The organism is Gramella jeungdoensis (genome assembly GCF_023805255.1).
GTDB lineage: Bacteria > Bacteroidota > Bacteroidia > Flavobacteriales > Flavobacteriaceae > Christiangramia > Christiangramia jeungdoensis.
In genome coordinates, this window is the sequence record NZ_JAMSCK010000004.1 from 403,700 (window position 1) to 576,957 (window position 173,258).

Annotated in this window: 145 protein-coding genes, 1 tRNA gene and 1 pseudogene (1 of these 147 cut by a window edge); 58 read left to right on the forward strand and 89 right to left on the reverse strand. The window is 36.9% G+C overall.

Going from position 1 to position 173,258, the window contains the following annotated elements:
* The 3 genes in view from NE848_RS12760 to NE848_RS12770 are tightly spaced (at most 11 nt apart) and all read left to right on the forward strand, a layout consistent with a single transcriptional unit that may run on beyond the window.
* Positions 1 to 1,145, forward strand: partial view of a dihydroorotase gene (locus NE848_RS12760; RefSeq protein WP_252114176.1) — the 3' portion only. It extends 106 nt beyond the left edge of the window; only the last 1,145 of its 1,251 coding nucleotides appear in the window; its start codon lies off the left edge, out of view; it ends in the stop codon at positions 1,143 to 1,145.
* An 11-nt stretch (positions 1,146 to 1,156) separates the two neighbouring features.
* Complete coding sequence (locus NE848_RS12765) at positions 1,157 to 1,480, forward strand: magnetosome magnetite crystal formation protein family (RefSeq protein ID WP_252114178.1); 324 nt, start codon at positions 1,157 to 1,159, stop codon at positions 1,478 to 1,480.
* Positions 1,480 to 2,136 (forward strand): alpha/beta hydrolase, encoded by a 657-nt coding sequence (locus NE848_RS12770; RefSeq protein WP_252114180.1) that lies wholly within the window; start codon positions 1,480 to 1,482, stop codon positions 2,134 to 2,136. The genes NE848_RS12765 and NE848_RS12770 overlap by 1 nt, the downstream gene beginning before the upstream one ends.
* On the opposite strand, the gene NE848_RS12775 is transcribed toward NE848_RS12770, so the two are convergent.
* The gene (locus NE848_RS12775; RefSeq protein ID WP_252114182.1) at positions 2,133 to 2,630 is read right to left on the reverse strand and encodes a hypothetical protein; all 498 of its coding nucleotides are present in this window, start codon (positions 2,628 to 2,630) and stop codon (positions 2,133 to 2,135) included. The two genes, NE848_RS12770 and NE848_RS12775, sit on opposite strands and share 4 nt — an antisense overlap.
* A gap of 1 nt (position 2,631) precedes the next feature.
* Complete coding sequence (locus NE848_RS12780) at positions 2,632 to 3,393, reverse strand: MBL fold metallo-hydrolase (protein ID WP_252114184.1); 762 nt, start codon at positions 3,391 to 3,393, stop codon at positions 2,632 to 2,634.
* Between the two features lie 228 nt (positions 3,394 to 3,621).
* Here NE848_RS12780 and NE848_RS12785 point away from each other — a divergent pair, with 228 nt between their 5' ends.
* Complete coding sequence (locus tag NE848_RS12785; RefSeq protein WP_252114186.1) at positions 3,622 to 5,088, forward strand: site-specific integrase; 1,467 nt, start codon at positions 3,622 to 3,624, stop codon at positions 5,086 to 5,088.
* Between the two features lie 13 nt (positions 5,089 to 5,101).
* Here the strand turns inward: NE848_RS12785 and NE848_RS12790 are convergent, their stop codons facing one another.
* Positions 5,102 to 5,485: a hypothetical protein gene (locus NE848_RS12790; protein ID WP_252114188.1), complete on the reverse strand. Its 384-nt coding sequence runs from the start codon at positions 5,483 to 5,485 to the stop codon at positions 5,102 to 5,104.
* Between the two features lie 99 nt (positions 5,486 to 5,584).
* Here NE848_RS12790 and NE848_RS12795 point away from each other — a divergent pair, with 99 nt between their 5' ends.
* Together NE848_RS12795 and NE848_RS12800 are read left to right on the forward strand one after the other, a co-directional pair.
* Positions 5,585 to 6,013, forward strand: a complete 429-nt coding sequence (locus tag NE848_RS12795) for a hypothetical protein (protein ID WP_252114190.1) — start codon at positions 5,585 to 5,587, stop codon at positions 6,011 to 6,013.
* Between the two features lie 13 nt (positions 6,014 to 6,026).
* On the forward strand, positions 6,027 to 6,434 hold the full coding sequence (locus tag NE848_RS12800; RefSeq protein WP_252114192.1) for a hypothetical protein: 408 nt from the start codon (positions 6,027 to 6,029) through the stop codon (positions 6,432 to 6,434).
* Positions 6,435 to 6,659: 225 nt separating this feature from the next.
* On the opposite strand, the gene NE848_RS12805 is transcribed toward NE848_RS12800, so the two are convergent.
* Both NE848_RS12805 and NE848_RS12810 read right to left on the reverse strand, forming a co-directional pair.
* The gene (locus NE848_RS12805) at positions 6,660 to 7,319 is read right to left on the reverse strand and encodes a recombinase family protein (protein WP_252114194.1); all 660 of its coding nucleotides are present in this window, start codon (positions 7,317 to 7,319) and stop codon (positions 6,660 to 6,662) included.
* A 290-nt stretch (positions 7,320 to 7,609) separates the two neighbouring features.
* The gene (locus NE848_RS12810; RefSeq protein ID WP_252114196.1) at positions 7,610 to 8,134 is read right to left on the reverse strand and encodes a hypothetical protein; all 525 of its coding nucleotides are present in this window, start codon (positions 8,132 to 8,134) and stop codon (positions 7,610 to 7,612) included.
* A gap of 213 nt (positions 8,135 to 8,347) precedes the next feature.
* Here NE848_RS12810 and NE848_RS12815 point away from each other — a divergent pair, with 213 nt between their 5' ends.
* Entirely contained in the window at positions 8,348 to 9,097 is a 750-nt protein-coding gene (locus tag NE848_RS12815; protein ID WP_252114198.1) for a hypothetical protein, read from the forward strand.
* A gap of 51 nt (positions 9,098 to 9,148) precedes the next feature.
* On the opposite strand, the gene NE848_RS12820 is transcribed toward NE848_RS12815, so the two are convergent.
* The 5 genes from NE848_RS12820 to NE848_RS12840 all read right to left on the reverse strand — a co-directional run bounded on the left by NE848_RS12820 (position 9,149) and on the right by NE848_RS12840 (position 14,377).
* The gene (locus NE848_RS12820; protein WP_252114200.1) at positions 9,149 to 9,535 is read right to left on the reverse strand and encodes a hypothetical protein; all 387 of its coding nucleotides are present in this window, start codon (positions 9,533 to 9,535) and stop codon (positions 9,149 to 9,151) included.
* A gap of 279 nt (positions 9,536 to 9,814) precedes the next feature.
* Positions 9,815 to 10,324 carry a hypothetical protein gene (locus NE848_RS12825; protein WP_252114203.1) on the reverse strand — a complete coding sequence of 170 codons (510 nt, stop codon included), beginning with the start codon at positions 10,322 to 10,324 and terminating at the stop codon, positions 9,815 to 9,817.
* 102 nt (positions 10,325 to 10,426) lie between these two features.
* Positions 10,427 to 11,179, reverse strand: coding sequence for a hypothetical protein (locus NE848_RS12830; RefSeq protein WP_252114205.1), 753 nt, complete (start codon positions 11,177 to 11,179; stop codon positions 10,427 to 10,429).
* 151 nt (positions 11,180 to 11,330) lie between these two features.
* Positions 11,331 to 14,021 carry a DEAD/DEAH box helicase family protein gene (locus NE848_RS12835; RefSeq protein WP_252114207.1) on the reverse strand — a complete coding sequence of 897 codons (2,691 nt, stop codon included), beginning with the start codon at positions 14,019 to 14,021 and terminating at the stop codon, positions 11,331 to 11,333.
* Between the two features lie 95 nt (positions 14,022 to 14,116).
* On the reverse strand, positions 14,117 to 14,377 hold the full coding sequence (locus NE848_RS12840; protein WP_252114209.1) for a hypothetical protein: 261 nt from the start codon (positions 14,375 to 14,377) through the stop codon (positions 14,117 to 14,119).
* A gap of 959 nt (positions 14,378 to 15,336) precedes the next feature.
* Between NE848_RS12840 and NE848_RS12845 the strand changes: the two genes are divergently transcribed.
* A complete protein-coding gene (locus NE848_RS12845; protein WP_252114211.1) occupies positions 15,337 to 15,672 on the forward strand; it encodes a hypothetical protein in 336 nt (111 codons plus the stop codon).
* A 261-nt stretch (positions 15,673 to 15,933) separates the two neighbouring features.
* Positions 15,934 to 17,397: a TonB-dependent receptor gene (locus tag NE848_RS12850; protein WP_252114213.1), complete on the forward strand. Its 1,464-nt coding sequence runs from the start codon at positions 15,934 to 15,936 to the stop codon at positions 17,395 to 17,397.
* 73 nt (positions 17,398 to 17,470) lie between these two features.
* On the opposite strand, the gene murA is transcribed toward NE848_RS12850, so the two are convergent.
* The 3 genes from murA to NE848_RS12865 all read right to left on the reverse strand — a co-directional run bounded on the left by murA (position 17,471) and on the right by NE848_RS12865 (position 19,835).
* Positions 17,471 to 18,784 (reverse strand): UDP-N-acetylglucosamine 1-carboxyvinyltransferase, encoded by a 1,314-nt coding sequence (murA, locus tag NE848_RS12855; protein ID WP_252114215.1) that lies wholly within the window; start codon positions 18,782 to 18,784, stop codon positions 17,471 to 17,473.
* A gap of 14 nt (positions 18,785 to 18,798) precedes the next feature.
* Positions 18,799 to 19,440 (reverse strand): DUF4290 domain-containing protein, encoded by a 642-nt coding sequence (locus NE848_RS12860; RefSeq protein ID WP_252114217.1) that lies wholly within the window; start codon positions 19,438 to 19,440, stop codon positions 18,799 to 18,801.
* A 101-nt stretch (positions 19,441 to 19,541) separates the two neighbouring features.
* Positions 19,542 to 19,835 (reverse strand): DUF493 family protein, encoded by a 294-nt coding sequence (locus NE848_RS12865; RefSeq protein WP_252114219.1) that lies wholly within the window; start codon positions 19,833 to 19,835, stop codon positions 19,542 to 19,544.
* Positions 19,836 to 19,919: 84 nt separating this feature from the next.
* On the opposite strand from NE848_RS12865, the gene NE848_RS12870 reads away from it, so the two are divergent.
* From NE848_RS12870 to NE848_RS12890, 5 genes are all read left to right on the forward strand, one after another.
* Complete coding sequence (locus NE848_RS12870) at positions 19,920 to 20,453, forward strand: AAA family ATPase (protein WP_252114221.1); 534 nt, start codon at positions 19,920 to 19,922, stop codon at positions 20,451 to 20,453.
* A gap of 6 nt (positions 20,454 to 20,459) precedes the next feature.
* Positions 20,460 to 22,361 (forward strand): RecQ family ATP-dependent DNA helicase, encoded by a 1,902-nt coding sequence (locus NE848_RS12875; RefSeq protein ID WP_252114223.1) that lies wholly within the window; start codon positions 20,460 to 20,462, stop codon positions 22,359 to 22,361.
* Positions 22,358 to 23,305: a methionyl-tRNA formyltransferase gene (gene fmt, locus NE848_RS12880; RefSeq protein ID WP_252114226.1), complete on the forward strand. Its 948-nt coding sequence runs from the start codon at positions 22,358 to 22,360 to the stop codon at positions 23,303 to 23,305. Before NE848_RS12875 ends, fmt begins: the two co-directional genes overlap by 4 nt.
* A 185-nt stretch (positions 23,306 to 23,490) precedes the next feature.
* A complete protein-coding gene (locus NE848_RS12885) occupies positions 23,491 to 23,763 on the forward strand; it encodes an HU family DNA-binding protein (RefSeq protein ID WP_006990442.1) in 273 nt (90 codons plus the stop codon).
* Between the two features lie 120 nt (positions 23,764 to 23,883).
* The gene (locus tag NE848_RS12890) at positions 23,884 to 24,444 is read left to right on the forward strand and encodes a YqgE/AlgH family protein (protein ID WP_252114228.1); all 561 of its coding nucleotides are present in this window, start codon (positions 23,884 to 23,886) and stop codon (positions 24,442 to 24,444) included.
* Here NE848_RS12890 and NE848_RS12895 read toward each other — a convergent pair.
* Together NE848_RS12895 and NE848_RS12900 are read right to left on the reverse strand one after the other, a co-directional pair.
* Positions 24,441 to 25,286, reverse strand: a complete 846-nt coding sequence (locus NE848_RS12895; protein WP_252114230.1) for an aminotransferase class IV — start codon at positions 25,284 to 25,286, stop codon at positions 24,441 to 24,443. The two genes, NE848_RS12890 and NE848_RS12895, sit on opposite strands and share 4 nt — an antisense overlap.
* A 50-nt stretch (positions 25,287 to 25,336) precedes the next feature.
* On the reverse strand, positions 25,337 to 25,723 hold the full coding sequence (locus NE848_RS12900; RefSeq protein ID WP_131395160.1) for an START-like domain-containing protein: 387 nt from the start codon (positions 25,721 to 25,723) through the stop codon (positions 25,337 to 25,339).
* A gap of 190 nt (positions 25,724 to 25,913) precedes the next feature.
* Here NE848_RS12900 and NE848_RS12905 point away from each other — a divergent pair.
* From NE848_RS12905 to NE848_RS12925, 5 genes and pseudogenes are all read left to right on the forward strand, one after another.
* A tRNA-Met gene (locus NE848_RS12905) sits at positions 25,914 to 25,987 on the forward strand.
* Between the two features lie 205 nt (positions 25,988 to 26,192).
* A pseudogene (locus NE848_RS12910) lies at positions 26,193 to 26,359 on the forward strand (site-specific integrase); the annotation flags it as partial.
* A 795-nt stretch (positions 26,360 to 27,154) separates the two neighbouring features.
* Positions 27,155 to 28,417, forward strand: coding sequence for a chloride channel protein (locus NE848_RS12915; protein ID WP_252114232.1), 1,263 nt, complete (start codon positions 27,155 to 27,157; stop codon positions 28,415 to 28,417).
* A gap of 226 nt (positions 28,418 to 28,643) precedes the next feature.
* On the forward strand, positions 28,644 to 29,504 hold the full coding sequence (locus NE848_RS12920; protein WP_252114234.1) for a helix-turn-helix domain-containing protein: 861 nt from the start codon (positions 28,644 to 28,646) through the stop codon (positions 29,502 to 29,504).
* A 217-nt stretch (positions 29,505 to 29,721) separates the two neighbouring features.
* Positions 29,722 to 30,933, forward strand: coding sequence for an amidohydrolase (locus NE848_RS12925; RefSeq protein WP_423748006.1), 1,212 nt, complete (start codon positions 29,722 to 29,724; stop codon positions 30,931 to 30,933).
* Between the two features lie 38 nt (positions 30,934 to 30,971).
* Here the strand turns inward: NE848_RS12925 and NE848_RS12930 are convergent, their stop codons facing one another.
* Positions 30,972 to 31,649, reverse strand: coding sequence for an RNA polymerase sigma factor (locus NE848_RS12930; RefSeq protein WP_252114238.1), 678 nt, complete (start codon positions 31,647 to 31,649; stop codon positions 30,972 to 30,974).
* Between the two features lie 124 nt (positions 31,650 to 31,773).
* Here NE848_RS12930 and NE848_RS12935 point away from each other — a divergent pair, with 124 nt between their 5' ends.
* Positions 31,774 to 32,151, forward strand: coding sequence for a hypothetical protein (locus tag NE848_RS12935; protein ID WP_252114240.1), 378 nt, complete (start codon positions 31,774 to 31,776; stop codon positions 32,149 to 32,151).
* Between the two features lie 191 nt (positions 32,152 to 32,342).
* On the opposite strand, the gene NE848_RS12940 is transcribed toward NE848_RS12935, so the two are convergent.
* From NE848_RS12940 to NE848_RS12960, 5 genes are all read right to left on the reverse strand, one after another.
* Entirely contained in the window at positions 32,343 to 33,011 is a 669-nt protein-coding gene (locus tag NE848_RS12940) for a hypothetical protein (RefSeq protein ID WP_252114242.1), read from the reverse strand.
* Positions 33,004 to 33,495, reverse strand: a complete 492-nt coding sequence (locus NE848_RS12945; RefSeq protein ID WP_252114244.1) for a hypothetical protein — start codon at positions 33,493 to 33,495, stop codon at positions 33,004 to 33,006. The genes NE848_RS12940 and NE848_RS12945 overlap by 8 nt, the downstream gene beginning before the upstream one ends.
* A gap of 161 nt (positions 33,496 to 33,656) precedes the next feature.
* Positions 33,657 to 36,305 carry a hypothetical protein gene (locus NE848_RS12950; protein WP_252114246.1) on the reverse strand — a complete coding sequence of 883 codons (2,649 nt, stop codon included), beginning with the start codon at positions 36,303 to 36,305 and terminating at the stop codon, positions 33,657 to 33,659.
* 168 nt (positions 36,306 to 36,473) lie between these two features.
* Positions 36,474 to 38,336 (reverse strand): AAA family ATPase, encoded by a 1,863-nt coding sequence (locus NE848_RS12955; protein WP_252114248.1) that lies wholly within the window; start codon positions 38,334 to 38,336, stop codon positions 36,474 to 36,476.
* A 132-nt stretch (positions 38,337 to 38,468) separates the two neighbouring features.
* Positions 38,469 to 38,753, reverse strand: a complete 285-nt coding sequence (locus NE848_RS12960) for a helix-turn-helix domain-containing protein (RefSeq protein WP_252114250.1) — start codon at positions 38,751 to 38,753, stop codon at positions 38,469 to 38,471.
* Positions 38,754 to 39,472: 719 nt separating this feature from the next.
* On the opposite strand from NE848_RS12960, the gene NE848_RS12965 reads away from it, so the two are divergent.
* From NE848_RS12965 to NE848_RS12975, 3 genes are read left to right on the forward strand one after another with little or no spacing between them, the layout of a single operon-like run.
* Positions 39,473 to 42,469, forward strand: a complete 2,997-nt coding sequence (locus NE848_RS12965; RefSeq protein WP_252114252.1) for a SusC/RagA family TonB-linked outer membrane protein — start codon at positions 39,473 to 39,475, stop codon at positions 42,467 to 42,469.
* A gap of 11 nt (positions 42,470 to 42,480) precedes the next feature.
* Positions 42,481 to 43,884, forward strand: coding sequence for a RagB/SusD family nutrient uptake outer membrane protein (locus NE848_RS12970; RefSeq protein WP_252114254.1), 1,404 nt, complete (start codon positions 42,481 to 42,483; stop codon positions 43,882 to 43,884).
* A gap of 13 nt (positions 43,885 to 43,897) precedes the next feature.
* Positions 43,898 to 46,747 (forward strand): M16 family metallopeptidase, encoded by a 2,850-nt coding sequence (locus NE848_RS12975; RefSeq protein ID WP_252114256.1) that lies wholly within the window; start codon positions 43,898 to 43,900, stop codon positions 46,745 to 46,747.
* A 152-nt stretch (positions 46,748 to 46,899) separates the two neighbouring features.
* Here the strand turns inward: NE848_RS12975 and NE848_RS12980 are convergent, their stop codons facing one another.
* The 3 genes from NE848_RS12980 to NE848_RS12990 all read right to left on the reverse strand — a co-directional run bounded on the left by NE848_RS12980 (position 46,900) and on the right by NE848_RS12990 (position 48,739).
* The gene (locus NE848_RS12980; RefSeq protein ID WP_252114259.1) at positions 46,900 to 47,190 is read right to left on the reverse strand and encodes a DUF6520 family protein; all 291 of its coding nucleotides are present in this window, start codon (positions 47,188 to 47,190) and stop codon (positions 46,900 to 46,902) included.
* A gap of 237 nt (positions 47,191 to 47,427) precedes the next feature.
* Positions 47,428 to 48,351: a helix-turn-helix domain-containing protein gene (locus NE848_RS12985; RefSeq protein WP_252114261.1), complete on the reverse strand. Its 924-nt coding sequence runs from the start codon at positions 48,349 to 48,351 to the stop codon at positions 47,428 to 47,430.
* 19 nt (positions 48,352 to 48,370) lie between these two features.
* Complete coding sequence (locus NE848_RS12990; RefSeq protein ID WP_252114263.1) at positions 48,371 to 48,739, reverse strand: DUF7793 family protein; 369 nt, start codon at positions 48,737 to 48,739, stop codon at positions 48,371 to 48,373.
* A 226-nt stretch (positions 48,740 to 48,965) separates the two neighbouring features.
* Between NE848_RS12990 and NE848_RS12995 the strand changes: the two genes are divergently transcribed.
* From NE848_RS12995 to NE848_RS13055, 13 genes are all read left to right on the forward strand, one after another.
* Positions 48,966 to 51,368 (forward strand): bifunctional aminotransferase class I/II-fold pyridoxal phosphate-dependent enzyme/GNAT family N-acetyltransferase, encoded by a 2,403-nt coding sequence (locus NE848_RS12995; protein WP_252114265.1) that lies wholly within the window; start codon positions 48,966 to 48,968, stop codon positions 51,366 to 51,368.
* A 93-nt stretch (positions 51,369 to 51,461) separates the two neighbouring features.
* Complete coding sequence (locus NE848_RS13000; protein WP_252114269.1) at positions 51,462 to 52,295, forward strand: RteC domain-containing protein; 834 nt, start codon at positions 51,462 to 51,464, stop codon at positions 52,293 to 52,295.
* A 283-nt stretch (positions 52,296 to 52,578) separates the two neighbouring features.
* Positions 52,579 to 52,860, forward strand: coding sequence for a helix-turn-helix domain-containing protein (locus tag NE848_RS13005; protein ID WP_252114271.1), 282 nt, complete (start codon positions 52,579 to 52,581; stop codon positions 52,858 to 52,860).
* A 3-nt stretch (positions 52,861 to 52,863) separates the two neighbouring features.
* Positions 52,864 to 53,616, forward strand: a complete 753-nt coding sequence (locus NE848_RS13010) for a hypothetical protein (protein WP_252114273.1) — start codon at positions 52,864 to 52,866, stop codon at positions 53,614 to 53,616.
* Complete coding sequence (locus NE848_RS13015) at positions 53,600 to 54,262, forward strand: ATPase (protein WP_252114275.1); 663 nt, start codon at positions 53,600 to 53,602, stop codon at positions 54,260 to 54,262. Before NE848_RS13010 ends, NE848_RS13015 begins: the two co-directional genes overlap by 17 nt.
* A gap of 248 nt (positions 54,263 to 54,510) precedes the next feature.
* Positions 54,511 to 54,798, forward strand: a complete 288-nt coding sequence (locus NE848_RS13020) for a hypothetical protein (RefSeq protein WP_252114277.1) — start codon at positions 54,511 to 54,513, stop codon at positions 54,796 to 54,798.
* Positions 54,799 to 54,816: 18 nt separating this feature from the next.
* Positions 54,817 to 55,101 (forward strand): hypothetical protein, encoded by a 285-nt coding sequence (locus tag NE848_RS13025; protein ID WP_252114279.1) that lies wholly within the window; start codon positions 54,817 to 54,819, stop codon positions 55,099 to 55,101.
* Positions 55,088 to 57,502 carry a TraG family conjugative transposon ATPase gene (locus NE848_RS13030; protein ID WP_252114281.1) on the forward strand — a complete coding sequence of 805 codons (2,415 nt, stop codon included), beginning with the start codon at positions 55,088 to 55,090 and terminating at the stop codon, positions 57,500 to 57,502. The genes NE848_RS13025 and NE848_RS13030 overlap by 14 nt, the downstream gene beginning before the upstream one ends.
* 14 nt (positions 57,503 to 57,516) lie before the next feature.
* A complete protein-coding gene (locus tag NE848_RS13035) occupies positions 57,517 to 58,092 on the forward strand; it encodes a conjugal transfer protein (protein WP_480031557.1) in 576 nt (191 codons plus the stop codon).
* Positions 58,092 to 58,937: a hypothetical protein gene (locus NE848_RS13040; RefSeq protein ID WP_252114283.1), complete on the forward strand. Its 846-nt coding sequence runs from the start codon at positions 58,092 to 58,094 to the stop codon at positions 58,935 to 58,937. The genes NE848_RS13035 and NE848_RS13040 overlap by 1 nt, the downstream gene beginning before the upstream one ends.
* 64 nt (positions 58,938 to 59,001) lie before the next feature.
* Positions 59,002 to 59,616: a conjugal transfer protein TraK gene (locus NE848_RS13045; RefSeq protein WP_252114285.1), complete on the forward strand. Its 615-nt coding sequence runs from the start codon at positions 59,002 to 59,004 to the stop codon at positions 59,614 to 59,616.
* Positions 59,617 to 59,627: 11 nt separating this feature from the next.
* Positions 59,628 to 60,557, forward strand: coding sequence for a conjugative transposon protein TraM (traM, locus tag NE848_RS13050; RefSeq protein ID WP_252114287.1), 930 nt, complete (start codon positions 59,628 to 59,630; stop codon positions 60,555 to 60,557).
* 28 nt (positions 60,558 to 60,585) lie between these two features.
* Positions 60,586 to 61,413: a DUF4138 domain-containing protein gene (locus tag NE848_RS13055; RefSeq protein WP_252114289.1), complete on the forward strand. Its 828-nt coding sequence runs from the start codon at positions 60,586 to 60,588 to the stop codon at positions 61,411 to 61,413.
* Between the two features lie 381 nt (positions 61,414 to 61,794).
* On the opposite strand, the gene NE848_RS13060 is transcribed toward NE848_RS13055, so the two are convergent.
* The 10 genes from NE848_RS13060 to NE848_RS13100 form a co-directional block, all read right to left on the reverse strand.
* A complete protein-coding gene (locus NE848_RS13060; RefSeq protein ID WP_252114291.1) occupies positions 61,795 to 63,069 on the reverse strand; it encodes a type II toxin-antitoxin system HipA family toxin in 1,275 nt (424 codons plus the stop codon).
* A 2-nt stretch (positions 63,070 to 63,071) separates the two neighbouring features.
* Complete coding sequence (locus tag NE848_RS13065; protein ID WP_252114293.1) at positions 63,072 to 63,329, reverse strand: helix-turn-helix transcriptional regulator; 258 nt, start codon at positions 63,327 to 63,329, stop codon at positions 63,072 to 63,074.
* A 234-nt stretch (positions 63,330 to 63,563) separates the two neighbouring features.
* Positions 63,564 to 65,144 carry a type IV secretory system conjugative DNA transfer family protein gene (locus NE848_RS13070; RefSeq protein WP_252114295.1) on the reverse strand — a complete coding sequence of 527 codons (1,581 nt, stop codon included), beginning with the start codon at positions 65,142 to 65,144 and terminating at the stop codon, positions 63,564 to 63,566.
* A 19-nt stretch (positions 65,145 to 65,163) separates the two neighbouring features.
* The gene (gene mobB, locus NE848_RS13075; RefSeq protein WP_252114297.1) at positions 65,164 to 66,195 is read right to left on the reverse strand and encodes a MobB family relaxase; all 1,032 of its coding nucleotides are present in this window, start codon (positions 66,193 to 66,195) and stop codon (positions 65,164 to 65,166) included.
* 11 nt (positions 66,196 to 66,206) lie between these two features.
* Entirely contained in the window at positions 66,207 to 66,596 is a 390-nt protein-coding gene (locus tag NE848_RS13080; RefSeq protein ID WP_252114299.1) for a BfmA/BtgA family mobilization protein, read from the reverse strand.
* A 518-nt stretch (positions 66,597 to 67,114) separates the two neighbouring features.
* Positions 67,115 to 67,564: a JAB domain-containing protein gene (locus NE848_RS13085; RefSeq protein ID WP_252114301.1), complete on the reverse strand. Its 450-nt coding sequence runs from the start codon at positions 67,562 to 67,564 to the stop codon at positions 67,115 to 67,117.
* Between the two features lie 76 nt (positions 67,565 to 67,640).
* Entirely contained in the window at positions 67,641 to 68,000 is a 360-nt protein-coding gene (locus tag NE848_RS13090) for a single-stranded DNA-binding protein (protein ID WP_252114303.1), read from the reverse strand.
* A gap of 19 nt (positions 68,001 to 68,019) precedes the next feature.
* Entirely contained in the window at positions 68,020 to 68,148 is a 129-nt protein-coding gene (locus NE848_RS17315) for a hypothetical protein (RefSeq protein ID WP_279344056.1), read from the reverse strand.
* Positions 68,149 to 68,825: 677 nt separating this feature from the next.
* The gene (locus tag NE848_RS13095) at positions 68,826 to 69,560 is read right to left on the reverse strand and encodes an SOS response-associated peptidase (protein WP_252114305.1); all 735 of its coding nucleotides are present in this window, start codon (positions 69,558 to 69,560) and stop codon (positions 68,826 to 68,828) included.
* 1 nt (position 69,561) lies between these two features.
* Positions 69,562 to 69,930, reverse strand: coding sequence for a hypothetical protein (locus tag NE848_RS13100; protein ID WP_252114307.1), 369 nt, complete (start codon positions 69,928 to 69,930; stop codon positions 69,562 to 69,564).
* A 92-nt stretch (positions 69,931 to 70,022) separates the two neighbouring features.
* On the opposite strand from NE848_RS13100, the gene NE848_RS13105 reads away from it, so the two are divergent.
* From NE848_RS13105 to NE848_RS13125, 5 genes are all read left to right on the forward strand, one after another.
* On the forward strand, positions 70,023 to 70,391 hold the full coding sequence (locus NE848_RS13105) for a hypothetical protein (RefSeq protein WP_252114309.1): 369 nt from the start codon (positions 70,023 to 70,025) through the stop codon (positions 70,389 to 70,391).
* 194 nt (positions 70,392 to 70,585) lie between these two features.
* Positions 70,586 to 71,320, forward strand: a complete 735-nt coding sequence (locus tag NE848_RS13110) for a helix-turn-helix transcriptional regulator (RefSeq protein ID WP_252114311.1) — start codon at positions 70,586 to 70,588, stop codon at positions 71,318 to 71,320.
* Positions 71,321 to 71,391: 71 nt separating this feature from the next.
* Complete coding sequence (locus NE848_RS13115; RefSeq protein WP_252114313.1) at positions 71,392 to 71,925, forward strand: dihydrofolate reductase family protein; 534 nt, start codon at positions 71,392 to 71,394, stop codon at positions 71,923 to 71,925.
* A 425-nt stretch (positions 71,926 to 72,350) separates the two neighbouring features.
* Positions 72,351 to 72,986 (forward strand): trimeric intracellular cation channel family protein, encoded by a 636-nt coding sequence (locus NE848_RS13120; protein WP_252114315.1) that lies wholly within the window; start codon positions 72,351 to 72,353, stop codon positions 72,984 to 72,986.
* 119 nt (positions 72,987 to 73,105) lie between these two features.
* Positions 73,106 to 73,549 (forward strand): DUF3124 domain-containing protein, encoded by a 444-nt coding sequence (locus NE848_RS13125; protein ID WP_341482789.1) that lies wholly within the window; start codon positions 73,106 to 73,108, stop codon positions 73,547 to 73,549.
* A 15-nt stretch (positions 73,550 to 73,564) separates the two neighbouring features.
* Here NE848_RS13125 and NE848_RS13130 read toward each other — a convergent pair whose 3' ends face one another.
* From NE848_RS13130 to NE848_RS13140, 3 genes are all read right to left on the reverse strand, one after another.
* Positions 73,565 to 75,022 carry a potassium/proton antiporter gene (locus NE848_RS13130; protein WP_252114319.1) on the reverse strand — a complete coding sequence of 486 codons (1,458 nt, stop codon included), beginning with the start codon at positions 75,020 to 75,022 and terminating at the stop codon, positions 73,565 to 73,567.
* A 731-nt stretch (positions 75,023 to 75,753) separates the two neighbouring features.
* Complete coding sequence (locus NE848_RS13135) at positions 75,754 to 76,134, reverse strand: nuclear transport factor 2 family protein (protein WP_252114321.1); 381 nt, start codon at positions 76,132 to 76,134, stop codon at positions 75,754 to 75,756.
* Positions 76,135 to 76,256: 122 nt separating this feature from the next.
* Positions 76,257 to 76,601 carry a DUF983 domain-containing protein gene (locus NE848_RS13140; protein ID WP_252114323.1) on the reverse strand — a complete coding sequence of 115 codons (345 nt, stop codon included), beginning with the start codon at positions 76,599 to 76,601 and terminating at the stop codon, positions 76,257 to 76,259.
* Between the two features lie 94 nt (positions 76,602 to 76,695).
* Here NE848_RS13140 and NE848_RS13145 point away from each other — a divergent pair, with 94 nt between their 5' ends.
* Positions 76,696 to 77,571, forward strand: coding sequence for an AraC family transcriptional regulator (locus NE848_RS13145; protein ID WP_252114325.1), 876 nt, complete (start codon positions 76,696 to 76,698; stop codon positions 77,569 to 77,571).
* A 179-nt stretch (positions 77,572 to 77,750) separates the two neighbouring features.
* Here NE848_RS13145 and NE848_RS13150 read toward each other — a convergent pair whose 3' ends face one another.
* From NE848_RS13150 to NE848_RS13180, 7 genes are all read right to left on the reverse strand, one after another.
* A complete protein-coding gene (locus tag NE848_RS13150; RefSeq protein ID WP_252114327.1) occupies positions 77,751 to 78,401 on the reverse strand; it encodes a DUF2652 domain-containing protein in 651 nt (216 codons plus the stop codon).
* Between the two features lie 29 nt (positions 78,402 to 78,430).
* Positions 78,431 to 79,345, reverse strand: a complete 915-nt coding sequence (locus tag NE848_RS13155) for a pirin family protein (RefSeq protein ID WP_252114329.1) — start codon at positions 79,343 to 79,345, stop codon at positions 78,431 to 78,433.
* Between the two features lie 95 nt (positions 79,346 to 79,440).
* Complete coding sequence (locus NE848_RS13160) at positions 79,441 to 80,352, reverse strand: DsbA family protein (RefSeq protein ID WP_252114331.1); 912 nt, start codon at positions 80,350 to 80,352, stop codon at positions 79,441 to 79,443.
* Positions 80,353 to 80,415: 63 nt separating this feature from the next.
* Positions 80,416 to 80,811, reverse strand: a complete 396-nt coding sequence (locus NE848_RS13165; RefSeq protein ID WP_252114333.1) for a DoxX family protein — start codon at positions 80,809 to 80,811, stop codon at positions 80,416 to 80,418.
* A gap of 10 nt (positions 80,812 to 80,821) precedes the next feature.
* Positions 80,822 to 81,391: a YceI family protein gene (locus NE848_RS13170; protein WP_252114335.1), complete on the reverse strand. Its 570-nt coding sequence runs from the start codon at positions 81,389 to 81,391 to the stop codon at positions 80,822 to 80,824.
* A 17-nt stretch (positions 81,392 to 81,408) separates the two neighbouring features.
* Positions 81,409 to 81,933 carry a VOC family protein gene (locus tag NE848_RS13175; protein WP_252114337.1) on the reverse strand — a complete coding sequence of 175 codons (525 nt, stop codon included), beginning with the start codon at positions 81,931 to 81,933 and terminating at the stop codon, positions 81,409 to 81,411.
* Positions 81,934 to 82,028: 95 nt separating this feature from the next.
* Positions 82,029 to 82,574: a YceI family protein gene (locus NE848_RS13180; protein WP_252114339.1), complete on the reverse strand. Its 546-nt coding sequence runs from the start codon at positions 82,572 to 82,574 to the stop codon at positions 82,029 to 82,031.
* A 239-nt stretch (positions 82,575 to 82,813) separates the two neighbouring features.
* Between NE848_RS13180 and NE848_RS13185 the strand changes: the two genes are divergently transcribed.
* The 5 genes from NE848_RS13185 to NE848_RS13205 all read left to right on the forward strand — a co-directional run bounded on the left by NE848_RS13185 (position 82,814) and on the right by NE848_RS13205 (position 87,642).
* A complete protein-coding gene (locus tag NE848_RS13185; RefSeq protein WP_252114341.1) occupies positions 82,814 to 83,392 on the forward strand; it encodes a Crp/Fnr family transcriptional regulator in 579 nt (192 codons plus the stop codon).
* A gap of 148 nt (positions 83,393 to 83,540) precedes the next feature.
* Positions 83,541 to 83,987 (forward strand): universal stress protein, encoded by a 447-nt coding sequence (locus NE848_RS13190; protein ID WP_252114343.1) that lies wholly within the window; start codon positions 83,541 to 83,543, stop codon positions 83,985 to 83,987.
* A gap of 140 nt (positions 83,988 to 84,127) precedes the next feature.
* Complete coding sequence (locus tag NE848_RS13195) at positions 84,128 to 86,209, forward strand: amino acid carrier protein (protein WP_252114345.1); 2,082 nt, start codon at positions 84,128 to 84,130, stop codon at positions 86,207 to 86,209.
* A gap of 179 nt (positions 86,210 to 86,388) precedes the next feature.
* Positions 86,389 to 87,039, forward strand: a complete 651-nt coding sequence (locus tag NE848_RS13200; protein WP_252114347.1) for an NAD(P)-dependent oxidoreductase — start codon at positions 86,389 to 86,391, stop codon at positions 87,037 to 87,039.
* A gap of 15 nt (positions 87,040 to 87,054) precedes the next feature.
* Positions 87,055 to 87,642 (forward strand): TetR/AcrR family transcriptional regulator, encoded by a 588-nt coding sequence (locus NE848_RS13205; protein WP_252114349.1) that lies wholly within the window; start codon positions 87,055 to 87,057, stop codon positions 87,640 to 87,642.
* A 98-nt stretch (positions 87,643 to 87,740) separates the two neighbouring features.
* On the opposite strand, the gene NE848_RS13210 is transcribed toward NE848_RS13205, so the two are convergent.
* Positions 87,741 to 88,067 (reverse strand): YegP family protein, encoded by a 327-nt coding sequence (locus NE848_RS13210; protein ID WP_252114351.1) that lies wholly within the window; start codon positions 88,065 to 88,067, stop codon positions 87,741 to 87,743.
* A 297-nt stretch (positions 88,068 to 88,364) separates the two neighbouring features.
* On the opposite strand from NE848_RS13210, the gene NE848_RS13215 reads away from it, so the two are divergent.
* The gene (locus NE848_RS13215; RefSeq protein ID WP_252114353.1) at positions 88,365 to 91,085 is read left to right on the forward strand and encodes an outer membrane beta-barrel protein; all 2,721 of its coding nucleotides are present in this window, start codon (positions 88,365 to 88,367) and stop codon (positions 91,083 to 91,085) included.
* Here NE848_RS13215 and NE848_RS13220 read toward each other — a convergent pair whose 3' ends face one another.
* The 9 genes from NE848_RS13220 to NE848_RS13260 form a co-directional block, all read right to left on the reverse strand.
* Positions 91,086 to 92,060, reverse strand: coding sequence for an NAD-dependent epimerase/dehydratase family protein (locus NE848_RS13220; protein WP_252114355.1), 975 nt, complete (start codon positions 92,058 to 92,060; stop codon positions 91,086 to 91,088). It abuts the gene before it with no gap.
* A gap of 65 nt (positions 92,061 to 92,125) precedes the next feature.
* Positions 92,126 to 93,400, reverse strand: a complete 1,275-nt coding sequence (locus tag NE848_RS13225) for a Gfo/Idh/MocA family protein (RefSeq protein ID WP_252114357.1) — start codon at positions 93,398 to 93,400, stop codon at positions 92,126 to 92,128.
* A 158-nt stretch (positions 93,401 to 93,558) separates the two neighbouring features.
* The gene (locus tag NE848_RS13230) at positions 93,559 to 94,548 is read right to left on the reverse strand and encodes an amidohydrolase family protein (protein WP_252114359.1); all 990 of its coding nucleotides are present in this window, start codon (positions 94,546 to 94,548) and stop codon (positions 93,559 to 93,561) included.
* Between the two features lie 108 nt (positions 94,549 to 94,656).
* Positions 94,657 to 95,481, reverse strand: coding sequence for a class II fructose-bisphosphate aldolase (locus tag NE848_RS13235; protein ID WP_252114361.1), 825 nt, complete (start codon positions 95,479 to 95,481; stop codon positions 94,657 to 94,659).
* Positions 95,481 to 96,425 carry a carbohydrate kinase family protein gene (locus NE848_RS13240; RefSeq protein ID WP_252114363.1) on the reverse strand — a complete coding sequence of 315 codons (945 nt, stop codon included), beginning with the start codon at positions 96,423 to 96,425 and terminating at the stop codon, positions 95,481 to 95,483. The genes NE848_RS13235 and NE848_RS13240 overlap by 1 nt, the downstream gene beginning before the upstream one ends.
* Positions 96,418 to 97,341: a 1-phosphofructokinase family hexose kinase gene (locus NE848_RS13245; protein ID WP_252114365.1), complete on the reverse strand. Its 924-nt coding sequence runs from the start codon at positions 97,339 to 97,341 to the stop codon at positions 96,418 to 96,420. The genes NE848_RS13240 and NE848_RS13245 overlap by 8 nt, the downstream gene beginning before the upstream one ends.
* A 9-nt stretch (positions 97,342 to 97,350) precedes the next feature.
* Positions 97,351 to 98,487, reverse strand: coding sequence for an SIS domain-containing protein (locus tag NE848_RS13250; protein ID WP_252114367.1), 1,137 nt, complete (start codon positions 98,485 to 98,487; stop codon positions 97,351 to 97,353).
* Positions 98,488 to 98,564: 77 nt separating this feature from the next.
* Complete coding sequence (locus NE848_RS13255; protein ID WP_279344057.1) at positions 98,565 to 100,007, reverse strand: arylsulfatase; 1,443 nt, start codon at positions 100,005 to 100,007, stop codon at positions 98,565 to 98,567.
* Positions 100,008 to 100,040: 33 nt separating this feature from the next.
* Complete coding sequence (locus tag NE848_RS13260) at positions 100,041 to 103,037, reverse strand: glycoside hydrolase family 2 TIM barrel-domain containing protein (RefSeq protein ID WP_252114371.1); 2,997 nt, start codon at positions 103,035 to 103,037, stop codon at positions 100,041 to 100,043.
* Positions 103,038 to 103,500: 463 nt separating this feature from the next.
* Here NE848_RS13260 and NE848_RS13265 point away from each other — a divergent pair, with 463 nt between their 5' ends.
* From NE848_RS13265 to NE848_RS13285, 5 genes are all read left to right on the forward strand, one after another.
* Positions 103,501 to 106,422 carry a SusC/RagA family TonB-linked outer membrane protein gene (locus NE848_RS13265; protein WP_279344058.1) on the forward strand — a complete coding sequence of 974 codons (2,922 nt, stop codon included), beginning with the start codon at positions 103,501 to 103,503 and terminating at the stop codon, positions 106,420 to 106,422.
* A 10-nt stretch (positions 106,423 to 106,432) separates the two neighbouring features.
* Positions 106,433 to 108,073: a RagB/SusD family nutrient uptake outer membrane protein gene (locus NE848_RS13270; RefSeq protein ID WP_252114375.1), complete on the forward strand. Its 1,641-nt coding sequence runs from the start codon at positions 106,433 to 106,435 to the stop codon at positions 108,071 to 108,073.
* A 10-nt stretch (positions 108,074 to 108,083) separates the two neighbouring features.
* Positions 108,084 to 109,886, forward strand: coding sequence for a DUF3472 domain-containing protein (locus NE848_RS13275; protein ID WP_252114377.1), 1,803 nt, complete (start codon positions 108,084 to 108,086; stop codon positions 109,884 to 109,886).
* Positions 109,887 to 110,017: 131 nt separating this feature from the next.
* Positions 110,018 to 111,268, forward strand: a complete 1,251-nt coding sequence (locus NE848_RS13280) for a glycoside hydrolase family 27 protein (protein WP_252114379.1) — start codon at positions 110,018 to 110,020, stop codon at positions 111,266 to 111,268.
* A gap of 43 nt (positions 111,269 to 111,311) precedes the next feature.
* Complete coding sequence (locus NE848_RS13285) at positions 111,312 to 113,108, forward strand: DUF4091 domain-containing protein (protein ID WP_252114381.1); 1,797 nt, start codon at positions 111,312 to 111,314, stop codon at positions 113,106 to 113,108.
* 26 nt (positions 113,109 to 113,134) lie between these two features.
* On the opposite strand, the gene agaR is transcribed toward NE848_RS13285, so the two are convergent.
* On the reverse strand, positions 113,135 to 113,896 hold the full coding sequence (gene agaR, locus NE848_RS13290; protein ID WP_252114383.1) for a transcriptional repressor AgaR: 762 nt from the start codon (positions 113,894 to 113,896) through the stop codon (positions 113,135 to 113,137).
* 246 nt (positions 113,897 to 114,142) lie between these two features.
* Here agaR and NE848_RS13295 point away from each other — a divergent pair, with 246 nt between their 5' ends.
* A complete protein-coding gene (locus NE848_RS13295; protein ID WP_252114385.1) occupies positions 114,143 to 115,978 on the forward strand; it encodes a sodium:solute symporter family protein in 1,836 nt (611 codons plus the stop codon).
* A gap of 214 nt (positions 115,979 to 116,192) precedes the next feature.
* On the opposite strand, the gene NE848_RS13300 is transcribed toward NE848_RS13295, so the two are convergent.
* From NE848_RS13300 to NE848_RS13340, 9 genes are all read right to left on the reverse strand, one after another.
* Entirely contained in the window at positions 116,193 to 118,811 is a 2,619-nt protein-coding gene (locus tag NE848_RS13300) for a family 20 glycosylhydrolase (RefSeq protein WP_252114387.1), read from the reverse strand.
* A gap of 51 nt (positions 118,812 to 118,862) precedes the next feature.
* Positions 118,863 to 121,568: a sodium:solute symporter family protein gene (locus NE848_RS13305; protein ID WP_252114389.1), complete on the reverse strand. Its 2,706-nt coding sequence runs from the start codon at positions 121,566 to 121,568 to the stop codon at positions 118,863 to 118,865.
* An 89-nt stretch (positions 121,569 to 121,657) separates the two neighbouring features.
* Positions 121,658 to 123,160, reverse strand: a complete 1,503-nt coding sequence (locus tag NE848_RS13310) for a sialate O-acetylesterase (protein WP_252114391.1) — start codon at positions 123,158 to 123,160, stop codon at positions 121,658 to 121,660.
* A 33-nt stretch (positions 123,161 to 123,193) separates the two neighbouring features.
* The gene (locus NE848_RS13315; protein WP_252114393.1) at positions 123,194 to 123,886 is read right to left on the reverse strand and encodes an LrgB family protein; all 693 of its coding nucleotides are present in this window, start codon (positions 123,884 to 123,886) and stop codon (positions 123,194 to 123,196) included.
* Position 123,887: 1 nt separating this feature from the next.
* Entirely contained in the window at positions 123,888 to 124,217 is a 330-nt protein-coding gene (locus NE848_RS13320) for a CidA/LrgA family protein (RefSeq protein ID WP_252114395.1), read from the reverse strand.
* Positions 124,218 to 124,301: 84 nt separating this feature from the next.
* Positions 124,302 to 125,978: a beta-N-acetylhexosaminidase gene (locus tag NE848_RS13325; protein WP_252114397.1), complete on the reverse strand. Its 1,677-nt coding sequence runs from the start codon at positions 125,976 to 125,978 to the stop codon at positions 124,302 to 124,304.
* A 27-nt stretch (positions 125,979 to 126,005) separates the two neighbouring features.
* The gene (locus NE848_RS13330; protein WP_252114399.1) at positions 126,006 to 127,157 is read right to left on the reverse strand and encodes a sialidase family protein; all 1,152 of its coding nucleotides are present in this window, start codon (positions 127,155 to 127,157) and stop codon (positions 126,006 to 126,008) included.
* A 41-nt stretch (positions 127,158 to 127,198) separates the two neighbouring features.
* Entirely contained in the window at positions 127,199 to 127,972 is a 774-nt protein-coding gene (locus NE848_RS13335; protein ID WP_252114401.1) for a creatininase family protein, read from the reverse strand.
* 10 nt (positions 127,973 to 127,982) lie between these two features.
* The gene (locus tag NE848_RS13340; RefSeq protein ID WP_252114403.1) at positions 127,983 to 129,155 is read right to left on the reverse strand and encodes a n-acyl-d-glucosamine 2-epimerase; all 1,173 of its coding nucleotides are present in this window, start codon (positions 129,153 to 129,155) and stop codon (positions 127,983 to 127,985) included.
* 290 nt (positions 129,156 to 129,445) lie between these two features.
* On the opposite strand from NE848_RS13340, the gene NE848_RS13345 reads away from it, so the two are divergent.
* The 3 genes from NE848_RS13345 to NE848_RS13355 all read left to right on the forward strand — a co-directional run bounded on the left by NE848_RS13345 (position 129,446) and on the right by NE848_RS13355 (position 133,589).
* Positions 129,446 to 130,963 carry a sulfatase family protein gene (locus NE848_RS13345; RefSeq protein ID WP_252114405.1) on the forward strand — a complete coding sequence of 506 codons (1,518 nt, stop codon included), beginning with the start codon at positions 129,446 to 129,448 and terminating at the stop codon, positions 130,961 to 130,963.
* A 46-nt stretch (positions 130,964 to 131,009) separates the two neighbouring features.
* Positions 131,010 to 132,692 (forward strand): sulfatase family protein, encoded by a 1,683-nt coding sequence (locus NE848_RS13350; protein ID WP_252114407.1) that lies wholly within the window; start codon positions 131,010 to 131,012, stop codon positions 132,690 to 132,692.
* A gap of 267 nt (positions 132,693 to 132,959) precedes the next feature.
* Entirely contained in the window at positions 132,960 to 133,589 is a 630-nt protein-coding gene (locus tag NE848_RS13355) for a copper homeostasis protein CutC (protein WP_252114409.1), read from the forward strand.
* An 86-nt stretch (positions 133,590 to 133,675) separates the two neighbouring features.
* Here the strand turns inward: NE848_RS13355 and NE848_RS13360 are convergent, their stop codons facing one another.
* The 15 genes from NE848_RS13360 to NE848_RS13430 all read right to left on the reverse strand — a co-directional run bounded on the left by NE848_RS13360 (position 133,676) and on the right by NE848_RS13430 (position 153,477).
* A complete protein-coding gene (locus NE848_RS13360; RefSeq protein ID WP_252114411.1) occupies positions 133,676 to 134,926 on the reverse strand; it encodes a glycoside hydrolase family 27 protein in 1,251 nt (416 codons plus the stop codon).
* A 56-nt stretch (positions 134,927 to 134,982) separates the two neighbouring features.
* A complete protein-coding gene (gene acs / locus NE848_RS13365; RefSeq protein WP_252114413.1) occupies positions 134,983 to 136,887 on the reverse strand; it encodes an acetate--CoA ligase in 1,905 nt (634 codons plus the stop codon).
* 104 nt (positions 136,888 to 136,991) lie between these two features.
* Entirely contained in the window at positions 136,992 to 138,143 is a 1,152-nt protein-coding gene (locus tag NE848_RS13370; RefSeq protein ID WP_252114415.1) for an alpha-hydroxy acid oxidase, read from the reverse strand.
* Between the two features lie 51 nt (positions 138,144 to 138,194).
* Entirely contained in the window at positions 138,195 to 138,542 is a 348-nt protein-coding gene (locus NE848_RS13375; RefSeq protein ID WP_252114479.1) for an L-rhamnose mutarotase, read from the reverse strand.
* 25 nt (positions 138,543 to 138,567) lie between these two features.
* Positions 138,568 to 139,878 carry an L-fucose:H+ symporter permease gene (gene fucP, locus NE848_RS13380; protein WP_252114417.1) on the reverse strand — a complete coding sequence of 437 codons (1,311 nt, stop codon included), beginning with the start codon at positions 139,876 to 139,878 and terminating at the stop codon, positions 138,568 to 138,570.
* 10 nt (positions 139,879 to 139,888) lie between these two features.
* Positions 139,889 to 140,671: an L-fucose dehydrogenase gene (locus NE848_RS13385; RefSeq protein ID WP_252114419.1), complete on the reverse strand. Its 783-nt coding sequence runs from the start codon at positions 140,669 to 140,671 to the stop codon at positions 139,889 to 139,891.
* A gap of 25 nt (positions 140,672 to 140,696) precedes the next feature.
* Complete coding sequence (locus tag NE848_RS13390) at positions 140,697 to 142,244, reverse strand: sulfatase (RefSeq protein ID WP_252114421.1); 1,548 nt, start codon at positions 142,242 to 142,244, stop codon at positions 140,697 to 140,699.
* The gene (locus NE848_RS13395) at positions 142,241 to 144,598 is read right to left on the reverse strand and encodes a glycoside hydrolase family 95 protein (RefSeq protein WP_252114423.1); all 2,358 of its coding nucleotides are present in this window, start codon (positions 144,596 to 144,598) and stop codon (positions 142,241 to 142,243) included. The genes NE848_RS13390 and NE848_RS13395 overlap by 4 nt, the downstream gene beginning before the upstream one ends.
* A 15-nt stretch (positions 144,599 to 144,613) precedes the next feature.
* Positions 144,614 to 145,456 (reverse strand): amidohydrolase family protein, encoded by an 843-nt coding sequence (locus NE848_RS13400; protein ID WP_252114425.1) that lies wholly within the window; start codon positions 145,454 to 145,456, stop codon positions 144,614 to 144,616.
* 8 nt (positions 145,457 to 145,464) lie between these two features.
* Entirely contained in the window at positions 145,465 to 146,319 is an 855-nt protein-coding gene (locus NE848_RS13405) for a fumarylacetoacetate hydrolase family protein (RefSeq protein WP_252114427.1), read from the reverse strand.
* A gap of 15 nt (positions 146,320 to 146,334) precedes the next feature.
* Complete coding sequence (locus tag NE848_RS13410; protein WP_252114429.1) at positions 146,335 to 148,599, reverse strand: alpha-L-fucosidase; 2,265 nt, start codon at positions 148,597 to 148,599, stop codon at positions 146,335 to 146,337.
* Complete coding sequence (locus tag NE848_RS13415) at positions 148,596 to 150,392, reverse strand: alpha-L-fucosidase (RefSeq protein ID WP_252114431.1); 1,797 nt, start codon at positions 150,390 to 150,392, stop codon at positions 148,596 to 148,598. Before NE848_RS13415 ends, NE848_RS13410 begins: the two co-directional genes overlap by 4 nt.
* 12 nt (positions 150,393 to 150,404) lie before the next feature.
* Positions 150,405 to 151,172 (reverse strand): SDR family NAD(P)-dependent oxidoreductase, encoded by a 768-nt coding sequence (locus NE848_RS13420; protein ID WP_252114433.1) that lies wholly within the window; start codon positions 151,170 to 151,172, stop codon positions 150,405 to 150,407.
* A gap of 18 nt (positions 151,173 to 151,190) precedes the next feature.
* Positions 151,191 to 152,510 (reverse strand): L-fuconate dehydratase, encoded by a 1,320-nt coding sequence (locus tag NE848_RS13425; protein ID WP_252114435.1) that lies wholly within the window; start codon positions 152,508 to 152,510, stop codon positions 151,191 to 151,193.
* A 100-nt stretch (positions 152,511 to 152,610) separates the two neighbouring features.
* Positions 152,611 to 153,477, reverse strand: a complete 867-nt coding sequence (locus NE848_RS13430; RefSeq protein ID WP_252114437.1) for an AraC family transcriptional regulator — start codon at positions 153,475 to 153,477, stop codon at positions 152,611 to 152,613.
* Between the two features lie 162 nt (positions 153,478 to 153,639).
* Here NE848_RS13430 and NE848_RS13435 point away from each other — a divergent pair, with 162 nt between their 5' ends.
* The gene (locus tag NE848_RS13435; RefSeq protein WP_252114439.1) at positions 153,640 to 154,362 is read left to right on the forward strand and encodes a FadR/GntR family transcriptional regulator; all 723 of its coding nucleotides are present in this window, start codon (positions 153,640 to 153,642) and stop codon (positions 154,360 to 154,362) included.
* Positions 154,363 to 154,374: 12 nt separating this feature from the next.
* On the opposite strand, the gene NE848_RS13440 is transcribed toward NE848_RS13435, so the two are convergent.
* The 10 genes from NE848_RS13440 to NE848_RS13485 all read right to left on the reverse strand — a co-directional run bounded on the left by NE848_RS13440 (position 154,375) and on the right by NE848_RS13485 (position 173,124).
* A complete protein-coding gene (locus NE848_RS13440; RefSeq protein WP_252114441.1) occupies positions 154,375 to 155,883 on the reverse strand; it encodes a glycoside hydrolase family protein in 1,509 nt (502 codons plus the stop codon).
* 90 nt (positions 155,884 to 155,973) lie between these two features.
* Positions 155,974 to 157,479, reverse strand: coding sequence for a RagB/SusD family nutrient uptake outer membrane protein (locus NE848_RS13445; protein ID WP_252114443.1), 1,506 nt, complete (start codon positions 157,477 to 157,479; stop codon positions 155,974 to 155,976).
* Between the two features lie 10 nt (positions 157,480 to 157,489).
* Positions 157,490 to 160,771 (reverse strand): SusC/RagA family TonB-linked outer membrane protein, encoded by a 3,282-nt coding sequence (locus NE848_RS13450; protein ID WP_252114445.1) that lies wholly within the window; start codon positions 160,769 to 160,771, stop codon positions 157,490 to 157,492.
* A gap of 93 nt (positions 160,772 to 160,864) precedes the next feature.
* Positions 160,865 to 161,758 (reverse strand): dihydrodipicolinate synthase family protein, encoded by an 894-nt coding sequence (locus NE848_RS13455; protein ID WP_252114447.1) that lies wholly within the window; start codon positions 161,756 to 161,758, stop codon positions 160,865 to 160,867.
* Positions 161,759 to 162,153: 395 nt separating this feature from the next.
* Positions 162,154 to 163,128, reverse strand: coding sequence for a glycosylasparaginase (locus NE848_RS13460; RefSeq protein ID WP_252114449.1), 975 nt, complete (start codon positions 163,126 to 163,128; stop codon positions 162,154 to 162,156).
* A gap of 14 nt (positions 163,129 to 163,142) precedes the next feature.
* On the reverse strand, positions 163,143 to 165,077 hold the full coding sequence (nagB, locus tag NE848_RS13465) for a glucosamine-6-phosphate deaminase (protein WP_252114451.1): 1,935 nt from the start codon (positions 165,075 to 165,077) through the stop codon (positions 163,143 to 163,145).
* A 101-nt stretch (positions 165,078 to 165,178) separates the two neighbouring features.
* Positions 165,179 to 167,098, reverse strand: coding sequence for a SusD/RagB family nutrient-binding outer membrane lipoprotein (locus NE848_RS13470; protein ID WP_252114453.1), 1,920 nt, complete (start codon positions 167,096 to 167,098; stop codon positions 165,179 to 165,181).
* 12 nt (positions 167,099 to 167,110) lie between these two features.
* On the reverse strand, positions 167,111 to 170,233 hold the full coding sequence (locus NE848_RS13475) for a SusC/RagA family TonB-linked outer membrane protein (RefSeq protein ID WP_252114457.1): 3,123 nt from the start codon (positions 170,231 to 170,233) through the stop codon (positions 167,111 to 167,113).
* Positions 170,234 to 170,474: 241 nt separating this feature from the next.
* Positions 170,475 to 172,712, reverse strand: coding sequence for a GH92 family glycosyl hydrolase (locus tag NE848_RS13480; protein WP_252114459.1), 2,238 nt, complete (start codon positions 172,710 to 172,712; stop codon positions 170,475 to 170,477).
* A 1-nt stretch (position 172,713) separates the two neighbouring features.
* Positions 172,714 to 173,124, reverse strand: a complete 411-nt coding sequence (locus tag NE848_RS13485; protein WP_341482790.1) for a peptide-N-glycosidase F-related protein — start codon at positions 173,122 to 173,124, stop codon at positions 172,714 to 172,716.
* Between the last annotated feature and the right edge of the window lie 134 nt (positions 173,125 to 173,258).

Sequence of the window (173,258 nt, forward strand, 5' to 3'; positions counted from 1 at the left end):
AGAATCTAAGCGAGAAAGCAGATAAGGAAATTAAGGTGAAGAACCTGCATGTTTCAAGGGGTTGGTTTGACAGTAGTGTGAATTTTGGGGAACCGGGATACGAAGACAGGGAAACTATAGCCAATGGTCTGGATACAGCCGGAAAATCAGGATTTTCTTCAGTCGCCCTTAATCCTTATACCTATCCGGTACTTGATCACAGTGGTATTATTGCGTCAGTTAAGGCAAAGGCAGCCAGCCATCCCGTAGAACTATACCCGGTTGGGGCACTTACCATTAAAAGTGAAGGTGTGGATCTTGCCGAATTGCTGGACATGAAAATGGCCGGAGCTGTAAGTTTTGGTGATTATAAACGGCCTCAACGCAATCCTAACCTGCTGAAGATCGCACTGCAATATGCCCAGAATTTCGACGCACTTATTCAGAGCTTTCCTCAGGAGAACAGGATATCGGGTCCCGGAATCGTAAACGAGCATGTGAACAGTACTTCACTTGGACTTAAAGGAATTCCTAATCTTGCAGAAGAACTTCAGGTGACCAGAGATCTCTATCTGCTTGAATATACCGGTGGGAAACTTCATATTCCTACTATTTCCACTGAAAAATCGGTAAAACTCATCAAAGAAGCTAAGAAAAAAGGCCTGGATGTGAGCTGTAGTGTTGCAGTACACAATCTTATTCTAAATGATGATGAACTAAAGGAATTTGACACAAGATCAAAAGTATTACCCCCTCTTAGAACCAAAAATGATTCTAAGGCCCTTATAAAAGGCTTGAAAGACGGAACCATAGATATGATTACCAGCGATCATAACCCCATCGACGTTGAACATAAGAAAGTTGAATTCGACAATGCCCTGTATGGAAGTATCGGACTGGAATCAGCATTTGGAGCTTTGTGCAAAATTTTTGACACAAACGAAACTATTGAATACCTTACCAGGGGCAAAAAACGTTTTGGAATTGATGAGTATGAGATAAAGGAAGGGGACCCCGCAGACCTGAGCCTCTTCATTCCAGGAGATTCCTTTACTTTTACTACAGAGGATATACTTTCCACTTCAAAGAACAGTATCTTCCTTAATAAGGAATTAAAGGGAAAAGGCTTTGGGGTGATCACTCAAAAAGGTTTTATTAGTAATTAATTCATAAAATCATGAATCCTTCAGGACAGGCAAAAACAACAGCGATAGTATCCTATCTTACTATAATTGGGACTATCATAGCGTATTTTATGAATCTGGATCCCAAAGATGCGTTTGCCAGCTTTCATATAAGACAGGCATTTGGAATTCATATCACTTTTTATTTGATTGGTGCTTTAATGGGCCTTTTTGATGAAGGCTTCATCGTTGGTGCCTTTTACGTCTTTTTCATAGTTCTATGGGGATACGGACTGGTAATGGCAATAAAAGGAGAAACACGAGAGGTTCCTATTCTGGGACCATTATTTCAAAAATGGTTTAGTACAATTTCATAATGAATAAAGAATTTTCTCTTCAACATTTAATAAGAAAGCCTAAAAAAGAATCTGATAACGCCCCCGCACTAATAATGCTTCATGGCTACGGAAGCGATGAGAATGACCTGTTCTCTTTTGCTGAAGAACTTCCAGAGGAATTGTTTATCATTTCAGCCAAAGCCCCGTATTCCATGCAACCTTTCGGAAACGCCTGGTATGCGATTCATTGGGACAATAACGATGGAAAATTCAGTGATGATGCACAGGCCATAACTTCGAGAGATACCATCCGGGATTTTATAGACGAGATCATTGAACACTATCCGGTGGATGCAGATAATATAAACCTGCTTGGTTTTAGTCAGGGTAGTATTTTAAGTTATGCTGTGGCTCTTTCTTTTCCTGAAAAAGTAAGAAATGTAGTAGCTTTAAGTGGATATCTGAATCAGGGAATTCTTAAGAATGGATATGAATCCAACGATTTTTCCCGCCTCAAGTTCTATTGTTCCCATGGCTCGGCAGATCAGGTGATACCGGTTGAATGGGCCAGAAAGACAAAGCCTTTTCTGGATGAATTAGGGATAGAAAATTCCTATTCGGAATTCCCGGTTGGCCACGGCGTGGCTCCACAGAATTTCTTTGAGTTCAGGGAGTGGCTGAAGAAGCGTATTTAATATCTGGGATATAAGAAAGACTTTTCAGCAAAGAACTGGATCTCCCCTTCTTCATCAATATCATAGCTTAAAAAGACCTCGCCCCAGTAAGTTCCATCGGTGAAGTCGGCAATGATCCATTTGTGATTAAGCACTTTGATCTTATTGATATTCATATTGCCTTCCATCCCCACATGTGGAACCAACGGATTGTCTTTCCCAGCCTGATTCTTACTGATAATAGCGTCTTCAATTCTTGGAATCAAATCTTTAGTGTCTATTCCCCTGTTTTCAAAATAGGTAATAGCATCATCATTGTTCTCAAGATTAAAATAGTCTTCATTTTCCGAATTAACTGAAAAATTATCCAGTTTATTCTGAGTCTCTGTGAGCTTATTTTGAAGCTGGTCTATTTCTCCTTGCTTAGAGTCAAGAATCCGTTTATCGTTCACATAGATGAAAAGTGTAAATAAAACAGAGAAAATAAGAAGGTACATTAAGATCTTGTTCCGCATTCTAAACAGTGATTTTTAAGTTATCATAGGCCAGATGAACATTTGGAGGTAACTCCTTCTCTACTTCATCGTGAAAACCAAGCATATGGCTAATATGAGTAAGGTAGGCTTTCTCTGGTTTCACCTTTTCAATGAACTCAAGAGCTTCTTCCAAGTTGAAATGAGAATGATGTGGCTTTATTCGAAGCGCGCTCACTACAAGCACCTTAAGATCGTTAAGCTTCTCCACCTCTTCTTCTTCTATCGTTTTCAGGTCGGTGAGATAAGCAAAATCCTCCATTCTAAAACCAAAAACCTGCAAACGGTTATGCATGAATTCTACCGGAGTCACGGTAAGTCCATGAAAACTGAAGGGAGCATTATGTATGATATTCTCTCTTACGCCGGGAGCACCGGGATATTTATTCTCGGTAGTGAAAATATAATCGAATCTTTTTCGAAGCGCATTCAATACACGTTCGTGAGCATAAACAGGAATATCTCCCTGCCTGAAAAAGAAAGGTCTTATATCATCCAGTCCCGCAGTATGATCGTTATGCTCGTGGGTATAAAAAATAGCATCCAGACGCTTTACGTTATTCGCCAACATTTGCTGCCTGAAATCGGGCCCGCAATCGATAAGGATATTATAATTGTTCCAGGTAACAAGTAAAGAAACACGCAGACGTTTATCTTTTGGATTATCACTAAGGCATACCGGATGATCACTTCCGATAATTGGTATTCCCTGAGATGTTCCTGTTCCTAGAAATATTACTTCCAAATGCTGTTATTTTTAACACAAAAGTATTAAATATTAACAACCCATTATTTATAGGGGTTTCCAAAGGGTGATGTTGCACACTTTTGCTGTTTTTTAACATATTTGTTGCACACTTGTTTCACACTTTTTATATTTAACACAACTTTGTTCTACATTCTAATTAACTAATCAATGTCAGCTTCACACAAAATTATTGGGGTACCTACCAAGAAAAACCCCAACCTTCTTATGTTGAAATACCAACGCATCAAAGATAGAAAAAGGAAACTAAAATCCTTGAAGATTAAGGTGCACAAAAGCAATTGGAATGAAGAAAAGCAATTTGTGTACAAAAAAGAACCTAATGCTGAATTATATAATGAAAAGATTCAGGAAGCTTTAAAAGATGCTTTTACTGAGGGGGATGAATATTTAAAGAAAAAGGAAGCAAAAGAACCCATCAACCTGATTGAATTTGGTGAAAAGGTCATTGATTCAATTCATACTATTAGCACCAAAAGAAGTAAGATACATGCTCTGAATAAACTTCAGGAATATCTGGCACTGGAAGGTAGAAAGGATATCCCACTGGAAGATATTGATATCTTATTTGTAAGGGGATATTATAGTTGGTTGCTAAACATACATAAAGTGGAACCATCAACTGCCAATGAATATGTGACCGTATTTAAATATATCATTAACCAAGCAATAGAAGCTGGAATAGTAACATATAACCCCCACCCCTTTGCAGGACTTAAGAAAAAGAAGGTAACCAAGAAATATAACGTGTTAGATGATAAAGAGTTGGTAAAGCTGATGGAATTTGAACCACAATTTAAGTCCCAAAAAGATTTTCATAGGTTGTTCTTCTGCATGATGCACCTGGCTGGTATTAGAATATCCGATATCCTACTACTCCAATTTAAAAACGTATTTAAGGATGGGGATAAATACTACATTGCATATAACATTAAAAAAACTGGGGTGTTCGTTCAAACCAGGTTAACCCTGGATGCACTGCAATACCTCTTCTATTTTGTGAAACGATATTCTAAGGGATATGATAAGAAGTTCAGGGATTTTAGCAAAGAAAAAAGTATGTTGCTATCTCAAATGGCTGATTATGAAATGCAATTGGAAGAATATAAGGATATAGATGAAGTGTATAAGTTTGATGCCCTGCAATGGGAATATCACCAATTGAAGAATGAAGGTAAGGATGTTGAATGGGGTGACCTGGTGAACCAATATGTGCAAAGGGAAAAGAAGCATAATGAATTGAAGTATAATTTAATGATGGCTAAAGAAGCATTGGTAAAACATAATCATACCATGTACACTTACCTGGGGGAAGAACTTATGAAGGTTAAAAAGACTAAACCCAATGATACCATCATCCCTTTTATGAATGACCATTACAATGGGGAAACTATCCTAAGTGAAGAACAAACTGAAAGACTTCATAACTTTAAGGTACAATCCAATAACACCTTGAAATCCCTGAAAAGGAAAGCTAAGATTGAAGGGAAACTATCCAATCATATGGCTAGGCATATCTTTGCCCAAAGGCTGTTCTTATCTGGGGCAAATATTCATTACATATCCATGGCCTTGGGCCATAGTTCACTTACAAATACAGAAAAGTATAGGGAACAACTGGTGACAAGTGAAGCCATGGATGTAACTGAAGAGTTTGCTTTATCTTTCTATTAAGATAACCGATTTATTAGATGGTAGCAACCCCATTTAATTCCACAAATTGGAACTTATTATCCTTTAATTCTGGATATGCTTTGTAATTGTTGCCACCACCATCATCTACAACCATACACTTTATCCCAAAGGGTTTCTTACTTTCTTTCACCACTTCACCCCTATGTTCTATTTTATTGGTAATAATAATACCTGGGAATTTATCACCCCTAAGTGGACCCAAACCTAATTGGGCTGGATATATATGGCTGCTATTATCTTCTGGAATAATAAATACGGTTCCTGATGTACCCACATTCCATAAAGGTTCATAAACTTCAGCATAATTAAAGGTACAACCACTGGTTTCTTCAATGGTTTCCATGGGGGCATCCAATGTTAAATATAAACTTCTCATGATTCACATATGTTTATGGGTACTGTATAAATTTACTAAAATTAACACCCTAAATATATGGAATAATTCCTAATTTCGCTTGGAATAAATCCAAATATAATGGGAAAGTTATCACATAGCCTTGGTGAAAAGGTAGAATATTACAAAATACCAAAGGTTAGAAAACCCCATGAGGGGGTAGAAGTAGATTATTATTTTATGGCTTCCAGATTTGCTGGGCACCCCACTGAAATATCAATGGACCTGTGGACTGTAATAATAGATAGTGAAGGATTTGCCTATGGCCTGAAAACTTCTCATTTGGGAGATTTTCACACCTGGAAAGAAGTAATTAGGGATAGAATTAAAGAACACTTATATAGGGTTGGTGTAGATAATCTTCAGGTGAAAAGACTTGTGAGGGATATTGAAATAAAAAAGGATGGTCATAGAATCCCAAATAATAATTGCGTGGGTGGTCCCTTCATAGGTATAGATGGTGGCAGGGAATTATACATCCGAAAAGATAAATTCACATTCATTAAATAATTATATTCATCCTATGAAACAGCTATTTACCCTTTCCTTGTTTTTAGTGATTGGTTATGTGAATGCACAATCAGTGACCCATAAAAGCCTTATGACTGAATATATCATGGAACCTCAACCTAACATTGCTCCATCAGAGTGGATTGATAGGGATATAAAAATAGATTCTGAAACCATAACAATAATCAGTTATGGTGAAAATGAAACAGATATCCAGACCTGGAATATAGATACCAGAATGAATATCAATAATGCAGATGGGAACAATAAAGAAGCTATCAATACTTACCTGGCTTCAGATAATCAAACCCCAGCAACCTTTGTGATTCACTATCAAAAGGATGGTAAGGTTGAAATAATTGATTGTAAAATGGTTCTACCCAATGGTACACCCACAACCATACGCTTTCATATAGATTAAATCTATAACAAATTACATCAATATAATTAAAACTTATTTTAAGAGGTTTTAAGGGGTTCTAAGGTGATGGGAGTTGTATTGATACCACTGAAGGGTAGATGTGCTTTCTATGGTGTTTATTTGGGGGTGTAATGTTGGATAAAAGGATATAAAAAGGGGACCGCATCACCAGTCCCCAAACTTTTGCAAAATCTAACAAAGATGTTAGTTCATTAAATATAGTAATTATTTCAATAACCTCATCACCTGGGTGGGTTGGAACTGTTTTCCCCTGGAAGTACTGAACCCACACCCATTGAGTTCATCAGCTATTTGCTGAAGGGTGAATCCCTTTTCTTTCAATAACCCTGCATAACCTTTGGCCCTTCTATTGTTTTCATTCAATTGTGCTTTCTTCTGCATGGCCTTGGCCCCCTTAACCCTTCCTGATTGGGTAAGGTTTTCAATCTTTCCTAGCTTCACCCCCTGTTTTTTCTTCATGGCTAAGGCTGCTTTGGTTCTTTCAGATATCTTTTCCCTTTCATCCTTAGCCATAGCCAGTTTGATGTTCTTAATAAGGTCATTATCATTGGGGGAATCTGATTCTATATACTTCACCCCCAAATCTTCCAGCCTTACAGCTATCTTAAAACCACCCCTGGATAACCTATCCAACTTTTTAACTATCAGTATCGCTCCATGTTTTTGGGATGCGAGAATGGCCTTATTCAAGTTTTCCCTATTGATATCATTCTTTCCAGATTGAATATCCTGGAATGATTGAATAAGAGTACCACCAGTAGTGTTGATATATCTTTCCACTGATTCCTTCTGTGATGATAGACCTAAACCACTTTTACCTTGGTCCTGGGTAGATACCCTGTAATATGCTATAAACTGTTCCATACCCCAAAGATAACACAATTTTACAAACCTGCAACGGTCATTCCTGTTTTGTAAAAAGAATATTTAAGGGTTTCCAGGGGGATTATTGAGGGGATTTCCCTGGGGGATGGATTTAACAGTTTTAACAGGGTGGAATCTGGCTGAAGGTCATCAATCAGGGGCCATTTCCAGTTCCCCCCAAATAACATCCCTCACTAACAGATTGTAACACTATGAATAAATTCACATATATATAAATTATTTGCTCCCATTCAACACTGTTTATCACCATATCATATTTAAAGCTTATATTATAGAAAAGCTACCAAGATTGTTACCAGTATAGCTAACACACCAAGTGATATATGTATTATTCTGTGGTGCTTATCATAGAAACCATTAAACTTTTCATACCAAGATGTTGGTTCAGGATTTAGAGTATATTCTTTTTTGGGTACTTTCTTGTAACCCTTACCATTAAAATAGATATCATTATTATTTTCTAAACTCCTAACAGCTTTTTCTTCTAAGGTTGTGGTTGTCTTTGTTAATTTTGGGTACAGATAATCCGCAGCTCGTTTTAGAACCATTTTTTTCACCCACTTATGTAAGCCTATATGATTAGCTATTTTACCTTCATCAGTGATATTATAAATTGTTTCATTATCTACTATATTCTTTTCTACCAATTTTAAATGTACCAATTCATCTAATTGCTTTTCAAAATTAGATATACCTAAAGGGAATAATGCTCTTAGGGTTTGATAATCAATTTTATCTTTTCCTGAAAGTATTCTTAATTGATGTTCCTGTACTGGTGTAGTAAGATTTACCATCACTTTCAAATATTATTTATTAATTAGGATGATGTAAAATTAACTATTTAGGTAGGTCACCTATAATGAAGTTATTAGGAATTCTCAACAACTTTCTAATTTCCCAAGCTTTTAATGATTTCCCCCAATCAAACACCAATTTGTTTATAATCTTGTGGATAACTGGTACCTATAAAATGGTCTTATACTAAGGCATGGTGGTATCTTTAGTATATGAAATGGAATGATACAGTTTATTTAGATTTTAGCAGGTTCCTCAAAGTTTTAAAATCTATTAAAGAGTATTATGTACTTATAGCATCTGTACCTATTGTGATTGGTGCCATACACCAGATATATAGTCTATTTTCCATTTCCCCCGAATATATCCGCTTTTTCAGTCCTTCTCAATTACTAAAAGATGGGTTAGTATATCTATCAATTTTTTATTACCCCATTTTTATCATTTTACTGGTTTATATTTTGATGGGATTAGATAGTTTTAAAGCAATTGGATTAACCTTAATATTATTACTCAATACTTTTATATTATGGTTTATCCCTGACATATTTAACCTATATGTAGATACAGGGGATGCGGATTTTTTATACACTGTAGTTTGTTTAACTCTATTTATAATCTTTGGTAGTTTAGTTGGGGTTGTATTTATATTTAAAATAAAAAACACATATATCACTACACCTCTAATTATTATCATGAGTGTACTTTTTCTTTGGTTATTGCATATAGCAATAACAAATGGTGGGAAAGAAAAGGGTTTATATCAGGATAAACGTTTTGGTAATAAAGAAAATGTTGATTGTTATATAAGGCAACAATCCTATTATCAGGAAGATTATTCAATTGAGTATTTTAATGATGAATATATTTTTTTGGTATTTAATGGGGATTCTAAGGAAAGGGAAGTAAGGGTATTAAAGTTTGATATATTGTTGAATGATTCTTTATGTAATTCTGATTAATATTATTTTCCCCCAGCAATTGTGATTTCCCCCAGGCTTTTAGTTTCTTATTTAGACATAGCCATAATAATGCAATATTACAGTGGTGATTGTTCCCAATAAAAGAAGTATAATACCAACCCCTAAACCAACCCAAATATCCCTATGTTTTTTAAACCATGCTTTCCTTCTTTTCTGTCTTTCCAGTTTATCGAGATATGCACCAAAACCTTTCTTACTATACTTTTTTCCCAGTTTAGTTAGAACTACCTTACCATCCTTCTCTTCAATTAGTTTTTTCATTTCTAATTGACCATATGCTATTTTATGGTGGTTTGTGTAAAACAGGTTACCTTTCTCTTCATTGGGGTCATGTATTAATACATCTTTATTATTAAAACCTTTGGCTATGGCTGCAAGTAAAAAATTCTTATAAAAGTGGGGGTCTACCTTGGTCATACTCTAATACTTATTGGGTATAAAGATATCAGATTATACGATTATTTTTACCCCATACCGTTAATTGTTATTATGAGTTATTAACCTGATTTCCATTGTATGAGTTTCCTCCAGCAATTGTGATTTAGTCCTGAAATGAAGTTAATGTACCATTTTCAAAATAGACATAAATTGAAGGATATACCCATTGTTCATGTTTTCCCTAGCTTCCCACATTAGTATAAAAAAACCCTGAACTTATTAGGCTCAGGGTTATTGATTTAGAAGAATCGTTTCCCTTTAATAAATACTAACTTTATCCTCTGAATGATTAATAGAAACTGATTTTTTTCTCAAAACTTTATTTCCACTGCTATTATTTTCTCTAAACCTATATTTAGCTTTAGTATGATAAGGTCTTGAACCGTGATTTTTAATTAGACGTTCAAAACGTTCAATATTCTTGGTTGCATCTTCTACAACCTCATCATAAAAAGAAATATCATCATAATAATCATTATACCTATATCCCCTTTTCTCAGAATCGGGTTTTCCTAAATTCGCCTCTACAACCTTATCTTTCTGTTCTTGAAAAGAATTACGCCTTCTGCGTTCAGAATAAATTTTATCCATGTAATAATCCTCCATTGTTTTCTGTGAAGTGACTTCAAAAGATACAAACTCATAACTATTAGCATCATTCATATCTAAAAAAAGCTTTTCCTCTACCTTATCTATTAAATCACCATGTTCTCTGGTTTCACAGGAAAAAATTCCCATGAGTAGAAATACTATCAAAAATTTGCGCATAATTTTTTATAATTTGATTGAATATGACCAAAAATAAAATTTTTTAGAATTTCTTATAGACTTCAGTAAATTTACCAGAAAAATTATTCTTTCCTTAAAGTATTATTGTTGATAAGAAGTTACAATACCATTTTCCAGATAAATATATGTCCCACCACCATAGACCCATTGCTCATGCTTTCCCCAACTACCAACATTAGTATTTATATCAATTGGTTTGCCTAAAGAGTAAATTAATTGTTCTTTGTTCATACCTATCCAGAATTTTCCTTCTTTCATAGCTTCCAAATCCGATTTACCATATTTCCTTATCATTTCAGCATCTATCTTTTTCTGTTCTTGAACCCTTTTTTCAAAAACAACCATAATACTATCATTTTTCCTTTTTTCTTCTGCTCTCCGTTGCTCCTCGGCCATTTGTTTTTTCAACTCTATGTCCTTTTTAAGTTTTTCAGTGATACCTATAACCTCATCCGTTTTATCTATTAAAATTTCATGAATGTAACCACAAACCCCCTTTGCACAAACTTCATAGTATTGGTAGTCATCCGATAAACCGACAATTTTAACCCTTACTTTCTCATAGAACTTGTTTTTTACATTTCCATAACTCTTTGGAATTTCCTTTATAGCTGCCTCACGTAACGTATAGGTATAAACATCTTTTTCACTAAAATGATTTGCTATACTATCTCTTTTAATTTTTTCTATCCTCTCGCTAATAATTTTAATTGAATCCTCTAACTTTTGCATTTTATATACTAATTCGGATTTTCTCAGCTCGAGTTGATTAACATTTTGGGAAAAGGAACTTAGGCTAGTTACAATGGCTACAAGGAGGATGAATATCTTCAATGTTACTTGGTTTAAGTTAATAAAGATGTAGGGTGAGATAGTAAATATACAAAATTCAGTTTTGGATTTAATTGAATATTCTCCTATGTGGTTTTAATTAATATTATCAAGTTCTTATAATCATATTCTTAACTAATGTGTAGTGAAATCGCTACACCTTAGCTAAGCCTTTTCTATTCTTAAACCATTGATAATGTGTATTTAGCGATATATTTAAGGTGTGGTCATTGGGTTGGTTATCTATAGTGTTATTAGTTGATGACCACCCCTCTAAAAATCCTTTTCGCTCATCAATGATGTTTTCATTGGTGGTATCACCACCATAAGGGGTTTCATTATTTAAGTACCCAACATGAAAACGAACATCGTTTAGGGATAGTGGTAGTTTTACCCTTTCGGCTTCCCATACGGGTAACACCACCGCATCATGAAAACGAACACCCCAACCAATCACATTAATATACTTTTCAATGATTTTCTTTTCTTCTCCAACCATTACATCAAAGTATTGACCTTTATTACCCCCTGCGGTTATTTCGGCTAACTGGGTGGCTTGTGTGGTGGTATAACCACAAACATTCAGATAGAACTGTCTAGCTTTACTTACTGTGAAATTGTGATTGTTGAGGTAGGTATTAAACATTGTTTTCGCTTCAGGTCTTGTTATCCCTTTGGCGGTCATTATATTTTCATATACCTGAAAAGCTATATTACTCCCAATTATCTTATCGGTAAATTGGGGGTTCGCACTTGTGATGTCACTTTCTACATATTTGAAAGGTATCAAACACCTCAACTTAGAGGGTAATTGTGTTAGTGCGGTATATTCTCTGTTCCTGCTTTCTTTGGTGGTATAATTACCCTCATTAAACAAATAACCAATGGAATGAACTATTTTACTTTTAAGTTTTTTTCGGTCATTAGGATTTGAGTAATTATCATATTTATCTGCCAACTTAAAACTGTTTTTAATAGCTTTTTTTGCCTTTACAACCTCATCATGAGTAAGATTATCGATTTCTTTCTTAACTGCTCTTAAAGCAAGGTTATGGCGGTTTTTCTTATCATGTTTCAAATCATTAATTAAATCTGTATTCCCAACGGCATCATAAAATTTAATGGTACGCTTTATTTCATTTGTGAATATCCCTTTATTAGCTTTGTAAATAGAGTGCAAAAACACCCAATCACGTAGTAATGTTATTTCGATTTTCATTGGGGTGTTGGTCAAATACTCTGTCTTGGCTTGTTCCAATTGCTTAGTAGTTAAAGGTTGGTTATAGTGGTGTTGAGGTATTGCACCATTTACCCTAATGAAGTTGTTAATCGAGTTATAAAACCGTTCAGGTCTAACCCTCTTTTTATCCAATGAGTTCAGTATATTCTTTGGTTGTTCTACTTTTAATATATAGGCGGTTAAATACTCAAAGGCATGACCGTAATTAAAAGAACCGCTATCATTACCTTTTATATTCTCCCTCACTTGCAAATAATCATCTAATAATTGGGATTCAGATATTTTCAGTAGATTCTCAATTCTATTTTTAAAGCTTACCCTTTTCGTTTTTGGTGGTTTCACCTCAACAGGGATATACTTACTTAACTCAAACCCGTAACCCTCTAAAGTGGCTTTAAAAACACTTTCATTATGTAATTGATAATTACTAATTAAACTAAGAACAGGTGCGCCAATTTGCGCCCCATTTGCATAATGATGAGGTGTTATACCGAGCTGTGAAGCATCCCAGAAATTTAACCGCTTGGCTTTTCTTTGGTAGTATTCCAGGTCATCATTAAATCCCTCAATTGATTCCTTTACATTTTCTAAAGTTGGTACGGTTTTATTTTTATTCGTATGATTTACATAGAGTGCATTAATCACATTCCCCCTACAACGCCCATAACATTGAACCGCATTATTTATGCTTATGGTGGTGGCTTCAGAGTTGTTATTACTTATGATGCAAATTGAACAATCAATTGGAACATCGTACCCAGCGAAATAACTACTAGAAAGAAATATCAAATCATTCTCGAAAAGGCTATTATCTTTAGGGTCATCGTTACCCTTATCAAATAGTTGAAGCTTTAATTTAAGGTTATTCCCTACCAAATTTGCGGTATGAAGCTGTTCATACTCTTTTTTGTGATAGTTAAGGTTATTACTGAAAACACATACTTTGCGCCCCTCATTCAACTCCCTAAAAATAAAGTTGTAAGCATCCTTTTCGCTATATGATATTTGAAGCGGTTTCTTTGGTTGGTTTTCTCTTACAACTTTGTAATATTTGAAATTTAGGTCTTTAGGAATATCAAAAAACTGATAATTTGGTGTGGCGGTGCTTAGTGTTATATTGGCGTTCCACTCATTCCAAATAAGAGCCAAGAACACCCCCAAATTATCCCTATAATCTGCATCGGCTGTATAGGCGTGTACCTCATCAATGAAGATATTTATAGAGGTTATGTCTTTGAATAATTCAGGTTCTTTGTCCTTTAATTTAACGACCTGTTCAGGGGTACAATTAATGATGAGGTTGGGGGAGTTATTACACTTTAAATAACTACCTACTTCATTCCAGTTATTACGACTACCACCGTAAATAAAGAACTGCTTTTCACTATTGAAATTACCACCCTCTTTGCCCTTAATCATTCCCACATTGGGGGAAACAATTAACCAACATTTGGAACGGTCATTAAGGATAGCGGTAGTACCACCAATTCCCGTACTTCCTTTAATTACGTATTTATTCTCATTATCATTTAGAAGGGTTTCTTTAGCTGTTCCGTTTATATACTTACCCCCAAATGAAATTGTTTCAATCTGTTCATTAACCACTTATTATAAGGTTAATAGGACAATTTGAATGAGTAGTAAATCGGTGCTTACTCAAACTCTAAAAGACCGCCCAAAGTCCTCTTTATTTTCGCACCTTACCCAATTAAATGATTCTTATATAGTTGGGTCATTTGTTTTCTTACCGTTGACCTTAACACCACTCTGGCGTTGTAGTCTGGGTGGGATGGTTTCACTTTAATTGGATAACAGGTATTTATTATGTCCTGTATGATTCGGTCATAACTAAGACCTGTTTGTGTTCTCCAATGAACCAACAACAATAGCTGTTCTTTGTTCCTGCTGTTGAGGTTTTCAAATCCCTTTAATTCATATTCTTTATTTAGTTGTAATTTCATTCATTTTTAAATTACTTTCTTGCGTTATACTTATATATATGTGCAAATAATTTAATATCAATAGTTTTTATTAATTATTTTACTTACCTGAATAGGTATTTACAATACTACACTATATAAAAAGCTTAGACAAGGTGAAAAGTTTAAGATTCCTTAAATGCTGAAGTAATTTGTAGCGAAATAACGCTACAATTTGTAGCGAATTCGCTACAGTATTTGAGTAGGTTATATTGTCTTATCCCTTTAATAACAAGGGATTATGAGTATATGGCAGGTATGGTAATTAGTATGATTATCTATAAGACCATACCTTCATGACCACACCATAAAATATTCTCTCAAAATTTTAGAAATTTTTTTTTTAGGTTCATGCTAAACAGAAGGTCAGTTTTCTTTCTAGTCTTTATTTAAGAAAGGTTACCTTAAAAACACTCTGAAGCCTTACTATAATTAAACCTATCTAAAACATCACCCCTCCAGGGAGGTAGGGAGGGAGGTTAAAATATAAGGGGGGTTATACTGTCATAAACAGGCGAAAAAGAACCTATATAATTCTTCAGTATACTTATTTTACCGATTTGTTCCCAATGTAATTTTGATTAATATGTGCTAACTACGCATTTATGTACTAAAGGTACATAACCAGAATATTCTATATAAGTAAATTGCTTAAGTATGACATCAATACCCTGTTTTTACAGGGTGTTTGCAATGTCACACTTTTTAAGGAAGAGTGAATATACTTTTACCAGCAATGGAAAAACTTGTAGAACTCATATTAGATAAAAAGAAAAAAAGACCGCTTTGGAAGGTGTTTCTTATCCTATCCGTTTTTGGTGTTTTATGGATAGTATTTTCTTTTCTATATGAACTTGCAATGTTATTTGTTCCTGATGTATATGATTGGTTGAATAATTGATTTTTCATTTTATTCTTTATATTGATGTAAAATCGAAAATATGACTGATAAAGAAGTAATTGATGAATTATTAGCACTGGATTTACCAATTGGTTTATGGAGTGAAGTCAGTAGGGAAAAATTAGAACGGGAAGAATTTATGAAAGCCCAAGTAGAAAAGCATAGATTTTACATTGCCATTATGGATAAATTAATTGTAAATAATGTGGTTAGAGTTGCGTTTTTCTATAATCCTGAAAGAAATAAATCAGAAGATGTAGCGGCACAATTTTTTCATCAGATTCCTAAACACTATGAACCCATTGAAAAAAATGTAGAATTTGCAAATTGGGTTTTCCCTTATAAAAATATGACTATTCCATTACGTTTTAAATAAATAAAGCTTCTAAAAATCACAACAAAAAATCCTTTTACATCACTATCTGCTTTTTTCTTAAATCCTATCCATTATTTTAATTAAAATTTGTTGCACACCTGTTGCATACTAACACTTTTTAAAAACTACTTTCTAGTGTTTATAAGGGTTTGTTAAGCATATTATATTTTTAACACAAAAGTAAATATATTTTTTTGTATGCCTAGCGCTTTTAGTACTTTTGAAGTACACAAAGAACATTGTTTATTTAAAAGAAAAAATATGCCAATTACTATAATGGGCGATAAGGAATTTGAAAATGTTCCTTCTATAAACAGCAAAGCCCTTCGCATCAATTTAAATGAAAATATCTACGGTACATTTTCTGAAATTGGTGCAGGTCAGGAAACGGTAAGAAACTTTTTCCGGGCCGGTGGTGCCTCTGGTACTATTGCCAAAGCAATGAGCGCCTATGATAAGGATTTTAGTGATGCTATTTATGGCGTTGAAAATGACAGGCGTTATGTAACGGAAGCAAGGCTGAAAAAAATGCTTTCACACGAAACCAACCTTATCGAACAACGTATTTCCAGGGAAAAACACCCAAATAAATTATTCTTCACCTATGCCAATACTGTGGCAACCATAGATTTTGCTAAAAAATATAAAGGTCACGGTTGGGTAGGTATTCGTTACCAGGTTGATCCTAAGGAAGATTATAATGAGATCCTGCTTCACGTACGTTTTCATGAGAATGATGCCAGACACCAGCAGAACACCCTGGGAATTCTGGGTGTGAATCTCATTTATGGCGCCTATTATAAATACGACAATCCTAAGAAACTATTAAGATATCTCTACGATCATATCGATAAGGATCAGATAGAGATAGATACTATCAACTTTTCAGGACCCAGGTTTGAAAAAGTGGATAACCGCTTAATGAGTCTCCAGCTTGTTAAGAACGGGATGACCGAAGCCGTGATGTTTGGCCCTGATGGTAATAATGTTCTTCCTGCAAAGATCCTTTATAAAAAGAACATCCTCGCACTTCGCGGTAGCTTTAGACCGGTTACCAAGGTGAACATGGATATGTATGAGCGCTCTAAGGACCTTTTCTTTAAAGAAAGTAAGGTTTCCAGAGAGAATACAGAGATCATATTCGAGATCACGCTTTCTAACCTTCGTGCTGAAGGTGAGATAGATGAAAGAGATTTTATGGACAGGGCTGAATTGCTTTGTTCCTTAGGCCAGACCGTAATGATCTCTAATTTCCAGGAATACTATCGTGTAGTTGAATACTTCTCCCGTTATTCTAAACAAAGAATGGGACTTACTATGGGAGTTCAGAACCTGGTAGATGTATTCGATGAAAAATATTATCGCCATTTAAGTGGTGGAATTCTTGAGGCCTTCGGTAAGTTATTCTTTAAAGATCTGAAAGTTTACTTATACCCTCTTAAAAATCCGGAAACCGGAGAGATCACTACCAGTGAAAATCTTAAAGTTCACCCACGTATGAAAGAGCTTTACAAATTCTTTAAATACAATGGCCGTGTGGAAGACATCAAGGATTACAATCCGGATATAATGGATATTTACTCAAGAGAAGTTCTTAAGATGATAAGTGAAGGTAAAAAAGGCTGGGAGGAGATGTTACCAGAGAAAACAACCAAGATGATCAAGGAACAAAATCTTTTCAATTACAGGGAAAGCAGGGAAAAGGCAAAAACCGAAGAAGTCTAATATTAGAATCATAAGAATAAAAAAAGCTGTTCGAATCGAGCAGCTTTTTTTTATTTCTTCTTTTTATCTGCACCTATTCTAAACGTTCAATCCTGGCGCCTATAGATTTTAGTCTTTCTTCAATATTCTCATAGCCTCGGTCTATCTGCTCAATATTATGTATAGTGGAAGTTCCTTTGGCAGAAAGTGCTGCAATAAGTAATGAGATTCCTGCCCTGATATCTGGAGAAGTCATAGTGGTAGCCTTCAACTGAGATTTAAAATCATGACCAATAACAGTAGCACGATGGGGATCACAAAGAATGATCTTCGCTCCCATATCTATTAATTTATCAACAAAGAAAAGCCTGCTTTCAAACATTTTCTGATGTATCAGAACACTTCCCCTCGCCTGTGTGGCAATTACGAGGATAATACTCAAAAGATCTGGAGTAAATCCCGGCCAGGGAGCATCACTGATGTTCATTATAGAACCATCTATGAAACTTTGAACCTCATAGCCATCCTTGTGCGCGGGAATATGAATATCATCACCTTTCTTTTCAACTGTGATTCCCAGTTTTCTAAAAACAGTAGGGATTATTCCCAGCATTTCCCAGCTTACGTCTTTTATTGTGATCTCACTTCGTGTCATTGCCGCCAGCCCTATCCATGATCCTATCTCGATCATATCGGGAAGGATGCGATGTTCACAACCTCCCAGACGCTCTACACCTTCAATAGTCAAAAGGTTGGAACCAACTCCGCCGATCTTTGCTCCCATCGAGTTCAGCATCTTGCATAATTGCTGAAGATAAGGTTCACAGGCTGCGTTGTAAATTGTGGTCGTTCCCTTGGCAAGAACCGCTGCCATAACGATATTGGCAGTTCCCGTTACCGAAGCTTCTTCAAGTAACATAAAATCGCCGGTGAGTCCATTAGGCGCCTCAACCCCATAGAATCTTTCTTCCTTATTGTACCTGAAATCGGCACCAAGTTTCATGAATCCTTCAAAATGGGTATCCAGCCTTCTTCTTCCTATCTTATCACCTCCTGGTTTGGGAATATATCCTTTTCCAAAGCGACCAAGAAGAGGACCAACAATCATTATGGAACCTCTAAGGCCTCCACCGTCCTTTTTGAACTGTTCACTGGCAAGGTAATGCATATCCAGCTCATCACTCTGAAAAGTATAACTGCCCTTCCCTATCTTTTCAACTTTTACTCCAAGATTGCGTAAAAGATTAATCAGCTTGTTTACGTCAAGAATATCAGGAATGTTATGTATGGTTACCTTTTCGTCGGTTAACAATACGGCACATAGTATCTGCAGTGCTTCGTTTTTTGCTCCCTGGGGATAAATTTCCCCGCTCAAACGATGACCGCCTTCAATTCGAAATGTTCCCATTAAAAGATTTGAGTTTAGTGGCGTTTACGGCCTCCTTTTCGGCCAGATTTCTTTGTGTTTTTAGAGTATTTCTTCTTACCTCCGCCGCCTCTTATAAGGTCTGAAGCCTGACTCAGGTCTTCATCAGCATTCTTAAGGTTAAGCTTCCCGTGACTAAGGTCTTTAAGATGGTCAAAGATCACATTATCATCAACCGAATCCCTGTTCCAGTTAAGGTAAGATTTCTTCATATGGTTGGCAATGCTAAGAACGATAGCCTCTTTAAGATCTCCATCTTCCCAGTCTTTAACCTCATCTATCATCTTTTTGATATTATTCCCATAGAAGCGATATTTGGGATTATTTTCGGGATAGCTGAGCATATCAGGTCTTTCGGCAAGCATTTCCCGTGTTGGTTTTGGAAATGGTGATTCAACATCCAGTTTAAAATCACTAATAATGAATAACTGGTCCCATAGTTTATGCTGAAAATCGGGCACGTCACGAAGATGCGGATTCATGTTCCCCATCACTGCGATAATAGATTTCGCTACTTTGTTTCTTTCCTTATCATCCTCTATGCTTACGGCGTGCTCTACCATTTTCTGAAGATGTCTACCGTATTCGGGAATTATAAGTTTACTCCTTTCAGAGTTATATTCTAAAGCGTTTGTCAAAATTGAAGTTTAATTAGGTAATTTATCTGAAGTTTACTCCTGCCTGCAAAATAATAAATATTCCTAAGCAAGCACAATAAATCTTCTTTTATATTCAATGTTTAAAGGGATATCACGCCATCTACATTGGCCGCCACCTCCCTGTACTTTTCAATTACCGCATCAGGGTTCTTCATCCTTACATTTATAGATACGCTGGTATAAGTGCCCTTCTTGGATTGTTTGGTCTCTATAACGGCGCCCATATTATCAAAAATATCCTCTACCTCTTCTATTTGATTTCCTTTAGTAGGAACAATGAATTTATAGAGGTATTCTGAAGGCCACATGGCTGTGTCCTGCAATTGTTTCTTAAGTTTCGCGTAAAATTCCTCCGGGTTCTTCGATTCACTCATAATTTTTCTCCTTCGTTTAAGACTGCAAAGATACAAGTAATGATAGCATTTTTATAATCAATTTCAAATGTCGAAATTTGCCGCGTGAAAACCAGGAAAATTGTCATCACCGGTGGTCCCGGTACGGGAAAATCTTCTATCATCCATAAACTGGAAGAAATGGGAGAAAACTGCCTTCATGAAATATCCAGGGAGGTGACGCTCCAGGCCCAAAAAGAAGGAATAGACCAGCTTTTTTTAGAGAAACCATTATTGTTCAGTCAGAAACTACTGGAAGGCAGACTTAATCAGTATCATAAAGCAAATAAGCTAAGTTCTCAGCATGTTTTTATAGATCGTGGATTACCAGATGTACTTGCTTACATGGAATACTTTAAGACAGATTATCCCGATCTTTTCCATACCACCTGCGAAGATTACCGCTATGATAAAATCTTTATCCTCCCTCCCTGGCAGGAAATTTACACCAGCGATAATGAACGTTATGAGAGTTTTGAAGAAGCCTTAAAAATTTCGTCTTATCTTTATTCTACCTATGAAAGGTATGGTTATGAGCCTATTGAAGTTCCAAAACTGGCTATAGATGAACGTACTGAATTCATTTTGAATAAGATCTAAACGTATTTGCAGGAGGAAGCTTTAAAAATATTAGATAAGTACTGGGGTTTCCATGAGTTCAGGCCACAGCAGCTGGAAGTCATCGAATCAATTCTGGAAGGAAAAGACACGCTTACTCTTTTTCCTACCGGAGGAGGAAAATCTATTTGCTTCCAGATACCGGCAATGATGCGGAAAGGAATATGTATCGTGGTTTCTCCCCTTATATCCCTGATGGAAGACCAGGTAAATACACTTCAGCAAAAAAATATCAAGGCCATGGCCATCACAGGAGGAATCTCCTTTGAAGACCTGGACCGCAACCTGGATAACTGTATCTTTGGAAATTATAAGTTCCTTTATCTTTCTCCAGAAAGACTTCAGCAGGAGATAGTTCGCGAACGATTCAAGCAGATGAACATCAATCTAATTGCTATTGATGAAGCTCACTGTATCTCGCAATGGGGACATGATTTCAGGCCGGCATATAGAAATATTTCAGATTTAAGAGAACTATTACCCGATGTAAAAATAGCAGCATTCACTGCAACGGCAACAAATGAGGTTGTTCTGGATATTTGCGAACAACTCAAACTTAGGGATCCCGTTATTCATAAGAAATCTTTTGAACGATCTAATCTTCAGTATGAGGTGATCAAAACTGAAGATAAGTACTTCCGCCTAACTCAGATTCTTAAAGGAGATTCAGCTATTATATATGTGAGAAGCAGGAATGCCACCCAGGAAATAAGTCAGTTTCTCAATAAAAATGGCATTACAGCTGCGGCTTATCATGGCGGACTCAAAAAAGAGGAGAAATCGGTAAAATTTCAGGAATGGCTCTCTAATAAAGTTAGCGTTATGGTAGCCACTACCGCTTTTGGGATGGGTATAGATAAAGCTGATGTAAGAACGGTGATACATATAGACCTGCCTGAAAGTATGGAAAGTTATTTCCAGGAAGCAGGAAGGGCTGGCCGGGATGGCAAACCTGCAAAAGCCATTATCCTTACCAATGCCGGTGACATTCCGGTTCTAAAAAATCAATTTCTGAACAACCTGGCATCTTTTGAAGATGTGAAACTGGTGTACCGAAAGCTTAACGCTTATTTCAGTATAGCCTATGGCGAAGGAGAGAATACGCAGCATGATTTCAATTTTTCAGGCTTTTGCCATCATTATCAGTTCAATCCTAATAAAACATATAATGCCCTGCAGTTACTGGACCGTTGCAGTGTATTAAGGTTATCACAGAATTACCAGAAGAAAACTGAGATCATGATTCTTCTATCCGGAAATCATCTGGATAACTATCTGGATGAAAATCCTCGTTACGCTAATATATTAAGGACAGTGCTTAGAAATTATGGTGGTGTATTCGAAAATCTGATCCCTTTTAATCTTACTTCGGTTTGTGAAAAATCGGGTATTTCGGAAGAAGAAGCGATAAGGATTCTTGAAGAGCTTGCCGAGAAAGAAATTATAGAATTCAATATTTCACGACATGATGCCAGCATTACATTTTTACTGCCCAGAGAAGATGATTCAACTTTGAATCCTCTTGTGGCCTTTATAAGGGATTACAACAATACTAAAAGAGAAAAGATCGAAGCAGTTCTCAAATTTGTAAATAACGACCGGGTATGCCGACAGGTTCAGTTACTTGAATATTTTGGCGAGAAAAACCCCAGGTCCTGCGGAAAGTGTTCGGTATGTAAAAAAGACACTAAAGAATTATCCAAGGACGATATGAACGAGATTTATCTCGGGATAATAAGAATACTGAAAGGTGGGCCTAAAGATTCCAGAGAAATTGTTTCCATCCTTCAGTATAAAGAGGATTCCGTTTTAAAAGTATTAGGTTTGCTTTGCGAAAAGGGAGTTCTGGACCGTACCCCTAATAATAAATACATAATCACCAAAAAATGAAAGACCTGAGAATAGTGTTCATGGGAACACCAGATTTTGCTGTGAAGAGCCTGGAGGCTATCCTAGAAGCCGGATTTAATGTAGTAGGTGTGGTCACTGTACCAGATAGGCCAGCCGGAAGAGGACAAAAATTAAAAGCAAGTGCAGTAAAAAGTTATGCACTTTCCCAACACCTGAATGTATTGCAACCTGTAAACCTGAAGTCGGAAGAATTTCAGAATAAACTCAAAGAACTAAACCCAAACGTTCAGGTAGTCGTAGCTTTTAGAATGTTACCAAAATCGGTTTGGAACTTTCCAGAATATGGAACTTTCAATTTGCATGCTTCTCTCCTGCCCCAGTATCGTGGGGCAGCACCGATTAACTGGGCCATCATAAACGGAGAGAAAAAAACGGGAGTTTCAACCTTTTTCCTTGATGAAAAGATAGATACAGGAGAAATGATCTTTCAGGAAGAAGTTGAGATCGCAGATACAGAAAATGTCGGCTCGCTACATGACAGGTTAATGGACAAGGGTGCCAGGCTCGTGGTAAAGACCCTAAATGCTATTGCCAGTGGAGAAGTTCAAAGGGAACCCCAGGCAGAAAATGATGAATTAAAACCTGCTCCAAAGCTTTCGAGAGAAAATACCAAGATAGACTGGAATTCAAGGGTAGAAGAAATATATAACCTTATTAGGGGACTGAATCCTTATCCGGCGGCCTGGTGTTATCTTGAAGATTCTTCAGAGGAGATTAAGGTAAAGATCTATGATATAGAAAAGATAAAGCAAGAACATCATCTGCCTAACGGCACTGTAACTGTGAATGATAAGAAAATAAAAGTAGCTGCCATGGATGGATACATCATTATTAATGAAATACAGATGCCAGGAAAAAGAAAGATGACATCAAAAGCACTTTTGAACGGATTTGATTTCGCTCCAGACGCAAAAATGCGCTAAAGCCTTATTAACACTGAATTTGTTGCATTTTAGTAAAAAACAATTATCTTTATTAACAAAACAACCAAGTTATTAACAAATACGGGCTTTTCCCTTGTCATTACTTGCGTGGACAAGAAATCCGTATAAATTTGTATACCAGTTTAACAGAATGTTTAACCAACAATTAATTTAAAATTCAAATTATGAACAAAACAGATTTAATTGATGCAATGGCTGAAAACGCTGGAATTTCTAAAGCAGCAGCAAAAAAAGCATTAGAGTCTTTCCTTGAAAACGTAGAGAAATCTCTTAAAAAAGGAGACAGAGTATCACTAGTTGGATTTGGATCATGGTCTGTATCTAAAAGAGCAGCACGTGAAGGAAGAAACCCACAAACCGGAAAAACCATCAAAATTGCTGCTAAAAATGTAGTGAAGTTTAAAGCCGGAGCTGATTTACAAAAAGCTGTGAACTAATAATTTGCATTAGTAAATTTTTAAAGCCTTCTTTTCAGAAGGCTTTTTTTATTTAAAAAATTGGGAATAGTATTGCTTTATTTCTAAGAAATAATTAGTTTAGATTAAAAGACTGCTATAATGATCTCGCTAAAACCAACCAAGGGTCATCTTCTTGTTGCTGAACCATCTATTATAGGGGATGTCTCTTTTAATCGTTCTGTGGTTCTACTCGCTGACCATTCAGATAATGGATCGGTTGGATTTATCCTGAATAAAATCCTGGACTTTACTCTTAAAGACCTTATCCCTGAAATAAAGGGAAATTTCAAGATATATAATGGCGGACCTGTAGAACAGGACAATCTTTATTTTATTCATAAGATCCCAGACCTTATTCCAGACAGTATTGAGATTGCTAACGGCATCTACTGGGGAGGAAATTTTGAAGTGGTAATGGAACTGATCTCCAAAGATCTAATAGATGAAAAGCAGATAAAGTTCTTTCTCGGGTATTCCGGCTGGGATGCCAATCAGTTAGATGAGGAACTGAATTCCCATTCCTGGATAATTACCGCAAATGATGACGATACAGATTTACTGGAAAAACCTTATAGCTCTTTCTGGAAAGACAAAATGCTGGAGTTAGGTGGTGAATATATGCTTTGGTCTAATTCACCGGAAAACCCTACTTATAACTAGCCAAGCCGGGCCTTTACATTCAATTTACTTAAAAGCTCTTTAGCCGCCGCATTTCCGAATTCCTTTTTACGGTATTTGCTTACAGGCTGAATTCCTACAGCTACATTTGTTATGAAAAGCTCATCAGCCTTTTGGAGTTCAAAAGGAGATATTGATGTTTCCTCCAGCTTATAGTTATCCATTTTTTTCAGAATATTGATCAACTGTTTTCTAATAATGCCATTTAGAGCCCCATCGGTCAATGGAGGAGTTTTAATAATGTTCTCTTTTACCAGGAAAATATTACCGTTAAGGGCTTCAACCACACTTTTCTTTTCGTTAAGCAATAGGCAGTTATCATATCCATTCTCCCTGGCGAAAATACTTCCCAGTACATTTACCGCGCGGTTGTTTGATTTGATTGTAGATAAAAGGCCACTATTCACATAATGATCTTTAAAAAGTTCAATTTCATAAGGCTCCTCATTAAGCAGATAAAAAGGGCTATCCATTCCTTCAACGCTTAAAACGTAGCCTATATCCCTGGTTGCCGGAGTATAATACCCTCCATACTGGCGATATATAGCAAATCTTACACGGGCGGTAGCATCTGAAAGCCCGTTCGCCTCAGTGATCTCTTTAATCTCTTTTTCGAGAAATTCAGGAGAAAAAGTAGACGGAATTTCCATTCTCATAATTCTCATGGACGCCATAAGTCGGAAATAATGATCTTCCCAGAACATTATTTTTCCATTTACTACTCTTATGGTTTCAAATACAGAATCTCCATAGGCAAAACCACGATTTAATATTGAAATTTTAGCCTCTTCTTGATTTACTATTTCTCCGTTAAGATTGATCATAAAAAAACCCCGTTTAAAAACGGGGCAAAGGTAATATTATAATACGATTTTTAGGCCGATCCAAGGATCTGTTTAAGGTCACCTACCATATTTTCCCAAAGCATCTTCCCTTCATCGATCTCATCTTCTTCAGCAAAATCAGTAATCATTAAAGAGACATCCTTGGTGATATCATCTACCTGAATACGCAATTCAAAGAAATATGGAGTATCCTCGTCATCTACCCATTTAAATTTTATACGCTCGTCACTTTTCTTGCTAACGAGCTTAGCCTTTTCTTCACTACCTTCCCATATAAAAGTAAAAAATTCCCCCCGGGAATTCACATTATCGGCATACCATTCACTTAAACCTGAGGGAGTTGATATATATTGGAACAATAATGAAGGAGAAGCTTGAATAGGAAACTCCATTTCGTATTTTATCTTTTCTTCCATTTTTGATTAATTAGTTTCGGGCAATATAGATATTAATTGGAAAGATTAAAAGAAATCAAAATAAATATTTTAGAAAATAAAGTTTGTGCCAAATCAAATTGTTTTTATATTTGCACCCGCATTAGCGAAATCCTGAAAAGCCCTTTATGATAAGGCCTCGAGAGGATTTGGAAGTCTAAGAAAATCATACGGCGAGGTAGCTCAGTTGGTTAGAGCGTCGGATTCATAACCCGGAGGTCCCGAGTTCAAATCTCGGTCTCGCTACTAGTAAAATCAAGGCTTTCGATAAATCGAGAGCCTTTGTTTTTTTCATCTAGTACAGAATAAGTACAGAATGGTCATATTTCTTCGCATTAATTTAGTCTGACACCGTTTAATTTTATTTATACGCAAATTTAATTCCAGCTAGAAATATTATGCTAATATCAATGCACTGTATTTCTTCTTTAAAACTGCAACTGACTATATCAGGCATACGTTTGCCACCACCATAACCCTATCTAATGGGGGGTGCCTATTGAAACAGTTTCAAAGCTAATAGGACTTACTAAAGTATCAAATACGCAGATTTATGCCAGGGTTATTGAATCCAAAATATCTAGTGATATGGAATGTTTAAAAAAGAAATTAAAATAGAGAGGATTGACTTTGAAGTAGGTATAAAAATAGACCTAATCCTAAAAGGGACATTATTATACCAATTATAAGAATTAAATAATGAACAACTTTTAGTCTGGACATAGGATAAATTGAAGGGGCAAGTACGCTTTTTCTTATGGAGATGCTTGCCGTTATTCCAATAAGTCTTAGCAATTTAGATTCATTTAATATAAATGATTAAGTTAATGGTAAGATGTGTGCGTTATAGATTACTCACTATGGTCGCAATAAAAAAGCGATGCTTATGAGAAAAAAGTATTTTATTAAATTATGCAGATTCAGATCAAGTTCAACCCTTATTGGAAATGATTAATTCATTTCCTCAGTTTGATGATAAAATATAATATTATACCTAATCCCAAAAAAGCTAGAAATATCCCCCCTATTAGCATCTATTTATTTTTTTGGAAGGTATTGTTTATCATGGTGCTAAAAACACGAATCATCATAATTCACATAGATTTATGATTTTGTTTTATAGAATACTGGGCTTTATATAGGTTTTAGAAAAAATAAATTATCCTTACACCCCTACTCATTCTCACCTAATCATTTAATCTATATATGTGGAAAATTTAGATGGAGCGAATAGCACCATTTATATTTTTTCGATCCTAAATTTTTTATTCAGACATCTCCAAAGAATTCCTATAACCTACTCCCTTATCATTGTATGAGATTATAGTATTTTCTTCAATTAAATTTTCAATACAAGTCTTTTAAGTTGAGATTTATTAATTTGGCGGTTTTCTTAATTTCCTATCATATTTGATGAAAATTAGCGCTAAAAGAAAACTTATCAGATATCTGGATAACCTGGATCAACCTTTAAAGTTCAATCCCTTTGTTTTTAGCAGAACATTTATTCTCTGGGCTTTTTTGGGAATTGTAGGTGGTGTTATTTCGGGTTTATATTGGATGATACTTGAACTACTAACCCATGGCTTAGCCTTTTTCAGTGGCTGGCTGGTAATCCCAACCATGGCTATATGTGGATTACTAGCGGGACTGATCATTCATTTTATCGGAGATCCTGGAGAAATTCATCTAATAGTAAATAACATCAGATTCAATAAAGGAAAATTAGACCCGAGGAATAATCCGTCAATGATTCTATCATCTTTATTATGTGTCGCTTCAGGAGGTAGTCTTGGTCCCGAAGCACCACTGGTGCAGGTTACAGGGTCTACCGGGACATGGTTGGGAAAACTGTTAAGACTCAAGGGTGAAGAGCTACGGTCTTTAAGTATTGCTGGAATGGCTTCGGGATTTACAGCACTCTTTGGAGCACCTCTGGGAGGTAGCCTTTTTTCGCTGGAGATTCTGCATCATAGGTATTCTACCAAGTACTACCGGGCGCTAATACCTGCTTTTGTAGCGAGTTGTTTCAGCTATATTATTTTCGCGCTGATAATACATTTGGGGCTGGGTCCTGTATGGGATCTCCCGGCCTATGAAATGAATACCAAATTTGATTTCGCCTATGCAGTTCTGTTTGGAGTAGTAGCTACAGGAGCAGGATGGTTATTTATTTATATCACTAAACTTTTAAAAACTGTCTTTGAAAAGTTTAACGTGCCTATCTATTTTAAAACACTTATCGGAGGGATCGTCCTGGGAGTTATCGCCTTTTATTATCCCCTTACAAGATATTTTGGGCATCACAGCATTAACGATCTACTTACCAATTCCTTTACCATGGAATTTCTGTTTGTGATTCTGGTTCTAAAGATCATTGCGATAGCCGTAACGGTCACCTCGGGCTGGCGGGGTGGTTTCATCATCCCATTATTTTTTGTCGGGACCAGCCTGGGAATAATCATTCACCTGCTTTTTCCCTTTACAGACCTTTCCCTGGCAGTAGTAGCGTGTATGGCTGCGATTAATGTTTGTGTCACCAGAACACCAATGAGCACCACTATCTTGCTTGCCACACTTACAGGTTTCACTTATTTTATTCCAATTCTTTTTGCGAGCCTCACCGGGTATTTCCTGGCTCCAAAGATTCCTTTTATTAATTCCCAAATGGATTAGAACAATCTCCGAAAAGATCCCTATTCTAGAAAACAGGAAAGAAGTTTAAAAGCTTCAACGGTGGATGTTTGATAGCATATTCAATGAAAAATATGCTTTACAGACATTTATTTTCCATAGGTGAAATGATTTAAATAGTATTTGAAATATGGCTATAACAAGTTAGAATCTAAAATGGTATCACGATATTTACTTTATTAAAGTTGCCGCAAATAAATAATTCAAAATGTGCCCAAACGAAGAAAACTATTATATTCCAATCATAAATATGGAGGAGTTCCGGAAAGGACAGTTGGCTGGAAGGAAAGAAATCCTGTTCAACGAACTAAATGGAGAAAGGCATATTGAAAGACCCCATAAACATGATTTCTTTATCATCATTCTTTTTGAGAAGGCTCAAGGTGTACATAAAATAGATTCGACAGATTATCCAATTGGCAATCATGAGGTGCATATATTATTTCCCGGCCAGATGCACAGATGGGACATTAAAGATGGGAGTGTGGGTTATCAACTCATGGTAGAAAAATCCTTTTTCGAACATTTCGCACCTTATTTTAGATTTTCGTTTACCAATTATCAAAATCATCCGGTAATTCAACTATCCGAAAGTGCTTTTCAGTTACTACTCTATGAATTTAACGCGATAAAAGATGAACTGAGAAGAAAAAACTCGCTTACGCAATTAATAGTTAACCGTGCAGCTGTTATAGCCACAATAGTAAGCAGGGAAGCTGAAAATAACTTTACCGAATTCAAAGTGTACCAATCCAATCCCAGACTGGCAAAGTTCAATATGCTTATTGATGAATTTTTCAAGGATCAAAAACATGTTGGCTTTTATGCCAAAAAGCTGAATATCACTGCCAATTACCTGAGCATACTATGCAAAAAGCACCTAAAAGTATCTGCAACACACCTTATACAGTTACGGGTTTGTACAGAGGCCAAAAGGCTACTGCAAAGCACCACACTTTCTGTTAAAGAGATATCTGTTGAGCTGGGATTTGTAGACCATGCTTATTTTTCCAATTTTTTTAAAGGTAAAACAGGTATGTCACCTACCTCGTTTCGTGATAAGAGATAAATTTTACAAGTATTGACAGGGATATTACATCTCATTCACAGAGTGGTGAGATATCTTTGTTTATGATTAAAACGAAATCAGGTAACAATAAATGGAACACTCAACTATAACACGCAAAAATTTTCTTAAAAGTTCAACATTGGGTTTTGCAGGTTTAGGTCTGGTACCACAGTTAATAAACGCTCATCCAGATCATAAGCAATCAATTGAAAATAGCATGGAAACTACGGGAAATTACACCCTAAAAAATGTACGTTTGGAAACCGGTTTTGATTACGAAAATGGGGAGGTTATCGGGACGAAAACAGGATTATTTTCGGTACAGATAGAAAAGGGTAAAATAAAAAAAATCAACACAACCCAGAACCAGGCGAATGCTATTGATGTCAAAGGAATGCTAATGCTACCCTCCTTTAAGGACATGCATATTCATCTTGATAAAACTTTCTATGGAGAAAAATGGCAGGCCGTAAAAAGGAGAAGAGATGGTGTAAAAGGAATGATTGCATTGGAACAGGAAATGTTACCTGAGATGCTGAAAAATTCTACTTCTAAAGCAGAAAAAATTATAGAACTGTTGCAGTCCCAGGGTACGTCATTTGCCCGGAGCCACGTTAACATCGAACCGACTTCCAAACTTAAATCCCTTGAAAACTTACAAAAAGCGCTTGAAAACAAGAAAGAGGGTTTTGATACCGAGTTGGTTGCTTTTCCGCAGCATGGTATATTTTATACCGATTCGGTTCCATATATGAAAGAAGCAGCCCAAACTGACATCGATTTTATAGGTGGATTAGACCCATATACTATTGATGGGGCTATTGAGAAAACAATGGATTTTACAGTACAATTGGCTTTAGACTATCATAAAGGCATAGATATCCATTTACATGAAACTGGCGAATCGGGATTAAAAACCGTTGAGTACCTCATTGATAAAGTTAATGAAAATCCTGTATTAAAAGGAAAAACTTATTTAAGCCACTGCTTTGTTTTGGGTAGACTGGACAGTAAGACGCAGGAAGAAATTGCGGAAAAGCTTGGTAATGCCCAAATAGGTGTGATCTCCACTATTCCTTTTGGCGGTTTGATTATGCCCATCCCCACCTTAACTCAACATGGAGTAAAAGTCATGACCGGTAACGATAGTATTGTTGATCATTGGAACACCTTTGGAACCGGCAGCGTGTTGTACAAGACAAATCTTGCAGCCCAACTGTATGGAAAGGTAACCGAATTTGACTTGTCCAGGATGCTTAAGCTTGCTACAGCTGGACCAATACCTTTGGATGATAAAGGAACACAACAATGGCCAAAAGCAGGAGATGATGCTAATGTAGTGCTGGTAAAGGCCAGTTGCTCGGCTGAAGTAGTTTCCCGGATGTCTCCTGTAGAGTCGTTAATCTATAAAGGAAATATAATTTTTTAATGAATTATGTACGAAGGTAACCTTGATTTAGATAAGCTCTAACTTAAAATACTTTTCATTACATTATTAGTTATCCTGTCGCATCTAATAAAGCCAAATTCAAAAATGTCTTTTGTATTTGATAAGTTATACAAAATATCTTTGAGCATTTCTTTAGACCTGTGTAACCTTATTTTCACATTAGCAAGACTAATATCTAAAGATATTGCTATTTCCTTTAGACTCATTTCTTCCACTTCTTTCATTATATAAACCGTTCGATATTTTAATTCCAAATGGTCAATAGCATTTTCGAGGAGTTGTTTGGCTTCTTTTTGTGCCATTTTTTCTTGCGGATTAAATTGTTTGTGATCTGGAAGTTCCAATACAAAATCACTGTCGCTGTTCTTGTTGTAATTATTAAGGTGTAGTATTTTACCTTTCTTTTTCAATTCCGCCAATGCTTCGTTGATGGCGATGCGAATAAGCCAGGTTGAAAACTGTGATTTCATTTTAAATTGATGCAGCTTCGTATAGGCTTTAATATAACTGTTCTGCATCACATCTTCAATTTCGGCTTCCGATTTAAGGTACCCCCTAATAATTCGATACAATTTTTGATTGTTACGCCTTACTAAAATTTCATACAGTTCTTTCTCGCCAGCTAAAATCCGCTTTATAACAGTTTCATCTTTTAGTTTATGGTTTTCATTACCGTTGATATTTATAGCTTCCATACGATCTTCCGTTTTCTTTTTTAGATGCTGAAACTGAAAAAAAGATACAGATTTATGTATCCTTTTTTAAATATGGCTATCAAAAGAATGTAACAAATTTATATATAACTAAAATTATAAGTTTATGAACCCTAACTTACAATTAGTAAAAAAACTTTTGAAATATACGTTTGGGCTTGTCCCAATCGTTGCGGGATTAGACAAGTTTACCAATCTTTTAACCAATTGGAGTCTATATTTATCAGAAGGACTTACAGGGATATTACCTTTTGAGCCATCTACCTTTATGATGATAGTTGGAATAATTGAAATTGCAGCCGGAGTTTTAGTTTTAACGAAAACGAAAATTGGAGCTTATATTGTCTCTGCCTGGCTGGTTGCCATTGCCCTAACGCTCATTTTCAGTTGGAACTATGTTGATATTGCTATAAGGGACCTGGTAATGGCTATTGCCGCTTTTTCCCTGGCAAAACTTTCAGAGTTGGACGCGAATAAAGTATAACGGCCGTGAAATTATTAGTAAAAATAATAACTAAAACGTGACTGAATATTAATTCCGAGAATCTCATATAAGACCAAAACAAAAAGGGATATTAATACCATAATCACATTTACAAAACTACAAGCTACTCACCCAATATGTAATGATATTCCATATTGGGTGAGTTATTTTATAACCTGTTGGCGGTAGTATTATTTCTGGATTTCTCTATGTGTAAATGTATCTAAGTTTTTCCCATCTTTTTGGAAGGATATTATTCTGCAGGACTTGTCTGCTGGATTTGGAACTATTGAAACTTCATCAATTGAAACAATTTTTTCAATTATTTCATAACATATTTCACCCATATACGCGTATCCAGGTATATGATCACAATTTTCTATTTTTCTTTGACATATGGAACATTTTGAATTGGCAACTGTACATCCTCTACTTGCAAAAAGCATTTTTGGAAAAAGTAATTTTTCATAACCATATAATCTTGCAGCGTATCCTTCTAAATAATCCCCATTAAATGGATGATTTCGCATAGCCGAAGATATTTGACTTTGGGCATCAATTAATGCTTGCCAAGCTAAATCAGGAGAATCATCTTTTAGATTAATTATCAATCGCAATTCATTAATTAATGCTTTTGCTGTTAACTCTAGACATAATATCAAATTAGCTTTTTTATTCTCCGATTTTTGAGCTGCTTTTTCTTTTTCCGCCAATATTTTCTTCAGAAAATCTTCGAGAATATCAATATGTTCTTGTTGGATTTCTTGTGCCCTAACATATACTGCGTTCGATTGAGCTTCTAACGCTATTTTATTGAAGTTATTTATAAATTCTTCAATCTCTGGAAAAGGATTATTCATTTTTCATAGACTTAACAATTTTTGGAACCTCCTTTAAGCCTTCGACGCTTCCTTCATAGTTAAGACTTTTATATTCTTCATTCTTTTTAGTTTCAACGATTAGTTCTAATTTGACCTTTTTCTCACCAAAGGATCCTTTAAAATAGTCAGATATATAATCAGATAATACATTTATCCCAACCGAAAGAATGTTTGAATTTTCTTGTAATAGTGTAAATCCCACAAAAATCAAGGGTGCATAAAAATCTATGGACTTTCTCTGCCTTAATTGAAGGCTTCCATTTGTTAATACCTCAATGTTGACATTCTTTTGTTTGAGATATTTATTAACTGAAGTAGTGGATTCTGTGAAAATTAAATCAGTTTTCTTGTCAGCAGTTTCAATGTTTTCAGGAAGAATACAAAAATCAGCATCTAATTTAAGATCTAATTCCGTTAGACGTTTGTCTAAATTTAAAAATTCGGAGACTTTGTTATTTGACATTTTATATTATTTAATATTACCGCCAACGGTCTCGGTTATCGCCAGTTGGCGGAGTAGGGAACGCGGATTTGTCTGCTTAGTATTGGTTTATTGGTCAAGTTAATTATTTTCTTTCTAACCCTGCCGGCTATTGGCGATTAACCGTCTTAAGTTTAATTTCTCTAAATTTCACAAAAATACTTTAAGTATATTTTCCCTAATTCTTTATTGAAATTTTGTTTTAATGATGTCTCTAAACAGTTTTTAATATGAATGTTTTCTGAAAGGTGCCCTAATATTATAGGTGATTTGTTTTCAAGTAACCATTTAACTTCAAATTGTTCTGCGCAATCGGATAAAAGATAGTTATAATATGGGCTTAATTCTCTTACCCTTTTTATTATGGGATGTTCTGAATAGTTAAAATATTTAAGTTTATAAATAACAGTAACAAGATTATTTAATCTTTCGGCAATACGATAATCTATTCCTGTATATGGACTCACATGTTTAAATAATAAATAAGATCCACTATTTTTAAGCGAGTTATAAGTATTTAAGTATTCTTCAAAAAATTCCTCTTTTGACCTAATAAGATCATTTATGATTGCCTCTTCAAAAATTTCGGAATTAAAACGTGAAATGAGATGTGAACATATTTTTTCACAAAAGTTCTCCTTTCTTTTTTCAGATATTACTTTAGGTAAAATTGAAAACAAATTGTAGGAGGGTTTCTCTAAGGCAAGATTTTCTATTGATTCTATTAAATCAATATTCTCTTCTGAGAATTTAAAATCTTTTTCGTTTAGAGTTACCAAACAATTTGTAACTATATAACTATCTGTATGTTTCTGATCAATTATTAATTCTATAAAATTTAATATATCCGTTATAGAAAAACTGTTTGGTTTTCTAAGTATTGGATGCGTTATCGCAAAGGTTGTATTAACATCAACATCTGTCTTTAAAATAAAGTTCCCTACTTTTTTTAAAAAATCATACTCTTCGATTTTCACCTCAAAATATGCGAGTATATAACAAATGTTCTTGAAATAATTTTCAGTTTTTCTTCTTAAATCTGGATTACTGGTTCTGTTATCAATAAAATTAATTTCTGAGGCTAGGAAATCTAAATTGTCCTCAGAGAAAAAGCTTTTTATTGTTTTCTCTAAATATTTACTTTCTGTATCATATTTAATGTCTGATATATTATACCGCTGCAACCATTTGATCAAATTGCCTGGATCACACTGAGTTATAATAACTCTTATCATGAAATCATTAAATTTATGAAGGTGATTATAATATGAATCTTTCATCGAATAGGAAATGATGAAACTTTCAATAACCTTATGTGTAATCTTCTTATATTCAGAATATGTATCTAATGCATAGTAATTTCCTTCAATAAAATTCACATATTCTCCATACTTGCAGTAAAGCTTGTGAATGAGGGTATCTGTATGATTTGGAACTCTTCTTTTTTTATATTCGATTATGTCAGAATATAAATCATCTATTGAATTCTGATAATCATTAGTCAATGAACCGTCGCTTAATGCCCTTAAAATTTCCTCCTTTTCATGCGATATAGGTAGATCACTTATAACATTATCTAAATTTGGATATTGATCATCCCAAACTCGCCAGGCTATCAATCTTAGATTAGATTTGGAAAAAAAAGTTGCTATAGGTTTTTTAGCTTTAATTGAGTTTTTAGAAATTGTTTGAAGCAATTTTTTAGCTTGCTCATATTTGCCAATATGAATAAGAGAATAGGCGCGATTTAGTGAAGGCCAAAATTCGTTATTTTCAATTTCTCTTTGGATGAATTCATTTACTCCATGAAAATTAAGTGTATGTAATAAGGTCTCTAGACTATTATAATCAGTTTTCTCTTTTTTGTATATGTCTATTGTCTCATTAGAGTTTAAGTTGTCTAAACTGATTATTAGGTTTTCATTTAATCTATTTACTATATAATGGCATTTGTATCGAATGTGTTCTGTATTAGGAAATTTATTAGGATCTATAATTTCAACTGATTTTTCAATTTCTATGTTTTTAAAAAAATCAATTATCTCAGAATTATTGGTTTTTAGTTCAAATTGATTGTAAAAGGTATTTGTATTTATGCTCTCTTTAAATGAAATTTTATCAACCAAGCGCCAAGAAGTAATTCTCCTGAAATCGTCGAAATAATTTAGGCAGGTATAAAGCTTATCAACTATATGAAAATCTTCAACCTCCTTAAAAAGTTTGGCGTTTTTTAACTCAAAAGTTTTCTTATTTTCCTCTTTAAATTTTTGTTCTACTTCTGCAATAAATTTTTGTCTTTTGTAATCTTCAGTATCTAGAATACCCTTTTCGATAATTCTATTTATTTCCTCATCATTGAAGTCTAAAAACTCAGAAAAAGTTTTATTCCGGGTTAAACTAAAAATATAATATTCCTTCGAAGTTTTTTTATCCTCCCTCACTCTTAAGTTGTTGTGGATATCTTGTGAGGTAAAAAAATATCTTCTTTTTTCTCCTTGCTTATCGTTAGTATGAAGAATTGCGAAGAAATTGGTTCTAAGACCATCTTCGTCAAATACATATTGTTTCGCAATTTTTACTTCATTATACCCTTCAAAGAATTTTGCTTGAACAACACCCGTTTCTTTAAACTCTCGAAACTTTTTGATATTTCCAAAACGTAACTCAACTATAAAATCTGTGCCATCAATATCAACACTTCTTTTACTAACATAGAACTTCTCGCTTAAAATTTGGTTGGTTCTAGATTCTCCAATATTACCGTTAAAACTTTGTTTATCTTGAGAAGTCATTTTTAAACTAATTCCTTTTGAAGGCTTGCATACAACGGTTTCGCTTATCGCAAGTGTGCGGAATATAGCACACGGAGTTGTCGGCTTATTGTTTTGTTCTTTGGAGTTCTAAGTTATCGATTTTACGAATACCGCATATTTGCGATGAATCGGTGTTATCTCTAGCCTTTAACTATTTGCTTTTTTAATATCTAAAACTAACTGCTGTAATTTTTTATTTATTTCTGAATCTTCAACTGAAAATCCATTTCTAACGAGCTTTTCGGCCACCTTAAGTTTATCAATTTTTCTAACTGTTTTTGCAGTTTTTTGAATGGCATTTTCAATTTCTTTTCTTAATTCCTTACCGTCGATTCCTGTAAGCTTACCATTTTTATTTTTTTGGATTTTTTGAAATAAGTCATTGCTTAATTTTATTGAAGGTTTATAACTTGGTTTTGCATCTAAGTCAATAAATTGACATCTATCCCCGAAATCAGATTTATCAATTTGTATATTTTTAATCTTATGGGAATCTTTTACAGCTCTTTCAAAATCATCAAAAGGAATATAATTTTCAATTTCCCGTAATCTTGTTAACCAGAAAAATGCATTATTTTCTTCAAAAACTCCCTTTAATTTTTTCTTCTTTTTATTGTAAGGTTCGGTTGCTTTGGATCTGTCACTATCCATTATGAGCGCGTAATTTTGGTTAAGGGATTCAATAAAATCTAAACTAAAATCACCGTTTTTCTCCAAGAAATGTTTATAAGAACTTCCACCATAGAACATAATGCTATAATCTTCCTCCTCAACCAAATTTTCATCTAACTTTTTAATTAAATAGTTTAGATAGATTTTATCGCTAGGTCCTTCAACCCATAATAAATAGTTTGTTTGAAATAAGTCATTAGGTTTATAACCTAATTCTTTTAAAACATCAACCTTTTCTGTCTTAATATCAGAGAAGTTGATCTGGGTTTTACCATTATTTTTAGATACGATAAAAATTGAATTCTGAGGAGAATTAATAAATATTGAAGAATGAGTTGAAATAAAATATGTGTGCTCAGAAAATAAGCTCATTGCTCTAAAAAGCAATCTTTGCCATTTGGGATGTAAGTGGGTTTCAGGCTCTTCAATAAAAATTATATGACGTTCTTTCCTATTAAGGAATATTGGGAATAATATGATAATTAATGTTTGAAGTCCATCTCCTAACCTATAAATTGGGAATTGTGAATCTTCTCCAATTTTAATATGCAAAACATCATCGTTATACTTGGGAATTAAGTTGATTTTGTCTTTAAAGACATTTTCGCTTAGAAAACTCTCAAATTCTTTTATCTCATTTCTTTCATTTTCATCACCTAATAATAAACTTTTTACATTTTCATAAATTGAAAGACCGGAAAATACGTTACCATTAGGAGTTGAATTTTGAAAATAATCGTGTCTGGTTCTTTTAGAATAAATATCATCTTTAGAGAAATTCATTTCTTCTTTAGCAATAGGTCTAAGCCCTCTTAAGATAGGTATGTAAATTCGTTTTACTTTTTCATTTTCAATTCCTAGGCTTTCTAATATGGCAGTTAAATTATTTTTTTGCGAACTTATATTCGACAAATTTCTAACTAAAAGATGACGCTTACCTTCAAATACTACTTCGAATTGATTTTGTTCTAAATTTTTAATCAAATGATGTAGTATAGTAATTTGATCAAGGGAATTCTGATTTCCATCAATATCATTAAGTGCTTTCTCAAATTCTTGTCGATGAATGTACTTAATACTATGACCATCTAAAACTTTAATAACGTGGAAAATATCTCTAATTATCTTAACTGAATTTTTAAAGATTGATTCATCAATTTCATAGATGAATTTAATGTGATTGGATCCTGAAAATACTGTTCTTAAAAATCTACTTTTACCGGTGTTATTTGCTCCCACTATTGTATTTAGCTGATTTAAATTTGTTATCAACCCTAATTCATTTGGGATATCATAAACGGCTTTTAAAGATTCACTTATTTTTATTCCTTGGAGCATAATCTTCTTTAAAGGTTAGAGATAACTAGTTATATCTTTTGCAATATAACTCTTTAACCTAAAATATTTGAAAGAAAGAAATGAGGAAAATTGTTGACGAAAAACGAATATAAAATTTCGTGAGGAGGAAAATTATTTCTCGACTTCCTGAATAGGAAAAGTAAAATCAAATAATTCCTTTGGATGAATTTCGAGACCTTTTGCTAATTCAATAATTGTGGATAGGGTAATATTTCTTTTCCCTTTCTCAATTTTGTTAAGATCTGCATAATCCAAATCACATTTATGAGATAAAGATCTAAAGCTTAATTTTTTTCTATGCCTAATCTTTCCAAAATTAACTCCAAAATGTTTTAAAAAGTCTTCTTTATGTTTTCTACTATGCATTGCAGCCCTATCTACAACTAAGTTGACCAAAAAATTTACAAAAATTGTTGGTATATATTACCACAATAAAAAATTATTTATATATTTGAGTTAGAATTATATTTTTGCGAAACTTCTTTAAGTAAAATATTAGAAGCATTTCGCTTTGAGTCTCGGTTCGAAAACTGGTAATTTTTAAACACACGAGATGATAAGCATAATGCTCACGACCCGGGCGTGGGCTTGCTTATTGTGTGTGGGTATACCAGTACCTCGAACCAGTAAGTTGAGTATCCACGCCTTTTTTATGCGTTAACTTTTCTCCTCAAAGCCTTTGTTTCTTCAGCATAAGAACTCGCATTTAGTTACCAAATTTTTTCATCATAACAGGCCAAAGTGGCCAGCACTTTATTAAGTGTATTCGTTAATTCTGTTTGCGGGAACAGGAAAACCTCATAAACAATCCCGTGGGTTGTTATTACCCCCTATGGTAATAGCAGTTGGGTGGGAAGTCTGTTGTTCCTAAAAAGAAATGCAGACGGGCAAATTCAACTTAAGGTCAGGTGGCTTTAAGTTAGAGTACGGTGATTTTTTTGCGCCAAATTTTAAGTGATTGTTTTAGCCAATTAAAAAAATGCATATGGAAAAAAGAAAAGTGAACACTCGTTTTGACGGGTAAAAGCAAAAAAGCCTTCCCCTAAGATTGGCGTCTGGCGGGGAAGGCCTAAGCTTTAATAAAACAAATGTTTCATTTCAAACTACACAAAATTATGAAAAATTTTTACAGGCGGGGCATGCTTATAATCATGTTCCTTCTAGCCATGGGCCTATTGGTTATTTTAGCTATAAACCAGGCCAATGCAGCTCCCCTCTCCCCTCCTATTTATTTTAACCAACAGGAAATTGCTGGTAGCGTAACAAATACCAGTGGAGAAGCTTTACTGGGAGTTACGGTACTAGTAAAGAACAGGCAATATGGCACCACAACCGATGCTAATGGTACTTACACCATCAATGCTACCACCCGGGATACCTTGGTGTTTTCTTTCATCGGTTATAAAACTCAGGAGATTGCATTAAAGGGACGTCAGGGATTAGACATCGTAATGGAGGAAGATATAGCCTCCCTTAATGAAGTTGAGATCAATGCAGGTTATTATAGTGTTACTGAACGTGAAAGAACCGGAAATATCTCCAGAGTCACGGCTGAGGAGATTGAGAATCAACCGGTAGTAAGTCCGTTACAGGCCCTCCAGGGAAGAATGGCCGGGGTGGAAATAACCACCAATGCTGCATCGCCAGGGGCAGCCTCTACCATACGTATAAGGGGTGTTAATAGCTTACGGGACGAAGGGAATTTTCCTCTTTATATAATTGATGGTGTTCCTGTTAACTCCATCCCATTGGAAAGTACCAGTCTTCTGGGTAATGTTGGTATTGACCCCTTAAACAACCTGGATATTAATAATATTGAGAGCATAGAGGTTCTAAAGGATGCAGATGCCACGGCGATCTATGGTTCCCGGGGAGCGAATGGCGTCGTTTTAATCACAACTAAAAAGGGCCAAAAGGCAGGAACCGGACTGGAAGCCGGATTCTATTACGGAGCCGCCACAGTACAAAATCGTCTGGATTTATTAAATACTCAGGAATATATTGATGTAAGACGCCGAGCTCTTGAAAATGATAGCGTAGAACCAACAGAAAGGAATGCTTATGATCTATTGGTCTGGGACCAGGATCAATATACCGACTGGCAGAAGTTCCTATTTGGTGGAACCGCTGAAACCGCTAATGCCAATATCGCCTTTTCCGGGGGAAGTGATCGGACTTCGTTTCGATTAGGGGGATCCTATTTTACACAGGGAACCATTTTCCCCGGGGATTATGATTACAGAAAAGTCACCGGAAATTTAAATCTGAACCATACCTCTAAGGATAACAAGTTTCAATTAAATCTTGCGGTTAACTATGGTGTGGACAGAAATAACCTGGTCGGCAATGTGGATTTCAATGCCAGCACCATTTATCTTGCTCCTAACGCACCAAAAATCTTTAAAGAAGATGGCAGTCTGAACTGGGAAGACTGGGGAGGAGCGGGTTTAAAAAATCCATTGGAGGGTTATTTTAATAATACCACTACCCAAACCGATAACTTGATTTCAAACATTGGTCTGTCTTATGAAATTATAACCGGCCTGCGGTTAAAATCCAGTATGGGTTATACTTACTATAATTCCAGTGAATTACGTGAACAACCCAGGCGCTCCTATGATCCTTCTGAATCCATAACTAATAAAGCCACTCATTTAAAGGCTGATAGACGGTCCTGGATTGTGGAACCACAAATTCTATACAATCAGTCTTTCGGTAAATTAAATCTGGAAGCTTTAGCAGGTGCAACCTTTCAGGAGAATAATAGTATTCGCGAAAGTTTCCTGAGTGATGGATACGCCTCTGAAGCACTTATCGGAAATATAGGTGCTGCGGAGAAGATTATCAATGCTAAGCGCGATAATACGGATTATCGGTATGCAGCGCTATTTTCAAGGTTAGGATTTAATTGGGATCGAAAATATTATCTGAATCTTACAGGTAGAAGGGACGGTTCATCAAGGTTCGGTCCGAACAACCGTTTCGCTAATTTCGGGGCTATTGGTACTGCATGGATATTTTCAGAAGAACCATTCATTAAAAATAATCTTCCATTCCTGTCTTTTGGAAAACTACGAGGTAGTTATGGTACTACAGGTAATGATCAAATTGGAGATTATGGATATCTGGACGCCTATGAGGCTACCAGGGGCCCGGGCGGACTCTATCCAACAGGTCTGGCAAACCCTGACTATTCCTGGGAAATCAATAAGAAATTGGAAGCAGGTATGGAATTAGGCTTTGTGCAGGATCGTTTTCGGTTAAGTCTAAGCAGGTATCAGAATCGCTCCTCCAACCAGCTGGTAGGATATCCCCTGCCCTACTTAACCGGTTTCACCACCGTTCAGGCTAATTTACCGGCAACAGTCGAGAATTCAGGTTGGGAGATCACGTTCAATAGTATAAACATCAACACTGATAAATTCAAATGGGATACCTCCTTTAATCTGAGTATTCCCGAAAATGAACTGGTAAGTTATCCGGATATAGAACAGTCATCTTATGCAAATACCTACAGGGTAGGTCAACCGTTGAACATCTCATTATTATATGAATACACAGGTCTGGATCCTGAAACGGGTTTCTATACCATCCGTGACGTAAATGAAGATGGCCGGTTTGATTACCAGGATAGGATAGTCATTCAGGACAGAAATCGAAATTTTTTTGGAGGCCTTAATAACAACCTTACTTATAGAACAATTTCCCTCCAGTTTCTTTGGGAATTTGTAAAACAGCAGGGATTTTCTAGCGGTTTCTCTGCGGGTAATATAGGTAATTCAAGTGATGCAATTCTAAGTTCTTTAGATGGTGAGGGGCCTTATCAACAACTCTCTCAGTCCGTAGCGGCCAGCAGAGCTTATAATTATGTACTTAGTACCAACTTCCCTATTCATGACGCCTCCTATTTAAGACTGAAGACACTTTCTCTGGCGTACCAGCTTCCTTTAAAGTTTACAAATTCCATAGGTGCAAAAAATTGGAAGCTATATGTGAGGGGGCAGAATTTACTCACCCTTACCGATTATGAAGGACTGGATCCGGAAAATCCTTATTCAGTCGCTATCGGTAACCTGAGAACTCTGACAGGTGGGATGCACATTAACTTTTAAATACAATCAAAATGAAATTCAATTATAAAATATCATATAGCATATGGCTAATTCTTCCATTACTTTTCATCTCTTGTGAAGATTTCGTGGAAGTAGAAGCACCTGATAACAAATTGGTAAGCGACGTAGTATTTAATAATGATGCTACCGCGGAAAGTGCCATGACCGGAATTTATAATCAGCTGTTTTTGGCAGATTTTTCCAGTGGGCAAAGAACAAGCGTAACATTCCTTTCCGGTTTATCAGCCGATAATTTTCAGAATATCCGTAGTTCTAATATTACCCGGATGGAGTTCGAGCAGCACGAAATAACTCCTGATAATCCCGGAAACCTCGATATCTGGGCCAGCGCCTACAATATTATTTACCTGACGAATTCCTTATTAGAAGGGCTGAATAACTCTGAGCAGCTCAGCTCCGAATTAAAAACGCAACTTGAAGGTGAGGCACGATTCATAAGGGCATTTTCGTATTTCTACCTGGTGAATCTTTATGGGGATGTACCGCTAATCGTATCCACTAATTATCATGATAATCAATTAGCCTCAAGGACATCTTCTGCAGAAGTCTACGAGCAAATTATAAGTGACCTCGAAATAGCATTGGATTCACTGAGTTCCGAGTACAAAAATGGCGAAAGAACTACCGTTAACAAATTTGCAGCGGCATCACTATTGGCACGCGTTCACTTATATCTGGAAGACTGGGGGGCGGCTGAAAGACTGAGTAGTGAGGTAATTGATCAAAATGAAACCTATGAAATTTTGGAAGATTTAGACCAGGTATTCCTTGCAAACAGTAAGGAAGCAATTTGGCAAATCTCTCCTCTGGGAGGAGGTGGCCAGATCACCAATACTAATGAAGGAAGTCTTTTTATCATAGATCCCATCTTTTCCTTTTTCGCAGTTATTAAAATGGAGGAAGGATTTGTTGAACAATTTGACCAGGAAGACCAAAGACTATCGAACTGGATAGGCTACAACGAAGAATTGGATGCCTATTTTCCTTTCAAATATAAGGTCTGGAGTAGTAATGAGTTACCCATACTCGAATACTCCATGGTTTTACGACTGGCAGAACAGTATTTGATTCGCTCTGAAGCAAGGGCCAAACAGGGAGATCTCATTGGTGCTATTGAGGATCTGGATGTTATAAGAATAAGAGCAGGAATCGCATCTGTTGAGGAGAGTAATCCTGGAATTGGTGAGGAAGCATTACTGGATTTGATAATGAAAGAACGGCAGAAAGAGTTATTTGCCGAATGGAGTCACCGCTGGCTGGATTTGAAAAGAACCGATAGAGCGAATGACGTGTTTGGAAGCAATCCAATGTGGGACCCCACCGATATATTATACCCTATACCTTCCCAGGAAAGAGAGAAAAACCTTAACCTAAGTCAAAATCCTGGTTATTAATAAAATCGATATGATGAATTTCAAACTATATATTTTCCTATTCCTAATCATTTCAGGAGTAGGCCATGTAAAAAGTCAGAATCAAAAGCTTATACAGCAGTATGATACCATTCCTTTAAATCCCGAAGTACGTTATGGAAAACTGGATAATGGATTTACTTATTATTTACTCAAAAATGATAATCCGGAAAACAAGATTCATATGAGACTTGTTGTGAAGGCGGGTAGAATGCATGAAGATAAAGACCAACTGGAATATGCCCATCTTTTAGAACATTTGGTGGCTGGAAGTACTAAACATTTCCCAGTTGTAAATGATTTTATAAGTAGTGTTGGAGGGTATAAAAATGCTAATATAGGGTCTCGTTTTACCAGATATTACGCGAAAATACCTGCAGATGATAGACAAGGTCTCAAACAGGGCTTACAGTTACTTAGAGACTGGGCCCAGGGAAATAAATACCAACCTGATCAAATAGAGGTACAACGTGCAGCGGTAGAGGGAGAATTCAGGAATTCTAACCCTCATCGGCAGTGGGTTGGAAAAAAAATAGAAATTGAAACCCTGAAAAACTTATCCTATATAATATATGATGATAAAAAACACATTGATAATCTTAGAAATTTTAACTCTAAAGCTTTTGCGAGGTTTTATAAAGACTGGTACCGGCCTGACCTGGAAGCAGCGATAATTGTTGGAAATATAAACCCTGATACTATTGAGGCTGAAATCAAACAACTCTTCTCTGATCTGAAAATTCCTGAAAAAAAGAAAGATGCCAATGCCAGAGTTCTTAATCATACGATTAAGCTTATTGGAGAGAATTTCTTTACAACAGTAAACGATAGTACTAGTGATGAATTAGCTCTGAACATAATTCACACCGCACCGAATTTTGCACAGGCTCCCAATAGCACCAAAGATTATAAAAATATGCTGGTGCAACAGCTCTACAATTTAATGATCGAGGAAAAAGAAGACCAACTGAAACAGCAGTTTAATCCCCCTTTTGAAAATTTCGTGACAAACCACGGGGTAAATCAATTACCAGACTGGCAGTTAAAGGGATTTTTAATGAACCTTAATTTGGATTCAGATAATATAGAGCAGCAGAAATCAGAATTTCAAAGAGGCTTGATAGCCTGGAAAAGAATGCAAACCGGATTTGATGAAAATGAGTTAGAAGCGGCCAAAGAAATTCTTATACAAGAATACCATGATGAAAGCCATTTGAATTCTTCCTCCCTAGCAAAAGAGTTAGAGATGCATTTCCTTTATGGTAAAGCAGCTCCTAATCCTGAGATAAAAGTAAATATTATATCAACCATTCTTGCTGACATTGATCTTAATGATATTCAGGATTATTTGCAGCGATATGAAAATCTGGGCGATAACGTTCATTATATATTCTTTAAAGGCAGAGGCGTGAATGTCCCTAACGAAAAGGTATTAAAACAATGGATCCAAGAAGTGGATACCATGTCTTTAAAGCCAATTATCGAAAAGAAACCCCTTCACTCACTTGCCGATTTTGTAAAAATTCCAATTTCAAAAGAAAAGAAAGTCATCAGGGAAACTGAAAATATGATTGGCGTTACTACCATTGAAATGGCTAATGGTTTAAAGTTAATTCTTAAACCCACAAAGCCACGTAAGAAAATGTTTGAGAACCAGGTTTCCATTCAGGCTTTTCGCCCTAACAGTGTTCCTCTTGAAAATCGACGAGAATACCTTTCTGCCAAAATAGTGCCTGAATTAGTGCAATATACTGGCGCTGGCCCCTTTAATAAGTTTGAGTTGGATCGGTTTAAGAAAGAAAAGGGTATGGAGCTTCGATTTCGTACTACGACTGACAATCAAATGATCTATGGTGAAACAAAACTTGAGGAGTTACCGGAATTTTTTAACCTGCTCTATCTTTATTTAGATCAGCCCCGCAAGGATCAGGAAGGATTTGAAGCCTGGAAAGCTATAAAAAAGGAAGAACTGGAAGGAAAGGCAATAAAAGGATCAGAAAATTTTATCACTGAAAAGATTGAATATGTTTGGTATCCAGAGTTACCCCACTTAAAAATGGAAGATCTTAACACAATGAATATGGACGGTCTCTTACAGTCATTCAAAAAATGGAATTCGGGGATTGAAGATTTCACGTTAATTGTAACCGGTGATTTTGACAAAAACGAAATAACGCCATTATTAGTTAACACTTTATCCGCATTTCCAGTGGTAAACGATAAAAATAAGATTGTCACCACAAAGCAGAATTTAAAATTTCCCTTACAAAAGATGGAGCATAGTCTTGAATATAAAAATGTAAATCAGGTGTATACCGACATATATTTTCCGGTAAAAGTTCCTAAAGACCTAAAGACAGAAATTGTACTTCAGCTTTTGAATGATGCACTCTATAAAGAGGTTTATAAAAGATTACGCAATGGATGTTATTCTCCTAAAGCAACAGGAGAATGGCTGGATTATAAAAATGGAATTTTTGCCTTTCACATACAATTTGACAGTGCCCTGGGAAATGAAGATCGTATGCGGGAATATGCGATGGAGGCATTTAGAGCTGTAAAGGAAAAGCGATTTGATGGGGAATGGTTAAAAGCAACAGCTTCCAATGAACTAAGAGCTTTTGAAAGGAAGTTTGAAAGTTTTGGTTATTTTAATTTATGGCCGGATTATTTGCAATCGAATCTGGAAAAAGGAAAGGATCCGGAATTTAATATCCTTACAACAGGAACATTACTTGAACATTTTATAGACTCGAAAGATTTAAATACTGCCGCTAAAAAATATCTAATAGAGGATTACAAACAGGTGTTCCTGGGATATCCTGAAGATTATGAAATCAATTAAAAAAAGTCTTATCACTCCTGATTTCCAACTTTGTAGGCTTTCATATTAATAAAAATATCACCTCGGGCTTACGCCTGAGGTGATATCTGATTTAATCCAGAGCTCAAATTTGAAGAGCCCATGAGAAGATTAAGATGCTAATACCACCAATCCTATGGATCGATAAGTGTAGCCTCTGTGCTGTTACCATCTTTTGGTAGTGCATCGTCTATTTCATCGTAAACTGCATATTCGGTGCCGTTTTGAGTGAATTTCACTTTACAAGTGTTTCCTGTTCCAGGACAATCCTGCTCATCTATGGCTCGCCATGAACCATTAAATAGGATATAATCGCTGGCAACTCCTTCATCAGGTTGCTCCTCAATTTCACTTCCTTCGTTGGTAAAGGACATTCCTAACACAACGAGAAGTGCCATAATTGGAATTAAAAATAGCTTTTTCATAATTTAAAAATTTAAAATACACCTACTCTTTGAAGGATTTTCGGCTTCTCCTACTCTCTGCGCAAAAAGATTTTGATAATTCTTTCAAGAGTGTAAAATTTCCAGGGTCTTGCTGAAAATTGAGAGCAGCAAATAGGTCTAGGGATCTTCAATTTTTACTACTGTCTTATTTTACAATAGTAAATGTCTGCAAATAGGTATAAATAAAATGGTGGCTAAAGCCGTATGACTATTCTATTATGAAATCGATCGGTGATTTTCTCTTCTGTATTGAGAAGGAGTCTTCCCAAATTGTTTGCGGAAATTCTTGGAAAAATGAGAGTGATCCTTAAATCCGCATTTTTGAGTAATTATAGAAATGGGCAGTTCTGTAGTTCTTATCAACAAAGCTCCTTTATCGAGCCTTTTTTCCATATGGAACCGGTGGATGGTAGTACCGTACATGTTTTTAAATCCTTCTTTAAGTTTGGTTTTGTTTGTACGATGTATAAGTCCCAATTCTTTCAGTGACGGAAGTTCGGTATGAAGATTTCTAAGTACATAAAGACGTACCTTTCTAAGTAACATTTTAGTAGCGGCGCTTTCTTTTTTTTCTAATTTTAATTCTGGTCCTGACTCGGTTAATTTTTTCTCTGGTTCATTATTTTTTACAAATCGAAAAGCAGTAATTGCATAGGAACAGGTAGCGTCTACCCCCGACATTCTCTGAATAATGCAAGGGCATCTATATAGCGTGTGATTTTCTGTTATAAAATCAATAGGAATAAATCGCTGGTATAATGTTTCATTATTGGAGTTAACTTCATCCATTATGACTTTTATAGAATTCTTTGAAAGAATTTCGGAAATCGGCTTGTCATATTTCTTCTGTTCCCATTTCAAAATTTCAGGAGTTTGGTTGGTATAGGAGGTAACATTGAACTTATCATCCAGGAATATGGTAAAAAGTATTTCTGGTTGTTCTGCCTCTTTGTGTGCTTCAAAACAGAAATTATATATCTCCTCAGACATCATATTCAATAGAACTCCCAAGGTATCAATAGGATCTCTGCGCCCTGATGGTTCCTGTCGAAACATAAAATTACCACAGGCAATTTCGATAATTTGCTGATACAACGAATTGAATCTCATTTTCTCGTCGTTGTTATGCGACTTTTCCATAATTGCTGAATTAATGATTCTACTTATAATCCTCTAAGAATAACAGTGCCTTTTTCTTATCGGTAAACACACGGGTAGGATAATGCGGACTAGCTGTTTTTATGTAAAGCTGAGAAATAGCCATTGCATGTTCGTCTTCAACTAATAATGCAAGTGCTTTTGTCATATAAGCCCCCTCTATTGCCAGGTAATCCCTTGCCTCTTTTTCTGCATTGGTAACAGCCCGTAAATCGCAAAAGATAGGATAGGAACTTTCATTCTGCAGCTGTAGGCGTTGACTAACTATTTCTTTGGCCATACTCCTATTGATCTCATAAATTTCTTTATAGACAAAGTACAGGATCCCATCAGAGATCCACATTTTAGCATAGGTACCATCCACAACCATTCCCGTAAAGTTTTGGATATCACTAATATATACAAATAAAATTATACCGACCTATCAGAACATTTCAATAGGCGTTAAATATCATTCAATAAAGTTATTTCCATAGTATTTATAGCCATTTGAATGAAAAGCCATAAAACTGTTCTGAAAAGACTTTTAGCAGTAACGGTTAGATTTATAATAGATAATTGTCATAGCTTGAAATGGAATTTCTCAAGTCAAAGTTATGGCAAAGATCAAGCACAATAATTTTCTGGATACAGTAGATGAAGTCATCACAAACGCGACTAAAGCAGGTGTTCTGCATTTACATGCAGAAGGAACAGAACTCACAGGTCGCAAGATCACAGTGAACGGAATAAAATCCTATCATTTTGGGACCACCGGCTATTTAGGTTTAGAACAGGATGATCGCCTTAAAAAGGCGGCCATTGAAGCCATAAAGCGATATGGAACCCAGTTTCCACTTTCCAAAACTTATATTTCTCATCCTTTATATGCACGGCTTGAAAAGAAACTTGAGAAGATCTATAAAAACCCCATTCTCATTACCAAAAACAGCACCTTAGGTCATATAGCTGTAATTCCTACAGCGGTGGAAGACAATGATGCCGTTATCCTTGATCACCAGGTTCACTGGAGTGTACAGAACGCCGCTCAATTATTAAAGATCAGAGGTATTCCGGTAAGCTTGATACGCCATAACTCCCTTGAAATGTTAGAAGACCGGATAAAAAAGTTATCAGATAAGGTTAGAAGAATATGGTATATGGCAGATGGGGTTTACTCCATGTACGGAGATTATGCACCTGTTAGGGAACTGATCTCCCTTTCTCAGAAATATCCTCAGTTACATTTATATTTTGATGATGTACATGGAATGAGCTGGAAAGGACCTAACGGCAGTGGTTATATAATGAGTATGCTTGACGATCTACCAGAGAATGTATTATTGTTTGGTACCTTAAGTAAAACTTTTGGAGCTTCAGGTGCCGTTTTAGTCTGTCCCGATAAGAAGCTATACCGAAAAATTAAAAATTTTGGAGGGCCCCTCACCTTTTCCGCTCAACTGGAACCTAGTGCGGTGGCTGCAGCTATCGCTTCAGCAAACATCCATCTTTCTCAGGAAATCTACCACCTTCAAAATACGTTACATGAACGAATAAATTATTTCAATATACTGTTACAGAAAACCAACCTCCCATTAATAGAGAACAATGACTCCCCGGTCTTTTATATAGGTACTGGATTACCTGCTACCGGATATGCTTTTGTGAAAAAGCTAATGAATGAAGGATTTTTTGTAAACCTGGGATTGTTTCCTGCTGTACCTGTTAAAAACACGGGTGTAAGGATCACAGTTTCGCGCCATAATGAATTAGAAGATATCAAGAACCTGGTGGAAGCCATGGATTATCATTTTCCGAAAACACTTGAAGAAACGGACAATTCTTTGAGTCGTATCGGTAAAGCATTCAATATTGATATAAACAATGGCAGTGAAAAAGTAAATTCCTCAGCAGAATTATCGGTGACCTATACTGAGACAATACAGGAAATTGAAGAAAGCTACTGGAGTCGATTAATAGGACATCATACTATCCTGGATTGGAAAGGTCTTCAATTTCTGGAAAAATCATTCGGCAATCACCAAAGTAAAGAGCATCGCTGGAGCTTTCATTATTTCATCATAACGGACCAGAAGAGTATACCCGTCCTCGCTACTTTTATGACCGGTGCCTTATGGAAGAATGATATGCTATCCCCTGCTTCTGTCTCAAAGGATATTGAAGAAAAAAGAAAGTCGAATCCTTACAAACTTACTTCTAATGTATTATCCATGGGGTGTTTATTCACTGAAGGAACTCACTGGTATTTGAATGAAGAACATCCTCTAGCCAAACAGGCCATCAAGCGATTTATATTAGAGATCGAGAGCTTAAGCGAACGACTTGATACTAAAATGACAGTTCTTAGAGACTTTATAAAAGAGCCATGGTTAAGCGAGCTTTTTCATCAGGAAGGTTTTATCCCTATAGAAATGCCGGATTCATGTATTATAGATGATCTAAGCTGGGAGAATAAAAAAGAATTTCAAGAGCGTCTCAGTTCAAGATCCAGAAAGCATTTTCGAAAAGAGGTTTTGCCTTTTGAAGACAAGTTTGAAATTTCTATTCTCAGTACTCCCACTCCCGACAAAATTCAATATTATTATCAATTATATAAAAATGTAAAAGCCAATAACCTGGGCCTTAATACATTTACGTATCCCGAATCACTATTTGAAAATATGGTTTCCCATACCGCCTGGGAATTTATTGAATTGAAGTTAAAGCAGACGAATCAGGTAGTTGGTATCATGTTCTGTTATAAGAACGATCGTGGAGTGTATGTTCCAAGCCTGGTTGGTATGGATTATGACTATTCTCGTGAATTTCACGTATACCGACAGTTGTTGTATCAAACCATAAAGAGAGCCCGGGATTTAAAAATGAAAAGGATCGATTTAGGTTTTAGCGCCTCTTTTGAAAAAAGAAAGTTGGGAGCTAGTATCATCAGCAAGCAAGCTTATATACAATCCAACGATAATTATTTATTAGAGCAGTTAGATATGATGAGAAATGAATAGGGAAAAATATCATCTTAATCAGTCATTAATCATCCATACGATTTGAAAATTCCATTACCCCATTACTTTTTAATGGTTCAAGGTACTAACAAGATGTTTGACGAAATAATCCGAGAATTTCATAATGAATTAAACTCCAGCGTGGTCTCAATCCCTCAGCCCCTTAAAAAGGCGGATAAGGGGATAGATATATCTAATTGTACTCTCTCGAAATTAAAGGAAATTGTAGAAAAAGAAGATTTTGAAAATACCCCTGAGGAGATTGAATTCTTCAAAAAAATAATACCATGCCCCATGAGCTATCTGATCTATTTTTCTGAGGTTAGATCATGCGAGATCCGAAAACCCAAAGCTGGAAAAAATTTTCAATATAACTTCTTCGAGAAAGAACTTCAGAAGATCAATAAGTTTTTCTACAAGAATAATGATTTCGTTCAGTATATGGAACAGGGTCATGAATACCTGGATCATCAACTCTTTACAAGGCATCACCGTAAAAACTACCCCTTTACTCCGATGATAAATTACTATCAGTATCCGGAGTTTTCCAGTTCACATGATATGTTATGGTCTAAAATCCAGGCCATGTATCGCCTTATCCACTACATACGGGAAGCGATGGAGACCTTAAAACCCGGTTCTCAGGAAGCTATGCTGGATAAAAAGCATAAGGTAATGTTATGGTCCGGGTCTAAAACATCTTTGGTAGAGCTTATATATGCATTGTATGCGAATGGGGACCTAAACCATGGCGTTGTGGATATTAGCACGGTTACCGCTTCTTTTGAGGATTTCTTCAATATTAAACTGGATAATATCTATAAAACTTACTCGGAAATAAAAGCTCGAAAGGGTCCTCGCGCCAAATACCTGCAAAATTTAATTATCCGCCTGGAAGCGAAAATGATCCAGGATGATGAAAAATAGATTTTCGTAGTTACGAAGAGGTACGAAAATCAAAGATTACTTAGATCCTAAGACTTCTATAGTAAAGATTGGTGGTTTCTCTCCCACCATATACCTCTAAAAGATGCCAAATAATATCATTACAAATTAAAATGTTAAACTTTCTCGTAACTACGAACGGCATAGGGAAAGAAACCAGGCATTTAACTTCAATTTAGTAGAACGAAAGTCAAACTTTGATAGGGGCTATCAATTTTAAAAAGTTTAACCGATTGGTAGCTCCTTTCTTTAAAAACGTTCTATTATGCCAACAAACATTATCACCACTGACGATCTTCGGGAATTCAAAATGGAATTGCTTGAAGAATTTAGAAAAATGCTCAACCAACAATCTTCCGGCACCCTTAAACGCTACTTAAAATCTGCCGAAGTAATGGATCTGTTGCAGATCAGTCCCGGGACGCTGCAAAATCTCCGAGTGAATGGCACCCTTCCTTTTTCCAAGATCGGCGGAATCATTTACTATGATGTCCAGGAGATCCAGAAGCTGATGGAGGAAAATCGAGTCCTGCATTTTGATCTTTAAGCGATGAATTACATCAGACAATTAAATGCTGCTTTTGAGAAATTCTATTTTGACGAACGGTTAAACCCTACTCATATCAGCCTGTACATAGCTTTATTTCATGAATGGAATAGCAGTCGATTCGCTGATGAATTCTTTGTGAATCGCAGGGATTTGATGCGTATGTCCAAAATAGGTTCCAAATCCACTTATCACAGATGTGTCACTGATCTGGACAGCTGGGGGTACCTGTTATATTTCCCGTCCAATAATCCTTTTAAAGGAAGTAAAATTAAGATGTTCATTATCGATCCGGATGAAGAACAGGATGGTCACTATTACGATCCCAAATTAGAACTTCTTGCGGAACACTACCGTCCCAGGAGCGGACCAGTAAAGAACCAGCACCATCCCAATAACGGACAAGCGCTAATCCATAACCGTCCCATAGGTAGACAAGCATTGGTATCTACTATAAACAGTAAAAAACAAATTAAACCTCAAAAACAACCAAATAGCCTGGAGGCGGTATTGAATTTTTTTAAAAATAAAAGTTTCAGTCCGGATCATGGAAAAGAGTTCTTCGAATATTATCAGAAACGTGATTGGGAAACAAGCGATGGGATGGCTGTCAGGGACTGGCGTGCACTGGCAAATTACTGGATGGATAAAGTTGAGCTTATGAATATAAAAAAGCAAGCTAAAGAGAATGATGCGTCCCAAATCCAGGACAACCTACGAACCACTAAAAACAAGAATTATGGACAACCCCTCTAAAATAATTGAAGGAGGCATAGAATACTCCTTAGGTACGTATGATGGAAGTTCCGTACAATACGATTTTTCCAAGATCCTGACCTATCTTAACAGTAAGGGCAAGCTTCTTTTCGGAAAACGATTCAAAATTTATAAAGAAGATAAAGCAATTCTTTTTCAACTCTGTTCCTACTTTACCAGGGATGAGTTCAACTGCAAAAAATATGGGCTCGACCTGGATAAAGGTATCTTATTATCCGGGCCCGTTGGATGTGGAAAAACCTCACTAATGAAACTTTTGCGACATATAGTTCCACAACAACGCGCTTACGAGATGATTCCCAGCCGAAATGTCACCTTTAGTTTCAATCATCTGGGCTATAAAACCATTGAAGATTACGGCAACACAAAATTCTTCTGTTTTGATGATCTGGGGGTGGAACCTCCGGGAAGGTTTTATGGCAAAGATCTTAATGTTATGGGAGAGGTACTATTATCGAGGTATGAACTTTACCTGGATACCAAACATAGAATAAAAACTCATGCCACTACCAATTTAAATGCTGAAGAACTGGAGGGCCGATACGGTAACAGAGTGCGCAGCCGAATGCGTGAACTGTTTAACCTAATTGCATTTGACGAATCTGTTAAGGATAAACGGAGGTAAAATCATTAGTTTTTATCCATTCAAATCATAAATCTGACGTTTTTAAAAGCTTTAGCCTGGTTCAACTTTTAAGTTATCAACAGGTAGGTGCCTGAATCTCATAAAATTTGAATCCAATTATAATCAAAAATTATCAGGGAGATATAAATAATATTTTATCCACAAATATCTGATTGTCAGTTTTTTAAATCAATAAAAAAGTACTTTTCTCATAACGAAAATGAATCCAAAATTAAAATCCATTCGTTATGAAAAAATCTATAGTCCTGATTACTTTTTTCTCCCTATCCTCCACCTCTCTCTTTGCTCAGATAGGAGGTATTGAAAACTCTGTAAATGAGATTTCAGATACTATCAGAAACATTTTTCCAATTGTGTTAGGAGTCATCTTTTTAGTGGGTTTCTTATTTAATGTAGGGCATTTTTTTGGTGAGAATTCAGATCTGAAAAAAGGTATCACACGAGTCTTATTATTTGTCCTTATTTCAGGCGTGGTAGTGGGCATCTTCACCTATTTAATCACCATGGTCATATAAGTTCAAAAGAAGAAGATCATGAAGAAATACGAACCCTATAAAAATATCAGAAAGCAGGCCATGATCTTTGGCCTATCCCTCCCCCTTTTTGCGCTGTTCATGGTATCAATTATTGCCTCGCTACTGGTTGTTATATTCTCCTTCAGCCTGGGAGTCATTATAGTCGCGGCTGTTTTCAATGTGAGCTTATATATCACCCTCCTCAGAATCAACAGGTTTCTGGAGGTTTTTCAAATGATCAGGGTTTTCCCGGTGATCCTCAGTAATAAAAGAAATTCAGGCATCAATTATGAAAAAGATTAATCTCTCTTCCCACTGGCCCATCGCAGGTTGCAAGGACAACATCATCTTTGCAAATAATGGCAATGTGCTATTAGGTTACGAAGTAAGTCTTCCTGAGATATACTCACTATCTGAAAAGGATTTTGAAGATATTCATGCTACCTGGTTTCAGGCAATCAAATCACTGCCCGTTGGGACGGTAATTCATAAACAGGACATTTATTTTAAAAAGGAATTTACGGCAGAGGAGTTACCCAATACTACATTCCTGGAACAGGCAACCCGGCAGCACTTCAAAGGAAGAGAATACATGGAACATGGATGCCTGTTATTTTTTAATCTCACTAAAAATAGAGCCTTAAACAACTCCAAGTATATCAATCCTTTTAGAAAAGTTTCTAAGAGTATTGTTAGCAAACTGGATGAAAGAATTCAGGAATTTATGACCGCGGTAAACGATTCCGTTTCATTCTTAAATAATAGCAGAAAACTTTCCTTACACCCCCTGGATCCAGAAGACATTTCAGATTTGACTCATAATTATTTTAATGGGTTTAATACAGGCTATGACACGGATGTCCTTTTAAATAAACAGCATCTTCATGCCGGGAGACATTATTTTGATGTTCTTGCCATCAACAGTGAATTATGTTTCGGGGAAAGTGTGAAGACGAGCAGAACCAATGAAAAGTTTACTTCTGATGATTTTATATTTCACCAGGGATTTGTGGATGGGTTGGGTCTTACCTTAAAAGAAAACCATATCATCAATCAGATTCTTTTCCTGGATGATAAACACAAATGGCGAAAGCTACTGGATAAAAAGGTAGAAGAACTAAGCAAGAGTTCCGGTTTTGGTTCTCAGAATAAGGTTGTTCTGGGTAAAATCCAGGAAATCCTTACTCAGATCAATTCCGATGATAATTCCAGGATTATACGGGGTCATTTCAATATTATATACTGGTCAGACCAGGCAGCAGAACTGGAAAGAATTGGATCAAAAATAAAAGCCGAATTTAAAGAGTTGGATATCCTACCTTATTATCCCCGGGGGGAAGAACGGAAAAATTATATCCTAAACAGTTATTGCTGTTTTTCCTCCAATTTCTCCAATGAAGATCTCTACGTCACTGATCTAAAACATGCGTTATGCCTGTTCATTAATAACACCAATTATAAATCAGACAGCACCGGGGTTATATTCAATGATCGAGAGCACAATCTGCCGATCCTAAAAGATGTCTGGGACGATCGGAAGAAACGGATTAAAGCAAGGAATTTTGCGATCTTTGCCCCTACCGGTGAAGGAAAATCCTTTTTGGCCAACAACATCCTGCGACAATATTTTGAAAGTGGCGTTCGTCTGGTCATCATTGATCTGGGAGGCTCCTATACGAAATTCGCAAAACTTTATCCAGGGGATCATACCATACTACGCTATGAGCATGGTAAGAATTTAGGGATCAATCCTTTTTATATATCCAATTCCCGGGATGTAGGACCGGAACACCTGGAGGATCTCTCTATATTCCTATTTGAACTCTTAGCTTCCAATTTAAAGATTACCAAAGCCCAATCTGTTTCTATAAAAAAGATTCTGCGATATTACTACGCCAACGTAAAAGAGAATCATTCTTTAGATAGTTTCTACACCTTCATTGAGCAACACCAGACAAATCTGCTCAAGAACCTTAAAATCCATCCCGACTACTTCAATGTTCTCAATTTTCTGCACGTGCTCTCGGAGTATGTCGGCGATGGTCTATATAGCTTTTTGTTTGCAGTCAGCGGGGATCAGACTTACAGGATTGAAGATAAGCAACTGATTGTTTTTGAACTTGATGAAGTAAAGGATAACAAGGAAATTCTTTCAGTAATGCTAAAGCTGATTAAATCTGCTATTCAGCGAAGTATTTGGAAAAACCGTGAAGAAAAAGGAATTATATTATTCGATGAATTTGCCAAGCAATTAAAGTTTGAAAATGTACTGGAAAGTGTTGAATTCTATTACCAGGCTATCCGAAAACAGAATGGGGCCATTGGAATTATCTTACAGTCCATCAACCAACTTCCCGATAATGCTACATCAGCCAGTATTTTAGAGAATACTCAGGTGATCTATAGCCTGAATAATGAGAAAGGCTATGAAGCACTCGTAAAACGCCTTCACCTATCCGGACATGATCACAACCAGCTAAAATCTATCAAAAATAATCTCACGGGACCTCACAAGTATACTGAGATGTTCATAAAAATAGGCCGGCAAAGTAACATTTTCCGTTTAGAAGTACCTCCTGAAGTGTATGCAGCATATCTCACCGACGGGGAGGAAAATACCCAGATCATGACGCTATATGACCAACTTGGCAATATGGAGGAAGCTATCAAAGCATTTAATCACCTTAAAAATCCAAAAAAATGAAAAGCCGAATACTAATTAAGAGTAAAATAATGATCGTGGCCATAACGATGACTCTACTTGCATCAGGCCCTATCTTGGCCCAGGGAATGCCTGTATATGACAACACGAATTTTATCAGTCTGGTCAAATCGCTGGTAGAATCTGCAAAACAAACTGCCAATCTGGTAAAGACAGTTAATTTTCTAAAAGCTCAGAAAGAGAATATTGAAAAGGTCAATAGTGTCATTCAGGATTTGCAGGCTGTCAGGGAGATCGGACGAAATAATCAGCGATTAATTAATGTAATGCAAAATGATCTTCGAGATATTCTGGATTCTCCCTATATCAGACCCGATGAAGTAACGAGGGTGACCGAATCTTTTAATGCGGTGGTGGAGAATTCCCTGGCAACGATGGATTTTATCGATGAGATCTTATCCAGTGATCATTTAAAGATGACTGATGCAGAGCGTGCCGAGGTATTAAAGCAAAAGGAATTGGAAAGCCAGGAAATGGTGAACGATGTGCGATTAAAGACCAAACGGTATCAGGAGATCATCTCATTTCGAAAAATGCAGGATAAGATCAATAACCGGGAAACCGCCTTCTAATGACATCGGGCGCCATCATATCAGCCATTGGACTTGAATATATTGATACGGTATTCCAGACGATTCAGAGCAGTGAATTTTCCCAGTACACTATCGTAGGCATGAAAACCTTAGCTGTTCTTTTCTTTCTGGTAAACATTCTAAAGAAATATAACGAAGGGATCGTGGAAAAAGATGGTTATACCTGGGGGCTGAGTCCGGCGGAATTAGCAAAGAATTTTGCCGTGGTAATACTGGTGATATTCTCTACCCAAATATTAGGATTTTTTGATGGGATCCTGGTGGCTATAGAAAACCAATATCGAGAAACCGCTCCTGCCCTCCTACCCTTGCAAATGCAGGAGATCCCGATCGAAGAAGATGTGTCAGCACTGGACGCTATGCGAAAAGCAATGGCCTTATTATATGAAGCATTGGTCACCCCTTTATATGGATTTAAAACCTTTGCTTTTCTAATCAGCCTGTTCTTATGGATACTGGATTTGTTCATTTATCCTCTTTTTCTTGCGGAGCGTTATTTTATCCTGGGAATCATGCAGGCTTTCTTCCCATTGATACTTAGTCTTTCAGTAATTGAAAAATTCCGTTCGATGGCCTATAGTTTTTTCAGAATATATGCGGGAGTCTATATGCTTGTCCCGGCATTTTTCCTGGTCAATGTATTTATTAATGCGATCTATACCGAGATCAATACCAACTTCTGGCAAAACCTGTTTGGAACTGATTATGGCAGTAATTTCTTTGCTCCGGTAGTAGAATTGGGGTCTATTGGTTTTATCGTGTTTTTAAAATTCAAGTTATACCGTCGAGCTATCTCCTTCACGTTGAGATTATTTACCACCTAAACGCCGGTAGTTATAGAAAAGATAAATCAGAGTCAGCATATGTATAAACACTAAAACAATAATTATGAAAACTCCATATAAAGATATTTACACCGTATTAAAACTCAATCGATTTATAGTTTTAGCTATCGTTATCAGCGCACAGGTATTCAGTGCTTTTGCATTGTGGGTCACCTTCACTACTAACAAAAAAGCGTTGAATTCAGCTTTTGCGATTAATAATGACGGAAGTATTATTCCCTTAAAACTGGTTACCCAAAAAGAAAATTTCAGAGTAGAAGCATTAGCACACCTAAGCTTATTCCATACCTATTTCTATGATATTGATGCTGGCAGTTATGAGAAAAATCTTGAAAAAGCATTATGGCTGGGGAATGGTTCTGTTGCCGATTTATATCGCCAGAAAAAGGCTGACGGGGTATATAATCGTCTGCTTCAATATTCTCTGGTTCAAAAAGTAGTAAGCATTGAATCGGATATCGAAGAGAAGGAAGATCATTACAGATTTCGAACAACGACCATTTTTGAAATCAATCGGGGCTCCGTTGTCGACACCTATCAACTAATTTCCACAGGAAAACTTATAACAGTAGATCGCCATTTTCCCAATAATCCACACGGTCTTCTGATCACTGATTACTTTGAAAACAGCCTTAGAAAGATAATTCCGGAATCCTAAAACATAACATCATGAAAATAGAAAAGAATAAAATTGTAGTAGGGAGTATCGTCGCTATCGTTGTCATCTTTCTGATCTCTTATACGATAATGATTATGAATGAGGAACAGGACGCACCCAAGGAATTAAATCATACTACTGTTCCGGAGCTTAGCGAGGAGCCACTATCCTATGATTCCAAGCTGGATGCTATCAATGACCTGAAAGAGGTAAGAGAGACAAATGTTCCCAGTCTATATGATGAGAAACTAATAGATTCACTGGGGTATTACGACTCCGAACTTCCTGAAAAAGAAAAAAAGCGGATCATAGATAGTATTTATTTCCTGGGAGAACGAAGATCTGCAGAAGTACAGGCCATGGCTTCACCTCCACCAAAACCCCTTAACAGGACAGTTCCACGTCCAGATACCTCCGCAATCCAGGAAGAACGTAAAATTCAGACAAAGGAGATGGGACTGGAACATCAACTATTTTTTGCCTCCAATCCTAAAACAAATGAAAATACGGTTTCCGGAACTACCGATTCCGAAATACGGGTTGTTGTTGATGGCACCCAGGTGGTCAGGTCTAATTCCCGAATCCGATTACGGCTGGACCAGCATGCAACTATAGATAATAAACGCGTCCTTAAGAATACCCCCATTTTTGGTTTTGTAAGTTTTCAGCCTAACCGGGTGCTTATCGAAATAGAGAATATAAAGCATCAACCAACCGCATTGAAAGCATTTGATCTACAGGATGGAAGTGAAGGTATTTATGTGGAAAATAATTTTCGTGAGGAAGCTACTACCGAAGTTGTGGACGACCTTTTAGGAGAGATCAATATTCCCAGTGTGCCACAGGTAGGTGGTATAGGCAAACTACTAAAAACCAAAAATCGTAACGTAAAAGTTACGGTCCTGAATAACTATAAACTCATACTAAAACCAGGCTTATAAACACCTGGTATAAATTAAATTTTATGTCATGAAAAGATATTTTCTTATTTCCGCGATCATTCTAACAGGCACCGAGCTTTATTCTCAAAAGGCAGAACCGTTGGACACTATTTTTGCCAATGAGCACAAAAACGTAGCCTTATTTTTTCCCCAGCCTATCAGCCAGGGTATTACAGGTGCCAGCCATTTTGTTTTCACCCATAACAGGGAAAGACAACAACATTTTGGATTATTACAGGCCAAACCAGGTAAAGAGAGTAATCTTCTGGTAATAGATGCCGGAGGTTCAGTGTATTCTTACATCCTTAAATATAAGAAGGATCTCTCCAGATTAAACTATTTCATCCAGGATACTGACCGTATAGGCACTGAAAAGCGTGATCTGCCAGATCTTTTTAAAGAAGTAGAACCAATCCCGCTTGACATAGACACTCATTATCGAAATTTTTGTGCCTATCTACTGAATAAAAAGGGACGGATTGGCCGATTAAGGAAAAGAAACCAGGGCATCATTTTAAGTATTGAAAATATAGTTTTTAACCAGAACGAACTGTATTTTGTAATTCAGATTGAAAATGGATCCAGTCTGGATTACGATGTTAATTTTCTGAATTTATCCGTGAAAACCAGGCAAAAGGGAAAGAAAAAATCCATGCAAAGCATTGTGAAGGAACCAATATTTAGATATAAAACTCCGGTGAAAATTAAAGAAGGCCAATGCGCTAGACTGGTGTATGTATTTCCAAAATTTTCTTTGAGTAATGACCGAGAAGTTTTACTGGAGTTGAACGAAGAAAAAGGAGAAAGAGATGTGGTTTTAAAAGTTTCTCATCGCCATATAAATAATCCAAATTAAAAGCCAACGGCAGGATGATACAATTAGAACGCTTTGGAAGCTTTTGAACCTCGCTATTAGATAGAATGGCTGGATAAATCGCTATTTCAGAAATAAAAAAAAATTCGCAATTCTTTATTGAAAAAAATATTGCAAAAACTCGAGATTACAATTTTTAAAAGTGAATCCTTAAAAATGAGGAAAGGATATGTCAAAATTGTACGTGCAAGGATATAAATATGATTAAAGATTTCTTCTGTCTGGTGTTTAAAACACCTTATAGATAATGGATAAAACCAGCCATCAGCTTAGAGAAGAGTTGTTAGTTTTCTGAAGATTACATTGGCAACCTTATATTTTTATTGATAAAATATTTCATCGCTTCGTTAGTGATGAAAAAATTCAGAAATCATAAACCGCATTGGAAAATGCTAAGGCCTTTAACTCCTGTTCATTTCTTGAAATTCCGTATTGATCAGCTATCAGGCGCCAATCCGTCACCGCATCTACGACTGTCTTTATTATAGTTAGTGCCTCTTTTTCTTCCAACCTAAAATACTCAATGACCGATAAAGCCAGCTCCAGTTCTAACGCATTTTCGTTTTCTGAAATATTTAGTTTTAAACCGGTTCCTGTTTCTATGGGATTCACATCATAAGCGGGAGAGAGACGCCATCCATCTTTATATAATAAAAATCCGTGATTCCTTAAATGGTCATCAGTATTAGAAACACAGATACTGAAGACAATTCGTCTCCATAATTCTCTAAGATCTTCATCTACATTACCACCCTGGGTAGTGATCAGTTCCGCTAGTTCCAGGTAACTGGCACCACTTTGATAATCGGCACCATCCGTATATTGTAATAAGGTCATTGCAGAGGCAAAATGAATGCGGTCTCCGTGATCGGTTCGATCAAAACGCTTCGTCAAAAAGGTATGATTATCGGAAGTAAATTTCTGTGCTTTAGAGGTAGCCATGTTAATTCCCGCTTTAATTGCCATTTGATAGGTGACGGCCTCCCATCCTCCTATATCTCCCTGATCCGTTCTGCTGGGAAATTTGGCAATCCATAGCGCCCCGTTTTGGTCACGTATTCCTGCCTTTGGCCTGGCTCCTCCAAGTGAGGCCCCAGGATCAATGAGCATATTTAACCATTGCAGATAATCAGGATCATCAATTACATCATCCTGCTCCAGTTTTAAACTAATTCTTTCTAACTCCCGAAGTGTGGTCCACGGCGGAGCTGCCATCTTATTATTATCATTTAAAAAGGGTCCCTCTTCATTTTCCTTAAAACGTAATCCGCCCATCCGGTGTGCATCATAAACTCCAAGCAAATAATCTGTTTCGAAAAGCCTGCGCTCCGCCCGCTTTTCTAATCTTGCCAGAGCGGCTTCCCGTCTTCGCATTAATATTCTTCCCCATCGATCCGGAGAGGAATCCAGAAATATTCCAAAATTATGTTGTTCATTACCTAGGAACTGAGGTCCTTCATATAGTTGAAGAGAAGGATCCAGAACCTGTGCAAACGGTGATTGCAACCAGGATTTCTCATAAGAGAATGAAAAAACTTCATTACCCCGTACTCTTTCCGATTGCAATCGTCCCATTAATAAAGACTCTTTCATTCCTACCCAATCCGAATAAACCAGTATTGATCTTGTTGATGCCATAGCTATTTCTTAGGTGCGCGTTCTCCAGTTTTAAGTTCAGCATCCTGTAGTTTTCTTCCCAATGGATCTTTTAGGGCAAGTTGAAATATATCCTCCTCAAGCCCCAACACTTTTAACACCTGAAAATAACTTCCCAGACTGACACTGGGGTTGCCTTTCTCTATGGATAATAGCGTAGGACGGCTGATATTTGCTCTTTCTGAAACCTGCTCCATGCTCAGTTTTCGTCTTAATCGAGCCAGTTTAATCTGCCCGCCCATATCAGATAATTTCCGTTTGTCTCGAGGAAATAAAATAGTTCTTGAATTTCCCATAATGTAAATTATTTTTTACAAATATAGTATTTTTTGTAAACTATAATTTACATTATTAAACAATTCTCATATCTATAATAGATAGCTGAGCCATACTTATAATACCGTAATGATAATTTTTAAACTGAATTATGTCAAGTTTTTTCTGGTTTCTACTTGACAATTTATTATCACACTGAATTATTTAAAAATGGATTTAGCTTCCTGATAAATTCTTTCAAAATTCCTTTCCAAATCGGTTGAAGAAAACTGCTGAGCTTTTTCAGGAAGTTCTCTTCGAATATGCGGTAGTTTAAACTGTACCTTCCTGTCCTTTCCATCTGCATAGGTAATAAATTCACCCTGCTTCAGCCGAAAGAAAACATTAGCACGTATTTTAGGAATTTCTTTTTCACCAGTAGTAACCCTGGTATCAAAATTAAGATTATGTCCACGACTAACACTCCGGGTAGGGTTCTTTATAATTTCAAAAAAACGTTCGTAATATCTGGCAGTATCCGGATCGTTTACTTTGCCAAAAAACTGGTAAGATAGATTACTCAATATAGCTTTACTGGCTTTATCTCCATACATCATGTCATTCTGGATCTTATCCTGCATCACATATACAGTAGCGATATCATAACTTCTGAGTGTAGCTGGAATTCGGTGCATATTCAGTAGTCGTAATGTTGGAGCCTCTTCCATCAATAGAAAAGATGATTTGGAATTCCGCACACTCATTTGTTTGGTAATGGTATGAATAATGGCTGCGATAACCGCGGCATAAGAAGATTCAAATTTAGGATTGTTCACAACAGAAATTACTGCAGGGTTTTCGGGATGATTAATATTAAGGGGGATTTCATCTGCAGACAAAGCCATAAAGATGCTTTGGGTACTAATCCTTTTTAAGGCGTTGGCCAGGGTGCTCTTTACTCCGGCTGTTTGTCGTTCCGAATCTTTTCCACTAATAAAGGCATCTGCCATCGCCCTGGACGTCCTGTTTGATTCCAAAAAGGCAATAAGGCTGTCTGTATCCAAAAACTGATATATAGCTATTAAATGCGGTAAGGTACAGTACTGCGGATAAGATGTCTTCAATTTCCAGATAAGACCACCTATCAAACCTTCTGCAGCATCATTAAAAAATTTCGTCGTTCCGCTGGTTCCTGTTTCTTTTTGCTCCAATAGATTTTCAATAAGCACCCTGGAAATTTCATTCACACTTTCTTCATTCTCCAGATACCGGGGCGCGATGGGATTCACCCGATGGATAATTTTATCAAAGGAGATCACTTTAAAAGGGATATCAGAATTCTTAAAAAGCGGGTATGCCATTTCGGTAAGTTCAAAATCCTTATAATCATGGATCACCCCACAGAAACTGTACTTCTGAAAATGCTTTAGAAAACCATAGACCACACTTTCCGTTTTACCACTACCGGCAGAACCGATGATGGAAGCACCACGTTTGATATTGACGATTTTAAAATCTTTGCCATTTGTTTTAAAAATGACCTGATACTTCTTAGCCACTTTATCTTCGGTTTCAGTGGAATGAAAGAAAACATAGAAAACCGTATTAATTAATAATAATGGGCAGGCAACATACAACAGGCTTTCAATCAGCTGTTCAGGGTAAAAATAATAAGTGATGATACCTGAGAGTAGCACGGTATTTATTAGAAACGCATATCTGGAAATTCGGTATAACCCATAGAAAATCAGACTGCAAAAAGCGACGAGTAAGATCGTGTTTACTGTGCTGAATTCGTCCATTGCTTATTTATTATTTCGGTTAAATTCCGATAGAGCTAGATTTAACTGCTATATCCACTCCCCTTCTTAAGCGATTAAAAACTTTTAATGCCAGTTGGGCCTTATTCGTAGGAATATTTGGCATCATGGGGATCCCGGATTCTTTAAGTATTTTCATGGCCACTGTCTTTTCACTGGTGGGCAGTTTCATCAAACTGGAAAAATAGCCTTTTGGGTTTTTAATGAACTCTTTCCGCGAGGAATAGGATTCCACAAAATTTCGTTGATACCCAAAGGTTTTGTCGAATGTATTTTCAGCGTTTCTGAAAAATTTATCTCGATCAAAACCTCGTTTGACTGTTTTTCCATTTAATGTTACCTCGGAGGCTCTGTATTTACTTCCTGGAGATAAGCTAAATTTATTTGAAGCATCCCGCCGACTTACAATAATATGGATATGGCTTTGGTTCCCTTCTTTGGACATTCCCTGAACAATACGCAGGCCTCCCTGTTTATGTGGGGCAGCTTTCTCCAGTTTACTGATCTCACGTTTCATCTGGGCAATGTTGCCAGGGTGTTCCTTCCGCTTTACTTTTTGGATATCATTTTTTAGTTGAAGAATTTTGGCTGCAAAAGGCTGGTTTTCCCGTACCTGTTTATCGGTCCCTTTAAAGCATCGTTGATGTTCGATTTTCGCGTAGTATTTAATATCATCAACATTGACTGGCCGGCCATTAATCTCCCTATTGAAAGAAGCCACATAATCTTTCATTAATTCTCGGGTGTACTTTTTTAAATCCTCGCTATTGTTTTGTAATCTGCTCAATTCTTTTTTGGATGGACTCACTGTAATGGAATAAAACCTGGGTTCTGTCTTTTCCAGCTTAGCAGTATTTGCGTCAATTTGACGAACCACTTCCTCTGCCGGAATCTGATCTTTATACTGATTGAAAAAGAACTCTTGTTCCTCTGGATCCAACCCCTGATTTTCCTTTTCCAGGTAGCCCACAAAATCGGCTGAGCCCTGAGAATAATTTCCACCTAATTTTTGTGCTGTGATAGTGATATACATTTTTAAATAATTTATGAGTCCTGTTGCTTTCGTTCCTGATATTTCGGTTGATTCTCTGCCGTATTTTTCTTCTCCAGGATGAGGGGTTGTTTTTTAGGCTCTGCTTCCCGGAATAATGACTGCATCATGGCTACCGTAGGTTTTGTTTGGCCTTTCTCAATATCCTTTAGAATAGCAATGACTCCATTGATCCTTTTCTTGATCAGAGTTTCCAGGGTTTGCATTTTTGGTCCCATAGATTCGGTGGGCGAAATACCATTATTCTCAAAAAAATCAATCATCAACAATAAGCTTACAGATTGTGATTTTGAGATAGTACGGCTAAACCGTCTAAACTTTTTCGCAACTGAAGACTTGATCTTTAGCGTCTCGAATAGTTCCTTTTTAAATTCTTCATCCATTTTTTAGTAAAAAATTGACCATTTATCAGGAGCTGGGAAAGGTTTTTAGTAAATATTAATTTCCTAACACCCTGATTTAAAATATTTTAAACTTTAAATAACTGATAATCCGTTATTTAGACTTTCATTAGGAAATGTAACGCGGCTCTGCCCGTTACCCTCTTGCTATTCCTTTCCGTCCCGCAGGCGGGACAAAAATCTCATACAAATTGGCCTATGTTCCAATTGCATTTTAAGGAATAAAAATTCCAGTATGTAAAAATTTTTGATGGGTAAGGTTATCAGCGAAAGTCAATAATTGGGATCACCTTACATAAAATGATTTGCTGAAATTCAGCTTATTAAAGATACAATATTTTTCTCGACAAGGAAATTAATAGTTTCTAAGGGTACCTGAGAATTTTATTTTTTAAAATCACCAGGTGACAGTTAAATAATAGAACGATCTAAATCGAATCTAGAATTCAAAAAAAATACCTCTAAAGAGTTTTAGAGGTAATTTTAATTGATTAAACAGTTTAGAGGATCCCTTCATCCGCAAAACTCACATAGTCACCATCTGGAGTGAGAATTAAATGATCAAGGACTTTAATATCCAGAAGTTTCGCTGCTTTTATAACCTTTTGTGTCAGCAGTTTATCTGCTTCACTTGGTTTTAGAGTTCCGCTGGGATGATTATGCGCAAGGATCACAGCACAGGAAAGGCTTTTAAGAATTACGGCAAATAAGATGCGTAAATCTACAAGTGTCCCGGTAATTCCTCCGGTGGAAACTTCAAAAATGCCTTTCACCTTATTTGCGTTATTAAGTAGCATGACCTTAAAACATTCCTGCAGGCCGATTTGGTCTTTATTCCAGGTGTTATATAATAGTTTCGCTGCATTAACAGATGAACTTATTTTAGGAGCCTGGGAAATCTTAAAATTCCCCTTATATTTTATCGATATTTCATTAACTTTCGTTTTCATAATTCTAATTTGTAGATAGGTTAGAATTGAAGAAAGAGGGCGTTACCCTGAACAAGTACCCGCCCTCTTCATTTAACTACTGATGGCTTTCGCCCATAACAGTTCCACCGCCTAACAGAAGAATTTCACTGGCTACCACTTCAGTAACATATCGTTTCGCTCCTTCTTTGCTTTCATAGGATCGATTTGTCAATTTACCTTCAATGGCAATTTCTTTACCGGTTCCTACATACCTCTCTACGATTTCAGCGGTTTTTCCCCATGCCACCACATTGTGCCATTGGGTGTCCTGAACTTTTTCACCTTTTGAATTTTTATAAAATTCGTTGGTTGCAAGTGAAAAACTGGCTACTTTTTTGCCACTTTCAAGATTTCTGATTTCGGGGTTTTGTCCCACATTTCCGATTAACTGAACTTTGTTTCTAAGCGTACTCATAATTTAAAGATTTAAAGATCTACCTTTCGGCAGACAGGTTAATAATTGATTTACTTATTATATCCGGAGCTTTTCCTGCCTCGCCGGCAGGCAGGCTTTTTTGATTTTTTTGTTCTACTTCCGAATATTTTGTTTTTATTGATTTCATGAGGTTCTTTTTTGATTTACTTCCTATAGAGCCGTTTGCTATTTCCTTTTTGATGCTGATACAGTTTCAGGATATAGAATTAGAGAGGACTTATAAAAGGGCAGACGAAGTCAACCGGCTTATGCAGTCCGGCTAACTTCTATATGCTGGTATTTTGCATTCATAAAAAGGAAAGTACAGCAACGGTCAGGTAAGTAAATGTGAACCGAGAAAATGAAAAACAAAACGGAAGGAGAACTTAATACAAAGTATTTTAATAGAATGATCTTGGTAATATTCTAAAAATAGAATTCCGCACAGGAGGTTATGTCTAAAATCTCCTGGTATTTTACCCAAATAATTACGGTCAAATTGCCGAGTTAATAATATATTTTTTAAAGAAGAAAAATCACTATTAGAATTAAAGTTGGTAACCAAAATTGATAACCAAATTTTATTATCATATAGTTTAATTCTCAGTGTTTACGGGAATGTAAACAACAGGTATTATCATCTCGCTCCTTATGCAGGTGGGCTTCCACCTAAGTGGAATAAAATAATGTTTAAGATTGCTGCTTTAGGTCTGATACTTGTTATTTTGCGTCTCTATATAAGTCTTTAAAAATAATACGCTTCAAACTAAATCCAGAAGCTAAAGGAAGCTAAAAATGATTTTAATTCCTTTTACCGATAGAATTTTATAAGGACATCTCAGTATCAAGAGCTTCAACCGGTTCAATCACCTTTTCTGTATTCTTAATATCCCAGTTCTTTTTTAGACGGTAATTCAAAACCGGATGAGCTGTGAAAGATTTGGTAGTAAAGCCCTCGTTCATAATATCTTTAATCATGCTTTCACTTTGCCCCTCGGTAATCCACTCCTCCTCAAATTTTCTATCAAGAGCCAAAGGCATTCGCTTAGCCTTATTATGAACCTTCTCAAACAGGGGATTAGCATCTACCGTAATAAGGCTGGCATAATAACTTCCCTCTCCATCGCTTGTATAAATACCTGCGAAGGTGAAAATTTCCCTCTCTTTATAGTTTTTACTTTCCTGTAAATAACAAAAGTAAGGCTGGCTTTCTTTTCCAACATGGTGAGGTTCATAAAATCCATCAGCAAATATTAAACATCTTCCCTCCCTGATCGGTTTGGAATACAATCTGGAATTGAAAATCTTATCATCTCTTGCATTTAATGTATTATATCTACGATCTTTATAAAAATCATCTGGATTTGCATAAGAGGGAACTAACCCCCAGTTTGCCGGATACCAGTGCCCAGGCTCATCCATGGGAATAATATAGATATTACTATGTGTGAAGCCATCATTAAAATTGTAAGGCTCCAATATGTCGGTTTCTATAGGAGGCCTGTTCATATATTTGGAAATCTTTGCTTCAGACTGGTATAATGACTTCTGGTAACACATTTTAAATATATATAAGGTTCGAATTATCCGTAATTAGGCAAGCCGTATAACTGTTCCCTTTCAGATCCTGGAAATAGAATCCTCTCACCGCACGTGGTTTAGATCCGTCCCATATCCATACTTTACAGTACCCTGCCTGTTCGTGATTTGCAAAAGGAAGGTTCTTCAGATTCAGATAATCCACCTTATAAATCTTCTCCCGACCTGTCAGAAGGGACTCTTCATTATCCAATCCAACAGGTAGATATCCCCAATTAGCGGGGACAACATTCTTTGACCCTTCAGGAGTAATATAGAGCGCATCCTTATTAAGTTTTCCCGATACTATTTCAGGAAATTTGAAATTATTATTTTCTAAAATTTCTTCCATTATTATCTGAATATTAAAGATAGGAATTTCTTTTATTCAAAATTATGGATTTTTTCCAATTATGAAAATGGAATATTTCCTAATTTTGTGCAATGAGTTTATTTCATCATCATGGAGGGATATTTTACCGGCGCGCAGCAGAGCAGCTCCAGGATCCTCATTTCGGGATAATGACGGACTACTGGTATATGGCAAGAAGGTCTTGCAAATCTTCAGTCTTGATTGATCTTCTCATTTGCACGATATTATATGATCACACTGGCAACCGTTTTGAATGTAAATCCATACACCATGGAGATTACAAACCCTGGAAAGAAGTAATTCGCCAACAAATGGAAGATCATATGCTGAAATATGGTGTAGACAAACTCATGGCAAAAAGGATTGTCCGGGATATGGAAATAACTAAAGATAAACTTGTGCCCTTTGACAGGCTGGATTTTTTATACAGAAAGCTTTAAATAAGTAATGGATCACAATAGAACTGGAATTCCAATTAATTCTTGGCAATATATGTAGAGGCTAAAGTGGACTCATCGATTAAAAGTTTTTTGCTAGCAACCATTCTAGTTCTCTCCTTAGTATTGTATAATCAATATAACGATTCAAAATTAAGGTAACCTTTGACGATCATTTTAAACAACATCCCGAACTGATGAAATATATAGAAACAAAACCATACAAAAAATTAGAACCTTTTATTCATTCCTATTGGGAACTGAAAGGGGAAGACTCGGACAAACAATGGGAGCGAAATTTTCCAGATGGATGTGCAGGTTTAGTAATGAACATTGGAAACACCTGTCTGACGGACAATGGTTCTGTATCTATGGAATTTGGAAAAACTTATGTCGTTGGTGCAATGACTTCATTTAAAGATAGTTTTATCGACAGCAACACACATCTTCTTGGAGTTTGCTTTAAACCTGCAACTTTTAGGAATTTTTATAATTATGCCGCCCAAAATGAACTGACAGACAATACATTAGAATTTGAAAAACTCAATTCATTTAATATTGATAAAATTCTTACAAACCGTACCAATTATCTTAATCAATATTTTTCGGACAGAGTGAAAACCAAAGAGAACCAATTACAATCTATACTGAGCTATATTCATTATTCAAATGGAAAATTGAGCATTGCAGAACTTTCAAAGCGAAATCATATAAGTGTGCGACAATTAGAAAGAAAATTTAAATCACAAATAGGGATTTCACCAAAAGAATACTCAAACATAATTCGTTTTCAAAATGCTTTGAAAATAATTAAAAACTCAAGTGAAAATCGCAGTTTATTAGATATTGCATTTGAATGCGGATACTATGACCATTCCCATCTTACTAATGAAATCAAGCGAAATACAGGACTTTCACCATCGCTACTTTAAGATGTCGGATTTTTACAAAGCGCAAAAGGTTGTCTAAATTTAATTTTACAAAGACATTAAAATTTAGACAGATGCGAAAAATTTCACTTTTCATTGCCACAAGTTTAGACGGTTACATTGCAAAACCTAATGACGACCTAAGTTTCTTACAACTCGTAGAAAAAGAAGGCGAAGACTATGGCTATCAAGAATTTACGAATACCATTGACACTTTGATTGTTGGTAGAAAAACCTATGATTATGTGCTAAAAGAAATTGGCCCATCATTTTACGACAATGGAGAAAGGGACGTATATGTTATAACAAGAACCCAGAGACCGAGTGTTGGAAGAACGACTTTTTACTCGGGTAAACTGACTGATTTGGTAAAACAACTAAAATCTGAAAATGGAAAAGACATATATTGTGATGGTGGTGCAGAAGTAATTAATGAGCTATTAAAGAATGATTTGATTGATGAGTTTATTATCTCGATAATTCCTGTTTTGTTAGGCAATGGTATCAGATTATTTAAAGACGGCCGACCTGAACAACTACTTGAATTAATTAAAGCAAAATCATTTGATACAGGATTAACTCAACTGCATTACAAACGAAAAATATAAAAAACGAACCGCTAACAGCGATTCTCAAGCTCAATATGCGATATTCAAGAAAATCGAAAAATTGAACTCACCACAACAAATCAAAAATCCGACGAGTCCGCATCCCTACTCCCACAACTTGCGATAAGCGAAACCACTGGTAACTCTAAAAAGACTTTAAAGGTTGTAGAATGTGAAGAGATATATAGGAACTTAAAGAAGGGAAAATGAAGATGATTTTAACTGCATTTTCCTTTCTTGATTCCACAATGGGGAGTATTCCTTTGCGGAACAAACTAATTTAAAGGTTACAGCAATTTTAAATATACACAAAAACTTTTCCCATCCTTAGGACTTTGATAAAATTGAATTTCTACGGTGCCCTAAAAACATTGCTCTTATTAAATCAATTGCAAATACTTAAATTTATACAATTAAATAATTAAATGACCATACACTCCGAATTAAGTATTATTACGGTTCTGGATCTACTGGGAACTTTAGCTTTTGCCATAAGCGGCATCAGGCTCGCATCTGGGAAAAATATCGACTGGTTTGGAGCCTATGTCATCGGATTAATAACGGCGATTGGCGGTGGTACCACCAGAGATCTTATACTGGATGTTATTCCATTCTGGCTTGAGGATATAAAATATTTGATAACTACAGCGTTTGCTCTACTGGTGCTCATAATTTTTAAAAATCGCTTATTTAGATGGAAAAACACCTTGTTTATTTTCGATGCTATCGGCCTGGGTCTTTTTACCGTTACAGGTCTCATAAAAAGTCTTGCTTTTGGGTTACCCATTTGGGCCAGTGTGATCATGGGTGTTGTCACTGGAGCGCTTGGTGGGGTAATTAGGGACATTATAATTAATGAAGTGCCTCTTCTATTTAGAAAAGACCTTTATGCTATCGCAAGTATCATGGGAGGTATTATGTATTATATCTGCGATCAGTTCGAGGTTTTGATTCCCTATCAGGAAATAATTGCTGTATTAACCGTTATTTTCATTAGAATAATAGCTGTCAAATTTCATCTCCAGCTACCCAAGCTAAACTTATCTGAATCATCAGATTAATCGGAATTCCTGAATAGGAATTTAGTATTCTTTCTTATTTTATGGTATAAATGGTAAAATTCAAACATCTATTAATTATAATTATAGTACTCTGTGCTTCTTGCAAGGACAAAGAATCCGTGAGTTCTATAGACCCTGTTAATTGGAGTTCGAGAATGGTAGATTACAATTCAAAGGACTCCCTTGCATCTGGCACTTCATATCCATCTATATACTCTGAAATCTACAGCCTTACCGAACATAAAACTCATGATTTGACCGCCACGGTAAGTATGCGCAACATTAATTTAAAAGACTCTATTTTCATATCGAATGCCGAATATTATAATTCTGAAGGAGTTCTCATCCGTACTTATTTTGATCATCCCATTTATATTGCTCCTCTTGAAACCGTTGAAATAGTTATAGATGAAGAAGATCAAGCTGGAGGAACGGGTGCCAATTTTATTTTCAACTGGAAAATACCTCATGGCTTAAATGCCCCACTTTTTGAAGGTATTATGATCTCTACTTCGGGGCAACAGGGCTTATCCTTTACTACCCGTGGTATAAAAATTAAATAAAGCTACAATTTTAAATTAGGTGAGATAATCCCTGACCAATTCCAGATTCGATTTATTTTCGGTAAGGATGAGTAAAATATCATTTTCCTGAACTTCTGTGTCTCCCCGTGGGGTAATAAAACTGTTGTCTCTGGTGATCATAGCGATGATAGCCCCACTTGGGATCTGGAGATCGACGATCCTCTTTCCAATAGCTATGGATCTCTCAGTAATTTCAATTTCCTGTAAATGTGATTTGGTCTCATCCATTAAAATTTTATCTACCGGAGACAACTTTTTTTCCGAAGAGGGCAATGAAACATGTAACCAATGGGCTACTTTGGCCAGAGTGGTCCCCTGGATTAAAACCGAACTTAGGGATACGAAAAAGACAATATTAAAAATTAAATTGGCCTTTTCGATTCCTGCGATTAAAGGATAAGTAGCAAAAACTATGGGAACTGCACCTCGTAACCCAACCCAGGACACGTATAACCTCCTTTTCATCTTCATTTTAAAAAAACTCAAACTGATAAGAACTGCTATAGGCCTTGCCACGAAGATTAGCATAGCCGCAATAGCTAATCCAATCCCAATCACTGGCACTACCTGAGTAGGAAATACAAGTAAGCCGAGTGTAAGGAATAAAATGATTTGCATAAGCCAGGCCAATCCATCGAACATTTTAATAATTGTATTCTTATGAATTAGATTATGGTTACCTAGATATACCCCACATAAGTAAACCGCCAGAAACCCATTTCCACCTATAAAGTCAGTTGCCGAAAAGGTGATAAACATCAGCGATATCACCAAAACAGGATACAATCCCTCAAAGCCCAGTTTAATTCTGTTAATCACTTTCTTACTAAGCCTGCCAAATCCAAATCCAGCTAATGCTCCGATTATAATTTGGAAAAAGAACATTGGAAGTATACTCCAAACCGAATCTGTGGGGTTTACAATAAGACTTAAAAAAGCAATGGTCAGGAAGTAAGCCATGGGATCGTTACTACCACTTTCAAGTTCTAAAGTGGGACGGAGATTGGATCTTAATGCCAGGTTTTTCGACCTTAATATAGAGAAAACTGCTGCCGCATCCGTAGAAGAAATAATAGCGCCTAATAACAGTCCTTCCATTAGGGAAAAATCTGTTATTTTCCAGGCAAAGACACCTATGCAAAGTGCCGTGATCAACACCCCAAGAGTTGAAAGTGAAATTCCCTGCCATAAAACGGGCTGAATGGTCTTCCACCGGGTGTCCAAACCTCCTGAAAAAAGAATAAAATTAAGGGCAACTATTCCAATAAACTGTGCGATCCTGGGTTCGTCAAAATGAATTCCGCCAATACCTTCCGAGCCTGCAAGCATTCCCACAGCGAGGAACAGAACCAGCGTGGGTACGCCAAAACGATAGGAAGTTTTTCCCGCCAGTATACTAATGAATAACAAAAGGGATCCTATAAGCAGGATGTTTTCTATGGTAATTCCCATGCGATGGTTGGATAATTACGGTTAATGATCGCTAAATGCGCCTGAAGATATAAATTTTCAGAAACTATAATCTATTTTTCTTCCTCCAGACTCTCAAGTATCTCTCGCGGTACAAATGCTGCTTCGTAATCAAATATCGTAACGTAAATCTTACGTTGAACACCAAGGGCCAGCCATTTTTTACTTCCTCATAAGGATTCAGGAGAATTGACTACTGCTTTGGTGGGTAATCCTTCTAAGAGATCATCTGTGATTAAAACATATCTTGAACTTTCTACTGAATTTTTCAACAAGCTTTGAGCTTCAGTTACCGGTGTGCCGAATAATTTTGTAAATCGAGCTATTCATATTGATCAAATTCTCCATAATACGCAATAAGTTTCAAAGAAGATTCGAGCTATTATCTCGATATTTAAGCATCCAAGAGGTGGTGTTAAATTGAATGTTGAAACCTATAAAAATAGACAAAGGGAACAATAATGATCTCATTAATTGGTCCCTTTGATTTGTCATATTGCAAACTGGCATTATCCAGTTCCTCAGCGGGTATATTCTCAACCTCGAGGGCACCCCGTTATGACATTTCAAACATAGAAAAATATATAGTACATTTTAGTTAAAAGCAACACTTTATCAATAATTTAACCTATGTCAAATAACATAAAATTAGACGGCTTCCAACAATAAGAGTTACGGAATTAAGATTGAGCAAATTGTAGAGCAGGCTTTTATTATTCACTCTTTAATTTATCCATTATTCTTCTACTTTCGACAGTATCATAAATAATTTTTAAATTCTTAATCTTAGCAGAATTATTAAAATCAATGATATCTACTACATCAAAATCTGCAATTTCATTGTTTTTCATAGTCCATTTGTAATTAAAAAAAAGAGCTATACTATTTGATTCAGGTGCCTCATAAATTCCTTTTATTTCTAACTGGGATTTCGTAGTGTCAGACATTAATTCTTTATAAAATTCCGAGGCTCTCATTTTTCCGTATAAAGGCGACTCCACCATTCCGTCTTTGGCAAATAAACCAATTATACCCTTTAAGTCTCCTTGTTCTAAAAATTCAATGTATTTGATGACAACTTTTTTGTTATTCATTTTGATCATTCTAAGTTTTTATTAATCGGTTTTTTATAATCACCTCGTTAATTTTTTTCAGCTAAATTCTTTAGCTCAAGTTGTATTCCTACAGGTCATCCAGGAATCAAATATTATAAAAACTAATAGAATATATAAATCCAGATCGCTCTTGCGACTCTAAAATTAAAAGTGCTACTAATAAATGCTACCAAAGCAATAATAAAAAACACTTTTAAAGGAGATAGATCCAATAATAACCAAAAAATAATGAGACTAGTAATCATTTCTGCCACTGCCAGGGCATAACTTACAAACATTGCTCCGAAGAAAAAACCTGTTTCTTTTTCAAATTTAAAATTACACACTTTACATCTTTCATTCATTTTGGGCATCTGGAATAAGAATATATTGCCTCTTCTATTGAAAATATTACCACTTTTACAATTAGGACATTTACCTTTTACTATATCAACAACTGCCATCATAATTTTATCAATTTAAATTGGCCAAATTACAACAGAAATTAAGAGGTAATCATACATTTTACACTCTCATTTTTGTACTTTTGAGACATTCCCTATGAAAACGACTGTTCTAGATATTGATCAATTTAAAAAGTCAAAAGTACTTAAGGACTTATATGTAAATTCATTTTCAAATCACATACAAACAAATAGAAATTTAATTAGTAAACCACATAGTCATAATTTCTATTTATGTGTGTTATTTACCGAAGGTACCGGAGTTCATGAAATTGATTTCACTTCTTACGAAATAAAACCGGGGAAAATATTTTTTCTAAAACCTGGACAAACTCACTTTTGGAAGTTTTATACAAAGCCAAATGGGTTTATATTTTTTCATTCCCAGGACTTCTATGAACTTAATTATATAACTCATAGTCTAAGCGCGTTCCCATTCTATTATTCCTATCAAAACCCACCTTTTCTAGATATTTCTCAAAATGATGGCGAGGTTTTAAATAAGTATCATAACTTATATAAGGAATATGTAGATTCTAAACTTTTTAGAGAATTGAAAATCATAAATATCATAAGTGATATTTACATTACTTTGACTAGAAAATATACGTCAAATGTTGATCTAACTGATTATTCACCTTCCAGTTATTTGAAAATCCTGGAGAACCTTGAAAACTTCATAGATAACCATTATGACGAACAAAAATTACCAAAATTTTATGCTAACAAATTAAATATCACTACTAAGCATTTAAATAGAGTAGTGAAAGAAACTGTTAATAAAACTACTAACCAATTGATTTCTGAAAGAGTTATTTTAGAAGCAAAGAGATTAATTATCCATTCTAATAATTCTTTATCTAGTATTGCGTTCACATTAGGATTTTCGGACTATGCTTACTTTTCCAGATACTTTAAAAATAAATCTGGCTTAACACCCAATGATTTTAGAAAAAGTTATGGGAAAATATAATTCGAGTTGAATATTAGGCAGGATAACGGTTCCTCTAAATAAAGGATATTCGCTGAAAATATGATTTTAGGAATCAAGAAATAAAATGTTAAGTCGAGGTTTTTTTATTACGATACAGGCTAAAAAACATTGCTGTTTCTTTGTTTCCCTCTTTTGTTTCTAAGGTTCATTTTAAGAAGTTACATTTTTAATTTCTCCAGTATTTCTCTTGGGGAGCACGCCGTTTCATAGTTAAATACGGTAAAATAGATTCTTCTAATATCCCCAAAAGCTTCACACATCTTATTCCCCCTAAGAAATTCGGGATTATTAATGACCGATTCTGTAGGTAAGCCTTCGAGAAGATCGTCGGTTATTAATACATATCTCGAGCTTTTTACTGCATTTTTCAGTAAGCGATGTGCTTCAATTACCGGTGTGCCAAACAGTTTTTTAAACCCCGCTAATTCATACTGGCCAAACTCCCCGTAATGAGCTATAAGTTTTAGAGAGAGCTGAAGATTTAATTTATATTCCTTATTGATGGCTGCCTGTTCTTTATGAAAATTCTCCAGCATTATTTCAAATTGCTTTAAAATTTCATTTGATTTTAATTTAGCTCCAAATTTATATAATAGTGTTGCGTCACCTTCAATTTCAGAGAGTTTCAAACTCAGAATGTTTTCTTTCAGCAAGGAACTAATTAACCTCTGAGCTATTTTTTGTCCTTCTACCAAATCAACGGAAGTGACAAATTGGGTAAAACCACTAATATCCGGTATGAGAATGTTACCGAAACCCGTTAACTGTTCCCCTTTAGGGATTGACTTACTGTCTATACGATTTTTCATGTCATTTAAAAGAAATCTGAAAAATGGGGTTAAGATAATGGTTCAGGGGAAGGATCTTTTTTAGGTTTAAAAGGATTTTCTGGTAAAGGAATAAACTCCTTGTTATCATCTTCGGGAAGTAAAATCCTTCCCTGCTTCCAATCTTCTTTAGCCTGTTCAATACGCTCTTTCCTAGAGGATACAAAATTCCACCAAATGAACCTTTCTCCTAATGGTTCCCCACCCAGTAACATTAGTTCACAATCTCCCTTCGCATGTATTACCGGATTTTTATTCATTTTGAAAACTATCATTTTCCCTGCTGAAAATGTCTCCCCTCCTATTTCCAGCTGTCCCTTTACAAGATAAACCGCCCGTTCTGAATAGTTTTTCGGAAGACTAAATTTAGTCCCATTCTCAAGCTTAACATGAATATAGAATAAGGGTGAATCTGTATTTACTTTACTTTTAATACCGTAAGCTTCACCCGCAATCAAACGCATCCAAAGACCCTTATCTGTATGCTCGGATAGTTGCGAGGGTTGATAATTAACAAAACTTGGCTCTACTTCTTCGATCTTTTCAGGCAGCGCCACCCAGGTTTGCAATAGTTCCAAGGAATTATCAGCCAACAGCCCCGCATTCTCGAATCGTTCAGAATGAGAAATACCTTTTCCAGCGGTCATCCAGTTTACTTCCCCAGGTTTAATAGTTTGCTTAATTCCGAGGCTGTCTCTATGAACCAATTCACCGCTGAAAAGATAACTTACAGTAGACAACCCAATATGGGGGTGCGGTAAAACATCAAGAGAGGTTTTAAATTTGCGATCTATCTGGACCGGCCCACCGTGGTCCATAAATATAAATGGGCCTACCATTCTTTTTTGACGAAATGGTAATATTCTCTTTACCTCCATCCCTTCCCCAATTGAGGCTTTTCTTGCATTAATAACCAGATCGATCATATTAAAACAATTTTCATAAGAATTTAAAATTGATGCGGTCTTCGCATCTTTCTTAAATTTAATTAATAATTAATTATCGAGGAAATTGATTATTATTACAATTCCTCATTTAAGTAAACAGTGCCATTTTTAGAAACAATTTTGGGAATATCAGCTGTATTCTCCAATACCTTATAAGCTTTCATCATATCAATCTCTGCCAATACTGAAAATTCTTTTACGGTAAGAGAGCTAAAGTTTGCAAATAAATTTTCAAGGCTTTTCTCATAATTTATCTTTCTAGCCTCCGGTTTGAGTTTAAGAATCCTTTTTTCGTATTCTTCATAGGGCCGGGACCCATAGACAAACTCCTCGGCTCCATTTGAAGTCCTGATGAATATACTTGGAAATCCTCGAAGGCCCATATTCCTGGCTAGTTTCAGGTCTGCCAGAAAAAGTTCTTCTGCTTTTCCATTGTTTATATCGGTTTCTAATTGTTGAATATCCAGTCCCGCAATTTTAGCGGCTTTCTCAATTACCTTCCATTCGGTTATATTCTTTTTATCCACAAAGAGCAATATTCTCAGATATCGTAAAAAAGAAACTGCTTTTTCCGGGTCCTGTATCTGAGCCCCTTTGAAGGCTCTGGAAGGAGGATATGAGGAATGTAGTGGATTTTCATGCCAGATATCACCATCGATAGGCATTTCATAATATTTACTTACTTCATCCCAGTGATCCGCTACATCCGCAGGTTTACTAATTCCACCACTATTATAATTCCAGTCCGGCAACAGCCCTCCCATATAATATTCAAAATCTATCAGGTGCCCATATTCCAATTTTAATTTACGAAGCTGCGGTTCAATCCCCCAGCAACTGGAACAAATAGGATCAGTAAAATATAATAGCCTTAGTTTATCATTGGGAATGCCTGTATTTTTTATTTTTTCATTTTGGATCGCAGATTCCGGAACTTCACAAACTCCGGTTTCAGGATCGCATATTAAAGGATTCTGATTATTCATAGATATTAGTATTAAAAGGCTTACTTCCATTAAAAAGTTGATCGGAAGTAAGCCTTAAATATTTTAATCCCATTTATTTTTTCTGGAAACGGCTAGCTTGCCCCCACCGGTGAAGAAAAGGGCCAATCCGCCAAAGAAGTATAAGGCAGGTAATTCAATCGCCCATCCTCCAGCTTTAGATAGACTGGTAATATCACCTAAATGGGCAATTAGAACAGCTACGAGCATGGTAGCCACATATACAAGCCCTGCCAATCTCGTTCTAAAGCCCAAAATCAAAAATATAGGTGCAATAATTTCTCCTATATAAACTCCATAAGCCAGGAAAGTTGGGCCATAGTCGTCTATCATGCCAGCTATTCCCGCAACTCCAGTGATCAGTTTTGCAATGCCATGGAATAACATGAGTACACCCAGACTGATTCTTAAAATAAGGAGTCCTACATTTACATTTCTCATTGATTCCATTTTATTGCTTAACAAATTGCAAGTGGGCAACGATATTCACATCTTTGGCAATTCCAGCACCCGTAGGATCATAATCTATATTATAATCAAGTCGATTAATCGTGGTTTCAGCTTTTAATCCAAGTTTTTCACCTTGATCAGTTTTCACCTTACCCCCATAGTAAAGATCAAAAACGACTTCTTTGGTAATACCTTTGATAGTTAGATCTCCAAATAAAAGGTAATGATCCAGCTTGCCTGTTTTAATGATCTCATTGCTTTTAAAACTCATTTCAGGATATTTCTCAACTTCAAAAAAGTCAGCACTCCTGAGATGTTGATCCCTTTTTTCAACGTTCGTATTAATACTCTCAACGTGAACGGTAAATTTAAATTTGGCATCACTTAATTCCTCCTCCTCGGTAGTGAGAGTACCGGAATAGTTAGTAAACTTACCGTTTACCATGCTAATTCCTGAATGCTCGATTGTAAAGTTTAAGGATGAGTGAAATGGATCAACTTTCCATTTGGTTTGAGCCTGCACATTGATGGCGAAAGTCACCATTATTAATAAGATTCCTAGTTTTTTCATTGTTTTGATTTTAATAATTATTGATTTATTGATTCTAATAAGGATTTAAGGTCCAATGGTTTTGTAATCATGTTGATCTCTCCATTGGCTTTATAAGGCCATTGGCCCTGAGGTCTGTCCCAATATAGTTCTACACCATTCCCGTCAGGATCCTGGAGATAGATAGCTTCCGAGACCCCATGATCTGAAGCACCAAGAATTTGGTATCCTGAATCCTGTAAACGCATATAGATCTGAGCGAGATCTTTTCTTTCAGGATACAGGAAAGCTACATGATACATACCCGCACTTTTTATAGGTGCTGGACCGGCGTTTTCACTATGCCATGTATTTAATCCTATATGATGGTGATACCCTCCTGCCGAAAGAAATGCAGCCTGGTCACCGTACATTGTGGTAAGTTCAAAACCTAAAAGGTCTCGATAGAACACTATGGATTCCTGTAGATCTGTAACTTTAAGATGGATATGGCCAACCTTGGTCTGGTTAGGTGCTCTATAATCCTGATCTATTTTGATCTTTTCTTTTAATTTCATCTTCATTGATTCTTTTTCACATTCATTTAAATACTGAAGTGTTAACTGGTTGTCACTATTTAACCTTAACCTATGCAACCAGTCAACTTCAGCTTTTTCTATTAGGACTGCTTTACCAGTTGGACCTCTCCAGAAAGATGGACTTCATCACCAACCATCACTCCACCAGCTTCAAGAGCAGCGTTCCAGTTTAATCCAAAGTCTTTTCTATTTATCTTACCATTTACAGAAAAACCTGCCTTCTCATTACCGTAAGGATCCTTCATTAAACCTCCAAATTCCAGATCCAGAGTAACCTCTTTTTGAACACCTTTAATACTTAAAGTTCCATTCAGGTTATATGCATTACCTCCCTTATTTTCGATGGAAGAACTCTCAAAGGTTAGTTTCGGATAATTGTTCACATCAAAGAAATCCTCACTTTTAAGGTGATCATCTCTGTCTTTGTTATTGGTTGAAATGGAGGATCCATCAATATCTACCAGTATTTTAGTATCGGTTAAATCCTCACCAGCATTCATCTCCACATCAAAGTCTGTGAATTCACCTTTTACGTTACTTATCATCAGGTGTCTAACTTTGAATGTCAATTCGCTGTGTACTGGATCCAGTGTCCATTTTCCTTGTACTTGTTCTAAAATTTTCATAATTCTAAATTTTTATTTTTTATCGCTTTATTTGTATATACAAATGTAGTACATACAATAGTTGTTACCATTGACATAGATCAATAAATAAAGTTGGCATGAGAACGCTTTAATTAGGAGAATTCATGGCAGCCAAACGTAAAAAAAACTTTAACTTAGAACTTTGTAGTTGTAGAGAATCCTTTTCAGACAAGGATTCAGAGCTGCAAATCCTCATAACAGCGATTAATTTTTCCGTAATGTTTGATGTCTTAGAAAGAAATATAAATGAATATATTAAGGTAAGTAGCGAGGAACTGGAATATGCGAAAAGTCTTTTTATTCCAAAAAAACTTCGAAAAAAAAGAATCATATTACAAGAAGGCGAATTTTGTACTTACACAATATTTGTGGAAAAAGGATTATTGCGAAGTTACTCGATAGACAAAAAGGGTAACGAACATATTCTCCAATTTACCCCCGAAGGATGGTGGACTGCAGATCTATATAGTTTTTTTTCAAAGGAACCTTCCAATTATAATATTGAAGCTCTTGAGGACAGTAAACTTTTATTATTAACCAATGAAACATGGGAACTGTTACTGAAAGAGGTTCCGGCTTTTGAAAGGTATTTTCGCATTCTCATTCAAAATAACCTTATTGCTACCCAGCGTAGGCTTATAGGTACCATCAGTACGACCGCTGAAGAACGTTACTTGAAACTACTAAAAAACTTTCCTGATATCGTCCAGAGAGTTCCTCAACATATGATCGCTTCCTACCTCGGAATTACCAGGGAAACTCTCAGCCGTATTAGAAGCCAGATCGTTTCTGGTTAGATCATAAACTTCCGATTATATCTTGCAATAGGATTGTGACCTATATCAATGGAAAGCTTCCACCTCTCCATTAGTTTTGTACTGTAATAGATTGATCCAGTTCTTTTAAACCGATTAAGACCTGGTATAACCTTTAAAATTTACAGTTATGAAAAATATCTTGATCGCCATCAGCCAACCAGAAGATGCAAAACAACTTATTTCCCAGGCTGTAAAAATAGCACAGGATACCGGTGGTAAACTATGGATAGTACATGTTACCGAAGCTAATCCTGATGATTTTCTGGCACGTGAAGCTGGTCCTCAATATATATATGATAAAAGGGCTGAAACACGAAAAAAAGCAAAAACTTATGTAGATGAGCAAGCCATAAAGATTAATTCAGAGTATGGAATTTCTGCCGAAGGACTGGTTATCCAGGGAGCTGTGGCTAAAACCATAAAGGAAACCGTTGAAAAATATAACATTGATCTTGTAGTAGCGGGGCATCGTAAAAAGGATTTTCTATACAGTCTTTTTACCGCGAACAGAAAAAAGGATCTTGTGGATGAATTAAAGATTCCATTACTGGCAGTACCGCTTCAAGTTCATTAAGATCAAACTCAGGAAGCTAGCCCTACATAGCTTTCTTCCCTTTAACTTGACCTGCAGGGAAATATCCATCCGGCATCCTTATTGCCCACGGTGCTGGATGGTGATCCTATGCTTTTCTCAAATTACTCAAAATCAACTTCATGATCAAGCAGTTTATTTTAGGCCTAACTTTAATTTTCCTATCACCGCTTCATGCTCAACAACTTCAGGTAAAAGAAAAATTGGGTAACGCTTCAGAATCTATTAATGATGGATTCATAGAATTAGAAGTCTCAGGTGGTACGCCCCCCTACCATTTCAAATGGTCTGATCAAAATACACCATTAAAATCCAATTCCGCGTACAATCTTACCGAGGGTGTTAAGTATGATGTAAATATAATTGACTCTCAAGGAAATTCTATAAGCAGGACTTACAAGATCAAACCTGATTTTATTGCCGAACATTTTAATGGTGCCGCTGTACCCGCAGTAGAAAAGCTTAAAAGTATTCTTTTCTGGGACCCATTCAGTGCTATCGGAATTTATGATCCTACGGTCTACGCAGATAAAAAAAAGGTTCCCATAACGGGATGGGCTCCTTCGGTCAATGATCGCTATACATTAACAAAATGGCTTGTTCCTGACGGTGAATATGTAGAAGAAGGCGAAAATATAGCCGTTGTTCATTCAGGAAAAAATGGCTATATACAGATAAATGCAAATACATCTGGCACCTTAAAACATTTGGTATCCACCCAAGAAATTATTTACGATTCGGAAGATAAAGAGGATGTCATCGAGGTGGGAGCCCATAATCTTGCCGAAATAGAATATCTTGAACCAGTTCCTATTACCTACCCTAATGGTGAACCTAAAAAGCATTCTATTCCACTTATAGTGATCTGGCTTATTTTAGGAGCGGCTTTTTTTACCGTGAAAATGGGATTCATCAATTTCCGGGGAATCAAACATTCTATCGATCTGGCCCGGGGCAAATTTGATGATCCTGATGCACCGGGTAAGATCACTCATTTCCAAACCATGGCTACGGCAATTTCAGCTACAGTTGGATTGGGAAATATAGCCGGAGTAGCTATTGCTATTTCTATGGGAGGAGCTGGCGCAACCTTTTGGATGATCATTGCCGGACTCTTAGGCATGTCTTCTAAGTTTGTCGAATGTACCCTGGGATTAAAATACCGAATAATTACGTCTCAAGGAAAGATTTTTGGGGGGCCAATGAACTATCTACGGTATGGATTGGAGAGAAGGAATCTCAGGGGTCTAGGAAAGGTTCTGGCAGTTTTCTTTGCTATTTTATGTGTTGGAGCTACTCTTGGCGGAGGGAATATGTTTCAGGCCAATCAGTCCTTTGAGATCCTTGCGGGTCAGTTCGAATTCATGAAAGGTAATGGTTTCTATTTCGGATTAGCTTTGGCTGCGCTGGTAGGTGCGGTAATAATAGGTGGAATAGAAAGTATAGGAAAGGTTACCGGGCGCATCGTACCATTAATGGCTGCTGTTTATGTAATTTCAGCACTGGTGGTAATCGGTGTGAATATAGAAAATTTGGGACCAGCTGTTTCAGCAATTTACAATGGTGCCTTTAATGCTACTGCATTAAAAGGTGGTGTGATCGGGGTAATGATTGTTGGATTCCAGAGAGCTGCCTTCTCAAGTGAATCCGGAGTAGGATCTGCCGCAATCGCTCACAGTGCCGGTAAGACCAAGCACCCGGCATCAGAGGGCTTTGTGGCTCTGATGGAGCCTTTTATTGATACCGTGGTTATCTGTACATTGACCGCTCTAGTGTTGATTTTTACGGGGATGCATGAGGTCCAGGGAATGGGCGGAGTACAGTTAACCTCTAATGCTTTTGCCACCGTAATATCTTGGTTTCCATATGTCCTTTCGATAGTAGTTTTCCTATTTGCATTTTCAACTATGATCTCCTGGTCATATTACGGTATGAGGGCCTGGACCTATCTTTTTGGAAAAAGCAATAAGATCGAACTTATTTACAAGGTAATATTCCTAATCTTTGTAGTGATTGGTGCTTCTGTTGGTTTAGGAGCGGTCCTGGATTTTTCAGATATGATGATACTCACCATGTCATTTCCAAATATCATAGGGCTATACATCATGTCCGGAGAAGTAAAGAGTGATTTAAGGAGTTATATCTCCAATTTAAAAAAAGGCAAGATTGGCCCAGAGGAGAATAACATCTCCAGGGCAGCCTAGTTGACTTGTTCTATGTGTGAAACGAAGCCCCGATAGAATTCTATTGGGGTTTCTTTTTGACTGAGGAAAGATTAATGTGACATTTATCACACTTCGATATTATCATATATCATTGTAGACCGGATAATTGCTTAGTAATTTTAGAATGTAAAATTATATAGTAATTAAAAACATTTAAGATGAAAATAGCGCTTATAGGTGCCACAGGATTTGTAGGAAAAGAAATTTTAAATGAAGCTATTCAAAGAGGTCACCAGGTTACGGCAATAGCCAGAAACCTAAAAAATATACTTTTGCCTGAAGGCGCCAACAAAATTGGTTTGGATGTAAATGACATTGCTAAATTGACTGAAGCTTTAAGGGAACACGACATTGTGGTGAGTAGTTATAATCCGGGATGGGAGAACCCTAATATTTATGAAGAATATCTCAAGGGTGCTTCGGCTATTCAACAGGCCACAAAGAAGGCCGGTGTTAAAAGACTATTCGTCATAGGTGGTGCCGGAAGTCTTTTTCTAAATGAGAGAACTCGGGTAATTGACGATCCCAAGTTCCCCAAAGAAATAAGACCCGGCACTCTGGCAGCAAATGAATACCTGGAAATTTTAAAAAGGGAAAAGGAACTTGATTGGACCTTTTTTAGTCCGGCATTAGGGATGGCCCCTGGTAAACCACAGGTACGCAGAGGTACCTATCGAAAAGGTTTTGATAAACCAGTTTTCGACGAAAATGGAAAAAGTGAACTATCGGTACAAGATGCTGCAATAGCAATAATAGATGAAGTTGAAAATGCACATCATCTCCGGGAAAGGTTCACCGCAGGATATTAATTAAAAATTTAAATCATGAAAATATTTGGTTCCCCTTCAAAAAATAAGGATACAGAAATACTCCAAACTTCCCTGGAACTTTTCAGAAGGCATGGAATTACCAGTGTGTCCATGGACGATATTGCCTCAAAACTTAGGATATCAAAAAAGACGATATATAGAAAATTTGAAAATAAAGAAGAGTTAGTAGAGAAGGTCATTGACCATTTATTTGCTAAGCATTTCAGATTCTTGGAAGATTCTGATCTGGAAAAACTGCCAATTAGAGATAGAATTAAAAAGATATATAATTACGGAATTAAGGAGATGATACAGTTTGAACCTGTCTTTTATATAGATCTAACTAAGTATTATCCGGCCGCTTTCCTCAAATATAAGGTTCATCGAAAAACGATCATATTTAATAAGATAAAAAGCATTCTTGAAGAGGGGCAAATTAAAGGTGATATAGACAAAGATCTAAACGTTAACCTTTTCTGTGAATTAAATCTACTTAATTTGGATAGAATTCTTTCGGAGAGTAGATTATCCAAACATCACTCACCTGAGATTCTTATGAAACATACAGTAGGAGTAAATTTAAATGGAATTTTAACCCCTTAGTTAACTATTTTTTCGCTTAACAGTTATGAGATTTTAAAGAATTAGAATCAAAAAAAGCACCGAAAGGTGCTTTTTAAAACTTATTAATAAACGCAAGCTCAACTTTGATCATCAATACTGGCTTCCGGTGCATTTTTCATTACCGATGCGATCCCATTTTCCATGGCTGAGGCAGATGTATATACTTCACTAGTTCCTATAACCTGACCATTAGGGGATTTCAAGTTGAATTTATGTCCTATCGAGTTTTGTTTCCGCTCATACCGTTCATCCGATTGAGAATTACTGCGAACCGATTCTATTCCATTTATGCACGATGGTTTGGCCTTATAGCCTTCACTGCTTAGGATCACCTGTCCATTAGAAGCTTTCAGATTAAACCGAAATTCTCCTGCTTTGTCTTTTTTGATCTCGAATTTTCCCATGATTGTAGTTGTATTTTGACTTAAGATACTAAAAACCAGTATTAACTTTAAACAGAATCACAGTCAAATTAAACAAAAACAGATTTTTTAAGTTACCATCATAAACTTTAATAAGACTCCACATCAAGCTCATCAGTCATTACTTTAATTCTTTAGTTTCCGGCTTTTAAAAGTGGTAATTATCAAAAAATACGGCTACAATTCTATTATTTAATTAAACCAATTCAATTTTGAATAGTCAAAGAAAGTAAACATAATATTTTTTACTTCGTATTCTTATAAAATTAGTCCAATTAAATGAAATTCTTACTTTTTCTTTCTTTTTTGTTTTTGTCCTTTATTGGATATTCACAAGAATTTATTATTACTGGTAAAATAATTGATGAAAATGGAGATCCTTTAGAAGCGGCGACTGTTTACCTTGAAACATTAGCAGACAGTAGTTTGGTAACTTATTCCATTTCGGAGAAAAATGGGAATTTTAGGTTATCTGGTGAAACCGGAGCAGAAAACGCTAGGCTTTTTATATCCTTTGCCGGATACCAATCCTTTGCTGAGAATATACATATCAAAGAAAGGATAAACTTGAATACCGTAAAAATGCAGGTTCAGGAAAATCAGCTGGATGAAGTTCTTCTTACCGCCAAAAGTCCTCCCCTTTCAATTAAAAGAGACACACTTGAATTCAATGCCGATTCTTTCACTACCCGCCCCGATGCCAACCTGGAAGAACTCATGAAAAAACTTCCCGGGGTAGAGGTAGATAGTGATGGAAATATTACAGTGAACGGGAAGCCCGTGTCCCGTATACTTGTAAATGGCGAGGAATTCTTTGGAGATGACCCTAAGATAGCCACGAAGAACCTTCCCAAGGAGATCATCAATAAAATACAGGTGACCGATACAAAAACCAAAACTGAAGAGTTCACGGGTAAACCGGGAGATCCCGATAATAAAACCGTTAATATCACCATTAAAGAGGATAAGAACAAGGGGTATTTCGCTCGGGCTACGGCCGGTGGTGGGACCAACGAAAGATATGAGCTCAGTGCTATTGCAAATTACTTCAAGGATGATCTAAGACTCAGTGCACTGGGAAGTTCAAATAATATCAACAGTTCAGGATTCAGTTATGATGAGGTGTATGGAATGATGGGTAGAAGCGCCGGAAGAAATGTTTTTGGAGGTAACCGTGGCGGTATTACCAAGTCGGAGACCGCGGGACTTAACTTTGTTAATAAGTGGAAAGATAAATATGAAGTTAACGGCGATTATTTTTTTGGACGAAACGACACTGAGAGCAGAACACGAGTTTCCAGAGAAAATATTCTCCCGGATTCTACATATTTCACTAATTCAGAACAAAGCCAGAATCTTATAAATGATAGTCATAGAGCTAACTTAAGGTTCGAAGTGGAATTCGATTCCCTCACACGTCTTTCAGTAAGACCACGATTTGATATGAATATTGGAGAATCACATCGAAACAGTACGGCAGAGTCTCTTAACGAAAACCAGGAGCAGATCAATGTCACAGAAACACAAAGCGACGAAGAACTTGAAAGGACGAACTTTAGTAATGATATAGATTTCATTAAGCGATGTGGAGGCAATGGTGCTTTTCTAAGACTGGAATTTTCCAACTGGCACAGGGAGCAGAAGAACGATAACTTCTTTTATTCTGAAAGTGTCTTTAGGGAAGAAGGTGGAGAGAACATTGAGATCCAGGATCAGTATATAGATGAAGATGAGAAAGAGAATTCCTATTCATTTGAAGCAAGTAACCGAAGCGTACTGGCCACCGACTTTTTTCTCGATATTTCTTATGACTTTGATTATTCAAATTCAACGAACCAAAGATATGTTTATGAAGCTGATGAATCCAGCGGCGACTACAGTATTCTGAATAATACCTTAAGTAACGATTTTGAAACGACCAGCAGGAGGCATACGCCAAACATAGGACTTAATTATGAAGGAGAGATCTGGAGAGTCCAAACCGAAATAGGACTTCTATACACCGAACTTCTAAATACAGATAATCTTCAGGATAACTCTTTGGATAACAGTTATAATAATCTGTATGTAGAAGCTGAGGTTCGTTATGAGGTAGAGCGTTCCAAAAGTCTATCTTTTGAATATGAGACCGATGTGGATATACCTTCCATAAGGCAGCTGCAACCCGTAGAAGACAGAACCAATCCTCTGAACATTGTTGTGGGTAATCCTGGTCTTGAGCCATCTTACCGCCAAAGTTTTGGCTTTAATTATCGAAATTTTGATTTTGAAACCAGAACGGGGATCTTCACCTGGGCCAATTTGAATTTAACCGATGAAAGAGTTGTTTCTGTAACTACGCTAAATGAAGATCTTGTGAGAACTACTACATTTACAAATGTTGATGGTACTGTGAATGCCAGTGTCGGGGCTTTTTATAATAAACAAACCAAGAAGGAGGAAAAAGAGTTTAGGTACAGGATGGGCCTTAGAGCTAATTATGATAAGAATGTGGGGTTCACTAATGGTAAAAAGTATGAGGCTTACAGGTATCGGTTAAATCCGTCTGTTCGCTTTACCTATGCAATTGAAGATCTTATCGATATCAATCCCAATTATAATATAACCTATAACGAAACAAGATATGATATTAACCCAGACAGGAATGAAAACTTCATCGATCACAGGGCCGGGCTGGAAATTACCTCTTACTGGCCGGAAAATGTGATCTTCGGGAATGATATCTCTTTTAATTATTTTGGGATAGCATCCCCAGGCTTCAAGAACTCTTCCTGGTTCTGGAACATGAGCCTTGGCTATCAATTTATGGAAGACGATACCACCATCAAGCTTAAAGTTTATGATGTGCTGGACCAGAATATTGATACCCGTCGTACTATTGGGGACGATTTTGTTCAGGATACCAGCAGCCTCATCCTGACCCGTTATGCGATGTTAAGTTTTACCTATAAACTTGATAAGTTTGGAGGAAAAAATTCTCCAAATAATAGAAGACGATGATTAATTAAAAAAAGACCTACTTTCAGCTGTACCACTAAGGTTTCCAATCATATCACTGACTATATCGTCCAAATGAAACTCGGGTTTCCAATTCCAGTCAGACCTCGCCGTACTATCGTCTATCGATTGTGGCCAAGTTCGGGCAATTCCCTCCCGTTCATCCGGGTTATATTCAACCCTGAATGAAGGAAAATAAGACTTAATGCGATCAGAAATATCGGATGGTGAGAATGAAACTCCAGCTATATTGTAAGATGTCCTGATACTTAATTTATCTTCAGGAGCATCCATTAATTCCAAAGTAGCCCTAATTGCATCGGGCATATACATCATCGGCAACGTTCTTCCAGAAGAGAGAAAGCAGGAGAACTTTTCTTTGCATAAAGCTTTATGGAAGATATCTACCGCATAATCCGTAGTTCCTCCACCTGGAAGTGAATTATACCCAATCAAACCTGGATACCTTACACTGCGCACATCCACTCCGTATTTATTATGATAATAATTACACCAGTTCTCCCCTGCCTGTTTAGAAATACCATATACCGTTCCAGGAACGGCCCAGGCATTTTGTGGAGTATTAACCAGTTGCGAATCCACACCGAAAACAGCAATGGAAGAAGGCCAGAATAGCTTAAATCTGAAAAGCCTGCTTAATTCAAGCACCAATAATAAACTTCGCATGTTAATATCCCAGGTGTTTAAGGGATCATTTTCTCCATTGGCTGACAGGATCGCAGCCAGATGATATACCCGGCTGATATTTTCCTGTTCAAGAATGTTAGTAAGTTCTGTTTTATCAAGAACGTTCAGTGTTTTAAATCTGCTAAACTCCAATCTGGACCTGGTCTTAGGATTAATATCTGTGGCTAAAACAGCATCTCTTCCATATTTATCAACCAGAGCACGGGTTAACTCAACTCCGAGTTGTCCTCCCGCACCAGTTATTAAAATATTTTCTCCACCATTAATCATCACTATAACTAAAAAGGTTTAAAAAGTTTATATTTTATATTCACCTTCCTTAATAGGCTACTCTATTATTCATTTAAATTAACTGTCGTAGTTCCTCCACCGGCTAAGGACACATCCACAGGACTATTCGTCTTCCATGCTCCTCTAGTAAAATCAGGAACATCTACTGATTGTGCTCTGTTATTAACTGAATCAACGGAAAGAGGAGTAATAGCACTCCATAATGCAGCATCATAGACATCCTGATCTAAAGGAAGCCCATTTCTAAGACAATCAATTAATCGCCAGTCCATGATAAAATCCATTCCCCCATGGCCCCCTACTTTCTTCGCCATATCACCTACTTTACGTACAATTTCCGGTGTATATTTGTCTTCAACAGCCTTAAGTTCTTCCTCGTTTAACCAGGAATGTCCTTTAGAGATACGCTCAGGACTTGGCCATTTCCTAGCAAAGGCTTCAGTACCACTAACTAAATGTATTCTGGAATATGGCCTAGGTGATGTCACATCATGCTGCACCATAATACTCTTTCCATTTTTAGTTTTGATCAAGGTCGTGTTCATATTACCTCTATAATCTCTACCCACGAACTGATCATAAAAGCTATCTTCAGCTGCTAATTCTCTTGCTTTTGCTGCCATATGAAAATCATTACTGGAAAGTGAAGTTAGATAATCCATTTGATCTCCACGATTAATATTCATTATCTGACATATCGGTCCAAGGCCATGGGTTGGATATAAATTTCCATCACGTTTATAATTTTCCCTTAATCGCCACATATCCTCATAACCATCTTTACTAAAATTAAGGTCTAATAGATTGTGTATATAGGCACCTTCCCCATGAATAATTTCTCCGAAATAACCCTGGCGTGTCATATTTAAGGTTAAAAGTTCAAAGAAATCATAGCAACAATTCTCCAGCATCATGCAATGCTTCCGGGTTTTTTCTGATGTTTCAACCAACTCCCAACATTCATCAATTGTTTTAGCTGCCGGAACTTCTACTGCCGCGTGTTTTCCAGCTTCCATAGCATACACTGCCATGGGTGTATGCCAATTCCATGGGGTAGCAATATAAATTAGGTCCAAATCCTCACGATCTACCATCTCTTTCCAAGCATAATCGCTACCTGAATATAAATCAGGATTATGTGAGGTTCCTTCTAACATTGCTTTGGCCTGTTCTGCCTGCTTTGGCCTAAGATCACACAAAGCTTTAATTTCCACTCCTTCAATCTTGCTCATTCGATTAACAGCACCGGGGCCACGCATTCCTAATCCAATAAATCCAATTCTCACTGTATCTAATTTTGGAGCCGCGTATCCGGACATATTAAAGCGTTGTTCCCTTAATTGACGGGCTGATCCCAACAATTGGTCGGTGCTTTTACAGCTTACCAAACTACCACTTAATAGTCCTAATCCTCCTACTCCGGTTAATCGTAAAAAATCTCTTCTGTTATTTTTCATAATTTCTATAAATTGAAGTTCTATGGTTTTAAAAATTGATAGGTCTTTTTCGCATTCAGATAAAATATTTTCTCAACAACCTTTTCGGGTAGATTGAGTCCCTGAAATTCCCCTTTAAATTCAGGAGCGGTTAAAGTCTGAGAGGTGGCGAAGAAATCATAGTGAAAATTCCATAAGCGTTCGAATTTCTCTGCTATTTCTTCTGCCGGGATAGTTCCATCATCTATTACATCAGTTCCATAAATAATCCTATCCTGATATTCTATACAGAAATCACGAACATCTTTCCAGTTATCTTTGGCTTGAATTTGCAAATGGCAGACTCTTTCCGCTACATCAGTTAATGTATTTGGAAATCGATCCAGACGTTTGGCTACTTCCTGAATACTCCATTCCATACTAAAAAGATGCAGACCTACATATGTGAGTTTAGGAAACTTTTCAAGCATATTGTCGCGTGCCTCCATCTGTTCTTCGTAGGAAGGATATTGCTTTTGAAGATACATATGATATTCAGGATGTTCTCTAAAGTAATTACGGTCTGAATCAACGGTCATTTCTTCTAAGGGTAACCAGCAATTCCTTGGTTCTCCCTGATGACCAATAAGCATGATTTTATTATCCTGAAGATATTCGAAAATTGGATTAAAAATGGGATCATCAATCATTACAAAACTGCCATCCTCATGGTGATAGTCAAAGCCTAAATCTTTCCATATTTTAACACCCACTGCGCCATTATTTAATCCACGTTTTATTTGGGCAATGGCATCATCAACGAATTCTGGTGTACCCCATTTTTTAAAATTAAACGTAGTGAAGTATTTTACCCTACCGGGGTATTTTTTCTGAAGGGACAGAATTACTTTTTCCTGTTCTTCAATTTCATCAAAAAATGGAATATTCGTATTAATAGAAAGAAAACCAGCATTATACTCCATCATTTTCTCCATTTTTTCAAAGGAGAGTGTATTTAGATGTACATGTGCATCTATAAATTTTGGTATCATAGTGTTTTCTTTTAAAAGTTAATTTCTATTAAATCACCAGATCAACAACTCAATTCTTAAACCTGGAGTAGGAATAAAGCAAGCCTGAAAACAGGCTTGCAATATCATCTATTTATTATTTTGAACAATTTGCAATTTTGTCTTAACCAATTTTGTTATTTCACCAGTAGCCACTGGAAAAACTTTTCTAAGATCTATTTCTTCATTATTCCTTAATTCACTTTGTAAGGTCTTCATAAAAATATTCTTGATTTCAGTTGCAAGATTAACTTTACAAATCCCTCTAGATATAGCTTTTTGCATTTGGGAGGCCGGGACTCCAGATCCACCATGTAAAACTAAACTAGCATCGGTTGATTTAGAAATCTTTTCAAGTAGATCCAGCTGTAATTCAGGTTCGCTTTTATAAAATCCGTGAGCTGTACCAATCGCAACGGCCAGCGCATCAATTCCCGTTTCATCCACAAATTGTTTTGCCTCCTCTGGTTGCGTAAAAACCTGTTCATCATGTGACTGGCCTAATTTGGCTACATAACCCAGTTCAGCTTCAACGTGCGCTCCATAAGATTTTGCACGTTTTACTACCTCTTTGGTTATTTCAATATTGTCTTTAAAAGGCAATTCACTCCCATCTATCATTACAGAGTCAAAACCGGCATCCAGGCATCGTTGTGCCAATTCTACAGAGCCACCATGATCAAGATGGATCCAGCCTTCCACACCAAATTGCTTCAACCCTGTCCGACCTAAATTCACAGCCGTTTCCAGCCCCATATAATCGATAGAACTTTGCGTAAGCTGTAGAATTAAAGGTTCATTCAGTTCAGAAGCAGCATTAAGTACACCATGCAGTGTTTCTAAATTATAAAAATTGGTAGCCAGTATTCCACGGCCTTCACTTCGCAATTGTTGTAATTTTTCTTTTAGTTTCATTAAAATTCTTTCTTTCTGATTTTATTCAGTTTTCCTTCTATATTCTCATTCTTAGCAAATGCCCCGGTACCACCAGCAGCAGTTGTACTCAGGGAGCCGGTAAGGTTAGCATAATCCAGACACTCCGTTAAAGAAGCACCATCGAGGTATTTTTTTAAAAAGCCCGCATTAAATGAGTCACCAGCACCAATAGCATCCACATATTTGTTATTTAGATAAGGTTTAAGAGCAATATCTTCTGACTCATGAATTACTCTTCCTCCTTGATCTCCTAATTTTAAAGCAAGGATATTTGTAAACTGTTTTATATGATTTATTGCCTCTTCCAAACTATTTCTTCTACTAAGCCTTAAAAGCTCCTTTTCATTGGGCAAAAAAACATCTACAAATGGCAGGCACTCCTGATAATTAAATTTCCATTCATCTTCTGGATCTACTTGTAAATCCAAAGAAGTGCTGATTCCAGCCTCTTTAGATTTTTTAAATAATTCTACAATATCGTTTTGAATTCCCGGCTGTAAGAAATAATTCGAAAAATGTAAATGATCGAATTCCGTTAAGTTATTCCAGGGCACGTGTTCGATACTTAATTCATTCATCGCACCACAGTAAGTAACATTAGCCCTATCCTGGTCATAATTCATCACCACTGTTATTCCTGTTTTATTGATTTCAGAAAGCTGAACAAAACGCGTATCAACATTTTTAGTGTGGAGCTCTTTTAAGATAAATTTTCCAAAACTATCCTTTCCTAAAAGACCACAGAACGATGTTGACACACCAAGAGCTGCAATATTAGTAGCTAAAATTGCAGATGAACTTCCAAGAGTGAAATCCATCTTATCTGCAATTTTCTCAGAACCAATTTCAGGAAAACCTTGGATATTATTTAAGATAAGGTCTATATTTAATTCCCCGACAACCAGGATTTTCTTCTTATTCATGAGTTTCAATTTTCACTGTTTTAATTAGCCTCTCTACATCTGTTTTTTTCAACATCCCCAAGTCTTTATTCAGACAATTGGCTGTGCCACATGCAGCACCCCAGGCTGCAACCTCTTCGAGAGTCAATTTTTTATTCAGCGCATAGAGTATACCTGCTGTTAAACAGTCTCCACTACCTACTGTACTTATGATCTGCGCTGGGTCTATGTCGATTTTTGCTTTAATAATAGTTCTCTTGTAAGCGAGTTCGAGTCCTTCACTTCCCCTGGTCAGTGCAATTAATTCTACCTTGTCACCTAAAAATTTACGTAGTGATTTAATATCAGAGGAACCACATAAAGCTTCAGCCTCTTTATGATTAAGATGAATTCCAAAAAAGCCTACCTTCAATGCCTCTTCCAATTGTTTTCCTGTACAGTCAAGAATCACCTTCGTACCTTGTTGCTTTGCAAGTTGGATCAATCTTCTATACCCATCTTCAGGAGCTTTGGAAGGCCATGAGCCAGACATACTTATAAATTCAGCATCTATAGACTGTTCCTTGAATTCCTTGAGAAAACTTTCAAAATCCTCATTAGTGATAACCGGACCTGGTTCTAATAATTCTGTATGATTTAAATTCGGATTATTTGAAATGAGGGTATAGCATCTCCTGTTATTCTCCTCTAATTCAACTCCACCAAACTGAACAGCTCTTGACTGAAACTGCTCCTTAATCCATCCCCCTGTATGGCCACCCCAAAAACCTAAAACCTTTGAATCGACTTCTAACTCTGCCAGTGCTAAAGCAACATGTACACCTTTACCCCCCGGAAATTCTTCAATCATCGAGAACCGGTTAACAGTTCCTTTATTAAAGCCATCAATCCAGGCGTAGCAGTCAATGGATGGATTTGGACAAATACTTAAAACCATTTCCTCTATTTATAATTTTTGTGGATATATTTTCACGCCTTGTACTACTCGGGAAATAGTACCAGATACTGAAGGATTGTCCGGATCTAAACCTAGATTCAGGCTTTTATAAAGACCTAAGAGTTGTCCAATAAGGGTAGCAGGAACAACAGCAAGTTGTTCTTCTGAGTTTAAATGAAGGTCAATATTAAAGCACGCATTTAATCGAGGATCTTGTTTTCTTCCCACAGCGACACATGGTATATGGTTTAACTGTTTCGTATTACTATCGGCGAGATCAAATTCATATTGAAAAACATGATCATCGGTTGAAAACAAATAAACCAATAAGGTCTTATCATTAATTACAGCCCGCGGACCATGACGAAAACCTAAAAAAGAATCATGTTTGCATATTACTTTACCATCAGTTAATTCCTGTAATTTTAGATGAGATTCTCTTGCAATCCCCACAAGTGGACCGGATCCTAAAAAAACGACCCTTTCAAAATCAGTATTTGCAATTTCTTCAAAAGACGCGCTCTTTTCCAATATATTCCTTGCACTGCTTGTTATGGATTTAATTGAGCTTTCTTTTTCCTGAATATTATCTAAATCGCTAATTAATAAAATACTCAAAAGCATAGAAGTGAAACTACCCGTCATGGCCAGGCTTTTATCGTGAGCATCTTCCGGTAGTAATAAACCATATGACTTATTGCTTTTTTTAGAGGTATACTTCATTAATTCACCCGCATGGTTACAGGTAATTATTAGATGGTAAACTTCATCACAATACTGATCAGCAAGGTTCACAGTTTCAATGCTTTCCGGGCTATTACCGGAACGGGCAAATGAAACCAATAGAATAGGATGATTCTTCTGAAAAAAGAAGTGCGGATGCGTAACAATATCCGTGGTACTAACTGCCCTAGTCTGACAACCCGTATTTATTTGAGTGTAAGCCTGTGCGGCCTCTCCTAAAAAAGCAGAAGAACCTGCTCCAGTTAGAATAATTTCAAGGCCCTTTTTCTCCATTAATGGACCAATGAATTTCTTAAGACTTTCACTTTTCTCAAGTATTAATTTATAAACATCCTCCCATAGGTTGGGTTGATTGTTAATTTCTATCTCCGTAAATGATCTTTTATTTTTAATCTTCGTCATATAAAAATGTAAAATTCTATTCTTTAGTGTGTTAGAGACAGATAACTATCATTAAAAATTATTTTAGAATAATTTGATTATTGATGTTTCTGGCTTTGATTTTTCAGAAAACTGAAATTCTGATTATGTGTCCTTATAGAATCCATCATATGGATTAAATTTTTTGTTATGTCAGGATACTGTGCAGCAATATTATTTTTTTCTTGTGGATCCAACGCTATATTATACAGTTCCACATGAGGATCAACAGTATTTATTTGTAGTCTAATTGCTTTCCACTCATCTTTTAAAATGGCCTGTTTACCACCAGATTCATGAAACTCCCAATACAGGTATTCATGTTTTTTCTGCTTTTTGCTGTCACGAAGTGTAGGTAAAAATGAAATTCCATCCACAGCAGGAAATTCTTGATTTAATCCAGAAACTTCTGCGAAGGTTGGGTAAAGGTCCCAGAAAGCACCTTGGAATCCGGAAGTACTACCGGAAGCAATTTCTCCAGGCCATCTAACAATGAATGGAGTTCTGATTCCTCCTTCAAATAAATCTCTTTTCACCCCTCTATACGGTCCACTACTCTCAAAGAAATCTACATCTTCCATTATACGCCCACCTTCCAGATGTGTACCGTTGTCACTTGTGAAAATAACGATGGTATTATTATCATAACCTTTCTTTTTAAGAGCCGTCATTATCTGACCTACATAATTGTCTATACTTTCAACCAATGCAGCGTAAGCTGCTTTCGGATGTTTTTGCGCGCCATAATGTCTCCCTTCCGGCCAGGCTTTTTCCGGTTCATATTTACTCACATTATCAGACAACATATGGTTGCTTATAAACTTGTGGGGCACCACCAATTCTGCATGAGGAATTGTAAGAGATAAATACAGAAAAAAAGGCTTGTCATGGCTGGAGCTTTCAATAAAGTCAACAGCAGCTTCTGTAAAGATCTCATTTGCATAGCTACCTTCAGGGGTATTCAATTTGGTCATTTTTCCATTTTGTATAACATCTAATGAGTCCGGTCGCTGGAAATGTGCATCTACATGATGAAGGTGACCAATGAATGCATCCCAACCTCGTTTTTCCGGCGAACCTGTACTACCTTTAAGACCCAGACCCCATTTTCCAAACATCGCATTTGTATAGCCTCCTTCTTTCAACATTTCAGGTATAATCCTTTTAGAGGAATCCAGGGGAAATTCTCCATTTCCTCGTACTTTTGTATGTCCAGTATGTTGGCCTGTAAAAAGTGCGGCCCTGGAAGGAGCACAAACTGTGCTTCCTGAATAAAAGTTATTAAATTGCATTCCTTCCCTAGCAAGTCTGTCAATATTAGGAGTAAAAAAGATATCCTGTCCGTAAACACCAATATCTCCTATCCCAAGATCATCTGCCATAATCAAGACAATATTAGGCTTGTCCGCCACCTCTGTTTTATTTTTTGTGGCCTTGCAGGCTACCAAACTAAAGCTGAGTAACACATAAAGAATTATATTTTTTCTAAACTTTAAAGTCATTTCAAGAATAAGTAATATATCAATTATTGCTGCTTATTGAACAGGTGAAATAATATAGGAGAAATTATAATCTTTAAATTCCATCCTGTATTTTTCAAGTGGTAAAGTTCCCCAACTGTTTATACCCGCCACCCCCATCTGCTGCAAGTCAATATCCAAGTGATTAGCATCATCTTCTACCAATAGAGATGAATGTTCCTGACCTTTCTCTGAAGTAGGATACAGATCTTTTAGCTTATATGGCAATAATGAAAAATCAATTAGTTTATCTGTAGCGATAATTCTAATGCCATTCTTTCCATCGGTTATTTTCACCCATCTAACATCTGTCTTATTTCCTGATTCCTGTGGCCTCACATAAGGATGGTACTGATCCTCTACTGAAGAACGATAAATATCCACTAAAGCACTTGATTTACGATCCTCATAACTTTCCCATGGTCCCCTTCCGTACCATTCTATCTTGTCTAGGTTTTCAGGTATCACTAAAGAAGTACCGAATTTAAGCACCATATTATGTTCACTTTCTTCGTTTAGAACCTTAAAATCATTATCCACCAGGACCTTCCCATCAGCATATATATTAATGGTTTGAGTGAATTTAGCATCACCTTTCAGGACATCAAACAATGTTACAATTTTATAACTTCCGTCTTCCGCTGTAGAATGATCAAAATCTACAAGCTGAAGCCCAGGACTTTTCAGATAGTCGATCTTCTTGTTCAGACCAGCCCCAAAATCATTGTCTACCAGAGGGCGAAAAAGGGAGAGTTCCGGGCCTTTCTTTATAAGTACATCTCTTTTATATGTATAATCAAAGAATCTTCCTGTACTTGTATCAAACTTTATGGTGAATGAACCTTTAGAAACATCCAGGGTATTTTCATTTTCTGTTATTTCAAAAGTTTCAGGCTCCAGTCCTATTTTTTCAGAAACATAGGGAGTAATAGCAAATTCTTCTTCTGCTAATTTTGTACCTTCAGTTAGTAAGCCTTCGTCATGCGTTAAACTAGCTTCTACTTTCATCCTGTATTCAGCTAATGTATCTTTAGGTAATTCAAAAGGCAAATCAATCATCGTTCGGTTACGTGGCTGAAGAGGGATACTTTCTAGACCTGCCGAATTAACCTCTTTGCCATTCTTCAACATCACCACCTTATAATTGAAGTTTGATAAATCTTTAAAAAAGTGTTCATTAAATATTTCCAGTTTTCCTTCCTGGATATTTAACCTAAAATCGATTTCCTGATAGACTTTGCGAACCTCATATGCATGAGGGTTCCAAGTACGATCAGGCATTATCACTCCATTTATAAGAAAGTTATTATCGCTTGGCGTAGTTTCATCACCCCAGTCTCCTCCATAACCAAAAACTTGTTTACCATTGATTTCTTTATAAATTCCCTGGTCGACCCAGTCCCAGATATATCCACCTTGTAAGGAAGGATACTTTTCTATCACATCCCAGTATTCCTTGAAATTCCCCATACTATTCCCCATGGCATGGGCGTATTCACTCATGATATATGGACGTTTTGGATTATGAGTAGCATAATATTCCAAATAATCCGGATGAGGGTATTGCGGCACAATAATATCGGTATTCCACTCCGTAGTAGATCTTTCATATTGAACTGGCCGGGACGGGTCGAATCCTTTTATCCAATTGTATGCTTTATAAAAGTTGTATCCATTCCCAGCCTCATTACCCATACTCCAGGCTACAATAGAAGGGTGATTTTTATCCCTCTCTACCATCCTTTTAATTCTCAGCATATGAGCATGCTCCCATTCAGGATCGTTCCCAAGCGTTTTTTCAGGATCATAGTACATCCCATGAGATTCAATATTCGCCTCATCTATTACATATAATCCGTATTTATCACATAACTCATACCATCTGGGATCATTAGGATAATGAGATAGTCGAACAGCGTTCATATTTAGCTGCTTCATTATTCTCAAATCGGTTATCATTTGTTCTTCAGTAACAACATGATGGGTCTCCGGATGAGATTCATGGCGGTTTACCCCCCGAAATAATACAGGTTCACCATTCACTAAAAATTGATTACCTACCACTTTGTAAGTTCTAAAACCTACTTTCTGATTTAGAGACTCCACTACATCTCCATTTGGATCTAACAAGTTAATCTGTAATGTATATAAATATGGTTTTTCAGCAGACCATGCATGAACATTTGGTAGTTGTTCCTGAAACCTAAGAATAGTTTTCCCCTGCTTCCTATTTAAACCTATAGCTGTTTGCGAGGAGGAGTAAAGAGTATATCCATTCCCATTTAGTAATTTAGCTTCAACTCTATAGTCTCCATTCTTTTTATTTTCCCGATTCCAAATTTCAATATCGAATGTTAGTTCTCCATCTTTGTAATTATTAACAAGTGGGCTTTTTACAAAGAGGTCATAAAAATGTACCGAAGGACGGGCATATAAATAAACATTTCGCTGTATTCCACTAATACGCCAAAAATCCTGGGCTTCAAGATAACTTCCATCACTCCACCTTCGCACTTCTACTACAATCAAGTTTTTACCCGGTTTAACAAATTCTGTGAGCTCAAATTCAGATTCGAGCTTACTATCTTCCCCAAGTCCAACATATTTACCATTAACATATAATCGAAAAGCTGATTTTACTGCTCCCAGGTGAATAAACACCCTTTTATCATTCCATTCATCTGGAATGACGATTTCTTTCCTATACACACCAGCCGGTTGCTTTTCATTTTCGATAAATGGGGGGTTAGGATTATCAACGGCGAACTCGAATGGGTGATTTACATAGATGGGTGTTCCATAACCATGGAATTCCCAATTTGCCGGAACCTTTAAATTATCCCAATTCTTATCTTCAAACTGAAGAGTCTCAAAATTTTCCGGAAGATTCCTATAATGCTCCGTCCAGAAAAACTTCCAGGTGCCATTCAAGTTAACGAACCTTTCCGAAAGCTCTCTATTATTTATTGTTGCCAATTCTTTTGTTTCGAAAGGAAAATAGGACGCCCTCATAGGTAGACGGTTTTCCGCCTGAAATTTGGGATTCTCAAAAACGGAGACGTCCTTTAACTGTCCCCGCGAATTTTGAGGAAAGCAAAAGCATATCATCAACAAAAAAATCCCTAGGTTTTTAACATTAACTAATTCCATCAAACAAATTTTCTACAAAAAAAACTATACGTAAGTTTTAATCTTTCATTTACAAACTTAATTATAATTTTCAATTTTGCACAACTTTATTGAAAAACTTCAGGAATTTCACAACAAATACCCGTATAAACACTATAAAAACTGACTTAAACAATATAAATTAGGAATAATAAAAAGTTCAGCACACTGAATTTTTCACATATATTTTATAATTAATTTTTGTTTTTAATATTTTTTTATAGTTTAGCGAAAGAAATCGTAAATTTATTTATTTCTTTTTCTGATTATATATCCAAACTAATTACTCTTTAAATTATTAACTAACATGAAAAAAAAATTAATCATTCCTATTTTCTTATTGGTCCTCCAAGTCTTTTATGGCCAGGACGATCAAATAACTGTTAGCGGTATAGTGACTGATTCCGAGACAGGAACCCCAATTCCTGGAGTTAATATTCTTGAAAAGAATACAACGAATGGGGTTATGACGAATTTCGATGGTGAATATACTATTCAGGTAGCTACGAATGCTATTCTGGAATTTTCATTTCTGGGTTACGGAACAAAAGATTTAGCTGTAAATGGTAACAATACCATAAATGTCACTTTAAGCACCCAATCAGCTGATCTTGACGAAATAGTGGTCGTCGGTTATAGTTCTAAAAAGAAATCTGACATAACCTCATCGGTATCTGAGGTGGATGGAGATGAACTCACGGACGTCACATCACCTGATGTCTCTACAATGCTACAGGGAAAGGCTTCTGGAGTCCAGATCGTTCAGGGATCTGGACAACCAGGTTCCACTCCCGCAATTAGAATTAGAGGGTTATCATCGATTAATGGTAGTGTTAGCCCTTTATGGGTGGTCGACGGAATGATTGTTCATGGAACTCCAAATTTAAATCCAAACGAAATAAAATCTATTTCGGTACTAAAAGATGCCTCTGCTACAGCATTGTATGGATCTCGTGGAGCAAATGGTGTCGTGGTCGTAACCACTAATCAAGGTACCAGCGGTGTGGATAAACTAAATTTAAGCTCGAGAGTAGGATTCTCCTATTTGAATCAGGGAAATTTTGAGGTAATGAATTCACAGGAAATGTATGATTATTATCAGAATTTCAGTAATCAAGATGCAATACCAGAAGGAATCACGGAAGATGTGTTAAATAATGACTTTGATTGGATAAATAATGGTACACAAACGGGAGTAGTACAAGATCATAATATAACGTTCACAGGAGGAAAAGATAATTCTAAAACCTTCATTTCGCTAGGACTCTATGATGAAACCGGTGCGGTTAAAGGCTTTGATTACAACCGCTTAAGTTTTCGCTTAAATCATGATTACGAAGTTTCAGAGCGATTTACTTTAAAGCCCAAAATAGCTGTTAATTATAGTACTCGGTTTAGTCAGCAACATTCACTTTATCAAATGTATCTAAATATGCCTTGGGATAGTGCCTTTGATGAAGAGGGAGGTATAATAGATCCTCAAAATCCAGAAGTTGTATGGTATGGAAGAGACAGAAGTAATTATTTGTACGATTTACAATGGAATTATAGTGAAAGTAATGAGCTTAATGGTTATGGTAATTTCGATTTTGAGTATGAATTAACGGATAATTTAAGATTTATTTCTACGAATGGAATCACCTATTTTAGTACTAATGGAAAATCCTACACCGATCCCGCATCAAATAGTGGTCTAGCCAATAATGGTGCTCTTTCAGAGTACGGTCAGCGACGTATAACTACTTTTACTAACCAAATGCTTAAGTATTCCAATGTTTGGGACAAGCACACGTTAGGAGTACTAGCGGCTTATGAATATAACGATTACCAATATGAAAGTACAAGTGCTACAGGATACGGTATTATTTCGGGAACCGAAATTCTAAATAATGCAGCTACTCCAGCAGCAGTCGGAGGTTTTAAAAATGAATATGCATTACAATCCATTTTATTTAATGCAGATTATTCATATGATGAGCGATATCTAACCCAATTTTCAATTAGACGTGATGGCGCTTCAAATTTTGGAGAAAACCATCAATACGGAACCTTTTACTCAGGTAGTTTAGGATGGAACCTACATAACGAAAGTTTTTTCCAGGCAGACGATATAAATCAATTTAAATTAAGAGTAAGCTACGGTTCTGTCGGGAATAGACCTAGTTCTCTATACCCTCAGTATGGACTATACAATTTAAATAATACATATAACGGATATCCTGCTACGACACCTTCACAATTAGGAAATGATGATCTATCATGGGAAAAATCTTATCAAACAAATATAGGTCTTGACACGCGCTTCTTTGATAAACTTAGTGTTTCTATAGAATATTATAATAAAGACACCTCAGACCTTCTCTATTTTGTAAGCCTTCCCTCCACTACTGGATATACTGGCTATTGGGAAAATATTGGAGGTGTTAAGAATAATGGTTTTGAAGGTAATATTGCTGTAGACATTGTATCGACAGAAAATGTATTCCTAAGTGCCACAGGAAATATAGGATTTAACACCAACGAGGTAACTGAACTGTTCGAAGATCAACAAATTGACCGTGGCACAAAAATCTCAAAAGTAGGGGAAGATTTTAATTCCTGGTTTATGAGAAAATGGCTCGGAGTGGATCCAGAAACTGGAAACCCTCTATGGGAAGTTGTTAATCCTGAAACTGGCGAAAGATCTGAAACTACTGACTATAATGCAGCTACCAAGCAAATCGTTGGTACCTCTTCCCCAGATTTCTACGGTGGATTCGGAACAAATTTTCAATTAAGAGAATTTACCTTGACAACGAATTTTGCTTTTTCTTATGGAGGCGAAATTTATAATTCAAGTAGGGAGTTATATGATGCCGATGGCGCCTACCCTACATATAACCAACAGGTACTGGCTGAGGCATGGACTAGATGGGAAGAACCTGGAGATATCGCTACTCACCCAAGATTAGTATATGGAGGTAACAATCTATCCAATAAAACCTCCTCAAGGTATTTAGAAGATGGCAGTTACCTAAGACTTAGAAATATCCGTGCAGGCTATACTATTCCACAGAATTTAAGTAATGAGGTAGGTTTATCCAATGCCGAAGTTTATATCTCAGGCGACAATTTACTGACTTTAACCGGTTATTCCGGCATGGATCCGGAAGTCGGTGCTGACGGGTTTTCCAGTACTCTATACCCGGTTTCTAAGAAGTTAATTTTTGGAGTCAACTTAACCTTTTAAAAATCAAAAGATGAAAAATATATTTTATTTACTAAGTATTATAGGCTTATTATCAAGCTGTGACATAGAAAGATTTCCTTACGATTCGGTTGAAACAGAGGAACTGCTTGCGAGCGAAGGAGGATTAGAATCTGCTACCTTGGGCAATTATGCTATTCTGAAAGGTGATGCCAACGGAAACGGTTTCGCCCAGCAGTTACACCGACTTAGTGAGTATCCTGGAGATAATGTTTCCTTAAGTGGTACCACCACTGACCCACTCTTTTATACTTATAACTACAATAATATTGCTACCAATTCTAGGACAAATAATTTTTGGATTTCTTCTTATAGAGCAATCGTAGGAGCCAATAAGGTTATTGAATTAGCCGAGGAAGGCCGTTCACCTGAAAGGGATCAACTAATTGGAGAGAATTACTATCTAAGAGCTTTAACTTATTTTCAATTAGCTAACATTTTTGGGCGGCCTTATTCTCACGGAACTTCCAATCTCGGTGTGCCGCTCAAATTGACTTCAGATATTAATGATTTACCTGACAGAAATACCGTTGGTGAAGTTTATTCCCAGGTGGTTTCTGATTTACAGAAAGCAGAATCTTTAATGAATGAACCAAGAGAAAACCCCTATGCTTCTAAAGCAGCAGCTCAGGCTTTACTCTCCAGAGTTTATTTATATATGGGTGAGAATCAGAAAGCAATTGAATATGCAGATAAAGTTATAAACTCCGGTAGATTTAGTCTTCTGAGCAGTTCCCAACTTCCTGATTATTTTCAGATGTCTCCTGAGGATAATCCCGAAACAATATTTGCTTTCCGCTTTTTAGAGGAATCTGATTATAATCACGGATGGTATACTGTTGGTTCTCTCTATGCTAGCATTGAAGGAACAGGCTGGGGTGAAATGTATGCATCAAGATCATTTCTTGATCTCATTAACAGACATCCTGAAGATGTAAGAAAATCTTTTATTGATCCTCAATATATAATGGACGAAAATGGCAATAAGGTTCCAGCGGTATTTTGGATAGATGAGAATTTCAAATATCAATTCAGAGTCATCAGTGAAAGAGGAGATAAACTATACATAACTCATAATGAAACGGAAAAAGAAATTATCCAGGATCAAGATGGCAACTATTACTTTAATGATTCCGCGGGAAACAGAATAGATGTAACAAAAGATTACGATGTATATAAAAGAAACGGATATCCCAGATATTATATTCTAAAAACTTCATTGCAGGAGGGCGTACCACATTTATGGTCCCCTGTGGTTTCTAGACTAGGAGAATTATATTTAAATAAAGCAGAAGCTTATGCTAAGTTAGGAAATACTGAATTAGCATTAGAAAATGTTAATGTTATCCGGGAAAGAGCTGGAATCCCAATTTATGAATCGCCAGCAGATTTTCCTGAGGGCTCAGATATTCTAGACATAGCACTTACCGAAAGACGACTTGAGCTTGCTTTTGAGGGACATAGAAAGTTCGATGTCTTTCGTAATAATAGGACAATGAACAGGGAGTATCCTGGAACCCATCTTTTAGGCAATAACCCATGGGAAGTAATTCCGCCAAGTAGTGATAGGATTATTGAATATATTCCAGAGAGTCAAATTAATGTGCAGCCATCTCTTCAACAAAATCCATAAATAGAAGTTCATGACATTATCGAAACTTAAACTTATACCATTCTGTTTTCTTTCTGGATTTATTCTACTTATATCCTGTTCAGCTGATGCTACGTACTTTCAAACTAATAAAAAGGGATCTGAAGAATTGGTTTTGAATATATCTATACCACCTGGGGGTAATACCTGGGTGGTAAATGATATTTCCGCCAATAGCACTTTAATCTCGGAAGAAGGAGTGAAAAATTGGGAAAACTCTGATCATCTTTTAAGAACATATTTCAAGGTAAACCAATCCGGTTCTTTACATGTAGGTCTGGAAATAAAAGTTCCAAAAGGGCAATCCAGAATAAAAGTAACTTTAGGAGATGAAAGCAAAGAAATATCTGTTAACAATACAGATTACGAAGTTATACCTGTTGGAATATTTAATCTTTCTTCTTCAGGTTACCATAATATTCAAATTCAGGGTCTTGAAAAAGAGTCGAATATCTTTGGTGAAATTAAGAATTTTGTAGTTGGGGGAAATGCTACTTCATCTGGTTTAACCATGGTTGATGATGACTTTTATTGGGGACGGAGAGGGCCTTCTGTTCACCTTTCTTATGACATCCCAACCGAGAAAGATATTCAATGGTATTATAATGAAGTTACAGTTCCAGAAGGCCAGGATAAAATAGGTTCTTATTTCATGTCTAATGGTTTTGCAGAAGGATATTTTGGGATGCAGGTAAATTCTGCATCTGAAAGGAGGATTTTATTCTCAGTCTGGAGTCCTTATGAAACGCAAAACCCAGATGATATTCCGGAAGACTATAAAATTATATTATTAGGAAATGGGGAAAATGTCCATGTGGGGGAGTTTGGCAATGAAGGCTCCGGAGGTCAAAGTTACTTGAGATATGATTGGAAAGCAGGCAACACCTATAAATTTCTTTTAAAAGGTGAACCTTCTGAAAACAATTCAACTGATTACACTGCATATTTTTACGCTCCGGAAACTGGTGAATGGCAACTAATTGCAAGTTTTAGACGTCCTTATACATCCACTTACTTAACTAATTTTCATTCATTCTTAGAAAATTTTTCTACAGAGCATGGCTTCGAAGAACGTAAAGCTTTATATGAGAACCAATGGGTGAGAGATATCGATGGTAATTGGATTGAAGCAACTAAAGCAAAATTTACTGCTGATGCTACAGCCAGATCAGGTAATCGATTAGATTATGCAGGAGGACAGGAGGAAAATCGTTTTTTTCTAAAGAATGGAGGTTTCTTTTCAAATAATACATTAATTGATTCAGAATTCGAAAGAAGCCCTAATAGCGAAGCTCCCAGTATTGATTTTTCATTGCTGGAAACACCATTGGTTCAAATTTCCGTGGAAGAGCCCTCTGAAGATTTTTTTGATAAGACGGAATGGGAGGTTATAGATTTTAGTTCTGAAGCTATACAGGGAGAGGGTGATAACGGATTAGCTTCCTTGATATTAGATAGTAATGCAGGGACCTATTGGCACTCTTGTTGGTCAGGTTGTCATTCAGAACAGACCTATCCACATTTCCTTACAATAGATCTTAAATCAACTTACGAGGTGAATGGTATAGTATTTCAGCAAAGAAATGGCTCTCGAAAAATACAAGACCTAGAAATTTTATACAGTGATGATGGTGAAAACTGGTATTCTTTAGGCAATTATATTCTAGAAAATTCCAGCTCCACTCAAAGTTTTAATTTACCTGAACCTGTTTCTATGAATTACTTAAAATTAATCGCAAATAGTTCATATGATGGTCAGGAGTTTGCGGCTTTAGCTGAAGTCAGTCTCTTTTAAAAAATAAGAATTGGTTTAATCAAAAGCTATTGATTATTGGAGCGTTTAATCCTGATATTTGGTCTTGTGATTATTAGGAAACCATAAAAATAATAAAGGAATAAAATCATTTTAATAGTCTTTAATGATCTATGAAAAATAACGGTTTATATTTATTTAATTATAAAATACTCGTACTTCTTCTATTTACTCAGAATTTTACCCAAGCTCAAAATAGACAGTTAGCTCCCACTCCACCCATGGGTTTTATGACATGGAATTACTTTGCAGATGATATCACGGAATCTGATGTAAGATCAATTGCTGATGCGATGATAGAAAATGGTTTGGTAAGCCTGGGATATGATCACATTTTTATAGATGATGGCTGGCAGGGAGGTCGTGATAAACGAAATAATATCATACCCGATCCAGAGAAATTCCCATCTGGCATAAAAGCACTTGCTGATTATCTTCATAGTAAAGGAATGAAATTAGGAATTTATTCAGATGCCGCCCAATTAACCTGTGGAGGATATACGGCAAGTTACGGTTTCGAAGAACAGGATGCTAAAACTTTTGCAGATTGGGGAGTAGATTATTTAAAATATGATTACTGCGGAGCTCCTGCAGATCAGTCCACCGCTATTAAAAGATATAAGAGAATGGGCAAAGCTCTCCAAAATTCAGGAAGAGATATTGTATTTGCAGTCTGTGAATGGGGTCAAAGAGAACCATGGAAATGGGCAAATAATGTAGGTGGTCATTTATGGCGTACTACATACGACATCCGAGATAAATGGAGTGCAAATGCTCCTCCAGGAACAGATTTACACAAGGAAGGCATTGGTTACGGGATCTTAGATATTCTAAATATAAATGCCGAGTTAGATGAATATGCTGGTCCTGGAAACTGGAATGATCCTGACATGCTGATAGTGGGGCTAAATGGAAAAAAAGGGCCCTCTGGAGATCTTGGTGGAACTGGGTGTTCTATGGTGGAATACCAGAGTCAAATGAGTCTTTGGTGTTTAATGGCAGCTCCATTAATGATTAGCAATGATATCAGAAATATGGATGATGACACGAGAAAAATTTTAATGAATAAAGATATTATTGCCATAGATCAAGATCCACTTGGTATTCAGGCAAAACGTATTATCAATAATGATAATCTGCAGGTTTTTTTAAAATCCCTTGAGAACAACGAATATGCTATAGGAATATTGAATACAACAAAATCGAATCTATCAGGTCAAATTAAACTTTTAGAAATTGGTCTTAGGGGGAAATTTAACTTCTACAATGTTTGGAGTAAAGAAGAACATAAAAATCAAAACGTGATAAAATATGATCTTGAATCTCATGAAACATTAGTTCTCCGACTTACCAAACGGAACTAATTTTTCAAATCCGGGTTTTCTGAGATTACTTAAAAAGGTTTCTATGAAAAAGATTTATTGTTTAATATATATTTTATTTACGCTTCCCTTATTATCACAGGAAAAAGAAGGGATTACTCATTCAGGTCAATTAACAGGAAACCCTCCTTTTCCGATCGAAAATTATTCCGAATTAGATAACCCGAAATCCACTTCCGAAACTTTATGGAATAAAAAGAATAGAACTTTTGTAAGTTGGGCAAATACAGATGTGAGATATAATAAAGAAATTCCTGCCCCTATAGCCCTATCACAAGAAACCTTGCATCTTTCGGCCTGGAAAGGAGAGCAGTTGAATGCCCAATTAATTATTTCCGCTCACAGGAAATCACTAGAATTAAATTTTGAAATAAGTGATTTGAGTTCCAGTCAGAGTAAAATTGAAAGTAAGAATATTACGGGGGGTTTTGTACGGTACGTGATGACCGATGAGTTAAATAAGGATGGTAAAGGAGCTTGCGGCCCAAGGAATCATAAGGAATTTGATTCGACTCTGGTAGCAGATCCCATTGATCATCTTAACGATCGTTTATCTATTGCCAAAAACACCACAAGGCCAGTTTGGGTAACCATTAATGTACCCAGGGATATTACTAAAGGAAAATATACCGGTGAGATTAAAATTAGAGATGGAGATCGAATTTTAAAAAAGTTAGGTCTCGAAATAGAAGTTCTGGATCGAGTATTACCTAAGTCCGAAAACTGGAAATTTCACCTAGATCTCTGGCAAAATCCCTATGCTGCAGCCAGATATTATCGTACTGATCTATGGTCTGATGAACATTTTGCAGCTATGAAGCAGGATCTGCAGCATTATGTGAATGCTGGTGGAAAATCAATTACGGCTTCTATAATGAACCGACCATGGAACGGCCAAACTTATGACCCATTTCAATCTATGGTCACATGGCGTAAAACTATTGATAATAAATGGAGTTTTGATTTTACAGTATTTGACAAGTGGGTGGAATTTATGATGGACCTTGGAGTAAAAAAACAAATAAATTGTTATTCCATGGTACCGTGGCGACTGGCCTTTGAATATTTTGATGAAGCTTCGAACTCTATGAAGACCATAGAAACCAAACCAGGAGAAAAAGCATATAGTGAAATGTGGGGAGCCATGTTAAAGGCTTTCGCCACCCATTTGAAGAAAAAAGGCTGGTTTGGGAAAACCTATATATCCATGGATGAGCGCCCAATGGATGTCATGTTAGAAACAATTAAATTAATAAAATCAGCTGATAAGAACTTCAAAATATCTTTTGCGGGAAGTTTCCATAAAGAATTATTAGAAAGAATTGATGATTACTGTTTGGCCTTAGGTGAAAATTATCCACAAGAAATTTTAGGTAAAAGACAGAATCGAGGAAAAATAAGTACATTCTATACCAGTTGTGCTCACCCACGACCAAATAGTTTTACTTTTAGTCCTCCGGCAGAGACCGCATGGTATGGATGGTATGCAGCGGCGACAGGGCTCGATGGTTATCTTAGATGGGCGTATGCGAGCTGGCCTTTAGAACCTCTTTTAGACAGTAGATTTAGCACATGGGCGGCCGGAGACACTTACCTTGTTTATCCCGGCGGCAGGACTTCAATTCGATTTCAAAAATTATTGGAAGGTATTCAAGCTTATGAGAAAATTAAGCTTCTTCGAAGAGAATTTATAGAATCAGGCGAGAAAGAGGATTTAAAAAAATTAGATACCCTTTTAAATGGTTTTGCAAGTTCCGAGATAATAGAAAAGGACGTTGCTCAATCCATTAAAAAAGCTAACATCCAATTGAACTCATTCTAATAATCCTTTTGGTCCTGATCAATTTTCTATTCCGCTATTATCACCTCAATATTATGTTTATTGAGATCTTTAATTATCGTTGAAGTAATAGCGCTATCTGTAACAATTTTATCCACCTTATCAAAATCACATATAAATGCAAATCCAGCTTTTTTAAATTTTGATGAATCAGCAACAATTATAACTTCTTCCGCTATATCGATCATTAACTGATTTAAATAAGCCTCCTCCATGTAGTGTGTGAATACTCCATGATCCAGTTTTATACCATCGACCCCCAGGAAAAGCTTATTACAAAATAGCTGCTTGAAATTTCTTTCCGCCATTGGTCCTACTAGTGACATGCTAAACTCCTTCAAATAACCCCCTGGCATATACACATCTAAATTTTCGCAACTGGATAAATTATTTACAATATCCAATGCATTACTGATCACTGTTAAGCTTCTAAACTCCTTTAAATTATTTGATATTTCAAAAGTAGTGGTCCCTGAATCCAGGATTATACTATCGTTATCATTAATAAGACTTACGGCTTTCTTTCCTATTTTTCTCTTCTGCTCGAGATTAATTTTTTTCTTTTCGTTTACAGTGAAAAGTATATTATTTGTTTTAAAGGCTCCTCCGTGCGCACGAATAAGCAAATTATTCTTCTCTAAATTATCTAGATCATTTCGAATAGTAACCTCACTAACCCCTAATGACTCGCTTAATTCCTGAACAGTAACCTGACCTCTTTCATCAAGTTTCTCTAAAATAAATGATCTCCGCTGTGCTGTTTTTTTCATGTAGCTTTAAAATAATTCGGATTGCAATATAATAATATTGAATACAACCCACTAGAAGATAATTCAATTGGAATCGATACCACTCCAAAACAAAAGTTTGTTAATATTTTTTTAATAAAATGTATAACATTAAACAAAGAATACGTCCTCAATTTGGGTAAATATAATATCTTTAAAACTTTCATTTTGTAAAGAAAAAATGTTTTTTCCTTACGTATACAATTTAACAATAAAATTTAAATTTTTATGGTGGTCCTCGAATCTCTGGATTATTATTTCATTTTTGGCTTTTTTACCATAACTCTTATTATAGGACTTGTAGTCGCGAAAAAATCAGGAAAAAGTTCCTCAGAATATTTCTTATCCGGTCGATCCATGCCCTGGTGGTTATTAGGGATCTCAATGGTAGCCACAACATTTTCTACGGACACCCCCAATTTGGTCACAGATATAGTTAGAAATCAAGGAGTCTCAGGTAACTGGGTATGGTGGGCCTTCCTTGTAACCGGTCTTCTTACTGTTTTTGTTTATGCAAAATTATGGCGGAAATCAGGTCTATCAACAGACATCGAATTTTATGAGCTCAGGTATGGCGGAAAGCCGGCCAAATTTTTACGCGGGTTTCGTGCCATATACCTTGGAGTGATATTTAATATTCTTGCCATGTCAGCAGTAACCCTGGCTGCCATTAAAATTGGGCAGATAATGCTGGGTATAAGTCCATTAGAAACCATTGCATGGGCTGGATTAGTTACGGTTATTTTTAGTACGGTAGGAGGATTTAAAGGAGTGGTGTATACCGATTTTATATTGTTCTTTGCAGCAATGATCGGTGGTGTTGGAGCCGCTTACTATTGTATAAATCTACCTGAAGTTGGAGGTATGTCCGGATTAATGAACCATCCTAATATAGCTGACAAACTGAATATTATTCCAGATTTAAGTGATCCGGATCTGGTAATCACCTTACTCATTATTCCTCTTGCGGTACAATGGTGGAGTGCGTGGTATCCTGGAGCCGAACCAGGTGGTGGCGGATATATCGCCCAACGAATGCTGGCAGCTAAGAATGAAAATCATGCTATTGGCGCAACCTTCTTTTTTAATATTTTACATTATGCACTAAGACCATGGCCATGGATCCTGGTTGCCTTATCTTCTCTTATAGTCTTTCCAGATATTGCAAGTATTCAGCAGGCTTTTCCAAATGTCGCCGAGAGTAAATTAGGTCACGATCTTGCCTATTCGGCTATGTTAACTAAACTTCCAAGTGGATTACTCGGACTTGTATTAGCCTCACTAATCGCAGCCTATATGTCAACAATATCTACCCATCTTAACTGGGGATCCTCGTATGTAGTAAATGATTTTTATGCCCGCTATATTAATCCGCAGGCCTCTCAAAAAAGATTGGTGAACGTCGGACGGATTTCAACGGTTTTATTAATGACCATAAGTGCAGGATTAGCCCTTTTATTAACTAACGCTTTGCAGTTGTTTAATATTATTCTAATGTTTGGTGCTGGGACTGGACTTATATTTCTTCTTAGATGGTTTTGGTGGCGAATAAATGCCTGGAGTGAAATTGCAGCTATGATCTCATCAGGAATAATTTCTATTCTGTTCAATTTCACTGCATTGGGATCTTTCTTTTTTGGTATTGAAGATCAAGCTGGGCGATTTACCGAGGGTATTTTACCTTCCTGGTCTACCTATCCTATGGTCGTATTAATTACATCTTCTGTATGGCTGGCGGTTACCTTTCTAACTAAACCGGAAAAAAAATCTACACTCTTGAATTTCTATAAACGAACTGCACCGGGAGGACCAGGTTGGAAACGCATTATCAATTATGCAAATTCCAGAGGTAAGAATTTACAAGATCCGAATAAAGACTGGAATGTTCCAGCAGGCATTTTGGCAACTCTTACTGGATGCATCGTAATATATGGATCCCTTTTTGGTACAGGATATTGGATTTACGGAAGATACCCGGAAGCAATACTAGCAACCCTACTTGTTTTCATCTCGACTTTCTTCCTAATTAAGTTATGGGCCAAAATTAAAACAAAGGTTTTCTAGTACTATTAATGAGGATGTTTATTATGGCTGTGTCCCTTTTAATATAAAATTTAGAAAGGACAAGCAACTAATGCAGAATTACCGGAGTATCTCAAATGATGCTCCTTTAATTTAATAACCGCGAGGGTAGTCCTAGAATAAATTATGCTATTACAGGTTTAATATTTAGAATCTAAGAACTGAATCAATTTGGAAGAGCCCTATTTGAAAAGGTTTAATTAATATAATTTGCCTTTTTAAGCATCTTTTTCCACTTCAGATATCCTTTCTCACTTAAATGCAAACCATCATGAGTGTATTTTGGTTTTAGATACTTATTTTTATTACTCATAGCCTTGTGAAGATCTATGAATTTTACACTCAACTTTTCTGCAAGCTCTTGCAATCTGGCATTAGCTTCCATAATCTTTTGATGATTGCTTTTGTGTCCTGAAAACTTTTCCCCCACATTTGGATTGGCAGGCAAAATACTCTGTAAGAAAATTTCGGTATTCGGGGATTTTCTTTTAATAACTTCGAGAATCCTTGTGATTTGATTCACTACATAATCTATATCTTTTCCTCGGGCTAAATCATTAGTACCCACTAATAAAAATATCTTTGAAGGTTGTGATGAAACAACTTCCTCTAATCTAGCCAGGATTCCATCGGTTACATCACCACTTATTCCTCTATTGACAACATTCTTACCTGGAAATAAGTTCTTCCAATTCCCTCCTTCAGTAATGCTGTTTCCTAAAAAAATTATTTCATTTTGTGTGTCCGGTTGACTTTCAAACAATGCATTTCGCTGATAATAATGCTCCGAAAAGAGCTTATGGGTCTCGAGAGGCGCAAACGTGAACATCCAATTTTGGTAATCTGTTGCCGAAGGTACTTTAAAAACTATAGTATTAATTCCCTTTTGAAGAGTAACATTCACCGGTTTACGCGTCCAATATAATTCTTCCTGTGTCCATGGTATTTCCTGGTCTTCCTTAGTGGCCCATCCATTTTGTTTTGAAGGTTTCCAACCTGGGTTCTTCCATTTTGGAGCAGGTAATTCCTTCCCGTTTACCCATACCGTTCCTCCGTTCGCATCCCATTCTCCTGTATTTGGAATACCCGTATAAGTCCTATTGGCTCTCAGCGGTGTTTCAAAACCAATCCAGGCTTGTAGTATTTTATCTTCATCGGCTTTAATTTTAGAAATGGCATATACAGTGGTACCTTTTGAAGCCTCTGGAAAATATCCCCCTTGTTTAAAACGGTCTTTAATTATTATGGTATTTCCAACAGCTTTTTTCCACTCACTGGTGTCAATTGCGTGTCCATTTATTAGTTGAGTTTCTAAAATTTTCGCTTCATCTTTTGTTAAGGGATGAGAAAGCAACCACTCATTATTAGTTTGTTTCACATATTGAAAAGGCATACTTTCAAAATACCGCTGCTTATGATACATCAAATAATCTTCAAAAGCCTGTAAATAATAAAAGGCTTCAGTTCCTTTCCGGGGTAACATAGTAAGATATCGATCGGATGTTTTTGTAATATCACCGGTCCAGGTGGCCCAGGCATAGGTAAGTAAGGCAGGATATAAGGGATTCTGATCTATAAAATCATTTTGATTTTCCAAACGCACATCTGGCCATAAACTTAGTATTCCTCCCAATACCTCATTATTGGACTTATAACCTATTGGTTTAAACAATAATTTAGGAACCGCGGTCATTGGTTCGCTATTATTTATATAACTATTCCAGGAGTCTATTTCGCGATATCCTTCGTCTTTCAGATCTCCTGGTTTCCAGGTTTGCCTAATTACATTATCAGATACTTTTAAACCAGGATTCCAGACAATAACATCACGTTGGTGGTCTTGACAGAGTGAAACCATTTTATTCATAAAAGCCTCTGGATTCTCAATCTCAACTTCATCTGATCCTAAATGAATCATGGGTGCCAATTCCTTAGGAATCTCTTCAAAAAATTCATTTAGAATTTTCTCCAGTGCCATCATTCCTTTTTCGGAAGCCATGGTAAATCCCATTGCTTTTGTAAATGAATCACTATGACCAGGCATATCGATCTCTGGAATCACCGTAATATGCATCTTCTTGGCGTATTGGATCAGTTCTCTAATTTCATCATACGTATAAAATTTCCCTGGATTTCTTGTAGGTCGATGATTCTCAGCTTTTGTAAGTTCAGGATATATTTTACTTTGAATGCGCCAAGCTGGCCTATCCGTTAAATGCCATTGGAAGACATTCAACTTATACCTCGCCATAATTTCCAATTGTTCTTTCAGATTATCTACACTGATAAAATTACGCCCTACATCCAACATGAAACCCCTTATACCATGAAGGGGCGCGTCTTTAATTTCACAAAGCTGTATAGAAGTATGACCATTTTCTTTAGAACTCAGTTGGCGCAGGGTTTGAAGTGCATAAAAGCGACCAGGCTCATCCCTAAATCGTATTACAAGAGCTTCCTTTTCTACTTTTAAAATATATCCTTCTGCATCTATTTCGTTATCCTGAATAAACTTAAGTGTGTAATCATGCTCATCCCCGGACGGATGTTCCGTATTGAATATTTCTTTTATAAGTTGGATTGAAAATTCATCCAGTATATTTATTTCATCAATATTAATTTCATCCACTGTAATCCTACCCTCCATCCAATTAACTTCCCGGGGATGTGGAATTAATTTAACCGGTGCCTCTTTAAGTTCGCTTGCAGTAAATTTAGATTCAAATACTTCATCAGGTTTTTGTGAGAAACCAGTCGTCACAATTAGGATTAATAGATAAGACCACAACCTGATTTTATAATTTGTCTTTTTCATCAAGAAATTATATTCTATTGAACAATTGAAAATACTTGAACCGACTAAGGTTTATTTTTCAGCACGTTTTTTATTATTTGCAATGCTATATACAAGGTTCGAAGATACTTTTTGTTCTATAGGAACAATTAAGCTTATGATATACCCTGAAAGAACGCACACAGGAATAGCAATTAGCGGATAGATATAAAAATTAATATCTGTGTAGTATTTTACAAATACCAGGGATAAAACGCTTAAAATAGCTCCTGATAATGTACCTACCCAGTTTGCTTTCTTAAAGAAAATACCCAGCATAAAGATACCAGCCAGAGCACTACCAAAAAGGCCTACAATTTCCTGAAAAAAGAAGAATAAGGACGCGATTGGGAAAGCAGCCATAAATGCCGCCACTGTAGTCCCCAAAATACCTACGATTATAGTCACCCATCTGGCAACTTTCATCGTAGTTAAATCAGATTTGCCTTTTCTAAACCTTTTAAAGTAATCCACTGTCACGACCGTTGAAACGCTGTGCATACTACTATCCAAACTCGACATTGCTGCTGAATAGATCCCGGCAATAACCAGTCCTGCGACACCGGGAGGTAAATGGTCCGCGATGAATAAGGGGAATATTCCATCATTTTGCATCCCAACCTGCAAAAATTGGGGATTATCCCGGAAATAGACATATAAGAAAGTACCCATAAGGAAGATTAGTAAACCGGCAGGAATAGATATAATTCCATTCATCCAAATACTTTTACGAGCTTCTTTTTCATCAGAAGTTGTCAGATAACGTTGTACTACTGCCTGGTCAGTGGTATATGGAGCAAAGTTTAGCGCAAAGGTCCCTAGAAATAAAGACCACGTAACCACTTCAGTAAAGCTCCATCTAAAATCAAATAGCTGAAATTTACTATCCTCATATGCAGTAGAAAATATATATCCAACATCCCCAATATCAACAGCAATATAAATAAGTCCCAAAATGAGTCCTCCAATTAAAACGATTACCTGGATTACATCCGTCCAAATAACGGCTTCTATCCCACCCATTACCGTATACAAAATGGCCAAGATTCCCATTATTATTATTGCGAAATAAATATCGATCCCCACCACAGTAGACAGAGCTAAAGCTGGGAGATACACAACGATACCCATTCTTGCAAGCTGAAATAAAACAAAAGAGGTGCTCCCAAACATCCTAATAACAATATTAAATCGCTTTTCTAAATATTCATAAGCGGTGGTTATATTTAGGTTTCGGAAAAAAGGAAGATAATAGGTAATTATAATAGGTACAATAAGCAAAATTGTAAAATACCCAAGATATGCTTGCCAGTCGTAACTATAGGCTAAAGCAGGTTGAGAAAGATATGTAATAGCACTTAGCATAGTAGCGTAAATGCTTAACCCGGCTGCCCACCATGGGATTCGTCCCCCAGCCAAAAAATAATCATCAGTGCTTTTATTTCTACGAGAAAAATACCAGCCTATACCTATCATCAGGGCTAAATAAACGATTAATGTAGTATAATTTACCCATCCAAAATTAGTTTCTCGTGGGGTTATGTTTACCATTTGGACCTCAGAGGTTCGGACGCCGGGACTTATTTCTCCAAGGGGCAGCACAATTTCCTCTCCCCATTTTATTGCCTGAGTCACAACCTGTGATTTTCCCGGAATTTCTCCTCTTTTAGACCAGGTATCAGTAATTGTATGATAGGCCCATATGGTTTTCGAAAAAGAAGTGTTTTTAAAATTTTCTGTTATTTTTTCCTGTAAAGAATCAATTTCAATATTAACGGTGGAAGTATCTTGAGACTGAGACTCTAAATTTTGTATCTGTTTTTGAATTTCCAGCCTCTGAGACCAGAGTTGATTTTCTCCTCCAGCTCCACCAAAAATTAAAATATGTGCATCTCCTAATTTGGTGGCTGGAGCCGCCCCTAGGTAACCACCTTCAAGACCAGGGGTGTTATTTGATGGTATAGGATCCTTCTCACTCCATTTGTGAGATAATGGATTATAGTGCCAGACATCGCTCAAAAATTCATTTGGATCTGGGGAATTCGGATCGAAATGAGTTCCACTGAAAACATACAATACATTTGTTTTTCCATTATTTTGATTAACTACAACTGGTTGTATACGGCCTTTTCCGGGAAAATCGTCCAGTTTTTTCCATCCGGTCCTCTCAGAAAAAGATAAGAAATTATTTGTTGCTTTTTTTCCAGCTTCCTCTTGGCCCCCAACAACATAAATTTCATCATTTATTGCAGCTGCTCCCATACTGGCAAGTGGAATGGGTAGGGAAGGTTTTTCCTCAATTTCCACAACCTGCTTTATAGGATTCCATTTTAAAAGAAAAACATAATCATGAACACCAGATTCATTCATGCCTCCTATACACCAAATTCCCTCTTCGGTAACTACAGAAGCTCCATATGCTAATGGCTCAGGAAGTTTAAGTTTTATATTTTTACGCCATTGATATCCGTTTTTATCCTTTACAAGGACATAAATGGAATCATAATATTTTTTACTACCTCCATTCCAAACTTGCTCCTCCGGAAAATTTGCTCCTCCGGCCAAAATTAAAACATCATTATGAATGCCTGTAAAGGTTCCATTGAGTCCTTCTTTAAGAGGTAATTCAGCAATGGAATTCCAACCAAATTCTATTTTATTTTTCTGTTGAGCCCGGGTACTGACTGTTGATAAAACTATCAGAACACTAATAAATAGATAACGCAAATACTTATTCATAGAAATGAGTGTTAGAACCAATTATTCGATTTGGCTATAAATATAAAAAAAGATAATGTATTATGTATAACATATATAAATCTTTTGTTTTACTGAACCCTTATTTTAAAAGTGGATGCTGGTAAATTTTCGCTATTAATTAAATTTCCTTTCGAATAAGGTTCCCAACCATAATAAATAAAATCTGGTTTCTTGGAAGTAAAAATAACCACATGGTTATTTTCGATTTTAGCCGCTATAGGGTTTTCCCCATTTAATGAAAAGCCCATTAGTTCTTTATTATTACCTATTTTTAAGGAGTCTCCTACAAATTCAAATAAAATAACCACCTTATTATTTGCATATTCCGCCTTAACTGGAAGCGGTCCTGATTTTAAAATATTGATATTATAGATATCGTTCAACGCCCAACGCGCCAATCTATATCCAACGTCTCTCTTATTCCTGGGATGAACATCGTTTTTTGAACCAATATCGCTACTCACCGCCATTCCACTATGGGTAATACTCTCCATTAGAATCCGTTGTTGGTCCCTAAATTCAGGCCAGTAATTTGCTTGATAATTCGTAGTATCTATAGAAGATAACTGTACCCAATAAAAAGGTAAATTAGGACTTCCCCACTGTTTTCGATAATCTTCAATCAATAACTTTTGTAAACTTGGATATTCTTCCACGCTCGTCTTCTCCTGGGCGTTACTTTCCCCTTGATACCACAATATACCTTTTATAGGCATTTTCGATAAGACAGGAATACTGGAGGCATAAGCAAAACCCGGTTTATAGGAGTGATTTGGTCCTAAATCATCATAATGTATTGCTATATCCTGTACATTTTGTCGACCCCTCTCCCTTACCCATACTGGTAAAAAATCATTATATAACCAATCTCCATTCGTCTTTTTATTAAATTCAGGATGTTGCTGAAAGGTTTTAACTGAAATAAATGTTTCAATTGGGGCTCCTCCGATAGCCATGTTGATCAACCCGACAGGGATATTAATTTCTTCAATAATTCTTTTCCCAAAATAATAACCTACCGCACTCAAATTTTTTATAGCCGGCGTACCCCCTGTTTCCCATTTTCCGGAATAAAATTCTTTCGGAGTAAGGTGGTTTAAGGCAGAATCAGAATATTTCTCCGCATAAACCCCTTTGCCAATAAATTTAGTATCGAAAAATCGTAATTCGCTACCTGTTAAGTGTTTTCTTTCTTTCTTGAAATGCATTTCCAGATTTAATGGCCATTCCATATTGGATTGTCCCGATAAAAGCCAGACATCTCCAACCAGTATATTATTTAAAGTAATGGTATCATTTTCCGAAGATATACTAATCTTTCTAGGCTCAAAACTTGCTTCTTGTTTAGGAAATTCAACTTCCCATGTAGAATCATTTGCTACACGAGTTTTTTTCACCTGGGAAGAAAATACGACTGTAATTTCCTCTCCAGGGGCACATGTACCCCAAATTGTAATCGATTTCTCTCTTTGTAAAACCATATTACTACCAAAAAATTTTGGTAATTCAATCTGGCCGCTGGTTTTAAGACTTATCAATATAAATACACTTATAAAAAGAATTCGTTTCATCTAACCGATATAAAAATTTATGTTAATTCTTCTCTACATGAACAATTCAAGAAAGTATGGGGTTAGGAATGCCGTTATAATTCCGTTGAAACACATGGCAAGACCACTGTACACACCTGCACTTTTACTATATTCAAAGGCTCGGGCGGTTCCAATTCCATGGGAAGTTGTACCCAGGGCAGTTCCTATAGCTCCTTCACTGTAAATCCCCAACCCTGTTAAGAACTGGACCCCGAGTACATTGCCAAGCACACCTACCATAATTACCATCCCTGCTGTAATTTCAGGTATACCTCCTACTAGTTTTGTAATCTCAATAGCAATGGGGGTGGTAACTGATTTAGCAGCAAGAGATTCAATTAAAATTGAAGGGGTATTTAAAAGTAAAAGAAGAAGAATCATACTCAGGATTCCGAATGCACCTCCTACTGTTACACATAAGAGAAATAATTTGATTTTATTCTTGATTTCAGAATATTTCTCATAAAGAAAAACACCCATAGCTACAACGGATGGTCCCAGAAAATAGGTGAGAATTTTACCTCCCTTATTGTAACTTTCAAAATTAATATCTCCGATTAAAAGAAAAGAAATAATGATTATAACAGAAACCAATACAGGGTTTAGAATGTTATAATTCCAATTCTTCCTCAATTTTATTACAAAAAAGTATGAAATAAGCGTTAAGGCTATTCCAAATAAAGGATTTTCAAATGAAAGTTCCATATTACTCGAACTTCTGAAATAGAAATGCCGTACCATAGAGGGTTATGACACTACTTATGAGTACCGCACTTACGACAATTATCAGATCATTTTCTATGATCGTATAATAAGTCATTAATCCCACCCCATAAGGCACAAAGAAAAGAGCGAGATATTTTAAAAGAAAATCTGATGCTTTTTTGACATGGACCAGACGTATCCAGTTCAATCGAAGGCTAATAAAAATAAAGGCCATTCCCAATATACTTCCGGGAATTGGAAGCAAAAAAATCCTTTGTATCAATTCACCAAGCCCCCAAAAGATACCCAGAAAAAAAAATGATTTTAACATTTGGCTTGCTAATAGCAAAACCCTAAATAATTCGTTAAAACATTTAGGGTTTTGATGTTTTGTCTCATTCAGATCTTTAATGAATTATTGATCAGACTCTTCTTGACTATTATTATTTTCTTTAGGATCATTAAATACATGCTCGGCATAATTATACCCTAAAGCTTTGTACCGCTCTTCTAATTTAAAAAGCCTCTCTTTAAAGTCCTCCCAGTTTCTTTTCTCCATGGGTGACCAAACGACCTCTGATAGAGCACTCATTCTAGGCAAAACCATATATTCTACATAATCGGATGTCTTCATATATTCTGTCCACACATTTCCCTGAGCTCCTAAAATATGTTTCTTTTTATCCGCTGCCAACGTATCCGGTGTAGGTTCAAAGGAATAAACTTTTTTCACCGGTGTAAAACCACCAATGGCTAATGGCTCTGATTTTGGATCTGCCTGATAGTGATCAAAATACATATGAGTTCCTGGTGTCATAATAACGTCATGGCCCTGTTTTGCAGCTTCTATTCCACCCTGCATTCCTCGCCACGACATAACAGTGGCGTTCGGAGCCAGGCCGCCTTCCAGTATCTCATCCCAACCAATTATTTGTCTACCGTGGCTATTTAAGAACTTCTCTATTCGTTGTATAAAATAGCTCTGTAATTCATGTTCATCCTTAAGGCCTTCTCTCTTTATTACAGTCTGGGCCTGCTTACTTTCTTTCCATTCTTTCTTTGGAGCCTCATCCCCTCCAATATGTATATATTTGCTGGGGAAAAGGGCCATTACCTCCGTTAATACATCTTCAAGAAAAGTAAACGTCTCTTCTTTGGGAGCATAAATTTGATCAAATACTCCCCACTTAGTGGCAACCTCATAAGGACCTGTATCATTTCCTAACTCTGGATATGATGCCAGAGCGGCACGGGCGTGGCCCGGCATTTCAATTTCCGGAATAATCACAATATGTTTATCTTGTGCATAGGCAACGATTTCTTTTACCTCCTCCTGAGTATAAAAACCACCATATTCTTTTCCATCACCTTTATAGGGGTCAAAATTCTTTTCAATCATTGTTTCCTTTCTCACGGAACCGACTTCAGTGAGTTTTGGATATTTCTTTATCTCGATTCTCCAGCCCTGATCCTCTGTCAAATGCCAATGAAAACGATTCATTTTATGCATGGCCAGGAGATCAATGTACTTCTTTATAAAATCAACAGGAAACATATGTCTACCTACATCCAAATGCATCCCTCTATAGGAATAACGAGGTTGATCTTCTATGTAGACTGCAGGAATAGTAATTTCATCAATACCTTGTTTTTCAGCTGATGGGGGTAATAACATTCGCAACGATTGAATTCCATAAAAAACACCTTTAGGTGTCTTCCCAGTAATATTAATTTGATCATAATTGATCTTTAAAGAATAACCTTCTTCTGGTAAGTTATTATCGAGATTAAGAATTATGGAGTGCTTATCTTCTTCTAAGTTATTAGTTAAAAATACCTCCTCATTAGAAGCAGTTTTTAACAGCTCAGATAAATACGCCGCCTCTTTTTCTAATTCAGCATCCTCATATACTATTTGAGTGGTTTCATCTAAAAGAAATCTTCCCTCCTTTATATCACTTTTTTTTGGCAAAGGAATTATAGGATAATCAACTTCGGAGTTCGTAATATTTTTATATTCTTCGTAAGATCTTTTTTGGTTGCAGGAAGTATATATAACTACAAGGCATAAGATTCCCAGAATTTTTTTCATTTCAAGTTGTTTAAGGTTTTTTAATATTTAATCAGTTCCTTTAAGTGAGTCTTCTCCATCAGTAAGCCAGCTTAATGGAAAACTTACGAATGCATTCTCGGTATAATTATCTTTTTCGAAAAATATACCGATATGTCCATTTTCAAGAATGGTCATGGAAGAATAAGCTGCGGGACCACTATAAACCGTTTTTCCACTGCTCCATGTTTTTCCCTCATCATAACTTATCCTTACAGTCAGGTTTTTTCTACCTTCTGCATTATTTGAATTAGAAAATAAAAGCCGATTCTTATCGTCTCCCTCATTTACAGAGGTATATCGTATTATACTGGCATTATTTCCGGGATCTACAAGTTCATGTTCGGCAAACGTTTCCCAGGTTAATCCTTTATCTTCCGAAACATGTACATATCGATGTCCCTCCCCGGTGTTAACACGAGAATTAATCATATAATTACCATTGGCCAGTTGAATAACTTTAGATTCATCGGCTGGTTTAACTGGTGAGTCAATTAAAAACCAGTTTTCACCATGATCATCACTTCCAAATAAATACACGCCTTCTTTTAAGCGAACAAGTGTATGTAGCAATCTCCCATTTTGAGTTTGAATACCTCTTCCGGAAGTAATAAACTTAAAATCATTATGCCACTCCTCTTTAGAGATCTGCGAGGTAATATCCTTAGGCTCTCCCCAGGTCTTTCCGTTATCGGTACTCTTGATAACATGCAAATAATAGACATCTTTTTCTTTTTCCAGATCCATATAGTTATAAAACATGAAAATATCTCCGGTCTCATCATCTACTATCATGGAAGGATCAGAAGCTGACTGCCCATATGGAAAATCAATTACTGTTTCAATCTCCGTCCACGTCTTACCATTATCGGCACTTCTGCGCTGAACTATATTTATATCTTTACTACCTCGGAGATCTGCGCAACCCGGGACACGTTCGTCGATAGCCGCTATTAAATCTCCATTCGGAGCTGTTACTAAGGCAGGAATTCTATAGCATTCCACACCTTCAGTATTTCTGGCATCAAAAAGGTTTTTGAATGTTATATTATGTGGGATATTTTCCTGAGTATCTTGGTTCGGATTATCCGACTGCTGCAGGTCCTGGGCTCCACAACTAAAAAAAACTAAACTTATTAGTAGAATTGAAATCTTTTTCATGAGAAAGGATATTTAGGTTTTTATAATTTTATTCTGAGTGATTAATCTTCATAGAGATCATTTATATTAGTGTTATGTAATTCATAGAAGAACTGAGCAATTTCCGTAGAACTGTCTTCAAAAAATGTTTTCCCTTTTTGCGGGGTAGCTTTAACTGGATCACCTACCCCAGTGTCTTCGGTTACTTTAGTCCATTCCCGTTGTGCAGAGACCCAGCCTTCTTTCAAACCTTTTATTTTAAAAGTTTTCGCTTTCCCCGATCCAGCCTCTTGAATAGGCAGGACTAATTCTGGTTTCAGATGCATTATAGCAGCAGTTTCCAGTTCTCCAGCATGATCTCCTGGTTCTTCAAAATATTTTTGTCCATCCTTAACCTGCCACCAGTTAAGAGCACAGACAAATATATCTGGGAATTTTAGACTTAGTTCCCGAATGATTTGTTTAAAGTTGTTACCGCCATGAGCATTAACAATCACTAATTTATCAATAGCATCTTTTTGTAATACCTGGATGATATCAGTGAGGATAGCTAATTGAGTACTGGGGTTCATATTTATACAAAGAGGCACGCCCATTTGACCTGTATTAACACCATATGAGATCGGTGGTAGCACTAGTGGTCGCGCTCCTTTTTGCCAGGCAATTGTAGAAGCTTTTATTGAAATTTCCTCAGCCAGAATAGTGTCTGTTCCATAAGGCAAATGGTAATTATGAGCTTCCGTGGCTCCCCAGGGTAAAACCGCCAGGCTATACTTCGTATTCTTTACTGTCTTATAATTCGTTTCATGTAAAACAAATGGTCTTATTTCTTTCATAGTAGAGAAACTAATTGTGAAGTGAATATTTGGACTCGACCGCTTCAAAACTTTTCCAACATTGATACAAACCCCTGGGAACATGGAAACAGCCTTTCCATTTACCTCCTTTGAGTTCAAGATTAGGGCTGCCCTGTCTATCCAAGTAGCCGTACCATTCTCCATATTGCTTATCAGGAAAGTGTTTCCAGCTATATTTATGAACCTTATCATACCAACTAAGAATTTTAGGGTTCTTAGTATGAAGAAATGCTTTGGAAAGTGCGACCAGTGACTCGAGATGAACCCACCATAGCTTTTGATTCCATTCCAGCTGTTGAGGAGGATACCCTTTTATATCCAAGAAGTAAAAGATACCTCCATATTTTTGATCCCACCCATATTCAAGAATATTAAGTATGGTTTGAGATGCTGTTTTAATGAGCTCCTGATCTTTTAAACGTATTCCAATATCAATCATAAACCACATGGCTTCAATACCATGTCCAGGATTTATAAGTCTACCTTCAAAACTGTCATTAAAGCTTCCATCCGGATTAACATTTTCATAAACAAGACCATTCTCCTGACTCAAAAATGTCGTCATAACCTCTTTACGGCTATAATCAATAGTTTCTTCTACTTCCTCTCTAGTTAAAGTTTCTTCCAGTTCCAGAACTAGATTAGATAGAATCATTGGTAAAGAAAAACTTTTTAAAGGCCGATTCCCTGTAGATTTTTCATAGACACCTTTGGGATTAGATCTCCTATTCAAGATACTTGAATAGGTCTTCTTGGCCAGCTCAAAATACTCCTCCTTTTGCGTTGCTTTAGCATATTGACCAAACGCCATTGCGGCAAAACAATCAGAAAAAATATTATAAGGTTGGATTAAGGGTTTACCTTCCCTTGATAAAGAAAAGTAAAAAGTCCCATCAGAGGTCATCGCTTTATCTTTTAGGAATGTAATTCCTGACTCGGCAACATTAAGCCAGGAATCCTTTTTTTCCACATTATTATATAAGAACGAAAACATCCAGGCTTGTCTGCCTTGAAGCCAGGTAAACTTATCAGTATCATACACCTTTCCTTTTCGATCTAAGCAGGTAAAATACCCTCCATGCTCAATATCCAATGACTTTTTTTCCCAAAAAGGGATCACATCACTCAATAAGGCATTTCGATATAATTCAGAGTAACTCATCCGTTCATTATGTTATACATAAAGCAAAAATAATAAAAGAAAAGAATTAGCCCATATTATTTATGGAAATTATTAAAATTTAACCTTAGTATTAAATATTTTCTCAACACCAACACCAGCTTATTTCATACTCTATCAAACGTCTTCTCAAATAATCTTATACCTAAAAAAGGAATAAAAAATGAATTATGTATTTTCTATTCGCCTATAAACAATGTATATTTCGAAAGTTTTACGGAAATAAAAATAATGTTTTGATTATTTTAAAAAAGGATTTGAAAGTTTAAATCATGAATGCTAAATATAAATTCTGGAATTTAATCGTATTAATTTTATTGATCTCTCCAACGGTATATTATTCTCAGACTCCAAATATTATTTTAATTTATGCAGACGACCTTGGCTATGGCGATATTAGTAGCTATGGAGGAAGCATTCCCACCCCACATATTGATGCTCTGACTAAAAATGGATTAAAATTCACTAATGCATATGCTTCTTCGGCCACTTGTACCCCTTCACGGTATTCAATGCTAACTGGAGAATATGCCTGGAGAAAAAAAGGTACAGGCGTTGCGCCTGGAGATGCTAATAGTTTAATTTTACCTGGACGGACTACCCTACCCGGGGTTTTGCAGAAGGCTGGTTATAAAACTGCAGTAGTAGGGAAATGGCATCTTGGACTTGGTGAGGAACAAACCATTAATTGGAATAAGGAAATTAAACCCGGTCCTCTGGAAATTGGATTCGATTATGCCTTCATACTTCCTGCAACCGGTGACCGGGTACCTACAGTTTTTCTCGAGAATCGACATGTGGTAGCCCTTGATCCTAAAGATCCCATCAAGGTAAATTACCATCGAAACCTAGACGATAATCCTACTGGAGCGGAAAACCCGGAACAATTGCAAATTATGTATTCCCATGGTCATAACCAAAGCATTATTAATGGTATTAGTAGGATTGGCTACATGACAGGGGGCAAAGAAGCGCGTTGGAGGGATGAAGACATAGCAGATATTCTGGTTAATAAATCGATCAGGTTTATAGAAGACAATAAAGATTTTCCATTTTTTCTGTATCTCTCTACTCACGATATCCACGTACCACGTGTACCTCATGAACGTTTTGTTGGCACTACAGGAAAAGGCCCCCGTGGTGATGTGATCATACAGTTAGATTATACTGTAGGTGCCATTCAAAAAAAACTACAGAACCTAGGTATGGAAGAAAATACTCTCATAATTTTCACCAGTGACAATGGACCCGTGTTAGATGATGGTTATCTGGACGGTGCAGCGGAAAGATTAGGGGATCATAATCCGTTTGGCGGGCTGCGCGGTGGAAAGTATAGTTCATACGAGGCTGGGACCCGGGTCCCTTTTATTGTACAATGGATGGGAAAAATAGATGCGAACAGTGAATCTTCGGCATTAATAAGCCAAGTAGATTTTCTAAGATCCTTTGCATCCGCTACAGGTCAAAATATTCCTGACAGTGTGGCTATAGATAGTCAAAACCAGTGGGAAACCCTTATTGGAGTACAGACAGAAGGCAGAAAATCCCTGGTACAACAAGCTATTCGAAATGTGTTGTCCTTTGTGGAAGGGGATTATAAATATATCGAGCCTTATTCCGGTCCCGCCATAGTACCTTGGGGAGTGGATATTGAAACCGGATTTAAAGAAGAGCCACAATTATACAACATAAAGGAAGATCCCGGGGAAACTAAGAACCTAGCCTTCGAAATGCCAGAGAAAATGGTAAAAATGAAGCAGGAACTAAATAGGATCAGAAATTCCCAGTAAAAGGACTAAAATATAGGTCTATTATCACTAACCACTAATTACAACCATGCCAAAGAATAATAAAATTGTCATTTTCCTGCTATGTTTGGCAGGAATACTCATTTCTTGTAAGAACGAAAAAGAACAAAAAGAGCAAAAGAAAATGACGCGTCCAAACATCGTTTTTATGATGTCGGATGATCATGCCTATCAAGCTATAAGCGCTTATAATAATAAACTTATCCAAACTCCTAATATTGACAGGCTTGCAAATGAAGGGATGCTCTTTACGAATGCCTCCGTTACCAATTCCATTTGTGCTCCATCCAGGGCGGTAATTCTAACGGGGAAGCACAGTCATATGAATGGTAAAATCGATAATTTAAGCAAATTTGACACAACGAATGTCACTTTCCCTCAGCTCCTGCAAGATGCCGGATATCAAACTGCCATGTTTGGGAAATTGCATTTCGGAAATAATCCAAAAGGATTTGACGAATTTAAGATTCTGCCTGGTCAGGGAAGATATTACAATCCAAGGTTCATCACAAAAAGTGGGGATACAGTAATTAACGGATATGTTACAGATATTATCACAGACCTAACGCTTCAATGGTTAGAAGAAGAAAGAGATCCCAAAAAGCCATTTTTATTAATGTATCTGCACAAAGCTCCGCACCGCGCATGGTTACCTGCTGAAAGACATTACAAGGAATTCACAAAAAAAGAATTTCCTTTACCGGAAACACTTTTTGATGATTACACTCGTATTCATAGAAAAGACCTTAAATCAAATTCTCGAGAATTCACTTCTCAACAATATACTTCAGAGCCACCAAGAAGCCATAAAAGTACAGCGGCCAGAACAGCTGAAATGAACATTCTCACCCATATGGTCCTTACCAACGATAATAAGTTAAAAGATAGTGTGGTTAAAAAATTAGGCATTCAGGAACGTTATCTCGGAGATCCTACCAGTGGAATGAGCAAGCAACAAAAGGCTGCCTGGGACAGTGTTTATTCTCCAATTAATAAGGAGTTTGCAGATAATTATCGAGAGATGGATGATAGAGACTTAATGATATGGAAATATCAGCGTTATATGCAGGATTACCTTGGTACCATCGCGGCTGTAGACGAAAACGTAGGTCGCGTATTGACCTACCTTGACGAGAACAATTTATCGAATAATACCATAGTAGTTTATACATCGGACCAGGGTTTTTATCTGGGAGAGCATGGCTGGTTTGATAAACGCTTTATGTATGATGAATCTTTTAAGACTCCTTTACTTATACGTTGGCCAAATGAAATAAAACCTGGTATTACCCAGGACGAAATGGTGCAAAACCTAGATTTCGCACAAACGTTCTTGGAGATTGCCGGTGTTCAGGCCCCGGAAGAAATGCAGGGAGAAAGCCTCCTACCACTTTTAAAAGGTAAGGAAGATACCTGGGAGAGAGAAGCGGTCTACTATCATTATTATGAATATCCTGCAGAACATGCTGTGAAAAGGCATTACGGCATTGCCACCAAAGATTATAAACTTATCCATTTTTATTATGATGTGGAAGAATGGGAACTTTATGACCGTAAGAATGATCCTCAGGAAATGCATAATGTATTTTATGATCCCGGTTATGCCGGAGTAAGAAAAAAGATGATGCAAAAGCTGGTGGAGGTGCGTAAAAAATATAAAGATTCTGAAGAATTGGATAAGCATTTTATAGAACTATATCAAAACAAGTAAACGAAACTAAGGCCCGGAAACTCCAATTCAAGTTGTTTCTAAACTATTATAACTTTTGAAAATGCTGACATAATTTTAAGGGAAGATAAATCTGAATTATCCCTAAAATTATCGCTCTGGAAGGAAAATTCATATTCTTAAACTATCTAACCGAAGTATATAAATATTTAACTTTAATAAATATTTATCTTTTAATCAGCTGAACTCTCTTTTTCTTATCTATTACTATTGGTTTATTGAAATTATTAATTTATTAGGAGACCAACTATGGAGCCATTTATAAAAGAGGCATGTATAGAAAATTTGGACCAGGCCCTAAAAGCTCAAAGAAATGGAGCTGATAGAATTGAACTTTGTGAACATCTGGATCTGGAAGGCTTAACTCCTTCCCACAACCTCATCAAAGAAGCAAATCGGCAATTGAAAATTCCCTTACGAGTTATGATTCGTCCACGCGGGGGTGATTTTATTTATTCGGCCAGTGAAATAAAGCAGATGATAGCTTCCATTAATTTTTGCAAAGAAATTGGAGTGGAAGGAGTGATTTTTGGGTTACTAACTTATAATAAAAAATTAGATCTGGAGAGAATAAGGTTATTAACCAATATAGCTGCACCTCTGAAAGTTGGCATTCACAAAGCTATAGATCACACAGGCAACCCATTAGAGAATTTAGAGGAATTATTAAAAATTCCTGGAATTACGAGTGTATTGACATCAGGAGGGGCGACAACAGCTTTAGAAGGTAAGGAAGTGATAAAGAAAATGCTTCAAATATCTGCGAATAAATTGGAAATTATTCCTGCCGGCAAAATATCAGAGACTAATTTATATGAATTACATGCATATTTTGGAGCCAGGGCTTATCACGGTAAACGTATCGTGGGAGATTTATGAAGATAATTTAAGGCTAACTAAAACAACTACGGGAAAATTGAGTGACTACTTTCCTTGAAAAGAATATAGTGCCAACATTAAATTCTTCATTCGAATTGAAAAACATTGTAAGGTAAGGATTCCCCTTGAATTTTTAATACCACTACTCCGTGGGACGGTACTTTCATACTGAGTTTATTTTGATTGGGTTGTAATTCCTTATGTTTCCAAACATCCCTGATAGTATTTTTCTTGCTCGGATCAATTCCTACATCTTCCATTTTAAAACTCATCCACTTGGAACTATCCGACCTATTTAGCAGTGCAACTGCTACCTCGCCGCTTAGGGTACTTTTTAGTGGTTTTGCCCATACCTCCAAATCTCCTTCATCTTTTAATCTTCGCGCTTGATATACCAGGGGATCTTGGTTAATATCAATCATTTCCTTATTTGTTAAAATATCCAGTGTTTGATCAGACATTTTTGTAAGATCGTTACCGGCAATTAGGGGAGAATTTAACATGCACCACATACTGAAATGAGTTTTATCTTCTTCAAAACTCATTCCTCTTCCCACCTGCAACATATCCATATCATTTACATGACCCGGACCGGAGTATTTCCACAAATTGGCATTTTGATCAACTATGTGCATTACAGATTCAAAGGTGTTTGCTATATCCCCTGCAATTCTCCACGAGTCAGCAGTATTTACTACCCATTCCCCTGGAAATTCCCATCTACATATGTTATAAACTACTTCAGGGTTTATCTCTCGAATCATATTACCGATTTTGGTATATCTGATCTCATCATCAAGGCCTAACCATTCTCCACCGCACCAATCAACTTTTATAAAATCATAATCCCAATCATTTAGCATTAAAGTGAGATCGCTTCTTTCATGTCCATACAATCCCATACCCACACCTATTGTATCTTTATCCCAATAAGAGGCGCAGGTATTGATCCCTGCATCTGTGTATATACCGGCCTTCAATCCTTTTTCATGTATATAATCGGCAAGATTCTTCATACCATTAGGAAATCTTGTCTTATGGACTAAAAGGTTTCCGTTTTCATCCCTTCCGCCAAAAAAACCATCATCAATATTGATATATTTATATCCAGCATTCATAAGGCCAGTTTCAACTAATGCGTCTGCCTGGGCTTTTATTATCTTCTCATTTATGTTTACCCTATAGTTATTCCAGCTGGCCCAGCCCATAATAGGTACCTTGGGACGTAATACTTTTGATTGGTCATCCCTCACTGTCTTATCCGCATTATTACATGAAGAAATAAAAATCAATGACAACAAAACAAAACCAATATATAAATTACAGCTTCCTCGCATATTGAAACTTTTATAATTATAAACTCTTAATTCTTTCATTAAGTTTTCGTATAGTATCAGCTATTTTTAATAAGGCTATCTACTATTTCGGGATTAAGTAAAGTAGATGTATCGCCGAGATCTGAAGTATCATTGGAAGCTATCTTTCTAAGTATTCTTCTCATGATCTTACCGCTTCGGGTCTTAGGTAAGCCCTCCACAAACTGAATTTTATCAGGTTTGGCGATCGGCCCGATCTTATCTGAGATCTGCTGATTGATCTCCTTACGTAAATTATCCTGGTTCCGGTATTCTCCAGATTCTTTAAGAATAACAAAGGCACACAAAGCATTCCCTTTCACCTCATGCGGGAAGCCGACAACAGCCGTCTCAGCCACAGCAGGGTGTTCGTCAATGGCATCTTCAATTGGTGCGGTCCCAAGGTTATGGCCGGAAACGATGATAACATCATCTACCCTACCTGTAATCCTGTAATATCCTACCTCGTCCCGAAGGGCGCCATCTCCGGTAAAATATTTATCCTTAAAGGCTGAAAAATAGGTGTCACGATACCTTTCATGATTTCCCCAGATGGTACGGGCCATAGAAGGCCAGGGGAATTTTATACAAAGTCGGCCATCTACCTGATTACCTTTTATCTCCTCTCCGTTTTCATCCATCAGGACCGGTTGGATACCCGGGAATGGAAGAGTAGCAAAAGTAGGTTTCGTGGGGGTCGCGAACGGGATTGGTGAGATCATAATTCCACCTGTCTCCGTCTGCCACCAGGTATCAACAATGGGACTTTTCCCTTTTCCTATATTGTCATTATACCAGTGCCAGGCTTCTTCATTAATCGGTTCTCCCACGGTTCCCAGAACTTTAATGGAAGAAAGATCATATTTATCTACCAGGTCCACGCTTTTTTTAGCCAGGGCGCGTATGGCAGTTGGCGCCGTATAGAATTGATTCACCTTATGTTTTTCAACGATTTCCCAGAACCTTCCAAAATCGGGATAGGAAGGAACACCTTCAAACATCACCGTGGTTGCTCCGTTAAGTAATGGGCCATAAATTATATAAGAATGGCCGGTGATCCAACCAATATCAGCGGTACACCAATACACATCATCGTTCTCATATTTGAATATATTCTTAAAGGTATAGGCCGAGTAGACCATATAACCTGCGGTGGTGTGCAACATTCCTTTTGGCTTGCCGGTAGACCCGGAAGTATAAAGGATGAACAAAGGATCTTCGGCGTCCATGATTTCGGGAGCGCACTCATCTGAAGCCTCCGCCATTAAAGGAGCCAGCCACTTATCGCGGCCTTCCTTCATATCCACATCTGCACCTGTTCTCTTTGCCACCAGTACTGTATTCACATCGGGGCAGTCTTCGAGGGCTTTATCCACAATTCCCTTAAGATCGATGGTCTTAGATCCACGAAAAGACCCGTCGGCCGTAATAAGCATTTTACAATCGGCATCCAGGGTTCTGGTAGCCAGCGCAGAAGAAGAGAATCCGGCAAACACTACCGAATGTATCGCTCCTATCCTGGCGCAGGCCAGAACGGCGTAAGCCAGCTCAGGGATCATTGGCAGATATATGCATACCCTATCCCCTTTTTCAATTCCATGGCTCTTTAAGACATTAGCAAACTTATTGACTTTCTTATGCAGTTCCCTAAAACTTAAATGTAAGGCTTTCTCATCGGGGTCATTGGGTTCCCAGATGATCGCGGTCTTTTCACCATTTGTAAGCAGGTGCCTGTCTATACAATTTTCGGTAATGTTAAGCTTGGCATTTTCGAACCATTTCACTTCGGGTTTTGAAAAATCCCAGCTAAGCACATTATCCCATTTCTTCCTCCAAACAAAATGTTCCTCGGCTACTTCCTGCCAGAAATTCTCCGGCTCTCTTACAGATTTTCTATATACCTGAAAATATTCCTCCAGATTCTTAATGTGATAATTACTCATATGATATTTTTTGAATGATTAAATGCAGTATCTACTAAACTGGTTAGATCTACATTGTATCTTAGAATTTATTCTAGTTAGCTATTTATTCAATCCACGTAATTTTATTTCCTCGCTAAATGTAATGGCAGGTCTTCTACCCTATTGCAACATAACTGATCCATCACCTGTTTGAACTGGGTTTTGAGAATGCTTATAGTATGATCTCCACCTTCGTTTCCGAGGGCTGCGGCACCATACATGAATGAGCGTCCCATAAATGTGAATTTTGCTCCCGAAGCGATTGCTCTGGCAATATCTGGTCCCGACCGCAGGCCACTATCCATCATTATCTCAATTTGATCAGAGTATTTCTCAGTGATATTCTGAAGGGAATGTATAGTAGACTCTCCTGCATCCAGTTGTCTGCCACCATGATTGGAAACAATGATCCCGTCAAAGCCCATTCTTATGGCATCTTCGGTGTCCTGCTGGGAAGCTACGCCCTTTAAAACAAGTTTCCCCTTCCATTTATCACGAATGGGTTTAATAAGCTCTTCATTGAGCCTACCCGAGAAGGTTCTGTCCATAAACTGTCCAAGCTGTTTTAAGTTCAACCCCTCCGGAGTATATGGTTTGAGGTTTTCAAAAGTAGGTTGCCCGTATTTAAGCGTGTTAATAGCCCAGGCCGGCTTTCCCAGGATCTGAAGTATATTCCTTACCGACATTTTTGGAGGTAAGGCCAGACCGTTCCTGATATCTCTGGGACGGTATCCAAAAGTGGGCACATCACAGAGCAGTACTAGCACCGGGCAGCCTGCATCGGCGGCCCTGTTCAGAATATCATTTCTAACCGAATCTTCAACCGGATTATATAGCTGGAACCAGGCCCGGCCATCGGTGAGCCTGCTCGCCTCTTCAATATCCATAGTGGTTACTGTGCTTAAAACAAAAGGAATGTTGTGTTCATTCGCTGCTTTAGCAAGTATCTGCGGAGAATTTGGCCACATTAGCCCCTGTAAACCTACGGGCGCAATCCCAAATGGTGCATCAAATTCCATCCCCAGAACTCTGGTTTTTGTGGAACTTTCCCCGTAATTCTGAAGGTACCTTGGCTCGAGCTGAACGTCCCTTATTTCTGCCGTATTCCGGTAAATATTCACATCGTCATTACATCCACCGTCCAGATATTCAAATGCAAATGCCGGCACTCTTTTCTTAGCTTTTTTCCTTAGATCGTCTACTGATGGATATTTTGAATTAAATGTATAACTCATACAGGTTAAGTGTCTATGAAATAAATAGTTAATTCAAATATTAACAGGTTATTAATTATCTTTCTCGAGCTCAAAAATTTTATCCATCAACACCCATTTTTCACCCGGCTTGGATCCAGGCAGGGATTTTTGATATTTCCACATAAGATTTTCCCATTCCTGTACAATCGGATTCTTTTGGTCTAATTGATTTTTCTTTTCAAGACTGAAATTTGCATCAGTTTCAAGGATCATAAAAAGCCTGGTTTTAATTCGATATATCTCTAGCTTCTCCACACCAGAATTTATAATTGCATCTTCGATTTCTGGCCAGACCTTTTTATGATAATTTTCATATTCCCGAATTAATTCGGAGTCATTTATAAGATCCAGAGCAAAACAAAATCTCTGATTTTTCATATCTCCTACTTTTTTATAATCAACTTTATCCTTTTTCAAATTTTTTATAAACCATTATTCCGTAATATGTAATAAACAGAAAGCATAGAAATGGCAATACAAATGAAAAATTAACTTCCGGAACTCCTAAGATTAATACATCATTAACCTCAACACCACCTAAATCAATGATCAAACCTTGTAATTGGGGCATTAATGCTCCTCCAACGATAGCCATCACCAGCCCAGCAGCTCCAATTTTCGCTTCCTCTTCCTTTAATCCTTTTAATGCAATTCCATAAATTGTAGGAAACATAATAGACATAAATAGGGATATAGAAACAAGTGAATACAAACCGATAAATCCTACCACAAAAATGGTTAGAACGGCACAGAGACCCGCCAGGATACTAAAAGTTGCAAGTAGTTTACCCGAACTAATAAACCGTAGCAAATAAGTCCCTATAGCTCGACCTGCCAGAAAGATAATAAAGGCCACGAATTGATAGTTTGCCGCAATATGACTTTCTATACCAATTGCTTCAGAATATTGATAAATGTATGTCCAGCACATGATTTGTGCACCAACGTAAAATACCTGGGCTAATACCCCCTGAATATATTTCTTATTATTAAACAGTCTAATAAAGGTATCTTTTAAGGGAGGAATTCCATTATGGTCCTTCGCTTGAGGCATCTTGTTAAACGCTATTAAAAGAAAAACACCTATAACAACAAAACCTAAAATGACGTAAGGGTCTCTAATTATCATTAAATCTGAGGTCCGAATGAGAATTTTTTGAGTTTCTGTCAGTAGGCTAAAATTATCTATATCATCGGACTTTAACTGTTTTAAAACGAAATACTGTGCTACCAATAAGCCTCCAATTAAGCCTACCGGGTTAAATGCTTGGGCAAGATTTAATCTTTGAGTTGCAGTTTGTTCCGGCCCCATAGCCAATATATAAGGGTTGGCCGTAGTTTCAAGGAAAGCCAGTCCAAAAGTTAATATATATAGGCCTAAACAAAAGAACCAAAATTCTTCAGTAAGTGCTGCAGGATAAAACAAGATGGCTCCTGCTGCATATAAACCCAACCCAATTAAAACACCTGTTTTATAACTGAATTTTCGCACAAAAAGTGCGGCTGGGAGGGCCATACTAAAATATCCTCCATAAAATGCCATTTGTACCCAGGAAGCTTCAGTATTAGATAGTTCTAATACTTTTTTAAAGGCTTGTACCATTGGGTCCGTCACTGCATTAGCAAACCCCCAGAGGGCAAATAGAGATGTAATAAGAATAAAAGGCAGTAAGTTTTTTTTAGGCACTACCTTGGTAAGCGGTTTATACGACATACATTATTAATTAAGTTAATGATCGATCTAAATGGATATAACCCCCATCGGGAATTATAAACTGCCCTGTGGTATGAGACGACCTTGATGAAATAATGAACAAGGCGGTTGCTGCAATTTCCATATCGGTTGTCATACGATTACCTAACGGAATTTTAGTTTCGATTTTTTTCCTTTTTTCAGCGGGATCTTCAAAACTATCTAACCAGCTTTTATACAAAGGGGTCATGACTTCAGCTGGCAGTATGGCATTAACCCTTATTCCATACGAGAGTAACTCAGCAGCCCATTCCCTCGTTAAGGCTAACTGTGCTCCTTTCGCCGCCGCGTAACCTGAGGTTCCACCCTGCCCGGATAAGGCTACTTTAGAACTTATATTCAGTATATTTCCTTTGGTTGTCTTAAGAAATGGCAGGCAATAATGCGTCATTTCGTAATAGTGGTTGACATTATTAAAGAGAGAAATTTTAAACTCTTCTGGAGTTCCCGATTCCAGACCTACATTATCATTGACTCCTGCATTGTTCACCAAAGCATCTATCTTACCAAGCTTATTTATTACCTCTTCAACAATACCTCTACATTCTCCCTCCTTATTTAGATCCCCCTCTATATAAATTCCTTTTTGATTTTTCGAATTGAGTTCCCTTTCCAAAACTTCACCTCCCTCTTTATTTCGGCCCACAAAGACCGGTATAGCTCCTTCCAGGGAAAGGCTTCGTGAGATTGCCCCACCTATGCCTCTGGTACCACCTGTGACAATAATTACTTTATCCTGTAAGTTTAAATCCATATTTTAAATTTTATAGAATGCTCCTTTAGAATTTTAAATTTTTAAAAGTTTCCAAAGGATAATCAAGCTTTTGTCCATTCTCCTTATAAAAGGGCAATTGAGCATCCGTATTTTTTAAGAATTGAGTTAATGATTTTACTAAACTGAAGGCTAGCTTAGGATATTGATAAAATAGATTCTCAGTTTCCCCAATATCTTTAGCAAGATTATATAATTCAAAATGCTGAGTTTTATAAAAATAAATCAATTTCCACTCTCCTTTTCTAATAGCACTACCTGGTCCTATTCCTGGGCCGGAACCACCCCATTTATTGGGAAAATGCCATACGATGGGACGGTTGTCTGATTTATATGGTTCATCCTCAAGAAGGGGTTTGAATGAAATTCCATCAACGATTTGAGGTTTTGAAACGTTCTTAATTTTCGTGATCTCAAGTATACTTGGAAAGAAATCTTCTATTATAACATATTGATCTACTACTTTTCCGGGTTTGTACTTTCCGGGCCACGAGACCAACATTGGTACTCTAATCCCACCTTCATAAAGTGAACCTTTACCACTGGCGAGAGGTTTATTGTGCGTATGAGGAGTACCACCTCTGGCGTGCGCACTTAGTCCTCCATTATCAGAAATAAATAAAATTATGGTGTTATCCATAATTTGTTTTCTATCCAGAAAATCCATTATATCACCAAGACTTTTATCCATTCCCTCGAGCATTGAAGCATAGCTTGCTTCAGTTCTATTAAGACCAGCATCTAAGTATTTCTGCAGATAGCGGGGATCCCCCATAATAGGTACATGCACTGCATAGTGGCTCATATGAAGAAAAAATGGTTTCTTATTCACCATAGGGTCAATTGCAGCCAGGGCTTCCCGGGTAATAGCTTCGGTAAGAAATATATCTTTACCATGATACTTTTCCAAACCAGGTACTGCCCAAACACTTTTGTCGGGTTTTCCAACACCGAAATTTTCTGTTCCCAAATAACTCTCCGGTGCTCCGGCAGCATGTCCCGCGATATTCACATCAAAACCAAGGTTGAGTGGATCGGCACCCGGGGTACCAATAGCTCCTAAATGTGCTTTTCCTGCGTGGATCGTATAATATCCATTCTCCTTCAAAATCTGAGGTAAAGCTTTGGCATAAAAACTATTTTCTACTCCAGGTTTCTGACTTAGACCATTCATATTCCACACCGGAAAACTTAGCTGGTTATCGACTGCATCCTGGGAGAGGTTCTTTCGAAGCGTCCAATTGGTAACTTTATGACGAGCAGCATTAGAACCGGTTAATAAGCTAACTCTTGAAGGCGAACAAATTGGCGTAGCATAAGCCTGAGTGAATTTCACTCCTTTAGCGGCAAGACGCTCCATATTAGGAGTGTGATAAGTCCGGTTTAATTTCGTAATAGTAGTATCGAAGGGAACAGAGGTATCCTGCCAACCCATATCATCTACCACGAACAATATTATATTGGGAGAAGTATTTATTTTTTTTTGTTGGGAAAAGCCACATAATGTGGAACTTAAAATAATGCAAATAATTAAAAAGAGATTCAGTTCTTTCATCGTGAAACGATATTCAGGTGATTATCCAATTTTATCTTTTCGTTTGCTTTTAATTGTATGTTCTTTACTTCGTCTACATATTTCACTTTCAGAATTTTATCTTCCTTTGACAAAAGCTGCACTTCAATTACTTCTCCGCCTGACCATTTTATGGATACCTCAATGTTTCCACGTGCCTTAAGTCCCTTAACTTCACCTTGCTTCCAGTCCTTTGGAAGACATGGCAGAATATGAACAAATTTTTGATGTGACTGTAATAACATTTCCGCTATTCCCGCAGTGAATCCAAAATTTCCGTCGATTTGAAATGGAGGATGCATGTCGAACATATTATCGGCAAGGGATATTTCAAAGAATTTCCAAATATTGTGCGCAGCCTTTTCGGGTTGTAGTAATCGTGCATTGATATTTATCATCCAGGCTCTACTCCAACCTGTACCTGCTCCCCCATGCTTCAGTCTATAAGCAATGGTTTTTTTTGCCGCTTCAAATTCATTTTCACTGTCAGGGGTTATAGTTTTGCCAGGATGCAGGGCGTACAAATGAGACATATGACGATGGCCCTTTTCAACTTCCGAATAAGGTTTGTCCCATTCCAAAATTCTTCCATCGTCCCCGATCACTACCCCCGGATGTAGCTTTTCTCTTTTCTTCTTTAATTTGGAAATAAATTTATTTCTAATCCCCAGAACAGATGCGGCCAACAGAGTATTATCAAAAACTTCGGCTATAATCTGGTGACCCATTGCATTTCCATATGTCGTCGCGGCCGGCTGCCCATTTTCAGCAGTGTAGGAGTTTTCAGGTGATGTTTCTGGTGCAGAGATCCAGGTTTGAGTTTCAGGATTCCAGGTAAGCCAGTCCATATAGAATTCGGCAAATGCCTTTAATGCAGGATAAGCCTCCTTTTCAAGAAAACTTCTATCCTGAGTGAATAAGTAATGTTCCCAGTAATGTTGAGACAACCATCCACCACCATGAATCCAAGCCCCCCAATAAGCTCTTTCAGCACGCATAAAGGCAGGAGCCCATAAATCTGTTGCCTGATGGGCCACTGCACCTCTTTCAATACCATATTGTTGGAATGCGGTTTTTCTACCGCGCTCAATTAACCGGTCACCAAATGCAAAGAGAGGTACATGCATTTCTGAGAGGTTAGTTACTTCAGCGGGCCAGTAATTCATTTGTAAATTCACATTCAGGTGATAATCAGCATTCCAGGGAGCTTCAATATGCTCATTCCAAATTCCCTGTAAATTAGCCGCGTTGGTACCAGGTCTCGAAGAACTTATCAATAAATATCGACCGTACTGGAATAGGAGTGGAATTAAGGATAAATCTTTTTGTCCATCCTTTATCCTAGCCATTCTATCATCTGTGGGCAAAGAACTTAAATCTTCATTTCCCAGCTCTAGCTGGACTCTATCAAAATACTTTTGATAATCCTGAACGTGCCTTTGTTTTAAAAGTTTAAAACCCAATTTTCCCGCGTTCTCAATTATATGAGTGTTTTTCGCAACAAAATCGTCATGATAAAAGCTTGTATTCCCAGAAACCAAAATAAGGGCTGAGCTGACGCCATTTAAAACTAATTGACCATTTTCAATTTTACTTTTCCCGTTGGTATTCAAGACTTCAAGTCTGGTTTCAAATTTCACGCCTTCCTTTATTGGAAAAGGTTTAGAATACCTTTTTCCTCCAAACTGGGTTACCATTCCTTTCATACTTAAGGTTGTCTCCCCCAGAGACCTTACTTCAACAGTCTTATGACCACGATCTTCAGGTCTTGTTAAAGACAATTTAAAATCCACACCATCTGGATTTTCGGTGGTAATTCTAATCACCATTACATCATCTACTGCCGATGAAAATACCTCCTGTGAAAAATCATATCCATTAACTGAATAACGCGTTGTGGTAATCGCATTGGTAAGATCTAGTTGGCGTTTGTAATTACTCACCTTCTCCTCTGTGTTATATTCAATCCATAGATCGCCCATGGTTTGATGGGATCTTACGATACCCTTATAGGAAAAATTTTCAACAATTAAACTATCGGCCAATTGCTTTTTGCCTTCCTTTAAAAGCCTCCTTATTTCTTCAAGATTTTCCCGGTCACCTTTACCGTCACTCCAATCCGGACCACCAGGCCATAAAGAATCTTCGTTTAACTGAAGACGCTCCTTATTAATTCCACCAAACACCATTGCGCCAAATCTTCCATTGCCTATTGGCAATGCCTGCATCCATTCCTCTGCAGGTTCATCGTACCATAAAACAGAATTGGATTTATCAGAGACCTGAGCATTTAATTGATTTATTAATAGACTGATTATGATTATAAATCTTTTCATACCTCTTTAAAAATCCTAATTTGATTTGGCTTTCTCTAACCCATAAAATTCAATGGCATTCAGTCCCATGACAGCTTTATATTCATCTTCAGAAAATGTGGAGAAGTACTGTTCACAAATTTTTAATACATCTTCATACATACAAGATAATTTACAAACCGGCCAATCCGATCCGAACATTAAGCGTTTAGGCCCGAAGGAATTACTAACCACATCCAGGAAAGGTGTAAATTCCTGATATTGCCAATGCAAATTCCTGGTCTCTGTTACCAGGCCGGAAATTTTACAGAAAACATTCGGCAGGGCACCCATTTCCTGAATTTTTTTCTTCCAGGTCTTATTCATCCCAATTGAATAAAAGGGTTTAGCCATGTGATCTATTACAAATTTCTGATAGGGGTGTTGTTTTACCAGCTCCGCGGCTTCATTTAATTGATCTTCCCTAATCAAAAGATCAAAACTGAAATCATAATCCTTTAGTAGTGTCAGGCCATACCGAAAATTTGTTTGGTCCATATACCCCAGACTTTCATCCTGAATAAATGTTCTAATACCTTTTAATTTTTCGTATCCTGCCAAAAATTCAAGGTATGCAGGCAAACCTCTATCTTTTAAATCGGCCCACCCCACAACACCCTCTATCATAGAATGATCCTTTGCGATTTCCAGTAAAAAATCATTTTCGGCTTTCAAGGCCCTAGCCTGTACGGCAATCGCTCCATCGAAATTATTTTTCTTTAAAACCGGAATAATATGGGCCGGATTAAAATCCCTCTGAAGTATTGACATGGAATCATCTATCCATTCAAACTCCTCCTGCTTGAAATCCCACAAATGAATATGGCTATCGATTTTCATTTTAATATTTATTCCGGGTAAGCCTTGGCGGTTTGTTTTGAACTTCCTAATCCATCAATCCCAAGTTCAATTTCATCACCCGGTGTAAGATATACCTGAGGTTTCAATCCCAGACCGACACCAAACGGAGTACCTGTCGAAATCACGTCTCCGGGAAGCAGGGTCATATATTTAGAAACATTGCTAATGATTTGCGGAATATTAAAGACAAAATCTGAGGTATTGCTATCCTGCATCATCTTTCCATTTAGTTTTAACCATAATCTCAGTTTATGAGGATCCTCAATTTCCTCCTTTGTAGCCATGTAAGGCCCAAGGGGTGCGAACGTATCACAACTTTTACCTTTTACCCATTGGCCCTCACGTTCAAGTTGGAATTCTCGTTCGCTATAATCATTATGCAGTACATAACCTGCTACATAATCCATAGCGTCCTCCTCAGAAACATATGATGCCTTTTTTTCAATTACAAAGGCCAACTCCACCTCCCAGTCGGTCTTTTTACTGTTTTTTGGAATAATCAGATCGTCGTTTGGCCCCACAATACTTGTAGTGGATTTGAAGAAAAGAACCGGCTCCTTTGGTATAGCCGCCCCCGTTTCCTCGGCGTGCTTAACATAGTTAAGACCAATGCATACCAGTTTTGATGGTCTCTTGAAAGGAGGTCCAAGGCGAACATCTGGGGAAATTACTGGACATGAATTCTTATTACTTGAAAACCATTCCTGCAGTCTTCCTAAACCATTGGATTCGAAAAAAGTCTCATCATAATCTTCTCCGAAAGCACTAACATCATATCTTTTACCCTCCTCAAGTAATCCTGGTATTTCCTTTCCAACCTCACCTATACGTATAAGTTTCATATTTAATCTTTTAATTTAGTTTTCTATATTAAATCCCAATTCAGCCGCGGCGACTGTTTGTTCTGATCCAACTGTTTCCGTAATCTTTATTTTAATATATCGCGCCGAGACTGATTTTTTGAAATAATGAATTCGCGTTGTAGGGTCATTCACCAAGTTTCCAAATTCAAAACTCCCAGCCGTTCTCCAGTTTTTCCCATCTTCACTAATTTCAATTTTACCTTTTGAAATCAATCCAAGTTCGCTTTTAAAGGGTGGGGTATACTTAAAACTAGTTAGCTTGAATTCCTCTCCGAGATCCAGAATAATAAAATCATCTTTACTTGCATTTGAAACCCAGATAGTTTCGTTATTAGCATCAATTGCATTAACCGCTGGAAACTCTTTCCTGGGATCATTTGCATTTAAAACCTTCCAGTTTTTTTTATAGAGTCCAAAATCTTTACTGATCTCACTTCCCGGTTGTTCCCCTAATTGAGATACTGCCCGCACCTTACCATTTGGTATAAAGAAGGGTTCTTTATACTCCCGCCAGGAATTTTCATTTTCAACCGCATATTTAATTTTAAGGTCATCAAGCTTCTGTTTGGGATTTTGACCATGCAGTTTCCATGAAAAATCATCTTCTTTAGGCCTAATTGAAACCAAACCATCTTGGTTTCTGACAATCTCTAATCGTGGAGGAAATTGTGGAGCTAAATGCCCAGAAACAGTAGCAATAGCCGGGTAATACCGGGTTTTCGGAAAACTTATTCGAAAACGGTTAGAAGTGACTGCCGGAAATCTTAAGATCTTTTTAAAACCTATATTAGTTCCAGTTGCAATCTCTTTCCAGCCATTGTCTACCCAAGCTTCTAAAATGTGTTTCTCTACTCTCTCTCCGTGGGTGGCTACGGATTCCTGGATCAAGAACCTGTTTATTTTTACGGATTTTTTTAGGTTGAGTATAACACTTTGCTTATCTCCCTTTATCACTTTATAAGTGCCAAGACGGTCATCTAACAACTCGGAAGATCCAACTGTATTTATAGAAAATAAATTTTTATCATAAGTTTCCCTGATACGTTTTCCAGAATTCCGAAGTACACGTACATCTTCAGGTGATAACAAACCTTCACGGTTTGGGGGAATGTTTAAAAGAAATATAGAATTCCCCCCAACAGCTCTTTCATATATATCAAAAATATCTTCTGCTGTCCTTACTTTTTGGCGATTCTCATCTCTGTAGAACCAACCTTCCCTGATAGATGTATTCACCTCAGCTGGTTGATAATGCAGATAATTTGCCTGATAAAGCTGCTCTCGTGACCCCAAAATGGTATCTGTTAAATCGCCAAAAATTTCCATTGTATCAGGATTCCCTTTATAAGGAATAACATTCCATTCAGTGGTACGGGTCTTTCCTGCTTCATTTCCAACCCATCTAAGATCCTCTTTACCAAATATTACTGCTTCAGGCGCGAGTTTTCTAATTAATTCCTTCCAGGCCTTATAATTATATATTTGGCCTCCTTTTCGTTTTGGATGGGCACCGTCAAACCAGACCTCATGAATTGGTCCGTACTCCGTTAATAGTTCAAATAATTGATTTAAGAAATATTCATTATAATCGTCAACCCTAAATTTAAAAGTAGTTTTGTTTTTAAAAGGCCTTCCTTCAATCTTGCGTGGGATCTCTCGTTCGGTGTATTTGCTTAAATTGCCATACAAACCATTGGGGCTCTCAATTTGATACAAATCTGCAGGAGATAAGTATACGCCCAGTTTCAAACCAAATTTCTCACAGGATCTGCTAAGTTCCTTTAAAATATCCCCCGCTCCGTTCTTATAAGGAGAAGACATTATCCCATGGTCTGTATACCTGCTTTGCCACAAAACAAATCCATCATGATGTTTTGCCGTAAAAATAACCTTAGACATCCCTGCTTCCTTAATTGCCTTACACCATTGATCGGTATCTAGATTCTGTAAGTCAAAAACCTTTGGGTTTTCAAGTCCAGTCCCCCACTCTTTTCTTGTAAAGGTATTGGGACCAAAATGTATAAACGCTATGTAACCGTCTCTTAGAGCTTTTAGTTGATTACTTGTAGGAACTACGTGGGCCGCTTTAAGAACTATATTTTCCTTAGAATCATTTTCATTTATTTTAATAGTATTCTCTACAGGAAATAAAACAGCTTCCTGAGAGCTGAGAGAAAAGGATGTAAGGAGAATTAATATCAGGACTAGCCATTTTCTTCTCTCTTTGAAATAGGAATACTTTACTTGTAATAACATCATTTCTGAATTTTAAACGTCCAGGCGTCGTAACTGGGAAGTTCATTAAATTTTATTGTAGAAGTGTTGATCTTCAACTCGCCATTCTCATACTTCCAATTAAGTTTTCTATCCAGGCCTAACAAAGAAATGCTGGCATTTGACCCGGGATTGGGAATCTTAAGGACTAACTCATTTTCTGGCCAGAAAAAAGTTGTGGCATAGACATTCCCGTCCTTTTGGGTATACGCTATACTGGTGCTTTTCGATCTATATGAGGCATAAAGTCCTGATTCTGACAGATTTTTATTCAGGAAGAATACTTTAGGAGGAATTATTTCAAACGAATCAACCATTGGAGTCTTCCATAAAAGTTGAAAATGAGCGTTTTGTTTATGCTCGTTAAATTCAATGACCAAAGGATATACCTTATTTTTCATTAAAGAAATGATGAATTCATCATTATTTCCTGTCACAGTTCGCATAGCTTCAGCCTGATTTTCAGTAGCATCATATTTATTTATAAGTTTTTTTCCATCTATGGATACACTGGCCTCATCATCTGCGTTTATTTTTAAGGTATACTTTCCTGATTCTGGTACAACAAGGTAGGTTTTCCAATTTCCTGAAAAGTCATCTTCTCTGATATCTTTATCAGGTGAATTACGAACCCAGTCGAAATCAATATTTTCATCTATTCTTTTCTTTTCAATCTCTACTTCTTCAGTCTGAACATCAAATGGGATTGATCCATAGATAGCTTCTCCATTGATATCCAGCCACCTTCCAAGCTGCATAAGCCTTTCCTGCTGTATCAAAGGGATCTGCCCATCGGCTTTGGGTCCTACATTTAAAATCATCCCACCACCGTTTGCCACCGTGATTACAAATCGCTTAATAAGTTCGGCCGAAGTTCCATAAGCTTCAAGATCTTCATTCCGGTTTAATCCAAAAGATCGGCCTATACCGCGCACTTCAGCCCAGGGACGATTGGTTTCGGTAATTCCGGAACTATATTCAGGTGTAAGGAAACCTGTATCTATTCCATGACCCCAGCGGTTATTAACTATTGCATTGCTACCTACCAAATCATAATACCAATTAATGAGTTCCGCAGAATGCCATTGTTCAGCAGAATTATACCATTCCCCGTCGCTAAAAATAAGGGTAGGTCTATAAGTACTTACCAGTTCTTTAAACTGAGGGATCATGTGATTTTCCACATAATCCTGAATGCTATCATGCGGATCGGAATACCAGCGATGAAGTGGATGGTTCCATTCAGGCAGGGAGTAATACAATCCCATTTTCAATCCTTCTTCACGTACAGCTTCCGTTAGGTCTTTCACAATATCTCTGTGAGGCCCCGTGTCTACACTATTCCAGTTACGACTATATTTACTGGGCCAAAGAGTATAACCATCATGGTGCTTCGACACCAGAACCACATATTTTGCACCGGCCTTTTTAAAAAGACGAGCCCATTCATCCGGTTCAAACAGTTCTGCCCGAAATAAGGTGGTAAAATCATTATACGTGAAGTCTTCCCCATAAGCGTCTTTCATAAAATTCGTACGAAGGGAGTCTTTGGTTTGCAGTCCACGTAGAAACCATTCGCCATATGATTCCTTTCCGCCGTATGCCGGAACTGAATATAAGCCCCAGTGAATAAAAATACCCAGTTTCGCATTGGTAAACCAATCAGGGTATTCTCTCTTCTCCAGCTTTTGGATGAGCCTTTCATCCTCAGACTGGGCTATCCCCGTATTAAATAGAAGGATCAGACATAGGAAGCTTAAAATCTTTCTTTTATTCATAATATTGGTTTTTTATCCCTGTAATTTTATAAATCCTCCATCAATAGGATAATCGTTACCGGTTATAAAACCTGCATCATCCGAACATAGAAAGAGTGCCAGAGAGGCAACTTCTTCGGGTTTTCCCATTCGACCCATGGGCTGTGTTTTGGAAAGTTTTTCAAACATTTGCTTTTCCTCCCCGGGGTAATTACTGGAAAGAAATCCATCTACAAACGGAGTATGAATTCGGGCGGGGGAAATACAATTACAACGAATCCCATACTCCAGATAATCCTTTGCAATACTTAATGTCATGGTCAATACAGCTCCTTTAGACATAGAATAAGCGAATCTATCGCTAATACCCACAGTTGACGCTATGGATGCCATATTAAGTATAACTCCCTTCTTTTGAGCTTTCATAAAATGGAGAGCCGCTTTCGCACAGTTAAAGACCCCTTTAATATTTATAGAGTAAATTCTGTCCAGATCTTCTTCAGTAGTATTTTCAATATTGCCAATATGTGCTATCCCGGCATTATTTATAAGTATATCAATTTCAGAACCTTTTCCTATAAGATTAAATATTTTTTCGACTTCTTCCTTTTTAGAAATATCACATAAATGAGTTACCACTTCAGGTATATCATTTTGCAATTGAGCGATACTATCTGAATTATTTTCCAGCACATGGACCTGACAATTATGTTGAACGAACAATTGGGTAATCGCCTTTCCTATTCCACTACCTCCGCCTGTAATTACTGCGGTTTTATTCTTAAGGTTGAAATTTGACATCTTGTTAATTTAAGTAGTTTAATTCTGTGTAAGAGATCTCCATATCTCCCCTCCAGGATATTCATATTTAATTAAAGATTCAGGTTTCATAGTAATACTATACCCTGCATTTTCAGGTAAGGTATAAGCCCCTTGCTTTATTACAACAGGATCCTCAAAATGTTCATGAAGGTGATCTACATATTCAATAACGCGCCGATCCATACTGCCACTTACAGCTATGTAATCAATCATAGAAAGGTGTTGTACATATTCACAGAGACCCACCCCACCGGCATGAGGGCAAATTGGGATTTTAAATTTGGCCGCCATAAGTATAATTGCTAAAACTTCATTCACCCCACCAACCCTGCACGCATCAATTTGGCATATTTGCAGTGCTCCGGCTTCCATAAATTGTTTAAACATAATACGATTATGGCAATGTTCACCTGTGGCCACTTTTATAGGATCAATGGCCTTGGCTATTTTAGCATGACCAAGAATATCATCGGGACTTGTAGGCTCCTCAATCCACCAGGGATCATATTGGGCCAGTTGTTTCATGTTTTGTATAGCTTCCTGCACGTCCCACTTTTGATTGGCGTCCATCATTAACTTGAGATCATCTCCAATTTCCTCACGCACTAAATGTGCACGCCTCAAATCATCTTCCAGATTAGCACCCACTTTAATTTTCATGTGCTTGAAACCTTGACCCTTAGCTTCACGACATAAGCGCCTTATTTTTTCATCCGAATATCCCAACCAGCCGGCAGAAGTTGTATAAGCTGGATACCCGGCTTCTTTAAGTCTGGCTATACGCTGTTCCTTTCCATTTTGTTTTTCTTTTAAAATTTCAAGGGCTTCCTGAGGTGTTAATACATCTTTTATATAACTAAAATCAATACAAGCGATAAACTCTTCTGGTGACATATCTGCAAGAAGCTTCCATAATGGTTTATTTTCAACCTTTGCATAGAGATCCCATACCGCATTGACCATAGCCCCTACGCTTAAATGAATAACTCCTTTCTCTGGTCCAAGCCATCTTAACTGGCTATCACTATTCATCATTTTCCAAAACCCAGCCATATCACTGGTAAAATCAGAAAGATATTTATTCAGCACCAGGGGTGAGAGAGCCTTTAATGCCGCAACACATACCTCATTACCCCTACCTATGGTAAAGGTTAAGCCGTGTCCTTGCAGGCCCGCCGGATGATCAGTTTTTAAAATAACATATGCTGCCGAATAATCCGGATCGGTGTTCATTGCATCAGACCCATCCAAGTGCAGACTTGTAGGGAATCGTATATCTTTGATCTCGATATCAACGATTTTAATTTTTAATCCCATTTATCAAAAAATAATTTTTGGAAAACTAATACATACAGGAAGTCGCATCTACTACTTATTAATCAGTTACTGATACTTTTTATACCAATCTGCAGAAACATTAAAAATCCAGGGTATACTTTTGCTTATATTCTCCCGGTGAATAACCTTTTATTAACTTAAATTGTCTATTGAAATTGGAAAGATTATTAAATCCGCATTCATAACAAATCGTACTTATTTTTTGTTTATCCTGAATTAACAATTTACAGGCATATCCAATTCTTAACTCATTGACGTAACGTGTATAGGTTTTTTGATACATGCGTTTGAAATACCGACTAAAAGATGATGGTTCCATACCACAAATTTTTGCCAGTTCTTCTACCTTAATAGTCTTATGAAAATGTGTGACTATGTACTTATGAATTTCATACATCCTTGAATTATCAAATTTATCTAATGATAAAATAAAACCTTCACTGGCTAAGATCTCAGCATTACTAAGGGATAAATTATACAGAATATCTAAGAAGGAAAGAGTTCGTTCGAATCCCTCCAGTTGCATTAAATTAAGTATACCGTTTTTCACAGTTTGCGGTAATTCTTTAAATACAAGCCCTCTACTTGCACGGAGAAATAAAGAATTAATAGAATGCATCTCAGGTAGGTTATAAAAATCCTTCCCTAAGAAGTCATCTTTAAAGTGTATCGAGATGGCCCGGGCTTTTTTCTGCATTGTTTTATCAAAATAAACCTCATCGTTTAGCCACATGTGGGGTAAGTTTTTCCCAAGCAGCACAACTTCACCTTCCTCGAATCGTTGGATAGTATCTGCTACGAATCTCATCCCGCTACTTTTTTCTATTAACACTAGTTCTAATTCAGGATGGTAATGCCAAATATTTAAGAAATGATTTAAACAATGTCTTTGAACGCTGAATGAAGAATTTTCTTTGTTATTCCGACTTAATAAATGTAGTTTCATAGATCTTATCTTCAAGCTTTTGGGCTTAGCCAGTCATACTTTTTAATGAATAAGGAGATATAAATTTAAAATAAATTATTATGTTATACATATAAATTGAATGAAAAACGCTAAATTTGGCTGTTGGCATAATTGCAATAACCTACTTGTGAAGATTTCTAAATGAAAAAAATAAAAAGTTTAAAACCGGTAGAAAATCTTTCCCTTGTGGATAAGGTTGAGTTAAGATTATTGGAGTTTTTTAAGGAAAATGAACTGCAACCCGGAGATTCTATACCTAAAGAATTAGAATTTGCAGACACTTTGGGAGTTAGTCGAACGGTGGTTAGAGAGGCTCTTCTACGCTTAAGAACATTGGGTTTGATAGAATCTAAGAAGCACAGAGGCATGATTCTTACAGAACCTGATATTATTGCCAATTTTGAAAGAATCTTGGATCCCAGTCTTTTAGGCATGGATATTTTAAAGAATCTTTTTGAATTAAGGTTAATCCTGGAAATGGGAATGGCGGATTTCATTTTTGAAAGAAAAACACAGAAGGATATTCAGGAGTTAGAGGAAATTGTAGAGTCTGAGGAGTTGGCTGTTGCAGACCAGACCCATTTTAGTTTAGATCGTGAGGTGGCATTTCATGGAAAATTGTACGAAATATCTCAAAATAAAACCTTACTACGCTTCCAAAATTTATTATTACCGGTGTTTGAATATGTCCACCTAAAGAATAAACCGGACGATTTTAACTATCGTTACTCCAGTGGCAAATTCGTCACTCATAAAATGCTTGTTAATAACATTAAAATGGGAACTCCTGAGACTTTCAGAAATGCTATGAGGCAACACCTGGAGCCACATTTTGATTCCATTTTTAATCACGATAAAAATTAGAATTCACGACTTTTATTCTGGAACATCTATTCCTGAGGAGTGTAAATTAGGCCCTCCACCGGCTGTATACCCCCTACTTTCGCCCGTGGGATAAGGTGAGAACCAGAATGAATATAGTTCTCCTTCCCGCACATAAAATTTGATCCTAACTATTTTCTTTATCAGACAAGAAAGTGATGGTTTTCCTTTCCATTTGATGAGCCATTTGGTATTATCCTTTTCCAGCATTCCTTTGCACTGCAATCTGGAAAAACCCTGAATTACGTTAAAATTTTCATCCAGTAATTCAGCTTCGAGACACCCCTTAGAGACATTTGCATTGACAAACAAATAATTCCCATCACACTCTAAAGCTTTTGTACAAACTGTTCCTCCATTTCGATCCCCTCTTAATGCAGCAAACCCATCCCTTCTCAGTTTCCCTACACCAACAGACATATAGCTATCCCACATAGTTTTATTTAATCGCCGACCTGTGTTATAAAAGAATAACTCGTCTTCAACAATAAGTGGGGAGCCGTTCGTAGATTGTACATTTCCCCAATTCCAGGCACCCTCTGATTCATTTACTTCAAAAAAAGGTTTGTTTGAGATTCTTTTAAAATTTATTCCATCTCTACTATATCCAAGAAAAACTTCATTTCTTTTCTGGATATTTAACTCACTAGCCTTTTCATTCGAGGGCCCCTGCCAAATAGTATAGTACCCCAGTAGGATACTCTCATAGGCAATTACATCAAAATTATAAATACCTGGATTTATTTCTGGAAATCTTGGATGCCTAGGTTCAGTACCGTCTGTTCCGAACCAAAAAGAAATTTTATCATCCAATCCATCGTTTATACTATTTACGAGTCTTTCTGGATCTTTATCCATGGCATAACTCCTGGCTTTTCCTAGTGACGGAGTTTCATACCGCATGCTCACCACCCATTGCTTGGAAAAAGGATCAAAATAAGCAGAAATACGATCTCTTACCTTTCCGGATTTAGCCGCTGGCTTTGACCAATGAATACCATCAGAAGAATATTTGAGTAATAAGCGAGAATCCTTTCCCCCTTCTCTCCTATTCACTAAAAACATTTTATAGCGTTTCTCAGGATCACTCTCCACTTTATCTATCCAAATACTAGCCGCATCACGGAGGGTTACATCAATTACATTCGTATTATCTAGAATCCCCTGCGGTTTCTTAGTCCATTTAATCCCATCATGGGACTCCGCATAACAAGTATATAAAGCATTTTTAAGATTGGGGTAATACTTTCCGCCGCCGGCCATATACCACATTTTAAAAACACCATCTTTTTCATCATACCAAACCCCGTCACTAAATGGGCCGGCATATAAAGCTCCCTCGGTAGTCATTTCCCAATTTTCCGTAGGTTCCAAAACTGGATTGTTTGGACTAGGTGTGGGTGGAGTATAGACTCGTTTAAGGTCGGTATTGTTTATTAAAAAATCATCAATAAACAATTGTCTTCCTGGCCTTAATTTAATGTAATTGGAATCCATTTTCATTTAACAAATTACCATTAAAATTATATAACAGAAAAAAAGGCCATAAATGGCCTTTTTTCCCTACTAATCCAAACAAACTATTAACTAAAACTATTCATATCCGGGAGTTTGTTCCAGAAGAGGATTTCTTCCAATCATATCCAAAGTGATTGGTAATAATAATTTGTATTCATCTCCTGGATCCAAAAATTCAACATTTTCAATAACATAAGAGTCTCCGGCTCTTCTTAAATCCCACCATCTTTTACCTTCTCCAATAAACTCTTTATATCGTTCCTGTAATATAGCTTCGGCATTTTCCTCAACCGAGCCGTTAGTATAAGCATATACAGAAGGATCATAATCACTGCCATAAGCTCGTTCTCTTATCAGATTAATTTCCTCCGATGGGTCTTCACCTAAATAATTCTTTGCTTCGGCCAATAAGAGAATTACATCAGCATAACGATAAATTGGCACATCGTTATCAAATATTCTTACACTACCATCAATTCTGCCTAGAAATTTATTTAAGATGGAACCAAAATATTTTTCTTCATTAAAGGTTTCATATCCCGCACCGTCATTAGAGTCTGAGAATAATCGAATGAATGTCGCATCTTTTCTAGCATCCAGATTATCATCAGAAAGCAATAAGGTTTTTATAGAAGGACCATAACGGTTTGAGCCGTTAATTACAAAACCTTGCATAGACTCTCCTTCTTCATTAAACTGAGGCCATATTTCAGTGGATCTACCCGTAAAGGAATTATAATAATTTTGGGCCTCGTTCTCAGCATATTGGACAGCAAAAATGAATTCACTGTTATTTTCATTTTCAGGTCCCCACAGATCTGCATAATTAGCCACCAAATCTATAGAACCTATATCCATAACTTCCTGTAGGGCATTTTTAGCCTCATTAAAATCTGCGGTACCACCATTCAATAGGTTACCTGACCAAATAAAGGCATCCCCTTTTAAGGTAAGAGTCGCTGCCTTTGACCAATAGTTTCTGTTTCCATTCCAGAATGATTCATCATCACCAAAGGCTGCTAATGACCTTTCAATATCCTGCTTTATAAGATTCATTACCTCCTCTTGGGAAGATCGTGGCTTACTGAGGCCTTCAGGAGAAGTAGTATTCAATATTTCTGTAGTGATTGGCACTGCTCCCCAGGTTTTCAATAATGTATAATAATAATACGCTCTCAAGCCGTAAGCTTGTCCCATTAGGTGGTCTCTATCCTCAGCATTGTTAAATTCAATGTTCGGCACATTGGCGATAAAATCATTGAGCTGGTGGATCCTTCCGTAAAATCCAGCCCATCCTCCATAGGGTGCTGTGGAAACGGTGATATTTGATTCAATAAAATCGATACTGAATGGTGATTCAAAAGTTGGGCCTCCCCATACATCACTTCTCAAGCTTCCTAAAGCCCAAAAAGTACTTGTTTCTCCTCTAAAGGACCCATACAGTCCTGAATGTGCTGCTCTGGCACCTGTCTCGCTATCCCAGAAACCATTAAAGGTAAGTTCACTGGGCGCATTTATCTCTAATTCACTCTCACAAGAGTTAAGAACTAGTAATGCTAGAATGATATATATATATTTCATAATCCTGATTTTATAAAGTTAAATTAAGACCTAAAGTAACTGTTCTCGGCAACGGAAATTCTCCTGCCTGATATCCACCCAATTCAGGGGTATCCCCACTGTAGCTTTTAAAATAGTGTAGGTTAGACCCTGTCAAATACAGACTTAGTCTTTCAATTTTGTCATTAAATAATTCTTCGGTAGGAAGATCATAACTAAGCGTAATTTCTCTTAGCGCCAGGTAATCCCCTTTTTCCCAGAAACGACTATTTACAATTGCCTCACTCCCTCTAAAGATATTTCTTTGCGCATCAACAAAAACAAAACGTGGAACATCTGTTTCTGTATTTTCCGGAGTCCAGGATTGTAGCACCAATGCATCTTGATTTAGATTACCTTGAGTTTGCGCCAGCCCTTTTCCTCTAATATGATTATAAATAATATGACCAGCAGCAAAATCAGTTTTTACATACAGTCCGAAATTTTTGTAATTAAGTGATGTTGAAATTCCTCCATAAAAATCAGGGGTTGTCCTACCTATGACTTTCCTATCATATGTATTAATCACATCATCATTATTAACATCTACCCATGCTACATCCCCAGGATATCTCTGAAACGGATTTGGAAGAAGGTCATCCTGAACATTGGCATCAGCATCAACTTCAGCCTGATTGGCATAAATATAATCCTGTACATAGGTCACTACAAGATCAGTTCCTACACGCTGCCCTTCTTGTAATCCACCAACCCATTCTAATTCTCCTGTATCGGGATTATATATTTGGGTACCTCCCTGACGATTCAATTCATTATCGTTTTCTGGTAATTTTTCTACATAGCTTTTAATCTTAGATAAGGTTCCGCTAAGATTCCATTGAAGATCTTCGCTTCTAATTAAATCTGCGCTTAATTGTAATTCGAAACCTTTATTTCTTAATGTTCCATTATTGGTGGTAATCCCACTAAACCCAGTCCAATATGGCAGGGTCAAGTTTGCCAGTTTATCTTCCACATCTCTAATAAAATAATCACCGATAAGGTTTACTCTATTTTCAAACAATGCTACATCAAGTCCAAAGTTTAAAGTTGTAGATCGCTCCCATTGAAGTTCTGGAGTAGGTAAAGATGTATTCGCATATCCCGTTTGTCCATCATAGACACCTTGTGAGCCGTATGATCCGAAAGTAGAAAAGTTACCTAATACGTCTACATTTCCATTGACCCCATAACTTAAGCGAGGTTTTATTTTCGAGAATACGTTCTCCAATGATGATTCGGCAAAGAATTCTTCGTTATGTAAGTTCCATCCTAGAGAAACTCCTGGGAAGAAACCAAACTTATTATTTCCTAAACGAGAAGAACCATCATAACGAAAAGTTAGACCTAAAAGATATTTTTCATCATAATCATAATTCAATCGTCCAAATCCAGATACAATTTTATGCAAGGTTCTAAAACTGTATGGAACTCCATTAGCTTCTGCACCAGCATTCAGTGTAGGTATCAAATCTGTAGGAGAGTTTTGAGTACCGGCACTAAATGTATAATACTCATCTTTATAATATTCAGAACCTAAAAGAACATCAAAATAATGCTTACCAAAAGTATTGGTATAATTCAGGGTTCCAGTTAATTGATTTCTAAGGGTTTTTTCTTCACTTGCAGAAGCATTTCTTGTGGTGATAAGAGACCCAGCATTAAGATAAGCTTTATTAAACGACTCATTTGAATTATTTATCGCAAAATGACTACCTGTTAGTGACATGGTTAAATTATCCACAATATCCCAGTTTACCCCTACAGATGCAGTGAGTCTTTGTTCCAGGTTATCTCTAAGAAATTTATCCTGATAATATAAAGGGTTACCAAAACCTGCATTGGTCCCAGGGTTTAGATCGTCTGAAAGCGATCCATCCGGATTATTATTATAAGTCCTTGATGTTGGAGGCTGTCCTGCAAACCTTCTAAATACCGTATTATTACTACCAAGTGGACTTAGGTTAAGATTAGAGTGAGAATAAAGGATATTTGAATTCACACTAAAATTATCTGATATATTATAAGAACCTGTGAATTTTCCAGAATATCTCTTAAATCCGGAACCTAATATAAGTCCTTCATTGTCCAAATATCCCAAACTCGAATAATATGATCCTTTTTCATTTCCACCCTGAAAGGCTAAATAATGATCAATAGACCTACTTGGCTGATAAATATTTCCGCTTACGTCATTTTGACGGAAAAGTATTTCTCTACTTGGATCTACTGGATCGGTTACAGTCCCCCATCCCGGAAAATCAAGAAGGTACCTATTTTCATCAGTAAGATATTGAGTAGTAAAAGGTGAATCAGTTGTATTCCCTCCCGTAGCAAAGGCCGTAGAGCCGTTCAAAAATCCTGCATTAAAGTTTGTTCTGCCCGTTGCTTCATTATAATACAATATTGCCTGACGGTTATACTTTATAAAATTAGCAGCGTCAAGATATTCCGGCGTTTCACGTCTATAATTAAAGCTATATTTTTGTTTGTAGGTAATCGTCGCTTTTCCAGTCTGACCGGATTTTGTAGTTACAAGAACAACACCGTTTGCAGCTCTGGCACCATAAATAGCCGTTGCCGCAGCATCCTTTAATACCTCAATGGATTCAATGTCATCTGAGTTTAAAGCATAAAAACTACCGGGAACTCCATCTACTAAAATTAGAGGAGATCCAGAACCATCAAAATTTGTCCCGCCCCTCAATACTATATTTGGAGTAGCTCCTGGTTGCCCTGTATTGTTCGTCACTCGTAAACCTGGAATTGAACCCTGTAAAGCTGTAGCCGGGTTAGAGCGTGTAGAAGTTTCCAGAACTCGGGTGTCAAGTTTAGAAATTGAAGTGGTTAATTTTGCACGGGATTGCTTCCCATACCCTGTTACAACTACTTCATCAAGGCTAGCGAGATCCTCTTCCATTGTAACATTTATAATGTTCTCGGTGCCCACTATACGCTCCTGCGTTTTAAAGCCTATAAAACTAAATACAAGTACATCACCTGGTGAAGCCTGGATAGCATAATTTCCGTCGAAATCAGTTTGAACCCCAGTGGTAGTGTTTTCAATAAGTACATTCACTCCACCAAGAGGCATACCATTTCCATCCATTACGGTTCCTGAGATCTCCTTTTCCTGAGAAAATGCTTCCGTAGACGCCATCAAAAGAAGTACGCATACAAAAAGATATTTAGTTTTTTCAATAGCTGTTTTTATTGAAGGTAAACAACTCAAGAAAAAGGAGTCAAAACCTTTAAATAATTGATAAGCATTCATAAGTTTTTGGTTTTCGTTTAACAACAAGTTAACATTACGCAATGTATAAAATGTTTTATGTTCTACATAATTAAAATTAAAAATTTTTAAACTTTAAGAATAAGCTAAATATTCTGACAACCCATTTTTCTTAAAAGCTTGTCGAATACTCAGTATTTCTTCTTTATTAAGTGTATGATGAGGAAATCTGGAAGGACCACAATCTATCCCTAATTCTCTCATAAAACCTTTCCCTCCTCCGTTAAAACCTCCGGGAGCACCCAGGGTTTCAACAAATTTGATAGCCAAAGATTGTAAAGATCTGGCTTCAGGGAAATTCCCTTCATAAAAATTGTCGGCAATAGCTTCATACAGTGGCATAAGATGATTAAATGTACTCCCAACCCAGCCCTGAGCACCAACAGATAGACTTGGAAGAAAGGCTTCATCTACTCCAAAATAAATTTCTTTTTCGCCAGCGTTGGCATTTACTTCTTGAAAGGCTACCAAATCATTTTGAGTGAATTTTATTCCGCCAAAATTTGGTATTCTTTTACTAGCGATTCTGGAGAATTCAATCATATTAAAATCTACCTGGGTAAGAGCTGGCAAATGATAATAGAAAAAAGGAATTTCGGGAGCACAAGAAGCGATTTCATCACAATATTCAACCAATTGTTGAAGATTACCTGGCTTGAAATAAAATGGAGCGATCGCTGCAATTGCATCGGCCTTTCCTCTCGAATCTATTGCTAATTCCTTAGCTGCATTGAGACTTAAATGCCCCACATGGTTAATAAGGATTAAGTCCCCTTTTTCCTTAGCCCAATACTCCAAAATCACTTTCCTTTCCGGAAGTGTAAGAGACGTGAAGTCTCCGGTAGATCCATTGATAAAAATTCCATGCACACCTTTATCATCTAAATAGTTCGAATAAGGGCGGATCACTTCTGGATTTAGTGATAGGTCCTCTTTCATTGGCGTGTAAGTTGCTGCAAATATTTTCATTTAATCTGTATTATGTTATACATAACAAATATATAAAAATTTTTTATCTATTTATTTTAATATCAATTTATTTGATAATTAAATATCTTCTTTTAAATATATCATATAAGTCTTCAATATTTCCAAGAAATCGTTGACTATCCTTTAGGGATTGTCCGGTTATTTCAACTCGAGCTACCAGCTTATCTTGAAAAGCCTCCTTCCTTATACAACATTTGACCAGTGGATAGTTAATAATTAGACGATCCCCGTGCATTTCACACTGAAATAAATCAAACTCCCCTACCAACCAATTAAGTAATTTAAAGTACAAATCTGAGTTTTTCACCTGGTAGATCAACTCCATAACTATATAATATTATTAGATGTATTTCAGCGAACGACAATTCGATGGTTTATTTACTATAATAACTACTCGAAACATTAGAATTTAAATTTTTCTGAGTCTTTGCATAGGTAAAACCGGAGTGAATACTATACGCTCCAATTTTCCCGGCTTTATTCATTGCCAATAGACCTACTTGAAATTCTTTATAGTTGCCATTTCCTTTAATTATTCGTTTTAATGCCATTTCACAAGCCTCTTGTGGAGAGTATCCATTCCGCATAAATTCTACCACTAAAAAAGAACTAACATTTTTCATGATCGCTTCTCCCAGACCAGTGGCCACCGCCCCACCTACTTCATTGTCGACAAAAAGACCGGATCCAATAATTGGTGAATCGCCTACCCGTCCAATCATTTTAAATGCAAGCCCGGAAGTAGTACAGGCACCTGCTATATCATTATTCTTATCCATACATAGCATCCCAATGGTGTCGTGGTTTTCTATATTGATAATTGGCTTGTATTTTTTCTCTTTCATCCATTTCCGCCAGGCTTCTTTTGATTCCTGAGATAACAGATCTTTTCGTTCAAAACCTTTCGTCATGGCAAAATGAAAAGCTCCCTCACCGGCAAGCATAACATGCGGTGATTCTTCCATAACCTTACGTGCGACCGATACGGGATGTTGAATATCTTTAAGGTAAACTACGGAACCGGCATCCCCATTGGGAGCCATTATACTTGCATCTAAGGTCACATTTCCATTACGATCAGGGTAACCTCCATTTCCAACCGTAGTATTTTTGATGTTGGCTTCTTCTACACGAACACCTTGCTCAACGGCATCTAAGGCACTAGCCCCATTAGATAACATTGCCCCAGCTTTGGCGGTTGCGTTTTGAAAATTCCAGGTTGCAACACTAATCGGCTCTGTATTTTGCCTAAGATTTGAGGTGTGGTGGCTAGGATTGAGCTTAGAGAAAGCCTGATTAATTCCTAGACTACCTATTACAGAACTGATAAGAAAATGTCTTCTTTTCATTTTTAACTAGCAAATTAAAAGTGATACCTTTTAAAGGCTTCCATAGCTGCATATTCTGCAAGGCCCAAATCTCTATATTTGAGAGCCGTCTCTTTATTTCTATCCTCAGCGCGCACCCAAAATTCTCGAATATCTTCTCCCTGAAACATAACGCCATCCTTTTGAGACTGATGGAAAAATATAGCTTGTCTCTTTTTTAAAACCTGATCTGGACTTAATGGGACAGCCATATCGATTTCATGTAATTCAAATTCATGCCATGCTCCTCGATAAAGCCACACCCAACAATCTTCCATAAATTTCTTTTCTTTAATTTCATCTATAGCGGTCATTATAATATCCAGGCAGACCTTGTGAGTCCCGTGCGGATCAGCAAGATCTCCAGCCGCATAAATCTGGTGAGGTTTTATTTCTTCAATTAAATCTTTCACGATTTGGATATCCTTAATGGACATTGGACTTTTCTTGATAGTCCCGGTTTCATAGAAGGGTAGGTTTAAAAAGTGTACATGATCATCAGGTACTCCCTCAAAACGAGTCGCAGCCAAAGATTCACTTCTTCTAACAAGACCTTTTAGTTTACGTATTTCAGGACTATTTACTTCATTCTCTTTTCTATCCTTGATTTCATCAATTAAGCTTACAATATTACTCCTATCCTGCCCGGTCGTGAGATCTCTAGCAATTTCAGCGAACTTTAGGGCTTCGTGATCTGATACGGCAATATTACCTGAAGTCTGATATGCAATATGCACTTCATGGCCCTGTTCGACTAATCGATCAAAAGTTCCTCCCATTGAAATGACATCGTCATCCGGATGCGGACTAAAGATTAAAACTCTTTTAAATTGAGGAGTAGCTCTTTCCGGTCGATTTGTATCATCGGCATTATATTTTCCTCCTGGCCATCCCGTAATAGTATGCTGCATTCTATTAAACATGCCTATGTTCAGGTTATATGAAGAACCTTCCTGGGCTAACAAATCCGACATCCCATTATCATTATAATCCTTATCGGTCAGGTTTAAAATCGATTTTTTAACCTTTTGGCATAACCAAATTATTCCCCTATCTCTTAGTTCAGGAGTCCAGTGACATGGTCCAACTAACCACGGGGTTTTTATTCTGGTTAATTCTGAGGCCGCTCCTGTATCAAGTACAAAAGTTGTGTTAGGATGGTGTTGCAAATAGGTAGCAGGAACAGCACCAGACACCTCACCCTCTACAGTTTCTTTTACAATTTCTGCTTTATTCTGACCCCAAGCCATCAAAATGATCCGTTTCGCATTTAAAACGGTACTAATTCCCATGGTAATCGCTTTTTTAGGAACGTTTGATATGCCATGGAAAGCAGGGGCAGCATCTATTCTAGTAAGATGATCAAGAGTAATCATTCGTGTTACTGAATTATGATGTGAGCCCGGTTCATTGAACCCTATATGACCTGTACGACCAATCCCTAACAATTGAAAATCCAGGCCTCCGGCTTGATTTATTTTGGATTCATAATCCAGGCAGTATTGCAGAAGATTTTCCTGCGCAACCTTGCCATCAGGAATATTGATATTCTCTTTTGGAATATCAACATGGTTAAAAAGATGTTCATGCATGAAATAATGATAACTCTGAACATTCGTCTTTTCCATAGGCCAGTACTCATCCAGATTAAAGGTAATGACGTTATAAAAACTCAAACCTTCCTCCTGATGAAGTCTAACTAGTTCAGCATATACATTTATAGGAGATGATCCTGTAGCGAGCCCCAAGATGCAATTTTGCTCCTTCTTTTGTTTCCTTATTATCAGATCTGCTATCTCCTTCGCAACCAGTTTAGAAGCACTTTCAGAATTGGAAAAAACGAGGTTATGGATCTTTTCATAACGGGTATCCTCAAATTTGCCTGCTGGTCTGTACTTTAATGTTTTAGGTTCTACTTGCAATGTTTCCATAACTAAATTTTATTTTAGAAATGTAAATCTACAAAATTGTTTTATGTATAACATAAGAAAATATAAAAAAGGAGGTAATTTCACCTCCTTTTCTACACTGACTAATTCTGCCCTGCCCACCACAAAGGAGTGAAAACACTGTCATCACCTCCTAAATGATTTAGAGCCTGTTGATACCCTTCAGGAACATTGTTCGCTAAATTACTGGGGTATCTCAATCGTTGTGGAAAGAAATTCCATTGAAGTTCTGTAAAATTACTTGAAGTTAATTGCGGCATATCCGACAATGGATTCTCCACGGCTGGGGTTTCAAAATACGGAAGCCCTAAGCGCCTGTGATCACTCCAGGTTTCAAGTGGCAACCAAGGAACCTGAGCAATAAATTTTTGGGTAATGACCTTTGTAAGATGGTCATTTTTAACCGTTCCATCCATATAAAGATGATTATCGGGATATTCGTAATTTACACTTCCTTCAGTTCCCGTATAACCATCTACAAAATTCATGGACACGTCTGATGGTTCTACAATATGATCCCAATTCACTGAAGTACCTGCAAGATTGTATTCTTCAGAGGAAATATAATCGGTTGCAAACTGCGAAACACCCCAGTACTCCATGCTCTGCCTTATTCCTTCTTCGTAGGCTGTTTTTCCATCCATAGGAACATTCCAGCCTCGAATAGCGGCCTCTGCTATCAAGAAATGGCTCTCCCACGATCCAAAGAATATTCTTTCAGAAGTGCTATTTCTAAATTTATGGGCAAGTCGCGGTATCGCCCCGGGCCAACCATACACTTGGTTTTTGGATCCTTTTTCACCCCAACTACCTATAGTAGGAGCATTCCAGGTGAAAGCAGCATCAATCTCCCTTACGATATTTCCCTGGTCGTCAACTAAATTCCTCACCGTATTACCTGTGGCATTCAGATCCCAACTTGGGTAGCGATTCATTTGGGGATCATCAAAATTTCCTGGAATAATGTATGCCTCATAGGCCCGTGGGTCTATTTCAGCCGGTAAACCATCCAGCCAAAATCCTGCAGTTGGGTTTGTGGTTAAAGTGGTGAAGTGATCTTCCAGTTTTAAACCAAGATAATTTTCAGGTTTTATATACTGATGCAGATTTTCTTCTAGGAGTTCTTCAGAAGAAATACCACCCAAACCTATCATTAAATTATTTAAAGTAGGTGATAAATACTGCATATTCCATTCTCTACTCATCACACCAGTTAATGCATCCCATCCAGGTTTCTCCGCAACTTTAAAGTTCATATCCAGACTTGAGATGAAACTTCCCGATGAAACGGCATCTTCAAATTCTTCTTTTGCTTTTCCTGGTTCCACTTCCGAAAGTCGCATAGCTAATCTCATTCTTAGAGAATTAGCATAGGCTGTCCACAATTCGAAATCATAACCATATGCCGGATCCAGACTGCTAACATTTGAAGGCACCATTACCCCTTCATCCATACTAGCAACCGCGTCGTCTAGTTCATCAAGCATATAGTAATATACTTCCTGTACGCTGTTAAAATCTGGATTTTCCCCTTGAAAACCGTTTATTGCAATAGGTCCAAAATTATCAGACATTTCACTCATAAGATATGAGCGCCAAATTCTTGCTACTTGCTTAAGATTATTTGTATAAGGCTGGACATTTCCATTCTCAATTTTTTCATTGGCTATCTGAACTGCAGTATTCGCATGATTCAACCATCCAGATATATAATTAAAATAATCGCTAGACCATCCGTCACTAGTATATCCTACCGGCAAACTATTTATGCGATCCATTCGACCGGCTGCTTTCCAATATAAGACGAACACACGTTCTGCTATATGAGGATCTTGCTGAGCACTTACAATTGAATTATTTATAAAATACTCTACCTGAACCTGATCTGCGGTAGCCGCTGTGGGATTTACATTAATTTCTTCGAAATCGGAACATGATATGACCGATATCCCTAAAATGGTCATTAAAAGACCTGTTTTTCTGATTTTCTTAATTAATTTCATAACTATTAAATTTTAGAAGCTTACACCCAGATTAAAAAAGAAGGTTCGAGAAGTAGGTGAAGCCAGATTTTCGAATCCTACGGCATTCGTGGCAGTAGCGTATACGGATTCCGGATCAACGCCGTTCAATTCACTATCTATCATCCAGACATTGTTAGCAGATAAACCAACATAGGCTTTTTGAAAGAAAGTATCCTTTATCAAACTTGTTGGAAAATCATACCTCAAATTCACGGTCCTAAGCCTAACATTGGTAGCATCATAAATATTTGCTTCCGTGATTCCAAGATTTCCTGACCTGGTAGTTACTCCCTGCCAAAAAAGTTGTGGCGATACCGCTGTTGTATTTTGAGAATAGCCTCCACTTTCATCAGCAACTACACCATCAAAAACAAATGGCTCACGATCTCCATTGACCACTGTTGCAGCTCCAGTTCCTGCATTTTGAATAGCCCTGTTCGTACCAGAATATATTTCACCACCGATCCTAGCATCTATCAAGAAACCAAAGGTGAAATTTTTAAACATGAAGTTGTTAGAAAAGCCGATTAAAGCATCTGGTTGTTGATTTCCTAATCTCACTCTCTCATTACTTGCTAATGGGATTCCATCTGCATCCACTATAATATCTCCAAAGAAAGGACTGCTTTCATCTTCTACTCGTTGATATTTGGTTCCATAAATCTCACCATAAGCCTCTCCGGATACTGCCAGAATGCTTACATTATCAAATCCTCCTAAAGAATACTGTGTTACTGTTTCAATTAACTCATTAACCGTGTTTTCATTCCGTGAATAATTAATATTCATATCCCAGGTCAAACCCTCAGGATTATCAAGCACTCTTCCATTCAACATTAATTCAATTCCCTCATTTTGAATATCTCCCGCATTGGCTTTCATAGAACCATATCCACTTAACGGATTTAAAGGTAGATTTATCAATTGTCTTGTGGCGTTGGTTTTATAATACGAAAAATCGAGCGCCAAACGATTCTTAAATAATCTTGCCTCAAACCCCAGCTCTTTAGATCGAATCAACTCGCTTTTTACATCTGGATTATAAAGTGTCCCGTTTCGACCGGCAGTGGTGTTGCCATTAGGATCCTTCCCTATTGAATAAAAATTAACCAGTTGATATGCAGGCAGGTCATTACCTACCTCTGCATAGGAAGCACGAATTTTTCCGTAAGACATCCATTCTGGGAGGTTCCCATCATTATTTTTTATTAGATCCGTAAAAACAAGGGAAGTGCTTATTGAAGGATAAAAGAATGATCGATTTTCTTTACTTAAAGTAGAAGACCAGTCGTTTCTACCTGTTGCTTCAACAAATAAATATCCATCATAATTTAATTGAAGCGTACCATACAATGAATTAATCTTTTTCTCACTATAGCTTTCTCCAACGCCAGGATTCGATACGCCGTTGTTTAAAGAAAAGAGATTCGGTACTTCTAATTCACCTGAGTTACCGCTTATACCACTAGCTTCCCTATGCATCAAATTTCCACCAAAATTAACAACTCCTCCAAGCTTACCAATAATATCATCTTTAGCAGCATTTAATAGGAAGCTATAATTTGTTTCTGAAAATGTGTTTTTTCCTAGTCCATAACGACCGGATGCAGAAAGAGGGCTTCCCGAATATAGTTTGGATTCTGTATTGGTAGTATACAAATCTGCACCTGCTTTTATCTCTCCACTTAACCAATCTGTAAAATTATGCTTCAGGGATCCATTCAATAGGAATCTGTCTCTATTATCCATATTCAGGTTATTGCGATAAGCCCAGTAAGGATTTACAGAGTTCGATGGAACATACCATATCATGTTTCCAAATTCATCACTTCCAGCCTCATAATCAGTTATATCTATTGACCGGGGAAGCAGATACATCGTTGCAAATGAATTCGAAATATTCACCCCACTTAATGGTCTATTTTTAGCTGTGGCACTTATATATTGAACTTTCACATCAGAGATCCAGTTATCGGCTTTCCCAAATATGGAATTTGCCCTCGTTAAAAGATTTAATCTCTTTAGTTCGGATCCTGGAATCATACTATCATCATCTAAATAGGTTGCGGATGAATATAAGGATGTTCCGTTGCTTACTTGTTGTTGAAAGGACAGGGTATGGGTTTGAGTAACACCAGTGTCAAAATAGTTGTCTAGATTATCATATGCCCTGAGCTGTACGGTTTCTCCCTGAGCATTTTCCACCGTCTGCCCCTCAATTTTCGGACCCCAGCTTGAACCTGACTGGTTATCATAAATACCATCCGCCCCTTGGCCAAATGAGCTCTGTAGATCAGGAGACATAAAAATTGATTCGAAACCTACAGATGTAGAATAACTAATCCCTAAACCTTGTGTTTTCTTACCTGATTTTGTTGTTATTAAAATTACACCATTTCCAGCACGTGATCCATACAAAGCAGCGGCAGAAGCTCCCTTAAGAACTGACATACTCTCAATATTTTCAGGACTTAAATCCCCCAGGCCATTACCCATATCAGGGGAAGGATTCCAAAAGTCATTATTGGCAGCTCCGGTAAAATTATCCATTGGTATACCATCTACCACGATTAATGGCTGGTTGTCCCCAGTAAGTGAGTTATTCCCTCTAAGAACAATTTTTGAAGAACTCGCGGGACCACCAGCCCCCCTAACCACCTGTAATCCAGCAACCTTACCCGTGAATGCATTTGCAAGGTTCGTTTCTCTTGATTCCACCAATTCATCTCCACCTACTTCCTGAAGGGCATACCCCAAAGATTTTCGTTCTCTTTTAATTCCCAGTGCGGTAACTACAACCTCATCAAGAGCTTCCGTATCAATTTCCAGACTTACATCCAGGGAAGTCTCTCCTGAAACTGCGACTTCTTTTTGTTTATACCCCACCATCGAGAATACCAAAACGGCCCCATCAGCAACCTCAATGGCATAATTGCCATCGAAATCTGTTGCAACCCCCTTATTAGTACCTTTTTCAAGTACCGTAACCCCTGGTAAAGGAACACCAGTTTCTGCTTCCGCAACTGTTCCAGTTACCATTTTCTCCTGAGAAAAGCCGTTTTGAAAAAAAATTGTTACGGCGAACAAGAGAAGAATGAATCGTTTTTCTCCCATAATTTTAATTTTCGTTAATAGAATCTTTGTTTTTAGTTAATTAATTGTGAATGAATTTCTTGTATAAGCCAGATAATTCAAAAAAGATTCGACTAACAACAATTGAGAAAAGCTAAACGACAGTTTAGCGAAAACGATATAGTGAAAATGTAGTTGCGATTTATTATAATTAAATTCAATATCAGACAAAAGATTGAATTTAAAAGAAAGCAAAAGAAAAGAAATTACGGAATAGAGATAATTAATTCTCGAGATGGAAAATTATTTTGTTGGCCTCGATTAATTCAGACTGCTTAATAAAATAACCATCCCATAATTGGTCATTGACAAATATTGAATCTATAAAATGCTTTTGTCCAGCATTATTTGCTTGGATAATTAACTGTTCCGAGTCGTAATAATCTTCATCCAAATGAATTATCACCTCCTCAAATTGTGGGGAGACAAAAGTATAAACCGGTTCAGCCGGTATTATGGGGTAAATACCCATCATGGAAAAAACAGCCCATGCACTCATAGTTCCGGTATCATCATTCCCCGGCAAACCATCAGGTGAATTTTTATAAAATTCGTTTAAAAGCTCATCCACCCTTTCTTGCGTTTTCCATTCAGCTCCCACGACGTAATTATAAAGGAAGGGATAGCCAAAATCTGGTTCATTTGCCATATCGTAATGCTGATTATCAAATATATAATCCAACTGTGCAACAAAATCTTCAGCTCCTCCCTGTAGTTCTATCATCCCTGGAATATCATGGGGTACCATGAAAACATACTGGTACGCATTACCCTCAATAAAACCTACATTTTCAGTGAAATTAGCTCCTGCCTCAGGATCAAAAGGTACGAACCAATCGTTATTTCTTCTTTTTGGCCTGAGAAGACCAGTACCTTCGTCAAATAAATTTCTATAGGAAATGGAGCGATCTTTAAACCGTTCAGCATCCTTTTTCCTGTCTAATTTGTCTGCAAGTCTGGATATGGCGTAATCGGCAATATTATATTCCAGTGTAGTAGAAACCATCCCCCCCACTTCACTCTCAACACTCAAAAATCCATTTTTCATGTATTCATTAAGTCCCGGCCGCAATGGATTTTCTTCTGTATGTGTGGCCCCCTTAATCATTGCTTCATATGCCAGTTCTATATCAAAATCTCTAAGTCCTCGTAAATAGGTATCTGCTAGTACAACTGCTGCAGGGTCACCCACCATAGTAAATGTTTCTGTACTATTCAATTCCCATTTCGGCAACCAGTTATTTTCTTTATACATCTCTAACATACTATTTACCATAGCTAGTTGTTCATCAGGATAAACCAGGCTCATCAATTGATGATAATTACGGTAAGTATCCCACAGAGAAAAAACACTATATCTTACTTCATCCGTTTTCCCGGTTTTACGGCCATTTAGTTTAGGGAATTCCCCATTTACATCATTTAAAATGCTGGGATGGATTTGCGTATGGTATAAAGCAGTGTAAAAAACCGTTTTATCGTCTTTCGATCCACCTTTAACCTCTATTTTTGACAATTTATTCTGCCATTTCTCTCGGGTTCGTTTATGAATACTATTAAAACCCTGCCCGGCTGTTTCTTTCTCAAGATTTTCCCTGGCATTTTCTATACTTACGTAGGAAATACCAATCTTCATCTCTATTGTGGTCTCTTTTTCCAGATCAAAACTAAAATAGGCTCCTATACTATCCCCGATAACCTCCTGCCTGAAACCTTCTTTAAATCTTATTTTTCCATTATATCCCATCCATTGGGATTCAGTACCCTTATATTTTTGAGGGTCCTTCCAAATTCCATAATTCTCTGAAGAATGAGATAATCTGGCCACGAAGTAAACAGGGTAGGCACTCTCTGGATTATTGTAGCAAAAACTTCCTACAGTTCTCATCCCCTCTACTTCATTTTTTGCAACTATCTTTAACATCCCACCTTGTTCATTGGTCAAACCTAATCCTAAATTGAGAAGGATATTAGCCTGACCAGCAGGAAATTTATAGCTGGTAACCCCGACACGTTCTGATGCAGTGGCGTTCACTTCTACGTTATACTTTTCCAGTTTAACCCCGTAGTATCCAGCCTCGGCTCTTTCATTGGTATAAGTACTGCCGTAATTTAAATGATCCACTTCCAGAGCCCCTGTTGTTGGCATACTTAAAATTACCCCAAGGTCCGGGCATCCCACTCCACTAAGATTCACGTGCGAAAATCCGGTGATAAAGGAATTCTCATGAACATACGGATTAGACAACCACTGACTATCTTTTTCTAATGGATTTAAAGTCAGGTTTCCAGCAACATTAAAAGGGGATACACTTGCCATCCCTCGCGGTGCCATAGCACCAGGATGTGTAGCTCCGTAATTAGAAGTACCTATAAAAGGATTTACATAGTCCACTTCCCGCTCTTGAGAAAACGCGGACAGGCAAATAAATGAAATAATAAGGCTTGCTGCGTATTTCATATTATTCCACTTCATAGGTTAGATAAGCTGAAACAAGCCAGTGATTTAATTTATCACCATCAATTGGAGTTGCATCAATATCAATCTCGAGCTGATGGGTACCCTTATTAAGCTCTCCTATTGACATTACATAAGGTAAGACCTGTGATCCAGGACACCAATTGGATCGGGAAAGGTCTGAAGAGGCGAGCCGCTCTTCAATTTCTTTATATATCTTTTCGCCTTCACGATTATAGGCCCTTGCAGTATCCTTCCGGGTCCACACTCCAGAACTGGGATTAAATCGGCGAAAGGAAGCACAATCATCCCGCCATGGTACCGTATCAAGAGCTATTTTATGGTCGAAGATCACTCTATTTCTTAGCTGAATAAATTCGTCTCCGCCACTATGGCCTCCATGGCCCGTTGTAATATAATACTGACCCGTCCTGAATAAAGGCTACATAATTTTAAATAGTTATGTACAAAAATGACAAAGTAATCAGACGGTATTCGGAATCTTTCAAACTCAAAATTTTAGACGAACTTACCACAGGAAAACTAAAC

Coding starts and splice junctions, on each gene's coding strand:
- NE848_RS12915 (WP_252114232.1), top strand. CDS start 27,155: ATGAAAATTAGCGCTAAAAGAAAACTTATCAGATATCTGGATAACCTG.
- agaR (WP_252114383.1), bottom strand. CDS start 113,896: ATGAAAAAAACAGCACAGCGGAGATCATTTATTTTAGAGAAACTTGAT.
- NE848_RS13165 (WP_252114333.1), bottom strand. CDS start 80,811: ATGAGAAATGTAAATGTAGGACTCCTTATTTTAAGAATCAGTCTGGGT.
- NE848_RS13400 (WP_252114425.1), bottom strand. CDS start 145,456: ATGAAAATCGATAGCCATATTCATTTGTGGGATTTCAAGCAGGAGGAG.
- NE848_RS13410 (WP_252114429.1), bottom strand. CDS start 148,599: ATGATGTTATTACAAGTAAAGTATTCCTATTTCAAAGAGAGAAGAAAA.
- NE848_RS13025 (WP_252114279.1), top strand. CDS start 54,817: ATGAAGAAATACGAACCCTATAAAAATATCAGAAAGCAGGCCATGATC.
- NE848_RS12850 (WP_252114213.1), top strand. CDS start 15,934: ATGCCAATTACTATAATGGGCGATAAGGAATTTGAAAATGTTCCTTCT.
- NE848_RS13070 (WP_252114295.1), bottom strand. CDS start 65,144: ATGGACGAATTCAGCACAGTAAACACGATCTTACTCGTCGCTTTTTGC.
- NE848_RS13235 (WP_252114361.1), bottom strand. CDS start 95,481: ATGAAACTAAAAGAAAAATTACAACAATTGCGAAGTGAAGGCCGTGGA.
- NE848_RS13425 (WP_252114435.1), bottom strand. CDS start 152,510: ATGGGATTAAAAATTAAAATCGTTGATATCGAGATCAAAGATATACGA.
- NE848_RS13020 (WP_252114277.1), top strand. CDS start 54,511: ATGAAAAAATCTATAGTCCTGATTACTTTTTTCTCCCTATCCTCCACC.
- NE848_RS17315 (WP_279344056.1), bottom strand. CDS start 68,148: ATGAAATCAATAAAAACAAAATATTCGGAAGTAGAACAAAAAAATCAA.
- NE848_RS13090 (WP_252114303.1), bottom strand. CDS start 68,000: ATGAGTACGCTTAGAAACAAAGTTCAGTTAATCGGAAATGTGGGACAA.
- NE848_RS13345 (WP_252114405.1), top strand. CDS start 129,446: ATGAATGCTAAATATAAATTCTGGAATTTAATCGTATTAATTTTATTG.
- NE848_RS13110 (WP_252114311.1), top strand. CDS start 70,586: ATGAAATATATAGAAACAAAACCATACAAAAAATTAGAACCTTTTATT.
- NE848_RS13160 (WP_252114331.1), bottom strand. CDS start 80,352: ATGAATAATCAGAATCCTTTAATATGCGATCCTGAAACCGGAGTTTGT.
- NE848_RS13105 (WP_252114309.1), top strand. CDS start 70,023: ATGAGTTTATTTCATCATCATGGAGGGATATTTTACCGGCGCGCAGCA.
- acs (WP_252114413.1), bottom strand. CDS start 136,887: ATGAGTAATTATCACATTAAGAATCTGGAGGAATATTTTCAGGTATAT.
- NE848_RS13475 (WP_252114457.1), bottom strand. CDS start 170,233: ATGGGAGAAAAACGATTCATTCTTCTCTTGTTCGCCGTAACAATTTTT.
- NE848_RS12825 (WP_252114203.1), bottom strand. CDS start 10,324: ATGCGCAAATTTTTGATAGTATTTCTACTCATGGGAATTTTTTCCTGT.
- NE848_RS12925 (WP_423748006.1), top strand. CDS start 29,722: ATGGAAACTACGGGAAATTACACCCTAAAAAATGTACGTTTGGAAACC.
- NE848_RS13135 (WP_252114321.1), bottom strand. CDS start 76,134: ATGAATAACAAAAAAGTTGTCATCAAATACATTGAATTTTTAGAACAA.
- NE848_RS13060 (WP_252114291.1), bottom strand. CDS start 63,069: ATGGCATCAACAAGATCAATACTGGTTTATTCGGATTGGGTAGGAATG.
- NE848_RS13155 (WP_252114329.1), bottom strand. CDS start 79,345: ATGATCGATCTGGTTATTAATGCAAGAAAAGCCTCAATTGGGGAAGGG.
- NE848_RS12980 (WP_252114259.1), bottom strand. CDS start 47,190: ATGAAAAAGCTATTTTTAATTCCAATTATGGCACTTCTCGTTGTGTTA.
- NE848_RS13315 (WP_252114393.1), bottom strand. CDS start 123,886: ATGGAACTTTCATTTGAAAATCCTTTATTTGGAATAGCCTTAACGCTT.
- traM (WP_252114287.1), top strand. CDS start 59,628: ATGAAAATAGAAAAGAATAAAATTGTAGTAGGGAGTATCGTCGCTATC.
- NE848_RS13140 (WP_252114323.1), bottom strand. CDS start 76,601: ATGATGGCAGTTGTTGATATAGTAAAAGGTAAATGTCCTAATTGTAAA.
- NE848_RS12900 (WP_131395160.1), bottom strand. CDS start 25,723: ATGGAAGAAAAGATAAAATACGAAATGGAGTTTCCTATTCAAGCTTCT.
- NE848_RS12930 (WP_252114238.1), bottom strand. CDS start 31,649: ATGGAAGCTATAAATATCAACGGTAATGAAAACCATAAACTAAAAGAT.
- NE848_RS12945 (WP_252114244.1), bottom strand. CDS start 33,495: ATGTCAAATAACAAAGTCTCCGAATTTTTAAATTTAGACAAACGTCTA.
- NE848_RS13360 (WP_252114411.1), bottom strand. CDS start 134,926: ATGCGAGGAAGCTGTAATTTATATATTGGTTTTGTTTTGTTGTCATTG.
- NE848_RS13390 (WP_252114421.1), bottom strand. CDS start 142,244: ATGAAAGAACTGAATCTCTTTTTAATTATTTGCATTATTTTAAGTTCC.
- NE848_RS13130 (WP_252114319.1), bottom strand. CDS start 75,022: ATGGGAATTACCATAGAAAACATCCTGCTTATAGGATCCCTTTTGTTA.
- NE848_RS12920 (WP_252114234.1), top strand. CDS start 28,644: ATGTGCCCAAACGAAGAAAACTATTATATTCCAATCATAAATATGGAG.
- NE848_RS12975 (WP_252114256.1), top strand. CDS start 43,898: ATGAATTTCAAACTATATATTTTCCTATTCCTAATCATTTCAGGAGTA.
- NE848_RS13445 (WP_252114443.1), bottom strand. CDS start 157,479: ATGAAATATATATATATCATTCTAGCATTACTAGTTCTTAACTCTTGT.
- NE848_RS13435 (WP_252114439.1), top strand. CDS start 153,640: ATGAAAAAAATAAAAAGTTTAAAACCGGTAGAAAATCTTTCCCTTGTG.
- NE848_RS13230 (WP_252114359.1), bottom strand. CDS start 94,548: ATGATACCAAAATTTATAGATGCACATGTACATCTAAATACACTCTCC.
- NE848_RS13265 (WP_279344058.1), top strand. CDS start 103,501: ATGAAAAAAAAATTAATCATTCCTATTTTCTTATTGGTCCTCCAAGTC.
- NE848_RS13350 (WP_252114407.1), top strand. CDS start 131,010: ATGCCAAAGAATAATAAAATTGTCATTTTCCTGCTATGTTTGGCAGGA.
- NE848_RS13450 (WP_252114445.1), bottom strand. CDS start 160,771: ATGAATGCTTATCAATTATTTAAAGGTTTTGACTCCTTTTTCTTGAGT.
- NE848_RS13185 (WP_252114341.1), top strand. CDS start 82,814: ATGTTTGATGTCTTAGAAAGAAATATAAATGAATATATTAAGGTAAGT.
- NE848_RS13120 (WP_252114315.1), top strand. CDS start 72,351: ATGACCATACACTCCGAATTAAGTATTATTACGGTTCTGGATCTACTG.
- NE848_RS13045 (WP_252114285.1), top strand. CDS start 59,002: ATGAAAACTCCATATAAAGATATTTACACCGTATTAAAACTCAATCGA.
- NE848_RS13355 (WP_252114409.1), top strand. CDS start 132,960: ATGGAGCCATTTATAAAAGAGGCATGTATAGAAAATTTGGACCAGGCC.
- NE848_RS13385 (WP_252114419.1), bottom strand. CDS start 140,671: ATGGATTTAAACTTACAGGATAAAGTAATTATTGTCACAGGTGGTACC.
- NE848_RS13285 (WP_252114381.1), top strand. CDS start 111,312: ATGAAAAAGATTTATTGTTTAATATATATTTTATTTACGCTTCCCTTA.
- NE848_RS13170 (WP_252114335.1), bottom strand. CDS start 81,391: ATGAAAAAACTAGGAATCTTATTAATAATGGTGACTTTCGCCATCAAT.
- NE848_RS13370 (WP_252114415.1), bottom strand. CDS start 138,143: ATGAGTTATACATTTAATTCAAAATATCCATCAGTAGACGATCTAAGG.
- NE848_RS12955 (WP_252114248.1), bottom strand. CDS start 38,336: ATGCTCCAAGGAATAAAAATAAGTGAATCTTTAAAAGCCGTTTATGAT.
- NE848_RS12950 (WP_252114246.1), bottom strand. CDS start 36,305: ATGACTTCTCAAGATAAACAAAGTTTTAACGGTAATATTGGAGAATCT.
- NE848_RS12765 (WP_252114178.1), top strand. CDS start 1,157: ATGAATCCTTCAGGACAGGCAAAAACAACAGCGATAGTATCCTATCTT.
- NE848_RS12775 (WP_252114182.1), bottom strand. CDS start 2,630: ATGCGGAACAAGATCTTAATGTACCTTCTTATTTTCTCTGTTTTATTT.
- mobB (WP_252114297.1), bottom strand. CDS start 66,195: ATGTATATCACTATCACAGCACAAAAATTAGGTGGAAATTATTCTCAG.
- NE848_RS13330 (WP_252114399.1), bottom strand. CDS start 127,157: ATGAAAAAGATTTCAATTCTACTAATAAGTTTAGTTTTTTTTAGTTGT.
- NE848_RS12810 (WP_252114196.1), bottom strand. CDS start 8,134: ATGGTAAATCTTACTACACCAGTACAGGAACATCAATTAAGAATACTT.
- NE848_RS12970 (WP_252114254.1), top strand. CDS start 42,481: ATGAAATTCAATTATAAAATATCATATAGCATATGGCTAATTCTTCCA.
- NE848_RS12940 (WP_252114242.1), bottom strand. CDS start 33,011: ATGAATAATCCTTTTCCAGAGATTGAAGAATTTATAAATAACTTCAAT.
- NE848_RS13260 (WP_252114371.1), bottom strand. CDS start 103,037: ATGAGGGCGTCCTATTTTCCTTTCGAAACAAAAGAATTGGCAACAATA.
- NE848_RS12865 (WP_252114219.1), bottom strand. CDS start 19,835: ATGAGTGAATCGAAGAACCCGGAGGAATTTTACGCGAAACTTAAGAAA.
- NE848_RS12770 (WP_252114180.1), top strand. CDS start 1,480: ATGAATAAAGAATTTTCTCTTCAACATTTAATAAGAAAGCCTAAAAAA.
- NE848_RS13040 (WP_252114283.1), top strand. CDS start 58,092: ATGACATCGGGCGCCATCATATCAGCCATTGGACTTGAATATATTGAT.
- NE848_RS12885 (WP_006990442.1), top strand. CDS start 23,491: ATGAACAAAACAGATTTAATTGATGCAATGGCTGAAAACGCTGGAATT.
- NE848_RS13065 (WP_252114293.1), bottom strand. CDS start 63,329: ATGGGCGGGCAGATTAAACTGGCTCGATTAAGACGAAAACTGAGCATG.
- NE848_RS13200 (WP_252114347.1), top strand. CDS start 86,389: ATGAAAATAGCGCTTATAGGTGCCACAGGATTTGTAGGAAAAGAAATT.
- NE848_RS13310 (WP_252114391.1), bottom strand. CDS start 123,160: ATGAAACGAATTCTTTTTATAAGTGTATTTATATTGATAAGTCTTAAA.
- NE848_RS12800 (WP_252114192.1), top strand. CDS start 6,027: ATGAAACAGCTATTTACCCTTTCCTTGTTTTTAGTGATTGGTTATGTG.
- NE848_RS13205 (WP_252114349.1), top strand. CDS start 87,055: ATGAAAATATTTGGTTCCCCTTCAAAAAATAAGGATACAGAAATACTC.
- NE848_RS13255 (WP_279344057.1), bottom strand. CDS start 100,007: ATGACTTTAAAGTTTAGAAAAAATATAATTCTTTATGTGTTACTCAGC.
- NE848_RS13210 (WP_252114351.1), bottom strand. CDS start 88,067: ATGGGAAAATTCGAGATCAAAAAAGACAAAGCAGGAGAATTTCGGTTT.
- NE848_RS13225 (WP_252114357.1), bottom strand. CDS start 93,400: ATGTCCGGATACGCGGCTCCAAAATTAGATACAGTGAGAATTGGATTT.
- NE848_RS13480 (WP_252114459.1), bottom strand. CDS start 172,712: ATGAAATACGCAGCAAGCCTTATTATTTCATTTATTTGCCTGTCCGCG.
- NE848_RS13115 (WP_252114313.1), top strand. CDS start 71,392: ATGCGAAAAATTTCACTTTTCATTGCCACAAGTTTAGACGGTTACATT.
- NE848_RS13470 (WP_252114453.1), bottom strand. CDS start 167,098: ATGAAATTAATTAAGAAAATCAGAAAAACAGGTCTTTTAATGACCATT.
- NE848_RS13420 (WP_252114433.1), bottom strand. CDS start 151,172: ATGTCAAATTTCAACCTTAAGAATAAAACCGCAGTAATTACAGGCGGA.
- NE848_RS12805 (WP_252114194.1), bottom strand. CDS start 7,319: ATGGAACAGTTTATAGCATATTACAGGGTATCTACCCAGGACCAAGGT.
- NE848_RS13335 (WP_252114401.1), bottom strand. CDS start 127,972: ATGAAAGAAATAAGACCATTTGTTTTACATGAAACGAATTATAAGACA.
- NE848_RS13080 (WP_252114299.1), bottom strand. CDS start 66,596: ATGGATGAAGAATTTAAAAAGGAACTATTCGAGACGCTAAAGATCAAG.
- NE848_RS12795 (WP_252114190.1), top strand. CDS start 5,585: ATGGGAAAGTTATCACATAGCCTTGGTGAAAAGGTAGAATATTACAAA.
- NE848_RS13245 (WP_252114365.1), bottom strand. CDS start 97,341: ATGGTTTTAAGTATTTGTCCAAATCCATCCATTGACTGCTACGCCTGG.
- NE848_RS13240 (WP_252114363.1), bottom strand. CDS start 96,425: ATGAATAAGAAGAAAATCCTGGTTGTCGGGGAATTAAATATAGACCTT.
- NE848_RS12895 (WP_252114230.1), bottom strand. CDS start 25,286: ATGATCAATCTTAACGGAGAAATAGTAAATCAAGAAGAGGCTAAAATT.
- NE848_RS12815 (WP_252114198.1), top strand. CDS start 8,348: ATGAAATGGAATGATACAGTTTATTTAGATTTTAGCAGGTTCCTCAAA.
- NE848_RS13015 (WP_252114275.1), top strand. CDS start 53,600: ATGGACAACCCCTCTAAAATAATTGAAGGAGGCATAGAATACTCCTTA.
- NE848_RS13405 (WP_252114427.1), bottom strand. CDS start 146,319: ATGAAACTTATACGTATAGGTGAGGTTGGAAAGGAAATACCAGGATTA.
- NE848_RS13440 (WP_252114441.1), bottom strand. CDS start 155,883: ATGAAAATGGATTCCAATTACATTAAATTAAGGCCAGGAAGACAATTG.
- NE848_RS13010 (WP_252114273.1), top strand. CDS start 52,864: ATGAATTACATCAGACAATTAAATGCTGCTTTTGAGAAATTCTATTTT.
- NE848_RS12965 (WP_252114252.1), top strand. CDS start 39,473: ATGAAAAATTTTTACAGGCGGGGCATGCTTATAATCATGTTCCTTCTA.
- fucP (WP_252114417.1), bottom strand. CDS start 139,878: ATGTCGTATAAACCGCTTACCAAGGTAGTGCCTAAAAAAAACTTACTG.
- NE848_RS13270 (WP_252114375.1), top strand. CDS start 106,433: ATGAAAAATATATTTTATTTACTAAGTATTATAGGCTTATTATCAAGC.
- NE848_RS13455 (WP_252114447.1), bottom strand. CDS start 161,758: ATGAAAATATTTGCAGCAACTTACACGCCAATGAAAGAGGACCTATCA.
- NE848_RS13305 (WP_252114389.1), bottom strand. CDS start 121,568: ATGAATAAGTATTTGCGTTATCTATTTATTAGTGTTCTGATAGTTTTA.
- NE848_RS13415 (WP_252114431.1), bottom strand. CDS start 150,392: ATGAATAAAAGAAAGATTTTAAGCTTCCTATGTCTGATCCTTCTATTT.
- NE848_RS13150 (WP_252114327.1), bottom strand. CDS start 78,401: ATGAAAAATCGTATAGACAGTAAGTCAATCCCTAAAGGGGAACAGTTA.
- NE848_RS13190 (WP_252114343.1), top strand. CDS start 83,541: ATGAAAAATATCTTGATCGCCATCAGCCAACCAGAAGATGCAAAACAA.
- NE848_RS13375 (WP_252114479.1), bottom strand. CDS start 138,542: ATGAAAAATCAGAGATTTTGTTTTGCTCTGGATCTTATAAATGACTCC.
- NE848_RS13340 (WP_252114403.1), bottom strand. CDS start 129,155: ATGAGTTACTCTGAATTATATCGAAATGCCTTATTGAGTGATGTGATC.
- NE848_RS12935 (WP_252114240.1), top strand. CDS start 31,774: ATGAACCCTAACTTACAATTAGTAAAAAAACTTTTGAAATATACGTTT.
- NE848_RS13100 (WP_252114307.1), bottom strand. CDS start 69,930: ATGGAAGAAATTTTAGAAAATAATAATTTCAAATTTCCTGAAATAGTA.
- NE848_RS13220 (WP_252114355.1), bottom strand. CDS start 92,060: ATGATTAATGGTGGAGAAAATATTTTAATAACTGGTGCGGGAGGACAA.
- NE848_RS13325 (WP_252114397.1), bottom strand. CDS start 125,978: ATGAAAAAAATTCTGGGAATCTTATGCCTTGTAGTTATATATACTTCC.
- NE848_RS13280 (WP_252114379.1), top strand. CDS start 110,018: ATGAAAAATAACGGTTTATATTTATTTAATTATAAAATACTCGTACTT.
- NE848_RS12985 (WP_252114261.1), bottom strand. CDS start 48,351: ATGGAAAAGTCGCATAACAACGACGAGAAAATGAGATTCAATTCGTTG.
- NE848_RS12890 (WP_252114228.1), top strand. CDS start 23,884: ATGATCTCGCTAAAACCAACCAAGGGTCATCTTCTTGTTGCTGAACCA.
- NE848_RS13395 (WP_252114423.1), bottom strand. CDS start 144,598: ATGAAAAGATTTATAATCATAATCAGTCTATTAATAAATCAATTAAAT.
- NE848_RS13005 (WP_252114271.1), top strand. CDS start 52,579: ATGCCAACAAACATTATCACCACTGACGATCTTCGGGAATTCAAAATG.
- NE848_RS12990 (WP_252114263.1), bottom strand. CDS start 48,739: ATGGTTGTGGATGGTACCTATGCTAAAATGTGGATCTCTGATGGGATC.
- NE848_RS13295 (WP_252114385.1), top strand. CDS start 114,143: ATGGTGGTCCTCGAATCTCTGGATTATTATTTCATTTTTGGCTTTTTT.
- NE848_RS13215 (WP_252114353.1), top strand. CDS start 88,365: ATGAAATTCTTACTTTTTCTTTCTTTTTTGTTTTTGTCCTTTATTGGA.
- NE848_RS13175 (WP_252114337.1), bottom strand. CDS start 81,933: ATGAAGATGAAATTAAAAGAAAAGATCAAAATAGATCAGGATTATAGA.
- NE848_RS13180 (WP_252114339.1), bottom strand. CDS start 82,574: ATGAAAATTTTAGAACAAGTACAAGGAAAATGGACACTGGATCCAGTA.
- NE848_RS12995 (WP_252114265.1), top strand. CDS start 48,966: ATGGCAAAGATCAAGCACAATAATTTTCTGGATACAGTAGATGAAGTC.
- NE848_RS12845 (WP_252114211.1), top strand. CDS start 15,337: ATGACTGATAAAGAAGTAATTGATGAATTATTAGCACTGGATTTACCA.
- NE848_RS13250 (WP_252114367.1), bottom strand. CDS start 98,487: ATGACGAAGATTAAAAATAAAAGATCATTTACGGAGATAGAAATTAAC.
- NE848_RS13300 (WP_252114387.1), bottom strand. CDS start 118,811: ATGAAAAAGACAAATTATAAAATCAGGTTGTGGTCTTATCTATTAATC.
- NE848_RS13460 (WP_252114449.1), bottom strand. CDS start 163,128: ATGAAAAGAAGACATTTTCTTATCAGTTCTGTAATAGGTAGTCTAGGA.
- NE848_RS13085 (WP_252114301.1), bottom strand. CDS start 67,564: ATGAAAACGAAAGTTAATGAAATATCGATAAAATATAAGGGGAATTTT.
- fmt (WP_252114226.1), top strand. CDS start 22,358: ATGAAAGACCTGAGAATAGTGTTCATGGGAACACCAGATTTTGCTGTG.
- NE848_RS13000 (WP_252114269.1), top strand. CDS start 51,462: ATGTTTGACGAAATAATCCGAGAATTTCATAATGAATTAAACTCCAGC.
- NE848_RS13430 (WP_252114437.1), bottom strand. CDS start 153,477: ATGAAACTACATTTATTAAGTCGGAATAACAAAGAAAATTCTTCATTC.
- NE848_RS13195 (WP_252114345.1), top strand. CDS start 84,128: ATGATCAAGCAGTTTATTTTAGGCCTAACTTTAATTTTCCTATCACCG.
- NE848_RS12820 (WP_252114200.1), bottom strand. CDS start 9,535: ATGACCAAGGTAGACCCCCACTTTTATAAGAATTTTTTACTTGCAGCC.
- NE848_RS13095 (WP_252114305.1), bottom strand. CDS start 69,560: ATGTGTTACCAGAAGTCATTATACCAGTCTGAAGCAAAGATTTCCAAA.
- NE848_RS12785 (WP_252114186.1), top strand. CDS start 3,622: ATGTTGAAATACCAACGCATCAAAGATAGAAAAAGGAAACTAAAATCC.
- NE848_RS13055 (WP_252114289.1), top strand. CDS start 60,586: ATGAAAAGATATTTTCTTATTTCCGCGATCATTCTAACAGGCACCGAG.
- NE848_RS13320 (WP_252114395.1), bottom strand. CDS start 124,217: ATGTTAAAATCATTTTTTTTTCTGGGTATCTTTTGGGGGCTTGGTGAA.
- murA (WP_252114215.1), bottom strand. CDS start 18,784: ATGGGAACATTTCGAATTGAAGGCGGTCATCGTTTGAGCGGGGAAATT.
- NE848_RS12790 (WP_252114188.1), bottom strand. CDS start 5,485: ATGAGAAGTTTATATTTAACATTGGATGCCCCCATGGAAACCATTGAA.
- NE848_RS12840 (WP_252114209.1), bottom strand. CDS start 14,377: ATGAAATTACAACTAAATAAAGAATATGAATTAAAGGGATTTGAAAAC.
- NE848_RS13275 (WP_252114377.1), top strand. CDS start 108,084: ATGACATTATCGAAACTTAAACTTATACCATTCTGTTTTCTTTCTGGA.
- nagB (WP_252114451.1), bottom strand. CDS start 165,077: ATGGAAACATTGCAAGTAGAACCTAAAACATTAAAGTACAGACCAGCA.
- NE848_RS13145 (WP_252114325.1), top strand. CDS start 76,696: ATGAAAACGACTGTTCTAGATATTGATCAATTTAAAAAGTCAAAAGTA.
- NE848_RS13030 (WP_252114281.1), top strand. CDS start 55,088: ATGAAAAAGATTAATCTCTCTTCCCACTGGCCCATCGCAGGTTGCAAG.